Source organism: Chitinophaga qingshengii (assembly GCF_014529935.1).
Lineage (GTDB): Bacteria > Bacteroidota > Bacteroidia > Chitinophagales > Chitinophagaceae > Chitinophaga > Chitinophaga qingshengii.
Genome location: NZ_JACVFC010000005.1, coordinates 288,358 through 519,043 on the forward strand (window position 1 = coordinate 288,358; position 230,686 = coordinate 519,043).

The 230,686-nt window shown below is 48.0% G+C and carries 187 protein-coding genes and 2 tRNA genes (1 of these 189 cut by a window edge); 117 read left to right on the plus strand and 72 right to left on the minus strand.

Annotated elements, in window-relative coordinates:
- The first annotated feature begins 512 nt into the window (after window positions 1-512).
- The 8 genes from ICL07_RS28235 to ICL07_RS28270 all read left to right on the plus strand — a co-directional run bounded on the left by ICL07_RS28235 (window position 513) and on the right by ICL07_RS28270 (window position 12,989).
- Window positions 513-2,912: an ABC transporter permease gene (locus ICL07_RS28235; protein ID WP_246485192.1), complete on the plus strand. Its 2,400-nt coding sequence runs from the start codon at window positions 513-515 to the stop codon at window positions 2,910-2,912.
- Between the two features lie 217 nt (window positions 2,913-3,129).
- Window positions 3,130-3,996 (plus strand): ROK family protein, encoded by an 867-nt coding sequence (locus ICL07_RS28240; protein ID WP_188091417.1) that lies wholly within the window; start codon window positions 3,130-3,132, stop codon window positions 3,994-3,996.
- A gap of 421 nt (window positions 3,997-4,417) precedes the next feature.
- Window positions 4,418-5,689: a Gfo/Idh/MocA family oxidoreductase gene (locus tag ICL07_RS28245; protein WP_188091418.1), complete on the plus strand. Its 1,272-nt coding sequence runs from the start codon at window positions 4,418-4,420 to the stop codon at window positions 5,687-5,689.
- A 63-nt stretch (window positions 5,690-5,752) separates the two neighbouring features.
- Complete coding sequence (locus ICL07_RS28250; RefSeq protein WP_188091419.1) at window positions 5,753-9,118, plus strand: DUF1080 domain-containing protein; 3,366 nt, start codon at window positions 5,753-5,755, stop codon at window positions 9,116-9,118.
- A gap of 159 nt (window positions 9,119-9,277) precedes the next feature.
- Window positions 9,278-9,820: an RNA polymerase sigma-70 factor gene (locus ICL07_RS28255; RefSeq protein ID WP_188091420.1), complete on the plus strand. Its 543-nt coding sequence runs from the start codon at window positions 9,278-9,280 to the stop codon at window positions 9,818-9,820.
- Between the two features lie 20 nt (window positions 9,821-9,840).
- Complete coding sequence (locus tag ICL07_RS28260) at window positions 9,841-10,833, plus strand: FecR family protein (RefSeq protein WP_188091421.1); 993 nt, start codon at window positions 9,841-9,843, stop codon at window positions 10,831-10,833.
- Window positions 10,772-12,256, plus strand: a complete 1,485-nt coding sequence (locus ICL07_RS28265; RefSeq protein WP_188091422.1) for a hypothetical protein — start codon at window positions 10,772-10,774, stop codon at window positions 12,254-12,256. Before ICL07_RS28260 ends, ICL07_RS28265 begins: the two co-directional genes overlap by 62 nt.
- A gap of 37 nt (window positions 12,257-12,293) precedes the next feature.
- Window positions 12,294-12,989 carry a hypothetical protein gene (locus ICL07_RS28270; protein WP_188091423.1) on the plus strand — a complete coding sequence of 232 codons (696 nt, stop codon included), beginning with the start codon at window positions 12,294-12,296 and terminating at the stop codon, window positions 12,987-12,989.
- Here ICL07_RS28270 and ICL07_RS28275 read toward each other — a convergent pair whose 3' ends face one another.
- The gene (locus tag ICL07_RS28275) at window positions 12,990-13,778 is read right to left on the minus strand and encodes a M90 family metallopeptidase (protein ID WP_188091424.1); all 789 of its coding nucleotides are present in this window, start codon (window positions 13,776-13,778) and stop codon (window positions 12,990-12,992) included.
- An 11-nt stretch (window positions 13,779-13,789) separates the two neighbouring features.
- A complete protein-coding gene (locus ICL07_RS28280) occupies window positions 13,790-15,412 on the minus strand; it encodes a M28 family metallopeptidase (protein WP_188091425.1) in 1,623 nt (540 codons plus the stop codon).
- A gap of 204 nt (window positions 15,413-15,616) precedes the next feature.
- Between ICL07_RS28280 and ICL07_RS28285 the strand changes: the two genes are divergently transcribed.
- The 8 genes from ICL07_RS28285 (at window position 15,617) to rpiA (ending at window position 30,408) form a co-directional block, all read left to right on the plus strand.
- Entirely contained in the window at window positions 15,617-16,252 is a 636-nt protein-coding gene (locus tag ICL07_RS28285) for an RNA polymerase sigma factor (RefSeq protein WP_188091426.1), read from the plus strand.
- A gap of 60 nt (window positions 16,253-16,312) precedes the next feature.
- Window positions 16,313-17,323: a FecR family protein gene (locus ICL07_RS28290; protein ID WP_188091427.1), complete on the plus strand. Its 1,011-nt coding sequence runs from the start codon at window positions 16,313-16,315 to the stop codon at window positions 17,321-17,323.
- A 35-nt stretch (window positions 17,324-17,358) separates the two neighbouring features.
- Complete coding sequence (locus ICL07_RS28295; RefSeq protein WP_188091428.1) at window positions 17,359-20,736, plus strand: SusC/RagA family TonB-linked outer membrane protein; 3,378 nt, start codon at window positions 17,359-17,361, stop codon at window positions 20,734-20,736.
- A 10-nt stretch (window positions 20,737-20,746) separates the two neighbouring features.
- A complete protein-coding gene (locus tag ICL07_RS28300; RefSeq protein ID WP_188091429.1) occupies window positions 20,747-22,270 on the plus strand; it encodes a RagB/SusD family nutrient uptake outer membrane protein in 1,524 nt (507 codons plus the stop codon).
- Window positions 22,271-22,346: 76 nt separating this feature from the next.
- Window positions 22,347-25,457: a glycoside hydrolase family 2 TIM barrel-domain containing protein gene (locus ICL07_RS28305; RefSeq protein WP_188091430.1), complete on the plus strand. Its 3,111-nt coding sequence runs from the start codon at window positions 22,347-22,349 to the stop codon at window positions 25,455-25,457.
- Window positions 25,450-27,396: an MGH1-like glycoside hydrolase domain-containing protein gene (locus ICL07_RS28310; RefSeq protein WP_188091431.1), complete on the plus strand. Its 1,947-nt coding sequence runs from the start codon at window positions 25,450-25,452 to the stop codon at window positions 27,394-27,396. The genes ICL07_RS28305 and ICL07_RS28310 overlap by 8 nt, the downstream gene beginning before the upstream one ends.
- A gap of 10 nt (window positions 27,397-27,406) precedes the next feature.
- The gene (locus ICL07_RS28315; RefSeq protein WP_188091432.1) at window positions 27,407-29,710 is read left to right on the plus strand and encodes an aminotransferase class III-fold pyridoxal phosphate-dependent enzyme; all 2,304 of its coding nucleotides are present in this window, start codon (window positions 27,407-27,409) and stop codon (window positions 29,708-29,710) included.
- A 17-nt stretch (window positions 29,711-29,727) separates the two neighbouring features.
- The gene (gene rpiA, locus ICL07_RS28320; protein WP_188091433.1) at window positions 29,728-30,408 is read left to right on the plus strand and encodes a ribose-5-phosphate isomerase RpiA; all 681 of its coding nucleotides are present in this window, start codon (window positions 29,728-29,730) and stop codon (window positions 30,406-30,408) included.
- On the opposite strand, the gene ICL07_RS28325 is transcribed toward rpiA, so the two are convergent.
- The gene (locus tag ICL07_RS28325) at window positions 30,372-31,670 is read right to left on the minus strand and encodes an MFS transporter (protein WP_246485193.1); all 1,299 of its coding nucleotides are present in this window, start codon (window positions 31,668-31,670) and stop codon (window positions 30,372-30,374) included. The two genes, rpiA and ICL07_RS28325, sit on opposite strands and share 37 nt — an antisense overlap.
- 236 nt (window positions 31,671-31,906) lie before the next feature.
- Here ICL07_RS28325 and ICL07_RS28330 point away from each other — a divergent pair, with 236 nt between their 5' ends.
- The 26 genes from ICL07_RS28330 (at window position 31,907) to ICL07_RS28455 (ending at window position 63,313) form a co-directional block, all read left to right on the plus strand.
- Entirely contained in the window at window positions 31,907-32,098 is a 192-nt protein-coding gene (locus ICL07_RS28330; protein WP_078668260.1) for a cold-shock protein, read from the plus strand.
- Window positions 32,099-32,231: 133 nt separating this feature from the next.
- Complete coding sequence (locus ICL07_RS28335) at window positions 32,232-34,466, plus strand: helix-turn-helix domain-containing protein (protein ID WP_188091435.1); 2,235 nt, start codon at window positions 32,232-32,234, stop codon at window positions 34,464-34,466.
- An 11-nt stretch (window positions 34,467-34,477) separates the two neighbouring features.
- On the plus strand, window positions 34,478-35,479 hold the full coding sequence (locus tag ICL07_RS28340; RefSeq protein ID WP_188091436.1) for an LLM class flavin-dependent oxidoreductase: 1,002 nt from the start codon (window positions 34,478-34,480) through the stop codon (window positions 35,477-35,479).
- Window positions 35,480-35,587: 108 nt separating this feature from the next.
- Entirely contained in the window at window positions 35,588-36,169 is a 582-nt protein-coding gene (locus tag ICL07_RS28345) for a hypothetical protein (protein WP_188091437.1), read from the plus strand.
- 143 nt (window positions 36,170-36,312) lie between these two features.
- A complete protein-coding gene (locus ICL07_RS28350; protein WP_223152129.1) occupies window positions 36,313-37,092 on the plus strand; it encodes a (Fe-S)-binding protein in 780 nt (259 codons plus the stop codon).
- Complete coding sequence (locus tag ICL07_RS28355) at window positions 37,073-38,455, plus strand: lactate utilization protein B (RefSeq protein WP_188091438.1); 1,383 nt, start codon at window positions 37,073-37,075, stop codon at window positions 38,453-38,455. The genes ICL07_RS28350 and ICL07_RS28355 overlap by 20 nt, the downstream gene beginning before the upstream one ends.
- A 23-nt stretch (window positions 38,456-38,478) precedes the next feature.
- Window positions 38,479-39,045: a LutC/YkgG family protein gene (locus tag ICL07_RS28360; RefSeq protein WP_188091439.1), complete on the plus strand. Its 567-nt coding sequence runs from the start codon at window positions 38,479-38,481 to the stop codon at window positions 39,043-39,045.
- Between the two features lie 818 nt (window positions 39,046-39,863).
- Complete coding sequence (locus tag ICL07_RS28365) at window positions 39,864-41,690, plus strand: polysaccharide biosynthesis protein (protein ID WP_246485194.1); 1,827 nt, start codon at window positions 39,864-39,866, stop codon at window positions 41,688-41,690.
- Between the two features lie 83 nt (window positions 41,691-41,773).
- Entirely contained in the window at window positions 41,774-42,607 is an 834-nt protein-coding gene (locus ICL07_RS28370; RefSeq protein WP_246485195.1) for a polysaccharide biosynthesis/export family protein, read from the plus strand.
- Window positions 42,608-42,623: 16 nt separating this feature from the next.
- The gene (locus tag ICL07_RS28375) at window positions 42,624-45,011 is read left to right on the plus strand and encodes a GumC family protein (protein ID WP_188091440.1); all 2,388 of its coding nucleotides are present in this window, start codon (window positions 42,624-42,626) and stop codon (window positions 45,009-45,011) included.
- Window positions 45,012-45,051: 40 nt separating this feature from the next.
- On the plus strand, window positions 45,052-46,341 hold the full coding sequence (locus ICL07_RS28380; protein WP_188091441.1) for a nucleotide sugar dehydrogenase: 1,290 nt from the start codon (window positions 45,052-45,054) through the stop codon (window positions 46,339-46,341).
- Window positions 46,342-46,374: 33 nt separating this feature from the next.
- A complete protein-coding gene (locus ICL07_RS28385) occupies window positions 46,375-47,361 on the plus strand; it encodes an SDR family oxidoreductase (RefSeq protein WP_188091442.1) in 987 nt (328 codons plus the stop codon).
- A gap of 14 nt (window positions 47,362-47,375) precedes the next feature.
- A complete protein-coding gene (wecB, locus tag ICL07_RS28390) occupies window positions 47,376-48,581 on the plus strand; it encodes a non-hydrolyzing UDP-N-acetylglucosamine 2-epimerase (RefSeq protein WP_281389747.1) in 1,206 nt (401 codons plus the stop codon).
- 11 nt (window positions 48,582-48,592) lie between these two features.
- The gene (locus tag ICL07_RS32650) at window positions 48,593-49,162 is read left to right on the plus strand and encodes an acyltransferase (protein WP_343071129.1); all 570 of its coding nucleotides are present in this window, start codon (window positions 48,593-48,595) and stop codon (window positions 49,160-49,162) included.
- A gap of 44 nt (window positions 49,163-49,206) precedes the next feature.
- Window positions 49,207-50,451 (plus strand): polysaccharide pyruvyl transferase family protein, encoded by a 1,245-nt coding sequence (locus ICL07_RS28400; RefSeq protein ID WP_188091443.1) that lies wholly within the window; start codon window positions 49,207-49,209, stop codon window positions 50,449-50,451.
- Window positions 50,452-50,457: 6 nt separating this feature from the next.
- On the plus strand, window positions 50,458-51,615 hold the full coding sequence (locus ICL07_RS28405) for a glycosyltransferase family 4 protein (RefSeq protein ID WP_188091444.1): 1,158 nt from the start codon (window positions 50,458-50,460) through the stop codon (window positions 51,613-51,615).
- Window positions 51,616-51,618: 3 nt separating this feature from the next.
- Window positions 51,619-52,911: an oligosaccharide flippase family protein gene (locus ICL07_RS28410; protein ID WP_188091445.1), complete on the plus strand. Its 1,293-nt coding sequence runs from the start codon at window positions 51,619-51,621 to the stop codon at window positions 52,909-52,911.
- A gap of 34 nt (window positions 52,912-52,945) precedes the next feature.
- Window positions 52,946-54,160, plus strand: coding sequence for a glycosyltransferase (locus ICL07_RS28415; protein ID WP_188091446.1), 1,215 nt, complete (start codon window positions 52,946-52,948; stop codon window positions 54,158-54,160).
- An 87-nt stretch (window positions 54,161-54,247) separates the two neighbouring features.
- On the plus strand, window positions 54,248-55,546 hold the full coding sequence (locus tag ICL07_RS28420; protein ID WP_188091447.1) for an O-antigen ligase family protein: 1,299 nt from the start codon (window positions 54,248-54,250) through the stop codon (window positions 55,544-55,546).
- 22 nt (window positions 55,547-55,568) lie between these two features.
- Window positions 55,569-56,720 carry a glycosyltransferase family 4 protein gene (locus tag ICL07_RS28425; protein WP_188091448.1) on the plus strand — a complete coding sequence of 384 codons (1,152 nt, stop codon included), beginning with the start codon at window positions 55,569-55,571 and terminating at the stop codon, window positions 56,718-56,720.
- The gene (locus tag ICL07_RS28430; RefSeq protein ID WP_188091449.1) at window positions 56,710-57,219 is read left to right on the plus strand and encodes an acyltransferase; all 510 of its coding nucleotides are present in this window, start codon (window positions 56,710-56,712) and stop codon (window positions 57,217-57,219) included. The genes ICL07_RS28425 and ICL07_RS28430 overlap by 11 nt, the downstream gene beginning before the upstream one ends.
- Complete coding sequence (locus ICL07_RS28435; protein ID WP_188091450.1) at window positions 57,216-58,442, plus strand: glycosyltransferase family 4 protein; 1,227 nt, start codon at window positions 57,216-57,218, stop codon at window positions 58,440-58,442. Before ICL07_RS28430 ends, ICL07_RS28435 begins: the two co-directional genes overlap by 4 nt.
- On the plus strand, window positions 58,426-59,061 hold the full coding sequence (locus ICL07_RS28440; protein WP_281389748.1) for a sugar transferase: 636 nt from the start codon (window positions 58,426-58,428) through the stop codon (window positions 59,059-59,061). The genes ICL07_RS28435 and ICL07_RS28440 overlap by 17 nt, the downstream gene beginning before the upstream one ends.
- Window positions 59,062-59,099: 38 nt before the next feature.
- Window positions 59,100-60,230 carry an aminotransferase class I/II-fold pyridoxal phosphate-dependent enzyme gene (locus ICL07_RS28445; RefSeq protein WP_188091451.1) on the plus strand — a complete coding sequence of 377 codons (1,131 nt, stop codon included), beginning with the start codon at window positions 59,100-59,102 and terminating at the stop codon, window positions 60,228-60,230.
- Complete coding sequence (locus ICL07_RS28450; protein ID WP_188091452.1) at window positions 60,221-61,429, plus strand: right-handed parallel beta-helix repeat-containing protein; 1,209 nt, start codon at window positions 60,221-60,223, stop codon at window positions 61,427-61,429. Before ICL07_RS28445 ends, ICL07_RS28450 begins: the two co-directional genes overlap by 10 nt.
- Window positions 61,430-61,708: 279 nt before the next feature.
- Entirely contained in the window at window positions 61,709-63,313 is a 1,605-nt protein-coding gene (locus tag ICL07_RS28455; protein WP_188091453.1) for a T9SS type B sorting domain-containing protein, read from the plus strand.
- Window positions 63,314-63,321: 8 nt separating this feature from the next.
- Here the strand turns inward: ICL07_RS28455 and ICL07_RS28460 are convergent, their stop codons facing one another.
- Together ICL07_RS28460 and ICL07_RS28465 are read right to left on the minus strand one after the other, a co-directional pair.
- The gene (locus ICL07_RS28460) at window positions 63,322-64,062 is read right to left on the minus strand and encodes a tyrosine-protein phosphatase (protein ID WP_188091454.1); all 741 of its coding nucleotides are present in this window, start codon (window positions 64,060-64,062) and stop codon (window positions 63,322-63,324) included.
- A gap of 43 nt (window positions 64,063-64,105) precedes the next feature.
- Window positions 64,106-64,579: a GAF domain-containing protein gene (locus tag ICL07_RS28465; protein WP_188091455.1), complete on the minus strand. Its 474-nt coding sequence runs from the start codon at window positions 64,577-64,579 to the stop codon at window positions 64,106-64,108.
- A 353-nt stretch (window positions 64,580-64,932) separates the two neighbouring features.
- Between ICL07_RS28465 and idi the strand changes: the two genes are divergently transcribed.
- Together idi and ICL07_RS28475 are read left to right on the plus strand one after the other, a co-directional pair.
- Window positions 64,933-65,472 carry an isopentenyl-diphosphate Delta-isomerase gene (gene idi, locus ICL07_RS28470; RefSeq protein WP_188091456.1) on the plus strand — a complete coding sequence of 180 codons (540 nt, stop codon included), beginning with the start codon at window positions 64,933-64,935 and terminating at the stop codon, window positions 65,470-65,472.
- 171 nt (window positions 65,473-65,643) lie between these two features.
- A complete protein-coding gene (locus ICL07_RS28475; RefSeq protein WP_188091457.1) occupies window positions 65,644-66,618 on the plus strand; it encodes a terpene synthase family protein in 975 nt (324 codons plus the stop codon).
- 15 nt (window positions 66,619-66,633) lie between these two features.
- Here the strand turns inward: ICL07_RS28475 and ICL07_RS28480 are convergent, their stop codons facing one another.
- Together ICL07_RS28480 and ICL07_RS28485 are read right to left on the minus strand one after the other, a co-directional pair.
- The gene (locus ICL07_RS28480) at window positions 66,634-67,689 is read right to left on the minus strand and encodes a hypothetical protein (protein ID WP_188091458.1); all 1,056 of its coding nucleotides are present in this window, start codon (window positions 67,687-67,689) and stop codon (window positions 66,634-66,636) included.
- A 9-nt stretch (window positions 67,690-67,698) separates the two neighbouring features.
- Window positions 67,699-68,427, minus strand: coding sequence for a TMEM175 family protein (locus ICL07_RS28485; RefSeq protein ID WP_188091459.1), 729 nt, complete (start codon window positions 68,425-68,427; stop codon window positions 67,699-67,701).
- Between the two features lie 305 nt (window positions 68,428-68,732).
- Here ICL07_RS28485 and ICL07_RS28490 point away from each other — a divergent pair, with 305 nt between their 5' ends.
- From ICL07_RS28490 to ICL07_RS28510, 5 genes are all read left to right on the plus strand, one after another.
- Window positions 68,733-70,010 carry a TolC family protein gene (locus ICL07_RS28490; RefSeq protein ID WP_188091460.1) on the plus strand — a complete coding sequence of 426 codons (1,278 nt, stop codon included), beginning with the start codon at window positions 68,733-68,735 and terminating at the stop codon, window positions 70,008-70,010.
- A 57-nt stretch (window positions 70,011-70,067) separates the two neighbouring features.
- Complete coding sequence (locus tag ICL07_RS28495) at window positions 70,068-71,174, plus strand: efflux RND transporter periplasmic adaptor subunit (RefSeq protein WP_188091461.1); 1,107 nt, start codon at window positions 70,068-70,070, stop codon at window positions 71,172-71,174.
- Window positions 71,175-71,195: 21 nt separating this feature from the next.
- Complete coding sequence (locus tag ICL07_RS28500) at window positions 71,196-74,369, plus strand: efflux RND transporter permease subunit (protein ID WP_188091462.1); 3,174 nt, start codon at window positions 71,196-71,198, stop codon at window positions 74,367-74,369.
- A 15-nt stretch (window positions 74,370-74,384) separates the two neighbouring features.
- Window positions 74,385-75,149 carry a class I SAM-dependent methyltransferase gene (locus ICL07_RS28505; RefSeq protein WP_188091463.1) on the plus strand — a complete coding sequence of 255 codons (765 nt, stop codon included), beginning with the start codon at window positions 74,385-74,387 and terminating at the stop codon, window positions 75,147-75,149.
- A 190-nt stretch (window positions 75,150-75,339) separates the two neighbouring features.
- A complete protein-coding gene (locus ICL07_RS28510; RefSeq protein WP_188091464.1) occupies window positions 75,340-75,981 on the plus strand; it encodes an LbetaH domain-containing protein in 642 nt (213 codons plus the stop codon).
- A 77-nt stretch (window positions 75,982-76,058) separates the two neighbouring features.
- On the opposite strand, the gene ICL07_RS28515 is transcribed toward ICL07_RS28510, so the two are convergent.
- Together ICL07_RS28515 and ICL07_RS28520 are read right to left on the minus strand one after the other, a co-directional pair.
- Window positions 76,059-78,983: an FAD-binding and (Fe-S)-binding domain-containing protein gene (locus tag ICL07_RS28515; protein WP_343071130.1), complete on the minus strand. Its 2,925-nt coding sequence runs from the start codon at window positions 78,981-78,983 to the stop codon at window positions 76,059-76,061.
- Window positions 78,984-79,070: 87 nt separating this feature from the next.
- Window positions 79,071-79,970 carry a DUF72 domain-containing protein gene (locus ICL07_RS28520; protein ID WP_188091465.1) on the minus strand — a complete coding sequence of 300 codons (900 nt, stop codon included), beginning with the start codon at window positions 79,968-79,970 and terminating at the stop codon, window positions 79,071-79,073.
- Between the two features lie 183 nt (window positions 79,971-80,153).
- Between ICL07_RS28520 and ICL07_RS28525 the strand changes: the two genes are divergently transcribed.
- The 3 genes from ICL07_RS28525 to ICL07_RS28535 are packed head-to-tail and all read left to right on the plus strand — an operon-like array spanning window position 80,154 to window position 84,379.
- On the plus strand, window positions 80,154-81,572 hold the full coding sequence (locus ICL07_RS28525) for a glycogen synthase (RefSeq protein WP_188091466.1): 1,419 nt from the start codon (window positions 80,154-80,156) through the stop codon (window positions 81,570-81,572).
- A 53-nt stretch (window positions 81,573-81,625) separates the two neighbouring features.
- Window positions 81,626-82,897, plus strand: coding sequence for a glucose-1-phosphate adenylyltransferase (locus ICL07_RS28530; RefSeq protein ID WP_188091467.1), 1,272 nt, complete (start codon window positions 81,626-81,628; stop codon window positions 82,895-82,897).
- Window positions 82,898-82,909: 12 nt separating this feature from the next.
- Window positions 82,910-84,379 carry a glycoside hydrolase family 130 protein gene (locus ICL07_RS28535; protein WP_188091468.1) on the plus strand — a complete coding sequence of 490 codons (1,470 nt, stop codon included), beginning with the start codon at window positions 82,910-82,912 and terminating at the stop codon, window positions 84,377-84,379.
- Between the two features lie 4 nt (window positions 84,380-84,383).
- Here the strand turns inward: ICL07_RS28535 and ICL07_RS28540 are convergent, their stop codons facing one another.
- A complete protein-coding gene (locus ICL07_RS28540) occupies window positions 84,384-85,385 on the minus strand; it encodes a glycosyltransferase family 4 protein (RefSeq protein WP_188091469.1) in 1,002 nt (333 codons plus the stop codon).
- A 188-nt stretch (window positions 85,386-85,573) separates the two neighbouring features.
- Between ICL07_RS28540 and bshC the strand changes: the two genes are divergently transcribed.
- Window positions 85,574-87,154 (plus strand): bacillithiol biosynthesis cysteine-adding enzyme BshC, encoded by a 1,581-nt coding sequence (gene bshC / locus ICL07_RS28545; RefSeq protein ID WP_188091470.1) that lies wholly within the window; start codon window positions 85,574-85,576, stop codon window positions 87,152-87,154.
- A 133-nt stretch (window positions 87,155-87,287) separates the two neighbouring features.
- Here bshC and ICL07_RS28550 read toward each other — a convergent pair whose 3' ends face one another.
- Together ICL07_RS28550 and ICL07_RS28555 are read right to left on the minus strand one after the other, a co-directional pair.
- Window positions 87,288-89,510, minus strand: a complete 2,223-nt coding sequence (locus tag ICL07_RS28550; protein WP_188091471.1) for an FUSC family protein — start codon at window positions 89,508-89,510, stop codon at window positions 87,288-87,290.
- A gap of 64 nt (window positions 89,511-89,574) precedes the next feature.
- A complete protein-coding gene (locus ICL07_RS28555) occupies window positions 89,575-91,971 on the minus strand; it encodes an outer membrane beta-barrel family protein (RefSeq protein WP_188091472.1) in 2,397 nt (798 codons plus the stop codon).
- 364 nt (window positions 91,972-92,335) lie between these two features.
- On the opposite strand from ICL07_RS28555, the gene smc reads away from it, so the two are divergent.
- Both smc and ICL07_RS28565 read left to right on the plus strand, forming a co-directional pair.
- Window positions 92,336-95,866, plus strand: coding sequence for a chromosome segregation protein SMC (gene smc, locus ICL07_RS28560; RefSeq protein ID WP_188091473.1), 3,531 nt, complete (start codon window positions 92,336-92,338; stop codon window positions 95,864-95,866).
- A gap of 85 nt (window positions 95,867-95,951) precedes the next feature.
- Window positions 95,952-96,350 carry a DUF4259 domain-containing protein gene (locus tag ICL07_RS28565; protein ID WP_188091474.1) on the plus strand — a complete coding sequence of 133 codons (399 nt, stop codon included), beginning with the start codon at window positions 95,952-95,954 and terminating at the stop codon, window positions 96,348-96,350.
- Between the two features lie 260 nt (window positions 96,351-96,610).
- Here the strand turns inward: ICL07_RS28565 and ICL07_RS28570 are convergent, their stop codons facing one another.
- Entirely contained in the window at window positions 96,611-97,876 is a 1,266-nt protein-coding gene (locus ICL07_RS28570; RefSeq protein WP_188091475.1) for a NupC/NupG family nucleoside CNT transporter, read from the minus strand.
- 95 nt (window positions 97,877-97,971) lie between these two features.
- Window positions 97,972-99,090 (minus strand): acyltransferase family protein, encoded by a 1,119-nt coding sequence (locus tag ICL07_RS28575; RefSeq protein ID WP_188091476.1) that lies wholly within the window; start codon window positions 99,088-99,090, stop codon window positions 97,972-97,974.
- A 303-nt stretch (window positions 99,091-99,393) separates the two neighbouring features.
- On the opposite strand from ICL07_RS28575, the gene ICL07_RS28580 reads away from it, so the two are divergent.
- The 3 genes from ICL07_RS28580 to ICL07_RS28590 all read left to right on the plus strand — a co-directional run bounded on the left by ICL07_RS28580 (window position 99,394) and on the right by ICL07_RS28590 (window position 103,897).
- Window positions 99,394-101,682: a DUF7133 domain-containing protein gene (locus ICL07_RS28580; RefSeq protein WP_246485196.1), complete on the plus strand. Its 2,289-nt coding sequence runs from the start codon at window positions 99,394-99,396 to the stop codon at window positions 101,680-101,682.
- 268 nt (window positions 101,683-101,950) lie between these two features.
- A complete protein-coding gene (locus ICL07_RS28585) occupies window positions 101,951-103,516 on the plus strand; it encodes an FMN-binding glutamate synthase family protein (protein ID WP_188091477.1) in 1,566 nt (521 codons plus the stop codon).
- Window positions 103,517-103,531: 15 nt separating this feature from the next.
- Complete coding sequence (locus ICL07_RS28590; protein ID WP_188091478.1) at window positions 103,532-103,897, plus strand: GreA/GreB family elongation factor; 366 nt, start codon at window positions 103,532-103,534, stop codon at window positions 103,895-103,897.
- 82 nt (window positions 103,898-103,979) lie between these two features.
- Here the strand turns inward: ICL07_RS28590 and ICL07_RS28595 are convergent, their stop codons facing one another.
- The 5 genes from ICL07_RS28595 to dnaE form a co-directional block, all read right to left on the minus strand.
- Window positions 103,980-104,525, minus strand: coding sequence for a DUF192 domain-containing protein (locus tag ICL07_RS28595; protein ID WP_188091479.1), 546 nt, complete (start codon window positions 104,523-104,525; stop codon window positions 103,980-103,982).
- A 7-nt stretch (window positions 104,526-104,532) separates the two neighbouring features.
- On the minus strand, window positions 104,533-105,714 hold the full coding sequence (mqnE, locus tag ICL07_RS28600; protein ID WP_188091480.1) for an aminofutalosine synthase MqnE: 1,182 nt from the start codon (window positions 105,712-105,714) through the stop codon (window positions 104,533-104,535).
- A complete protein-coding gene (locus ICL07_RS28605) occupies window positions 105,711-107,858 on the minus strand; it encodes a M43 family zinc metalloprotease (protein ID WP_188091481.1) in 2,148 nt (715 codons plus the stop codon). The genes mqnE and ICL07_RS28605 overlap by 4 nt, the downstream gene beginning before the upstream one ends.
- A 165-nt stretch (window positions 107,859-108,023) precedes the next feature.
- Window positions 108,024-108,341 (minus strand): thioredoxin, encoded by a 318-nt coding sequence (trxA, locus tag ICL07_RS28610; protein ID WP_188091482.1) that lies wholly within the window; start codon window positions 108,339-108,341, stop codon window positions 108,024-108,026.
- Between the two features lie 105 nt (window positions 108,342-108,446).
- Entirely contained in the window at window positions 108,447-112,088 is a 3,642-nt protein-coding gene (dnaE, locus tag ICL07_RS28615) for a DNA polymerase III subunit alpha (protein ID WP_188091483.1), read from the minus strand.
- A 124-nt stretch (window positions 112,089-112,212) separates the two neighbouring features.
- Here dnaE and ICL07_RS28620 point away from each other — a divergent pair, with 124 nt between their 5' ends.
- The gene (locus ICL07_RS28620) at window positions 112,213-112,884 is read left to right on the plus strand and encodes a C40 family peptidase (protein ID WP_188091484.1); all 672 of its coding nucleotides are present in this window, start codon (window positions 112,213-112,215) and stop codon (window positions 112,882-112,884) included.
- Here the strand turns inward: ICL07_RS28620 and ICL07_RS28625 are convergent.
- Window positions 112,881-114,371, minus strand: a complete 1,491-nt coding sequence (locus ICL07_RS28625; protein WP_188091485.1) for a lipopolysaccharide biosynthesis protein — start codon at window positions 114,369-114,371, stop codon at window positions 112,881-112,883. The genes ICL07_RS28620 and ICL07_RS28625 overlap by 4 nt on opposite strands.
- Before the next feature lie 199 nt (window positions 114,372-114,570).
- On the opposite strand from ICL07_RS28625, the gene ICL07_RS28630 reads away from it, so the two are divergent.
- The 7 genes from ICL07_RS28630 (at window position 114,571) to ICL07_RS28660 (ending at window position 120,249) form a co-directional block, all read left to right on the plus strand.
- Window positions 114,571-115,332: a class I SAM-dependent methyltransferase gene (locus ICL07_RS28630; RefSeq protein ID WP_188091486.1), complete on the plus strand. Its 762-nt coding sequence runs from the start codon at window positions 114,571-114,573 to the stop codon at window positions 115,330-115,332.
- A 5-nt stretch (window positions 115,333-115,337) separates the two neighbouring features.
- The gene (locus ICL07_RS28635) at window positions 115,338-116,246 is read left to right on the plus strand and encodes a glycosyltransferase family protein (protein WP_188091487.1); all 909 of its coding nucleotides are present in this window, start codon (window positions 115,338-115,340) and stop codon (window positions 116,244-116,246) included.
- 103 nt (window positions 116,247-116,349) lie between these two features.
- Window positions 116,350-116,994: a methionine biosynthesis protein MetW gene (locus ICL07_RS28640; RefSeq protein ID WP_188091488.1), complete on the plus strand. Its 645-nt coding sequence runs from the start codon at window positions 116,350-116,352 to the stop codon at window positions 116,992-116,994.
- A 9-nt stretch (window positions 116,995-117,003) separates the two neighbouring features.
- The gene (locus tag ICL07_RS28645; protein ID WP_188091489.1) at window positions 117,004-118,005 is read left to right on the plus strand and encodes a glycosyl transferase; all 1,002 of its coding nucleotides are present in this window, start codon (window positions 117,004-117,006) and stop codon (window positions 118,003-118,005) included.
- 9 nt (window positions 118,006-118,014) lie between these two features.
- Window positions 118,015-118,386: a sugar 3,4-ketoisomerase gene (locus ICL07_RS28650; protein WP_188091490.1), complete on the plus strand. Its 372-nt coding sequence runs from the start codon at window positions 118,015-118,017 to the stop codon at window positions 118,384-118,386.
- A gap of 7 nt (window positions 118,387-118,393) precedes the next feature.
- A complete protein-coding gene (locus tag ICL07_RS28655; protein WP_188091491.1) occupies window positions 118,394-119,479 on the plus strand; it encodes a DegT/DnrJ/EryC1/StrS family aminotransferase in 1,086 nt (361 codons plus the stop codon).
- A gap of 11 nt (window positions 119,480-119,490) precedes the next feature.
- Complete coding sequence (locus ICL07_RS28660; protein WP_188091492.1) at window positions 119,491-120,249, plus strand: glycosyltransferase; 759 nt, start codon at window positions 119,491-119,493, stop codon at window positions 120,247-120,249.
- Between the two features lie 68 nt (window positions 120,250-120,317).
- Here ICL07_RS28660 and ICL07_RS28665 read toward each other — a convergent pair whose 3' ends face one another.
- A complete protein-coding gene (locus ICL07_RS28665; RefSeq protein ID WP_188091493.1) occupies window positions 120,318-122,825 on the minus strand; it encodes a YfhO family protein in 2,508 nt (835 codons plus the stop codon).
- Between the two features lie 62 nt (window positions 122,826-122,887).
- Between ICL07_RS28665 and ICL07_RS28670 the strand changes: the two genes are divergently transcribed.
- Window positions 122,888-123,169, plus strand: a complete 282-nt coding sequence (locus ICL07_RS28670; protein WP_188091494.1) for a hypothetical protein — start codon at window positions 122,888-122,890, stop codon at window positions 123,167-123,169.
- Between the two features lies 1 nt (window position 123,170).
- Window positions 123,171-123,980 (plus strand): queuosine precursor transporter, encoded by an 810-nt coding sequence (locus ICL07_RS28675; protein ID WP_188091495.1) that lies wholly within the window; start codon window positions 123,171-123,173, stop codon window positions 123,978-123,980.
- On the opposite strand, the gene ICL07_RS28680 is transcribed toward ICL07_RS28675, so the two are convergent.
- The 4 genes from ICL07_RS28680 to ICL07_RS28695 form a co-directional block, all read right to left on the minus strand.
- Window positions 123,977-124,429 carry an NUDIX domain-containing protein gene (locus tag ICL07_RS28680; protein ID WP_188091496.1) on the minus strand — a complete coding sequence of 151 codons (453 nt, stop codon included), beginning with the start codon at window positions 124,427-124,429 and terminating at the stop codon, window positions 123,977-123,979. The two genes, ICL07_RS28675 and ICL07_RS28680, sit on opposite strands and share 4 nt — an antisense overlap.
- A gap of 11 nt (window positions 124,430-124,440) precedes the next feature.
- Window positions 124,441-125,379: a magnesium transporter CorA family protein gene (locus ICL07_RS28685; RefSeq protein WP_188091497.1), complete on the minus strand. Its 939-nt coding sequence runs from the start codon at window positions 125,377-125,379 to the stop codon at window positions 124,441-124,443.
- 22 nt (window positions 125,380-125,401) lie between these two features.
- The gene (dapF, locus tag ICL07_RS28690) at window positions 125,402-126,187 is read right to left on the minus strand and encodes a diaminopimelate epimerase (RefSeq protein ID WP_188091498.1); all 786 of its coding nucleotides are present in this window, start codon (window positions 126,185-126,187) and stop codon (window positions 125,402-125,404) included.
- A gap of 289 nt (window positions 126,188-126,476) precedes the next feature.
- Complete coding sequence (locus ICL07_RS28695) at window positions 126,477-127,358, minus strand: nucleoside phosphorylase (RefSeq protein ID WP_188091499.1); 882 nt, start codon at window positions 127,356-127,358, stop codon at window positions 126,477-126,479.
- A 206-nt stretch (window positions 127,359-127,564) separates the two neighbouring features.
- On the opposite strand from ICL07_RS28695, the gene ICL07_RS28700 reads away from it, so the two are divergent.
- Window positions 127,565-127,638: transfer RNA gene (locus tag ICL07_RS28700), tRNA-Cys, on the plus strand.
- Window positions 127,639-127,688: 50 nt separating this feature from the next.
- Here the strand turns inward: ICL07_RS28700 and ICL07_RS32655 are convergent.
- Window positions 127,689-127,811 carry a hypothetical protein gene (locus tag ICL07_RS32655; RefSeq protein WP_281389751.1) on the minus strand — a complete coding sequence of 41 codons (123 nt, stop codon included), beginning with the start codon at window positions 127,809-127,811 and terminating at the stop codon, window positions 127,689-127,691.
- Between the two features lie 203 nt (window positions 127,812-128,014).
- Between ICL07_RS32655 and ICL07_RS28705 the strand changes: the two genes are divergently transcribed.
- Window positions 128,015-128,497 (plus strand): GNAT family N-acetyltransferase, encoded by a 483-nt coding sequence (locus tag ICL07_RS28705; protein WP_188091500.1) that lies wholly within the window; start codon window positions 128,015-128,017, stop codon window positions 128,495-128,497.
- 78 nt (window positions 128,498-128,575) lie between these two features.
- Here the strand turns inward: ICL07_RS28705 and ICL07_RS28710 are convergent, their stop codons facing one another.
- The 3 genes from ICL07_RS28710 to ICL07_RS28720 form a co-directional block, all read right to left on the minus strand.
- On the minus strand, window positions 128,576-129,880 hold the full coding sequence (locus ICL07_RS28710) for a Gfo/Idh/MocA family protein (RefSeq protein WP_188091501.1): 1,305 nt from the start codon (window positions 129,878-129,880) through the stop codon (window positions 128,576-128,578).
- A gap of 162 nt (window positions 129,881-130,042) precedes the next feature.
- Window positions 130,043-131,554, minus strand: coding sequence for a sigma 54-interacting transcriptional regulator (locus tag ICL07_RS28715; RefSeq protein WP_188091502.1), 1,512 nt, complete (start codon window positions 131,552-131,554; stop codon window positions 130,043-130,045).
- Window positions 131,555-131,583: 29 nt separating this feature from the next.
- Window positions 131,584-132,678: a vWA domain-containing protein gene (locus tag ICL07_RS28720; RefSeq protein WP_188091503.1), complete on the minus strand. Its 1,095-nt coding sequence runs from the start codon at window positions 132,676-132,678 to the stop codon at window positions 131,584-131,586.
- 394 nt (window positions 132,679-133,072) lie between these two features.
- Between ICL07_RS28720 and ICL07_RS28725 the strand changes: the two genes are divergently transcribed.
- Entirely contained in the window at window positions 133,073-133,918 is an 846-nt protein-coding gene (locus ICL07_RS28725; protein ID WP_188091504.1) for a sugar phosphate isomerase/epimerase family protein, read from the plus strand.
- 88 nt (window positions 133,919-134,006) lie between these two features.
- Here ICL07_RS28725 and ICL07_RS28730 read toward each other — a convergent pair whose 3' ends face one another.
- The 4 genes from ICL07_RS28730 to ICL07_RS28745 form a co-directional block, all read right to left on the minus strand.
- Complete coding sequence (locus tag ICL07_RS28730) at window positions 134,007-137,246, minus strand: glycosyltransferase family 117 protein (protein WP_188091505.1); 3,240 nt, start codon at window positions 137,244-137,246, stop codon at window positions 134,007-134,009.
- A 172-nt stretch (window positions 137,247-137,418) separates the two neighbouring features.
- A complete protein-coding gene (locus ICL07_RS28735; RefSeq protein ID WP_188091506.1) occupies window positions 137,419-137,712 on the minus strand; it encodes a putative quinol monooxygenase in 294 nt (97 codons plus the stop codon).
- The gene (locus ICL07_RS28740) at window positions 137,709-138,536 is read right to left on the minus strand and encodes an SAM hydrolase/SAM-dependent halogenase family protein (RefSeq protein ID WP_188091507.1); all 828 of its coding nucleotides are present in this window, start codon (window positions 138,534-138,536) and stop codon (window positions 137,709-137,711) included. The genes ICL07_RS28735 and ICL07_RS28740 overlap by 4 nt, the downstream gene beginning before the upstream one ends.
- Before the next feature lie 197 nt (window positions 138,537-138,733).
- Window positions 138,734-139,549 carry an SDR family oxidoreductase gene (locus ICL07_RS28745; protein WP_188091508.1) on the minus strand — a complete coding sequence of 272 codons (816 nt, stop codon included), beginning with the start codon at window positions 139,547-139,549 and terminating at the stop codon, window positions 138,734-138,736.
- 213 nt (window positions 139,550-139,762) lie between these two features.
- Here ICL07_RS28745 and ICL07_RS28750 point away from each other — a divergent pair.
- Window positions 139,763-139,835, plus strand: a tRNA-Lys gene (locus ICL07_RS28750).
- A gap of 223 nt (window positions 139,836-140,058) precedes the next feature.
- Here ICL07_RS28750 and ICL07_RS28755 read toward each other — a convergent pair.
- From ICL07_RS28755 to ICL07_RS28765, 3 genes are all read right to left on the minus strand, one after another.
- Window positions 140,059-140,991, minus strand: a complete 933-nt coding sequence (locus ICL07_RS28755) for a hypothetical protein (RefSeq protein ID WP_188091509.1) — start codon at window positions 140,989-140,991, stop codon at window positions 140,059-140,061.
- Window positions 140,992-141,073: 82 nt separating this feature from the next.
- Window positions 141,074-141,727, minus strand: coding sequence for a hypothetical protein (locus tag ICL07_RS28760; protein ID WP_188091510.1), 654 nt, complete (start codon window positions 141,725-141,727; stop codon window positions 141,074-141,076).
- 243 nt (window positions 141,728-141,970) lie between these two features.
- Window positions 141,971-142,846, minus strand: coding sequence for a hypothetical protein (locus ICL07_RS28765; protein WP_188091511.1), 876 nt, complete (start codon window positions 142,844-142,846; stop codon window positions 141,971-141,973).
- Window positions 142,847-143,009: 163 nt separating this feature from the next.
- On the opposite strand from ICL07_RS28765, the gene ICL07_RS28770 reads away from it, so the two are divergent.
- From ICL07_RS28770 to ICL07_RS28790, 5 genes are all read left to right on the plus strand, one after another.
- Entirely contained in the window at window positions 143,010-143,729 is a 720-nt protein-coding gene (locus ICL07_RS28770; RefSeq protein ID WP_188091512.1) for a hypothetical protein, read from the plus strand.
- A gap of 107 nt (window positions 143,730-143,836) precedes the next feature.
- Window positions 143,837-144,175 carry a helix-turn-helix domain-containing protein gene (locus tag ICL07_RS28775; protein ID WP_188091513.1) on the plus strand — a complete coding sequence of 113 codons (339 nt, stop codon included), beginning with the start codon at window positions 143,837-143,839 and terminating at the stop codon, window positions 144,173-144,175.
- A gap of 442 nt (window positions 144,176-144,617) precedes the next feature.
- Complete coding sequence (locus tag ICL07_RS28780; RefSeq protein WP_078668357.1) at window positions 144,618-144,980, plus strand: plasmid mobilization protein; 363 nt, start codon at window positions 144,618-144,620, stop codon at window positions 144,978-144,980.
- A complete protein-coding gene (locus ICL07_RS28785) occupies window positions 144,970-145,743 on the plus strand; it encodes a relaxase/mobilization nuclease domain-containing protein (protein WP_188091514.1) in 774 nt (257 codons plus the stop codon). Before ICL07_RS28780 ends, ICL07_RS28785 begins: the two co-directional genes overlap by 11 nt.
- Window positions 145,744-145,780: 37 nt before the next feature.
- Entirely contained in the window at window positions 145,781-146,380 is a 600-nt protein-coding gene (locus tag ICL07_RS28790) for a hypothetical protein (RefSeq protein ID WP_188091515.1), read from the plus strand.
- A gap of 171 nt (window positions 146,381-146,551) precedes the next feature.
- On the opposite strand, the gene ICL07_RS28795 is transcribed toward ICL07_RS28790, so the two are convergent.
- Window positions 146,552-146,986: a helix-turn-helix domain-containing protein gene (locus ICL07_RS28795; protein WP_188091516.1), complete on the minus strand. Its 435-nt coding sequence runs from the start codon at window positions 146,984-146,986 to the stop codon at window positions 146,552-146,554.
- 185 nt (window positions 146,987-147,171) lie between these two features.
- Here ICL07_RS28795 and ICL07_RS28800 point away from each other — a divergent pair, with 185 nt between their 5' ends.
- Together ICL07_RS28800 and ICL07_RS28805 are read left to right on the plus strand one after the other, a co-directional pair.
- Window positions 147,172-147,621, plus strand: coding sequence for a hypothetical protein (locus tag ICL07_RS28800; RefSeq protein WP_188091517.1), 450 nt, complete (start codon window positions 147,172-147,174; stop codon window positions 147,619-147,621).
- A 10-nt stretch (window positions 147,622-147,631) separates the two neighbouring features.
- The gene (locus tag ICL07_RS28805) at window positions 147,632-147,925 is read left to right on the plus strand and encodes a hypothetical protein (RefSeq protein WP_188091518.1); all 294 of its coding nucleotides are present in this window, start codon (window positions 147,632-147,634) and stop codon (window positions 147,923-147,925) included.
- 64 nt (window positions 147,926-147,989) lie between these two features.
- Here the strand turns inward: ICL07_RS28805 and ICL07_RS28810 are convergent, their stop codons facing one another.
- The 3 genes from ICL07_RS28810 to ICL07_RS28820 form a co-directional block, all read right to left on the minus strand.
- A complete protein-coding gene (locus tag ICL07_RS28810) occupies window positions 147,990-149,351 on the minus strand; it encodes a site-specific integrase (RefSeq protein WP_188091519.1) in 1,362 nt (453 codons plus the stop codon).
- Window positions 149,352-149,758: 407 nt separating this feature from the next.
- Window positions 149,759-150,625: an NmrA family NAD(P)-binding protein gene (locus tag ICL07_RS28815; protein ID WP_188091520.1), complete on the minus strand. Its 867-nt coding sequence runs from the start codon at window positions 150,623-150,625 to the stop codon at window positions 149,759-149,761.
- Between the two features lie 72 nt (window positions 150,626-150,697).
- Window positions 150,698-151,498, minus strand: coding sequence for a helix-turn-helix domain-containing protein (locus ICL07_RS28820; RefSeq protein WP_188091521.1), 801 nt, complete (start codon window positions 151,496-151,498; stop codon window positions 150,698-150,700).
- 406 nt (window positions 151,499-151,904) lie between these two features.
- Here ICL07_RS28820 and ICL07_RS28825 point away from each other — a divergent pair, with 406 nt between their 5' ends.
- A complete protein-coding gene (locus tag ICL07_RS28825) occupies window positions 151,905-153,248 on the plus strand; it encodes a serine hydrolase domain-containing protein (RefSeq protein ID WP_188091522.1) in 1,344 nt (447 codons plus the stop codon).
- 81 nt (window positions 153,249-153,329) lie between these two features.
- Here ICL07_RS28825 and ICL07_RS28830 read toward each other — a convergent pair whose 3' ends face one another.
- A complete protein-coding gene (locus ICL07_RS28830) occupies window positions 153,330-154,211 on the minus strand; it encodes a helix-turn-helix domain-containing protein (protein ID WP_188091523.1) in 882 nt (293 codons plus the stop codon).
- Between the two features lie 279 nt (window positions 154,212-154,490).
- Between ICL07_RS28830 and ICL07_RS28835 the strand changes: the two genes are divergently transcribed.
- Window positions 154,491-157,664, plus strand: coding sequence for a beta-L-arabinofuranosidase domain-containing protein (locus tag ICL07_RS28835; RefSeq protein WP_188091524.1), 3,174 nt, complete (start codon window positions 154,491-154,493; stop codon window positions 157,662-157,664).
- Window positions 157,665-157,769: 105 nt separating this feature from the next.
- A complete protein-coding gene (locus tag ICL07_RS28840; protein ID WP_246485197.1) occupies window positions 157,770-159,182 on the plus strand; it encodes a sialate O-acetylesterase in 1,413 nt (470 codons plus the stop codon).
- A gap of 116 nt (window positions 159,183-159,298) precedes the next feature.
- Here ICL07_RS28840 and ICL07_RS28845 read toward each other — a convergent pair whose 3' ends face one another.
- Window positions 159,299-162,094: a T9SS type A sorting domain-containing protein gene (locus ICL07_RS28845; protein ID WP_188091525.1), complete on the minus strand. Its 2,796-nt coding sequence runs from the start codon at window positions 162,092-162,094 to the stop codon at window positions 159,299-159,301.
- Window positions 162,095-162,476: 382 nt separating this feature from the next.
- Window positions 162,477-162,686 carry a RagB/SusD family nutrient uptake outer membrane protein gene (locus ICL07_RS32550; protein WP_188091526.1) on the minus strand — a complete coding sequence of 70 codons (210 nt, stop codon included), beginning with the start codon at window positions 162,684-162,686 and terminating at the stop codon, window positions 162,477-162,479.
- Between the two features lie 139 nt (window positions 162,687-162,825).
- Between ICL07_RS32550 and ICL07_RS28855 the strand changes: the two genes are divergently transcribed.
- On the plus strand, window positions 162,826-163,197 hold the full coding sequence (locus tag ICL07_RS28855; RefSeq protein ID WP_246485198.1) for a nuclear transport factor 2 family protein: 372 nt from the start codon (window positions 162,826-162,828) through the stop codon (window positions 163,195-163,197).
- A gap of 229 nt (window positions 163,198-163,426) precedes the next feature.
- Here ICL07_RS28855 and ICL07_RS28860 read toward each other — a convergent pair whose 3' ends face one another.
- Together ICL07_RS28860 and ICL07_RS28865 are read right to left on the minus strand one after the other, a co-directional pair.
- The gene (locus tag ICL07_RS28860; RefSeq protein WP_188091527.1) at window positions 163,427-164,320 is read right to left on the minus strand and encodes a class I SAM-dependent methyltransferase; all 894 of its coding nucleotides are present in this window, start codon (window positions 164,318-164,320) and stop codon (window positions 163,427-163,429) included.
- 546 nt (window positions 164,321-164,866) lie between these two features.
- Window positions 164,867-165,052 (minus strand): hypothetical protein, encoded by a 186-nt coding sequence (locus tag ICL07_RS28865; RefSeq protein ID WP_188091528.1) that lies wholly within the window; start codon window positions 165,050-165,052, stop codon window positions 164,867-164,869.
- Window positions 165,053-165,260: 208 nt separating this feature from the next.
- On the opposite strand from ICL07_RS28865, the gene ICL07_RS28870 reads away from it, so the two are divergent.
- Window positions 165,261-165,782: a PDDEXK nuclease domain-containing protein gene (locus tag ICL07_RS28870; RefSeq protein ID WP_343071131.1), complete on the plus strand. Its 522-nt coding sequence runs from the start codon at window positions 165,261-165,263 to the stop codon at window positions 165,780-165,782.
- A 310-nt stretch (window positions 165,783-166,092) separates the two neighbouring features.
- Here ICL07_RS28870 and ICL07_RS28875 read toward each other — a convergent pair whose 3' ends face one another.
- The 10 genes from ICL07_RS28875 to ICL07_RS28920 all read right to left on the minus strand — a co-directional run bounded on the left by ICL07_RS28875 (window position 166,093) and on the right by ICL07_RS28920 (window position 177,045).
- Window positions 166,093-167,031, minus strand: a complete 939-nt coding sequence (locus ICL07_RS28875) for a TMF family protein (protein WP_188091530.1) — start codon at window positions 167,029-167,031, stop codon at window positions 166,093-166,095.
- Window positions 167,032-167,216: 185 nt separating this feature from the next.
- A complete protein-coding gene (locus ICL07_RS28880) occupies window positions 167,217-167,402 on the minus strand; it encodes a class I lanthipeptide (protein WP_188091531.1) in 186 nt (61 codons plus the stop codon).
- Between the two features lie 35 nt (window positions 167,403-167,437).
- A complete protein-coding gene (locus tag ICL07_RS28885) occupies window positions 167,438-167,608 on the minus strand; it encodes a class I lanthipeptide (protein WP_188091532.1) in 171 nt (56 codons plus the stop codon).
- A 230-nt stretch (window positions 167,609-167,838) separates the two neighbouring features.
- Window positions 167,839-169,992 (minus strand): chitobiase/beta-hexosaminidase C-terminal domain-containing protein, encoded by a 2,154-nt coding sequence (locus ICL07_RS28890; protein WP_188091533.1) that lies wholly within the window; start codon window positions 169,990-169,992, stop codon window positions 167,839-167,841.
- Window positions 169,992-171,017 (minus strand): NHL repeat-containing protein, encoded by a 1,026-nt coding sequence (locus ICL07_RS28895; RefSeq protein ID WP_188091534.1) that lies wholly within the window; start codon window positions 171,015-171,017, stop codon window positions 169,992-169,994. Before ICL07_RS28895 ends, ICL07_RS28890 begins: the two co-directional genes overlap by 1 nt.
- Before the next feature lie 13 nt (window positions 171,018-171,030).
- Window positions 171,031-172,485: a DUF1501 domain-containing protein gene (locus ICL07_RS28900; protein WP_188091535.1), complete on the minus strand. Its 1,455-nt coding sequence runs from the start codon at window positions 172,483-172,485 to the stop codon at window positions 171,031-171,033.
- Window positions 172,486-172,526: 41 nt separating this feature from the next.
- The gene (locus ICL07_RS28905) at window positions 172,527-174,845 is read right to left on the minus strand and encodes a PSD1 and planctomycete cytochrome C domain-containing protein (RefSeq protein ID WP_188091536.1); all 2,319 of its coding nucleotides are present in this window, start codon (window positions 174,843-174,845) and stop codon (window positions 172,527-172,529) included.
- Window positions 174,846-175,171: 326 nt separating this feature from the next.
- Entirely contained in the window at window positions 175,172-175,417 is a 246-nt protein-coding gene (locus tag ICL07_RS28910; protein WP_188091641.1) for a winged helix-turn-helix transcriptional regulator, read from the minus strand.
- A 144-nt stretch (window positions 175,418-175,561) separates the two neighbouring features.
- The gene (locus ICL07_RS28915; protein ID WP_188091537.1) at window positions 175,562-175,945 is read right to left on the minus strand and encodes a nuclear transport factor 2 family protein; all 384 of its coding nucleotides are present in this window, start codon (window positions 175,943-175,945) and stop codon (window positions 175,562-175,564) included.
- Window positions 175,946-176,058: 113 nt separating this feature from the next.
- A complete protein-coding gene (locus ICL07_RS28920; protein ID WP_188091538.1) occupies window positions 176,059-177,045 on the minus strand; it encodes a hypothetical protein in 987 nt (328 codons plus the stop codon).
- Between the two features lie 136 nt (window positions 177,046-177,181).
- Here ICL07_RS28920 and ICL07_RS28925 point away from each other — a divergent pair, with 136 nt between their 5' ends.
- The 4 genes from ICL07_RS28925 (at window position 177,182) to ICL07_RS28940 (ending at window position 179,756) form a co-directional block, all read left to right on the plus strand.
- Entirely contained in the window at window positions 177,182-178,063 is an 882-nt protein-coding gene (locus ICL07_RS28925; RefSeq protein ID WP_188091539.1) for a sensor histidine kinase, read from the plus strand.
- Window positions 178,060-178,803, plus strand: coding sequence for a LytR/AlgR family response regulator transcription factor (locus ICL07_RS28930; RefSeq protein WP_188091540.1), 744 nt, complete (start codon window positions 178,060-178,062; stop codon window positions 178,801-178,803). The genes ICL07_RS28925 and ICL07_RS28930 overlap by 4 nt, the downstream gene beginning before the upstream one ends.
- 156 nt (window positions 178,804-178,959) lie before the next feature.
- Entirely contained in the window at window positions 178,960-179,385 is a 426-nt protein-coding gene (locus ICL07_RS28935; protein ID WP_188091541.1) for a VOC family protein, read from the plus strand.
- Window positions 179,386-179,387: 2 nt separating this feature from the next.
- A complete protein-coding gene (locus tag ICL07_RS28940; RefSeq protein ID WP_188091542.1) occupies window positions 179,388-179,756 on the plus strand; it encodes a YdeI/OmpD-associated family protein in 369 nt (122 codons plus the stop codon).
- 5 nt (window positions 179,757-179,761) lie between these two features.
- Here ICL07_RS28940 and ICL07_RS28945 read toward each other — a convergent pair whose 3' ends face one another.
- A complete protein-coding gene (locus ICL07_RS28945; protein WP_188091543.1) occupies window positions 179,762-181,468 on the minus strand; it encodes a peptide MFS transporter in 1,707 nt (568 codons plus the stop codon).
- A gap of 147 nt (window positions 181,469-181,615) precedes the next feature.
- Window positions 181,616-182,536 carry a hypothetical protein gene (locus ICL07_RS28950; RefSeq protein WP_188091544.1) on the minus strand — a complete coding sequence of 307 codons (921 nt, stop codon included), beginning with the start codon at window positions 182,534-182,536 and terminating at the stop codon, window positions 181,616-181,618.
- 282 nt (window positions 182,537-182,818) lie between these two features.
- Between ICL07_RS28950 and ICL07_RS28955 the strand changes: the two genes are divergently transcribed.
- The 12 genes from ICL07_RS28955 (at window position 182,819) to ICL07_RS29010 (ending at window position 197,378) form a co-directional block, all read left to right on the plus strand.
- Window positions 182,819-183,877: a sensor histidine kinase gene (locus ICL07_RS28955; RefSeq protein WP_188091545.1), complete on the plus strand. Its 1,059-nt coding sequence runs from the start codon at window positions 182,819-182,821 to the stop codon at window positions 183,875-183,877.
- An 11-nt stretch (window positions 183,878-183,888) separates the two neighbouring features.
- On the plus strand, window positions 183,889-184,608 hold the full coding sequence (locus tag ICL07_RS28960) for a LytR/AlgR family response regulator transcription factor (RefSeq protein WP_188091546.1): 720 nt from the start codon (window positions 183,889-183,891) through the stop codon (window positions 184,606-184,608).
- A gap of 32 nt (window positions 184,609-184,640) precedes the next feature.
- Window positions 184,641-185,222: an AAA family ATPase gene (locus tag ICL07_RS28965; RefSeq protein ID WP_188091547.1), complete on the plus strand. Its 582-nt coding sequence runs from the start codon at window positions 184,641-184,643 to the stop codon at window positions 185,220-185,222.
- Window positions 185,223-185,459: 237 nt separating this feature from the next.
- Window positions 185,460-185,969 carry an RNA polymerase sigma factor gene (locus ICL07_RS28970; RefSeq protein WP_223152132.1) on the plus strand — a complete coding sequence of 170 codons (510 nt, stop codon included), beginning with the start codon at window positions 185,460-185,462 and terminating at the stop codon, window positions 185,967-185,969.
- 118 nt (window positions 185,970-186,087) lie between these two features.
- A complete protein-coding gene (locus ICL07_RS28975) occupies window positions 186,088-186,993 on the plus strand; it encodes a FecR family protein (protein WP_188091549.1) in 906 nt (301 codons plus the stop codon).
- An 83-nt stretch (window positions 186,994-187,076) separates the two neighbouring features.
- Complete coding sequence (locus ICL07_RS28980) at window positions 187,077-190,553, plus strand: TonB-dependent receptor (RefSeq protein WP_188091550.1); 3,477 nt, start codon at window positions 187,077-187,079, stop codon at window positions 190,551-190,553.
- A 17-nt stretch (window positions 190,554-190,570) separates the two neighbouring features.
- The gene (locus tag ICL07_RS28985; protein WP_188091551.1) at window positions 190,571-192,109 is read left to right on the plus strand and encodes a hypothetical protein; all 1,539 of its coding nucleotides are present in this window, start codon (window positions 190,571-190,573) and stop codon (window positions 192,107-192,109) included.
- Window positions 192,110-192,113: 4 nt separating this feature from the next.
- Window positions 192,114-193,019 carry a hypothetical protein gene (locus tag ICL07_RS28990; protein WP_188091552.1) on the plus strand — a complete coding sequence of 302 codons (906 nt, stop codon included), beginning with the start codon at window positions 192,114-192,116 and terminating at the stop codon, window positions 193,017-193,019.
- Between the two features lie 26 nt (window positions 193,020-193,045).
- A complete protein-coding gene (locus ICL07_RS28995; protein WP_188091553.1) occupies window positions 193,046-194,458 on the plus strand; it encodes a DUF5689 domain-containing protein in 1,413 nt (470 codons plus the stop codon).
- A 125-nt stretch (window positions 194,459-194,583) separates the two neighbouring features.
- The gene (locus tag ICL07_RS29000; RefSeq protein ID WP_188091554.1) at window positions 194,584-195,030 is read left to right on the plus strand and encodes an SRPBCC family protein; all 447 of its coding nucleotides are present in this window, start codon (window positions 194,584-194,586) and stop codon (window positions 195,028-195,030) included.
- 231 nt (window positions 195,031-195,261) lie between these two features.
- Complete coding sequence (locus ICL07_RS29005; protein WP_188091555.1) at window positions 195,262-196,026, plus strand: ABC transporter ATP-binding protein; 765 nt, start codon at window positions 195,262-195,264, stop codon at window positions 196,024-196,026.
- A complete protein-coding gene (locus ICL07_RS29010; RefSeq protein ID WP_188091556.1) occupies window positions 196,023-197,378 on the plus strand; it encodes a hypothetical protein in 1,356 nt (451 codons plus the stop codon). The genes ICL07_RS29005 and ICL07_RS29010 overlap by 4 nt, the downstream gene beginning before the upstream one ends.
- A 41-nt stretch (window positions 197,379-197,419) precedes the next feature.
- Here the strand turns inward: ICL07_RS29010 and ICL07_RS29015 are convergent, their stop codons facing one another.
- From ICL07_RS29015 to ICL07_RS29025, 3 genes are all read right to left on the minus strand, one after another.
- A complete protein-coding gene (locus tag ICL07_RS29015; RefSeq protein WP_188091557.1) occupies window positions 197,420-197,848 on the minus strand; it encodes a hypothetical protein in 429 nt (142 codons plus the stop codon).
- Window positions 197,849-198,216: 368 nt separating this feature from the next.
- A complete protein-coding gene (locus ICL07_RS29020) occupies window positions 198,217-199,044 on the minus strand; it encodes an arsenite methyltransferase (RefSeq protein WP_188091558.1) in 828 nt (275 codons plus the stop codon).
- Between the two features lie 53 nt (window positions 199,045-199,097).
- A complete protein-coding gene (locus tag ICL07_RS29025) occupies window positions 199,098-199,427 on the minus strand; it encodes an ArsR/SmtB family transcription factor (protein ID WP_188091559.1) in 330 nt (109 codons plus the stop codon).
- Between the two features lie 169 nt (window positions 199,428-199,596).
- Here ICL07_RS29025 and ICL07_RS29030 point away from each other — a divergent pair, with 169 nt between their 5' ends.
- The 4 genes from ICL07_RS29030 to ICL07_RS29045 all read left to right on the plus strand — a co-directional run bounded on the left by ICL07_RS29030 (window position 199,597) and on the right by ICL07_RS29045 (window position 202,843).
- Window positions 199,597-199,800: a hypothetical protein gene (locus tag ICL07_RS29030; protein ID WP_188091560.1), complete on the plus strand. Its 204-nt coding sequence runs from the start codon at window positions 199,597-199,599 to the stop codon at window positions 199,798-199,800.
- 9 nt (window positions 199,801-199,809) lie between these two features.
- Window positions 199,810-200,739, plus strand: a complete 930-nt coding sequence (locus ICL07_RS29035) for an ankyrin repeat domain-containing protein (RefSeq protein WP_223152133.1) — start codon at window positions 199,810-199,812, stop codon at window positions 200,737-200,739.
- Window positions 200,740-200,864: 125 nt separating this feature from the next.
- Window positions 200,865-202,034, plus strand: coding sequence for a hypothetical protein (locus tag ICL07_RS29040; RefSeq protein WP_188091561.1), 1,170 nt, complete (start codon window positions 200,865-200,867; stop codon window positions 202,032-202,034).
- A 65-nt stretch (window positions 202,035-202,099) separates the two neighbouring features.
- Window positions 202,100-202,843 (plus strand): GntR family transcriptional regulator, encoded by a 744-nt coding sequence (locus tag ICL07_RS29045; protein WP_188091562.1) that lies wholly within the window; start codon window positions 202,100-202,102, stop codon window positions 202,841-202,843.
- A gap of 52 nt (window positions 202,844-202,895) precedes the next feature.
- Here ICL07_RS29045 and ICL07_RS29050 read toward each other — a convergent pair whose 3' ends face one another.
- The 4 genes from ICL07_RS29050 to ICL07_RS29065 all read right to left on the minus strand — a co-directional run bounded on the left by ICL07_RS29050 (window position 202,896) and on the right by ICL07_RS29065 (window position 211,490).
- Window positions 202,896-206,210: a glycoside hydrolase family 38 N-terminal domain-containing protein gene (locus ICL07_RS29050; protein WP_223152134.1), complete on the minus strand. Its 3,315-nt coding sequence runs from the start codon at window positions 206,208-206,210 to the stop codon at window positions 202,896-202,898.
- Window positions 206,211-206,219: 9 nt separating this feature from the next.
- Window positions 206,220-207,641, minus strand: a complete 1,422-nt coding sequence (locus tag ICL07_RS29055; RefSeq protein WP_281389762.1) for a sugar porter family MFS transporter — start codon at window positions 207,639-207,641, stop codon at window positions 206,220-206,222.
- The gene (locus ICL07_RS29060; protein ID WP_188091564.1) at window positions 207,635-210,262 is read right to left on the minus strand and encodes an ROK family protein; all 2,628 of its coding nucleotides are present in this window, start codon (window positions 210,260-210,262) and stop codon (window positions 207,635-207,637) included. The genes ICL07_RS29055 and ICL07_RS29060 overlap by 7 nt, the downstream gene beginning before the upstream one ends.
- A 121-nt stretch (window positions 210,263-210,383) precedes the next feature.
- Window positions 210,384-211,490: an acyltransferase family protein gene (locus tag ICL07_RS29065; protein WP_223152135.1), complete on the minus strand. Its 1,107-nt coding sequence runs from the start codon at window positions 211,488-211,490 to the stop codon at window positions 210,384-210,386.
- 287 nt (window positions 211,491-211,777) lie between these two features.
- Between ICL07_RS29065 and ICL07_RS29070 the strand changes: the two genes are divergently transcribed.
- From ICL07_RS29070 to ICL07_RS29100, 7 genes are all read left to right on the plus strand, one after another.
- The gene (locus tag ICL07_RS29070) at window positions 211,778-212,515 is read left to right on the plus strand and encodes an SDR family NAD(P)-dependent oxidoreductase (protein WP_188091565.1); all 738 of its coding nucleotides are present in this window, start codon (window positions 211,778-211,780) and stop codon (window positions 212,513-212,515) included.
- Window positions 212,516-212,566: 51 nt separating this feature from the next.
- Window positions 212,567-213,586 (plus strand): SDR family NAD(P)-dependent oxidoreductase, encoded by a 1,020-nt coding sequence (locus ICL07_RS29075; RefSeq protein WP_188091566.1) that lies wholly within the window; start codon window positions 212,567-212,569, stop codon window positions 213,584-213,586.
- Between the two features lie 177 nt (window positions 213,587-213,763).
- Window positions 213,764-214,576 carry a helix-turn-helix domain-containing protein gene (locus tag ICL07_RS29080; RefSeq protein WP_188091567.1) on the plus strand — a complete coding sequence of 271 codons (813 nt, stop codon included), beginning with the start codon at window positions 213,764-213,766 and terminating at the stop codon, window positions 214,574-214,576.
- 111 nt (window positions 214,577-214,687) lie between these two features.
- The gene (locus tag ICL07_RS29085; RefSeq protein WP_188091568.1) at window positions 214,688-215,155 is read left to right on the plus strand and encodes a DUF1572 domain-containing protein; all 468 of its coding nucleotides are present in this window, start codon (window positions 214,688-214,690) and stop codon (window positions 215,153-215,155) included.
- 48 nt (window positions 215,156-215,203) lie between these two features.
- Entirely contained in the window at window positions 215,204-215,353 is a 150-nt protein-coding gene (locus ICL07_RS32840) for a VOC family protein (protein WP_425490654.1), read from the plus strand.
- A gap of 93 nt (window positions 215,354-215,446) precedes the next feature.
- Entirely contained in the window at window positions 215,447-216,526 is a 1,080-nt protein-coding gene (locus ICL07_RS29095) for an aldo/keto reductase (RefSeq protein WP_188091570.1), read from the plus strand.
- A gap of 24 nt (window positions 216,527-216,550) precedes the next feature.
- Entirely contained in the window at window positions 216,551-217,477 is a 927-nt protein-coding gene (locus ICL07_RS29100; protein ID WP_188091571.1) for a helix-turn-helix domain-containing protein, read from the plus strand.
- A gap of 171 nt (window positions 217,478-217,648) precedes the next feature.
- Here ICL07_RS29100 and ICL07_RS29105 read toward each other — a convergent pair whose 3' ends face one another.
- Window positions 217,649-218,611, minus strand: coding sequence for a helix-turn-helix transcriptional regulator (locus tag ICL07_RS29105; protein ID WP_188091572.1), 963 nt, complete (start codon window positions 218,609-218,611; stop codon window positions 217,649-217,651).
- Window positions 218,612-218,732: 121 nt separating this feature from the next.
- On the opposite strand from ICL07_RS29105, the gene ICL07_RS29110 reads away from it, so the two are divergent.
- From ICL07_RS29110 to ICL07_RS29120, 3 genes are all read left to right on the plus strand, one after another.
- Window positions 218,733-220,358 carry an FAD-dependent oxidoreductase gene (locus ICL07_RS29110; protein WP_188091573.1) on the plus strand — a complete coding sequence of 542 codons (1,626 nt, stop codon included), beginning with the start codon at window positions 218,733-218,735 and terminating at the stop codon, window positions 220,356-220,358.
- A gap of 132 nt (window positions 220,359-220,490) precedes the next feature.
- A complete protein-coding gene (locus ICL07_RS29115) occupies window positions 220,491-222,914 on the plus strand; it encodes an ABC transporter permease (RefSeq protein ID WP_188091574.1) in 2,424 nt (807 codons plus the stop codon).
- A 25-nt stretch (window positions 222,915-222,939) separates the two neighbouring features.
- A complete protein-coding gene (locus ICL07_RS29120; protein ID WP_188091575.1) occupies window positions 222,940-224,280 on the plus strand; it encodes a serine hydrolase domain-containing protein in 1,341 nt (446 codons plus the stop codon).
- Window positions 224,281-224,355: 75 nt separating this feature from the next.
- Here the strand turns inward: ICL07_RS29120 and ICL07_RS29125 are convergent, their stop codons facing one another.
- From ICL07_RS29125 to ICL07_RS29145, 5 genes are all read right to left on the minus strand, one after another.
- Window positions 224,356-224,994 carry a transposase gene (locus tag ICL07_RS29125; RefSeq protein ID WP_188091576.1) on the minus strand — a complete coding sequence of 213 codons (639 nt, stop codon included), beginning with the start codon at window positions 224,992-224,994 and terminating at the stop codon, window positions 224,356-224,358.
- Between the two features lie 101 nt (window positions 224,995-225,095).
- The gene (locus ICL07_RS29130; RefSeq protein ID WP_188091577.1) at window positions 225,096-225,608 is read right to left on the minus strand and encodes an SRPBCC family protein; all 513 of its coding nucleotides are present in this window, start codon (window positions 225,606-225,608) and stop codon (window positions 225,096-225,098) included.
- 99 nt (window positions 225,609-225,707) lie between these two features.
- Complete coding sequence (locus tag ICL07_RS29135; protein WP_188091578.1) at window positions 225,708-226,148, minus strand: hypothetical protein; 441 nt, start codon at window positions 226,146-226,148, stop codon at window positions 225,708-225,710.
- Window positions 226,149-226,253: 105 nt separating this feature from the next.
- Entirely contained in the window at window positions 226,254-226,574 is a 321-nt protein-coding gene (locus tag ICL07_RS29140) for a hypothetical protein (RefSeq protein WP_188091579.1), read from the minus strand.
- A gap of 49 nt (window positions 226,575-226,623) precedes the next feature.
- Window positions 226,624-227,604, minus strand: coding sequence for a sigma-54 interaction domain-containing protein (locus ICL07_RS29145; protein ID WP_188091580.1), 981 nt, complete (start codon window positions 227,602-227,604; stop codon window positions 226,624-226,626).
- Window positions 227,605-228,077: 473 nt separating this feature from the next.
- Here ICL07_RS29145 and ICL07_RS29150 point away from each other — a divergent pair, with 473 nt between their 5' ends.
- Together ICL07_RS29150 and ICL07_RS29155 are read left to right on the plus strand one after the other, a co-directional pair.
- On the plus strand, window positions 228,078-229,109 hold the full coding sequence (locus tag ICL07_RS29150; RefSeq protein WP_188091581.1) for a GNAT family N-acetyltransferase: 1,032 nt from the start codon (window positions 228,078-228,080) through the stop codon (window positions 229,107-229,109).
- Window positions 229,110-229,145: 36 nt separating this feature from the next.
- Window positions 229,146-229,580 carry a Cof-type HAD-IIB family hydrolase gene (locus ICL07_RS29155; protein ID WP_188091582.1) on the plus strand — a complete coding sequence of 145 codons (435 nt, stop codon included), beginning with the start codon at window positions 229,146-229,148 and terminating at the stop codon, window positions 229,578-229,580.
- A 52-nt stretch (window positions 229,581-229,632) separates the two neighbouring features.
- Here ICL07_RS29155 and ICL07_RS29160 read toward each other — a convergent pair whose 3' ends face one another.
- Window positions 229,633-230,064, minus strand: a complete 432-nt coding sequence (locus ICL07_RS29160) for an acetyltransferase (protein ID WP_188091583.1) — start codon at window positions 230,062-230,064, stop codon at window positions 229,633-229,635.
- 25 nt (window positions 230,065-230,089) lie between these two features.
- A complete protein-coding gene (locus ICL07_RS29165) occupies window positions 230,090-230,521 on the minus strand; it encodes a secondary thiamine-phosphate synthase enzyme YjbQ (protein ID WP_188091584.1) in 432 nt (143 codons plus the stop codon).
- 117 nt (window positions 230,522-230,638) lie between these two features.
- Between ICL07_RS29165 and ICL07_RS29170 the strand changes: the two genes are divergently transcribed.
- Window positions 230,639-230,686 carry the beginning of a Gfo/Idh/MocA family protein gene (locus ICL07_RS29170; RefSeq protein WP_188091585.1) on the plus strand. Its footprint extends 1,035 nt past the window's final position, so the window shows 48 of its 1,083 coding nt (coding positions 1-48); the start codon lies at window positions 230,639-230,641; its stop codon lies off the right edge, out of view.

Below are 230,686 nucleotides of genomic sequence, written 5' to 3' on the forward strand. Positions count from 1 at the left end.
ATTCATGTGCCGGCATATAAAAATGCTGGCAATAGCCGGGTGATAGCCCGAAAAATAATATTAGCGGGTGGGAGGAGAAGTGTTGTAGTTGGTGGCAATATAGTCTGTCAGATTTGCTCTGAACATGGAGTGACGGAGTTCCATCGTGCTGTTTGTTTGACGATGTAAAAATGAAAATAATTTTCCATCCGTCAAAATGCCCTGTTGACAAACGTTTACAAAGATTAGCGAAATGAAGGATGTGGTGGCTTCCTTTTTTTGACGGTTTCAAAAAAGGGTGACTTTACCGATTAAATTTTCAAAAAAAGAGCGATAAATATTTTTTTCTCTTATTTGCGGCGAAGGTATCAGGGTAGGGATGTCGCTGCTATAAATGAACAATAAAGTGTACAAAAACGCACATTTATTGTTTTTTTATATTCAAAATATATTGAGTGTCAATCCTGTGTCTTAGTGGCATTTTTCTTGGCGCTGCTGACCCGTTCTCTTGTTCAACGCTTAATGTTACCGCGATGATGTTTAAAAATTACCTGAAAACCGCCTGGAAAAACTTACGTTGCCATACATCCTATGTTGTTATTAATACGATTGGTTTGGCTGTCGGTATCGCAGCGTGCCTGCTTATTTTCCTGCTAATACAGTATGAAACCAGCTTTGATAATTTTCATCACAACAAGGAACGTATTTACAGGGTAGCAGGAGCCGTTCAAACGCCGCATGGAATGAGCTATTCGATGGGCAGCGGTTATCCGGTGGCGGAAGCCCTGCTGATAGATTATCCGCAGCTGGAGAAGGTGGCCCGTATATATGACCGGACAAACAGACAGGTAACAGTGATGAACAACACCGGTAACCCGCAGGAAAAATTCAAAGAGCATATATTTTATGCGGAGCCTGAATTTTTTGACATCTTCCATTTTCCCTTCCTGGCAGGCGATGCCAGGACCGCCCTGTCGGAACCCAATACCGTAGTGCTTACCCAGGCAACGGCGGAAAAGTATTTCGGTGACTGGCATGCAGCCATCGGGCAGTTTATTAAAAATGGCAACGACCAGGTTTGTAAGATAACAGGCATCCTGAAAAATACGCCGGTCAACACTGATTTCCCGCTACAAGTGGTGATTTCCTTTAAAAATGCCCGGCAGGAGGACATCTCTACCGATTGGACCGGCCAGGACGGATCGCTGAATACCTTTGTGCTGTTGCCTCAGCATATGCCAGTACAACAATTTGCGAACGATCTTACCGCTTTCGTAAAAAGACATATGCCCGCTGAATATGCCAACCAGGGATATGTATTACAGCCATTAAACAATATTCATTATGAGCAGGAGTTTGGCACCTACCGGGGAACTACCTTCAGCAAAAAACTGATTACCGCATTAAGTTCAATCGGTTTATTCCTGCTGATCATTGCCTGTATCAATTTTATTAATCTTTCTACGGCGCAGGCAGTAAACAGGGCAAAAGAAGTGGGTATCAGAAAAGTATTGGGCGGCAGCAAACAACAACTGATCGTTCAGTTTTTAAGTGAAACGTTGCTCATCACACTGATCTCGGTAATCGTCGCTATTGCACTCGCCTGGATGGTATTGCCCTTGCTGAACCATCTCCTGCAGGCGCCGCTGGCAATGCATTTCAGTCTTCCCCTGATCGGTTTTTCAGCTGCTGTAACGGTGGTGGTTACACTTTTATCGGGCTTCTATCCGGCCATCGTTTTATCCGGCTTTAATCCCATCACCGCCCTGAAAAGTAAATTTACTACCAGGACGGCAGGCGGGCTTTCCATGAGAAAAGTACTGGTGGTTTTTCAGTTCACTATTGCGCAAACCCTGATTATCGGGACATTGATAGTGGTAAGTCAGATGAATTTTTTCCAGCATGCCGCGATGGGTTTTGATAAAGATGCCATCATTACGGTACCGCTGCCATTTGACACGGCGCGCCTCACTAAAATGGACAGATTCAAAACGCAGCTGTTGCAGCAGGCAGGAGTGAAAAATGTAACGATGAGCGCATTCAGCCCTATAGACATCGCGCATTGGGACAGTGATTTCCGGTTTGATAACGAGACCGGAAAAGCTGGCTTTAACACAGAACTGATTTGGGCTGATGCCGATTATTTTAAAACATACGACATGCCATTCGTTGCCGGAAAGCCTTATCAACCGGCCGATACCGTAAATGGTTTTGTAGTGAATGAAATGATGGTGAAAAAATTGGGTTTTAAAAATCCGGAAGATATACTGGGAAAGAAGCTCAACTTCTGGGACGGAAATATCGCAGCGCCGGTGGTGGGAGTTGTAAAAAACTTCAACAGCAGCTCACTCGATAAAGAAATGAGTCCGGTTGTATTAGGTTCACATAAAATGCTATGCGGGTTAACCAACATCAAAATAGAACCAAAGCAAGCCAGACAAACATTGGCGGCGATAGAAAAAATCTGGAATGGAATCTATCCTGATTTTATGTATGAGTACCAGTTCCTGGATGATAAGATTGCCGGTTTTTACCAGCAGGAAAATCAGCTTTCGCAGTTGTATAAAATATTTGCGGGTATTGCCATTTTTATTTCCTGTCTGGGTTTATATGGCTTCGTTTCCTTTATGGCGGTACAGCGTACCAAAGAGGTCGGCATCCGGAAAGTTTTAGGGGCCTCTGTGCTCCACATCATTTATTTGTTTTCCAAAGAGTTTACGTTGTTGATTGGGGTCGCCTTTTTGATCGCAGCGCCATTGGCTTATTATGTGATGCATCAGTGGCTGCAAAATTTCGCTTTCCGGATTCATATTGGAATGGAGATATTTTTACTGACTATTGTTGTGGCGGAAATGATTGCCTGGCTGACGGTTGGTTACCAGGCTGTAAAAGCGGCGGTTGCCAATCCGGTGAAGAGTCTGAAAGCCGAATGACAGCATGGGGCAGGGCGCTGAAACAGGAAAAATACAAGTCGTCCTTACCCGACCCTTCCGGTTACATTTTTTCTTTTTGCTTTATCAAAAAAGACGTTATATTGAGCCCTGTATTTTTCTCTTTGCTAAAACGATTTATTTGACATTGTCAACCAAACAATCTTATATTTGTCGAAGCTAAAACGATTTAGCCCATTACTACTATTTAAAACGATTTATGAAAAGTTCCATGGCATTAGGAATTGATATCGGCGGATCCCATATCACAGCTGCATTGGTGAACCTGGAGACGAGGACAATTGATACCCATTCCTGGCACCGGACGCGCGTTAACTCACAAGGCAGCGCGACGGAAATAATTGAGGCCTGGGCCGCCGTGATTAACGATGCCTTCGGGGATATACCCGCCGATACCCGGTATATCGGGATCGGTATGCCCGGTCCCTTTGACTATGAGTTGGGCATCAGCCGGATGAAAGACCAGCATAAATACGACGCACTCTACGATCTGAATGTAAAACAACTGTTGGCAGCTAAACTGGGACTAACACCGGATAAAATCCGTTTTATCAACGACGCGGGCTGTTTCCTGCAAGGAGAGGTGTTTAGCGGCGCTGGCCGTAACTACGGTCATGTTATAGGGCTGACACTGGGCACCGGTCTGGGTTCCGCCATCTATCACGGCGGACTGGCAGCAGATGCCGATCGCTGGTGTACGCCCTACCGCGACGGTATCGCAGAAGATTACCTGTCCACCCGCTGGTTCGTTAAAAGATACCTGGAACTGACCGGTAAAACGGTAAAAGACGTAAAGGAACTCACCACTTATCTCGATAGTGACCCTGTGGTCCAACAAGTGTTCGATGAATTCGCACATAACCTGGCCAACTTCCTGACCGGCTTCATCCGGGATGAATCGCCCGAAGCCATCGTGATCGGTGGTAACATTGCACAGGCTTCGGCATTGTTTTTCCCTGCGGTTAAACGGGAACTGGCCCAACACAATTATCATATGCCACTGCTGGAGGCTTCACTCGGTGAACAAGCCGCTATTCTGGGCGCCGCCAGTATCTGGTACGAATAATAACACACCCGGGTAAACTACCCTTACCCATCATGATAAACAGGAAGATGAAAAGACGCTCCGGGAGGGTGATAAGCGTACGGGATACGCTTGGTGGCAGGGGATCTGCATAAATTTCTCCCGGAAGATTATAAAAAATAATGCAAGTCTTTTCATCTTCCAAAATCTGATAAAAAAAGCAGGCGAAGGTACAGTCCTGTCCGCGCCGGGCTTCATTTTGCTTTGGATGCTTCTCTACAGGCCATCATACATGGCTACTGTCCCCCTTTTGCCGTTTATCACTATTTTACGCCGCTCCGCTTGCATTTGCCCTACCGACTTTTTATCTTTCCGTTACATCAACCACAGGGTTTAATTTATACAGTGAATAATATACAGTGAACTAACGGAGATCGATACACGTATTCAATCAAACATATATATGGCAAAACAAAACAGCGATTCAAGGCGGGCGTTCCTTAAAAATTCCCTGGGAGCGCTTGCTGCATTCACGATTATTCCACGGCATGTCATGGGACGCGGTTATCTCGCCCCCAGTGATCAGCTTACCAAAGCGGTGATAGGCACCGGCGGCATGGGCCGCGGTCATTTCGGCTATGCCGGCACCCGCGTGGTAGCGATCTGCGATGTGGACCGCAGTCACCTCAAACTGGCCATGGACCAGCTCGGCGATAAAGGTGTCAAAACCTTCTCCGACTACCGTGAAGTGATTACCCTTCCTGAAGTGGATATCGTCCACGTTGCCACCCCGCCGCACTGGCACGGTATTATCGCTGCCGACGCCGCCCGTGCAGGCAAAGATATCTGGTGCGAAAAACCCATGACAGCTACCATCGGCGAAGGCAAACGCCTCGTGGAAGCGGTACAGCAACATGGCCGTATTTTCCGCCTCAATACCTGGTTCCGTTTTGAAGACCGTTTCTACGGCATGGGCACCACGGTTAAACCGATCAAAAAACTGGTGGAAAGCGGTTTGCTCGGATGGCCACTGAAAGTGACCGTCAGCAAACATACCGGCTTCGACTGGAAATTTTTCTGGGTAGGTAAAACCAACCTGGACACCATGCCCGTTCCGAAAGAACTGGATTATGATATGTGGCTCGGTCCCGCACCGTTCCGCCCTTACAACGCTCACCGTGTACACCAGACCTTCCGCGGTTACTGGGATTATGATGGCGGCGGTCTCGGCGACATGGGCCAGCACTACCTCGACCCGATTCAATACTTCCTCGGTAAAGACGATACCAGCCCTGTCAGCGTGGAAGTGGATGCACCACAGCAACACCCCGACGCAGTAGGTACCTGGAGAAGAATTACCTACACCTATGCCGACGGATGTCAGATCGTGCTCGATGGAGATGGTAAAGATGAAAAAGCCGCTTATATAGAAGGACCGAAAGGTAAGCTGTATCCAGGCTTTAAATCGGATATCCCGGACCTGGAGAAAAAACTGGCCGCCTTCCCGGACCCGGCGCCACAACAAACCGATTTCGTGGATGCCGTGAAAAACCGCAAAAAATTTGCGCTCAACGAAGAAAACGGTCACCGCTCCTGCACGCTCGTAAACATGGGTAAAATAGCGCTTCGCCTGAACCGATCCCTCAAATTTGACCCGGTGAAACAGGAGTTTATCGACGATGCCGGCGCCAATGCCCTGATATTCCAGCCCATGCGCGGCCCCTGGACCATTTAATCATTTTAATATTTAAATATTAAAATGACCAAATGATTATGTCTCCATCAAGAAAATGAATTCATGAAAAAGATCGCATACATACTTACTGCACTGCTGGTTGGCTGGAATAGCCTGGCCTCCGCACAGGGCCCGTCAGATCAGCGCGCATTCAATACCAAAATCGCCGATGTGCTGGCTCTTATGCCTGCTCCCAATAAAGAGCAGTTCAATACCAATATGGAAGCCATCAGCGCCCTCGGCTCCGAAGGCGTGGTAACCATCGCGGGTATGCTGGTACCCCAGGGCAAAGGCGACAACACCCAGTTGCAATATGCCCTCGCAGGTTACGCCTATTATGTTACCCAGCCCGGTAAAGAAGCCAAACGTAAAGAAGCCGCTGCTGCTTTCTGCCAGGCTATCAACAAAGCTACCGATCCGGAAAACAAAGTATTTCTGCTCACACAGTTGCAAACCACCGGCGATAATGACGCGGTGAACACCCTGCAACCGCTGCTGGCGGCTGACCGCTTCTGCGATCCTGCTGCCCGCGTGCTGGTTAAAATCAATACACCGGCAGCTCAACAGGCACTGCTCGGCGCCCTCGCCGGCGCTAACGCCGCCAACCGCATCACCCTCACAGAAGCGTTGGGGGATGCCCGTTATACTGCCGCCGTACCCGCTATTACTGCACAGCTGAACAACAGCGATAAGAAACTGGTAAAGGTGTCTCAATACGCACTGGCCCAGATTGCGGCGCCGGCTTCTGCTGCGGCACTCGGCAGCGCTGCGGCGAAAGCAGGTTATACCTACGATGTTACAGACGCTGCTTCTTCTTATCTGTATTATGCCGGTCAGCTGGCAGCAAATGGCAACAAAGCTGCTGCTCAGAAAATCGCAGAAGCCCTGGTGAAACAATGCACTGCCGATGCGCAGGTGCATACCCGCACCGGTGGCCTCAAGTTGCTGGTAGACATCCTCGGTGAAAAAAGTCAGCCCTGGATCAACCAGGCGGTGACCGGCAAAAACAATGAATACCGCGATGCTGCCCTGAAATTCGCCGGTCCTTTTGCTGCCGGTTCCTCCGTTACCTGGCAGGCGCTGCTGAAAACAGCACCCGATGATACCAAAGCGGCTATCATCACCATGCTGGGGCAGAACAAGGTAACGGCTGCTTTACCGGCTATCACGGCATTGACCAAAAATAACAGCGAAGTGGTGAGACTGGCGGCGATCGCTGCGGCTGCCCGCATCGGCGGCACTTCCTCACTGCCTGCTTTGCTGGCTATCCTGAAAAATGGCTCTGCTGCCGACATCACTGCGGTGAAAAATGCACTGCGCCTGATCCCCGGCGATGAAGTAGCACAACAGGCCGGCGCTGCGCTGGCGGCTGTTCCCGCTCCGGCGCAAACAGCCCTGCTGGAAGTACTCGCTGCCCGTAAAGCTGACAGCCGCGTAAACGACGTGTTGCCGCTTACTGCCAGCAGCAACGCTGAGGTGAAAGCTGCTGCATTCGCCGCCCTGAAAGATGTGGCCAATAAAAATAACCTGCCTGCCCTGTTCACATTGCTCAACAGTGCCGGTACACCCGCTGAAATCAGCAATATACAGACTGCCCTCATCAACGCCGGCGCTACCAGCAATGATGTAATGCCGCAGATGAAACAGGCGGGTGCAGCCAACCAGTCCCGCTACCTCGGCGTACTGGCAGGCATCGGTCAGCCTTCCGCACTGGAACCGGTAATGACGGCTTTCGCTAACGGCGACGCTGCTACGAAAACGGCAGCGGTAGCTGCGCTGGCTGACTGGAAAGACGCTTCTGCTGCGCCTGTTCTGCTGAAAATAGCCCGCGACAACGCCGACTACCGCGAAAATGCCCTCGCCGGTTATATCGCGCTGGCAAAAAAATCCGGCTATACCGCTGATCAGAAAGTACTGATGCTGAACAACGCCCTGGAACTGAAACCATCTGCTGCCATACAAAAACAGGCGCTGACAGTACTGGAGCAATGCAAAACTTTCCCTGCCTTAACGCTGGCCGGCGAATATCTTGATAACGCTGCGGTACAACAGGAAGCTGCTATGGCGGTGATGAACATTGCCCTGGCCAACAAAACCTATAACGGCAATACCGTACGCCAACTGCTGGAGAAAGCGGCAGCGGCTTTGAAAGGCGGTGATGCCGACTATCAGCGCCAGTCTATCCGCAAATACCTCGCGGAAATGCCTGCCGGCGATGGTTTTGTTTCCCTCTTCAACGGCAAGGACCTCAGCGGCTGGAAAGGCCTGGTGGAAAATCCGATCGCCCGTGGGAAAATGGACGCTAAAACATTAGCCAAAGCACAGGAAAAAGCCAATGAAACCATGCGTAAAGGCTGGTCTGTAAAAGACGGTCTGCTGGTATTCAACGGTCAGGGTGATAATCTCTGTACCGACAAAAAATACGGCGATTTCGAAATGCTGGTGGACTGGAAAATTACACCAAACGGCGACGCCGGTATCTACCTCCGTGGTACGCCACAGGTGCAGATCTGGGACACTTCCCGCAGGGATGTAGGCGCCCAGGTTGGCTCCGGTGGTCTCTACAACAACCAGCAGAACGAAGCTAAACCGCTGAAACTGGCGGATAACGCCATCGGCGAGTGGAACCACTTCCGCATTATCATGAAAGGTGACCGCGTAACCGTTTACCTGAATGGTCAGCTGGTAACTGATAATACCATCCTGGAAAACTACTGGGACCGCAACCTGCCTATCTCTCCGGAAGAGCAGATAGAGCTGCAGGCGCATGGCACCTATGTAGCTTACCGCAACCTGTACATTAAGGAATTGCCCCGTGTAAAACCTTTTGTACTGAATGATGAGGAAAAGAAAGCAGGATATAAAGTATTGTTCGATGGTACCAACATGCACGAATGGACCGGCAATACCAAAGATTATGTGATCGATGAAGGCAACCTGGTGATTTACCCGACCAATGGTGGTCACGGTAACCTCTACACGAAAAAAGAATACAAAAACTTCTCTTTCCGTTTTGAATTCCAGCTTACGCCGGGCGCCAATAACGGCCTGGGTGTACGTGCGCCGCTGGATGGCGACGCTGCTTACCAGGGTATGGAATTACAGATCCTGGACAACGAAGCGGACATTTATAAGGACCTGAATATCTATCAATACCATGGCTCCGTATACGGTGTTATTCCCGCCAAAAGAGGTTTCCTCAAACCGGTAGGCGAATGGAACTATGAAGAAGCGATTGTAAATGGTACGCATATTAAAGTGATCCTGAACGGTACTGTAATCCTGGATGGCGATATCGCCGAAGCCCGTGAAAAAGGTACGCTGGACCATAAACAACATCCCGGCCTGAAAAATGAAACCGGCCATATCGGTTTCCTGGGACATGGTTCTATTGTACGTTTCCGGAATATCAGGGTGAAGGAACTGTAATAAAATAACGACCCGTTTTGAACGCGCCGGCCGGATAGGCCGGCGCTTTTTTTATGCCTTTAATTTCGGCTTACCCGGCTTAAAAAAATTATTTTTGCGGCGCGATAAGGGTTTTTAAACACGAAGGTGTATTAAGGGCAGCTATTGATAAATTAACCGGTGGATATACATTTTAGCAGGGCTAAAGACCAGGAGAGACTGGTGGAAGCAAGTTTTCAGACCTACTTTGAGGGCTTGCACCGCTATGCCTTTACCATATTGAAAGATAATGACGAAGCAAAAGACGCTGTACAGGCCGTTTTTCTGAAGCTGTGGGAGAAAAGGAATGAGCTGGATGCGCAGCAGTCGGTGAAGTCCTACCTGTATACCGCCGTATATCATTATTGCCTCAATGTAAAGCGGCATGAGAAAGTAAAAGACAACTACCTGGCGCAGCGGACACCTGTCTATGAGCACCGGAACGAGCTGGTCAGCAAGGAAACACATCGCCGGATCATGGAACATATCGACAGCTTGTCGCCGCAATGCAGGCTTATTTTCAGCAAAAGCCGGTTTGAAGGCCGGAAATATGCGGAAATTGCAGCCGATCTGGGGCTTTCGGTAAAGACCGTTGAAGTACAGATGGGCAAAGCACTGAAGATACTAAGGGCTAAGTTGTTCGATATTATGATGATGATACTTTTCGCCTGGTTGTTTTTATGAGTTACAATTTTTTATAGATCATGAGCACTGCTGAACACCTGCCATATGAATTATTAGGAAAATATTTTTCCGGGGAAGCTAGCCCGGAAGAAGCCATGGCTGTGGAGGACTGGATACAGGCACACCGCGACCACCGCAAACTGTATGACCAGGTGGCAGCCGTGTGGGATGATGCCTCGCTGCAACAGCGTTACCAGTTGCCGGACAGAGCTACTGCGCTGGAGGAATTAAAGGCCCGGCTGGCGCCTGCGCCGGTTACCCGGAAAAAGACAGTGATACGGTGGATGATGACAGGTATCGAATTGCTGGGAGGAGTAGCCGTGATCCTGTTTTTCCTGTTCCGTCCCCACCATACGCCTAAAACACTGGCACTGGTATCCCGTCAAACGGAAACGGCTATCCGCCGTGATACATTGCCCGATCAATCCATCGTTGTACTGAACAGCCATACCTCGCTTCAATACGCTACCGGTTTTCAGGATACCGCCCGTTGGGTTAAATTATCGGGGGAGGCCTGGTTTGATGTAACTTCGCAGCCGGATAAACCGTTTATTGTAGCAGTGGGGGATATTCGCGTACAGGTATTGGGTACTTCCTTCAATATCCGGGAGTCAGATACGGCCATTGCGGTGATGGTGAAAACCGGCGCCGTGAGTATGTCGCGGGGCGATAGCAGTATCCAGGTGAAAGCCGGACAGGAAGGGATATACGATATCTCCCGGAAACAGCTGGGCCTCAACGGCAGCACGTTCAACAGCAATCAACTGGGCTATGCCACCCGGATGTTCAGCTTCGAGAATATAACCCTGAAAGACATTACCACACAGCTGGAAAAAGCTTATGGTATTCGGGTAATATTTGAAAACAAGGCGCTGGAAAACTGTATGATGAGTAGCTCATTTGAAAATAAACCGATAACATACATATTTGAAGTTATATCTGTTACGTTGAATGTTACATGCAGGATTGATAAAGACCAGGTTTATATCAGCGGAACCGGCTGCGGTGGGTAAATGGTTGTGGATCGCCTGCCTGCTCATCGGAGTGATGACGAAAAGTTTTAGTCAGTCCACCGCCGTAAATCTTCGCAAAAATATTACCATCAATACCGGGGCGATGCCGCTGGATAAGTTGCTGAAAATGGTGGGACAACAAACTGGCGCCCGGTTCTCCCTAAACACCCGTAAGTTTCCACCTTCCCGCCTGATCCGTATACATCAAAAAACACAACCGCTGGCAACGTTGCTGGAGGATATCCGCTCACAGACTGGTATCAGTTACCGGGTGCTGGGCGGACATGTTATTTTTGTAGATACACCTCCGGCAGCAAAGCCAACAGCGGTAGCCACCCCGGAGAAAAAGACAGTTAAAAAACCGCCGGTCATCATCCTGAAAAAGCCGGTACCAACCCCGCCTGTTGCCACCGGTATCGATCCCGATACGCTGCTGATCATTCCTGAAAAACCGGTAGACACAGTCAGGCATATACGGGATACCCTGACAGCTATGGTCATTTCCCAAAAGAAGGACAGTCTGCTTCATCGCCGGGATACCGGTTTGCTGTCATGGCCTCGTTTGTCATCGCCCGAAGGGCAAAAAGAGAAAAAGGGGTGGGGGATCGGTGGGATAAGCCTGGGTATAGGCAGACAAGAGCAACCAGATACCACCGTTAAAAAACAAGAGCCGGAGCCGCCACTAACGGCGGAGGCTAAACGTACGAACCCGGCTGCTACCAATCCGCAACAGAAGGCGTCAAAACTACCGGAGAAAACGAATGTACCGCTAACCCCCACGAATAAACGGAGTCCGTCTGCTACACGCGAGCGCTTCCCCTTCCTTTCCAACTGGTTCCGGCGGCGTGACCGTGCCTTTGTAGGTACGAAAGATGGCAACAGCGCTCAGCGGGAAGGCCTCATACCTTTTGCCGGCATAGGCGTATCTGTGGAAGAATCCTATTTTGTAAACGCGCAGGCACAGGCGGGGATGCCTTTTTTGTATGCGATGGCTTCCTGGGGTACCGGCTCCAACGCCTCCGGGCTGCGCTATGGCTTAGGTAGTTCAGTACGGTTATCTGACGACTGGCGCCTGCACCTGCAGGCGACCACCGGTAAAATGCAGGCGAACTATGATTCTGCGATAGCTATCGTAAAAGAGATTCGTATGAAATGGCATAAACTGGCTCTCACCGGCGAAAGGCGGTTAAATGATCATTTTTACCTGCAAGGAGGTATCTCCTTTAATATGCTGCAATCCTCCTATTATACTATGGGAAAACCGGCGCCGCTCACCGGCCCGGAAGAAAGCCTGCCGGTACGTATCTTTAAACCAATATATACACTCAGCAATACTGTCAGCGATGATGGTACGGAAAATACTAAAATGTGGCTGGGGGCGCAGATTGGGATACAATACCGTTTGCACTTTGGGAGAAAATAGGTTATCTTAGAAACTCACATTTAACCCGTATACTACTATGAAATACTCCCTTATCTTGATGGGGTTGTTGTTCCCCATGTTCATGTCTGCTCAGATCACTGATCAAAATGGAAACATTGGTATCGGTATTACTGATCCCATTCAAAAGTTGGATGTAAATGGTAATATACTATCCCGGCAAGGGCTTATCAGCTCTGTTACCAACATTGATATCGGGGGATATGTCTCCCTTCAGAACCCGGCTAAAGACCAGCCTGGTCAGGCAAAAGTTTGGAATATCTATAACATGGGAGGCCAGGGCTATGGAAATAGTCTGCAGTTCTGGGCTTATGATAATGCCGGATGTACCGCAGGCGGAATGTGTACTGTGCGTTTGACTATCACTGACGATGGGCGTGTTGGAATCGGTACTTCCAGGCCGCAGTCCGCACTGGCGGTAGTAGGCACCATTACCTCACAGCGCATGAAAGTCACCCAAACCGGCTGGGCCGACTACGTTTTCGATCCCGGCTACAAACTCCCGTCCCTGGCCGCTGTACAACAACACATCAATACTTACCGCCATCTGCCGGATGTACCTTCTGCTGCCACCATTGAACAGGAAGGTTTAGATCTGGGCGATATGCAACGCAAACAAATGCAGAAAATAGAAGAGCTGACGCTTTATATTCTCCAGCAACAAAAAGAAATCGAGGAATTAAAAGCAGCGGTGAAGAAGTTGACAAAACCCTGATCAGACTGTGGTTTTAGCCGGGTCCTGCTGAAAAATATGCGACAGCATTTTATATAACTCAGGATGTTTCTCCGACAGTAAATCCGGCCGTTCAAAAAAGTATTCAGAAATCACTGCAAAAAATTCGGCTTCGTTGGTAGCGCCGTACGGGTTAATATCTGTACGGCCTTCCGACATTTCCTGGATGGTTTGATGCACCAGCTTCAGCCAGGGAATGCTGTAACTGTGTTCCAGCAGTTTGGTGGGAAGTCCGTCCACATAGCCATCGGCCTTGTCCAGCAGGTGTACGAACTCATGGATGGCAGTATTGCTTTTATCGGTGGTGTTGGAAAAACCTTCCCGCAGCGCGGAGCGGGAAAGGATCATTTGCCCGTTGAGTGCGCCGCTGCCTACCATGCCCAGGATGTTACGGCGATTACCTTCGTATTGATAAGACTCGTCGAATGTATCGGGGTAGAGTATGACGTTGGTGAGGTTAAAATACTCCCAGTTTTTAAACCCGAAGATGGGAATGATGGCGCTGGCCGCCACCAGTACCCGGTCCAGCGGTTCTACTTCCGTACCTACGCCTTCTATATGCGTTCTTTTCAGGAAACGTTGTACCTGCTGTTCAAAGCGGGTTTTATCTGCTGTTGTTAGTTGCTGATAATAACGTACATGTGTTTGCAGCAGTTCCCGGTAAGTATCGGGAACTGCTGTTTTTTTACGTTGATAGCGGGATACCTGGTTCACAAAAAAGAGAAACAGGATCAGCGCTATCAGTATTAATCCAAATAATACCATGATCATCTTCGCCAGATTTATTTTCGGTACGCCTTAAACTCCGAGCCTTGTTTCCATTGCGGGAAGGTGCTTTCGTTGCTGAGGGTATAACCAACGTCGAACATGAGGCGTACATCTTCTACCATGCCGTCCATTACCCAGGTATCAGGGTTAAACTCGTCAGCAGGGGAGTGGTAACGCAAACGGTTATACGTTGCTGTTTGTTCTTTGCCGGAGCCGGGAGCTTTGCCAATTATATCGTTGCCTGGGCCCAGGTATAAACCGGGGACACCCTTTTTAGCAAAGTTAAAGTGATCGGAGCGAAAAAACCAGCCGCCTTCAGGATTTGCTTCCGGCACGGTAATACGGCCTTGTTTAGCCGCCGCGCGGCGGGCATATTCGTCCAGTTCCGATTGTCCCATACCGATAACGGTAATGTCTTTTGTCCGGCCAAAACTATTGAGTACATCCAGGTTGATGTCGGCCACCGTTTTGGCGGGCGCAAATACCGGGTGTGCCGCGTAGTACTCGGAGCCCAGCAGCCCTTGTTCTTCTCCGGTAACAGACAGGAACAGCACGGAACGCGCGGGTTTTTGTTTCAGCTTTGTAAAGGCGGTCGCCAGTTCCAGCAGACCGGCAGTACCGGTGGCATTGTCTACGGCGCCGTTGTAAATGGAATCGCCCTTCACCGGCTCACCGATACCGAAATGGTCCCAGTGCGCGGAGAATACCACACATTCATCGGGTCTTTTAGCGCCGGGGAGAGTGGCCATTACGTTATGGGAAGTAGATTTTTTGATGGTATTGTTGATAACCAGGGATGTTTGCAGATGAAGATCTACCGGTTTAAAGTCCTTTTGTTTGGCCTTTTCCATGATATCCGGGGAAATACCTGCCAGCTGGAAGATTTTTCCGGCGGCCTCCCGGGTGATCCAGCCTTCCAGTGCGGTCCTGGACATATTGTTATCAGCTGTTTGCAGGTGCAGCTTGGAATTGGACCATCCACTGCGTACCACCTTCCAGGGATAGCTGGCGGCGGCTGTTTCGTGAATAATAATGACCCCGGTAGCTCCCTGGCGGGAGGCTTCCTCGAATTTATAGGTCCACCGGCCATAGTAGGTCATAGTACGGCCTTTAAACAGCTTATTGTCGGCAAAGCCCGGATCATTGATCATCACGATCACCGTTTTACCTTTTACATCCAGACCGGCATAATCATTATGCCCGTATTCCGGCGCCACGATACCATAACCGGCAAATACCAGTTCGGAGTTGTGAATACTGACCTGCTCCTGTACACGGCGGGTGGCAGCTACATAATCATCGAGGTATTGTAAGGACACCTCGCCCTGAGCCCCTTTGATAACCAGGTTACCGGCGGGTTTGGAGCCGATGGATACCATCGGCACTTCCTGGAAATAGCTGTTGCCGTTGCCGGGTTTCAGTCCCAGTGCCTTAAACTGGGCAGCCAGATATTGTATGGTACTGTCTTCCCCGCGCGTGAATGGTTTGCGTCCTTCAAAAGCGTCGGATGCTAATACCTGTATATGTTTGGCGAAGCTGGTGGCATTGATGGCCTTTATGGCGGACGAATCCTGCGCCTGAACCCCCTGCCACAGCAGGGATGCGGAGATGCTAAAAATAATGGGTGCTTTCAACATAAGTACATTTGATCATAAACAAAAACCGTGTCGGATAAAAATAACGAAATTAAAAATAAGAATGATGGGAGCGGTTTCGGCTAACAACCGGTCAACAAATGTTAAGAAAAGAGAAGGTTGTTTCATGCTAATCCCTTAATTTGGCGGCCAGATATTTTCAGAATAACATTTGTTCCGCCCGGACCAACCAAAATGCTCAGCTGTATGCTCAACGCTCAACGCTCAACCGAATCCGGCGCAGGCAGGTACGGAGAAAAGGAATATGCCGGCTTCTGGTACGAAATGCAGCAGGACAATGAACAGGGACTGTACAAAATTTACCATGACCTCTACGACAATTTTTACCATTATGGTATCTCTGTAGTATTGGACAAAGGTATGGTAAAAGAAGCCATCAACGATATTTTCGTGGATATCTGGCGCAAGCGCCATCAGCTCGGCATGCCTGAAAGTATCCAGGCATATTTATTTATCTCCTTTAAAAGAAAGCTGTACAAGCTGCTCACCAAAAGCCAGAAAGGAACTGTACTGGCTGACAATCAGCTGTTTCCCGAACCGGAAGAACAACCGTATGAAACGATGCTGATCCGCCAGGAAACGGATAGCCTGGTGAAGGAAAAGCTGGAAAAAATGTTGGAATTGCTGACCACCCGTCAGAAAGAATTCATCAGGATGCGTTTTTACGAAGACCTGAGCATAGAAGAAATCGCTATCAAGACTGCGGCTACCCCCCGCACTATTTATAATACCATCCACAATGCCCTCGTACGCATCCGGGAAGTTTATACCGATGCCTCCTTTATCGCACTGCTACTGCTTTTGATCGATTTAGAAAATTAATTTCTGAAATCTTTGGTAAAAAACCAAAGGCAGCTCCCTCTTTATAGTTAAATGCCTGGTATGGACTTACAGCAGTATAAGGCTGAAGATTTTATTTTGAACGATTCTTTCGTGCGTTACTGTCTGCGTAGTAACGATGCGGATGTGCAGTTTTGGGAAGACTGGCTGGAGCGATACCCGCATAAACAGGAAGAAGCAATCAAAGCCCGGGAATGGTTATTCCGCTTGGGATTGAGGATTACACCGGAAGAAAAGGAAGCCGAATTCGGTAAACTGAAAGCGGCTATTTCAGTGGCGGATACGCCGGTGAAAAAGTTCTCCTGGAGAAAAATTGTGCGCATTGCCGCGGCTGCTTTATTGCCGTTGGCAGCAGCCACCTGGTGGTTCACAGCCCGCCAGCCGGCAGCGCCGGCAGTGGCAACGGAATCCTATACCTTGTTTAAAGCGGGGGACAGCCTGCGCCGGCAGGTGATGCTGGCAGATGGTAGCCTGGTGATCCTGAATGCACACAGTACACTGAAAGTCCCCGCCAGCTACAACCAGCAGAAACGTAACCTGGTATTGGAAGGGGAGGCGCTCTTTGAAGTGGCCAAAGCAGATAATAAACCCTTTGTGGTGAGCAGCGGTAACCTGCAAGTACAGGCGCTGGGAACGGCCTTTAAACTACGGGCTTATTATTACGATAAACAGGCTGCCGTAACACTGGTAGAAGGAAGGGTACGGGTAGCGCAGGAGACAGCGGTAGCAGAATTGCAACCGGGCGAACAGCTCATCACCGGTAAAGCGCATGCCCGCTTCGTGAAAAACAAATTTGACGAAGAAAGGGAAAATGCCTGGCGCAGCGGTCGCCTCGTTTTCCACAACGCTTCACCCGATGAGATCGCGGCCACTTTAACCTACTGGTATGGTGTGAATGTCAAAGTAATTACAAGAAAAAATAAACCTATCCGCTTTAACGGCGTATTCAACAACAAATCGCTCCATGAAGTGCTGGCAGCAGTTTGTTTTGTCAATGGACTGGAATCCGTGACAAAAAACGACACTTTATGGGTGCAACCAATCAGTAAATAGTCCACACAGGTACATTTAAACAACCAAAATGCGTTATGAAGAAGACATCCCTTCTTAGGGCATGCTGTGCCATGCTCCTATCATCCCTTTTGCTAAGTTGGGCACAAATAGCAGAAGGACTGAAAGACAAGATTGACGTGGGTTTCAGACAAACGAAAGTGCTGAATGTAATACAGTATCTCGAAAAAAATACCCGTCTGAAATTTTCGTATAATCTTGATGATCTGGAAAAATTGAAACCTGTAACCATCGATAAAAAAGAAAGGACAGTAGAAGGTTTACTCCAGGAAATCAGCCATGTAACGTCGCTGCAATTCAGGATGACAGAAGACATCATCCTGGTGAAAGCAGCACCGGCTACTTCCCTGGTAACCGCGCTGCCGGCACAGGAAAAAGTAGTGGAAGGCATTGTAAAGGCTGCCAATGGTGAAACCCTCCCCGGCGTAAGCGTACGGGTAAAAGGTACTTCCCGTGGTATGCTCACCGATGTAAAAGGCAGCTTTCGGTTCACCGACCTGCCACCAGGTGCGGTACTGGAAGTATCTTTCATTGGCTACGAAACACAAGAGGTAACTGTCAACGGTAATGGACCGCTGGCTGTTACCCTTGCTGCTTCTACCAAAGTACTGGACCAGGTGGTGGTAGTGGGCTATGGTACCCAAAGTAAAAGAAATGTGAGCAGTGCTATCACTTCCGTGAAAGGTAATGAGATTGCCAATGTGGCCAGCAACAATCCGGTGAATGCCCTGCAGGGTAAAGTGGCCGGTCTTACCGTTACCAATGCCGGCGGTGCTCCCGGTGCTATGGCAGATATCCGCCTGCGCGGTATCAGCACCTATGGCTCACACCAGCCACTGTTTATCGTTGACGGCAGCCCGGCAGACCCCTATTATCTCAACAACAACGATATTGCTTCTATAGAAGTACTGAAAGACGGCGCTGCTGCTTCTATCTACGGTTCCGTGGCTGCTAATGGTGTGATCCTGATTACCACAAAAAAAGGTAAAAAAGGCGCACCAAAAATTGAGTTCAATACCTGGTACAGCGTAGTTAATCCTACCGGTAAACAACACCTGTTGGATGCGGATGGTTACCTGAAAGTACATACAGCGATGTATGATGCGGCTCCCGCCAGTACTAAAAGACCAGCATACCTGAAAAGTGGTGTCACCGCCAATACCAACTGGCAGGATGAAATATTACGTCAGGGTAATAGCGAAAATTATAGCCTTAACCTCACCGGCGGTAGCGAGTTCTTTACCTATGGCCTCAGCGGTAATATTACCAATGAAAAAGGCACCTTGCTCGGAACTAATTTTAAAAAGAAATCAGTCCGCTCCCGCAACGAATACAGAAAAGGTCGCCTCACGGTGGAAGCCAACCTGGTATATGCGGAAACAGAACGTCGTGACGCGCCTTACAGTGTGAAAGATGCTTACTTCCAGTCACCACTGTTACCCGTATACGACGATAAGGAAAAATATGGTTATGCGATGCAGATCAACCAGCTGCCGAAATTTGAAAACGCAGTAGGGGTGAACTTCTACAACGATAACAACTATAAGACACAGTATTTTAATGGTAACGCGCGCCTGACGCTCGAATTGCTGAGAGGCATGAAGTTCACCAGCAATCTGAGCCTGGCCAACAGCAATTACTTTAACTATGCTTTCCATCCGCCATACCGTGCCAGTGCCAATGATCCGCTGATTCCTTTTGCACAGCTGCAGGACGGCCGTAGCAACCAACGGCAACGCCTGATGGAACACCTGTTATACTACGACCGGTCTTTCGGTAAACACAGCCTGAATCTGTTGGGTGGCTATACTGCAATGGAAAATACCTCCAACGGTGTAACGACCATTGCTGATGGTAAAACCACGGTGTATGCGGTAAAAGATGGTCAGCTCTCTTCCAGTATCGTACCGGGCGGTTTTCTGGACCCTGCATTTAATACGATGGACGGCGCCAAAGGCGGTACTTACAGTGCTTCGGGTACCCGCTGGCAAACAAATCGCCATTCCTGGCTGGGCCGTATTAACTACGCATACGACGGTAAATACCTGCTGCAACTGGCTATTCGTCGGGACGGGTCTTCCAAATTCGGCGTAAACCGCCGCTATGGTAATTTCCCATCTGCATCTGTGGGATGGAATATTCAGAGCGAGCCATTTATGCAAAAGTTCACCTGGCTCAATATGTTGAAATTGCGCGCCAGCTATGGTCAATTGGGTAATGAAGATGTACTGACGGCATATTCCCACCAGCAACTGATTCTGATCAATAACGTATGGGGTGGTGGTTATGTACAGGGATCAGGTGCTACTGCATGGCCTGGCGGTGCTGCCTGGGAACTAAAAAATAAGGACCTGCGTTGGGAAACCAGTACCAGCCGTAACGTTGGCTTTGACTTCGCTGTTTTAAATAAATTAACCGGTGCTTTCAACTACTTTAACAACCTGACCACCGATGTATTGATGAGAAGAGAGCTGGCGCCAGGTACAGGGTTGAATAACCCTATTCTGAACGTAGGCCGCTTTAATAACCGTGGATGGGAACTGGAAATGACCTGGGCGGATAAAAAAGGAGACTGGAATTACAGTGTGACCGGTACCGTTAGTCAGGTGAAAAATACGGTGCTGGCACTGGCCAATGACAACCAAAAAATCTACGGCACGGGTCTGAAATATGGCACCGGCCCCGTTCCCAATACTACCCAGGTCGGACGGGAGGTAGGCGCTTTCTTCCTCTATGAAGCGGACGGTATCTTCCAGTCTGACGCGGAAGTAGCTGCCCATAAAAATGGTAAAGGAGAACTGTTACAACCCGATGCCAAAGCTGGTGATATGCGTTTTAAAGATACCAATGGCGACGGCGTCATTGACGATGCGGATAAAACCTACAAAGGAAGTGCTTTCCCCAAAGTAGAATTTGGACTGAACATGACGGCTGCCTGGAAAGGATTCGACCTCCAGCTGTTCTGGCAAGGCGTTGCTGGTAATAAAATCTACAACGGTAACAAATACGAATTGCAGGGTATGGATGCTGGTCGTAACTTCGACGTAAGCACACTCAACGCCTGGACACCGCAAAATACCAATACCGATGTGCCTCGTGCTGTATTAGGTGATCCTAACAACAACAACCGGGAATCTACCCGCTTCCTGGAAAGTGGCAGTTACCTGCGCCTGAAAAATATAACACTGGGTTATGCTTTCTCTCCACAGCTGCTGCAACAGGTAAAAGTTACACGGTTACGCCTGTACGTAAGTGCACAGAACATACTCACTTTCACCAAATACTCCGGACCTGATCCCGAAATTGGTCGCTCAGATATCCTCAACGGTGGCCTGGACCGCCTGATGTATCCGCAAAACAAAGTATTGATGGCTGGGGCACAGCTGGAATTCTAAAAAAATGGTTATGAAAAAATCTTTGTTATATATATCCTTATTATCCGCAGCCATGGTATTTAATACCGGTTGTAAAAAAGAGTTGCTGGAACAGACTTCGCCTGACCTGCTCACATCGGATAACTTCTGGACTTCCCGCGATCGCGCACTCACAGGGCTGGCTGCTGCCTACTCCAGGATTGAGAGCTTCTCCGGTTGGGATAACTTCGTGGAGGCCCGTTCCTGCCGCGATTTCTATCGGGAAGATTATGTAGACCCTGGGGCGGATGCCTACAATTACAGCTGGTGGATGGAGATCTATAACTTCAGTTATAACTCCGGTAACTATGCGATCGATCTGCTGTGGAGAGATAACTACAGAGGTATCAACTTCACCAACCAGGTGTTGGAAAATGTAGGTAAGATGACTGACAAACAGATTGATGATGCCAGCAAAAAGATGATCCTGGCGGAGGCCCACTTCCTCCGTGCATATTACTATTTTAAGGTGATCACCAACTTCCAACAGGTGATTATTTGGGATAAAGTGCCCACTAGTGAAGCAGAGCTGCCGAAAGCACCTTCTACACGTTCCGAGGTGTGGAACATGATTCTCTCCGACCTGAAAGCAGCGGAGCCGGATCTGCCGCTGCGTAGCGATAGACCCGCTACAGAGCTGGGGCGCGCTACAAAAGGAGCTGCGCAGGCTTACCTCGGCAAGGCGCTGATTTACCGCGCCGGAGAGGAAAAAGCCAACGCTAACGCCTATATCACGGAAGCGGCTACCTGGTTGAAAAAAGTGATCGACTCTAAACAATACAGCCTGGTAACGAACTATCTCTCCCTGTTCAACGGTACAAGTTCCAATACTACTGAATCAGTATTTGAACTGCAACAAACCATGGATGAGTCAAACGGAGCCTATTACAAATCCTATCTCAGCGACTGGATGGCTGCTTCTGAACTGGGTGGTTATGGTGAAATATATGGGTCTGAAAGACTACTGACAGAAATGACAAAAGAAGGGAAAGTGGCTACAGACGGCTTGTACGATCATCGTGTGTACAACACCTTATTCTTCAATGATGCCTACTTCAACGACGCTGCGACGCCGCGCGTGTATGGTTATAAGTATGACCAGGTATTCGAAAATAATACCATCGCTTTCCGGAAGTGGATACCCAACGATATCGACAAACTGGGAGGTCCCAACGCTATCAATGTTCCTATTATCCGCTACGCAGATGTGAAGCTGCTGTACGCCGAAGCACAGAACGCGCTGGGAGCACCGGAGCTGGCTATGGAGCAGATCAACGATGTGCGTGCCCGCGCTGCTATGCCGCCGTTGAACCTGACTAATACAACCGATGTGTTTAAACAGCTGGTGCATGAACGCGTGATGGAATTCACCCTGGAAGGTAGCCGTTTCTACGATCTTCGTCGCTGGGGTATGCTCACGGAAAAGATGAAGGAAGCCGGAAGGACGGTGACAGCCGATAAAGGTTATTATCCGCTGCCTCTGAAAGAAGTGCTGAACAACCCATTAGCCCATTAATAATTTTAGATACATAACGGTTAAATAACCCCACTGGCGGCTTCGCAGCCGCCGGTGGTTTTTATACCACGGTGCCATGATGAAAAAAGTATTACTCGCCTTACTGTGCTTACCAGCTACGCTGCTGGCCCAGTCCAACGATTGGGAAAACCCTCAGAAACCTTCGGAACATACCTTATTCCCGCATGCTCACTTTATTCCCTTCCCGGATGCGGCTTCCGCATTGAAGGGAGACAGTTCTCCCTTTACCCTGTCGCTGGATGGTACCTGGAAGTTCCACCTCGCGGCTAATCCCTCCGCCCGCCCGCAGGGCTTTGAACAACCCGCTTATGATGTAACGAATTGGAAAACGATCCGCGTGCCGGCCAACTGGCAAACGGAAGGTTATGCCCCTTATATTTTTACAGATGTGGAATACCCCTTCACACCAAATCCGCCATTTGTGCCGAAGGAAGAGAACCCTGTCGGTTCCTACCGCCGCAACTTCCAGCTGCCCGCTACCTGGAAAGGCAAACAAACCTGGCTGCACATCGGTGCTGCCAACGCTTTTGTTTATGTGTGGGTGAATGGTAAATATGCCGGCTTCAGCAAAGACAGTAAAACACCGGCGGAATTTGATATCACCGCGCTGGTACGGCCAGGCAACAACGCCGTAGCATTACAGGTATTCCGCTTCAGCGATGGTTCCTACCTCGAAGGGCAGGATATGTGGAAACTCAGCGGCATTGAACGCAGCGTATACCTGGTAGCCCGCGCACCTTTATGCATATACGATTATTTCGTTAAACCGCAGCTGGTCAATAACTATAAAGATGGTCTCTTTCAGCTGGACCTGGCACTTAACAAAACACCGGCTGCAACGGACAAGGATAAACGTATCCGTGTAACGTTGCAGGACAAGGGCGCCTCCTTGTTCTCAACAGTACTGCCGGTTGGCCGTGATAGCCTGCTGCGCCTGCAACAGGTTCTTCCAGTCGTTAAATCATGGAATGCGGAAAACCCGCAATTATATCAACTGGTGATTACACTGGAAGATAAACAGGGCCGCCCGGTGGAAAGCTTTACCCAGGCGATTGGCTTCCGTACAGTGGAGATCAGACAGGGACTGTTAATGGTAAATGGTAAACCTGTCACCATTAAAGGGGTGAACCGGCACGAACATGACATGCACACCGCTAAGGTGGTGAACCGCGAAGGAATGCTGAAAGACATCTTCGCCATGAAGCAGTACAACATCAATGCAGTACGGGCCAGCCACTATCCCAACCGGGAAGAGTGGTATGCACTCTGTGATCAGTACGGTCTCTATGTAGTGGATGAGGCCAACATCGAATGCGATGGTATGAGCATGCACCCGCTGAAAACCCTTTCCGATAAACCGGAATGGCAGGCGGCCTACCTGGACCGTACCCGCCGCATGGTGGAGCGCGACAAAAACCATTGCAGCATCATCACCTGGTCGCTGGGTAATGAAAGTGAATTCGGCGACAATTTTATCTATACCTACAAGTGGACCAAACAACGGGACAACACCCGGCCGGTACAATATGAACCCGCCCGTAACACCCCCTGGACAGACATCGTAGCACCGATGTACAAATCCGTGGCCTGGATGCAGGAATACGTGAAGGAATACCGCGATCGGCCCCTGATCCAGTGCGAGTACGCGCATATGATGGGGAACAGCGGCGGTAACCTGCGCGACGACTGGGACCTGATCAATAAATATGATCAGCTGCAGGGCGGTTTCATCTGGGACTTTTCTGACCAGACTTTCCTGCAACATGATTCCCTGGGAAGACCTATCTGGGCTTATGGCGCCGATATGGGCACGGTAGGCGCTACCAGCGACACCAGTTTCTGCGCAGACGGTATGCTGGCCGCCGACCGCACGCCGCATCCACAGGCTTTTGAAGTGAAGAAGGTATACCAACCCGTACAATTTGCTACCATCGGTTTATCTGCCGATTTGATACGGATCATCAATCGTTATGATTTTAACCAGCTGGAAAATATCCATCTTACCTGGGAATTAAAGGGAGATGGAAAAACGATCGCTTCGGCTGATTTGCCACACCGGTTGCTACCTCCTCATCAACAGGATACCCTGCGTATAGGCCTGCCGGTTATAACGCCTCAACCGGGCGTGCATTATTACCTGCACCTGAAAGCGGCGTTAAAGAACGCCGATGGGTTGCTGCCAGCGGGCCACACCCTGGCTACCGACCAGTTTGAATTGCCCTGGTATACACCTGCGAAAACACAGGCGGCGAGAGGACAGTCACTACAGGTAAAACAAGTTGATGGTGGCTGGGAAGTCGGCAACCCGGCATTTACCGCTACCATTAAAGGCGGCTGGCTGGAGCAATTCTCTACTAACGGCGCTGCCTATATGCAACAGGCGCTGAAACCCAGCTTCTGGCGCGCTGCTACGGATAACGACATTGGAAACAGTCAACAGGTGCGCTGCGCTGTATGGCAACATGCGGGCGACAGTACCCGGTTGTTATCGGCATCCATCACCCGGCAGAACCAGCAGCAGGTACAAATACATGCCAAACACGCCTTACCGCTGGTAGCTGCCACTTACGATATAGACTATACCATTTTTGCCAATGGGGATATTAAGGTAAACGTGAACTTCCAACCCGGAGACACCGTGCTGCCTGAACTGCCCCGTATGGGCATGCGCATGGTCCTGAATCCCAAGCTGGATAGGGTGACCTGGCTGGGCCGCGGTCCTTTCGATAACTACCAGGACCGTAAATACGCTGCTGACGTAGACGTATACACGCTGCCCGCCGACTCACTGTTCCATCCTTATCCCCGTGCCCAGGAAAGCGGCTACCGCTCCGATATACACTGGATGGCGCTACGTTCCGCCACCGGCAACGGCTGGATGGCCCGCACCGACTCCCTGCTGAATATGGGCGTACTGCATTTTGATATGAACCGGCTCAACTTCAACCGTACCCATAACATACACGGCGGCTCCATGAACAACGACCCGCTGATCTGGTGGAATATCGACTACCAGCAGGCTGGTCTCGGTGGCGATAACAGCTGGGGAGCCAAACCACATGCGCCCTACACCCTGATATACAAACCCTATCAGTACCAGTTTACCTTAAGACCACTGCAAGCTGCAGACATACCAACGGAAAAGGCGAAAGAGAGATATGAATAAAATCAAATGGATACTGGCCCTGTTGTTAACGCAACAGGCTGCCAGGGCACAACGGAACCACTTCGCGGATGTATTGGACATTCACTATACGGTGAAAGACACCAATCGTATTGCTGCTTCTTTTTTCTCGGATAACGGCGCCTGGCATGCCTATGCATTACCGGCCCATGCTACGGGAACCGGTTTTACCGGTCCGCTGCTGATGGACATGAAAGGGGAGTGGTTGTCTAAAGGCATCGCGCAGCTACACCTGTATGCCGATGGAAAAGAACTCCCCCTGCAGCAGGACACGGCTGTCACACATTATTATCCCGGCCTGTTGCAGCTGGGATACCAGGCCGGCCCGGTGAAAGTGAGCATGCAGCTGATTTTTACCAGTAACCGCGAAGCGACTATCCAAACGATGGTGCGCAATACCGGTCGCCAGCCCTTGCAGCTGCGTTTGCAATGGCAGGGCAATACTTTGCTGAAACGGGCGCAATATGTTAAAGACGGCGATGCGCTGCGTATCGCCATCGCTGGCACCCGGCATGTTTTCGGTCTTCGCTGGTGGTCGGAGGGCCCCTGGGATATCCGAACTACCGCAGACGGATATACGGCGGAGCGACATATCTCCCTGCCGGCAGGCGCTGAGGTGGAGGACTTGCAAACACAGGGTTTCTGGCCGGAAGGAAACATAGCTGCCGCATCCAAGCCTGTATTTGTGAATGAACTGCAGCAAAACGAACAACGCTGGAATGCTTACCTGAAGCGCTTATTCAGTCATATGCCTTTTTCTGAAAAGGACCGCTTCCGTAGCCGGTTGGCGGTAAAAAGTATGATCACCCTGTTGACCAACTGGCGCAGCGCTTCAGGACATATATTACACGATGGGGTATTTCCTTCCGCTTCTTACCAGGGCTTCTATGGCATCTGGTCATGGGATAGCTGGAAACAGGCAGTCGGACTGGCTTACTTCGCACCTGAACTGGCAGAACAAAACATCCTCACCATGTTTGACTACCAGACAACCTCCGGTATGGTGCCTGATTGTATTTATGCCGATAGTACGGAAAATAATTTCCGTGATACCAAGCCGCCACTGGCTGCCTGGGCGGTATGGGAAGTGTTCGCCGCCACCCATGACACGGCCTTCCTGCGCAAAATGTATCCGGCGCTGGAACGTTATCATGCCTGGTGGTACGCCGAAAGGGATCATGACCGCAACGGTCTCTGTGAATTTGGTTCCACCGACGGTACCCGCATCGCGGCAGCCTGGGAGAGCGGTATGGACAATGCCGTTCGTTTCGATAAAGCGAAGATGTTACAAAACGCTCCGGGCGCCTGGTCGCTCGATCAGGAATCGGTAGACCTCAACGTATACCTGTCTAAAGAAAAAACAATACTCGCGCAAATGGCGTCCGTGTTGGGGAACCCTGCGGCTGCAGCTGCCTGGCGTCAGCAGGGCACTGCCCTGAATCAGCTGATCAATACTGCTTTTTATGACAGTGCCAGCGGCTACTATTATGATCGACATCTCAACGGAGAACTGATCCGCGTGAAAGGTCCCGAAGCCTGGGTGGCGCTCTGGGCGGGCATTGCCCCGGCATCCCGCATAAAAAAAATGACGCAATACATGCTGGATACCACTGTTTTTAATACTTTAGTACCCTTGCCCGTACTGGATGCCAGCGAAAAAGCATTTGATCCGCAACGGGGATACTGGCGCGGACCGGTATGGATAGACCAGTTTTATTTCGGCGTAAAGGGGCTGCAACTTTACAAACAACAACAGGCGGCGAAGACGCTGGTCAACAAATTATGGCAACATGCAGCAGGTATGAAAGATGACCAGCCGTTGCATGAAAACTATCACCCGCATACCGGCAAAGGCCTGAATGCGGAAAACTTCAGCTGGACAGCAGCGCACATACTGATGTTGCTGGCCGGCAAATTTTAATACAGACGCTATGTTTTATACATTTTCTGCCACCGGGGTGGTAAACCTGTTGAAAGAGCATTATGGCCTGACCGTTACCGCAAAAGAGCTGGAAGGTTATGAAGAAGCTAATTTTTATGTGAAAGATGAACAGGGCAACGCCTGGATCTGTAAGATCGCCGGCGAATCCCAATCACCCGCCTTCCTCGATGCACAGGTCCGCATACTGGAACATCTGGCCCAAAGCGATACCAAAGGCCTTTTCCAGCAGGTAGTGCGTAACCTTCAGAACGAACCGGTCACCCGTATCGCTACGCCGGAGGAATTGTATTATATCCGTTTGTATACCTGGCTGGATGGACAGCCGGTTGTAACGGTAAAGGGTACACGCGAGCTGTACGCCTCCTGGGGCAGCTACCTCGGCAAAATGGACAAAGCGCTGGAGAACTTCGCTCATCCCGCGATGCACCGCGATATCCGCTGGGACCTGGCCCGTACCCTGGATGCCCGCGACCAGCTGCCCTTCATCAAAGATCCCGAAAGAAAAAGACTGGCGGCTTATTTCCTGTTGCAGTTTGAAACAGAAGTGCTGCCCGTATGGCATCGCCTGCGCAAAGCCTATATACATAACGACGCCAACGATTACAATATCCTTGTACAGCATGGCGCGGTGAGCGGCCTGATAGACTTCGGCGATATGGTATACACACAGTTGGTCAACAATGTGGCCATCGCCTGTACCTATGCCATGCTGGAAGCGGCAGACCCAATGGAGGCCGCCGTGGCCGTGGTGAAAGGTTATCACGAAGCCTACCCGCTCACGCCGGAGGAAACGGACCTGTTGTATTACCTGGTCGCTGCACGTTTATGCATCAGCGTGACTACCTCCGCCGAAAAGGCCGCAGCAGGCAGCGACAACGAGTTCCATTTTATTACCGAGAATGGCGCCTGGAAGTTGTTGACACACCTGATCACGATCAACCCGCTGGCGATGCAACAGGCATTCCGCACGGCCTGCGGCTTTACACCGGTGATCAACGAATCAGCCGACTATACAGCGTTATTGGCAGAACGCAAAGCACATATCGGACGTAACCTGAGCATCAGTTACAAAGAGCCGCTGAAGATCGTCCGTGGTGCCCTGCAATATCTCTATGATGACAAAGGCCGCACGTTTATTGACTGTGTAAACAATCCCTGTCACGTAGGTCACTGTCACCCGGTGGTGGTGAAAGCCCTGCAGCAACAGGCTGCGCGACTCAATACCAATACCCGCTATCTGCACGATAACCTGGTGGATTACGCCAACCAGCTTATTGCTACTTTGCCGCCTTCGCTGGAAGTGTGTTTTTTCACCAATTCCGGCAGTGAAGCCAATGACCTGGCTATTCGTATGAGCCGCCACTACGCGAAGCAGAAAGATGTGATTGTACTGGACCATGCCTACCATGGCACTTCTACCGTGGCCATGGAATTGAGCCCCTATAAATTTGACAGCAAAGGAGGGTCCGGTAAGCCGGAACATACCCATAAAGCGCTTAATCCGGATATGTATCGTGGTCCTTACCGCGCCGATGATCCGGAGGCAGGAGAAAAATATGCAGCGGACGTAGACCGTATTATTGCCGGTTTGAAAGAGCAGGGCAGGGGAGTGGCTGCTTTCATCTGCGAAACTTTGCTGGGCGTAGGCGGACAAATACCCCTGCCGCCGGGTTACCTGAAAGCGGTGTACGCAGCGGTAAAAGCAGCTGGCGGCGTATGTATCGCCGATGAGGTACAGGTAGGTTTTGGCCGTGTGGGCGACGCTTTCTGGGGCTTCGAGTTGCAGGACGTAACGCCGGACATTGTGGTACTGGGGAAACCTATTGGTAACGGTCACCCGTTGGCCGCCGTAGTAACTACCCGCGCAGTGGCAGACGCCTTCAATAATGGCCTGGAGTACTTCAATACCTTCGGCGGCAATCCTGTGTCTATGGCTACGGGATTGGCTGTGCTGCAGGTGATCAAAGAAGAAGGTTTACAGGAACATGCACGGGTAACAGGCAACTATTTTATGGAAGGCCTGCGCCGGTTAAAAGAAAAACACGCCATCATCGGCGATGTGCGGGGGCATGGTTTCTTTATCGGAGCAGAGTTGGTGCGCGATCGTACCTCGCTGGAACCGGCAGTGCCGGAGATAGATGTGGTGGTGGAAGCGATGAAACAACGCGGTTTCCTGCTGAGCACCGACGGGCCGTTGCACAATGTGCTGAAGATTAAGCCGCCGATGGTGTTTAACAAGGCGAATACCGATGCTTTGCTGACCCATCTGGACGAGGTGTTGTCTTCCCTCTGATTCCTTATATTTGTTGCATGCAACAACAGGACCTGGCAAAAAAGGCCGCCGGCGAGAAGGCCACCGAATTCATCAAACCGAATATGACTATCGGTCTGGGTACAGGCAGTACCGCCTATTACGCCATTATGCGTATAGGCGAGATGGTGAGTAGCGGGATACCACTGCGGGCGGTGGCTACCTCCGAACAGTCGGAGCAACTGGCCCGCAAACAGGGAATACCTATTATCCCATTTAGTGACGTAGAAAAAATAGACCTGGATATCGACGGGGCCGACGAGGTAGATGAACACCTGCGGCTGATAAAAGGTGGTGGTGGCGCGCTGTTGCGGGAGAAGATTGTAGCCGCTGCTTCCGCAGAGATGATTGTGGTAACAGACGAATCCAAGCTGGTAAAGCACCTGGGCCGTTTTCCCCTGCCGGTGGAAATTATTCCCTTTGCCTGGGAGTTGACCTTCAGAAGACTGATAGCCCTGGATGCCATGCCGGTATTACGTACCAATAACGGCCGCACCGTAGTGACCGATAATGGTAACTATATTCTGGATTGCCACTATGAACGTATTAAAGATCCGGTAGCGCTGCATCAGCAATTAAATGATATTCCCGGCGTAGTGGAGAACGGCTTGTTCCTTCACTACGCCAGCCGCGTTATCATCGGTTATGCCGATGGTTCCGTAAAGTCTTTATCGAGATAAGACGTGTGTTTGGTATCGCGTACCGCGATGTATACCAGCAGGGAAATAAAGATACAAACGGTCACGTACCAGTAAAACCATGGTTCGTGGCCGATTTTTTTGAAATACAGCGCAATTGATTCGGCGGTACCGCCGAAGATCGCCACCGTGATAGCATAAGGGAATCCTACGCCCAATGCCCGTATTTCCGCCGGAAACATCTCCGCTTTTACCACTGCATTAATAGATGTATAGCCGCTTACAATCACCAGCGCCGCCAGGATCAGCCAGAAGGCCGTCCATTCGGAGGAGGCGTGACTGATAGCCGTGAGAATCGGCACCGTGAGGACAGTACCCAGCACGCCAAATCCAATCAATAAAGGTTTTCTGCCGTACAAATCTGACAACCAGCCAAATAAAGGCTGTAAAAAAGCATATATCATCATTACGAAAAAAGTAATGGTGGTCGCTCTTTCAATGGTCAGGTGTACGGTATTGACCAGGAATTTCTGCATATAGGTGGTGTAGGTATAAAAAGCCAGGGTGCCACCCATAGTGAGGCCTACCACGGTAAGCGCCGCTCTGGGGTATTGTTTGAACAGGATTTTTACCGACCCCTTGTTTTTGGAAGATTTGTGTTGCTCAAAAGAGCCTGTCTCCTGCATGTGGGTACGCAGGTAAAGGGCCACGAATGCCAGCAATGCCCCGATGATAAATGGAATACGCCATCCCCAGTCATGCAGCTGATCGGACGTGAGGAATACCCGCTGCAGCAGCATTTGTACGCCCAGGGCGGTCAGCTGGCCCCCGATCAGCGTCACATACTGGAAGCTGGAGAAAAAGCCACGGCGGCTGGCGGTAGCTACCTCGCTGAGGTAGGTCGCGGAGGTACCATATTCGCCGCCTACGCTAAGGCCCTGTAGCAGCCTGGCTATCAGCAGGAGTGCGGGGGCGGCCACCCCGATACTGTTATAGGAGGGCGTGAATGCAATCAGTAACGACCCCAGGGACATCAGCAGCACAGACAGTGTCATGGCGGTTTTACGCCCTTTCTGGTCCGCTATCCGGCCAAACATCCAGCCTCCGATAGGCCGCATCAGGAAGCCTACCGCAAAAATGGCCGCTGTATTCAGCAATTGAGCCGTGTAGCTGCCTTTTGGAAAAAATACCGGGGCAAAATAAAGAGAGAAAGTGGTGTAAATATACCAATCGTACCACTCTACAAGATTGCCGGCTGAGCCAGTTAAAATGGCCTTAATACGCCATGTATCCGTGTTTTTCATATGGGTATCAAAAATATATAAATAATACTGCATTCAGGCTTCAGGCAAAAAAGTTTGGTTAGTATGTTGTAAACCATTATCTTCGTTCCGCTTCTTAAGAATATTGTATTTCAATTCTGTTGGTAATCTCCGGGTACATTCAGCTTTTTTCTTACATTTCTTCTTCTAGTTGCTCCAGGTAGCCGCCTGCGGAGAAAATGGCGAGATCACGTTCACAATTAAATATTATAATAAAAATGCAAACAGGTGTAGTAAAATTTTTTAATGAAGCTAAAGGTTTTGGATTCATTAAAATCGAAGGAACAGGACAAGAAATTTTTGTTCACGTTTCTGGTATCAAAGAAAGCATCGGCGAAAATGACCGCGTAGTATTCGACGTGGAAGAAGGCAGAAAAGGCCCGAATGCTGTTAACGTAAGATTGGCATAACTTATTGAATAATAGTTTTGTTAAGGACCGCCCCGGCGTTTAGCCGGGGCGGTTTTTTTATGCCCCGCTTTCCCCCGGGAAACCACCGGACACCGGAAAATAAATTATATTTGCGGTTTCAATTTTATATATCATGCCCCAACCTGATAGTTCAAATATTATCTTCCACCTGGCGGCTGATTTCATTAACCAGACAAACCGCCACGTGTTCCTGACCGGTAAAGCCGGTACAGGTAAGACTACGTTCCTGAAATATATCAAAGAACATACGAAGAAAAATACCGTAGTGGTAGCGCCTACCGGGGTAGCGGCCATCAACGCGGGCGGCGTTACCATGCACTCGTTTTTTCAACTGCCTTTCGGACCTTTTATCCCTGGCAGCAAACGTGGTTTTGGCATGGATGGAATCAGCAGTACAGATAAACATAGCCTGTTCCGTAACATCCGTTTTACCAACGATAAAAAAGTACTGTTACAGGAGCTGGAACTCCTCATTATCGATGAGGTGAGTATGGTGCGCTGCGATATGCTCGATGCCATCGATACCATCCTCCGGCATTTCCGGAACAAGCCGCTACAGCCCTTTGGAGGCGTACAGGTATTGTTCATCGGCGATCTGTATCAGCTGCCGCCCGTCGTGCCGGATTCGGAATGGCAGCTGCTCTCTGAATATTATAACAGCTCCTTTTTCTTCGATGCCCGCGTAATAGATCAGGCGCCGCCTTTGTATATCGAACTAAAAAAGATATACCGGCAGAATGAACAGCTGTTCATCGATGTGCTCAATCGTATCCGCAACAGCGAAGTGGAAGAAGATGACCTGATGTTGCTCAACGACCGCTACGACCCTTATTTTAAAGGAGAAGACGGGGAATACATTGTATTATCTACCCATAACAGAAAGGCAGATGACATCAATGCACGGCGACTGGCAGAGATGCCGGGAAAACTCTTCCGCTTCGAAGGCAAGATAGAAGGAGATTTCAGCGACAAGGCCCTGCCTACGGAACTGGTGCTGCAACTGAAAATCGGCGCACAGGTGATGTTCCTGAAAAATGACCTGGCACAGCCCCGCCGCTATTATAACGGTAAACTGGCGACGGTCACCGATATCAGCGACGAAGAAATCACCCTGCTGCTGGCAGGCTCTCACGAAGAGCTGAAGCTGGGCAAAGAAACCTGGCGTAATATCCGTTACTCCTATAACCAGGAAGAAAATAATATTGAAGAAGAAGAGATCGGCAGCTTCACACAGTTTCCTATCCGGCTGGCCTGGGCGATCACTATTCACAAAAGTCAGGGGCTTACCTTTGAGCGGGCTATTATCGATGCGGGGTATGCTTTTGCACCCGGACAGGTATATGTGGCACTGAGCCGTTGCACCTCGCTGGAAGGGCTGGTACTGCATTCGCGCATTACCTACGGAAGTATCAAAACAGACCAGCAGGTGATTGAGTTTGCGGAGAAAGAAGTGGAAGCCAACGAACTGGTAGTACTACTGGAAATGGAACGCAAAAAATTCCAGGCTACCTCTCTGCTCCAACTATTCGACTGGTACCGGATGCAGGCCAATATCCGCAGTCATGCGGTATGGATACAGGACAAAAAAGTACCGGATATTGATGCAGCGCTGCAACTCAGCCGTCAACTCACCGCAAAAACTGAACAGCAGCAGGAAGTGGCCAACCGCTTTGTGGTACAGCTGCACCAGTTGCTGGATACCACCGTGCAAACCGGTGATACAGATCAGCTGGAAGAGCGCGTCACCAAGGCCGTGGGATACTTTACCAAAAGCATATACGAAGATTTGATTCAGCCGTTGCAGGAACATGTGGCGGTGGTAAAAAAACAAAAGTCAAAAAAATACCTGTTGCAGCTGATGTCGCTGGAAGCAGACTGTTGGCATAAATTACAGCAGGTATGGGAAGTGTCTTATGCTGACCTGAATTTTACTAAAAACCTCAAAGACTATACGAAATTAAGAGATACGGAAGCGGAAAGCACCGGAACTAAGAAGGCCGGTAAGCCGGAAGCCAAAGGCAAGGTGGAAAAGGGAAGTAGCCGCAGAGGGACGCTGGAATTGTACCTGGGCGGTAAAAACATCCCTGACATCGCTGTCGCCCGGCAGCTGGCGGTGAGTACGGTAGAAAGCCACCTGGCCCAATGTGTGGAAGCCGGAGAGCTGGATCTGTACCGCTTTGTGCCGGAATCAACGGTGAAGCTGATTGTATCGCATATCCGGGAGCTGGGCGCCACCGCTGCCGGTCCTATTAAAGAACGGGTAGGCCCTGCCGTGAGCTTCGCTGAAATACGGGCCGTTCAATGGTTTCTAAAAAAACAACAGGAAGAGCAGATTATGAAAGATTAAACCGATAGACGATGAAACTAAGCGTATTGGACCAATCACCGATCAGAAACGGCAGCAATGCCATGGAAGCCTTGCAGGAAAGCGTACAGCTGGCCCGGCTGGCAGATAAACTGGGTTATACCCGATACTGGTTATCAGAACATCATAATACGAACAGCCTGGCAGGTGCCTCTCCGGAGATACTGATTGCCAGGCTGGCTGCTGAAACAGAGCGTATCCGCATCGGTTCCGGCGGCGTTATGCTGCCCAACCACAGTACCCTCAAAGTGGCAGAGAATTTCCGTTTGCTGGAAGCCTTGTACCCCGGCCGTATCGACCTCGGTATCGGCCGTGCTCCGGGCGGTGACCGTATGACGGCGCATATCCTCAATCCCTCCAATACCTTCGATCCTAAGGAGTTTGTGCAACAGGTGGTAGACCTGCAGGCATGGCTGACCGATAAAGTCACCCCAGGCAGCGTGCAGGAAAAAGTAAAGGCCATTCCGGTCATACCTTCCTCGCCCGACCTGTGGATGCTTACCTCCAGCGGCGAAAGCGGCCTGCTGGCAGCGCATTTCGGGATAGCGCTCTCTTTTGCCCATTTTATCTACCCGGTAGGCGGCCCCCAGGCGGTGGCCAAATACCGCGAACAGTTCCGTCCTTCGCCTCATCTGGCAGCGCCGCAGGCCAGTGTGGGCATCTTTGTTTACTGCGCTGATACGGCAGAAAAGGCCGCAGAACTCGAAGCGGTGATGGATTATCGCCTGCTGAGCTTTGAAAAAGGGAAGTACGATGTATTTCCTACCTATGATGAAATAAAGGATATAGAATATACCGCTGAAGAACTGGCCCGCATACGCGCCAACAGCGGCCGCCGTATTGCCGGTACCCCAACGCAGGTGAAAGCCCGCCTGGAACAGCTGGCGGCGGAATACCAGGTAGATGAACTGGTGATCGCCACTATCACGCAGGACCATGCGGACAGGCTGCGGTCTTATGAACTGCTGGCAGAAGCCTTTCAGCTTTCCCGGTAAATTATCCGTATTTTATCATTAAAATATTTTTATATTTGTAACGGCTATGCATATAGCCGTTTTTTTATTTTGTGAGAACCTGAAAAGCCTGCTAAAACCATTATTCCTATGAAAAAACTCATCCTGGGCACGGTCATCCTGACCGCTATGCTGACTGCCTGTTCTAAAAAGGACAAGAATAACAATGATGATAACGTGCCCCAACCGGAAAAACCGGTGGTGGTATCCGATGACACCCTGGCGGTGTTTAAAGACCTCGAGTTTGATGTGACGGGCAGTAGTCAAACGTTGGGTATTGCCTTTTCCTCAAAAGACGGTAAACTTTACAGCCGCAGTAACCTGCCCAAGGACGGCCAAAACATCGACGTGATATTTGCCGGCGTAGACCCCGGTCAGCTGTTTTTCAGCAGTCCTACGGCTACCGCTTCCAACGGCCTTACTTTCGACAATGCCAGGATTACAGAGGTGATGAATACGCCGTCTGCAGCGGTATATGATCCCGCAAAATTTGATACGTTATCACATAAATCGGCGTTGAAGGACCTGCCGGTAAAAGAAGACAACAGCTTTTTTACCACGACCTACAAAGGCGTCGTATTGTTTAAAAATGCTGCCGGCAAAGTAGGCGTGATCAAAGTAACTTCCATAGATGCGCAGCGTCTGAAAGCCACGATTAAAGTACAACCGTAAAGCAGATAACGCATATACATGACAGGCCGGGTTGCAAATGCAGTCCGGCCTTTTTATTTTGGTACAGTGAAAAATAAGCCAGTAACCGGTAAAAAAGAGGTAGGATTACTACGATAGCTGCCGCTAAATTTGCAAGGTTAGGAATGACCATTAAAATCGCTTCCACTGTGAAAGTAGGATTATTTATACCGTGCTATATTGACCAGTTTTACCCGCAGGTGGGTATTGCCACGCTGCAGCTATTGCAGAAACTGGGCTGTGAGGTGGAATACCCGCAGGGACAAACCTGTTGTGGCCAGCCGATGGCCAATTCCGGCTATGAGCATCTGACACACCAGTGCAATAGCCTCTTTGTCCGCAATTTCGCGGCCTACGATTATATTGTGGCGCCTTCCGGCAGTTGTGTGCTGCATATTAAAGAACATCTCCATGATCCTGCGAATGAACCGGCCGCTGCCGGCATACGCCAACGGATATATGAACTCACCGAATTTCTGACGGATATATTAAAAGTAACGGCTTTGCCTGCACGTTTTCCCTGTAAGGTGGGATTACACCAGAGCTGTCACGGTCAACGCGGTCTGGGCCTTGCGCAGATGAGTGAGCTGGTGGCATCGCCTTTCTCCAAACCGGAACAACTGTTGCGCATGGTCGCCGGTGTGGAACTGGTAGAACTGGACCGCAAAGACGAATGCTGCGGCTTTGGCGGCACTTTCTGTGTGGCTGAAGAAGCCGTTTCCGTGAAAATGGGCAAAGACCGTATAGCCGACCACGTTAAACACGGCGCAGAAGTCATCACCGGCACAGATGTTAGTTGCCTGATGCACCTGGAAGGTGTTCTCCGCCGTCAGCATCAACCGGTGAAAGTGATGCATATTGCTGAAATCCTTAATCAACAGATCCATGAACAGGCCAACCACTGATCACGCTACACTGGCGGATAAGTTCAACGAAAATGAGCCCCGGGTAAACTGGCACGATGAAACCCTGTGGTGGGTAAGAGCCAAACGTGACCGCCAGGCATGGAGCATCCCCGAATGGGAACTGTTGCGGGAAACCGCTTCACAGATAAAACTGAACGTGTTGGGAAATCTGCACGATTACCTGATACAGTTTGAGCAGCAAGCGCTACAGAACGGGGCTGTTGTCCATTGGGCCGCTGACGCTGCGGAACATAACCGCATTGTAACAACGATTCTGCAAAGGCATGGGGTGAAACGGATGGTGAAGAGTAAGTCCATGCTCACGGAAGAATGTCACCTGAATCCGCACTTACAGGCCAACGGCATTGAAGTCATTGATACCGACCTGGGTGAACGTATTGTACAGCTGGCAAAAGAACCGCCCAGCCATATTGTACTGCCTTGTATCCATAAGAAGAAGGAAGAGATAGGGGAGTTATTCCATGAACACCTGGGTACCCCGGCTGGTAATGCAGACCCGCAGTTCCTGACGGCTGCTGCCCGCCAGCATCTGCGCCAGGAATTTCTGCAATCCAAAGCAGCTATTACCGGCGTTAATTTCGCGGTAGCGGAAACCGGTGAGATGGTGGTATGCACGAATGAAGGCAATGCGGATATGGGAGCGCATCTGGCGGATGTGCATATCGCCTGTATGGGCATGGAAAAGATTGTTCCGGAAAGAAAGCACCTGGGCGTGTTCCTGCGGTTGCTGGCACGTAGTGCTACCGGACAGCCTATTACCACCTATTCCAGTCATTTCAGAAAACCGGCGCCGGGGAAGGAGTTGCATATCGTTATCGTGGATAACGGCCGTTCCCGCCAATTGGGCCGGGAAGATTTCCGGAACTCCTTAAAGTGTATCCGTTGTGGTGCATGTATGAATACCTGCCCTGTGTACCGTCGTAGTGGCGGTCATAGTTATCATACGGCCGTTGCCGGTCCTATCGGTGCTATCCTGGCTCCCAACCTGGATATGAAGGATTATGCCGACCTGCCTTTCGCTTCTACCTTGTGCGGCTCCTGTTCCAATGTATGCCCGGTGAAAATTGATATTCATCAGCAGTTATACAAATGGCGGCAGGTACTGGTACAGGAAGGGCATACCAGCGGTATGAAAACGGCCGGTATGAAAGTGATGAGCGCTGTATTGTCCAAACCAGGTAACTATAAAAAGGCGGGTAAAATGGGCCGCTGGGTATTGAAGGCTTTCCCGGGTATGGTCAATAATCGTTTTAATCCCTGGTACAAACAAAGGGAGATGCCGGCGCCGCCCAAACAATCTTTCTCCGAATGGTATGCCGAACAACAATCAACAAAAAAATAAACAGCCCCATATAATATATTGATATGAGTAGCAGAGAACAGATATTGGCCGCCGTGAAAAAGAATCAACCGGAAGCAACCATGTTACCCTCCTTGCAAGGGCTGTCCGGAAATATGCCTGCCACGCTGGAAGCCTACCGTAAGGTGCTGGAAAGCCTGGGAGGAAGCCTGTTTGAGATCAACGACACGGCGCAGATAACTGATTTGCTGTCCGAACATTACCCGCATCTGCAAAGGGTTGTGTTTGCTGATGATAAACGCAAATGGGTAAACGATGATCCGCATCAGCTGGAAGATGTAGATATGGCTGTCGTAACCGGAACCTGGGGCGTAGCGGAGAACGGCGCTATCTGGCTTACGGAAAATGATATAGCCGTACGCGTATTGCCTTTTATTTGCCAGCATCTTGCTATCATATTACCACGGGAACGCATATTGGCAACTATGCATGATGCCTATGAAAAAATGGGTGCACCCCAAACGGGCTTCGGAGTTTTTATTGCAGGCCCATCCAAAACCGCTGACATAGAGCAATCCCTTGTATTAGGCGCCCACGGGGCAAAGAGCCTGGTCGTGTTTGTTTTAGGTTAAATTCATTTTAACTGTAGATTTGTTCAAAAAATCAATTACTTTTATGAATGAAATGATGGTTTTACTACCACAAAATCGTCATTTGCATAGAAGTTGGTATGGTGTTTGTTCCAACTGGCCAGCAAAAAAACAACTTTAGCATCGTATTTATAGAACCATATAGCGAACGTACTTTAACCATATTTGCGAACTATAGTTAACCGGAAAAATTTGAAAGACCATGTATCAATTAATTTGTTTGCCAGCGCATAAGAAGTTAAGTGTCGAGAATGACTGTCTACCATACACTCAGTCGTGTGCGAAAGTATTCAGCTTGTCCTGTCCCGGTTATAGCAGCTGTTGTTGCTAAGTAGCCTTAAGTATAGCCTGTAATGTTAGTCGTCCAAATATGCCTGTATGCGAACACAGGGGACGAATAGTATTACTGTCGGTGAGTTTTTTATACTTGCCTTTATAAACTCTTGTCAGTATTGGATTAGTTGGAGCTATAGCTATGTATTTTAAAACTTTTTTTGATACTTTACTTTTTGATAATAGTAGATATCAAAATTTAGTATTTAATTTGCATAACTTGAAGAACCAAAAAATGCGAACCAAACCTTAGCTATCTGACCAGAGAGTAAAGCGCTTCTATGAAAACCACCCTCGCGCTACTTAACCTGATTGGACGAGCAAATATTTTTTAACCGTATCTATTATTGAAACCTATGGTGAACAGATCATCATGGATTACCCCGTCATGGCTTATTCTACTGCTTGACCTTGGGTGTTCCGTTATCGCCATCAATCTCGCCTTTCTACTCAGGCTGAATTTTGATATGGAGGCCCTCACTCCATACCCGCTCCAAGAGATCTCCTTTATTGTATTAGGTGTGAGTCTGGTATTGTCTTTACTATTGCGAACCTATCGTGGTATTGTCCGGCATACCAGCCTGGCAGATATTGCCAACATCGCAGGGATGAATATCATCGCCAGTGGTGTATTTATTACCATCGGTTATAGTCATGTGCTGGATGGTGAAGTGAATTTTTTCCCATTGTCAGTAGTCCTCATCGGATTTTTTATCTCCTCCTTCCTCTTGTTATCCTATCGCCTTATGGTGAAATGGGTATTTAAATACTACAAGAATTTCCGTGCGGTCAGCAGAACAAGGGCTGCTATCTATCATACTGGTCACACCAGTATCATGCTACGTAAGGCTATCAATGACAATCCGGAAGCGGATGTGCGGATAGTGGCTTTCCTTGCCGATACCAACGCCCATGCGGGCAAATCTATAGAAGGATTACCGGTATACGCTTCCCGTAAAGGAGAGTTAATTAAGATGCTGAAACAGGGAAAAGTATCCCTGCTGCTGATACCGGATGATCATCTGGATGCGCAGCATCTCAATGAACTGGTGGAAGAATGTATAGCATTGAATATAAAAGTACAAAAGGTTATCTCTGTGAATCAATGGATAGATGGTACACAAAATAAAGGTATACAGTTGAAAGATATCAATATTGAAGATCTGCTGGAAAGATCTGTCATCGATATTAAAAATGAAAAACTGGAAGAAGAGATCCGTGACAAAAGTATCCTGGTAACCGGCGCTGCTGGCTCCATCGGCAGCGAAATTGTCCGCCAGGTAATTCGTTATCAACCGGCTGTTATTGTCCTCTGTGATAAGGCTGAATCCCCATTGCATGAGCTGGAACTGGAAATGGCCGAAATGGGTATCAATATTCCGATCATTCCTTTTATCGGGAATGTATGTGACAGGTCCCGTATGCAGCAACTGTTTGAAGTATACGCACCTGCTATCGTATATCATGCAGCAGCATATAAACATGTGCCGATGATGGAAAAAAATCCTTCTGTGGCGGTCATGAATAATGTGTTGGGAACCAAGGTTATGGCGGAACTGGCGGTGGAATTCGGCGTGGAGAAATTCGTTATGGTGTCCACTGATAAAGCAGTGAACCCTACCAATGTAATGGGCGCTTCCAAACGTATTGCTGAAATTTTCACACAATCATTTAATAACAGCATTAATGAGCGGTTTAAGAAAACCGGTCCGGTATTTGGTTTACCGCCCACCCGTTTTATTACTACCCGCTTCGGGAATGTACTCGGGTCTAACGGTTCTGTGATACCGCGCTTTAAAAAACAATTGGAAAACGGTGGACCGCTTACGGTTACCCATCCGGAAATTACCCGGTACTTTATGACCATCCCGGAAGCCTGCCAGCTGGTGCTGGAAGCAGGGGCTATGGGACAAGGCGGTGAGATATTTGTATTTGATATGGGCAAGCCCATGAAGGTAGCTGACCTGGCCAGAAAAATGATACGTATGGCGGGAAAGGAACCGGGAAGGGATATTCAGATCGTTTATTCAGGTCTGAGACCAGGAGAAAAACTGTACGAAGAGTTACTCAATAATGCAGAGAATACACTGCCTACCTATCACGAAAAAATAATGATCGCCAAAGTGCGTAGCTACGCGTTTGAGGATATAGATGTAAAAGTCACACAGCTGATTCAATCAGCACAACAGCATTATCTGACGCCTACCGTAGCATTGATGAAAAAACTGGTGCCCGAATTTATCAGTAAAAATTCGGCCTACGAAGAATTGGATAAGGACAAAATAAAAATGTAATCATTCCGCAATAAAGGTTACACTACCAGGGCATATCATTGCCCGGTACGGCTCTTTATTGCCTTAAAAATTGAGCAAAAAAAATGAAGGTTTTCACCCGGGAACAAAGAGCACGGCTCTGTATGATGAAAAAACGCGGATGGCCCTGGCTGATGATCGGTATCGTCAGTATGTGCCTGTTCGCCTGTTCAGCCCCTAAAAACATCACTTATTTCAAGGATATCCCGGATTCCCTGGGATCCAAAGAAATAGAACAGGCGTTGTATAAGACACCACTGATACAGGTGGATGATATTCTGCAAGTGAATATTCAAACCCTGGACCCGGGAGCAACGGCGTTGTTAAATCAACAGAATGCACCATCATGGCCTTCCGCAGGCGTTACCGGAGGCCCGGCCAATATCAGCGGATACCTGGTTGATAAGGATGGTAATATCGTATTACCACTGATTGGTAAAATGCAGGTGAAAGGTAAATCAACAGAAGAGGTAAGATTAGCGGTGACTGAAAAGGCCACCCAGTTTTACAAAGACCCTGTAGTTAATGTAAGATTCGTTAACTTTAAAATCACCGTACTGGGTGAGGTAGCAAGACCGTCAACCTATGTGATGCCCAATGAAAAAGTGACGTTATTGGATGCTATCGGCATGGCGGGTGATCTTACTATTTATGGAAAACGCGAAAATATATTACTGATCAGGGATAAAGATGGAAAAAAAGAATTTGTGCGGTTTAATCTGAATAATACAAACCTGTTTACATCTCCCTATTATTATTTGCAACAGGGTGATGTGGTATATGTTGAGCCGAATAAGTCGAAGATTGTTTCCACCGACGCATCGAGATTGAAGAATATTACTATTATCACATCTGCCATCACGTTGCTGGTAGTAATATTAACGAGGGTTAAGTTTTAATTTTTAAAGCACTTACATGTACGAGAATAATAATTCAAATAATCCATTTTCTTTAAACGGTAACACGCCTGTTGCTCCGCAGCCGGATAATGTACTTGATCTAAGAAAAATACTGGATATATTGGGATCATACTGGTATATTTTTCTGTTGAGCATTCTCTTGACAGGCACTGCTGCCTGGCTGTACCTGCGATACTCCACGCCAAGCTATAAGATCAGTGCCAAAATACTGGTACAGGATGATAAGAAAGGCGGAAACCTGCCGGGGGAAGAAATTCTCAGCCAGCTGGAACTGTTCAATACAAAAAGCAGTGTGGACAATGAAGTGGAAATACTGAGCTCCCGTTCTATTATGGAAAGCGTGGTAAAGGAGCTCCAGTTGAATGTAATGTATGTAGCGGATGGCCGGGTGAAGAAAACAGAGCAATACCGGAACATACCTTTTTCATTTAAGTGGCTCAGCATGAGCGATAGTCTCGCTGCCATGAATTATACTATTCGCCCGCTCAACGAAAAGAAATTTTCTCTTAGCCGTGCCAATCTCACCAGGGAAGGCTCCTGGAACGATACGCTGCATTTGCCCGAAGGTGTTGTGTTCATTCAGCGCAATCCGCTGTATGCATTCGTGCATCCGGAATATTATGTAAAAGTGGTTTCTGTAGACCAGGCGGTGGGAAAATACAGATCGCTGGTAACTATGGCCGTGCCCAACAAACAGGTGAGCACAGTAGATCTTACTATCACAGACGGTATACCGGAAAGAGGAGAGGCGGTGCTGAACAAACTGATAGAAGAATATATGAGGGCCAGTGTGGAGGATAAAAACAGGATTGCAGACAGCACCATCGCCTTTATTGATAACCGCCTCGTGATCGTGACCAAAGAACTTTCCGGCGTTGAAAAAGATATACAGCAGTTTAAACAGTCCAACCAGGTGGCTGACCTGGAAGAACAGGCAAAGTTATTGGTTTCAAGCACAGGTGATTTTTCCAAGCAGTTGCTGGACCAACAGGTAAGGCTGAACATTGTGGAGTCTATGCAGAAGTATATGCAGGATGAGGCCAACAACAAACGGGTGGTACCTTCTTCCCTGGTGGTGCAGGACCCTTCCTTCCTGGGGCTGGTAGAACGATATAATACCCTGCAACTGGAAAGAGAAAGGCAATTGTTGTCTACTACAGAAGGTAACCCGCTGATAAAAAATATTGATCAGCAGCTGCAGGGACTGCGTGGCGACCTGATCACGAGCCTCAGCTCACTGAAAAGCAGTATCCAGATCAGCATCGACGAACTGCAGCGCAGCTCCGGCAGTCTGAATAAGAAGATAGCCCAGGTGCCTGCCAAAGAACGTCTCTTCCTGGATTTTTCAAGGCAACAGGCTATTAAACAGGAACTCTATCTGTTCCTGCTGAAAAAAAGAGAGGAATCTGCTTTGTCAAAATCGTCTAATCTGGCCGTAGCCAGGATCATCGATCCGGCGAAAAGCGATGCCCTTCCTTTTAAACCCAAACGCCTTTTAATATACCTGCTGGCTATGATTGCGGGGGTAGCATTACCTTCGCTGGGGCTGTATGTAAAAGAACTGCTGAATATCAGGGTGACCAATAAAAAAGACATCACCGGCGCTACCAAAGTGCCTATCATTGGTGAAATCGGGCATACGCCGAGCAAAGAACTGATCGTGGCGAAGCGGGATAATGTAACACCGGTGGCGGAACAGTTCAGGGCACTGCGTACTAACCTGCAGTTTATCTTGTCGGGCCCGCAGCAAAAAGTAATTTTGCTCACTTCCAGTATGAGCGGGGAAGGGAAATCCTTCGTAGCCGCAAATCTGGCGGCGGTATTGGCGCTTTCCGGTAAAAAAGTGGTACTGCTGGAAATGGACCTTCGTAAGCCGAAACTATCGGATAAACTGGCTGTAGATAACATGATCGGGTTTAGTACCTACGCTATCGGCAAAAGTATGCTGGAGGAAGTTATCAGGCCTTCAGGCATACACGAGAACTGCAGTATTATTTCCTCGGGGCCTATACCGCCAAACCCTGCGGAACTGTTACTGCTGGAACAAACGGAAACAATGTTCACCAAACTTAAAGCGAAGTTTGATTACATAGTGGTAGATACCGCCCCGGTAGGATTGGTGACAGATGCGCAACTGTTGGCGCGTTTCGCCGATGCCACACTTTACCTCGTCCGCCAGGGCACCACTTTTAAGCAACAGCTGCAAATTCCGGGCGATTTGGCCGCGCAGCGGAAAATGCCCAGGATCAACCTGATCGTAAACGACGTGAAGGCGGGCCGCAGCTACGGCTACGGTTACGGCTATGGCTACGGTTACGGGTATGCTGAAACACAGCGAAAAGGCATCGCCGGACGCTTTAGGAAATTGATAGGGAAATCATAATATTTTATCTGAAAAAAAATCTGGAAAAATAATAGTTAACATGAATCAGGAAACTAGGATTGCAATAATTGGATTAGGTTATGTGGGATTGCCTTTAGCAGTGGAATTCGCAAAAAAATATAAAACTTTTGGCTTTGATATCAATAAAGCCAGGATCGCAGAATTAATGAGTGGAGCAGACCATACACTGGAAGTGGCGGAAGAGGATCTGAAAAAAGTAATCACCGCTGATCCGGAAGCCGCTACAGGACTGTTTTGTACCAATGAACTGGACGCTATTAAATCAGCGAACTACTACATCGTTACAGTACCTACACCGGTAGATAAACATAATCGCCCGGACCTTACGCCCCTGTACAAAGCCAGCGAAACGGTGGGTAAAGTGCTGAAAAAAGGAGATACCGTCATCTATGAATCCACTGTGTATCCTGGTGTAACGGAAGACGAATGTGTACCCGTGCTGGAGAAAATATCCGGACTACGATTTAATACAGATTTTTTTGCAGGCTATTCTCCGGAACGTATTAACCCGGGTGATAAAGAACACACGGTTACCAAAATATTAAAGGTGACTTCCGGTTCTACTCCCGAAATAGCGGAAAAGGTTGATCAGCTGTATAACTCCATCATTGTTGCCGGTACATTTAAGGCCGCCTCTATTAAAGTGGCGGAAGCGGCGAAAGTAATTGAGAATGCACAACGTGATATCAATATTGCCTTCGTAAATGAACTGGCGAAAATATTTAACCTCCTGGATATTGATACGGCAGATGTATTAGCTGCCGCCGGTACAAAATGGAATTTCCTGAAATTCAGGCCAGGCCTGGTGGGAGGGCACTGTATAGGTGTTGATCCTTATTACCTGGCCCAAAAAGCACAGGAAGCAGGTTATCACCCCGAAATCATCCTGGCCGGCCGCCGCGTAAATGACGGTATAGGCGCTTATGTGGCACATGAACTGGTGAGACTGATGATTAAAAAAGAAGTCCAGGTAAAGGGAGCCAATATCCTCGTATTGGGTGTGACATTTAAAGAAAACTGCCCGGACGTACGCAATACCAAAGTGGTAGATATCCTCAACACCCTGAAAGGTTACGATGTGAATATTTCCATTTATGACCCATGGGCGGAGCCTGCGCATGTGAAACATGAATACAACTGGGATTGTGTGAAGTCTATCAGCGCAGACAAACAATTTGATGCTGTACTGCTGGCAGTGGCGCATAATGAGTTTAGTGACCTGAACATTAAATCTATGTGTAAAGATAATGCGGTGATCTACGATGTGAAAGGCATGCTGCCTAAAGAACTGGTAGACGCAAGACTGTAAGCCCCCATACCTAAATACTATATCGAACTAATTATGTACGAAAAACCTTTCCATACGCAAGACCTTTCTGCGTCCTCTTTTCTGGTAACAGGGGGCGCGGGGTTTATTGGCTCCAACATTGTTGAATACCTGCTTAAATATGGAGCCGCAAAAGTGCGTGTGCTGGATAATTTCTCCACCGGGTCCAGAGAAAATATAGCACCCTTTCTTGATAATAAGGCCTTTGAACTGTTGGAGGGAGATATCCGTAATGCCGACATATGCCGTCAGGCACTGGAAGGCATGGATTATGTGACACATCAGGCTGCGCTGGGCTCCGTACCACGTTCTATCAATGATCCTGTTACCACTAACGAGGTAAATATTTCGGGATTCCTGAACATACTGGTGGCTGCCCGCGATGCCAAAGTGAAACGTATGGTATATGCCGCCAGCTCCAGCACCTATGGTGACCATCCGGGCCTGCCCAAAGTGGAAGACCTCATTGGTAATCCGCTTTCTCCCTACGCGGTGACTAAATATGTCAATGAACTGTATGCATCCGTATTTTCCAGGGTGTACGATTTTCATCCGGTAGGACTGAGATACTTTAATGTGTTTGGCCCCCGCCAGAACCCTAAGGGAGCGTATGCCGCCGTTATTCCATTGTTTATAGACGCCGCTTTGCAAAAAAAGGCGCCTGTCATCAATGGTGATGGTGAAACCAGCAGGGACTTCACTTTTGTGGAAAATGCCGTACAGGCTAACATTAAGGCATTACTGGCGCAAAACATCAACACGGCGGAGATCATCAATATCGCCTTTGGTGAAAGGACTACGCTGAACCAGTTATGGCAGATGGTGAGCGGGTGCGCAAAAATCAATATCGCGCCTGAATACGGAACGGAAAGAAAAGGAGATGTAAAACACAGCCTGGCCGATATTTCCAAAGCACGGCAACTCATTGGCTATGATCCGGAAGTAAGCGTAGCTGCAGGATTACAGCTCACCTACAACTGGCTCGGACGTATCGGTATCTGATTAAAGCTATTCTCATGACAACAGAAATGAATAAAGTATTATTAGTATTTGGTACACGCCCGGAGGCTATCAAAATGTGCCCGCTGATTAAGGAACTGGAAAAGTATCCGGAGATCTTTGACGTGAAAGTGTGTGTAACAGGACAACATCGGGAGATGCTCGACCAGGTGCTGAATATATTTGACATACAACCTGATTATGATCTGAAGATCATGAAACAGGGACAGGACCTTTTTGATGTAACGGTGGGCGTGCTCTCCGGTATGCGGGAGGTACTGGACAACGTGAAACCTGATATCGTACTGGTACACGGAGATACCACTACTTCTACTGCTGCCGCCATGGCCGCATTCTATAAACAGATCCCGGTGGCTCATGTGGAAGCCGGACTGAGAACGCATAATATGTATAGCCCATGGCCGGAAGAAATGAACCGTAGTATCACCGGACGCATTGCTACCTATCATTTCGCACCAACAAAAATTTCCCGGCAAAACCTGCTGGATGAAAACATTAGCAGCGAACAGGTATTCGTTACCGGCAACACCGTACTGGATGCTTTACACCTGGTGCTGGAAAAAATCAACAACGACACGGAAGTGCAAGCCGGCATAGAAGCATTGCTGGTACAGCATGGCCTTGCCTTGCCTTTGCTGTCTGCCTGGAATGGTAACAACACCGACGGACGACGGCTGGTGCTCATCACCGGGCATCGCCGCGAAAACTTCGGCGATGGCTTTAGAAGCATCTGCCTGGCCATCAAAAAACTGGCGGAAAAATATACGGGAGTCGATTTTGTTTACCCTGTACATCTTAATCCAAATGTGCGCAAACCGGTGAATGAAATTCTCGGGGAAGCGGCATTGCCTAACATACATATCATAGCACCGCTGGATTATCTGCCCTTTGTTTACCTGATGAACAAAAGCAGCCTGATATTGACAGACAGCGGCGGGGTTCAGGAAGAAGCGCCCGGTCTCGGAAAGCCTGTACTGGTGATGCGGAATACGACAGAAAGACCGGAAGCGGTAACTGCCGGTACGGTCAAACTGGTAGGCGTGGATGAAAACAAAATATACGATGAGGTGAGTACGCTGCTGGATAACAAGGATGCTTATAACCAGATGGCACAGGCCATCAATCCTTACGGAGATGGTAAGGCTTGTCAGCGTATAGCCAGGATGCTTAATAAAGAGGCGGCCATTGAACAATTCATATAATTATCATAACAGTGAGTATCCTAAGCAGAAAACTGAAAACCCTTATAAAGAAAATCAATAGTTGGGCTAATGATACCCCGCTTTCTTCCTTTAAGCTGGGGAAAAATGTGGTGATCGCACCCGGGATAAAAGCTACTTTCCCCGATAGGGTGCATTTCGGGGACCATATCTATATAGGTCCCAATGCATTGTTATCCAGCCAGGGAGGCCTGTATATCAGCTCCGGTGTAATCATTGGCCCGGATATCAGTATTTATACCGCAAATCACCGCTATGAAGGCGCAACGGCCATTCCCTATGATGGTGCCACGATTCTTAAACCCGTCCATATTAAAGAAAATGTATGGATAGGAGGCAGTGTGATGATTGTGCCGGGCGTAACCATAGGAGAAGGCGCTATCGTGGGAGGTGGTGCAGTTGTTACAAAGGATGTTCCACCCATGGCAGTTGTTGGTGGAAACCCTGCTAAAGTGATTAAGATGAGAGATGAGGAAACGTATCAGCAATTGAAACAACAGCAGCAAATCTACATGCACCTGAAACAGAGCGGGCGGGTAAAATATTTTGAAATAGAGGGGTAATCCTGTTGAATCTTCTACAGGACCTGAAATGAACAGACATAACAATGATGAAGAAACAAAGCATGGATAACATACTGCTGACTGGCTTTTTTGGCGCTGGGAATGTAGGGGATGAAGCTGTTTCCCTGGCAGTGTATGAAGGTGTAAAAGAACAATTACCGGATGCAAAATTCAGCATAGTAACCCGTGACCCAGCCTATACCAGGAACTTTACAGGTATTACAGCCGCAAAGGCGGTGAAAGGTTTTTACCCCTCGCAGGACTTTTGGCTGCGGATATCCAAACATATCGGCAGCGTTAAAAAAAGTGACCTGATCGTTATCGGAGGAGGAGGGATATTGCAGGATGTACACAGCTGGACAACCATTCCCGCGTTTCTTATTCCCGCTTGCCTTGGAATATTATACAACCGCAATGTCATCACCGTAGGCATTGGTGTAGGGCCTGTTAAAAACGGATGGCTGAAAGAACTGATCAGCTTTACCTGTAACAGGATGGCAAAGGTTCAGGTAAGAGACGAGAAAAGTAAAAGAGTATTGATCGAATGCGGCGTGCAGGCTGATAAAATAACGGTAACGGCTGATGTAGTACCCTCACTGAATGTGAAACAGCATGTGTCTGCTCAACAGGTGACAAAACAGGCTCCCGTGGTGGCGCTGGCGTTCCGGAAATGGCCCGACCTGGATGAAGAAGGACTGGTGGCTATTTGCAGTAAACTCATTGAAAAGGGCGTACACATAAAGATGCTGGGATATGAATCGGGACCGGATAAAAAATTTTATGAACAACTGATCATGAAATTCGAACCCAGGCATCAGGGAAAAATCAGTATACACATCCCTGCTGATCTGAAAGATGCTATGCAGGAAGTGCGGAATGCAGATTTTTTGTTCTCTATGCGACTGCATGGGTGTGTTTTCGCCGCAGCAATAGGTACCAGCTTTTATGCGGTGCCTTATGATCATAAAGTGACCGAGTTTATGCGCCGGCTGTCGCTGGAAGATAGAATGATCCCTATGGACTCACTTTCTATAGGGTTTGCTGACAAGATATTGGAAGAGCTGAAGGTAAAAGATGCCGATAAGGCCTGGTCTGCTGCATTTGATATACAACAACAGCTTTCCCGTAACAATTTTACGATGGTACAGGAAGCGCTGGAGAACCAAACAAACTATTCCCGGAAAGACAAATTAACGGCACTGGGATGGATTGGGAAACTGTTGATGAAAGGCCTCGGTACACAATTACAAAGACCTTTCAGATTCGTTTTAAGAAAAATAACAAAATAGGAAATCATGAAAGTGTTAATAACAACACAACAACGGATACCTCATTCCGGCGGACTAAGCACCCATGTCGAAATCCTCATACAGGAGCTGAGATCAAATGGCCATGAAGTCAGGATGATTCAGGGCGGCATGATACAGGCGCCCAAATGGAAAAAGGGCCTCCGTATGCTGCTGACGCTCGGGAACCAGAATAAATTTGTCAGCCAGAATTTCCGGGAGGCACTTTTACGTATCCGCCGGCTGGCAGAACAAGAGATTGCGCAGTTTAAGCCGGATGTTATTCATACGCATGACGTATATGCGTCCTATGCAGTGTTGCAATGCAAAAACCTGAACGGCATACCCGTCATCCAGACTGTTCATGGCCCTGCATTGTACGAGGCGCAAATGGGAGGCGTAGACAAATTGCCGGCGTATAAACAATTGATCATGGACTGTGAAGCGCTCGCGTTTAAAAAAGCGCAGCACTTTATTGCGGTAGATAGTGGCCAGGCCGATATTCTGAAAAATGATTACGGTGTATCGCCCGCCAAAATTGATGTGATGTTCAACTGCGTGCATGTAGGAGAAGTGAGAAGACTAGCAAAAGAACAGATAGACCTGCCGGTAAAGCAGCCTTACTTCCTGGTGCCCCGCCGCCTGGTGGAAAAAACAGGGGTACGGTATGCCATTGAAGCACTGGCACAGGTGAAAGATCCGCGTTGCCAGCTGGCCATAGCCGGACAAGGTCCATTAAGACAGGAACTGGAAGAGCTGGTAGGCAGTCTTAATATCGGTTCCCGCGTGGTTTTCCTGGGACCGGTACCCAGAAACAGATTATTACCGCTGTTTGCCAAAGCGCAAGGTGTAATAGTTCCCTCTGTACCCGCCAGTGGGGTCATTGAAGCTACTTCGCTGGCCGTAACGGAAGCGATGGCTGCGGGCACCGTGCCGGTAGCATCCGGTATCGGCGGACTGGCAGAACTGATTGCCCATAATGATACCGGCTTGCTGGTGAAACCGGCTAATGCGCAGGATCTCGCCAACGCCATGGACCTGTTGCTCCAGGACGATGCACTGCGCAATCAGCTGATAAAAAATGCTACGGAGAAAGTGGAAGGAGATTATTCTTCTGAAACCTGGGCTAAAAAAATCGTTCGGATTTATAAGAAATACGCAAAATAGTTTATGAGTTTTTTACGGAAAAGTATATTCGTTACCGGTGGCCAGATGGCGGGTATCCTGCTGAACATGCTGGGCGGGGTAATATACTCCAGGGCGCTGGGTCCTGGCGGTATGGGGCAGTATGAACTATTTCGCTCTTCTCAAATGGTCGTGGTGACCTTCCTCTCACTGGGAATGGGGAATGCCAGTATTTATTTTCTGAACAACCTGAAATACGCACCCAGTCATATTGTATCCAATACAACAAAGGTATCCTTGTTATTTGGCCTGTTGCTGATAGTGGGGTTTACGGCGGTGATCTTTTTTAATCCCGGCTATTTCGGGAAGGTCTCTTTTATAGTGGCGTTGCTTTTTGCCATGGGCTCTGCCGCACTGGTAAATATTACTACACTCAGGCCGGTATTGGTAGCGCAACTGGCCTCCAAAAGAATGGTGCTGGTGGATATGCTGCCACGTATCATCATCCTGCTGAGCGGATTGCTCATGCTTTGTATCCATCAGAAAAGCCCCGGGTTTGCGATCACGGCCCTGGGCGTAGGGAATGCGGCCGCCTGTTGTACCCTTTTTTATTTTCTCAGGGAACACATCAATTTACGGGCGCCTTTCGACTGGAAAACGCTGGGAGCGCTGCTGAAATACAGTATTAAGTTGTCGGCCTCCAGTTTCCTGTACGTACTCACCGCCAATGTAACGGTGATGCTGCTACGTTATTCCCAGCTGGAAAATTTTAACCAGGTGGGGTTATATACCCGGGCAGTAGCTATCAGCGGTATGATCACCATCATACCTTCTACTGTTGGCCCGCTGCTGTATGCAAAATGGGCGGGACTAAAAGGCGAATTACTGGCTAATCAGGCTCAGTTTGCTATGCGCGTAAGTTCTTCTATCAGTTTTGCTATCTCCGCTGTGGTATTCCTTTTCAGCCGGCAGATCATTCATTTGTTATATGGTCCTGCATTTTATGGCGCTAATGTTGCATTGCGTATCCTGGCGCCCTCCCTGGTATTTATTACGATTACCAGTATTTGCAATAACCTGCTGGCGGGAGATGGTAAAGCCATCATCACCATGTATATCCTGGCCATCACTTTTACGATAGTGGCAGGTGTAACCTGGCTGACAGTGGGAAGGCTGGGTATAGAAGGAGCGGCGCTGGCAGTACTGTGTGGAAATATTTTTTCTGCGGTCGCCAACCTGGTTGTCTGCAACAGGCATTATGGGCTCAACTTCGCCAAATGCGTGGTGGTGAGGCCCTCCGATATAAAAACCATGATGAAATCCTTAAAACTTAAATGATGTTTTTCCGCTGGAGAAACAAATAGTAATAGCTATGAGTAACACTAATAGTCAGAACAAGATCAGAGTGGGTTTCTTTTTCGATGGAGGAGAAGGCGGCGGCGTAGTGGAGTATGTGCGCTTGTTGTTGAATAATATCGACAGGAACAGGTTTATGGCTATCGGAATTTATCTGGGAAATGGCCCCAGCCATGAAGCATTGAAGCATATTTTTGACGAAACTACCATATTAACAAACAAACGCCTGGTCAATGTAGGGAGTGGTAAAACCAGGATGCAGCGGCTGAAAATGAATACCTCCAAATTACTCACCGCTGTTAAAGGAACCCGGCTGCTGGCACGCGCCATGAAAAAGCATCGTATCGATATTATGGACGTCAACTATTTTCCATTGCATATACTGGCGGGAATAGCCAGCCGGATGACAGGCACGCCCTGCCTGTGGCACTGGCATGGTGCAGGCAGACCAACAGGGATGCGGGCTAACATGACGGCTTTTGGCGCCAGGTTCTTCTGTGATAAGATCGCCTCCATTACCCATTTTGTGCATAACAGTCTGCCTGCAGTAGCCAGAAAAAAATCCGAGCTGGTGTATAACGGGGTCGATACGACGAAAATATCCGGTTCCGTGGTGAATGGCCACCTGATGCAGCTGGCCGGTGTGGATGAAAATACCACCCTGGTGGGTATACTCGGTACAGTATCTCCTTTTAAAGGACACGCTTATTTTATTAAAGCGGCAGATATCGTACTGCGGCAATACCCCGATGTCCGCTTTGTGATCATCGGCCGGGAGTCTGCTACGCAAAAAATAAAAGTAGGGTTTGAAGCGCAACTGAGAAAAGAAGTAAGCGCGATGAACAGGGAAAAGGAAATCCTGTTCCTCGGCTATGTGGCTGATCCTTATAAATACCTCCGGGATTGTAAAATTATCTGCACGCCAACTATTCCGTATATGAATTTTCTGGGAGAAGGTTTTGGCCTGGCCGCTGCAGAATGCATGGCGGCCGGGGTGGCAGTGGTGGCTACCAAACTCGGATCTTTCCCGGAAATCATTGAACATGGGAAAAATGGTCTGTTAACGGAGCCTAAAGATGCTGCGGCACTGGCAGCTTCCATCATGGAATTACTGGCAGATGAACCCAAAAGGAAAAGTATAGCCATGGCGGCCCGGCAGCATATTGCTGAAAATTTCGACATAAAAGGGACCAGCAGAAAAATGGAACAGCTATATGAGCGCCTGGTTTAACTATTTACATCAATTTATATTATTGGGATGGCTATAGTAGTGATATTGTTTTTTTTATTTATGATGTATAAAACTGCATTGAATCCAATGACAGGGTTCATTTTTATGTGGTTTGCAATATGGCTGTATCCCAATTCATTGTTATATGGAACATTGCCGTTGAATATACGGTTCGATGACATATTCGTGTTCTTTACGTTTGTTGTATGTATCTATAAAAAGCCTGCCGGTGTCAGGGTATGGGGATTAAGTACTTTCCGGCTCGCATTGGTGTGGTGGCTCCTGCATCTGCTCGGAAACATCAATGGGATGCTGTATGGGGGATGGGGCGCTGCCCAGGAAGTTGTAAAATTCCTGCTGAAAGCTGCCTATGTACCGATGACGGTTGCTATCGCAGCTTCTTTATTAAACAGCTATGCCGATGTAAAGAAGTTTATCAAATGGTTGCTGATAGCCGGTGCTGCGGCAGCATTGCTGGGAGCCGGTACGGTAGTGGCGCCACGTTTGTTTGGTGTGTTCCTGATTCCCAACCAGGACCTCTCTGCGGGCGAAATGCTGGATAATATGGAGGGGGCGATGGAGCTTGCCAGAAGGGCCAGAGGCTCAGTAGGTACCATGGCTACATCCGCTATCTGTTTGTTTTTGTCGGTATTGTCACTGCACCTGCTGGCGATGAAATATTATGTTTTCCAAAGCAAAAAATTCCTGATCCCGGTTTTCATTATCATACTGCTGGGTTTGGCATATACCCAAAGCCGTGGCCCGATGCTGGCCTTTGCGCTGACAGCTTCCGTTATCCTTTTCCGGTCCGAAAACAAAGGCATACTGGTAGGCGCATTGGTTATTGGACTACTGCTGATGGTAACGGACAATCCTATCCGGGAACTTGTAACAGCGAGGTTTACCGGTGCTACCGGCGCTACGGCAGACAGTGGGCTGGATAAACGCTCGGAAGTATGGAGCATGTTCATGGAAAAGTTTGATCCGGTGCTGCTCTTCAATGGTATTGGTGCAGTCATGTCCAAATATATTTATCACGCTACCGCACATAACACTTACCTGGGCGCTGTGATCTATAATGGTGTATGGGGCGTGTGTTTATTTTTTGTGATCGTGATCAGGTCCATCAAATACAGCAGTAAACTGATCCGGCATAAGCGTGAAATATTGTCTGATATTTTTGGACATTATTTCCCGCTGGCATTGATATTTATGTTATTTGTCGGGATGAGTATTGAAGACTTTCAAAATACTATATGCATGCAGCTATACTTGTTATTTATGCTGATCTGCGAAAAACTAATAAGAGCAAATGAGGCCACCGCTGAATCTGCTAAAGATACCGGTAAAGCAGCCCTGATGCCACTTGAAGCACAATTGAATTAATTAACTATTCTATCAATTCTTTATGGCGAACATTTTACTACAAGCTTGGGTGGTATCAAAAAAAGGAAATGAGTATTTCCTGCCGTATACACATTGGGTATACCTGAAGGAAATCGTGCAGTATTATGATAAGGTAGGGCTGCTTTCACCGGTAAAACAATACGCGGACGGAAGCGATTCAGGGCTCGTCTCTATCGCTGATTTTGGCAATGTAATCATCCATGAACTGCCTTACTCCGACAGCTATAAGTCAGCCGTAAAACATTATGGCGCCTATAAAAAGGCTTACCGGGAACTGACGGCTTACGATGTAGTGTATCTGCGTTATCCCACCCCGTTGGGATGGCTGAGCAAACGGTACCTGAAGGACAAAAAGCGGATCATTCATTTCGTTGGAGACCCGATTGATGCTGCCTGGGTAAACCCTAACTTTAAAATACTGAAGAAACTTACGCTGATATCTTTCTTCCTGCCGGAGCATATGGCTTATATGTGGGCCTGTAAAGGCGCAAAGGTGTTTACGAACGGGCATCATCTGCAACAGAAATTGAGCAAATGGAGGATTAACGCAAAAGCCGTTATTTCAACAACGCTGAATACGAAAGATTTTTATGTGGATGAAACCAGACGCATACCGGCTAAAGGCTTGAAATTGTTATATGTCGGGTACCTGCGTAAGGCAAAAGGGGTAGAGGTGGTTATCCGTGCGTTTGAACGGGTACTGCAACGTTACCCCGATGCTACGCTTACCATTGCGGGGTCCGGTGAATTTGAAAAAGAGTTGAAGGCAATGGCCGCCGCAGCAGGGATGAACGGTAAAATAACTTTTCTCGGACATGTGGACAACCGCGATATGCTGAACACGCTTTTCCGTACCCATCATATTTTCTGTTTTGCCAGTTTGTCGGAAGGCTCCCCGAGAGTAGTGCTGGAAGCGATGGCCAATGGAATTAATGTGCTGAGTACGCCGGTGGGTTCGTTGCCATCGGTGTTTAAAGAAGGGGTGGATATTACCTATGCCGGGTTTAACGATGACGAGGGCTTTTTTAAGAAGATCTGTTATCTGGTGGAAAATCCCGAAGAGGCATATGCTGTTGCAAACAGGGCGCAGGAAAAAGTAAGGGAGTTTACTATCCAGCATTTTATCAAAAACATTTTTTCCTATGAAAGTTAAGCTGTCTATATTATATGCATGGCTGGTGCGTACGGCAACGTTACTCTTGCCGAACATACCGGTGTTCATGCGCTTCAGAGGTTTTTTATATTCTCTCATGATGAAACGTTGTGGCCGCAATTTCCAGGTAACTTCTACGGCTATACTGAATTCTTTGTCAGGCCTTACGGTGGGGAATGATGTGTACATAGCGCACAATTGCGTGCTGATTGGACTGGATATTGAAATAGGGGATAAGGTATTGGTGGGGCCCAACTGTATTATTTCATCGGCTAACCATACTTTCCTGCAGGATGCTTACCGGTTTGGTAAATCGGATCCCAGGCCGGCAAAAATAGGGAGCGGCTCCTGGATCGCCGGCAACTGTTCAGTGATTGGCGGCAGCGTACTGCCTCCTATGTCGGTATTAGGTGCGGGTTCTGTACTCAATAAACCATTTACGGAGGCACGGGGCCTGTATGCAGGTGCGCCGGCGGTGCTCATAAAGAAATTACAATGAGGATTCTATATATACACCAGTATTTTACCTTACCCGCCGCTGCCGGCGGTACCCGGTCGTATGACCTGTCAAAGCGTTTTACGCAGGCGGGCCATCAGGTGGTGGTCATTACCAGCAGCTCTTTTCTGAAGGGTATGCGTGATTTTCCGAAAGGCTGGACCGTCATGGAACATGAAGGGATAGAGCTGCATGTGCTGCATGTGGAGTACAGTAATAAAATGAGTTTTTCAAAACGTATATCCGCCTTTTTGAAATTCCTGGTGTTTGCTTCCCTGCGCACGTTCAAAGTCAAAGCAGATGTGGTTTTGGCTACGTCAACGCCTATTACGGTGGCGGTTCCTGCCATTACGGCGCGCATTTTTAAACGGATGCCTTTCATTTTCGAGGTAAGGGATGTATGGCCGGAAGTCCCGGTGGCAATGGGTATCATCAAAAATAAAATGGTCATACGGCTGTTGGAAGGGTTTGAAAAATATATCTACCGGAAATCAGCACATATCGTCGCGCTATCCGATGATATGAAAACATCGGTACAGCAGCGCGTAAATATCGCGGACAAAAAGTTATCCGTCATTACCAATATTTCAGAAACAGAACGTTTTTCCAGGTATACCCGAACAGGTGGTATGCTGGCAGGACTGCTCGGCTATACGCCGCGTAAAGTAGTGCTGTATGCCGGTACATTGGGAATGGTAAACGGACTGAAATACATGACAGACCTGGCTATCCATAGTTATAAAATAGATCCCTCCATTAAATTCATCATTTTCGGTGATGGTATGGAGAAAGAGAAATTAATGCAATATGCGCGGGAAAATGGCGTGTTGAATGAAAATATTTATTTCTTCGACCCGGTGCCTAAGTCGCAGCTATCGCAATTATACTACGAATGCACGGTGGCTTCCTCTTTTGTGATACCGGTTCCGCAGTTGTGGGCTAACTCGGCCAATAAGTTTTTTGACTGCCTGGCTGCCGGTCGCCCGGTGGTGATTAATCATCGCGGTTGGCAGGCTGCTGTAATAGAACAGGAAAATGTAGGCTTTGTACTGAACTATGATATAAAGGATATCGCCGGTGAAGCGCTGCGTTTCTGTATTTATTTAAACAACGATCCCTTGCTGGAGCTGCAACGGGAAAATGCGGTGCGGCTGGCGAGAAAGTCCTACTCGCTGGATATTGCCGCCGCTCATTACCTGAAAATATTACATGATGTTGTATCGTAAACTGCTAAAGCCGCTGATCGATTTTTTGCTGGCCTTGTCAGCTTTTATCCTGTTGTTGCCCGTTTTTTTAACGGTGACGCTTATACTCTGGTTTTCAAACGGAGGAACACCCTTTTTTACCCAGCTCCGTCCGGGGCTGAATGGGCGCATCTTCCGGCTCATCAAATTTAAGACGATGAATGATAAAAAAGCGGCTGACGGAAGCCTGTTGCCGGATGAGCAACGGATGACTAAAATAGGAGGACTGATCAGGAAAACATCGCTGGATGAGATCCCGCAACTACTGAATGTGATAAAGGGAGATATGAGCCTGGTAGGCCCGAGACCATTGCTGGTGGACTACCTGAGCCTGTATAGCCAGGAGCAGTTAAGAAGGCATGAGGTTAAACCTGGTATTACCGGATGGGCACAGGTGAACGGCCGGAATGCGATCAGCTGGGAAAAAAAATTTGAATATGATGTATGGTATGCGGATCGTCTCTCACTGCTACTGGATATAAAAATAATGTGGATGACTGTTGTGAAAGTATTTAAATCGGAAGGTATCAGTCAGAACGGGCATGTTACCGCGGAGCGGTTTAGGGGAACCGGCAATCAGCAACTTCATGCAGCCGAATAATTAAAAATAAACCATTGAATATTGAAAAACCTAATGATATGAACGAAAAGATATGGTTATCATCCCCGCATATGGGAGGACAGGAATTGGAATATGTGAAAGATGCCTTTCAAAGTAACTGGATCGCTCCTTTAGGCCCAAATGTTGATGGATTTGAACAGGATTTGGCAAAATATACGGGCTCCCCGCATGTAGCAGCATTGTCAGCGGGTACAGCCGCTCTTCATCTGGCGTTGATTTTGCTGGATGTCAAAAACGGAGATGAAATATTATGCCAGAGCATGACATTTTCTGCCTCTGCCAACCCGATTGCTTATCAGGGAGCTACACCGGTTTTTATAGACAGTGAAAAAGATACCTGGAATATGGACCCTGTATTATTGGAGGAAGGTATTAAGGACCGTAAGAGAAAAGGCAGGAAGCCGAAGGCCATTATTCCGGTACATCTGTATGGTATGCCGGCAAAGATGAAGGAAATACTGGCTGTTGCTGAAAAGTATGATATTCCCGTAGTGGAAGATGCAGCAGAAGCCCTGGGATCCCTTTATCAGGGAAAAGCCTGTGGTACACTCGGTGAAATGGGTATCCTTAGTTTTAACGGCAATAAGATCATTACCACCAGCGGTGGCGGCGCATTGATCGGAGCAAACGGAGACCAGATAAAAAAGGCTAGGTTCCTGGCCACACAGGCAAGGGACAATGCACCACATTACGAACATACGCATATTGGGCATAATTACAGGATGAGTAACATCTGTGCTGGTATTGGACGGGGACAGATGTTGGTGGTTGATGATCATGTGGAAAAACGCCGTCGGAATTTTGACTACTATGTGAGCGAGCTGGCAAGTTTACCCGGTATTAGTTTCCTGCAGGAACCGGAAGGCAGTTTCAGTAACCGGTGGCTCTCTACAATCCTGGTCGACAAAAAAGAGAGTGGAGGTGTAGACCGTGAAACAATCAGACTGGCGCTGGAAAAAGAGAACATTGAAACAAGACCGCTGTGGAAGCCCATGCATCTGCAACCTGTTTTCTCCGATGCACCCGCGTATGTAAATGGAGTGGCGGAGAAGCTTTTTGATGATGGCCTTTGTCTTCCCAGTGGCTCTAATCTGACAATGCAGCAATTGGAAAGTATTGTTCTAAATATCAAAAAATTATGGGACTAAAAATCAATACTGCCCTTCACTTCGCCAAGGGGAAAAAGATGGCGCTGGCAGCGCTGCTATTGTTGTCAGGGGTAGGATACCTTTCATCCAATGCGCAATTCCCGCCCTTCAAATACAACGACGGCATCGCGGGCAGGTATGTAAATAAACAGGATGCCGCCACTTTCAGAAGTAAGGCCGCTACCTTGTCTGCCGGTGCATTTGATCTCACCGGTGTGTTGCCGGCGGGTTATGTAAAGGATGGGACAGTAGATTATACCAGTTATCTGCAAAAAGGGATGGATGAACATAAAACGGTCATCTTCCCCGATTTTCCTGTGTTGATCAGCGATAAGGGGTTGACCGTCGGAAACGGCGCCAATATTATCTTTAAGCCCGGTTCGAAGGTTTTGTTGCAACCTACTGCAAAGGATACCTACGAAATGCTAAGGGTGCATAATGTACAAAATGTGAATATATACTGCCCGGTACTGGAAGGTGATCGTAAGGGCCACATGGGCAATACCGGACAGTGGGGAATGGGTATCGCTATCCGGGCTTCCAAAAATGTAAATGTCTATGCTCCGCAGGTCTCCAATTGCTGGGGTGATGGCATTTACGTAGGAGGCCTTAAAGATGTTACCAGCTCCAATATCAATATTTACAACGCCTGGCTCAATTTTAACAGACGTAACGGGATGTCCATTTCTTCAGTGGATGGTTTGAAACTGATAAGACCGGTCATCTCCAACACTTACGGCCAGGCGCCCATGTGCGGGATCGATATTGAACCCAATAACAATAATGATGTAGTAAACAATGTGACGATGGATAACCCGGTAACACTGAATAATGCAAAACATGGGATCAACATCTCATTATTCAGACTGATCGGCCCCAGTCCTAAAGACGTGAATGTAACGATCCGCAATCACCAGGACGATGGTTCTGCTGTTGCTTTTGCAATGGGCGGACTAAAACCACATTACGACGTGCCTCCTATGAAGGGCACTATTGAGATCATCGATCCGGTTTGGAAGAATAACGTGGAGAGGGCTTTCCGAAGCTATAAACCGAATGGATACGCGCCCTCAGTGAAGTTTACCAAGGTATCCGTTTTGAAAACCGACCGCGACGGCAGAGATAAACCTGATCCGCAAAGTTTTATGCTGATGAAAAAAACGATCTCCAGCGAAAGTAAAATGAGTATACAGGATTAATTGTAATACATACTTCCTCTGCCTTCCAGGGAATGGCAGAGGAAGTTTTCCCTCAAACGCCTTAGTCCCTATCCGGCCTCCGGATCACTTTTTCTTCCTATTGTACGGATCCCTGCCATTCGCCTGGATGGTATATTAAATTTAAGAGAACAACTTTTTTCTTTAATTGATATCCAAATGTTTTATATATTTGTGTTAAATATATATGTGTACGGCTTATAACCAATAAAACATCTTTCAAAAGCCGGACGTTTTAGGTAAAGTGGTTACTATTATCTTATGAAAAAATTGCTATGTTATTGTCATAGCCGGAATGTTTACAGGGAATCTATTTGCAGCAGTTTATCAATTCGTCCGTATCTTTTCTGGAACACCTTATTAGTTGTTGTATGTTTCTTATGGGGGAAGCCGGGAAAAGCGCAGGATATCAGCCTGAGAAATCCTTCGCTGGAAGGGGTAGCGGGGCAGGGAAAAGTTCCGCCATCCTGGATTACTGCCATGAATACACCTGATACGCAACCAGGAATTTTTGACATTGCTGTACCTGCATCTGACGGAAACACCTACATCGGTTTACACAGCGGCCCCTTGTGGCCGGAGGGTATTGCCCAGGAATTATCCCTTAAAGGGGGCCGTAGCTATACGGTCTCCATGGACCTTGCATTCGCCTCTTTTTATGCGTACAGGGCCTGTTATGGCAATATGGCCATTTATGCAGGCAATGCTCCGGGAGATACTGCCGAGCTGCTCTGGCGCTCAGGTCCGTTTTATCATACCGACTGGAAACGATACAACGCTGTCTTTAACCCGTCAAAGGACTATAAATACATTTCATTCTGGGCCGACGCTGGTATTCCCTGTGATAGAAGTGATTATGGATCTGTTATACTGATGGATAATTTGTCTGCCTTCATCAGGGAGATTCCGCAGATCATCATTTCCACTGTCCGTACCTGTAAAGGCGCTGCCAACGGTGAAGCGACGGTAAAGGTAGTGAGCGGTGCCACAAGCTGTACTTACCGGTGGGAGCCGGGCGGACAAACCAGCACCCATGTTGAAGGTCTTGCTGCCGGTCGCTACGAGGTCACCGTTACAGCTCCTAACGGAACCGGCACCAGGGCGCAGGTTACTATTGAAGAAACTGACCTGAAAAATGAACTGGTTATCCGGCCGTCTCTCTGTCACGGAGACAACCAGATAGAGTTGACGTTAAATACCACCGGTGGCATCCCTCCTTATCGTTATTATTTTAATGGCTCCCTGCATCCCAGCTACTCCGGAGTTTTTAAGGAGTTGCATCCGGGAAACTATAATGTGATCGTAAAAGATGACCATGGCTGTGAGGATAAGCTCTCACAAATACCCTTAAAAGAACCTGACCCATTGCAGATCATAACTGTCAATGTAAAGGCGCTGAGCTGTAGCGACACCAAAGACGGCCGTATCAGCCTGGACATTGCCGGTGGCGTTGTTCCCTATTCATTCAGCCTGCAGCCTGGTAGCTGGCAAAACAGTAATGAATGGCGCCAGCTGGACGCAGGCCGCTATTATTTTGAAGTAAAAGATAAGAATGGATGCCATGTTAATGGCAATACGGAGGTGCTGAGAAACGACCGCACCTGCGCGGTATATGTGCCCACCGCTTTTAGTCCGAATGGCGATGGGGTGAATGACCTGTTCCGTGCAAAGATTAATGATGACGTGTCTGCATTCAGGATGACTGTTTATAACCGCTGGGGCGCTGTTGTATTTGATAGTACAAACCCCGAGGCCGGCTGGAACGGAGCAAGGGAGCCAAACGGATCTTATGTGTGGGTGGTTATCTATACCGACAGTAAAAACCAGGCGCGGAAACAAACAGGAACACTGGTATTGATAAGATAACCGTACACCTATAGTGTACGGTTCTTAAACGGATATTTTTCCAGCAAAGCCCGGAGCTTTTTGTTTTTGCCGATCTGTGTTATGGCATGAAGATGTTTATCATGATGCAGGTCGGTACCGATATAATCAATCATATCATGTTCTATCAGCTTTTCAGCGGCCTGCTGGATATGTTTTCCATAATACCCTGTAAGGGAAAGCAGGTTGACCTGAAAGAGACAGCCCCATTGTTTAAACTGGCGGTAGCTGTCGAAATCGTGATGACAATAATTATAACGTTCCGGATGCGCCAGCAGGGGCAGGTATCCCTGTGCTGCCAGCTCGAAGATCCATCGGTGCAATTGCGGGGGAGCAGACATGAAGGACATTTCCACCAGCACCAGTTTACCTGTCAGTGTAAGTAAAGGCCGCTGCATCAGTTCTTCGAACTGTTCATCCATAAAATACTCTGCTGCATAATGGAACGGAATATTGAGCCCTTTCGCTTCCAACGCGGCAGATACTTCCCGGTAGGGGCCTGCCATGGTTTGTGCGGAATTGGGATACCGGTCCATCATCACATGAGGGGTGGTAATTATTTTCCTGATCCCCATATGATGCAGTTGTTCTATAAAATGCACAGCAGTATCCGTATCGGGTACGCCATCATCGATACCTGGTAACAGATGTGAGTGAATATCCGTTTCCATGAACGACAGCAGCTCCGTAAGCTGCCCGCTTTCTTTGGGTTTGTTGCGGAATAAAAACATAATAGGTTTCCTCTAAAGAATATGGCAAAAAAAAATCACTGAGCTATATCATAATCAGTGCCACAATTTCTTCCAGAAATTGCCGGTCTGTTTCATCAAAACCGGAAAGCTCATCACTGTCTACATCCAGTACGCCTGCTACTTCACCGGCTTTCATCAAAGGAACCACGATTTCAGACCTGGAAAGGCTGCTGCAGGCTATATGGCCGGGGAAGGCGGCTACATCCGGTACAATCAGTGTAGCTGCTTGTGCCCAGCTGGTGCCACATACCCCTCTTCCCTTGCGGATCCGGGTGCAGGCTACCGGTCCCTGAAAAGGCCCCAGTACCAATTCGTCCCCTTTCACCAGGTAAAACCCTACCCAAAACCAGCCAAACTGCTCTTTCAATGCCGCGGCTACATTCGCCAGATTAGCTACCAGGTCCGGTTCCCCTGTCAGCAATCCCTTTATCTGAGGGATGAGCGACTGGTATTGTGTGGCTTTGTCTCCCTGAATGATCTGTAAGTCTTCTGCCATTTTTTTGTAGTAAAGATACACGCAAAGGCGCAAAGCAGCAAAGTGCGCAAAGATTTTGCTTCAGTCCTTTTTGAGTATTTTGTGCATACTTTCTGCCCTTTTTCTAAACCCATTTTTGCCCCTGGGATTCTGTATATAGGTATATCTTCTGTTCCAATGAGCGTTATAAAGTCCGGTAAGTAGTCGCGCTCTTTGCGCGCTTTGCTGCTTTGCGCCTTTGCGAGATTTTTTTCACTTTTCCCGTTATTATCGTATATTTATCTGAGTAACCATTAAAGAGAACAGGGCTCGTTTTTTATTAATCGCGATCATTTCTGACAGCTAACAGCTTTATTAAATATCTTTGCTACACTATGAATCAACCTGAAGTTATATTAGTGACTGAATCCGATGAAGCTATTGGTACCATGGAAAAAATGGAAGCGCACCGTAAAGGTCTGTTGCATCGCGCTTTCTCTGTATTTATTCTGAATGATGCCGGAGATATTTTGTTACAACAACGGGCACTGGGTAAATATCATTCTCCCGGCCTGTGGACGAACGCATGCTGCAGTCATCCCTTCCCTGGTGAAACTACCCTGGACGCCGCTCACCGCCGCCTGATGGAGGAAATGGGCTTCGACTGCCCCCTGGAAGAAATTTTTGCCTTTACCTATAGAACAGCTTTTGACAACGGTCTTATTGAGCACGAATATGATCATGTGCTGATAGGAATTTACAACGGTACAATCCAGCCCGACAGCTTGGAAGTAAATGACTACCGGTATATGCCGGCCCATCAGGTCCTGGAATCAATGGAACAGGAGCCCGACCGCTTCACCATCTGGTTTCAGCTGGCATTCCCCAAGGTACTGGAACACCTGAACAGGCCCGTCGCTACTACCGGTATGTAATTCACCCTGTACTTTATTGTTACCTCTCATTTGCTGTTAACCGAAGCAAGCCGACTTTACTATGCCAACAGGTTTGGTAGGCCCCTCGCATGCCTGCCCGCCTGCATTTACCCTACTGTCACCTATGCCATTTCATAACCCTTAATAGTTAACTGTTAAATCCTCAGACACATGACAACGATCCAGTTCCCCCGGATCCAGTATCCGTTTCCTTCCCGTTTGAATTCCCAGGTGGCGGCTGCCCAGCAACATGTTGAAGACTGGGTGCATCATCATGGTTTATTGTCTACTGACAAAGCGCGGACCCGCTTTGCCAAAGCCCGGTTTGCCTGGCTGGCTGCCCGCGCTTTCCCGGATGCTGCCCTGCATGAACTCTGCATTATCGCGGATTTTAACACCTGGCTGTTTATCCTCGATGACCAGTGCGATGAGGCGGAAGCAGGCAAACAATCCGGCTTCCTGCGCAGCGTAATGGCTGGTTTTATGGAGATACTGCGCAGCCCCGATCCCCATACGCCGGTTAATGACGCGCCACTGCCATCAGCGCTCATCAGCATCTGGGAACGTATGAAAGCTATCAGCTCGCCTGCCTGGCAGCAACGCTTCATTACCAGCATGGAAGACTATTTTAATTCCTGCCTCTGGGAAGCGGAAAACCGCGAAAAGCGTATAGTCCCCACCGTGAGCGATTATGTCCGTATGCGTCCCTATACCGGCGCCCTCCTGGCGGATGTGGAGGCGATAGACATTATTGAGAAAATTTACCTGCCGCAGCAGCTGTTGCAAAATGCCCTGCTCAAACGGATGGTACAGGCCTGTAATAATATTGTATGCTGGTCCAACGATCTCATCTCTTTCCCTAAAGAACATAAAGCAGGCGACGTACATAACCTGGTACTGGTACTGCAGCATGAACATCAATATTCGCTGCAGGAAGCGGTAGACGAGGCTGCCCGTATGCACAATGAAGAGGTAGCCATTTTTATGGTGCTGGAAAAACTGCTGCCGCTCAGCGGTAACGAAAAGGATTACGAATTGTTGCGGTATGTGTCGGTATTGCGTTCCTGGATCAGCGGAAACTTCGACTGGAGCATGAAAGATACCGGGCGTTACAACGCTATGATGAAGGAATATATCAACGCCTGAAACGCTGGTAATAGATTAGCCCCGGGCTTTGGTCCGGGGTTCTTTGCGTTTGTTCACGTATTTTTCTAACCACTTGCCCAGCCACCAGAAGGAGATAGCCAGCACGGAGAAAAACAGCCCTTTGTTGGTTCTGTCCCACAGGTACTCAAAATAACGGGTGTAAAGATCCAGCAACAGGAAAATAACGCCAAGGTCGCGTAACAGATCGTCTTTGGTGCGGATGCCCAGCAGGAGGGTAAGGACACACTGTGCGCTGAAGACAACCACCCACGATAACAGGTGTACCTGCCGCAACGCCTGCCATTCCTCCCAGGTACCGCAGTTACCGAAAATGGAAATCAACCAGCCGGACAACATAAACAACAACCAGCCGCCACCCCAGGTAATTTCTTTGGCGGGCAGGAAGATAGCGGTACGTTTCATCAGCCAGCCGGCGCCGATCATGATCGCTCCCAGCAAGGCCATACGGCAGGGGAGGTTCATGCCCAGGAAATAAGGCGCGTCACCGGTGATATAATAAGTCAGTTTTACGTAAGCCGGTATCAGGCAGAGCAGCGTGGCAATCCACAATAACCGGGAATGCAGGGTGAGGGCTATGGTAGCGTATACAAGCGTGGCCAGCAGCCAGAAAATACCATAGTTGCCACCCAGGTAAGCCATGCTTTTGCCCAGGTATACTACGGTCACGCCTGTACTGAGTATAGGCAACAACCAGAAAAGTTCACGGTTAAACGAAAAAGCAGGCTGATGCCGGTTACGGCGCCAGCCCTGATAACAGAGAAATACAGTCAGCCCGGCAAACAGGAACGCAATTACCCCGTCTGTCAGTGAGAATTTCTTCCGCAACACCTCAATCCATTTCTCATCCAGCACCAGCGACCCGAAAGCCATCAGGGCACAGGAAATGGCGGCAATGAAAATATAAAGGGTGATCGTTTGCCAGTCGTTGGTCCGGATGGAATAGCTTTTTTGCAGTTCCCCGGCCTGCTCGTCAGTTATCAGCCGGTCCTGCTGCCACTGGCGGATCATGCGATGTAACAACTGTCCATCTCTTTTATCTACTTCCATCATAACAGGTTATCAGCTGGGTTTATCCTTGTCTTTGTCCTTATCTCCTACATGCACCAAACGAAGGGTATTACGTTTTTTGATCTTCAGCCGGAAATGATTGTAAAAAATCAACACCGGTATCATCATCAGGCTCAGACGCTGTGCCATGGGATTATCAGGGTAAATGAAATAGACCATGGCGATGGCGGTAAAACCAAAGGTCATCGTCAGAAAACTAAATTTTAACCGCTGGTACAGCAATTCCTTTTCTGTATGCAGCCCAGGCACCACCAGTCCGGGTTTGCGCTGGAAAATATAGTAGCTGATCCAGAACAGCCCCGCCAGGCAACCTGCCAGGTTAGCCAGGTAGATGTACAACGGCAGCAAAAAATGAGCGGTCCTGTGCATCAGTGCGCCGGTAGAAAAAGGAAAAGAGACAATAAAAAACAGGAAAAAGAGGTTGCGGTGAATCAATCCATCATCATAATGCTGTAAAAACCGGCACAGGTGAAGATGCCATTTCCAGAACGTACCGATGAACATAAAACTCATCGCAAAAGTGAAAAACTCCATCAGAAACGGCGTTAACACCTCTCTATAGCCGCCTGCAGGCAACTGCGCCGGAATCTCCGGCAATTTGATTTCGATGATTAACAGGGTAATGGCAATCGCAAATACCGCATCGCTGAACAACACTGCCCTGTCGAGCTCAAATTCACGGTGTGCAGGCTTGGATTCCTTGATAACTGACATAGACATAAGAAAAACGTATAGCTTTTCGGCAATATACGAAAAGCTGCAGAAAGCTCTCCGCTGCTGTTTTTTTAAATCCGGTAGTTTCGTATATTCGGGTAGCAGCATTTTCCTGTGCGACCGCCTCCGGTCAGATTTCCTTCATGCGTTGCGGCCTTGTCAACCGTTGGAGCTGCTTTTACAACCTTTTCTTTTTTCAGTTGTTAGGTATCTATCAATCATCATATACTTTCAATGTTATAAGTATGCGTTGTACCCTTTTATTGATTTCTACACTTTTTTTGTCAGGATTAAATACCACTTACGGGCAGATGGATACAACCAGGGGGAATTACAGCTTTAACCTGGCCGACTGCATACAATACGGGATCGCGCATCATCACGACATGGTAAATGCCAGCCTGGATGTGGACTTTTCTAAGGAACAGGTAAAGGAAGCCACAGCTAAACTGTTTCCGCATGCGGATATCAATGCCAATTTCACCGACAACCTGAAACTGGCCACCTCCCTGATTCCTGATATTGCCAATGGTAACTACGATAAAAAAATTCCCGTGCAGTTTGGTACCCGGTTCTCTTCCAGCGCCAGCGGACAGGTGAACCAGACCCTCTTCCAAAGTGACTATTTTGTGGGACTGAAAGCTGCCCGCGTTTACCGCGGACTGGCCACTAAAACACGCACCCGCACGGAAATAGATACCAAAGTGGCCATCATCAAGGCCTACTATTCGGTACTCACCAACCAGGAAAACATCCGCCTGTCCAAAGCCAATCTCGATCAACTGCGAAAAACCCTTTCCGATACCAAAGCCCGCTACGATGCCGGCGTGGCCGAAAGGGTAGACGTAGACCGGATACAGGTGTCCTACAATAACGGCGTTACCCAGATCGAAAACCAGATACGGGAACTCGTATATACGATGCAGTTACTCAAGTTCCAAATGGGTATGCCCCAGGAAAGTAATCTCGAACTCCGTGAAACAGTCAAGGACCTCAATGTGGAGTCCTTTGCTGCCGATACGATCAACTATAGAGTGGAAGACCGCGTGGAATACGGTATCCAGACCACCCAGATCGCCCTGGATGAACTGAACCTGAAAAACAAAAAAATGGCCTATCTGCCTAAACTGAGCTTTTTCCTCAATTATGGGGTCAACTGGTTCTCTACGCAGTTCGGCGACCTCTATAAAACCGGTTTCGGCGCGTCTGCTCTGGGGTTCAACCTCTCCTGGTCCATTTTTACCGGTACCGAAAGGCTCCACCAGATCAGGGAACTGGGTATCACCCTGAAAAAATCAGAAAACGACCTCGACTTCCTGACGCAGCAGATAAAACTGGAAGTGCAAAGCGCCAATACATCTTACCAAAGCAATAAAGCCACCTTCGTTACACAGAAAACAAATATGACACTAACGCAGGGCATATACGACCGCATCGTACTCAAATTTGAACAGGGCGTAGCAACCAGCCTGGATGTGATTTCGGCAGAAAGCCAGCTTACCCAGGCCCGGACAGACTACGTCAACGCCATGCTGAACACCCTGATCAGTAAAACAGATCTGGACAAAGCAACCGGCAGAATCCAATAATCAAACAATTATTAATTTTTTCTCCATATGTACCTGAAATCAAATTGGATCATTATCATGGTTGCACTGCTGGGCACTGCCTGCGGTGGTGGAAAAAAACAACAGCAACAGGGCGCCATGATGGGCATGATGAAGGCGACCGTGGTGGCACAGGAGGTGGTACCGGCTTCCTACACCGTGCACACACAGTTCCCCGCTACCCTGATGGCGCACGATGAAGTAGCCATCCGCTCCGACGTGACCGGATACTTATCCGGTATCAAGGTGAAGGACGGCAGTATGGTGAAAAAAGGGCAGGCGCTGTATGAAATCGATAAAAGCCGTTATGTGGCCGCTTACGGCCAGGTAGCCGCTTCCCAGCAGCAGGCCGAAGCTGACCTGGCCCAGAAGGAAAAAGACTACGAACGATACAAAACCCTGCTGGACCACGACGCTATCTCCAAACAAACGGTGGATCAGGCCTATACCGCCATGCTCACATCGAAAGCCAACCTGGCGGCTGCCAAAGCAGCGGTGGCCAGGGCCGGCACGGATGTGAACCATGCGGTGATACGTGCTCCCGTCAGCGGTAGCATCGGTATCGTACAAATCAAGGTCGGCGATATCGTAAATGCCGGTCAAACCCTGATTAATACCCTCGTGAATGAACATCCCATCTTCGCGGATTTCGATGTGCCGCAGGCCAGTCTCCCGCAATTCCTGCGCATCCAGAAAGGACAAGGCGATGAGCGGTTCTTCATCAAATTCACCAGCGGGGAAACCTATGGCGAACAGGGAAAAATACAGGCTATCAACAATATTGTAGATCCGCAAACAGGTACCATCCGCGTGCGACTGGTATTTGATAATAAGGATAGCCAGCTGAAATCAGGGATGAGCTGTGTGGTGGTGATGCAGTATAGCACACCCGCCACCCAGGTGGCTATCCCCGCAAAAGCTATTGTACAGAACCTCTCCGAAACTTCCGTGATGACCCTCACGAAAGATAATGTGGTGCAGCCGGTACATATTACACCGGGTCCTATGGCAGATACCATGCTGATTGTGCAGGATGGCCTCAAAGCAGGCGACCGCATCGTGGTGGAAGGCGTACAGAAAGTAAGACCCGGAGATACCGTGAACGTAGCCGGTGCCACTCCTCCTCCTGCAGCAGGTAAACATTAATTCCTAAATCGCCGTCACAGTATGATTTCAAAAACTTTTATAGAGCGCAAGAATACTACGATAGTTATAGCCATCATCCTGGTGATTGTAGGGTTGATCTGTATGTTTAACCTGCCTATTGCCCAGCTGCCGGATATTGCGCCCCCCGTTACGGACGTAAGGGCCAACTATGTGGGTGCTAACTCCACCACTGTAGAAGAAACAGTGACCACGCCCATCGAAAACCAGGTCAACGGTACGCCCGGCGCCATGTACATACAGTCTGTAAGCGCCAACGATGGCTCCATGAGTATTACCGTTACCTTCAACCTGGGCACCGACCCGGATATCGCTACGCTCGACGTGCAGAACAGGGTGAGCCTCGCGCTGCCCAGTACTCCGGATGAGGTACGGCGTGTAGGGGTGACCGTTAAAAAACGTTCCAATGATATGTTGATGGTAATCGGGTTGAACTCGCCCAAAGGCAAACATACCCGTGAGTTCCTGGATAACTATAACAATATCTACCTCAAACCGGAACTGGCCCGTATTGCGGGTGTAGGCGACGTGAACGTTTTCTCCCAGGACTACAGTATGCGTGTATGGCTCAACCCGGATAAGATGGCGGCACTCAAACTCACCGCCGGCGATATTGCTCAGGCTATCTCCGAACAGAACCAGCAGGTACCTGCTGGTAGTATAGGAGCGCCGCCCATGTCGCATACCCAGGCCTTTGAATATACCGTGAGTGTGAAAGGCCGCCTGGCTACGTCTGAAGAGTTTGGTAACGTAGTAGTCGCCAAGAACCCCAATGGAGGCCTGGTGCGGCTCCGCGATGTGGCCCGTATCAACCTCGGCTCGTTTACCTACGCCATCGAGGCTACTGCCGATGGTAAAACCGGTAGCGGGTTGGCCATTTACCTGGCGCCCGGCGCTAATGCGCTCGATGTAAACGACAGGGTGGTAGCTAAAATGGAGGAACTGGCGAAATCTTTCCCGGACGATGTAAACTGGCTCATACCTTTTGAAACCACTTCTTTTGTAAAAATATCCATCGACGAAGTATTCCATACTTTCCTGGAAGCGCTGGCGCTGGTGGTGATCGTGGTGTTCGTGTTCCTTCAGAACTGGCGCGCCACTATCATCCCGATATTGGTCATCCCTATTTCACTGATCGGTACTTTTATCTTCTTCCAGCTGCTGGGCTTCTCTATCAATACCCTCACCCTGTTCGGTTTCGTACTGGCCATAGGTATTGTGGTGGATGATGCCATTGTAGTGGTGGAAGCGGTGCAGCATCATATTGATGCGGACCTGATGTCGCCGCGGGAAGCTACGTTTAAAGCCATGTCGGAAGTACAGGCGCCGGTAATTGCTATCGCCCTCATTCTGGCGGCGGTGTTTGTTCCGGTAGCGTTTATCCCCGGTGTAAGCGGCCGTTTGTATCAGCAGTTTGCACTCACCATCGCGTTCTCGGTGCTGCTATCGGCCTTCCTGGCCTTAACACTCACGCCGGCATTGACAGCCATCCTGTTACGACCCGCTCATCTCACCCAAAAATCCCATGGGATCAACAAGCTCTTCTATAAGTTCAACGAATGGTTTACCCGTGTAACGAACCGCTATGGTAACATGGTGATGCGTTCCATCCGTTTTACGCCGGTAGTGCTGATCATACTGGCGGTGTTGTTTGCCGGCGCTTTTTATCTTTTTAAGAAGACGCCCACCACCTTTGTTCCCCAGGAAGACATGGGCGCCCTCTTTATCGCGCTGGAGCTGCCGGAAGCGGCATCTACCCAACGCACCAAGGAAGTGGTGGCCGATATCAGCCACATCCTCAGCGGCGATAGCGCCGTGAATCACTTCTTCGGTATCACGGGAATGAACTTCGTGGCTAACGCGGCTAAACCCAACTCAGGTACCTTCTTCGTGAGCCTCAAACCCTGGGATGAACGTTATAAACACGGCGATGATATCAATACCGTGCTAGGCCGTATCCAGGGAGCTACAGCCCGTATTGTGGGCGCTACGATCATCGCCATCCCGGCGCCTACCCTGCGTGGTATGGGGACGTCGGGTGGTTTCTCCTTTATCCTCGAACAAAAAAGTAATCCGGATATCGGCCAGTTCATGCAGGTAATGGGACAGTTCCTGATGGCGGCCAACCAGCGCCCTGAAATTGCCCGCGCTTACGCGTTCTTCAGCGCCAATACACCGCAGTTTAATGTGGATGTGGACAGGGATAAGTGTAAACAATTAGGCGTTGCCGTGAGTGATGTGTTCGGCGCTTTACAAACTTTTCTCGGTGGGTTGTACGTCAATGACTTTACCCGCTTCAGCCGCAGCTTCCGCGTGGTGATGCAGGCGGACTCGCTGTATCGTACCAGTATCGATAACCTGGCGACTTATTATGTACGCAACAACGTAGGACAGATGGTACCACTCAGCGCACTCATCACCACCAAAAAAGGAGCGGGGGCGCCGGTAATCAACCACTTTAACCTGTATCGCTCTGTGGAAATAGATGGTGACAGCAAGGTGGGCTATAGTAGCGGCGACGCCATCAAGGCACTGCAGGAAGTAGCTGCTAAAGTGCTGCCGGAAAACTTCGGTTACGAATGGGCCAACGTATCCCTGCAGGAAATCAAGGCGGGTAACAGTAGTGTGCTCATCTTTATGTTGTCGATCCTGTTTGTGTTTCTGCTGCTCACGGCGTTGTATGAAAGCTGGTCGGTGCCCTTCTCGGTACTCCTGGCGGTTCCGGTGGCGTTGTTCGGTTCCATTGTGGCACTGTCGCTCACCAAACAGGCTAACAGCGTCTATTCCCAGATTGGTTTGATTACGCTCATCGGGTTGGCGGCTAAGAACGCTATCCTGATCGTAGAGTTTTGTAAAGAACGTGTGGACAGGGGCATGCCCTTGCTGGATGCCACGCTGGAAGCGGTGAAACTGCGTTTCCGGCCTATCCTGATGACATCTTTTGCGTTCATCCTCGGCGTGGTACCGCTGTGCCTGGCGAAGGGCGCCGGTGCTGCTTCCCGTGTTAACATAGGCTTCACCGTTATCGGCGGTATGCTGGCCGCCACGATCCTGGGAGTATTTACCGTACCTGTGTTGTACGTGCTCATCACCAAACTGGCCTACGGCAAGAAAAAACTGGCCGAACTGGAAGCGCACGGCAACGAGCAGAAGAAGCCCAAAGGACTGGGAGAATAATAGTAGTTTTGTTTTATGAAAAGTACAGAACGCTTCAGCAACAGGGTCGACAACTATGTAAAATACCGGCCACATTACCCCGTGGCAATCATACCATACCTGTGCGCTGAAGCGGGACTTACCCATCAGTCCGTGGTCGCGGATATTGGTTCCGGTACCGGTATTTCTGCAGCTCCCTTCCTGGATAATGGTAATACCGTTTACGCTGTAGAGCCCAATAAGGAAATGCGCGAGGCTGCTGAAAAATCACTGCTGAGGTATCCTAACTTCCATAGTATAACGGGAACGGCAGAACGAACCACGCTGCCGCACCACTCCGTAGACATGATCGTCGCAGGGCAGGCTTTTCACTGGTTCGACCAGGAGGCCACCGGCAAAGAGTTCCGGCGTATAGCGAAAGAAAATGCCTATGGGGTACTGATGTGGAATATACGGCAGATGGACACTCCCTTTGAAAAAGCCTACGAAAGCCTGCTGCATCAGCATGGGGTGGACTATAAAGACATGAAACACCGGAATATAAGTCCGGCACAGCTGGGCATCTTTTTTGCAGAAGGCTCCTTCCGGGAGAAAACTTTTCAAAATGCACAGCGTTTTGACTTCCCCGCGCTGAAAGGATTATTGTCCTCTTCATCGTATATGCCGGATCCGGAAAATCCCGGCTACACGGCTATGGTAAAGGATTTGGAAGATATTTTTGAGCAATACCAGGAAAACGGGATGGTCCTGTTCCGGTATGAAACAAAATTATATACAGGCTTAATAGCAGACACACGCTGAATGTGAAATTGTTTTCTATCTTTGCTGCCATCGGATAGTATAGTAAAAAAATTGAATAACCTTTTATAAACCTGTTAAACACAGGTCTTTTTAATGCCATATCGTAATTTGAAGCAGTACTTCATTGTTTATGCTGCTTTCCCGGCAATGAAAACACCTGAACGCATACACTATTATTAATCGAAACATTATGGGCTTTTGGGATAAAATCAGGATGGACCTGTCATGGTACAACGTTAAAAACGGCGTACCTACTGTACCTCGTGGCGGAAAAGGGAAGTTATTACTGCTGACTATTAAAAGGGCTTTAAAAAGTGAAGCCTTCCATGCAGTACTCTTATTCAGATTGTGCACCTACTTCCATAGTAAGCGGATAAAAATAATGACCTTTTATTATTCCAACCGTCTCAGGCGCCGCTATGGCTCTACGCTGGCCCATACGGCCGATGTCGCCGGCGGGCTCCGTTTACCGCATCCTTACGGCGTAATCATCGGCGGCCATGTTAAAATAGGCGCTATGACCACCATCGGGCAGCATGTAACCCTCGGTGGAAATTTCGGAAAAGCGAAAGGTAACAGAACCACGCCTGTCATTGGTAGCTGGTGTTTTATTTGTGCCGGCTCGGTGATCGCAGGCCCGGTTACCGTGGGAGACGATGTGGTGGTAGGCGCTAACTCTACGGTAAGTAAAGATGTGCCGGATCATGTGATCGGCGGGGGCAACCCGTTTGTGATCGGTAAAATGAAAGAACCAGGAGCAACAGTGGAACAGAATAAAATTCTGTATGCAAAATTTTATGGCTACCCCGATGAGGTAGTGAACCGATTTTGATTTGTAGATTTTTTGATTTACGGATTTCTTGATTTCGCGAAATCCAAAAATCCGTAAATCAAAAAATCCGTAAATGCTTAGGTCAGCGCGTCAAACAATATCTCTACCGGATGCAGCGCTTTTACGCCGGTACCGTCTTTTACCTGGTGGCGGCAACTGGTGCCTGGCGCGGCTATCAAGGTGCCTTCAGCGGCATTGCGCACGGCCGGGAACAATACCATTCCCCCGATTTCCATACTGAGATCATAGTGCTCTTTCTCATAACCGAAAGAACCTGCCATACCACAGCAGCCGGAAGGAATTACCTCCACGGTATAATGTTGCGGAATAGAGAGCATCTTTTTACTATGCAGGGCGGACGACAGTGCTTTCTGCTGGCAGTGCCCGTGCAGCTTGATCTGCTGCGGTTGTGTGGTAAACTGTGCTGCGGTAATATTTCCTTTGTCTGCTTCACTGGCAATAAATTCATCGATCAGGAAACAGTTTTTCGACAGCGTTTTCGCTTGTTCCCGCAGGTTTTCGCGCACCAGATCGGGGTATTCATCCCGGAAACTGAGGATAGCGGAGGGCTCTACACCCAGCAGCGGTGTATTGTCGTTAATAACGTTGCTGAATATACGCACATTTTCTTCGGCCAGCTCCCGTGCCTTGCGCAGCAAGCCCTTGGACATGTAGGCGCGGGCGCTTTCCGGGTGGTCGATCATTTTTACTTCATAACCCAGGCGATGCAGCAGTTGCACCGCTTTGATGCCAATCGGTGTATCATTATAGTTGGTGAACTCGTCGCAGAAAAGATATACGGTGCGGTTGCCGCTGCCTTGTTTTTCTTTCGGCCAGGTTTGTTTAAACCATTTCCGAAGGGTAGTATGGTGCAGACCCGGCAAAGAACGTTTAGGAGCGAAACCACTGAATTTCCGGATGATGCCGCCGGTAAAGCTATTGTTGATCAGGCCATTATAGATGCCTGGTGCGATGGCAGCCAAGCCGGAAAGCTTGGAGTAATTGCCGATCATTTTGGCACGCAGCGGTACGCCGTTGGCATCGTAGTAATGCTGGAGGAATTCCATTTTCAGCTTGGCCATATCTACGTTGGACGGGCATTCTGATTTACAGCCTTTACAAGCCAGGCAGAGGTCCAGTACTTCGTAGATTTCTTTATGGTCGAAGCGGTTTTCTTTGGTGGAATGTGTGAGAAACTCCCGCAGGATGTTGGCCCTGGCACGGGTGGTATCTTTTTCGTTGCGGGTGGCCATGTAGCTGGGGCACATGGTACCGCCGCTCAGTGGCGTTTTACGGCAGTCGCCGGAACCGTTGCACTGTTCGGCGTGTTGCAGCACCGTCTGTTCCGGGAAATGGAAGATAGTGTGGAAATCCGGGGTTTGCTGACCGGGCTCATACCGCAGCATGCTATTCATAGACGGCGTGTCTACAATTTTGTGGGGATTGAAGATGTTCTCCGGGTCCCAGGTGTATTTGATCTGCCGCAGCAGTTCATAGTTTTTTTCGCCCACCATCTGCCGGATAAATTCACCGCGTAAACGGCCATCGCCATGTTCGCCGCTGAGGGAGCCATGGTACTTTTTAACGAGGGTGGCAATTTCTTCCGCAATAGTTCTGAAGAGTTGATTGCCTGCTGCCGTTTTTAGGTTGATGATAGGGCGGAGATGGATTTCACCGCTGCCTGCGTGGGCGTAGTGCACGGCGTGCAGGTCATACTTTTGTAAGATAATATTGAAGTCCCGGATGAAGTCGGGGAGGTCTTCCACGGCAACGGCGGTGTCTTCAATTACCGGAACGGCTTTTTCGTCACCGGGGAGGTTACTGAGCAGCCCCAGTCCCGCTTTGCGCAGGGTCCAGATTTTTTTGGTATCGTCGCCAAACAGCAGGGGGAAATGATATCCCAGTCCGGCGGCGCGTAGCTGGGCTTCCAGCCTGCCGGCTATTTCCACCACTTCTTCCCGGGTATTACGGCAGAATTCCACCACCAGGATGGCGCCGGGATCGCCTTGTACGAAGAAGCGGTTTTTACGTTGTTCGATGTTGTCTTTGGTGCATTCCAGGATAAAATGGTCTATCAGTTCACTGGCGCTGGGTTTGTAGTCCATCACCTGGATATTGGCCCGCAGGGACTCGTCGATGGTATTAAAGTGAATGCATAGCAGCCCTACTTCTTTAGGAGGCAGGGGATCGATATGCAGCTTTATTTCTGTGATAAAAGCGAGGGTACCTTCAGAACCTGCGATCAGTTTGCAGAAGTTAAAATCTTCTGTACCGGCGGTGAAGGGGGCTGTTTCCAGCAGCATATCTACGGCATACCCCGTATTACGGCGGGGGATGCTTTTTTTAGGGAACTCGCGGCGTATTTCCTCCTGGTTGCGGTAATCGCTCAGCGTGCTGCGTATCTGTTGATAGATACGGGTTTCGAGGGTGTCCGGGCCTTCGCATTTGGCGTGGAAGGCTTCCGGATCGAGGGTGCCGAAAGTAACCTCTTCCCCGTTGCTGAGCAGGGCTTTTACTTCCAGCAGGTGTTCGCGGGTGCTGCCGTATACCACGCTGTTGGATCCGCAGGAATTGTTGCCCACCATACCGCCTATCATGGCGCGGTTGGCGGTGGAGGTTTCGGGGCCGAAGTAGAAGCCATAGGGCTTCAGGTACATGTTCAGCTCATCGCGGATAACGCCTGGCTGTACCCGTACCCAGTTTTCGGCGGTATTGAGTTCCAGTATTTTCGTAAAACGGCGGGACACATCGGTGATGATACCATTGCCTACTACCTGACCAGCCAGCGAGGTACCTGCAGTACGGGGTATCAGCGATGTTTTGTTGGTACGCGCAAAAGAGATAAGTTTTTGCAGGTCATCTGTTGATTCAGGGATGGCCACAGCCAGGGGCATCTCACGGTATGCCGACGCATCGGTGGCATAGAGTGTTCGCATGGTATCGTCTGTATAAAGCGTTCCTTCCAGTTCCTGGGCCAATTGTTCCAGCTTTTCGCGCATCATGGTATGTACCGGGTTTATGAGAGGGCGAAATTAATATTTCAGTCCGGCATTTTTTTATCTCTTGTAATGTATTCGTCAAAAAAAACACTATTCCTTTACAAATTGCGGTTTTTTTACCTGCAAACCACAAACGGCCTCTATCCGGTCGGCCAGGTAAGCGGCCAGGTCGGGCGACAGGGCTTCGTCATGCATATGCATAAAAAAGTAGATCTCCTGCAGACCTTTGTCCAGCCAATATTTGATCCGGTTGGCCCAATCGTCGATACGGGTATAGTCTGTCGGGTGCAGGCTGTTGCCCACAAAACGGATAAATATTTTAGGGACGGTAAGGTGCATATGGGCGCAGTCCCTTCTGCCGGCGGTATCGGTGATGATAGCGCCTATCTTTAACTCCTGTAGTTTTTCGAACAAATCCTGCCGCATGGCTTCATCTTCATACCATTCCTTGTGCCGTACTTCCAGGAAAAATTGAAGATCAGTAGGGAGGGAGGCGAGATAATCGTATAGGGCTTGCCGTTTGGCGGGCCCGTATTTGTCGCTCAGCTGCAGGAAGATAGGTCCCAGGTGTTTACCGAAGGCCAGCACGCCTTCCAGGAAAGAAGTGGTTTTAGGCCCTGCTGTAGCCTGGCTGAGGTTACTGAAATGACTGATGGCCTGCGGTACTTTGGGGCAGAACTTAAAATCCAGTCCTTTGGCGGCAGCATCCCATTTGGAAATGGTATCAGGACCGTAAATCTGGTAATGCGTGGCATTGAGCTCTATGCTGTTGAAATGATGCACGTATTCCGGGAGGAACAGCGCTTCTTTGGTGCCTTTGGGATAGATTTTGCCAATCCATTCCTTCCGGCCCCATTTGGCACAACCCAGGTAACACAGCGGTTTCTTAACGGGCTTGCCTTTCAGCACTTTTTTGTTGAACAGCGGTTCAGCAGGCAGTTTGAAATCCAGCTCTTCCAGCTCAGCTGGCGTAACACGACCAAAATCCATAAGCCGAAGTTTAAAGGAGTATACATGACAATCACCGGTAAAAAAGGGATAAGAGGAAGTACTGCAAATATACTAAAAGCCGGGGGCTATAATGGAAAAGAACACTGCGAAAATAAAATGGCCGAAACCCTTTGTTTTCTTGTTTTAAGCATTTAACTTAAGTTAGATTATCAATTATTTAGCATGGAGATTTTACACGTTAGCGCGGAATGTTACCCGGTAGCCAAAGTAGGTGGGCTCGGTGACGTGGTAGGGGCATTGCCCAAATACCAATACGAGCTGGGAGCCATCGCCAAAGTGGTGGTGCCGGCCTACAGGAACAAATACTATGATACACATGAATTTGATGTGGTACACCAGGCCGGTATGTGGCTGGGCCATGACTGGTACCATTTCAATGTTTTAAAGGAACGCAGTAATGAACTGGGATTTGATTTGTACCTGGTAGATATTCCCGGTTTGCTGGATACCCCCGGCGTTTACGGTTATCCTAATGATACGGAGCGGTTTCTGGCATTTCAGATAGCGGTGCTGGACTGGATCAATGAGTGGAACCATCTGCCGGATGTGGTGCATTGTCATGATCATCATACCGGCCTGATACCTTTCCTGATGAGTTACGGTTATAAGTATGAGCGCATGAAGGAAGTGCCTTCTGTGCTCACCATCCACAATGCCCAGTACCAGGGACAGTTTGGATGGGATAAACTGTATCTCATCCCGTCTTTCGATCTGTGGAAGTCCGGTCTGCTGGATTGGGGCGGCGCCATCAACCCGCTGGCCGCCGCTATCAAATGTGCCTGGCGCGTGACTACGGTATCGCCGGGTTATCTGGAAGAACTGTATAGTAACGCCAACGGCCTGGAATGGCTGATCAACCACGAGAGAGCGAAAACCGCAGGCATCATCAACGGTATTGATACCACCGTGTGGGACCCCGCCACAGATACCATGGTGCCGGCCCATTTCGACCTGGATACCGTGACTGAGGGAAAAAAAGAGAATAAACAAACCCTTTGTGAACGCTTCGGCCTCGATGCATCATTGCCGTTGGTATCGTTTATCGGCCGGCTGGTAGGCGACAAGGGAGCCGACCTGTTGCCCGATATCATCAACCGTTCCCTCCACGAGCTGCCCGGTGAGGTAAACTTCCTCGTACTGGGTAGCGGAGATCCACATGTGGAATGGTTACTACAACAAACCCGTAATGAAGTGAGTTATGGTTTTAATCTGCATATCGGCTATAATGAAGCACTGTCACACCTCATCTATGCCGGCAGTGATTTTCTGCTGATGCCTTCCAGGGTGGAGCCCTGTGGCCTCAACCAGTTGTATGCCCTGCGTTACGGCACGGTGCCGATGGTACGCAGTACCGGCGGATTAAAAGATACCGTCGCCGATTTTGGAGACCCCGGCGGTTTTGGCATACGTTTTAATCAGGCTGGGGTATGGGATGCCTGTTACTCCGTAAAACGTGCCGTGGAACTGTTCAACGACACCGCCCACCTGTCGGAAATACGTCAGCGCGGGATGCGGCTCAATCATTCCTGGGGACGCTCCGCCCAGCAGTACCTCGATGTTTATAACAGTATGAAAGGATAATTATCACGAGCAGATAGCACTGCGATTTCCTAATCTAAACCAACGTCCACACTATGACTAAAGATGTAATATCCATTATTCTCGGAGGCGGTGCAGGTACCCGTCTATATCCCCTTACCCGTCGCCGGTCCAAACCGGCAGTGCCCCTTGCTGGTAAATACAGACTGGTGGATATTCCCATCTCCAACTGCCTGAACGCGGAACTGAACCGTATTTTCGTTTTAACCCAGTTCAACTCCGCCTCGCTGAACAAACACATCAAAAACTCCTACCATTTCAGCCATTTCGACAAAGGTTTTGTAGACATCCTGGCGGCGGAGCAAACGCCGGACAACCCCACCTGGTACCAGGGTACCGCCGATGCCGTAAGGCAGTGTCTGCACCATGTGGAAAATCTGGAGTTCAAATATGTGCTGATCCTTTCGGGTGATCAGTTATACCAGATGGATTTCCGGGAGATGATCCAAAATCATATTGAAACCGGGGCGGAAATTTCCATTGCTACCATTCCGGTAGCCGCCAAAGATGCATCTGACTTCGGTATCCTGAAAACAGATGCATCGGGCGCTATCGTTTCTTTTACAGAGAAACCCTCACAGGAGGTACTGCCTCCCTGGGCTTCCGAAGTAAGCGCAGAGATGAAGCAGGCCGGACGGCTATACCTGGCCAGTATGGGTATCTATATCTTCAGCAGGGACGTACTCTTCGATATACTGGGCAAACACCCGGAGGCGGCAGATTTCGGCAAACAGGTGATTCCTGATGCCATCGAAGCCAAAGCCCGCGTATTCAGCTACCAATACGAAGGTTACTGGACCGACATCGGTAATATCTCCTCTTTCTGGGAAGCCAACATCGGGCTGACAGACGATATACCCCAGTTTAACCTCTTTAACGAATCGCAAACCATCTACTCCCGTGCAAGGATGTTGCCCCCCGCCAAAATATCCGGCACTATGGAGAAAACAATCATAGCCGATGGTTGTATTATTATGGCAAGCCGGTTGGAACGTTGTGTAGTGGGTATCCGTACCCGCATCGGCAACGGATCGGTCATCTCCAATACCTATATCATGGGGAGCGACTACTACCAGACCCTCGACGAACTGGACAGGGCCAATGCAGAAGGACGCCCACCCATGGGAATAGGGGAGAATTGTGTGATTGACAGGGCTATCATTGATAAGAACTGCAGTATCGGAAACAACGTACACATCAAAGGTGGAGACCATCTCCCGGATGGCGACTTTGAGAAATATACGGTGAAAGACGGCATTGTTGTTGTTAAAAAAGGAGTAGTCCTGCCGGACGGATTCAACATCTAACAAAACAATACCATGCGACTGTCAATTGAGCGGAAATCTACCAAGATCTATCCTGATCTGAAAAGGGTGGTAGCCAGGTTTTTTTTCAATGGAGAAGCCAGGGCAAAGTCCATCATTCAGCATGTCGCCGCCATGAGCGATGAGCAGGTGGAAATAACGATAACGCCTATACTGAGAGAGTTTTCCAGGCGTCATCGCAACATCACCCGCATCTTTGAAAAACATGCCGACCGGATCCGGCATCTTTTTGCAGCCGTACATGTCAAATATGATAACTTGTCTTTGAAAAGAAAACTGTTGACAGGGTCGTATCTCACCAATGAATATTCCATTGAATCAGCAGCTTTTTTTAATCCCTCGGTGATCGAAGATGTGGACCAAAGCGGATTGGAAGAAGGACAGAAAAGGATCATCCTTAGTTTTCGTGCGGTAGGGGAAGGACATATCTCGTCTATCGCTTTCCGTAGCGGCGTCATTGACCGTAATAATGAGATTGCCCTGCAGCCGTCGGGCAACTATGTGGATGAGGCGGAAGTGATCCGTAACGCCACCTATAAAAAAGAGACTTTTTTTCAGAACGCCGTTTCCATTAAACTGCCGGACCCGCTGATGCAGGAGGTCATGAGCACGCTGCCCGACGAGTTTGAATACATTTCCCTGAAAAAAGTGATCCGGGAAATGCAGCAACGCCACCAGGCGGATCATCTCGTGAAAAAGGCGCTGGAAAGGTTGCTCTGGCTGGCAGATTCCTATTACGAGCTGAACTTCTCGCTGGATACCGATATTTCCGACCGGGTTATCTTCCCCTACTCCGATGCGGAAAGCCGCGGCATAGAAGATGCCCGCTTCGTAAAATACCAGGAAGAAGATGGCAGTATTATCTATTATGCTACCTATACGGCTTTTGATGGGGTCACCATACAGCCTAAACTCCTTTCTACGGAAGACTTTTATAATTTTAAAATCATGCCCTTGTATGGAGAGGGGGCCCAGAATAAAAACCTGGCCCTCTTTCCCCGCAAGATCAAAGGGAAATATGTGATGATATCCCGTATCGATGGTATCAACGGGTATATTATGTATTCGGATAAAATCAATATCTGGGAGAACCCACAGATCCTGTATACCCCCAAATACCCCTGGGAATTTGTGCAGGTGGGCAACTGCGGCTCTCCGATAGAAACCCCTGACGGATGGCTGGTGATCACCCATGGCGTAGGCCCCATGCGTACCTACTGTGTAGGCGCCAGCCTGCTGGACCTGGACGATCCCGGCACGGAGATCGGCCGCCTGAAAGAACCACTGCTCATGCCCAACAAGGACGAAAGGGAAGGATATGTGCCCAACGTGCTCTACTCCTGCGGCTCTATTGTTCATAACGATGAACTGATCATCCCATACGGCCTTTCCGACTATGCTTCCGGCTTCGCTACGGTGAACCTCGAAAAACTGCTGACCCAGATCAAGGCAGACGGCATCTGATCTTCTAAAGAGAACGGTATATTTTAAGGTATTCCTCCGTCATCCGGTCGGTGGTAAAATGTTCGTATGCGTGCAGGTGACAGGCGTAGCGATCTATCTGGTCCAGCGCTTCCACGGCGGCGGCAGCCTCCTCAACGGTATTTACCAGAAAACCGGTACGCTCATGGAGGATCAGCTCCGGCATAGATCCCCTGTTAAAAGCGATGACCGGTGTGCCACATAACATCGCCTCTGCTACACTAAGACCAAAAGGTTCATTGAAATGAATAGGATGCAGCAAAGCGCTGGCGTTGCCCAATAACTCGCTGCGCGCGGGACCGCCTACCGCGCCCAGGTAATATATTTGTTCATCATCAATATAAGGTTGCACCATCTCTTCAAAATATTCCCGCTGCTGGATAATACCCGCTATCAATAATGGGCGGTTGGTTTGCAGGGCTATTTGTATGGCATCATGGGTGCCCTTGTCGGGATGAATGCGGCCATAATACAGCAGATAGCCGTCGGAGATGGGATTGAAGGCAAAATCCTCTGTCCGGACGCCATTATACACGGTGGCTTTATAATGCAGGGCAGGGTGGCGGTCAGCGTGACTAATGGACACATAATGCCCTATATGATTATAACGCTGATATACCGGGACAATCTTTTCAGAAGAAAAACCATGGATGGTGGTGATCATGGGAGTACCTATCAGGCGGGAATAGGTGAGCGGCAGAAAATCAAAGTGATTATGAATAAGATCAAAATGATGCGCCCGTTCCATCAGGTAGCTGATGTGCATACATTCATTGACTTTGGCATCTGCCGTAGGGTCTTCCTCATAACCCTGCCGGCATATCCAGGCTAGTTTGCCTTGTGTGAGCGAGTCGCCGGTGGCGAAGAGGGTTACGTCTGCGCCACGCGCTATCAGTCCTTCTGCCAGATTAGAGGCCATCTGCTCCCAGGGGCCATAGTGCCGGGGTGGGGTTCGCCATGCTACCGGCGAAAGGATTGCTATCTTCATCGTGTTTCCGGTTTCCTGGGTAAAAGATGGCAAATTCCAATCCATAATTGCTAACACCCGCCTATCAAATTTCAGGAGTAAAAATCCTGAAATCACAATTTCTTCTCTAACTTCGTACATTCAAAAGTTTCGATGTATTTAAATTATATCTGTTACTTTTATTGATCATTTGTAATTCGACACGTAATATGCTCGAGTATATTCCTTATGGGAAGACAGGCTATTTTAATCAGCTGGTAACAGATTTTTTAGCAGAAGCGCCACAGATAAGACCTTTCTACACTTATTCCCCGGTAAAGCCGGACTTTACGGCCGCTATAGCCGCCCGGCAGCAGTTTAACACCCCGAGATCCGCCCTGGTAGCTGCCCTTCAGCAGCAATACCAACACCTGGAGCCGGTGAAAGCGGTGCAGGACAACATCACCCGCCTCGCCGACCCTCAAACGTTTACCGTCACCACCGCTCACCAACCCAATATATTTACCGGTTACCTGTATTTTGTTTATAAGATACTGCAGGCGGTAAAACTTTGCCAGGAACTGCAACAGCAATATCCTCAGCATCATTTTGTACCGGTATATTATATGGGCAGTGAAGATGCGGACCTCGACGAACTGGGCAGCATTTACCTGGAAGGTAAAACGCTGACCTGGGCTGCCGGTCAGCAAGGCGCCGTAGGCCGCATGCATCCGGAAGGGCTGGAACAACTGATTGCACAGATAAAAGATGCCCTGGGGTATGCTCCGCATGCAGGGGAGTTACTGGACCTGCTACGTAAGGCTTACCTGGAACACCGCAATATCCAGGATGCTACCTTATACCTGGTACACGCGCTCTTTGGCCGCTTTGGCCTGGTAACCCTGGTACCCGACAGCCAGGCGTTGAAACGCCTGTATATCCCTGTCATGAAGGATGAACTGTTCCAACAGGCGTCTCATACGATTGTCAACAATACCCTGGAACAACTGGGGACACATTATAAAGTACAAGCCAATCCCCGGGAAATTAACCTGTTTTACCTGAAGGACGATATGCGGGAACGCATCGTGCAGGAGGGGGAGCAGTGGAAAGTATTACACACCTCGTTGAAATTTGACGCTATTGCCCTGGAAAATGAGCTGGAAACACATCCGGAACGTTTCAGTCCCAATGTGATCCTGCGGGGTATGTTCCAGGAAACCATCCTGCCCAATATCGCCTTTATTGGCGGCGGCGGCGAAATCGCCTACTGGCTGGAACTGAAAGGACTGTTTGCGCATTATAAGGTGCCTTATCCGATATTATTGTTACGTAACTCCCTGTTACTGACCGACGAGCTGTCGGCTCAACGGCTGGATAAACTAGGCATCACCACCGCTGAGTTGTTCGCTCCTACGGATGATATCGTGAACGCCTATGTGAAAAAACATACGAATGCCTCGCTGGTGCTGAAAGATGAATACGCCGCTATCGAAAAATTATTTGATGCGCTGGAAGAAAAGGCCCATAGTATCGATATTACGCTGGTCGCCAGTACCGGTGCGGAAAGAAGCCGTGCATTAAAATCTATCGGTAAACTGGAACACAAATTCCTCCGGGCCGAAAAGAAAAAATTCGCCTGGCAGACAGACCAGATCAAGCAGGTGAAAAATAGACTGTTTCCCGGCGGCTCCCTGCAGGAACGAAAAGAAAATTTTATGCCCTGGTATGCTACTGAAGGCCCGGCCTTCCTGGACCGTGTGCTGGCCGCATTGACACCAGTAACGGACCAGTTTACGATTGTTAAATAATTTACGAATTTACGGATTTGCGAATTTCGGGATTTAAAAGAGCGAAGATCCAAGCGAGCTTATAACAACCGCTTGGATCTTCGCTCTTTTAAATCCCGAAATTCGCAAATCCGTAAATCAAAAAATCCGTAAATCAACTCAATGCTTTCCCCATGTCTTTCACCAGTGCCAGTATTGCTTGCAGCTGATCATGTACCTGTTTGGTTTCCAGCATTTCGTCGCGGATAGGCGTAGCGCCTTTGCCATCGTTGATTTCCAGCTGACGCAGGTGTACCAGGTTGTGCAGATGTTCATCCAGTGTATCAAAGGCATGGATGGGTGGTTCCAGTTTGGCCTGGTCGCGGGTGGCGGGATCTATCATCAGGTATAACTGATCAATGTATTGCAGCAGGTAAGTCGTGATCTCTTTGTATTCGGGCCTGGGGAACTGCACGCCATGATGCATGCTGTAAGCCGCCAGGGCTGCGATGTGGGAGGTCAGGGTATGATTCAATACCACAAAGTGATACACTTTGGATGCATTTTTTTGTTTGCTTTTGGGCTCGGAGAGCATACGCTGGAAAGCGGCCATCATATTGGCGGTATCCACATAGGTATCTTTGCGGGCCAGTTTAAAATCGGTGACGCTGTTGCTTTCGCCGGCATACACCCTCAATACCATGTCAAAGTATTTACGGTTGGAGAGCAACATTTTCTGCATAAATCCGGGCAGTGTATTGTGTTCCCAGCTGGGCCACAGGAGCATGTTGGCGAAGAAGGCGATGCCGCCGCCGATGAAGGTGTCCAGCACCCTTTGGGTAGCGTTGTACAGGTCGGACGGATGCAGGAAATGCAGCAGGAAGATGATAAAAGGCGTCACGAAAAACACGCTGAGCGTATATTGGAAGCTCATGAAACTGTAGGCGCCCAGGATACAGAGCAACATGCTGACGAAGATCACCGTGTCGTTATGGGTGAGATACAGTAGCCCGGCTGCAAAGAGCGCACCCAATACAGTACCGATGAACCGTTGTATGCTGCGGGAACGTGTCAGTCCGAAGCCTGGTTTCAGGATCACCACAATCGTCAGCAGTATCCAGTACACCCGGTCGAGGTGAAGCGCCAGGCCCAGCAGGTAACCGGTTACCGTGGCCAGGCTCACGCGGACGGCGTGGCGAAAAATATGCGATTTAAAAGTGAGGTTGTCGCGGAAAGTCTCCAGGTCATATTTCTGGCGGGTGGTGAATTTGGACAACTCCAGTTTGGGATCGATGGTTTCGTCTTTCAGCCGTTCCAGGCGGGTAAGCCGGTGCAGGTTATAGATCCTTTGGGCCATGTCCTGCAGGTTTTGCAGGATATTGGTGAGGGGGATGGTCCGGGTTCTTTCGGCCAGGGTTGGCAATTTCAGTGTAATATCGGCAATCGCTTTTTTTACCTTTTCCATCTCGTATTTGAGATTGGTTTTAGGCAGGGAACGTTGTCCGGCGGCTACCGCCAGACCGATATTCTCCAGTTCTTCCACAAATTCGGTGATGAGTGCATGGAATTTCTGTAGTATATCTTCCTGTTGAAAATCGCGTTGCAGGGCGTTATAGTCGGTTTGGGAGGCCATGATCTGTTCCTGGAGGTCCACCATATCCAGGAAAATCAATACCATGCTTTTGTTGATACTGGTAGTGCCCTGTTGGGCGGAACGTCTTTTCAGCAGCAGTTCCCTTACATTTTCCTGTTTTTCGTTGACGACCACCTGTTGTGCCAGCACGGCTTTATAGTTAGCCACCACGTCTACGCCGGGAGTGTAGAAGTTGGACCGTAGTTCGAGGTATCGTGCGGTTTGTTGTATACAGTCGCCCAGGGCCTGTTGTACGTTGAGATAGGGGCGTATCTGCCACAGGATCAATGCCAGCAGCGCGTACCAGATACTGCCCAGCAGCACCATTACCGCATAGGTGAGCGCCATGCCTGGCGTAAGCTGTGATTCGCCGAGGATAGACACCATCACCAGCAGGCAGCCGGTACCGATATTACCGCCGCGGTTGCCGTATACAAGCATCATAGCGAAGACAAAACAGCAGGCCACTATCCAAAAGGCCATCAGGGTGGGGAAAGGCAATAGCAGTCCGGTACCCAGCGCCGTCAGGAAAATGAGGCCGGTGCTGATGATCAGGCCGTTGCGCTTATGAACAATGGTGCCGGGCACATCGCTCAGGGCGGTACACAAGGCGCCCATAGACATGGCAATACCCAGCCCCAGCTGGCCGATGGCGGCAAAAATCAGGGAGGGGACCACTACGCTGATAGTGGTACGCAAACCGTTGCTGAAATGATAACTGTAAAGGAAACTCTTGATATCGTTGATCCGCTGTTCTATACGCAAACGTTAATAGGTTTTTGGAATACAAAGATACAGAGCAAATTATGAATTACGAATTACGAATTGATTACATACCCGTATCCACTACGCTTTTATTTCGTGTAGCGCTGGTCGTTAGTTTGCCAAAGCGCCAGCTGACGGAGATCGTATAGGAGTTGGCAGGGAAGTAGTAGGTAGAAACACGATGAAACGATGGGTCCGTAACATCGGAAACCATGGGCCGTTGTTTACGGAAGGGTTGATCTGCGCTCAAACTGGCGGATAATTTTTTGTTGAGGAAATCTTTGCGCAGGGTAAAGCCATAACCAATATTGGAACCGCTGCTGCCCTGTACGCTGGGACTGCCGGAATAGTAGTAACAATAAGCGTCTGTCCGGAAATCGTGGCCGAAGTTGTAGTCGGTATTGAAGTAGGCGCTACCGGATAAACCACTGCTGTGCAGGTTGCTGCCGTTACTGAAATCGCTGTAATTACCGCGCCCGTTGATACTGACATTCCATTTTTTGGTCAGGGCGAAACGCATGCTGGCGCTGAGTCCCACAGCACTGGATTTGCCAATGTTGTCGTAGGTGGTAGAAGTAATGCCCTTTGTGCTGTCTACTGTAAGAATGTTCTGAATGGCATCATTGGTAAAGGTATAGTCCGCCCCGGCATTAAAGGTTACTTTCTCCATTATCTTATTAAAATAAAGACCGAAGCTATTGGCGTAAGATGGCTTTAGGTGCGGGTTACCGTAAAATATATTATAGGGGTCATTGTCGTTTACGTAGGGATTTAACGAGAAAATATTAGGTCTTTGTAAGCGGCGGCTGTAGGAGAGCGACAGGCTGGTCATCTGCTGTAGTTGCCAGGTAATATTCACCGTAGGGATAGGGCTTGTGTAGTCGCTTTTAATACGGGTATGGGTGGAAATAAAATCGCCTGTCTGCTGCGTTTGCTCCAATCGGAAACCGGGCTTAATACTCAGTTTGCTGCCTATCTTAAACCGGTAGGTGATATAGAATGCGAGAATATTTTGTTGGGTGTTGAAAATATTGTCGCGGGAAGGATTGGGAACCATATTCCCTTCTTTGCGCACTTCCTGGGTGGCGCTGCTTTCGTTGTGCAGGAAAGTGCCTTTAAAGCCTGTTTCCAGCCGCTGTTCATGTGGCAGCGGAAGCGTGTAATCCGCCTGGACGTTGATGTTCCGACTGGTAAAAAGATTGTTGTTCCGGTAAAAGCTGTCGGTACCGGGTACATAATGCTGGCTATTGTCCGTATAGCCGTCTCCGTAGCCATTTACATAATTGAAAGCTACGGACAGTTCATGTCCTGGCTGTTTGAATTTATGCTGGAAATCCAGGCCGGCTCCGAAGCCATGTCCTTTGTTATAGGAGTCGCTGCTATTCGTGGCGCTTTGTATCGGTTTGTTGGTGCTATCATACCAGAAGCTGGTTTGTGGCATACGCTGTGTCATGTTGTTAAGGCTGCCGTTGCCGAATATCGTCAGCGCATTGGAGCTGTCCATATCATAGGTTAGCTCCAGGCTGCCATAAAACATTTTGTTATTACGCCGGGTGTCGGTGTTTTGCTCTAATAAGCCCCTGTTGCCGGGTATGAAGCTTTCCCGGCTGATGGTGCTGCTGTTTTTGGTTTGATCGCCGTTGCCGCCGGCGTAGGCGCTCACACCGACTTTTTTTTGCCGGGCGCTGATAGTACCGCCGCCGCTGAATCTGCCGATGGTATTGTAGTTAGCATACAGGCTGCCGTTGTAGCCGATTACCTGTCGTTGGGTGATGATATTGATGATTCCTCCGATGCCTTCCGCATCGTATTTAGCGGAGGGTTCCGTAATGATTTCTATTTTTTTGATGATGCTTGCCGGATAGGCTTTCAGGGCCTCCTTGGGATCCCTGGTGATGATGGACGTAGCGCGCCCATTGAGCAGGACTTTGTAGTTGGTTTGTCCTTTTAGTTTGATGGTACCATCTGCGTCTACTGTGACCATCGGAATTTTCCGCATGATATCGGAGGCGGAGCTGTTGTCTTTGTCGATATCATTTTCTACGTTGTAGATCAGTTTTTCATCCTGTAGTTCTATCAGGGGCTTTTTACCGGCAACGGTGACGCCGCTTAGCTGCTGCGTGGTGGGGGAAAGGTACCGGGGACTTAAACGGTGATAGAGGTGGGCGGCATCTACCTGCAGACTGTCAACGATACGGGGAGCGTAGCCCAGCATGGTGATCCCGATCTGGTAGTGCCCAAAGGCGATGCCGGTAAACTGAAAATCGCCCTTGCCATCCGTGAGGGCATGGGCCACGGTTTTCCGGTCACCTGCCTGCATCAACACTACGGTGGCAAACTCCAGGGGTTTCCGGGAGATACTGTCGCCAACCTGGCCGGTAATGGAACCTCCTTGCTGGCGTGCCTGCAGGGTAACGGCAATACATAACAGGAACAACAGCCATATGCCTTTTTGCGTCATGGGACAGGATAGATTATTTTGAGGTATGGTCCGGGGCTCCGCCTATGTGGTAAATGGCATAAGTTACAGTGGCATAGCTACATAGGTGACCTCCCGGTTACTTACACAAGCTATAAAATAGTACTGCTAACCCAGAGCGGTTGGGACAAACGGGCGATAATTTCTCACAGGGAATTAAATAATAAGTGTGCTTTTTACTATATTTATAATCAGCCGTTTAAGAGAAAGGGGAGTGAGCCTTGGCTGCTATTTTCGCCCGGAGTGTGCATAAATAATTCCGGGAGATACCGGCTTCTCACTTAAATTACTTTTTCATTCGGGTAAAATTATATCTTTGACGCCTTAAAAAACCTCGGAGTAAGTCGTGCGCTTAAAAACACTAGAAATTAAAGGCTTTAAAAGTTTTGCCGATAAAACCGTTCTGAACTTTGATGAAGGGATAACAGGTGTCATTGGACCCAACGGTTGCGGCAAAAGTAATATTATCGACTCTATCCGCTGGGTGATCGGGGAACACAAAATCAGTAACCTGCGTTCTGAAAATCAGTCCGGACTGGTGTTCAACGGTTCCAAAACACGTTCTGCCAGCGGGATGGCGGAGGTGAGCCTTACCTTTGAGAATACCAAAAACGTACTGCCTACCGAATTTACCACGGTAACCATTACCCGCAAATTTTACAAAAACGGAGATAGTGAATACCGCCTCAATGATGTGGCCTGCCGCTTAAAGGATATCCATAACCTCTTTATGGATACCGGCGTCAGCACAGATTCCTACGCCATCATCGAATTGGGCATGGTGGATGACATCATCCGGGATAAGGAAAACAGCCGTCGCCGTATGCTGGAACAAGCGGCAGGCATCTCCATATACAAAACCCGTAAAAAAGAAGCCAAATCCAAACTGGAGGCCACCGAAGGTGACCTGAACCGTATTGAAGACCTCCTGTTTGAAATCAATAATAACCTGAAAACGCTGGAAACCCAGGCCCGTAAAGCGGAACGCTTCTACGAGGTAAAAAAGGAATACCGCGAAATCAGTATAGAACTGGCGAAAGCCGCCCTGGAAGGATTTAATGTCACTTTCAAGGAACTGTCTGATAAACAACAGGAAGAAAGCGACCGTAAACTGCAGCTGGAAACAGAAATTACTACTGCAGAGGCTGCTGTGGAAGAAGATAAACTGCACTTTGTCGCCAAAGAAAGAGAACTGCAAACCCTGCAGAAATCGTTCAACGAACTGGTGGCTACCATCCGTACCAAAGAAAATGACAAGAACCTCGCCGCCCAACAGCTTACCTATCTGAGGGAACGCGAGAAAAATATCACCGACTTCCTCAACAACGCGGAAGGCCAGCTGCAAGGATTAACCAACTCCATCGAATTCACCGAAAAACAGGTGGTGGAAGAAGGCGAAGTGTTTGAATCCATGGCAGACGAACTGGAAACACTCCGCGAAATGGTGGACGAGAAAAAAGAACGTTTCCAGCAAAAGAAACAGGCCCTCGAAACCCTCCGCAACGATCAGCAACGCTGGCAACGCCAACAGTTTGAGGCGGAGAAAAAAGTGGCGGTGGCCGATACTTCCGTACAGAACCTGCAACGCAGTATCCAGCAGTTACAGGAAGAAAAGAACAACCGCCTGCAGCAGATCGCTCAACTGGAAACAGAAAAGGAAACACTGCAACATACTATCACCACCAGCAAAACAGAACTGGATGAGATGGTCCGCTTCCAGGAAGAAACCAAAGGAAAAATCCTGGCTACCCAATCCGATATAGAAGGGCTGCGCGACCAACTGGTGGATGAAAACCGTAAGCTGGACTCCAAAAAGAATGAGTTCGACCTGCTTAAATCATTGGTAGACAGTCTCGAAGGTTACCCGGAAAGTATCAAATTCCTGAAAAAGAACCCGGAATGGAACAATGAAGCGCCTATTCTGAGCGATGTCTTTTTCTGTAAGGAAGAATACCGCACCTGTGTGGAAAATCTCCTGGAACCATACCTCAACTATTACGTAGTCAACAATGTGGCGGAAGCCGTACAGGCTATCCAGTTACTGGACACCCATAAAAAAGGCAAAGCCAATTTCTTTATCCTCGATCAGTTCCGCGTACCGGCCAACGGCCTGCTGGCCCCTGCCGGCACCATTCCCGCCCTCGACGTGGTGGAGATCGATGAAAAATACAAAGGCCTGGGCTATCACCTGCTCGGCAAGGTGTTCATCGGAGAAGACATTACCCGCCTGGAATTCAGCCAGGTATCCGACGATGAAATCTGCCTGGTAGAAAAATCCGGCCGTATGCACCGCGGAAAATACAATATCACCGGCGGTTCTGTAGGACTCTTTGAAGGCAAAAAGCTGGGAAGGGCTAAAAACCTGGAAAAGCTGGAAGTGGAAATCAAAGAGCTGGAAGCTACCGTAGGCAGCCTGCGTGCACAAATACAGGATAAACACAACCAGGTGCTGGGCTATAACAGCCAGCTGAATGAAAATAATATCAACGCAGCGAAAGAAAAGCTCAACCAGCTGAATAATCAGCTGTTCGGCCTGCAAAACAGGATTGAAAACTTCCATCACCTGATTGAAGCCGGCGACAAACGCCTGGAAGAAATGCAGCAGTCGCTGACTACCAACCAGGAAAGTATTTCCGGTGTGCGGGAAGAACTGGAAAACCTGAACGACCGGGTAGGAGAGCTGCAGGACAGCATCAGTGAGGCAGACCGGATGGCGCAGGAAGTAGAACAGCAGTTCAATATGGCGAACGTACAGTTCAACAACCAGAACCTGCAACATACCCGTCAACAGAGTAAAGTGCAGGCCCTGAAACAGGAACTGGAATTCAAACGCAAACAGCTGGAAGACCTGCATACCCAGATCACCAGTAATAAAACACAGCTGGAAGACGCTGCCGGCAATATTGCCGCCGCAGAAGAAAAACGCAGCGCCGCAGAAGACGGACTGGTGGAACTGTTCCGCCAACGGGAGGAAGAAGAAAAAGCACTCAACGAAAAAGACCAGGAATACTATAATTTCCGTAACCACCTGCAAGAGCTGGAAACCACGCTGCGCGCCAAACAAAGGGCCCGTGAGCAACTGGACCAGCAGCTGAATGTGATCAAGGATAAAGTGAATGAACTCAAACTGCAACTGGCTTCCATGAAAGAACGGTTGAGCGTGGAGTTTAAAGTGAACCTGGATGAAATCATCGACGAGCAACGCTCTTCCGAACTACCGGTAGAAGAATTGCAGGGTAGTGCGGAACGCCTGAAAAAACGCCTGGAGAACATGGGGGAAATCAACCCTACTGCTATTGAGGCCTACCAGGAAATGAAAAAACGATACGAGTTTATCCTGGAACAGAAAACAGACCTGGTGAACGCTAAAGACTCCCTGCTGGCCACTATCCAGGAGGTAGAAACAACCGCCAACCAGAAGTTCCTCGATACGTTCAATACGGTGAAAGAGAATTTTATCCGGGTATTTAAAGCCCTCTTTACGGAAGAAGACCAGTGCGATATGATCCTGAGCGATCCGGAGAACCTGGCCGATACCGGTATAGAAATCATCGCAAAACCCAAAGGCAAACGTCCGGCAGCTATCACACAGCTTTCCGGTGGAGAAAAAACACTTACCGCCACCGCCCTGCTGTTTGCCATCTACCTGATCAAGCCAGCGCCATTCTGTATCCTGGATGAGGTGGACGCGCCGCTCGATGATGCCAATGTGGGCAAATTCACCAACATGATCAGAAAATTTTCAGATAATTCACAGTTTATTATTGTAACCCATAATAAACAAACGATGGCCGCTGTAGACGTGATTTACGGGGTTACCATGCAGGAACCGGGCGTGAGTAAACTTGTTCCGGTGGACTTCAGAAGTTTAAACTGATGAAACGTTTTTGTTGTTGTAAGGAGAGACTGTTATTTTTATTCTCAATTTCTTTATTCTAAAAAAATAATAAACATTACACACTATGGGCGCATGGGGCACCAGGAATTTTGAAAATGACGGATCACAAGACTGGATTTTTGACGTGATCGAAAGCAAAGATGGCGGTTTGGTGACGGATACACTGGCTCGTATCATCAACAATACCGAAAAACTGGAAACCGGAGATTGCGAAGAAGGATTGGCTGCGGCAGAAACCGTGGCAGCATTGTTGGGAAAACCCAGTGAAGACTTCCCGGAAGACCCGCTGGATAAACTCGATATCCTGAACCTGATTGCAACGAAAGCGTTGAGAAACCAGGCCATTACTGCTGTAAACAAAATATTAGGCGCGTCAGAAATGAGAAACCACTGGGAAGAAGCCGGTGAACTCGCTGCCTGGGAAAGCGTACAGGCTTCCCTGGTAAAGAGACTGGAAATCTAACCGGTAATGTATGCCCGGGATTCCCTGGCAGCAACAGATTTGATCGCGGAAAACAATGCTTAAGGACAATTGATTTTTTAAGCAGGGGTTGTGCTGCGTCTTATTGAAGCTATTGAGAAATTTACGGATTTAGAAATTTACGGATTTACGAATTTCGGGAATTATAAAAGCGAAGACCTGAGCGATGTATGTTTGCTCAGGTCTTCGCTTTTATAATTCCCAAAATTCGTAAATTCCAAAATTCGTAAATTTCCAAATAATCACAGCAGGATGCCTGCTATGGTGGCTGACAGATAGCTGGCCAGCGTACCACACAACAGCGCTTTAAGTCCCAGCTTGGCCAGGTCTGTACGGCGACCGGGGGCCAGTTCTCCAATACCGCCGATCTGCATTCCTACACTGCTGAAATTGGCAAACCCGGCAATAGCGATGGTTACAATGGTAATCGCTTTGGCAGATTCTATTTTAACAGCATGGCTGGTCATACTTTTGAAGGCCACAAATTCATTGATGGTGAGCTTCTGTCCCAGCAGGGTGGCTACATTGTTCACATCCTGACCAGGCACGCCCATAGCCCAGGCCATAGGAGTAAAGAGTTTACCAAAAATCCAGTCCAGGCTCAGGTTAAAGCTCAGTCCAAACAGGTGACCGATATGGATCAGGCACCAATCTACCAGCGCTATCAGGGCAATGAAGCCAATCAGCATGGCGATAACGTTCATGGCTATTTTGAAACCATCGCCTGCGCCATGGGAAATAGCGTCAATAACGTTGGTATAATTGCTTTTTACTTCCATTTTCACACGGCCCATGGTTACACTCTCTTCTGTTTCCGGGAAGACGATCTTGGAGATCACCAGCGCGCCGGGAGCGGCCATCAGGCTGGCCGTGATCAGGAACGGCGCAATGTCCATACCCGCCTGGAAACCCATATTGGCATATACTACCAGGATACCACCGGCTATACAGGCAAGACTGCCGCTCATCGAAGCCAGGATTTCACTTTTAGTCATGGAGTTAAGGTAAGGACGGATCATCACCTGTGCTTCCACCTGGCCTACGAAGGCGCTGGCTACGTTACTCAGGGCTTCTGCACCGCTCACCCGCATCACCACGTTCATCGCCCTGGCAATAACCGCTACAATGCGCTGCATAATACCGAAGTGATATAATACCGCTACCAGTACACATACAAGAATGATAGTAGCCGTTACATTGAAGGCAAATACAAATCCGCCGCTGGCATAATCGGCAATTGTACCGGTGGGAGGCTGGGCTACACCAATGCCGCCATATACGAAAGAGGCGCCCTGACGTGCAAACGCCTCCAGTTTACCCATAGCGTGGCCAACTTGCTGAAAAAACCAGGTGATAGGAGGAACCTTGAATACCAGCAGTGCAATCACTACCTGTAACGTAATACCACTCACCACCAGCCGATAGTTGATCTTACTCCTGTTGTTGGAAAACAAAAAGGCAATACCCAGAATAAGGACGATGCCTATTAAGCCCTGAAAGCGTTCCATAAATGCAAATAAATCGTAAAATGTATGCAATAAGGCGACGAAGATAAGTTATTTTGCGATTTCCGGTCACTTCACGACATAATTCCGTCAGGCTTTTAAAGCTGCCTCGCAGGCACTGCTGCCTCTTCGCAGGCAACCCGTGTTTTCACCTTCCCGTTCAGCCAGCGGCGTACCGGTTCATCATACCAGCGCATAGCCAGGTAACCAAGGCCCATCAACACCCCGGTACCTACCGCTACTATCAGCGTCAGTAATCCCGGACCAGGATGGTATTTCGCGTAGTAGTTGCCAAAAGGCCAGATCAGAAAAATGTGGGTCATATATAGCGGATAGGAGAGACGCCCGATAAAACGGCATACAGGCCGCCACCAGCCGGTAGCTGCAGCACCGGCGCCCAGGGCTATCACCACCGGGTAAACAATCGCCACAATCAGCCACTCCACCGCCCAGTTCTGCCCAAAGTAAGGACACATAAAAGTAGCCAGTAATAACAGCGACAACGCCACAAACCCCAGCTTCGTCCGCAACACCCACTGAAAACGATAGACGCTCAGTCCCGCCAGGAAAGAAAACGATACCCGGGCAAAACCATCCATGATATTGGCATCGGCCCAGCCGCCAATCAATGTACCGGCATGATAGGCCGCCACCGCCAGCCATACTGCGGCCACCAGCGTTAACAGCAACGTCACTCCCTTATGTAACCGGCTTAACACAAAGGCATATACGATATTGATGCAGTACTCCATAAAAAGCGACCAGGTAGGCGAGTTAAACGGAAACAAGGCGCCACCTCTGCCCGGCAGCCACGGAAACGGTAACAGCAAAAGGGAACAAATAAATCCCGCCACAATGGGCCATACACCCCGCGCATAAGGATCGCCGCCAAACGGATCAAACAAAAATGATAACAGGCCCAGCACAGATCCTAACAGCACCAGCGGATGCAGTCGCAATAACCGGCCACGGAAAAATCCCCGGTACCCAATGTTCGTCAACCGCCCATCATAGGCATAACCTATCACAAAACCTGACAGACAAAAGAAAAAATCGACGGCCAGAAAACCATGCCCCAGCGGGTTCTGACTGTAATCACTCCATACCAGCTCCAGGAAATGGAAAACAACAATGGTAATGGCTGCAGTGCCGCGCAACCCGTCGAGTACTTCGTAATGTGGTTTCGCCGATGACGTGGAAAGAGAAGATACGTGCATAACAGTACATTGAACGGTTTAAAATAATAAACCGCGCCGGTTTTTCTAAACAATGTGAAAATAGGAGCAGGCGCGGGGAAATTTGTATTGGTGGGGTTGGTGTGCCTCGTACATCCAGGGCTTCAGCCCTGGGTGTACGGGTATCCGGGAGATTGCATGCCCCTAACCGGGTACCCCAACCGGTGCTGCCATCACCTCATGCCATCATTATCAAATCCCGCTCATTTTACCCCTGATCAAAAAATAGTTGCAAAAATCCGCAAGAGATGTATTTTTATTGTTTGCAATCGAATTAAATAACAGATGGGCCGTCTTCAATACCTGATCATTTCCACGTTTTCCCTGGCATGGCTTGCCTGCGGACCTACACAACAACAAGACCGGATGAGCAAACACGAAAAAGATTCGCTGGCCATGCGAAAGCAATACGCTACGTCTCCCGTGTTGGATGGTAAAGCCGCTATTGGCGCCATGACGGTGGACAAGGGCCTGGAAGTGCAGTTGGTGGCGGCAGAGCCGATGGTAGTTGCGCCGGTAAGTACCGTGTTTGATGACCGCGGCCGGATGTGGGTAGTGGAAATGATGGGTTTTATGCCGGATACCAGCGGTACGGGAGAAGACAAACCGGATGGTAAAATTGTTATCCTGGAAGATACGACCGGCGACGGCGTGATGGATAAAAGAACGGTATTCCTGGATTCACTGGTACTGCCACGGGCGGTATGCCTGGTGGAGAACGGTGTACTGGTAGCTACGCCGCCGGAATTATGGTTTATTGAAAACAACGGCGACAAACCCGGTAAACGGGTGCTGGTAGACAGCCAGTATGCGGCGGGTGGCAACGTGGAACACCAGCCCAACGGCTTGCTGCGGGGACTGGACAACTGGATTTATAATGCCAAATCGGACCGGCGTTACCGCAAAGTGGGTGACAAATGGCTGAAAGAACCCACCACCTTCCGCGGACAGTGGGGAATCGCTCAGGATGACCAGGGCCGGCTGTACTACAACAACAATTCTGAAAACCTGCTGGGGGACTATTTCCCGGCCGGATTAGGCGGTAAAAACCCGCATCAGCAGAATGCGGCCGGATACGATCAGAAGATTGTACGCGACAACCATGTATACCCGGCGCATCCAACACCCGGCGTAAACCGGGGTTATATGAAAGGCGTGCTGGATGACAGCCTGCGCCTGGTGGAGTTTACCGCTGCCTGCGGACCGGTGATTTACCGGGGGAATCTGTTACCGGCTGAATATGCCGGTAATGCCTTTGTAGCAGAGCCTTCAGCCAATCTGATCAAACGAAATATATTAAAGGACAGTGGATACATTGTTACCGGTAAACAGGCATATAAGGGCAAAGAGTTCCTCGCCAGCACCGATGAACGTTTCCGGCCTACAGGTTTGTACAATGCACCTGATGGGGCTTTGTATATCACAGATATGTACCGTGGTATCCTTCAGCACAAAACCTATATCACGAGTTATCTGAAGAATGAAATCAAGATGCGGGAGCTGACGCAACCACTTAGCTGTGGCCGTATTTACCGTATTGTGCCTGCCGGACAGCATCCGAAGAAAACGCTGGTGCAGGCCGACCAGGTGTTATCCCTGTTGAACCATCCGGATGGTACGCTGAGAGACAAAGCGCAGCAATATATTATTGATCATCGGATGACCGCACTGGCGCCGGAGCTACGGGCTGCGCTGGCCAACAACCAGACGCCGCTGATGCAGGTGCATGCTTTGTGGACACTGGAAGGGCTGCATCAGTTGACCTACGCCGACCTGGCAACCATACTGGAGCACGGCCGGGATGATTACAAAGTACAGGCGCTGGCGGCGCTGCCATCCGTATTGGACGGTAAAGTGGCCAAAGCGGTGACCGCGAAGCTGGACACTTTGGCTGGTAATCCCTTCTTTGCACCGTATGTAGGGTACCTGTTGCCCGCACTGGGTAAGGCTGATAAGGCCGCTGCGACGCGACTGGAAGATAAATTAATGAAAGCGTATGCGCGTGACCGTTATGTGTCGGCTGCATTGATTAATAATGCCGTTAACCGGGAAGCTGCACTGCTCAAACAATTGGAGGCTTTTAATCCGGATACTGCGTTTGCGTTGAATAAACAATTACACAACGTATTAAAGAACATGGATAATGCCGCCAACGCCAAAAAGATGGAAGCGCTGGCCGTTAAATATCCGAGGGGCTATAAAATTTTCAATACCGTTTGTCAGACCTGCCATGGCAAAAACGGCAATGGTATTGCCTCGATGGCGCCGCCGCTGAATGAAAGCAACTGGGTAACCGGCGACAAAGCGAAGTTTGCTGCGATTGTGTTGTATGGCCTTACCGGGCCGGTAGAGGTACATGGTAAATTGTACAAAGCGCCGGAAATCAATGGTGATATGCCGGGTATTGGTGGCAGTGATGAGTTTAGTGATAGTGATATCGCAGAATTGCTCACCTTTTTGCGTGGTGCGTGGAATAATAAAGCCGGAAAAGTAACCACAGACGATATTAAAAATGTCCGCAAGCAATACAATGGACGGCAAAAACCATTTACGGCGCCGGAATTAAGCAAATAGTGCGCGGATATCAGGAAAAGGCCTATCTTTGTTACTCATTTTATTACAAGTGAGTAAGGCAACTAACATATTAACCTGCTGTAGCCAACACCGTATCTGTACGGGCGGGTTCCTGTTGCCGTTTTTATCCTGTCCAAAAGACTTCAACAATTAAGCCCGGGCAACTTATAGCATCGTAACAGTTGTACCGGGGGGAGAATACCTGCACGCTTGTATCTGTAGTAAAAATCCATAGCAATTACCAAAACAATCTTATAAAAACAGTTTTATGAATCATCGGATAGCACGATGGGCAGTTTATCTTTTATGCCTGTTGGTGGATGTGAGCGTGGCTGCAAGCCTTTATCGCGGTTATTTAACAGGATGGATTTTATTACCGGTGGCCGTTGGCCTCACGTTGTTGACGTTGTTCGACCGCTTCCAGGGCAAACATGCCTTGTTACGCAACTATCCCTTACTGGGACGGCTGCGTTACCTGCTGGAGCATATCAGACCGGAGATGCGTCAATACTTTTTCGAGTCTGACACCGATGGCCGGCCGTTTAGCCGCCGTCAACGGGCAGTGGTGTATCAGCGTGCCAAAGACGTAAAACAAACCGTTGCTTTTGGTGCACTGGCAGACATGTATGAGCCGGGTTATGAGTGGGCTGCACATACGGCGTTTCCTACGAAAGTAAAGGCGGAAGCGCTGCGTGTAACCATCGGTAACGGGCAATGCAGCCAGCCATACAACGCGAGTTTATTAAATATCAGCGCAATGAGTTACGGTGCGCTGAGTAAAACAGCTATCCTTTCCCTCAACGGGGGCGCGCTGGTAGGCGGATTCGCCCACAATACCGGGGAAGGTGGCGTTAGTCCGTATCACCTGCAACATGGCGGTGACCTGATCTGGCAGATCGGTACCGGTTATTTCGGCTGCCGCGATGAGAAAGGTAATTTCTCACCGGAAGTATATGCTGAAACAGTTGCAGCCCCTTCTGTAAAGATGGTAGAATTGAAATTGAGCCAGGGCGCCAAACCAGGTAAGGGTGGGGTGTTGCCGGCGGCTAAGAATACGCCGGAAATCGCTGCTATCCGTAAGGTGAAACCAGGTGTCAGCGTATTATCGCCTGCGGCGCATACTGCTTTTGGCAACGAATATGAGATGCTGGCTTTTGTACAGCAGCTGCGTACACTCTCCGGTGGTAAGCCGGTGGGCTTCAAGTTATGTGTGGGCCGTAAAGATGAGTTTGAACGTATTTGTGCGGCGATGACCAATACTGGTATCTACCCCGACTTTATTACGGTAGATGGTGCAGAAGGTGGTACCGGCGCCGCTCCGCTGGAATTCACGGACAGCATTGGTATGCCTTTGTATGATGCGCTGGCTTTTGTGGTGAACATGCTGAAAAAGTATGACCTGAAACAGCACATTAAAATCATGGCCAGTGGCAAAATCATCACCGGTTTCGACATCATGAAAGTGCTGGCATTAGGTGCAGACGCCTGCTACAGCGCCAGAGGTATGATGCTGGCACTGGGTTGCATCCAGGCTTTGCAATGCGATAGCGGCAGCTGCCCTGTAGGTGTGGCTACCCAGGACCCAACTCTGTACCAGGGTGTGAATGTGACCGATAAAAAGGAGCGTGTGGCTAATTTCCATCGCAATACCATATATGCGCTGGCTGAACTGATGGGCGCCTGCGGCTTTGCTGCGCCTGACCAGGTAAACCCGGCAGCACTTTACAGAAGAGTAACGAGAACGGATATACGATCATATGAAGAAATTTATGCACCGGACAACGGCCGTTCTGCCGGAGCGGCGCTTTATCCGGGGCCATCAGTTAATAATTGATTAAATCCTGTTTTCATGAAAAAGAAACAGATTATCGTGTCCCAACATGATTACGACATCCTGAAAACGCTTTGTTACCATGCAGCCGGTTCAGCCAAGCTGAAAGAGGAGCTGGAAAGAGCGGTCATCCGGAAAACAAAAGTACCCGACGATGTGGTACAGGTTAATTCTACGCTGCAATTCAGAGATGAACGCAGCGGCGCTGTACGCGAAGTGCAGCTGGTATTACCTGCTGCCAGCAACATTCAGCTGGGGAAACTCTCTATCCTTTCGCCGATCGGTACTGCCCTGCTGGGGTACAGTACCGGCGATATCATTGACTGGGAAGTGCCTGCGGGTAAAACCCAACTGCATATTCTGCGGGTAGTCAATGAAGGATAGTCTTTAAAGGCTATAATGTTAGCGATCAAATATGTATCAAGCAAAAAAAGCCCCGGCGTCTGCCGGGGCTTCTTATTTAGTATCATTGTTTATGATAAACAACACGGTCGCCGTAGGCAATGTGGTATTTATCGGAGAAACCGCCGTTCACTTCCAGCACATACTGTGCTTTTTTGAAGGAGGGCAGGCTTTGTTCTGACAGTGGTGTTGCATATTTCTGGATAGACACGATCTCCAGTTTATCATCCAGGTAGATGATATCCAGGGAGATATAGGTATTTTTCATCCAGAAAGACCGTTCTTCCATATCCGGGAAGATGAATAACATCCCCTGGTTATCGGTCATTGACTTGCGGTACATCAGTCCATCTTCCCGTTGCTGATCGGTTTGCGCGAGTTGAATATCAATTTTGCGGATCGTATCAGCATTGTTTTTGGACAGAAATGCCAGTTCGGCCTCTTTTTTAAACTCGCTGCCGTTGGAGGTAGCCTGGTTCGGAGTTTCCGTGCCGGTAGTGGTGCCGGTACCGGTTTCCGTGGTAGTGGCGCTGTTGTTGTTGCCGGAATTGTTGTTACAGCCGGACGCATACAGTGCGGCTATCAACAGGTATTTGAACGGTAGCTGCATAAGGATATTATTTGGCCAGTAGTTCCTCGTCAGAGAAAACTACATCTGTATAATCTTTGATTTCGTGGTACACGGTATCGCGTTCCACCGGTTTTCTGCCGGCCTGTTTAATCAGGTGGGCCAGCTGAGCGGTGTTCATGGAAGGGTTTTGTTCTTCCGCACCGGCCATGCTGTATATTTTGGTGGTATCGTCGATGGTACCGTCCAGGTCATTCACCCCGAAGGAGAGCGTGAGCTGTGCGGTATTTCTTCCCAGCATAGGCCAGTAGGCTTTCAGGTGCGGGAAGTTGTCCATATACAAACGGGCCACTGCATACAGTTTCAGGTCTTCTACGATGGAAGATTCCGGGATATCGGACATATCATTGCCTTTATTCCTGAATTTCAGCGGGATGAAGGTATTAAAACCATGTGTTTCGTCCTGCAGCTGCCGCAAACGTTCCATATGGTCGATGCGGTGCTCGTAGGATTCTATATGACCGTACAGCATGGTGGCGTTGGTCACCATACCACGATTGTGGGCGGCGCGGTGAATAGCCAGCCATCCGTCTGCATCTACCTTGTCGTGGCATATTTTGGCGCGCACGTCGGGATGGAAGATCTCCGCACCACCGCCCGGCATGGATTGCAGGCCTGCTTCGTTAAGGATACGCATACCTTCGTCTACGCTCACTTTGGCTTTGCGGAACATATAATCCAGTTCCACCGCTGTAAATCCTTTCACATGCAGATCGGGGCGGTGGGCTTTGATTTGTTTGATCAGTTCCACGAAGAAATCGAGCTGCATCTTGGGATGTACGCCGCCGACGATGTGCACTTCCGTTACCGGCTGCCCGTCGTAGCTTTTTACGATGTCCATCATCTGATCGATGCTCAGTTCCCAGCCATCTTCCCGGTTTTTATACAGCCGGGAGTAGGAGCAAAAGTGACAGGTGAACACGCATACGTTGGTAGGCTCTATATGAAAATTACGGTTGAAATAAGTCTTATCGCCATGCATGCGTTCCCGCACGTGGTTGGCCAGTGCGCCTAAAAAGCCGATATCGCCTTTTTCAAATAAGGTCAGCCCATCTGCGGGCGTAATTCTTTCCTGGCGGAGGATTTTTTCTGCAATGTTCTTCAGGTCAGTGTCCAGTGCGGCTTGCTGAAGAAGTGTCTGAACTGCCGGATAATCTTGTCTCATCGTCATCTTACTTTCATTAATTTAATGGTGTTGGCCCTGTTCCTGTAAATTAATTTTACAAAATAAACACCATTTGGCTCATTTACCAAATTAAAGGTCATCCGGTTGTTGGCGCCAATGGCATTACCTGCTTTGGAGGCTACCAACTGCCCGCCGGCATTGTACAGGTTCACCTGCAGGAGGTCGTCCGGCCGCTCATAAAAGCTGATCCATACGATGCCGTCGGTAGGATTGGGGTGTATCAGCACCCCGGCTTTGCGCAGGTCCGGAAGGATGTCTTTGGTGACAATGCGGATATTGTCAATATAGATGTTGTTCTCCGCGTTGGAGATATTCCTGAATACTACCTGGAATTTGTCTTTTCCCACCAGGGCGGTGAGGTCTACGGAATCACGGCGCCATTCGTTTTGAGTAGGAACGAACTCGTCTTTTGTGGCCGTGGGGCGGGTAATAAGGTTTTTGCCCCATTTACTATAGGCCAGGGCAGTGGTTTGGTGACAGTCTTTGGTTACCAGCACTTGCAGGGTGTCCCACACATTGGCCAGCATATCGGGATCGGAGTACACGGCGGCGGCCACGTCAAAGAAGAGGAACACGGAGTCGTGGCCCTGGGCGTCCAGTACCGGGGTAATGAGGTCGTCTGTCTGATCGTTTACATTGTATCCCTTATTGCGTACCAGGGCGGAGGCATTGCTGTTGTGGCCTGTGTTCCGGTCGCGTTCCCAGGTGAAGCTGAAGTCGGGGTTGTAGATGTCCCATCCCGGAGGAGGGAAGCTGTCCTGCTCAAAACCTTCTTCAAAAGGCAGCTGTACTTCCGTGTCGTAATGGAAGCGGCTGCTGCTGGTATCATTGGCTGCATTGGCATCTGGCAGGCCATTTGGCTGCTGCGTATAGGCTTGCAGGTTATAGGCGCCCACGGTTACCCGGGTGGCCGGCAGCGTTACCTTCACGCTTTGCAGGCTGGCCAGGTTGCCTTGCCAGTCGTAGCTGACAGGCGTGCCGTTATTGAGCCGGTATTGAATACGTACCGAGGTGAGCGGGCGGGTACCTTTGTTGCGCAGGGTAACCTCCGGCAGGATACGGTTATCACATCGTTTGCCACTGGCGCCGTTAACGGCCACCAGGGCGGCGTCGTTGTCCGGTAATACAACCGGCGTGCAGCCGTTGGAGGACATCAGGCTGGCAACGGTGTTTTCCAGCACATCGCGCATACGGCCTGCCTGTCCGGCAGTGAAGAGGTGCATACAGGCATCGTCGGTATAGTCCATATAGTTCATGAACATAATACCGGGGAAGCCGGGGCTGCAGTTGTCCATTTTGGGGAAAGCGGGGCATCCGTAGGTATTGTCGCCCTGCAGCGGGGTATCGGTGATACCGTCGTCTATGGCGCAGGAACCGCCGTCGTCGCCCCAGATATGTTTGAGTCCGAAATAATGGCCTATTTCATGGGTGGTGGTGCGTCCGAGGTTATAGACACGGCCTACGCTGCCGGAAGTGCCAAAGGCGGAGTAGAGGATAACGACCCCTTCCTGCTGGCTGGGGTAACCAACGCCCGGAGGGGCGGCAACGCCCAGGAAATTGCCCGAAAGGCGGGTTACCCAGATGTTGAGGTACTTTTGGGTATCCCAGGCATCGGAGCCGCCGTATTGGTCGTATTTTACGTCCGGTGCGCCGCCGCTGATATCATAACTGCGGCCGGCGGTTGTTTTTACGCGTACAATGCCCGTGGTAGGCTCATCACCGGGCGTACGCTGTGCGAGGCAGAAACTGATACGGGTATTGCCGATAACAGGCTGCCATACCGGCGGAACCATGCTTACATCCGGATTGGAGGCGTTATAGTCCTGGTTGAGCACGGCTATTTGCGACATCACCTGTACATCGGTAACGAGGTCCGGGTCATCGAGCACGATATGCACGACTACCGGGATAGTAACAGCCTGATTGGTGGTGGCGGCTCTGGCTTGTGGCCGCATACTGCGGAGCTGCTGCCAGCGCAGCATGTTTTTTTCATTGTTGTCAATTACTTGTTGCAGGTAGGGATGTTCGATAACCCGCTGTTGCAGTGCAACGGCGGTGCCGCATTGGCGCTGGCCCACAGCGGCCAGGCTGTAAAGTAAGGTAAACAGGATAATAAATGTGTGGCGCAATGATGGTTGTTATTAGAAATTAATCAGATGGTTTTTCGGGTTTTGATGATGCTGTAATATACGGAGCAGATCCGGTATTTCCGTCACAGTAAGAAGGGGTGGCGCATAAAAAAGCCCTTCCGTTCTGCGGAAGGGCTTTTCATCACTCAGTTTCGTTTATCTCTTTTACAGGTTAGCCTGTATTTTTTTCTCGAGTACAGCTTTCGGAACAGCGCCTACTTGTTTGTCAACCACCTGACCACCTTTGATGAACAGGATAGCAGGGATGCTGGTGATACCGTAGTCAATGGAAATCTGAGGGTTCAGGTCCACGTTAACTTTACCGATATTTACTTTGCCGTCATAATCTTTAGACAGTTCTTCGATAACCGGACCGATAGCGCGGCAAGGACCACACCATTCTGCCCAAAAATCTACCACAGTCAATTTATCGGAGTCCAGGACTTCCGTTTGAAAGTTCGCGTCAGTGAATTCTAAAGCCATAAGATATTATAATTTAAAGGTGTTTATTAATAGTTGTTTTTGATTGTTTACGGGTGTATTAGATCAAAACTTGAACCGAGTGCAAATTACTGCTTTTTTGACATCCTACTTATTGATAATCTCGATATACACATCGATATCCGGCTCTTTTCGCAGGAAATGCGCCAACTCGTCATTCATCTCGATGTTTTTATTGAAAGTGTGCAGTTTTACCTGGAGATTATTGTCAATATCAACGAGCTGCATATGCAGCGGACTGTTGCCCGGGTAGCGGTTGATATTTTCTACCAGGAAATCCACGGTTTCGCGTTTCAGGTGTTTGGGGGAAGTAGCGAGATATACTTGTTTGGTATGTGTTTTCTTCACTTCCTGCAACAGCTGAATGCTGTTTACCTTGAATTCATATTCATTGTCATTAAAGCGCTTGGATTTAAACCCGCCGTTGATGAACAGGCACAGACCGGGTTTGAGGTAAGGCGCAAACCGGATGAAGTCCTCACTCCACAGGGCAAATTCAAATTTGCCGGAGTAGTCTTCAATGGTCATGATACCAAATTGCCGGTTATTGCGGGAGATCCTTTCCTGGGCGTTGGTGACATACACCGCCAGGCGGAAGTTGCGTTCACGGGAACGGCCGCCAGTACTGCCGGGGGTGGCTATTTCAGCCTGATATTCCACCAGTTCCTGTACGGAGTTCATGTTATAGTGCTTCAGCTCGAAACGGTAGTCGTCCAGCGGGTGACCGGAGATGTAGATACCTGTAATGTCACGTTCGTTGTTGAGTTTCATGATCAGCGGCCATGGATCGCAGTTCGGGATTTTCGGCGGCTCTACATCCGGCATCTCGTCCGCTCCGAAGAGGCTGGCGATAGGGGATGCGCCTGCTGAAACCTGTTGGCCGAATTTCACGATTTTATCGAGACCGCTCATCGGCTCGTTTTCCGGCTTATGGAAATACTGCGCCCGGTGGAATTCCGGGAAACAGTCGAAAGCGCCGGACATAATCAGGGCCTCCAGTGATTTTTTATTGACAGCGCGTTGGTTCACGCGTTTGATAAAGTCGAATACGGTTTTGAAAGTGCCTTCTTTTTTTCGTTCTTCCAGCAAATTTTCCACGGCTGCTTCACCCACGCCTTTCAAGCCACCGAGGCCGAAACGGATCTGTCCTTTTTTGTTTACCGCAAAACCTTTCAGGGATTCGTTCACATCCGGCGGCAATACGTCGATGCCCATCCGTTTACATTCTTCCATGAAGAAGGTGATCTTCTCAATGTTGCTGGCGCAGTTCAGTACAGACGCCATGTATTCGGAGGGATAGTGGGCTTTGAGGTAAGCGGTCTGGTAGGCCACAAATGCATAGCAGGTAGCGTGCGATTTATTGAACGCATAGGACGCGAAGGCTTCCCAGTCGGTCCAAACCTTTTCGCAGACTTTCAGGTCGTAGCCATGGGAGGCGCAACCTTCCATGAACTGGGCCTTCATTTTGTTCAGTACCGCGATTTGTTTTTTACCCATCGCTTTACGGAGGATATCCGCATCACCGCGGGAGAAGTTGGCCAGTTTCTGACTGAGCAACATTACCTGTTCCTGGTATACGCAGATACCATATGTTTCCGCCAGGTGTTCCTCCATGTCCGGCAGGTCGAAGGTTACCGGCTCCATACCGTGTTTACGGCGGATGAAAGACGGGATATACTCGAGCGGACCCGGACGGTACAAGGCGTTCATGGCGATGAGGTCATCGAACCGGTCCGGTTTCAGTTCGCGGAGGTATTTCTGCATGCCGGGCGACTCGAACTGGAACGTGGCGTTGGTTTCGCCTTTCTGGTACAGTTCATATGTTTTGGCGTCGTCCAGCGGAATGTTGTCGATTTCAATTTCCACGCCGTGGTTCATACGGATCAGCTCCAGCGCGCCTTTGATGATGGTAAGGGTTTTCAAACCCAGGAAGTCCATCTTGATAACGCCGGCCGATTCGATGATGCTGCCCTCAAACTGGGTAACCAGCAGGTCAGAGTCTTTAGCAGTGGATACGGGAATAAGATCGTAGAGGTCCTGCGGGGCGATGATGATACCGGCTGCATGGATACCGGTGTTACGTACGGAGCCTTCCAGTACGCAGGCTTCCCGGAGTACTTCACCTTGCAGGTCATCACCTTTGATGAGTTCCCGCAGGCGTTTTACGTTTTCAATATCTTCACCGGCGAGGCCTTCTTTTTCGGACAGGCTTTTTTCGCCTTCCAGTGGTGCGTTGAAGATACGGTCCAGCTGGATACCGGGTTTATCGGGTACCAGTTTGGCCAGGCCATTGGAGTCTATAAGGGGCAGGTCCATTACACGGGCTACGTCCTTGATACTCATTTTGGCGGCCATAGTACCGTAGGTAATGATCTGTGCTACCTGGTTGCGGCCATATTTCTGTACCACATAATCGATTACTTTCTGACGGCCTTCATCATCGAAGTCCGTATCGATATCGGGCATGCTCTTACGGTCCGGGTTAAGGAAACGTTCGAACAGGAGGTTGTATTTGATGGGATCGATATTGGTAATACCGATACAGTAAGCCACCGCTGAACCGGCGGCGGAGCCACGGCCGGGGCCGATGAATACGCCGAGGTCGCGACCGGCCTTGATGAAGTCGGATACGATGAGGAAGTAACCGGCAAAACCCATGTTTTCGATTACCTGCAATTCAAAGTTGATACGTTCTTCAATATCGGCGGTCATTTCCACGTAGCGGGTGCGGGCGCCTTCGTAGGTGAGATGCCGCAGGTATTGGTCCTGCGTCAGAAATTCTTTCGGAATGGGGAAGTTGGGCAGCAGGATATCACGCTTCAGGTCCAGTAGCTGCACTTTATCCACAATTTCGTTGGTATTGTCTATGGCTTGTGGAAGATCATGGAACAATGCGCTCATTTCTTCCGTCGTTTTAAAATAGAACTGGTCGTTATAAAACGCGAAGCGGGTATTTTTGGACGATACCTCATCGTCAGAGAATTCTTTGTTGGTAGGCGTGCTTTTTTTCTCGCCGGTATTGATACAGAGCAGGATGTCGTGCGCGTTGGCATCGGCCTGGTCTACATAGTGCGAGTCATTGGAGGCAATGATTTTTACATTGTATTTGGCCGCATATTTCAGCAGCACCTGGTTTACCTGGTCTTGTTCGGGGATGCCATGGCGTTGCATTTCCACGTAGAAATCATCTCCGAAAATATCCAGCCACCATCTAAATTCCTTTTCGCCTTCTTCTTCTCCTTTGCGCAGAATGGTTTTCGGCACAGAAGCGCCCAGGCAGCAGGTGGTAGCGATCAGTCCTTTATGGTATTGTAAAATCAGTTCTTTATCGATACGCGGATATTTACCGTAAAGCCCTTCCATATAGCCCAGGGAGCAGAGTTTGATCAGGTTGCGGTATCCTTCGTCATCTTTCGCCAGGAGTACCTGGTGATAACGGATATCTTTTTCTTCACGGGTAAAAGCACGTTTGTGGCGGTTTTCCACGAGGTAGAACTCACAACCGACAATCGGTTTTACTTTCAGTCTTTTATCCTTTGGATCACCGGGATTGAGTTTATTGTTATATGCTTCTGCCACAAACTGGAAAGCACCAAACATATTTCCATGGTCCGTAATAGCCAGTGCCGGCTGATTGGAGGCCATGGCTTTTTTGTACAGTGATTTGATATCGGCTGCACCATCCAGTAGTGAAAATTGCGTGTGTACGTGTAAGTGGGAAAAGATCATCTGCTAAGCTGTTTCGTCAGGCGTCAAAAGTACGATAGAATTTTGGTTCAATAAAAATCGATTATTTGCGTTCATAATTTGTAATTAATCAATATTTTAGCGCAAATTTTTTTAACCAGACACTATGATGAGAATAAAGGGGCAATTATGGATGAAGTTATCGGTTTGTGCAATGGCATTAGGTTCCTGTTCTACCATCAAAAAAAGTACCGTTAAGCGGAATACCACGCCTACGGTGTCTGAATCGCGTCGTATCACCTTCCTCGATCATATCAATACGCCTTCCCGTACCCACGGCGGATCTGCCACCAGCAGCAATAGAAACGTGAGCATCGGTAAAAACATTACCTATGCCAGCGCTAACCTGGAAAATGCCCAGAGCTGGCAGTTTAAATACGCACAATTGCTGGACGTACCGGTAGAAAATGTACTAAATTCCGGTTTGTATAAATTTATTGAAGACTGGTGGGGCACACCTTATCGCCTGGGCGGTAAAACCCGTGATGGTATTGACTGTTCCGGTTTTGTGAACACATTGGTGAGCACTGTATTTCAGTTTGCGCTGACCGGTAATTCCGTAGAATTATACAGCAAGGTAAGGCAACACTTAAAAGAACGCGACCTCCGGGAAGGGGACCTGGTTTTCTTTAAAATCCATCACAGACGTATCTCTCACGTCGGCGTTTATCTCGATAACGACAAATTTGTACACGCTTCCACCAGCAATGGTGTGATGATCAGTGATCTCAACGAACCTTACTGGAAACGTTATTTCGCAGGCGGCGGCAGGCTCTAGTACCGTAAGCCTATCTTGCCTTTGATCACTTCCCAGCCATTATTCACATCTTCCGACAGGCGGGCGTTGATGACTGCTGCGCCAAACAGTCCCATAAAGAGAATGGAGCGGACGATCGTATCAACATACATATTGAGCATAAATGGCAACTGTTGTACCAGCAACACGCCTCCAATGCCCAGCAGCACCGCCCATAACGTTTTCCAGTTGAGCGGCTGCATACCGAAACGTATCCAGATAAAGCCGAAACGAATCAGGTTAAAAAGACCTACAGTAATCAGATCGGCATAAGCGGCGCCAATGGTGCCGATCCGTTTTTGCAGGATATAGTTCAGGGCAATGGAAATAAATACCACCACAATGGAGCTGACAAAGTCAAACCGCCAGTAGTTGGAGGTTTGAATGATCTGGTTGTTGATACCGGTGATGAGATCAATCATTTTAGCCAGGCCGAGGATAAATATAATCTGCACAATCAACTCCCAGCCTGGTCCCAGGTACAACACCAGGTTGTGCACCGATAACCAGATGGCCCCGAAAATGCCGACACCGGCGATAGACAGGGTGATGGAGCTTTTGGTATACAGTTCCTGTATTTTGGCCAGGTCCTTGTTTTTCCAGGCAGTAGCCAGGATAGGGGTGGTGATGGCGTACATGCTGCGTTGCGGCACTTCCATGAAACTGATCACGAAGATGGCATAGCTGAACAGGCCTGCCTGTTCCAGTCCATGCAGACTGGAGATAATCAGTACGTCGTTGGTTTTCCGCAGCAGGGTGAACACGTTGGAAGAAAATACATAACTGCTGAAGATAAACATCCGTTTACCCAGCCGCCGGGTGACGTTACTGAGGCCGCCGGGGTTAAACTTCAATTGACCTGTACGCCAGATGATAATTAATAAGATGATCGCAGCAATGGCGTAAGGCAAACTAAACCAGTCGATATACTGTCCTACGCTGATCTGGGCAAAGGCCAGCAGTAGCAGCATAATGGTAGAAGCCATGCGGATGCCGCCTTCTTTCAGGAAGTTGGAGGCCACGGTTTTATGCAGTCCCCAGGCAAAGCCTTCCAGCATGTTAAACATCAGAATAAAAAACGTCAGGGGATAGATACCATTAAAATAGGTAATAAAGAGCGGGGAATTACCGCTGAACTTACGGATGATCAATCCTTTGAAAAGAAGTGTAAAGAGGATGAACAGTCCGTAGCCGATGAGTGACACGATGAGCGTGAGTTTGGGCAGATCGTTTTTCTCCGGTTTCAGGTATTCGTGATAGAAGGGAAAGAACTTATTGATCACCGGTACCGCACCCAGAGAGGCACAGGTAGCGAGGAGGGTGCTGACATCGATGAGTACGCGGGTAAGACCGATTTCCTCTTTAGTGAGGAATTTGGGCATCAGCATAATCAGGTTGACTGCTCCGAAGGCAAATCCTATGTAAATGAAAATTGATGAATAAATGCTTTGTTTTCGGATGATGCCCATGTTCTGTTTTATGAAGCGCAAATATAGAAAGAATCTTTAAGGGGGCGAGATTACTGTCAGGAATTGTGTATTAGAGCACAACAAACAATAAATTTTTTTTATAATTTGCAATCTGCAATTTATGACCTTATTTTGCTGCCATCAATGTCAGGCTGGAAGGGCTGTGGATATTGTATAGTTTCATAAACCTGATTTACGCATGTTAATAAAAATGCTCATTCGGAATTACCTGTATTTTGCGAATCGCAGGATGCCGGTAAAGCCTTATCCGCTGTCTTTTTGGGAGAAGAAAAAGGCCTTTTGGCGACGGTTTTCCAAAGAGGAGAATACGCTGAGCCCATCCTACCATTGGTTAAAAACACCAGGCGCATCCATACCGGTACCCGAATTAAAGGGGCTGTATGACGGTGTGATCCTGGGGCATTGGACCATGGACGCTGCATCTATGGCGCAGTTGTGGAACCGCCTGGTACAGGAGCGCCCGAAAGTGATTGTAGAATGTGGTTGCGGGGTGAGCACCGTTATGTTTGCCAAATATTTTTCGCTGCATCGTCCGGATGGGATATTATTGTCCCTGGAACAGGATAGTAAGGAGAAAGCCCGTTTGGAAGGACGTTTGAAAGAACTGGGGCTGGAAAAGGGTATTCATATTTATCATTTGCCGGTAAGCGGTCCTGGTGAGGGATATGACTTCCGGCAGTTTGGCGGTTTGGCGGCGTTGCCATTTATGGAGCCGTTTGACTGGCTAATTGTAGACGGGCCTGCGGGCGGAGATGAGAGCCGTTATAATACGGTACCGTCTTTACAGTCGATGGCTAGGCCGGGGGCAACCTTTTTCCTGGACGATTCCCTGCGGGATGCAGAGATGAGCATACTGGAGCGCTGGAACAATTTGCCCGGCATTAAGGTAGAAGGGATTTATCCGATTGGCAAAGGATTGGCTGTCGGGTTCTATAAATAAGTATTATGGCAACATTAGCACCGATTATTTTTTTCGCCTATAAGCGACCGGATATTGCGAGAAAGGCCCTGGAGAGCCTGGCGCTCAATCCGGAAGCGGCAGAGAGTGAGTTGTATGTTTTTGCGGATGGGCCAAAAGAAGGTGCTACTGCGGAAACGTTGCAGCAGATAGCGGCTACCCGGGAAGTAATCCGCAGCCGCCAATGGTGTGGTACGGTACATATCGCCGAGCGGGTCCAGAACTATGGGCTGGCTAAATCGGTGATTACCGGGGTTACGGAAGTCATTGAAAAACATGGGAAAGCGATTATAGTGGAAGATGACCTGGTGTTGTCTCCCTATTTTTTACGGTATATGAATGAGGGGTTGGACCTGTATGAAGACGAGCCGCAGGTAGCGTCTTTACATGGATATGTTTATCCGGTACAGGAAAAGCTGCCGGAGACATTTTTTATCCGCGGGGCGGATTGCTGGGGCTGGGCCACCTGGGCTCGTGCCTGGAAACAGTTTGAGGCCGATGGGCAGAAACTGTATGATGCGATCCGGTTGAAAGGAGAGAGCAGGGCTTTCGATTTTAACAACACCTACGACTATATGAAAATGCTGCGTAAGCAGATCAGCGGCCAGAATGATTCCTGGGCTATCCGCTGGTATGCTTCTGCATTTTTGAAGAATATGCTGACATTATATCCTTCCCGCTCACTGGTACAGAATATAGGGGGGGATGAATCGGCCACCCATATGGATGAAGCCGATGCGGAGAAATTTGAAGTAGTATTGTCGCCCACGCCGGTGCAGTTACAGAAAATACCCATAGAAGCCAGTGTACAGGGTACTACCGCCTTCGAAGATTATTTCAGGTCCAACAGATTAGGTTTCGTTCAACGGATTAAGCGATTTATCAAAAACAGGTAGGGTACACGGTGTCCGTGTTTCCCGGGGGCTAACAGGCAGGAGGCTATTTGACGGTAGAAATTGGTAACCAGGTGTCCAACTTTCAACTCACAAAACCATATGCATGAATAATGATAATCGGAATTACGATTATTCGAACATTCTACCCAATGAAAGACCGGAATACCGCAAAATAACCAGTTTACTGGAGGCCGGCAGCAAAGTGCTGGACCTGGGTTGCGGTAATGGCCTGTTAATAGAGGCCATGCAACGGGAAAAACAATGCCGCTGCCAGGGTATGGAGCTTTCAGAGACAGGTGTGAACATCTGTCAGCAGAAAGGCCTGCAGGTAACCAGGGGGCGTATCGATGAAACGTTACCCTATGGAGATGATGAATTTGACACTGCGGTATGTAATGTTACCATCCAGATGGTGATGTACCCGGAGAAATTATTGGCGGAAATGAAGCGGGTATCCCGCCGTCAGATCGTCTCATTTCCTAACTTTGCCTACTTTACCAACCGGCTGGATATGCTGGTGAATGGCAGAATGCCCACCCGGATGCTGTTTGGTTACACCTGGTACAACACAGGGCACATTCACCAATTGTCGCTGCGCGACTTTGATGACCTGCTCCGGCAGGTGGGTGGGGTGCAAATAAAACGAAAACTATATGTGTCGGCAGGCTTTAAAGTGCTCGATGCGTTAGGGGGCCTGTTTCCGGGGTGGTTTCGTAAGACCGTCATCCTGGAAATGGCGAAGGAATAAAACCAGATTATGAACGAAAGAGATTCAACATTATATTATTGTACACTGTTTGACAGTAATTATTTGTCCCGTGGGTTGGCCATGTATACCTCGCTGGCCGCTGTCTGTTCCGATTTCCACCTGTATGTTTTCGCATTTGACGACAAATGTCTGTCGGTTTTACGGAAAATGGCACTGCCGCACCTCACGGTGATCCCGCTGTCAGAATTTGAAGATCCCGCACTGCTGAAGGTAAAACCTACACGTAACAGGGCAGAATATTGCTGGACCTGCAGTTCTTCCACTATTCTTTATTGCATACAACAATTTCAGTTGCCGCATTGTACCTATATCGATGCGGACCTGTATTTCTATAATAATCCCCGTGTACTGATGGAGGAGATGGGCAACCACTCCGTGATGATCACCGAACACCGGTATACGCCGAAGTACGATAAGAGTAAGCTGAGTGGTAAATACTGTGTACAGTATATTACTTTCCGCAACAACCGTTGGGGGCTGGAAGCCCTGGAATGGTGGCGTAATGCCTGCCTGGACTGGTGTTACGACCGGCATGAAGATGGTAAGTTCGGCGATCAGAAATACCTGGACGACTGGCCTACCCGCTTCCTGAATGTATGGGTAATGGAAAACCCGGGTGGAGGCCTGGCTCTCTGGAACATCCAGCAATACGATGTGTTTAAGGCCGGCGACCGTTTGCGTTGCCGTGAAATCAGCACCGGCAAAGAGTTTGATCCGATTTTTTACCATTTCCATTACCTGAAATATTTTAATGACAATACCATAGAACTGGGCAGACGCACCATTACACCAGCAGTGAAAAAACTGTTCTATGAACCATATATCCTGGAACTGGAGAAAACAAAGCGGCTGGTAGCGGGCATAGATCCGTCTTTCGATCCGCACGGCGCAAGGCCCCGTCCATCCGGACTGAAAGCCATGCTGGTGACCCTGCTGCGCAAACTGACAAATGTTTATCATATATATCCCCTGAAGGAATCCGGGATTTAAATACGACGTATGGCACATATCATCAATCTGACGACACATAGTGATAAACGGGGAAACCTTACCGTTATAGAAAAACAGATCCCTTTCGATATCAAAAGGATCTTTTACATCTACGGTGTGGATGATTCCGTGAGAGGGGGCCACCGTCATCACAAAACTGTACAGGCCGCCATCTGTGTACATGGCAGCTGTATCGTGTCCAACAACAATGGCAAAGGAGAGCAGACCGACTTCGTGCTGGACCATCCGAATAAATGCCTGATACTGGAGCCGGAAGACTGGCATACCATGCATCATTTTACACCTGATGCCGTATTGCTGGTGATGGCCTCTACGCCTTTTGACGCAGCGGATTATATTTATGAACCTTATGACAACTGAGAAGGTTATGATTGATTATGAAAACCTCGGCTTACTGAATAAGCCCTTTTTCAACGAATTCAAAGCAGCTTTCAACGATACGCTGGAAAGCGGCTGGTATATACTGGGTAATAAAGTAAAGGAATTTGAAACCGACTATGCGCAGTACCATGGCGTGAAACACTGCCTGGGACTGGCCAACGGCCTCGATGCCCTCATCCTGAGTTTGCGTGCGTTCAATTTTGCGCCCGGCGATGAAGTCATCGTACCCTCCAATACCTATATTGCCACCATCCTCTCTATTGCGCAATGCGGTCTGAAACCCGTACTGGTAGAGCCGGATATCCATACGTACAATATTGACCCGGAGAAAATTCCCGCTGCCATTACCCCCCGTACCCGGGCTATTATGGTAGTGCATCTCTATGGTAAAAGCTGCGAGATGGACAAGATCGTGGCCATCAAGGAAAAACACAACCTGGTGCTGATAGAAGACTGTGCGCAGTCACATGCCGCTTCCTTCAAAGGGCAGCTGACAGGCACTTTCGGGGAATTTGGCGCTTTCAGTTTTTATCCTACCAAAAACCTGGGCGCCCTGGGCGATGCCGGTGCGGTATTGTGCAATGATGATGAGCTGGCCACAGCTATCCGCAGATTACGCAACTATGGCTCTGATGTAAAGTATTACAATGAAGTAGTCGGTTATAATTCCCGTTTGGATGAAGTGCAGGCGGCTTTCCTCAGTGTGAAGTTCAAATACCTGGCGCAGATCACTGAGCATAAACGAAAACTGGCGGATATCTATCATCAGGGACTGAAGAGCGATTTTATTAAACCTGTGGTACACCCGGATTATTTTGATGTGTACCATATCTACAATATCCGCCACGAACGCCGCGATGAGCTGAAACAATTCCTGCTGGACAACGGCGTGAAAACGGATATCCACTATCCGCTACCACCGCATCAGCAGAAAGCGATGAAAGGGATAATCGAAGGCACTTCTTATCCTATTTCAGAAGAGATACACCGTACTACGCTGAGCCTGCCTTGCTCTTATTGCCATACGACAGCAGATATTGAGAAAGTGGTGGAAGTGATCAATAAATTCTAAAGCGAATAACTGTGACGGATAAACGATCATCACCGGTTGTCAGTATTATTACGGTATGCTACAATGCCGGCAGGTTTATTGAAAGTACCATCCGTAGCGTGCTGTCGCAAACCTATCCGCATATTGAGTATATCATTGTAGATGGCGCTTCCAAAGACAATACGCTGGAGGTCATAGCTCCATTTCGTTCACGGATCGCTAAGGTGATATCGGAAAAAGACAAAGGGTTGTATGATGCCATGAATAAAGGCATGCAGCTGGCTACCGGCGAATACCTGTTGTTTCTCAATGCAGATGATGTGCTGGCAGATGATACCGTGATTGAAAAGATGATGCATGCTTGTCCGGATGCCGATGTGTATTACGGAGAAGCGATGTTCATCGATGAAAACGGGAAAGAGCTGGGGTTACGTTCGGAACAGACGCCGCATAAAGTACCGGCGCAACTGGACTGGAAAAGCCTGAAACACGGCATGGTCGTATCTCATCAGGCATATATCATACGCAGACGATTGAGTCCGTTGTACGATCTGCAATACAAAGTATGCGCCGATATCGATTGGATGATCCGCACACTGAAAGCATCCCGTCATATTTGCAATACACATCTTACCGTATCAAAATTCAGGGTGGGCGGCACTTCCAAGCAACGGCAGCAGCTGGCCTGGAAGGAGCGGTACAAGATCCTGAGCCGTTATTACGGGCATATACCCAATTTTACGCATCATTTGTTTATTGGGTTGCGGTATATCTTCTCGAAAAAATATTAATCGACATCATGACATAAAAAAGCGCCTTGATACATTATCAAGGCGCTTTTTTATGTTGGTAGCAGACGTTACGCTGCTGTCTTTTCTTCTTTCTTACCGGCAGCCACCCCTTCCCATATAAACGAACCGATCGCTGCTATCAGCAGCAGGATAGACGTAATGGAAGATATTTTTTGGGCTTTATAGAAAGTAGCCGGCTCAAATTTAAGATCAATTTTATGCTGACCGGCCGGTATTTTCAGGCCGCGCAATGCATAGTCTACTCTTACGATGTCTGTTTTTTTACCATCGATGTAAGCGTTCCAGCCGGCAGGGTAGTAAATCTCGGAGAATACGCCGAGGCCTTCCTGTGTATTGCTGGAAGCGTATTCCAGGCTATTGAGACCGTATTTGGTGAGTTTAATGGTAGCGTTGCTGTCTGTAGCTGCAGGCTGGTAGTTAGCACCCAGTTCTTTTGCAAAACGGTTGTCTACAACGGCAGAGTCTTTGGTATGCAGGTAATCCAGCGTTTTCATTTCTGTATTGGCGTTGGGGGCCCATACGATACCTTTTACAAACCAGGCGTTGCCGTTAGCATCCGGGTTGCGTTGTGCTACGGGTTGGCCGGTTTTCTGATCCGGTACAATGAAATATTTGGCGTTGAGCATGTTGAGCACGCCCATATTGTTTTTAGAGATCTGATGGGTGATCAGGTCCTGGTATATCCACAGTTTAGCCGGGCTGTAACCACCGATATTTTTGTGGAAGTAGGACGGGATAGCGTCATCAAAGGGAGAAGTGGTCAGATTAAACACGCGATAGTACGGGTCCGGGTCCTGTTTAATTTGCAGGTCTGCCGCAGAAGGCTGGAATTGAGCCATCATGGCCGTCTCGTCTATATAGCTGTCTTTACCGAGGTAGTTACGGTCAACCTGCCAGAGGTCCACTGCTACTGCTGCTACCAGGATGAGCGCCGCTGGTTGCCATTGCAGTTTGTCTTTCAGGTAAGCCCAGATGGCGCCTGCGGCAATGAGGATAAATACGAGTGAGCGGAAGCTGTCTTTCAGCAGCAGCGAGCTACGGTCTTTTTCCAGTGCGCGGATCATGAGTTTGGCGTTTTCTTCACCGCCCAGCATTTGTCCGAAGTACTGCAGCATGGTAGCATCGCTATGGCCGCTGAAGTTCCAGAACATGCTGCCGAGGATACCGATAACTACAATGATACCGCCAGTGATGAAGGTACCTTGTTTCAGTTTGTTCAGCAGCGCTTCTTTGGTATGTTTACCATTGGCCACTTCCTGCAGGGCCCAGCAGGCCAGTACTACAAAAGTGAAGGAAGGCAGTACCAGGGCTTGTGATGGCGCTCTGAATTTATTGTACAGGGGCAGGTGATAAAAAAGGAAATCGTTGATGAAGGCGAAGTTTTTACCCCAGGCGAGGATGAAGCCGATGATGGTAACGGCTACCAGCCACCATTTGTGCCAGCTGTCTACCACCAGCAGTGCGAGGATAAAGAGGAAACAGATGATGGCGCCTACATACACCGGGCCGGAAGTACCTCTTTCCTGGGCGCCGTAGTACAGCGGGAATTTCATCTGTTCCATGTATTGTTCTACCTGACCGGCGGGTGCGCCGAGGCTGATCATTTGTTCGTATACGTGGGAGCCGGTACCCAGTTTCTGACCGGAAGAGTTGCCTACGAAGCCGGGGATCATGAATGTGAAGGATTCAGGAACGCCATAGCTCCATTCGAAAGCGTAGTCTTTATCCAGTCCGGTGGATTTATTTTCTTTTGCATCTTCCTTACCCAGGGTGAGTTCGGATTTGCTGCCGCGCATGGTATAGTCGGTATATTCTTTTACCGGCAGCAGGTTATCGGCCGCAGGCAAAATACCCAATACACCGGCGACAGCCAGTATGACAGAGGCTTTGATAAATTGTGGTATAGTCCGCGTTTTATAGGCATGGATCGCTGCGCCAACCACCATCACCAGTATCATGATCAGGGTATAATAGATCATTTGCAGGTGATTGTTATAGATCAGCAGACCGGTAGCGATGGCTGTAAGGCCGAACCCGCCGATGAGGCGGCCCCGGTAGGTGAGGATGATACCGGCCATCACCGCGGGCATCAATGCGATGTCGTACATTTTGGTGATGTGTCCTACATCAATGAGGATCACATTATAGGAGCAAAAAGCAAAAGCGATGGCGCCCATTATCCTGATCCAGTATTTGAAATCCAGTATACAAGCCAGGAGGTACATGCTGATCATTGCGAGGAACAGCATGTTAACAGGGGAGGGCAGGTAGAGGGTGACTAACTGGTTGACGGTAGTGAGCGCGTTTTTGCCGGGGCCTGTGTAAATCACATAGGAAGGCATTCCCGAAAACATGCTGTTGGTCCACAGGGGGGCTTCTCCCGTCGCTGCATAATAGTCCTTCGCCTCTTTGGCCATTCCGGTTACGTTCATCATGTCGCTCTGGTTTACTATCTTGCCTTCCAATACAGGAGAGCAGTAAACCGTTGCCAGCAATATGAAAATACCAATTGCTGCCAGATGCGGAAGAATGGCTTTTAGCCAGTTTTGCTTCATCGGATATCTTGTATTTAGTTTTAAAGGAACAAAAATAACTGTAATTTATCCGAAATTTCAATATGCGTTGGATTCGATTTGTGTTAAAGTTTACATTTATCTGTAACCTGTGCTTTATATTAGGGCAGTTGCTGCGGATCACCACCTATGACCATCGGTTGGACGTGATGGTGGAGCATATACTGGTATTAGGCGTGGGCGTGGCTTTGCCGCTGAACCTGGTCGTTTGCCTGTTGACAGTGGTGTTGTTAGGGTTAAAAAAAATTCAATGGAAACCGTTACCGCCGTGGTTATTCCTGTGTAATGCAGGTATTTTAATATTTCAATTGATATTCACTTATTAATATGGTCAAACAATTATTAAACGATAAGCCTACGCGGCTTTTTGTCATATTTGCCAGCTTTTTTGTAGCGAACGCGCTGATAGCGGAATGTATCGGCGGTAAATTGTTTTCGCTGGAACGCTTACTGGGCTTGCCGGTACACACCTTTAGCCTGTTTGGGGAGAGCGGGTTGTCTTATACGCTCACAGCAGGCGTGTTGTTATGGCCGCTGGAGTTTGTGATGACGGATATCGTGAATGAGTTTTATGGTCCTAAAGCCGTGCGTCGTATATCCTATACCGCAGTCGCGCTTATTTCCTATGCTTTCCTGATGTTTTTTGTGGCCATGAACGTACCGGCGGATAGCTGGTGGATCGGCAGCAGTAGGGGGGAAGGGGTACCGGACATGCAGAAAGCCTTTGTAGGTATTTTCGGTCAGGGTATGTGGATCATCCTGGGTAGCCTTTCCGCGTTCCTGGTGAGCCAGATCGTGGATGTGACCGTGTTTCACCGGATTAAAAAACGTACCGGTGAAAAGCATGTATGGTTACGGGCAACAGGATCTACCATTGTATCGCAGCTGGTAGACAGTTTTATCGTATTGTTTATAGCCTTTAAAGTGGGTAAGGACTGGAGCTGGCAGCGGGTATTGGCCATTTGTATGGTCAACTACAGTTATAAATTCGTAGTGGCGGTAGCGTTAACACCGCTGATATACCTACTGGAGCACCGGATTGTCCGTTACCTGGGCCATGACACGGCCGCGCGTATGAAAGCGGCCGCCATGGGCAAGGAGGAAATGCCCGTGATGGATGTGGTACCGCACGACTAGTAGCGGGCTTTCACCATGTCGGCTACCACTTTGTCGATAGGGAGGGTAACGGCTTCGGCCGAAAAATCCTCCCAGTTGATCCAGCGTGCATACTCCATTTCAGATACGCCTTCCGGTACTTTAAAATCAAATGGTTTATCCAGTGTTTGTGCGGTGAAGGGAGAGGTGGGCTCCACCAGGTAATAGATGGAGATAATCTGGGTTTCATTATCAAAGGCAGATATCTGGAAAAAATCGGTGGTATAGATATGTTCCACTACGCGGATATCCTGTGCCAGTTCTTCCTGCCATTCGCGTACCATACATTCCAGCGTGCCTTCCCCGAATTCGAGTCCGCCACCGGGAAATTTGGTATAGTATCCGCCCCGGATATATTCGTCTGATACCAGTACCTGTTTTTTGTCGTTGATCATGATGCCGTACACCCGTACGTTGAATCCTGTTTGCATAGTAGGTGGAATTAAAACCATTTCTTTTTCATGAAATACATGCTGATGATCACCGAGATAGCAATTGAGAGCATGATCGGGATATAAAAAGCGTGTATGCTATGCTGATAGGGGAGTTCTACGTTCATGCCGTAGATACTGGCCACCAGCATGGGAAAGGTGAGGATGATGGTGATAGACGTGAGCCGTTTCATGACCACGTTCAGGTTATTGGAGATGATGCTGGCGAAGGCATCCATAGTGCTGCTGAGGATGTTGGTGTAGATATTGGCCATTTCAAGTGCCTGGGAAGTGTCTACCACCAGGTCATGCAGGAATTCCTTTTCATCTTCGTTGAGGCCCATGAAATTGGTTCTTTCCAGTTTCATGAGCAGCAGTTCGTTACTACGGAGTGCGGTGACGAAATACACGAGGCTTTTCTGTATCCGCATGATGGCGAGCAATTCCTCGTTCCTGTTGGAGTCGTAGAGTTTTGTTTCCAGCATGTTTCTGCGCTGGTTGATTTCCTTGAGGTAGTCGAGGAAATTCACCACTACTTTTTCAAAAATTTTGAGCACCATCATGTTCCTTTTTTCAGGGGAACGGTTATGGAAGGTATTGAGGAATCTTTTGATAGCGGCGTTGTCGAAGGAGTTGACCGTTACGATCTGGTTGTGGGTGAGGATGATCACGATAGGAATGGTAATGTAGTAGGCATCGCTTTCGTTGATGGAGTTGTTCTCCGTGGGTGTTTTGATGACGATGAGTTTTACATTGTCTTCCAGCTCATAACGTGACTTTTCGTCGATATCCAGGGAGTCGGTCAAAAAGTCCAGCGGAATGTCCAGTTCTTCGGCGAGCTGTTCAAATTCAGCCTGTTTCAGGGGAGGAGTGATGTTTACCCAGGCGTCGTTTTCCGGCGCCTGGATAGCCACTGTCTTGGAATCGATGTTTTTGAAGTATTGGATCATTCTGCAGGGGTAAAAAGCGTTATCAGCCGATGGTTATCTGTCCTTCGAACACCAGGGTGGCGGGGCCACAGAGCCAGATGTTGGAGAAGGTACGTTCGCCGGTGCGGGTATAGCGCACTTCCAGTTGTCCGCCGAGTGTTTGTACGGGGACTACATATTCTTTTTCTTCTTTACCGGCAAAGGTAATGGCAGCAGCAGTTACGCCGGTGCCACAGGAGTAGGTTTCATCTTCCACGCCTCTTTCATAGGTGCGTACGAAGATGCCGTTTTCAAAAGGCTGTACGAAGTTGACATTGGTGCCTTCTGCGGCAAAACGTTCATTATAGCGTATCTGACGGCCTTCGTTGAATACATCGATAGCCTGTACATCTTCCACATATTTTACAAAGTGGGGAGAGCCGGTATTGAGATAATAGTGCAGGGGGCCGTGTTCCACGAAATCCACGTCCTGCATTTTCAGGTTTACCCAGCTGTCGCCATCCATGGTGGCTTCATGTTCTCCATCTACCGCGATAAAATACAGGTTACCATCGCCCACGCCCATTTTATGGGCAAAGGCAGCGAGGCATCGGCCACCGTTGCCACACATAGAACTTTCGCGGCCATCGGAGTTGTAATATTTCATGGCGAAGTCATAATCTTCGCTTTTATTCAGGAGCATCAGGCCGTCGGCGCCAATGCCGAAGCGGCGGTCGCACAGCTCATTCACCTGTTCGTTGGTGAGCCAGTCATACTGCCCTTGCCGGTTGTCCATGATAACAAAATCATTGCCGGTACCTTGGTATTTGTAGAAATGGATCTGTTGCATGAGGCAAAGATATAACTTTGATTGCCATGATTTGTGCTGATTTCGCCGATTAGCGGAGATGGATACGAAGATAGGAGCGGATAGGCGCGGGGATTGGCGTGAAGATCTTTGTAGATAAGGATTTTGCCGGTTAATAATTAACAGGAAATTAAAGATGTTGGGTAGAAATCCGGGCTACAGGCGTTTCCTACAGCCCAGCCCGGATTTTGCAATATGATTTCAATTTCGAGAGGAGAAGAACATCTTAACCCAGCGCTTCAGCCCTGGGATTCGCGTGATTCGCTGTTTTTTACAATCCCGCGATAATCCCCAATCCTTTTTGGATCAGTGCTTCCACTGCTGCGCCGCCATCTTTTGAAAATTCCCGGCGGATACGGTTGGCTACGATAGCGCTGATAGAGAGGCATTGGTGACCGAGTACGCGTCCCATACCGTAGATGGCAGATGTTTCCATCTCGAAGTTGGTGATGCGGAGTCCTTCGTAGGAGAAGCCGGTGAGATTATCGATCAGGTGCGGATTAGAGAGCGTTCCTCTCAGCATGCGGCCCTGTGGTGCGTAGAAGCCCGGGCAGGTAACGGTGATGCCTGTATGAAATCCGTCCGTGAAATGTTTTTGCAGCTCCTGGCCGGCTGTAAACAGGCATGGGTTGGCGCCTCCGGGTTGCAGCATTACCTGTCCGCGGAAGGCTTCCAGCAGTTGTTTTTCTTCGGTAGTATTCTCAAAGGCGTAGTAGGCCATGAGGTTATCGAGGCCGAGACCATGAGAAGAAACCACAAAGCTGTCTACCGGGATACCGTCTTGCAGGGCGCCGGAGGTACCGAGGCGGATCACCTGCAGGGAGGTCAGTTGTTCTTTTACCAGGCGTGTCTGGAAGTCAATATTAACAAGGGCATCCAGTTCATTGAGTACGATGTCGATATTGTCTGTACCAATACCGGTAGAAACAACAGACAGTCTTTTTTGACCGATATATCCTGTATGGGTAACGAATTCGCGGTGTTGCGACTGGTGTTCTATTTTGTCGAAGTGTTTGCTGACGGCCGGAACACGGTCGGGGTCCCCTACGGTGATAATGGTGTGAGCCAGTTCTTCCGGTCTTACATCCAGGTGATATACCGCTCCACGGCTGTTGATAATGAGCTCAGACTCCGCAATACGTTTGTTCTCCATTGTATTAATTTTAAATTTTCATGATTCAACAATCCTTAATGGCTCCTCAATATTCCCACGTTCTCTATAATTATCAAAATATTTTTTCAGATATTTTTTAAATAATATTTGGTGATTATCAGAAATTTACTACTTTTGCAATCCCACAAAACGACGGGAACGCCCGCTGAAGGCAAGCAACAGCAAGTGTTTTAGTCGGATTGTATGGTTCCGTGGCCGAGTGGCTAGGCAGAGGTCTGCAAAACCTCGTACAGCGGTTCGAATCCGCTCGGAACCTCCAGATGGGAAACGTAAGAAGCCGCTCTTGTAGCGGCTTTTTTGTTTGTGCCTTTATTCATGGCCGTTTTCCGGTCTGGAACGTTTGTTACCTGCCACAAAAGGAGCTTCCAGCACATATTTTGTTAGTTGTTTATCAGCCCTGGCAGGGCAAAGCGCTGGTTTAGACACCTGCATAAAAGTGACTGTTCGCAGCCCTTTCTTTTCCCCTGTTTTTTCTCTATAAATTAATCTCCTCAGATCATCTTCGTATAAACTAAATGTCGTAAATTGCTTATCCCGCAAAAGTTTGGGGGTGTTCCCGGAAACCTGTCAGAAAGATAGGAACACCCTATTCCGGAAGACTTTTGCACTTTACCGATAATTCTAAAAGTGTGGCGATGACAGAGATCATTAAAGTAACCGCAGCAGACACCGGAAGCCTGGAACAGGTAAAGCTGCTTTTCAGAGAATATGCCAACTGGTTAAGTGTTGACCTTAGCTTTCAACAATTTGAAGAAGAGATGGCCCATTTACCAGGCCCTTATTCCGCCCCGGGTGGTGCCCTTCTATTGGCTAAAGTAGACGGCCAGGTAGCCGGCTGCGTGGCGATTCGTCCTTTTGACAACACGACGGCTGAAATGAAACGCCTTTATGTAAAAGACGCTTTTAAAGGTCATGGTGTTGGCAAAGCGCTGGCAGCTGAAGCTATTGAAGAAAGCCGTAACCTGGGCTATAAACGTATTCTGCTGGATACGCTGGCACATATGCGGCCCGCGATTGAATTGTATACGTCGCTGGGATTCCAGCCTATAGCAGCGTATTACGATAATCCTATCAGCAGCGCAGTGTACCTGTCGCTGAGTTTGGAGAAAGCCTCCTGACAAGCGATTACAGGGCGCACTACAGCAAATCGTTGAACTGTTTTGCTGCAATGCGCTTTTGTGTAAACTGACAACTGTTTAGCCGAAGGATGGCAGTTTGTACCCATTATGATATCCGGCAGCCAGCAATTGATTGGCGTCACTGTCGGTAAACTGATTTGCGTGTTTGTCCCAATTCAATTTTTTCCCGGTTCTGAAGGCAATGTTCCCCATTTGTGCCGTGGTGGCGATATGCGCGCCTGCCTGCACGGGAGTGTGTAATTCTCCGAACTTGCGGGAACGCACCACGTCGATAAAGTTTTGGGTATGTAAGGTCAAACCATTGTCTACGGCTTTCTGCCGGGGCACGGCCTCCATTTTGTCTTTTTCAGGGATCACCTCCCATCCGCCACGGTCCAGCACCAGCGTGCCATTGTTGCCGATGAAGGCAATGCCGTGGTCGCGACCGTAGGGACCGCCATTGATGCCCTGTGCCTGTTCCCACTGGATATTAAAACCGTCAAATTCGTAGACGGTAGTGAGGGTATCCGGTGTTTCAGCGGCATCATCGGGGTAGGCGAACTTACCACCGGCGGCCATCACGGATTTGGGCGTTTCCGCTTTCATACCTAACAGCGCGTAGTCGAGCAGATGCACGCCCCAGTCGGTCATCAGGCCACCGGCATAATCCCAGTACCAGCGAAAATTGAAATGGAACCGGTTAGGGTTAAAAGGCCTTTCTTTGGCAGGGCCCAGCCATGCCTTATAGTCAACACCCGCTGGTGGCGTACCATCCGGCTGAACCGGAATGGATTTCATCCAGCCCATATAAGCCCATGCCTTTACCAGTCGCACCTGTCCCAGTTTACCGGAATGCACGAAGTCAACGGCGTCTTTAAAATGCTGCTGACTGCGTTGCCACTGGCCTACCTGTACGGCGCGGTTATAGCGCTGCTGTGCGGCTACCATTGCCCGGCATTCTACAATGGAATTGCCAACAGGCTTCTCTACGTAAACATCTTTACCGGCGGCGCAGGCGTCTGTCATCTGCAGGCAGTGCCAGTGGTCCGGTGTACCAATGATCACCGCATCGATGGATTTATCCTCCAGCAGCTTACGGTAATCATTATACGTTTTTGCTTTGATGCCTTGTTGCGACAGCTCACCCGCGCGTTTGTCAAGTACGTTGCGGTCTGCATCGCAAAGGGCTACACATTGGGCAGCCGGGTGTTTTAACATGGCAGTGAGATCGGACCAGCCCATACCATTGATACCGATAGCGGCGATGCGGACGCGGTCGCTGGGGGCTACTGCCCGCAAATGTGCCGGCAGCAGGGTTACCAGGCCGGCGCCGGCCGCCAATGTGGAAGCGGAACGGAGAAAGTCCCTTCGGGAGTGTGTCATAAGTGGAATTTTATCTCAACAAAATAATAAAAAAAACGAAAGGCTGGTCCCGGGACCAGCCTTTACATTATTTACGGATTTATGAATTTACGGATTTTGGGAATTTGAGAAAATGCCCCCGGATATCCTGATAGCCACTATCGTCAGACATTGTAATAAGGATTAAAAATCTTCCTCTTCAGCGGTGTCATCATCATTGCTCAGGTTAAAATTCATCATGGTACCGAGCAGATCGCTGAAACGGGTATCTTTTTCCCCTACTTTTTTACTGATCAGGGAATAGGAGGCCAGTCCATGCAGCACAAACTCCATCAGCAACAGGATTTCGCGGTTATTGGCCTGCGGAAAACGGACTTTCACCATATCCTTTAATCCGGCTACCTTGCTCAGCTGGGCTTCGTATTGTTTGTCGCTGATATCCTGGAGCAACTGCAGGGAATTACCTTGGTCGAACCATTGGATAACGCTACGGTAGGGGTTTTCCACGGGCGCCACCTGTTTTCTTTTTTTGAAAGAATCGGGGTTGGGAAAATAAGCGGCGAAGAGGGTGCGGATGGATTTGTCGAGCAGGTTATGCGCTACCTGCAGCGGACCTTCCTGCTCACCTTCGTACACCAATTCTATTTTGCCGGTGATGGCCGGAATAATGGACATCAGGTCGGCTATACGTACCTGTGTTTCTTTTTCCTTGTTGATGATGGCGCGTCTTTCGCCGGAGCTGACGGCATTTTCAAATGCGGCGATCGTGAGACGGGCGGAGACGCCACTTTTTTTGTCAACATATTCACTGTTACGCGCTTCAAAGGCTACCTGTTCGATGAGGCGCTTTACCATGTCGGAAATGGTTACCCGGGCCTCCTGTTCGGCATGGATATCGGCTTCCTGTTCGGTGATGAGCAGGGAATTTTCCACGCTTTTCGGATAGTGGGTGATGATCTGGCTTTCGATCCTGTCTTTCAGCGGTGTTACGATAGAACCGCGGTTCGTATAGTCTTCCGGGTTAGCCGTGAAGACAAACAGGATATCCAGTGGCATCCGTACTTTGAATCCACGGATCTGGATATCGCCTTCCTGGAGGATATTAAACAGGGCTACCTGTATACGGGCCTGCAGGTCGGGCAGTTCATTGATGACAAAAATGCCGCGGTTGGAGCGGGGGATGATACCGAAGTGAATGGCGCGTTCATCGGCGTAGCTCAGTTTCTGGTTCGCCGCTTTGATAGGATCGATATCGCCGATGAGGTCTGCCACGGACACATCGGGGGTAGCGAGTTTTTCCCCGTAGCGGTCGGCGCGTGAGAGCCAGGTGATAGGTGTTTTATCGCCTTTTTCCGCGATGAGGTCGCGTGCATAGCGGGACAGCGGATGGAACGGGTCATCGTTGACTTCGGAACCTTCGATGACGGGAATGTATTCGTCGAGAAGGTCTATCATTTGCCGTGCCATGCGGGTTTTGGCCTGTCCGCGGAGACCGAGGAACAGGATATTATGCCGGGAGAGCAGGGCTCTTTCGGTGTCTGGTATAACGGTATCTTCGTAGCCTATGATACCGGGGAAGGAAGTTTCTTTTTTCTGTAGTTTTTTGATCAGGTTGCGTCTGATTTCTTCTTTGACTGAAACGGGCTTGTATCCACTCTTTTTCAGTTCGCCTAACGTCTTAATGCTGGTATCCATGTTTAAAAGTTACGCAATTCCTTGCCGGTTTAGAATAATTTTCGTTTCCCGTTTTCAAAGTCGTAGAACAGGAACTGTCCCAGTTTGTCGGTGCCGGAGAAAAATGCTTTACCGCTGTTGGTTTCGGTAAACTCCTGCACAAATTTCTGGAGCCAGGGATCTGTGGCCACCATGAAGGTGGTAATGGGTATTTTCAGTTTTTTGCATTGAGCGGCCAGGTTGAGTGTCCGGTTAAGGATTTTACGGTCGAGGCCGAAGCTGTTTTTGTAATATTCCTTCCCGATTTTCAGGCAGGTAGGTTTCCCGTCGGTGATCATGAAGATCTGTTTATTGGGATTACGGCGGCGGCGCAGGAGGTCCATAGCCAGTTCCAGGCCGGCGACCGTATTGGTGTGAAAGGGACCCACCTGGAGGTAGGGCAGGTCTTTGATTTCCACCTGCCAGGCATCGTTGCCAAAAACGATGATGTCCAGCGTGTCTTTCGGATAGCGGGTGGTGATGAGCTCACTGAGGGCCATGGCCACCTTTTTAGCCGGTGTGATCCTATCTTCCCCATATAATATCATGGAGTGGGAGATATCGATCATCAGGGCGGTAGAGGTTTGGGTTTTGTAATCCGTTTCTCTTACCTCCAGGTCATCCTGGTGAATGGAAAAGCTGTCGATGCCGTGATTGATCTGGGCATTGCGGATAGAGGCGGTCACATCGAGTTTGTCGATGCTGTCACCGAACTCAAAGGGCCGTGTTTCCGCGTTGAGTTCGTCGCCCATGCCGGATTTCCGGATATTGTGATTACCGACGGCTGATTTTTTCAGTTTACCAAAGATCTCTTCCAGCGCGTTCTGGCGGATGGTTTGTTCCGTTTTGGACGTGAGTTCTATCTTACCGGTTTCGTCATTTTCCTTGAGGTATCCTTTATTTTTCAGGTCCTGCAAGAAATCGCCTACGCCGTAGTCGTCGTTGGTCAGTCCAAACTCTTTATCCAGTTCTGTTAACCATTGGAGGGCTTCTGTTATGTCTCCGCTGGTGTAGGTGAGTAGTTGGGTGAAGAGGTCCAGCAGCTTCTGGAAGGGAGATCTGTCGTTTTCGTCCGGATTGAACCGGGAAAAAGTTATTCCTCTCATAGCACAAAAGTCAAAACATAGTTCGTTATTAAAATTAGCGAAAAATTTTCTCGCAAAGGCGCTAAGATTTTTGTTTGAATTAAGAACGCAAAGAGAGCGGGGATGAGAGCAGAGATTGTGTTTTGTTGTTGTTTCACGCAAAGGCGCAAAGCAGCTAAGCCCTTGCACCATTATTTTGTTTAAAAATTTGAAAATCAATTATCAACAAAAAAAACGACAAATACCTTAGCTGCTTTGCTGCTTTGCGCCTTTGCGTGATACAGCAAAACATAATCTCCGCCTGCTTTGCGTTCTTAATTCAAACAAAAATCTTTGCGCTCTCTGCGAGAAGTGACGCAAAGTCTTGTATTTTCCGTTGAAACCTATTACTTTCAATCATCAAAAAAATAACAATATGAAAAAACTGAGAAATGCATGGCTGCTGGCAGGAGGTTTAGCGGTGGCATTGTTTACACAATCAGCCAAGGGCCAGGCCAGGGCGGATGCATTGGGCTGGAAACTGGGTGCCCAGGCATGGACATTCAACCATTTTACGCTGGCAGAGGCGCTGGATAAAATGGACAGCTGCGGTATCCAGTATGTGGAAGCATTCCCGGGCCAGACGATTGGCGGTGGGATTGAAGGCAAAATGGACTATCATATGTCCCCCGACAAACAGGAAAAGGTAAAAGAACTGTTTAAGAAGAAACACAAGGTGCTGATGGCTTTTGGCGTGGTAGTACCGAATTCTGAGGCAGAATGGCGCATGCTGTTCGATTTCGCCAACAGAATGGGCATTCAGAGCATTACCAGCGAACCTCAGCCGGAATATCTGGACCTTATTTCTTCCCTGTGCGATCGTTATAACATTAAACTGGCGATCCACGATCACCCGAAACCAAGTCCATACTGGAGTCCTGAAGCCGTGCTGAAAGCCATCGAAGGCAGAAGCAAACTGATGGGCGCCTGCGCAGATATCGGTCACTGGGTACGTTCCGGTCTCGATCCGGTTGAGTGCCTGAAAAAACTGAATGGCCATATTGTAAGCCTGCACTTCAAAGACCTGAATGAAAAATCAGAAAAAGGACATGATGTTATCTGGGGCAACGGTGTTTGTCAGATTCCGAAGGTACTGGAAACGTTAAAAGCACAGAAGTTTAAAGGGCTTTTCTCTGCAGAATATGAGTACAACTGGGATACCAACGTACCGGAAGTAAAAGAAAGCGCTGCTTTCTGGAAACAAATGGTGAGCAATCTGTAATCATTTAGCTATTAAAATAAATTGGGGGCCTTTGGTCCGGATTCTATTTCCGGTGACCAAAGGCCCCCAAATTTATTTTGGTATTTAGTTATTTTTTGGCAGTATCCGGTGCTGCTTTAGGGGCAGCGTTGGAATCTCCCGTGGTGTTCATGTTTTGCAGGCCTTCGCGGGCGTGCTGGCCACCAGGACCGAAATCTACCTTCATGCGTTCCAGCCAGTCGATGAACTGTTGAGCAGCCTGACCATCGCGTTGCAGGTCGGCCGTCATTCTGCTGGCAGGCAGGGATTGGTAGTAGCGGAGCTGTTGCTGACAGTCTTTGATGATCTGGTTAGCCACTTCTTCCCCACGTTTGGTATCGCCGGCAATATAGTGTGCGTATACCGTTTGCAGCGACGTGTAGTTGTGCATGTTACCCGGAGTAGTCATCGCGTAAGGGAAGTTTACTTCCTTCACGTTTTTGTCCATGTAAGTGAGCACGGAGATAGCGCTGTCTTTGGAAGCACCGCCCTGTGTCATGGCTACGCTCAGACGGGTAAAGGATTGGCGCAGGTACAGCAGCATTTTGCGGTTCGGTTCATCGAAGTAGGTGCCAGGTGTTTGGGCGCCGCCGAAGGAGAACTTGTGCATCAGGTTATCGTACATTACGCCTACGTTGGCATTGATATCCATGCCTAACGGATCTGCAGCAGTTGGTTTAGGCATGGGAACCAGGTGGTAAGCCAGGCCGTCTGTTTGCAGGTAATCGTTCAGACCGAGGTCAGTCGGGCTGGTGAAGTAGATCGGACGTTTCCAGTTGTTGGTAGCGATGATATCGTAAACAGCCAGATCGTTTTTGAGCAGGTAGCTTTTCGCGATTTTGATAGGCACCTGTGGCAGGATTTTATCTGCATCTTTCGCGCCTACAACGCCGTATTTCAGCACTTCTTCCTTGTTAACCGGGATAAACAGCTGGCGGGTAGGCAGGAAGTTTTCGGAGCCACCGTCCTGGGTGTTTATTTTGTTATGGTCATCATCGCTTCCCATGAAGTCCATGATGTCTTTCAGGTTGAAGTATTTATCAGCCGGAATATTTCCCGGATCGTAGAAGCGGATGTAGTTGCGGGTTTCGCCCTGGTATTTATCAGGTGTCCAGCTCATGGGCACAGCCTGGCTTTGGTTCACCATTCTGCGTTGCTGATCGATGTACCAATCCACCCCGAGGAGGCTGAGGTTGATCACGCGGATATCCGGGCGGATGCCTTCCACTTCCTGGGCGTACCAGAGCGGGTAGGTATCGTTATCACCTACTGTAAAGAGTATAGCGTTAGGCTGGCAGGATTCCAGGTAATCTTTTGCGATATCGCGGGCAATGTATTTGGTAGAGCGGTCGTGATCGTCCCATTCCTGGGCGGCCATCAGCACCGGTACGGCCAGGAGGCACAATCCGGTAGCGAGGGCAGGTGTCATCGCGCTCTTCATTTTTTTGTTCAGGAAGTTGTATACAGAGAGTACGCCGAGGCCTATCCAGATAGCGAAAGCGTAGAAGGAGCCTACATAGGCGTAGTCACGTTCACGTGGCTGGTTACCGGCCTGGTTAAGGTATAATACGATCGCAATGCCTGTAAAGAAGAACAGGAGGGATACAACGAGGGTATCTTTACGATGGTGGTTGTACTGGAAGAAGAAGCCGATGATACCGAGTATGAAAGGCAGGAAGAACAGGGTGTTGTGGCCTTTGTTTTCCTTGAGGCTGTCCGGCATCATGCTTTGGTCGCCGTAGATCAGGTTATCGATGAAGGGGATACCGGAGATCCAGTTACCATCGCGTACGTTGCCGTAGCCTTGGGTATCGTTTTGTTTACCGACGAAGTTCCACATAAAGTAGCGGAAGTACATGAAGTTCATTTGGTATTGTACGAAGAACTTGATGTTATCGCCGAAAGAAGGTTTTTCGTTTGCTTCCAGTCCGAGCCAGGAGCGGTAGAAGTCTGCGTGGCCCTGGTCGTTGCTGGCGTCCCATACGCGGGGGAACAGCATCATATCATCGGAGGCGTATTTCGGCTCCATTTTTTTGCCGGCCACCATGTATTTTTTATTACCGCGGGCGTAGATGTTGCCGCCTTCATCGTAACGTTCGGGGCGTGCAGTGAACACCTGGCCGTAGATCAGCGGGAAGTCGCCGTATTGTTCACGGCCGAGGTAACCCACGAGGGAGATCGGGTTGTCTACGTTGTACATATCCACAGATGGGTTGGCCGTAGAGCGGACCATGGTGGTGATGTAGGTAGAGTAACCGAGGAGCGTAAAGAGAATGAACAGGATGGTCAGGCGGCTGAAATGCTGCAGTTTACCTGCATCCAGTTTGATGCTGAACGTCTTCAGCAGGGTAGGGATGAGCAGGAAGAAAGCCGCCAGCAGTACTTTAAAGAATACTACGCCGCCGCTGGTATCGTTGTAAGCGGGAACCAGGATCACAGATGCGATGACGATCAGGGGAGCGTACAGCGCGAATTTAGGTTTCCGGTAGCCGATGAGCAGTACTGCGGTAAGGGCAATAAAGTAGAAGGCGAAGCCGGAGAAGAAGCCCATACCGAGGTTATTGACGAAGATAACGTCCATATAACCGGAGGCTTTTACGGTATCCTGGATCAGGTATTTTTGGATCATACCGGTAACGGCGCAGCCGATGAGGAAGGCCCAGAAGGTGCCCCATCCGGTAGGTTTGAAGCGTCTGAAGTAGTAGACCATCACGATAGCCGGGATGGTGAGGAGGTTGAGCAGGTGTACCCCGATGGAGAGGCCCAGGAGGTAAGCGATCAACACGATCCATCTGTCGGCATAGGGTTCATCGGCTTCATGTTCCCATTTGAGGATGGCCCAGAAAACGATGGCGGTGAAGAAGGAGGACATACCATATACTTCCCCTTCCACAGCGGAGAACCAGAATGAATCAGAAAAGGTATAGGCGAGGGAGCCAACGATACCGGCGCCCATGATTGCGATCATTTTCTCACGGGAGATTTCTTCCCCTGCTTTTACCATCAGACGACGGGCAAAGTGCGTGATTGTCCAGAAGAGGAACAGGATGGTGAAACCGCTGGCCAGGGCAGTCATGGTATTTACGCCGAGGGCTGCCTGTGAGGGTTTCAGGAACATGCTGAAGAGTCTTCCGAGCAATACGAACAGCGGTGCTCCGGGAGGGTGGGGGATCTGTACTTTGTAAGCACTGGAAATAAACTCGCCGCAGTCCCACAAGCTGCCCGTGGCCTCCATAGTCATAATGTAAACAGAGCAGGCAATGATGCAAATCACCCAGCCAACTATGTTGTTGGTCCTTTTAAAATTCATAAGGTTGTTTTAAGGTCCGACAAAAATATAAAAAGTAGCAAATTATGCTAATCTGCCGAACAGTTTTAACTTTTTGTAAATATCTTTTTGATTGTTATCTATCAGCTTGAATAGTAGCTGTTTTCCGGGGGATTAAAACTGCGTTAGAATCCCCGGTGTGCCTGGCGGGCGTTCAGGCTTTAAAAGCCTCTGTAACGGTCCATGCTGCCGGTTTTGCGTTAAACAGCACTTTGGTAGCGGCCCAGGTTTCCCGGAACAGGTCAGACTGCCGGTAGTTTTCGAGGGCGGTTTCGGACTCCCATTTGCTGAAGGTAAAGAAGGTGTTGCCGGAGGCGGGATGTTCCCATAATTCCAGGTGGAGGCATCCGGGGAATTGCCGGATGAGTAGTTGTTGACGGGAAAACAGTTCCCGGAAGGAGTTTACCTTATCGGGGGCAAACTCCATTTTAACGAGTCTGTTGATCATTGAAAGATTATTCTGACAGTTTGGTAGAATGAAAGTTGCTGGAAGCCGGTGGGCTGGGTGAGTTGGTCTCTGCGGAAGCCCTGGAGACCGAACAGGCCGGCGGCATTTCCTTTATTGATGGCTATTTCGAGGTAACCGGCTGCGTTGAAGATGGCCAGTTTCTGGCCTTCAGGCACATCAGCGTAGGTTTCACTGATTTGGTTGATGACTTCATTGCGGCGGAAGAATATCTGAAAGCGGCGGTTTTTGCACTGGGCATTGAACTGGTCGCGGGTGATATTGACCACTACGTTTTCGAAGCTATCGATATGAATGATCTGGCCTTCGATGAAATCGTCGCCGACGAGAGGTTGCAGGTTGTGTTTCACCTGTATTTGCTGCGTCATGGGGGCGATTTCGCCGAGGGCTTTGCCTCTGCTTAGTTCACGGGCGGCCATGGCCAGCGCCTGAATCATGGAGAAGGTTGTTCTGGGGGCATTGGCCGGCAGGGGTATTTTCACCACCTTTTCGGGCATGCCTCCGGCGATCATGGTGATCAGGCCATTATCTGCGCAGCCGATATACTGGCCATTATGTTCCGCTACCAGGACGTGGTCCGGGCGGCGGTCGAACAAGTTGATCAGTACAAAGTGAAAAGTGCCCAGGGGAAACCAGGCGAAAGCGCTTTTACAGATATAGGTGGCTTGCGGGAGATTGAACGGGCTGATATGATGGGTAATGTCCGTAACATGACATTCCGGGCAGTAATGCCAGAGCTGCCCTTTGATGGCACCTACCAGGTAATCCTGCATCCCTATGTCTGATGTTAATGTTATAATGGACATGCCAGAAATTCTAATTCCGCTCTAAATTCACATTTCAACGCCCTTCCTTGCTAACAGTTACCGGTATCACATCTGAATGGCATATTTAAATGTCCGCTTTCCTTCCAAAAAAGATGCCATGGGGTTTTAAATGCAATCTCATTGCAAATAAAGGTAAAAATACCGATGGCTCCGTATTTTAAGCAGAAAATTTGATTTTACTGTAAAGGGGAATTGGGTTCTTTCTTAAAGTGGTTATAGACGAGTTTGTCCAATACGCCGGGTATCAGCTTGCTGAGCAGAACCGTTAGTTTGCCCTGTCCGGTCAGTACCAGCGTACGTTTGCGTTTGGCGATGGCCTTTGCCACGGCTGTTGCCACAGCTTCAGCGCTCATCAGTTTGGACTCGTCCAGCGGTGTTTCACTTTGTGCCTGTCCCTGTGGGTTAAGTGCTGTATTCCGTATATTCGATGACGTGAACCCGGGGCATACCCACATCACGTTGACGCCTGTATGCAGATTTTCAGTACGCAGTGCTTCGAGGAAACCCTGCATAGCGAACTTGGATGCGGAATAGCCGGTGCGTCCGGGCAGTCCGCGGTAGCCTGCAATAGAAGATACCCCTACAATAGTGCCCTTCGATGCCAGGATAGCCGGAAGCGCGTACTTGGTGCAATAAACAGTTCCCCAGAAATTAATATCCATCAGCGACTTCAACACCCCCAGGTCCAGATCACGGAACAGCGCCCGCATGGAAATACCTGCGTTGTTGATCAGTACATCGATACGGCCAAACTTTGCATTCACCGCGTCGATGAATGCTTTGCAGTCGTCTTCTTTACTCACATCCGCTGTATAGATGAACAGTCCCATAGGATTATTCAGCTCATTGCGCAGTGCTTCCAGCGCCGGCAGCTTACGGCCGCATACGGCTACGTTAGCGCCGTGTTGCAACATCTCTGCTACCATGGCCTTACCAATGCCCGACGATCCGCCGGTAATAACGACTGTCTTGTTCTGAAAGAAAGTTTTCATGGGTATATTTTAGCATTGCAAAAATAGGCGAGAAGTTCATAGTAACAGCATTTTATTATAGGAGCGGTACAGATTTGTGCCGGCGACATGATAGGTTTATTCCGCTGTAAGGTGCTTTGCTGGCGGGTTTATAGAAGAACGGCGGAAATTTTTTTGTAAAAACTTGTTTAAAAATAAATTATTCCTATTTTTGCACCCGCTTCAACAGCGAATGATTCCGTAGCTCAGTTGGTAGAGCAATACACTTTTAATGTATGGGCCCTGGGTTCGAGTCCCAGCGGGATCACAAGCAAACTTTAAAACCTGCGCTGGTCGCAGGTTTTGCTTTTTTAGTTGAGCGTTTAGTCGAGTTCCTTTTGTATAACCCCGATTTCTTTCCCGTACTTTATACAGGTTAATCAGCTTTTACTATGGTGCAAATATAGGTATTGAGATTTATACATTTCATTACTGCCAACATATAATTAAGGTATCGAAAACCATTTCTGAAGGAAAAGATGGTACTACGATTAGTGAATTTGAGCACTGTTATCGATGTTATCTTTTTTGCTGGACAAATGAGGATACAAATCATGAATCCTTTTCTTTTTTTCTTCCGTATCCGCTTTATCCAACATCCTTTGAAAGAAGTTTGATTCTAGATAATGTGTGTTGACACCTTCGTAAAAATAGTCATCGATAAAATCAATGGATAATTCAAGTATATGTTTCATTTCAATTAAACCTGATAAGTCGAACACAATTACAGTGTCGTCTTGGGGATTATCATCATATTTGATATATTGTTCTTTGAAATCGCCGGGAATTTTGCCTAAGTGTTCCACAAATTTATAAAGCGGGTCAAGTACTAATACTTGGAAAAGCGAATTATTGTGGTTGTTACTAGTCATAACTTCAATAGTTTTCTGATATATCGCTGATAACTTATGAGTATGTTGAGGCTGAGTTCCAGTTAAATCAAGATATGCCTTGCAAAAGACTTCGATATAAAAAATCAGGTTGTGATATATAGCAGATGATAAACTGATAAGGCGGCCAAAGCTATGAGAGTCGATGTCATACACCCTTTCATCTTGAACGACTTCAATCGCTTTCTCAAATAATAATGAAATCACTGTATATTGGTTTCGGCATGCGTTTACGGTGCGACTTTGAGCTCTTTTCTTATTTGCAACTAAGCCGATAGAGCTGACCCACACATATCCGAACTCACTTTCTGATATGTGCAATTTTCGTATTGAATCATAATAAAAGTATTTGCTTGTAAAGTCTTCATTGTTAATGCCTACTGATTCAAGCAGAGCAATGAAAAGCTCTCGGTCGGAAAATTTAAATTGGTCAGCAAATGGTTCCTGTTTGGTAATTCGATTAACTATTTCTTCCACATGGGTTTGTTTGGATACTAAAATGTATTCTGTCCCATTTTCAGTTATGAATTCCATCTTTATTTGTATTGAAAATTATTTGTTGTGTGTATATTATTTCGATGTACTTGATTTTCTTCAGTAAAGCATATGGTAATTATTAACGATCTTTTACGAAACCATATCTTGAAGATAGTTCTTCAGTTCCCCCTTGTAGAATAATCTCCAATTGATTTTGGGATGCCATTGTTTTTAAAGATTCAAATATATTTTCTACTAGGTCACCAAGCGCGAGTAGATTTACAGTGGTACAATTCTCTGGGTTTCTCGTTGAAATCTTTCCATCCCATTGGTCTTTCGGCAGTTCGATTAATGGAGTGGTTGAATTGGCCCGCAAGAGAAAATGATGGGTTAATGCGGGTTCTCTTCCATTAATATTATACAAGCCATAATCATGAGCCAAGGCACATCTTAAGGCATATATGCAATATCTTTCACTATCTTGCAAGTCAGAAAAATATTGGAGTGTTCTTACAATACTAGCTGTTTTAGATTGAAAATTAATAGAGATCGTCGAAGGCTTAAAACACTTTCCAATCTGATCAAGCAAGATTAGGTACCCAATTGCTCCAAGCCAACATCCATTAACATTATTGTCATAAATCTCAATCTGCCCTGTTTCTATATTTCTTCCTGTAAATTTTCGCGCATCGCGAATCCCGGCAATTAAAGCTGAGAAATATTCTTGATTGCCTATTGGTCGTACGCCAAATAAATGTAAGTTGATGATTTGTTCAGGTGTTAACTTGTTCATTTTAAGCTACTTAATTGTCAATGACTTTATTCGGTTGCCTGATTGGTCTCGTGTGCAAAGATAAAGTTGTATCTGCGCAGTCTTTTTGCGCAGTTGCTTCAAGGTAGAGAAAAATAAAGAAATCAATTAAAATTGACATTATTATGCCCTATAAACGGAGGGAATCATTGTAGCCTTCCCCCCAAATCCAAATCAACCTGGATTTGAGGAAATATACTAGTTTCAGATCTTTTATTGATGCAGCTAGTTATTATCTTGAAAATTGATTAATTTGTCAAACTGATACACCACTATCTCCTTTTTTCCACTGGCATCACCGGTTTCAATAAATAGATATTTGTCATTAAAATACTTTATCGAAATATTATCTGTCTTCTGATCTTGTCTTAATTTATTTTGAATCTGCCTAATATTTCTTAAACCCTCTGGTAGCATATACGATTTGTGAAATACAATAGGTAATATCAACATAATTACAATTAGAATTATAACTAAAAATGGCCCCAAGGGGTCAATTATTTTCGCAATCTCTATTTTGAAATTGCATAGCTTGGCAATCTCGACAACTACGATTCGTAAATTGGCAAAAAGCATAATTGCATAAGCGGGTGCAAAGCTGAAGTACGCTAGTGATAATGGTGCATTACTCATTAATGAGGGACGAATGCACAAAGCGCCACATATTAAGAATGCAAATATTGCTGCATGAGAAACAATTACGCCAATCGCTGGCCAAATACTGCCATCATGGCTTAATTCGTTCTCAATATTAGTATTGCTGATTGCTTCATTAACAGATAAAGATTGTTGCTCATTTGGGCTCTCATCTTGAGAAATGCTTTCTGAGGAATTAGATGCACTATTTGTTCTTATTCCACTGTCTGGAAAATATAATCTTAAGACAATGAAGCTCGTAAGCAACATGGCAATAATGATAAATAATATTAGAATACCATCGGGTACAAGTTGTGAAACAGAGAAAAAACGAATGTACCCAGTTCCAATATTGGCTAATTCAATTACTTGCCACAAACCGCCAAGTAGAGTTGGCACAAGGACAATTAAGGCTAGATTATCATTAATGTTCTTGAGAGTAACTTTCTTATTAAATATTTTCATAGATCACAGCATTATTAAATCCATAAATCGAGCTTGGATGACTATTGGGTAGTTATATATTTTATATATTAAAAATGTTTACTGAATGAAGCCAATTATTTGGAATTGCACCCCCCAATATCGTATATTTATTAAATATTGTTTTACCTAAAAATCATAAGGTATGAGAAGTTTGAACATGAAGCAGTTGAAATCCTTTTTCACCTTTGACCTTCCCGTTAATTACAGCTACATTTATTCTCGCTTTCGTAAAATTCATGAATGGCAGCGCGATATTTACGCCAGTTGGCCGGCAGAGGCAACGCGCCATCGGTTGATTGATGAGTATTGGAATAATGCGCTTTGGCATTATTTGCTATTGGTTGTAGTGGCTATCATCGCTGTTTGGTTTCACAATGGTCAATTGAATGGTATGTATATGCTTGTCAGCGTGACGCTGGGAATAACCGCATATCTGCCGTTGTATTTCATTCTTTATCGGCCCATATTTATCTGTGATTTTCTGCCGAAGCTAGAAACAGTAATAGCAGCCTATGAAGGCCGTGAGCGCGCATGGCTGGAAAAGTGTAAACAAGACCAGCTAACTAACAGGGCGCTTGTGCTGTTTTTCTACGCATTTGACAAAGCCAGCAATGCCAACTACCTGACAGCTTCCGATAAATGCGCCAATCTGTTACACAAAATTTTCGGCTCAAGCCCTGATGGTATCAAAAAAGCCCTGGAGTTTGCCTTTAAGAGTGAGAAACGAGATAAATTAGAATATCGTCATCGTGTAGAGGTGGGCAAAAGTTTTGAAGAAGCCTATGCCATCTTGGAAGAAATGCGGTTTGACGAAGGCATCCGAGAGCTAAAGTACCTAGAGCAAAAATTTCAAAGGCCCTAATATCATTCAAAACATACGACAAACCCTTCCTATTTTCGCCAAACAAGTATACTTAGCCTGTTTTCTTTTTCCTTAGCAACCATATTTGCCGTATAAATCGGTATAATATGGAAAAGAGAGAAAGAAGTGTGCAGACGGCAGCGCCAATACTGTTCCCGATTGAGCCGGAACAGTTTTGGCAAATACTGCGTGTATTGGTGCGGGAAGAAGTCAGCCAACTGGACAGGCAGCCGGTGCGTATCCCGGCATATGATACCCCCGGCCTCACCTATAAGCCCCTCTATAAAATCGGTGAGGTCTGTCAGCTATTTCAGGTTACTAAGCCTACTATTTACGACTGGATAAAGCACGGCAAACTGAAGCCGTACAAAATCCGGTCGAGGGTCTATTTTCTTTGGAACGATATACAGCAATTGTTACAGCCGGGAGAACAGTCGAAAGAATGACAGGCAGCGATGCTACCTGTCGCGGAGATCCGGCGGGGCTGCTCTACGCAGGCCCCGCCCGCGAAGATCGAACGGGCCGCCTTTGGCACCCCGTTCCCGGAGAAGGTACAGGCGGCGTTGCCACCTGTACGCGGAGATCGGGTGGGGCTGCTTTACGCAGGCCCCACCCGCGAAGATTGAACGGGCCGCCTTCGGCATCCCGTTCGCGGATTCGGAACGGGCTTCGCTCCGTTAGCGAGCGGTGTTTTTGCTGCGCAAAAACCGCTCGCCCCCTCGCTCCCGTTGGTCGCAAGGGGGATAATGCAGCGGAGATTGTAGCGGAGGATGACGGGCAGCTTCGCTACCCGTCTGCGGAGAAAGTACCGGCGGCAATGCCGCCGGTACGGGAAGATCGGACAGGGCAGCAAAGCTGCCAGCCCTCAAAGATTAAAACGTAGTAGTTATGGAACAGACGCAGGAAAAGAAGAAAGGTAAAGGCGGCAGGCCGCCTAAAGCCGTAAAGAAAGAAATTCGTACGGGTATACGGTTTACCAGAGCCGAGTATTTTATCGTCAAAGAAAAGGCCATTAAAGCAGGTTTGCGCTACACTGGCTATATCCGTCAGATGGCATTGTTTGGAGGTGTTATAGCCCGTTTAAACGACGAGGAACGGGCATATATCAAACAATTAATAGGGATGGCAAATAATATCAATCAGGTATCGAAACAAGCCCACAAAGAGGGCATGTTAAATGCCATGCTACTTTTTGAAAGTTACCGTAGCCAGATTGATAACCTATTAAACTGGTTAAGACGTGATAAGTAAAGTAATTACCGGTAAATCTTTTTATGGCTGCTGTCGTTATGTTTGCGCAGATGAACAGAGGGCGGAAATACTGGAGGCAGAAGGGGTGAGAGATTACAGCTACCGGCATATGGGCAATGATTTTGAAATGAGCCGGCAACAGTTACCAGACAAGCGAAAGGCTGTTTTTCATGGCATCCTTAGCTTTTATCCTGGTGAACAGTTGACGAATGAAGCAATGGCGCAGATTGGGCGGGAATACCTCGAAAAGCTAGGTATCACTAATACCCAGTATGTGATAACAAAGCATACCGATACCGATCATTTGCACCTGCATATTATCGCTAATTTGGTCAACAACCGTGGAAAGGCAATCCGTGATAACTGGATAGGATTACGCGGTAAGAAGGCCGCGCAACAGCTTACGCAAAAGTATCAGCTTATTCCTGCCATCGAAAAGAAAATAGCCCTCACCAACCTGCAAGCCCTTAATCATGAAGAAACAGCCCGTTATGAGATTTTTCAGGCTATTGAAACTGTATTGCCCGGCTGTAAAACCTTGCCAGCATTGGAAAAAGAGCTGGTAAAAAAAGGGATAGACGTACAATATAAGCACAAAGGGAATACACAGCAATTACAGGGCATTAGTTTTAAAAAAGGATTGTATGCCTTTAAAGGCAGCAGCATTGACCGGAAATATTCCGTATCAGGCTTACAAAAGATAATGCAGCAGCAGATTACACAAGAACAGCAGCAAGTAAAAAAACGTGGTTTGCGCCTGTAATAGTAAATCTATTTAAGAATGAATTAAACTATGAGTTATGAATGAGTTGTTATTGCAGACAATTGTAGACAAGTTAAATAAAGTTGATGAAGGTATCCGGCAAATAAATAGTGCGGCGCCGCAAATGCCGGACTATACAGAACAGTTAAAGAATGTCAGTGCTTCTTTAGAGCAGATAAGAGCAGATGTAGCAGGAATGCCGGAGCGCCTGAAATTTCCTACAGCGGCGGTTTATACGCTATCGCAAAATCTTGAAATAAATAATGATCTGCTGAAACGTCCGCCCATACAAGAAATAAAGCATCATCATCACGTAAGGGCGGGGGTGATTGTCTCCGCTTGCCTGTTCCTGTTGCTTGTCTTAGGGGCTGTATGGTTATTCAACACACGCTCCATTTTACAGGCTTATAGGGCAGGAGATATAAAATATCGTTACATGCAGCTACAGGGCGGCAAACAGCTGCACCCATTTCTGTCTACGATAGATAGCTTGTATCAAGCGCAGCCGCAAGCCTTCCGGGATAGCGTTCTGAACTGGGAAGAAGAAAGACAGCGTATAGCAGTTATGCTACATGAAGCACGGGAAAAAGAGGAAGAAGCAGGCCAGTTAAGGAATAGAGCGAAGAGAAATCGGTAAATCTGTTTTTTCGGGGGAGGGGCTAACGCCACCCCTCCCCCCATGCCCCCTCCCGGCGGGGGTTTCAAACAATAGTGTGATCGTGTAATTGCCGATATTTCACCGTCTGATAGAAAACAGAAAAGCCACTGTGTAAAAACAGTGGCTTTTGTATGTGTGGTTTTAACTATCTTATTTCCCGCCCTTCTTATCATTCAGCAATTTCTCCAGCATTTCTATTTTTTCCCGCTCACTTTTCAATAGCTCTTTATAAAGCTGCTCGTTCTTCTCCATAGCATCAACCCATTTTTCAAAAGGGTTGATGGTGCATTTATAGTATTGTGCGTATGCGACAGATTCATCCGAAAACGTATTTGAGATAATGTTTACTGCTGCTTCTTCACTAAAATTCTTAATCGCTTCGGGGGATACTTTTAAAACCTTCGCCACCTGATCTAAAATATCAGATTCTACTTTCTCTTTCCCCTCAAGCAAGGAAATCTTCTTTTGCGTCCAATCATCGCCTAGATCAGCCGCCATTGCCTCTTGGGTTATATTCAACATTTCCCGGAATCGTTTGATATTCCGGCCTTCATGGATGCTTTTATTCATAGTAGTAATGCTCATGAAACAAATATAAGATTTTTTTACTGCTAAAATATGCCTTTATCCAGGATAATTTACCCCCTAAAATACTTGATTATTCCCATAAAATATGCTTATAACGAATTGATTATGATTTTATTGTATTTGATCTTGCATTAGTGTTTGAGAAAGACGTTTTTGTCATGATTTGTATTAAATCTATCACAATGGCTGATCTGTTATCTGATTTAGAGAAAATTACCCTTTACACCACAAAACAAAGCCTGACTGAGTACTGCTGGGAGCTATTTAGCATTGTTTTGTCCAGTTCAGAGGCTGACAGTTGGGATATGCGCCAGAGGAATCAGGCCATACTATTTTGTAGGTTCTTCGTGAACACAATTAACGCGGCCTTCTCTATAAAAGAAGCCCTAATGCGGGATAACATGACGCGCCTCACCGGTTTGCTGTGTCGTGAATTGGAGGAACATTTGGTTAATATGGAAGAATACCAATCGGAGGTTGATGTTGATGACCTAGAGCAATTCTTCGATGGATACGCAGAAATCCTCTTTAAACAGGAGGAATGTCTGTTTGACGGCCTATCGCGTAAAATCAGTTTAAGCTATTTCAAAGATTTTTTTATTCGTCTGAGGTTAATTGATTTAACTTTCTAAATAACACATTATGAAATATGTTTATGTGAATGAATCCGAATTAGAGCCTAATCCTCTCAGAATTTTGTACAGTGCGTTTTTTAATGCGAGTGCAATGTTCAGGGCGCATATGTGTCGTGAATGTAATTTTAGTGAACCGACATTTTATCGTAAGATGCGGGAAGTGCATCAAAGAAATGGACGTATCCGCATTTTGCCTTTAAGTGGCGCGGAAAAGGATAAAGCTTGCCAAATCGCTGCATTAGTCAGCAAAAACTTGGTACAGGAAGTGGAAAGTCTTGTTATCTCGTTGAAGATTGAGTGAGGTTGTTGAGTCTATAAAAGGTGTTGTTTCAATAAATTTGAAACAACACCTTTTTTGTTAGCAGCTATCCTACATTTACCAAAGTTGTAGCAGTGATACCCATATCGCCCCGTTTTTCCCATATTTCCCTGATCTTTCGGCCTGCTTCCTCTGGCGTAATCCTGATGTACCGGTAAAAATCGCGTAGGCTTTTATGGCCGCTGATCTTCATTATTAGCTCTACGGGTGTTCCTGCCAAAAACTCATTGGTACAGAAGGAGCGGCGGCAGGTGTGTGAGGTTATCCACTCATGTTTGGGTTTTACCTGTACTATATCTTTATTTCCCTTTTTATGGGAGAATTTTATTAACTCGCAAATGCCCGCCAGTTGTGCCACTTCTTTTATATGGCGGTTAAATTCGGGGTTACTGACTACGGGAATCTGACGGTCAAAGCGTTTAAGCAATATTTCCTCCGCCGCGTCCCTCAACGGCACAACAACCCAATGGTCAGATTTTTCCTGCTTCTTATATAATGACCCTTTCCGCACGTCTTCCGGCTGAATAGACGAAAAATCGGAAAACCTTAGCCCCGTCAGGCAGCCAAGCACAAACAAGTCCCGGTACTTTGTCAGATGGGGCCTTTCGGATAGGTCTGCCTGATAAATCCGGGTAATTTCGGGCCAAGACAGGTATACCGCATCGGCGTCCTCGTCCAGTATTTTAAAGTCGGATAAATCAATAGGGGCGATGATTTTACGGCGCATCCTATCTCGCAGGAATATACGAAGCTGTTTAATGGTTTTGCCTACGGTGGAAGTTTTTAGCCCTATTATCTGTTCCTTTTTACCGTCTATTACCTCCGACCTGCGGCGCTGTACGTAATCGTAGGTCAGGTAGCCGACAAGGCTTTCATAGAGGTTGAAATCAAAGGAATCAAATGTTATAGCGGCTCCCCGGTGTTCCTGAAAGGCTGCCATATGGTCTTTCATGTTCTTATACACGTTCAGCATACCTGCCGAAACCTTATCCCGCTTGCATTTGATATAATCCTCTATCTGGAAAATCAGGTCAAGGTTAGTTTTGGGGTCGAGGGCTGCCGCCTGTTGGGCCTTTTCTTCCAGTGTGGCCGTGTCGAAGGCAGGGTGGAAGGTCTTTTTTACAAAGGTGGGTATATCCGGTACTTTCTTTTTCACTGCATGGGTAATAATGTCGTTTGCTTTCCGTAGCAGTGCCGCCAGCTGGCCGTTTAGGGCGTCAGCGGTTCCGTATGTGGCGGGAAGGTCGGAGGTAATACGGTGGAACTTCCGGTTCCAGTATTTAGGAGGAATGGCGATTTCCGTGTTCAGGAGGACGGTTTTAGCCCCGCAGTATTGGATAAATACAATACAGGTACTATCTTTGCGCACTTTGCCCTTTGGGCAGATAAGTTTGATTGGTAACAGCATACTCAAAAAATTTTAGTCGAGTTTTTAGTCGAGTTCAATGCTGTTAACCGTTATAAAGGTAGGTCTTTAAAAAATCGGATGGTGTTATAAAATGTTGAAAATCAGCGAATAAACGTAAGGATAAATAAAGTTGTGTAAGGGTTTTCCTTACTTCTGTAATCCCAGCGGGATCACAGACAACTTACAAACCTCGCGCTAGTCGCGGGGTTTTGTTTTTTAGTTGAGTTCCTTTTGTATAACCCCGATTTCTTTCCGTACTTTATACAGACTAATCAACATTTACTAAAGATAAGCGGTATCACCACTTAGGACAAGCTTTCGAAACTGAAAGCCTGCCCTTTTTAGTTCCGTTGGAAGTCGCTGCAGCGAAGGTGTAAAATATTTGTGCAGATTTGAGGATAAATCTGTTATTTGAAGTATGTTGCATGATCTGCTATAAAAACTTCTAAGGTTCGTGGTGGACAACCCAGTATTGTCCTTACACAGTCTGTAACAATTTCAGTTTCTCCATTACGCTGTTCAGAGTCGTAAGCCAGAAAAGTTTCGATTAATGCGGCCGGCATGTTCTTTTCTTCCATATCCTGCTTTGCCTGTTCAAAAGAAATAGGACAGTAGATCACTTTTTCATGAATAACATTGCTGATGGCCGTTGCAACATCATAATAGTTGACTGCCTTATCGCTGGTAAGGAGATATATTTTATCAAAGTGAGTTTCGGGTACTGTCAGACATTTAAAAGCCACATCTGAAATATCCCTCCTATCCACATGTGCTCTCTTTCCATCACCGGTCGCTTCATAGAATTTCCGTTCCTTACGCACAGCATCGGCTATTTCACCTAACCAATTCTGCATAATTCCATTGGGACGTAGGATCGTATAATGGATTCCAGATGCGATTAAGTAATTTTCGATCTGTCCGTGGCTACGTGGTATATAAAGCCTGGAGTTGAGGTCGGCGGCACCTGAAGAAAGCTTCACAATATGCTTAATCCCCATTTCCTTTGCCACATCAATCACATTTTTTTGATCTTCTGCAACTGTGGGGCTATTTCCAGATAATAAAAAAACAGCCTTACTGTTTTCCATTGTCGCATACAAACTTTCCTTATGGGACATATCTGCCAGTACCCATTGTACAAAGGGAAAATCAGTAGTATTATGGCAGTTCCGGGTTACTGCTATTGTTTCAATTTGGGTTTTAGATAACAGGTGGATCAGCAATGAACCGATATTGCCAGATGCACCAAAAACGGTAATTTTATTATTTTCCATTTTGAAAGATTTTGAATGATGGCTCAAAACTATCTTAACGGAAAAAAAGAAAATTGAACAAACCCGACATTTTTAAGACAACCATTCCGGAAAATTTAATACTTGTTCATTTGCCTGCTGCGAAAACAATTTCGGTGTAGTGCCGGTAAACGATTTAAAATCACGGATAAAATGTGCCTGATCCGCATAAGAATGCTGATGGGCTATTTTAGTATAAGATGTAAATTTCCGGCTACGAATATGGTCCAGCGCTGCCTGAAAGCGGCAAATACGAAAGTATAACTTTGGAGGTATGCCTATATTCGTTTTAAACATCCTTTGCAGCGAACGTTCTGTAATGTTAAGTTCTGTCTGAATTCTATATAAGCCATCGTCATTGTTTATATTCAAATTTGCTGCTGCATAGGAAGCGTATACATTTTCACGATGCTTATTTTTTGTAATCAACTGTGAGATGAAATCGGAGATAATAGTTATTCTTTTATTTAAACGTCTCTCTTCCAGCAACTGTGCTGTTAAGTTATTTTTTACAACATCATTTAAATGAAAATAACTATCAGTTAACTCACTAGCATCAATTCCGAAAATTGATTTAATGGCATTGGTCTGAAAACATACGATAAGGTTACAATAGCCATCGCTGACTGTTTTTTGCGAATTGGAACTTGTCAGACCATGCAGATAAAGTGGGGGTAACTTTTCATTATTAATACTTGTAAAACAGGTGGTTTCCTGAAATACAAGGCCAGGGTTAGCGTCTGCAATTATCTTAAATGTCTTTATTTGATCACAACGGCCGCTACTTTCCAGTAAACCGAAATATCGTATGTATGGTCGCAACTTCGTAGCTGGTTGTATTTGTGTATATTTCATCCTCTTGTATTTGGCGTAATAAACTGAAATGCCGGCAAATAATTTCGGATATAATTAATTGCAAATTTTAGCTTACTCCGCCGTTAGGTATGTATTGTATATGATTGTGTTAACTTAGAAAGGGCCACTGCTTATCTTTGCGGTAATCCCTCTTTAGGATTATCAACTTTTACTAAGATACGAAAACATCTATGGTGACTCCCAAGTAAGGATACGAAATCCTTGATGTTTTTTTGCCCCAAATTCTGTTACCAATTGTATGATTTAAAGGTCTCTGCATGATATTTCCGGGCGAATATCACATTAATCCGGTATTTCGTCACATTATCGCTGTGTTGTTGGGTTAGCGGATACTTTTGTTAAAGTAAAGAAATTACTCATTCTGACATCTTCAAATTTAATGAGCATGAAAACATTATTCGCATTTCTGTTTTGTTTTATGTTGTTGCCATATGGGAAGGCGCAGAATGTGCCGTTGAAGATAGACTCGTTGATATCCGCTTATGTTAATCTGAATAAGTTCAATGGTGTTGCGCTGGTTGCCTACCGGGGTAAAATAATTTTTGAAAAAGGCTATGGCTGGAAAGACTTTGCAGATAAAAGCTTAAATAATGCCAACACCATTTTCCAGATTGGTTCCATCACAAAGGAATTCACGGCGGCAGTCATCTTAAAATTAATTGCACAAAAAAAACTGGGATTGGAAGATAAACTCAGTAAATTTTACCCGGATTTTCCCAAGGGAGATAGCATTAGTATTAAAAATCTGCTGACACATACCTCCGGCATTCCAGATTATACTCACCGTCCTGATTTTGAAAAGATATCCGTTATCCCAACGAATGAAGAGAATATGCTGGCGCAGCTGAAGCAGCAGCCGCTGGAGTTTTCTCCGGGAGAAAGATTTAAGTACAGCAATTCCGGATACGTATTACTAGGTTATATTATTGAGAAGGTGACTCATCAGCATTATGAGAGGGTAGTCCGGGAAATGTTACTGAGTCCCTTAAAAATGGAAAATACCGGATTTGATTATAAGGGATTAAAAAGTGCCAATAAGTCGCAAGGCTATACGGTTTTTTCTGTGTTGGAAAAAAAGGTATGTCCCGTTATAGATTCTTCAGAGTTCTTTGCTGCGGGGGCGATGTATTCCACGGTAGGAGATTTGTATAAATGGCATCAGGGATGGCAACAAGGGCTGGTGGTGACGGAGGAATTGGTAAAGGCCGCCTATACGCCATTTAAAGGAACGTATGGTTACGGATGGGATATGGATTCTGTATACAACAAGCAGGTGGTTGGACATAGTGGCGCCATGTTTGGCTTCAGGGCTAAAATGGTCCGCATACCTTCAGACGACCTTTTTATTATTTTGTTGAACAACCGTTCTGATGATCCGTACCTGGCAGCTATTTCAAAAGGCATTTCTGCTATTGTTTATCAACAGCCATATGTTTTGCCAGTTCCGGCAGCCAGGCTTAGCAGGAAGGAGCTGAAAATTTATACGGGGAGATATGAATTTAGTAGTACCGATTTTGCAGATATCTTACTGGTAGATGGCCATCTGATGGGGCGTTCTCCCAGAAGGACACTGGAGTTGATAGCTCGTGAAAAGGACCATTTTTGGGTAATGGAAAGGGAAGGAGAAGAGGGAGAGATTACCTTTGGAAGAAACGGGAAAGGTGAGGTAATCGAGATATATTTAAATAAAGGGAAAGGTGAGATACGGGTGGGGAAGAAGACACGGTAACTCCTACCCGCACACGAGCATGCCGGCCTGTCGGATCTGTAGCATGGCAGGGGCGGTCGATAAGGTTGTTCCTGTCTGTATTTAAAATCCAATAGTATTCATCTGTTTTTTGTATGCTCCCGGCGATACTCCTGTTATTTTTTTGAAGATTTTGGAGAAATAGAATACATTATCAAAACCTGTTTGTGCCGCAATTTCAGTAAAGGTCATCCGGCTTGTCAGCATCAGGTATTGAGCCCGCTCTATTCTTTTTTCATGTACATATTTGACAGGTCTTTCGCCGGTGTGTCGCTGAAAAAGGCGCGAAAAATAATCCGTATGCAGGTTTGCTTTTTCTGCCAGAAGGGTTACTGATAAGTCACGGTTCAGGTTTAACTGAATGTAGCTGATGATATTTAAAATTTTAACCGGCACATGGCCTGTATCCCTGTGCTTAAACGTCTGCTGTGTCAGAAACCGCGAAACCAACTGAAGGAGAATGCCATGTGTTTCCGTGAAGGTTGACAGGCTTTGACGGTTATTCAGCTCCTGGTACTCTTTGTAGAAAATATTTTTTTCGTATACTTTGGGGTTGTCAGAACGATTAATGCCCCGCCCCGGATTTATCTCCAATAGCCGCCTGAAGTTCAGTATATCCATTTCAGTCGCTTTTACCTTCATAATAACCCTGTTATTTTCAAATAACGAAATGCCATCCGATGATTCCTCAAAGAACTGAACGAAGTATTGGCTGAGATAATCAGGGCATATCAGGTTACATAAGGTGAAACTGGGTATGATATACAGAAAGCCTGACTCAAGCCTGACTTTGGCCGAGGCATCCCATATTTCTCCCGCGCCTGCATCGATATAATATATCCTGAAATATGGACTGATCACATTGCTGTAATTCCACCCGGAGTCAAGCTTTACATGGTCAACGTTCAATAGTGTGAATGTTTGCTTTAGTGCTCTTTTAATCATGTGGAATATTTAATAGACGTTCTTCCAATGTTAGGATTTTACTATAAAAATAAACAGTAAATAGTCGGTTTTGTATAAAAGAAAGTCCTATTAAGCCAAATGTTTGGTAAATATTTCGGAGTAAGTTTGGTTGTCAACTATTATTTGTCGTCATCGGTGCGGGGCTGACTGAAAAAAGGATGCCTGAAAGCCCCTTCAATTCCACGTATGGCGAGGGTCTGTGTGCCGACAACATTTTCGTAAAAACAATACTGTAAAACCACGTTATAAGAAAATAGCATGAACAACAGGTGCTTGTATATTTTGATCGTATTTATGACGCTCCGTCATATGTGCATGGCACAGGCAGATAAAGCTGCATTTAAAGCGGACACTGTACCCACTTTTCCTGATCCTCCCGTGGGGTTTAATGTACAGCGTAATGATATACCGCACGGGAAAATGACAGTTGTGCAATATCTGTCAAAAACGCTTGGCAAACGCAGGGAACTAAGTGTATATACGCCGCCGGGTTATGCTGCTGACAGAAAATATCCTGTGCTGTATTTGTTGCACGGTATTGGGGCCGACTATCGGCAATGGACGGAGTGGTGCCAGGCGGATAATGTGGTAGATAATCTTATTGCAGATGGTAAATTGCAGCCGGTGATAATGGTTTTCCCCAACTGCGATACCCGGTTGACGGTAACGGATACGGCGTCGTCCAGCCGATCGGGGAGGGCGGATGGATTTGAAGGTTATGGAAAATCATTTGAAGAGGATTTAGTGAAAGATATCATTCCTTATATCGATTCGCATTATTCCACTATCATCGACCGTGAGCATCGTGCGTTGGCAGGGTTGTCAATGGGAGGCGGACAGTCGTTAAATATAGGCTTGTATCACCTGGAAACATTTGCCTATGTAGGCGGCTTTTCTTCGGCGCCCAACACCAATAAGTTTGGCGGTATGTATACAGATGTTGAATTTATTCCGGATAGGAAAGCTGCCCGGGAAAAGTTGAAACTGCTCTGGATAGGATGCGGTAATAAAGATGGCCTTTTCAGGATAAGTGAAAAAGCCCATCAATACCTCGACGAAATCGGCATGCCCCACGTCTGGAATGTAGATACTAACGGACACGATAATACTGAATGGGACCGTAACCTGTATTTGTTCGCCCAACGGATTTTTATACAGCACCGGCCAGGGGCATTACAGGCGTTTGCACCGGGCCGGGTCCGGCTGTTGCCGGGACCTTTCCTGGATGCCCGGCGTACAGATGAAAAATATATGCTGTCCCTGGACCCGGACCGTTTGTTGGCTCCTTTTCAAAAGGACGCTGGCATCCCTGTAAAAAAGGAAAATTATGGTAGCTGGGAAAGCGGGGGACTGGATGGACATATCGGCGGACATTACCTGTCGGCGCTTTCGCAGATGTTTGCCGCAACCGGAAACAAGGTTTTTCTCCGCCGCCTACATTATATGCTCGACCAATTGGAACAGTGTCAGCTGAAGAACGGTAATGGATACCTCGGCGGTATTCCGGATGGGAAAAAAGTCTGGAAAGAGCTGGCGGAAGGCAAAGGCGATGCGGTCACGAAAAGATGGGTGCCCTGGTATAACGTGCACAAAACAATGAACGGCCTGTTGGACGCCTGGACGCTTACTGCCAGCACGCAGGCCCGTGATATGTTATTGCGGCTTTGCTGCTGGAGCAGGGAAGTTACAGCCAACCTCGGCGATGAACAGATGCAGCTGATGCTGCAAACGGAATTTGGAGGAATGAACGAAATTTTTGCTGCGGTAGCGGAGCAAACCGGCGATACCAGCTGGCTTTATATGGCCAGGCGTTTTACCTACCGCAAACTGCTTGAACCGCTCGGCAGGCATATCGATGCTCTTACGGGATTGCATGCCAATACTCAGATCCCCAAAGTGGTGGGCTTTATGCGGACAGGGATGGCAGGTCATGATACCGTACTGGAAGATGCCTCGGCATTCTTCTGGAACACGGTGGTATCGCACAGAAGCATTTCTATAGGAGGAAACAGCGTACGTGAACATTTTCATGCTGCCGATAATTTCCGGGCTATGTTGGAAAGCCCCGAGGGTCCGGAAACCTGTAACAGCTACAATATGCTAAAACTGACCGGGCTGCTTTTTCTGCATAGTCCTGACCGTAAGTTTATGGACTATTATGAGCGCACGATTTATAATCATATCCTCTCCTCCCAGCATCCCAACGGAGGCTTCGTATATTTCACTCCCATACGTCCCCTGCATTACCGGGTATATTCCACCCCTCAACATGCCATGTGGTGCTGCGTGGGAACCGGTTTGGAAAATCATGCAAAATATACGGCGCTGATTTATGCTCATTCGGATGACTCGCTCTATGTAAATCTGTTTATCCCCTCGGTATTACAATGGGAAGGCAAATCGATGACACTGGTTCAGGAAACCCGGTTCCCGGAGGAAGACGTCTCTTTGCTGAGGATGACTTTAAAAAGGCCGCAGCTCATGACGATGGCAGTGCGGGTGCCGGGATGGGTAAAAGACAGTATGACCGTTACTGTTAACGGACAACGTGTCATCCCGGCCATGAGTGCATCGGGTTATATGTTTATCCGCCGCACATGGAAAAACGGGGACGAACTGAAAGTCCATCTTCCTATGGAAGCACGTACCGAAGGCCTGCCGGACGGTAGTCACTGGGTATCCTTTTTGTATGGACCTGTGGTACTCGCCGCTGCGACAGATACGCTCGATATGCCAGGGCTGCATGCGGATACCAGCCGCTGGGGCCATATTGCCCGCGGCACCCTGCGGCCGCTGCAGGATGCACCTGTACTTGAACTGGAAGGCCCCGGCCCTGTCAGGTTGCAGCGCACAGGCCGGGCGCTGGAGTTTACTGCAAATAACCTTATCTCCGGGCCAGCCTTCCGGCAGCTTAAACTGGTGCCGTTTTACCGGGTACATGACAGCCGGTATATGCTCTACTGGCCTTATGCAGGCCAGGGAGATCACCGTAAAGCGCCTGCGCCGCAGGGTGATGAAAGTCCGCGTCCGGACAGCCTGATAGCTGACCGGGTGTATGCCGGTGAACAACAGCCTGAAGTTGACCATCAATTGGAGGATAGAGGCAGCAGTGCAGGTGTTTCGGGGGACCAGCACTTCAGAGTGGCGCAACAATCGTTTGCTTATACGCTGCAGACCGCTGCTGCAGGGAAACATCAATTGTATGTCCGTTACCGTTATACAAATGTGAACGATTGTGGCAGTGTTGTCGTCGGAAACAAAAAACTGCTGGAACTCTGCAGTCAGGCCGGCCGTGAAAAGAACGATCAAATCGTGGTAGTGGATATCCCCGGTCAGATGATTTCCGGGGAAACTGTAAAAGTAACTTTCGTCGCCGCTTCGGGCAGGACCACACCAGGTATCATGGAGGTCCGGCTTCTCAGGGCCTTGTAGGTTATTGACAATGCGACCGGCTTTTCACTTTTTCTGAGCTCGGCATGAAAAATATCTATTTCCCTTCTTGTTTGCCGTTTATAGTTTTTATATTTAACCAATAAGATGCTAACCGCGATGTTGAAAAAACACTTCCTCTACGGACTCTTTCTTTTTCTGCTGCCTACCGTACTCCACGCCGCTATCAGGTTGCCGTCACTCATTGGTAATAACATGGTGTTACAGCAAAACGACAGTGTAACTATCTGGGGATGGGCCAACCCTTCCGAAAAAATTACCGTTTATACAGGCTGGGATAACAAAACGGCTACTGTCACTACCAGCAGAGATGCAAAGTGGGCTTTGAAAGTGCATACGCCGGTCGCAGGAGGACCTTATGAAATAAGGTTGAAAGGCGCTAATGAGATTGTACTGAAAAATATCCTTATAGGTGAAGTATGGCTGTGCTCCGGACAGTCAAACATGGAATACAGCTACTATAATGGTATCCGGCAAATAGCAGCAGAACTGCCTGTTTGCAGCAACAATAATATCAGATTTTTTAATATCCCTAAAACTACGGCTGTATGTCCGCAGGACAATTGTCCCGGAACCTGGGAAGTGTGCGACAGCAACAGCCTGAAGCCGTTCAGCGCGGTGGGGTATTTTTTTGGGGTGAAACTACAGCAGTCGCTGGGAGTGCCGGTGGGACTTATCAACGCCAGCTGGGGCGGAACACCGGCAGAAGTGTGGGCGCCGGAACATCTTGTAAAGGATCAGCCACAACTTTCTGAAGCTGCCGCTAAGTTGGTCCCGGCCGCCTGGTGGCCACATCAACCGGGTTATGCCTATAATGCGATGATAGCACCGCTGCTCAGTTTTAACATAAAGGGAGTGATCTGGTATCAGGGCGAAGCAAATGTAAAAACCGCGGCCACCTATGCTCCGCTGTTCACCGGCATGATACAGTCATGGCGTGATGCGTGGCATAAGCAGCTACCCTTTTATTATGTTCAGATCGCGCCGTTTACCTACGAAAAGGAAAATGAGTCGGCACTGCTTCGTGAGGCGCAGACCCGCAGCAGCACCCTTTCCGGCACCGGAATGGTGGTAGTGTACGACGTGACAGACAACGTAAAGGACATTCATCCGCAGGATAAAAGAACAGTAGGCAACAGGCTTGCCAATTGGGCGCTCGGAGAGAACTACGGTAAAACCGGATTTACCTGGAAAAGCCCCTCATTTAAAGAAATAAGCATCCGCAAAAATAAAGTGACGCTCCGCTTCAGTAACGTTCCCACTTCTCTCCGGATTAATGGCAAAGTACCGATGGCGCTATACGTAGCCGGTGCCGACAAAGTTTTCTATGAAGCATCCGCGAAGGTGGAAAAAAATGCACTGATCGTATGGAGCAATAAAGTGGAGAAGCCGGTATCGGTAAGATATGGCTTCTCCAACACAGCGATCGGTAATATTTTTTCTTCAGAAGGTTTACCTGTCGGCCCTTTCCGTACGGATAACTGGCCCGTTGCACAGTAAATAGAAAGAGGACTATTGGCTGTAATTGTATCTCTGCATATCCCTCGGAACTGGACATCAGCCATATGGCTGATGTCGATTTTTATGGAGGCTACCTTGTTGGGCATACGCATCCGTCAACGAATGATGAGCTTTTTCGTGAGACTAAATGCTCTTGAACTGATCCTAACAAGGTAAACCCCTGTTTTTAGCCCCGATTCGATTTCGATCTTTTTACTGCCGTAGGTTTTCTTTTCGTATAGTATGCTGCCCCGGTTATCGCAAATGGTTACGATTACAATCTCCGGGATATCCGGAAGCGTAACTGTAAACCTGCCTGTATTGGCCGGATTGGGATACAGGCCGATAGCATCTTCGGTAACAATGGCTGCCGCTGATACTTTGGCTGCACCGGTCAGCGTGATACTGAAGGTTTGTGTGCTTTGGCATCCTCCGCTATTGGTATAGGTGGCTATATAGCTGCCTGCCTGATTGGAATGGATGTTTGAAATGGCTATTTCTCTCGTTGCAGCACTAAAATTATTGGGGCCGCTCCAGTTCCACGATCCTCCCTGTACAGGCTGAGGGCCAAATCGCACGCTGCCGCCTGCCGCCAAAGAAGCATTGGCTGTTTGTTGCCAGGTGCCGCCGTTGAGCTGGGTGTAAGGTGTGATGGCAGAAGGTGTACAGGCGTCGCTGCCGCTCTCTCCATAAACAATGCCTCTGCCTGCGGTGCTCATATATACTCTTCCGAAAACATTCATATCTCCCTGTACGAATTGTCCGTTACCCGGACCGCCATATTCATGCGTGTCGTCATTCACACGGACCCACGAAGCACCCTGGTCTGTTGAGCGGTAAACGCCACGGATATTGTTGATGGTCCCCCAAATGTAAATCGCGGGGTAGTTTGTTCCGGGAGCAGCCACCCCAAAACCGACGGCTCCGCAATTGCTGACACTGCTGATGGTCGAAAAGGATTGTGCTGAGTTGGTGGAACGTGCCAGCCCTCCATTGTTCAAAGCTATCCACACATGACCTTCCATGCCGGGAGCCAGCCGGATGATTTGGGAGCCACCGCTTGCAACTGAGCCGGCCTGAGAAAAGGAAGAGCCGCCGTTAGTGCTCACCATCACAGCGCCATTGCCGGGATTGTAAGCGTAAAATTTATTGGAATTGACAGGGTCGCCTGCCGGTCGTGCTTCATTAAAGCTTAAACCACTTACCGCAGACCAGGACGATCCGTTATTGGTTGACCGGTAGGTGACGGAAGACTCCTTCGGGGAATGTAAAACAGTATTACCGTTAGCTGATAATGCCACCTGCCCCTGCGTACCATTCATGTTATTTTGGGTCCAGGATATTCCCATGTCATTGGAATAGTACATGGAATTTCCAACACGAACGATTTTGTTGGTATTTTGAGCAGCTACTGCCAATCCGGTGGTGGTCCCCATTTGCGGTTGATGGATGGGTGCGTATTGATTAACATTGGTTGTATGTCTGAATCCGTCGTAGTCACCGATAACGGATACTACAGGACCATTGGGGATACTTTCCAGGCCGAGTGGAACGGTTTCCTCCAGTCCTTTTACAGCAAATCGCCATGTGCCGCTGGTGCTGATGTTATCATTTACAAAAATACCATTGCCTGAAGTGACCCAGACCCTTTCTGTATTGAAGGGATCGAATGCTATAGAGCCGGCCCAATGGATGGCATGCCCGCTTACCCAGGTGATGCCGTCGGGGTCCAGGGTAAATCCACGGTCTACCACGTCTACCCAGCTTGAGCCGCCGTTCGTACTCAGAAACATCCTGTCGCCCCAGGCGCCATTTTGGTTCATATACGTGTTGATAGTAGAAGCCACGATCCGGTTAGGATTGTTAGGGTCGACGCTGATGCCTCCGAATGCTCTGTTGAAACCGGAAGGAGTAATGTTCGTCCATGCGCCTGTGGAGATATTGTACTTCCATATCTGTCCGTTATCCATGGGCTCCGGCTGCGACCAATGGGCATGCGGCCCCGCACCATTGCCGTAAGTGAGATAGAGGGTGCCGTTACCAGCCAAGGCTGCCCGGTGTGGCATAAAGGTGGTGGTAGCGCCGGAAACAGCTGTAAAAGACTGTCCGCCGTTATCACTTCGGTACAGGTTGGTACTTCCGCTGCGTGACACACCCACAAAGATCCTCTGGGTAACGCCGCCGGAAACGCTGCTCCCGTCTAAAAGCACAAAACTTATCCCGTTTTCGTTGGGCGTGGTGGTTACATTCAATGAGCTTAACCTGCTCCATGTTGCACCAGCGTCAGTACTTCTGAATAATCCGTTCCATCGGGTACCACAGTACAGAATGTTACTGTTGTGTGGATCTACTACCAGCTTTTCTCCGGTTTGCCGCCCCATTCCATTTCCATGCGCCTTGAATTGTGTGCTGACATCTGTAATGGTAAAGGTATTGCCATAATCGTCAGATCGAAGAATGGCCGTTTTCCCGTTGTTGAAATAAGAGATCCCTACCAGCATATAGACCCTGTTGGGCAACTGAGGATCGATGGCCAAAGACTCGACGCCAAGGAAGCCGACTTCATTGTCCGAGACCCAATCTAACAAGGGGACCCAGCTGGAAGTGGAGGCATTCCAGCGGTAGGCTCCTCCCACATCTGTCCTGGCATACACCAGGTTTTGCGTGGTGGGGGACGGGATGATCGCGGAAACGAATCCACCGCCACCAATAGCTACATTCTTCCAAACATAGCCGGCTGCATTTTGGGCTTTTGCTTCGTAACCCTGAAGCAGCATACATACGATAGGTAAACAGAGAAGGACATGCGCCTTTTTCATGAGCTGTGGAAGTATCCCGGAGGGCATACAATGTCTGAAAACAAAAAGGCGTGTGATCTTTTGTTTAAACGGTGTCAGTAATTTGGTTTTCATAAACGTGAAGTGGTTTAGGTAAAATCGGCGTCAGTCGTTTATCGATCCAAAGCCGGATAATTACGCCTGTACAAGGCGCCGCCTCATTGGTTGCAACAGTATTAGTATATTTTGGCAATAATGCCGGCTACAGAGGCGGGAGCCGCCAGACGTTTTTTCATAACGGGAAATTGTTGTCTCGATTGAATGCGCTAAAGCTATGGAAATCTTCTTTAAGGCAGGGGGCTCAAATGTTGCAGATTACGATGAGAAATGTTGCAGGCGCCGTTTCATCTGCGGCCTGTGTATTGAAAATCAAATGAAAGAATATTTTTCTCTTATTGACCACGAAAAGAAGTTGCAGGAATACCCTGCAATTTCTTTCCGTGGCTGCGATCTTCGCTCAGTACCCCGGGTTTTGCACGATCGCCGGATTGCGGTCTATTACATCCTGTGGTACCGGGTTCAGGTACATTTTCCGGGTGAACACATGCAGGTGGAATACTTCCGCGTAGCGGTAATAAATGAAATTAGCGCCGCTTACCGCACCACCGCCTCCTGATATCTGCCATCGGCAAACAGTCGGGAAGTGACGTAGTAATGCCGGCTTCACGATAATCTTATTAGCGTGGAAAGGGTAAAGTGGCGCTTGTAATGCAAATGGATGAAAATCAATAATTATTCTTATTTTAACAGACCTTCCCCTCTTTGCATAAGAGAGCGGTGGGAGCGCTGCCGTATTACGGAAAAGAATGAACGAAAAACAATCACTGATGCATTTGACCAATAAATCCATCCTGGAAAAAGCCAATGCGGCGATCACAAAAGGCGATAATGAAGGTTTTCTGGCTTACTGCACCGATGATACGGAATGGGTGTTCGTGGGCGACAAGACCCTGAGGGGCAAGGAAACCGTCAGGCAGTATATGGCTGAAGCCTACGCGGAGCCGCCGGTGTTTCATGTCGATTACTTCATTGCCGAAGGCGAATTTGTGACGGCAGTAGGTAACATCAGCCTGAAAAACGGTGCAGCAGAAACGGTACACTACGCCTACTGCGACGTGTGGCGGTTTCGGGATGGCAAGATGGCTGAATTAAAGGCGTTCGTTGTTGAATTAACATAATAACAGGGTCGGACTCATTGAAAATTACTTTTGATATACCCTCTTTTTATGTGCGCAAATGATATGGTAGCCCTGTATGACAAAAATGGGGATCACTACCAGAATATCAAAGAAAAATTAAAGCCGCATAAATCACGGGATTTATGCGGCTTTTCTGCTTTTTGAAAGTAAATCGGACGTTATCAATTCTTTCCCATTTCCGGTGCGATAACAGTAACAAAATGTTTCTCTAACGGGATGCCTTTTGAAAATAAGTAATCTCAAAATCCCTGTTTTTTTCACCAGGGTATTGGTACTTACCTGCCTGTTTAAAAAATTCGGATTGTATGATTCCCGGGAATACGGTTCCCAGGAATATCAGTACCACCTGGTATGGAGTTGCTGCTACGTGTTTTTCGAGGCCCTGGATAAACTTGCTCTGAACGGCAACGGTAAAAGGTTCCCAAAAATACATGACGGTATTACCGGCAGGGAATTTAAAGTCCAGTACATCCACGTTGAATATTTCGGCTTCACATTTTGTCTTTTCGATCGCGTTATATTTTTCAATATTCGACAAGGCCTGCTCGCATAAATAGGACGATATTTCTACTCCTATAATGCGCTTAAAGCCTTGCTGGGAGGCTAATAGGAGATTACGGCCAAGACCAGAACCAATATCTATAAATGTCCATTCCGGATAATGCACCTGGTATTTTACCAGGTCCTGCAGTGCTTGTTGTACTATTTTTACAGGACTGGGATGAAACCTGGCAGCATACTTTATCCTGTCTTCAGAAACCTGTTCCGGCAGTTCTATCTGTTCGATGATAACTCCGGTGCGACTACCATATTTACTGTCAAAATCATCCGTGGTTTCCCTGTGGAGCGTTTCCAGATCAAATGAGCTCTGTACTTCTTCAGCCATACCGGCTATCAGAGCATCAATGTCAAAGGAGAAAATTGATAGCTGGTATTCCATTACCTCTTTATAATTGGAGGCAAGGATACCTTCGTATTTATCACATACATCCAATGCTGCCGCCATGATTTGTTCTTTCTTCATCTCTGCGTTTGTGATACCAGCTACCTCTTCCCTGATCTGAACGAATTTTTCCAGTAGACTTTTTTGTAATAGTTTCATAATAGTGTTATTAAAAATTGTAAGGGGTCGATTACTTCGTTTTATTCATTTAAAGAGAATAGATTGGCCCTTACATTAATGCGGCGCATTAATGCCTGACCTCAAACTGAGTGAAAATGCGAAAACAGTCTGCCTGGTCCGCCAGGTAAAGTGACGGCTTAAAGTGACTGTGCAATTGATGGCATCAGTTTGTATGATGGCTATCAGCTATAACCAATAAGAGAAAGAGAAGTAAATAGAGGTAGCCGTGAATAAAACAACGCTTCGCTACAGTAAACCACATAGCGGTTACCGTGAAGAAAAAAATACAGGAAGTATGGAGAAAATGTATGCAACAGTAAACCGGTCTCACTACAGTACCTATTGTCTTTTTGTTGCTACCAGTATCAGTAAGATAGTAAAATATTTTTGGATGATTCAATATTATTTTTAATAACCTATCATGTTAGCGAGATGACAATTCTTTCTTTGCATTCCGGAAAATAATAACAGGTGAAAAAATGTATCGTTGATCAGCAAAACGAAAAAGAGGCACTGTGAAATATTTTACTTTTTCTTTATCGATTTATTCAACAGTGCATCAACAGCTGGCAGGAAATTATCTTCTCCATTAAGCTTGTTCTCTAAAAAACCAACTGTCAATTGTAAAGCTGAATAGTAACGTTGATTAGCCGGACAGTTGCCAGCCTTTTTTACAATACTGGAAAAACAATCAAAGTCTTCATGCTGCATGGAGTCGATCGATGTCTTTTACCGGACGACCCTGGAGATAGTCATTCAGTGTAAACTGGATCAAATGTTTTTCCTCTGCTCCGCCGGCTGTTACCGGAATAGGGATACTTACACTTCCTATTTAGAATTTGTTAATCGTATATTTTTAACCACAACATGTAATAGCATTTTTGAACGGACGGTAATCGGTAATTCAAAACTCTCAGCAGTGCTGAGAGAAATTCATCCTAATATAAATAACACGTTTAAAGATAGTTATATATTTGATTTTTTGAACCTTCAAGAATCCTTTAATGAAAACGATCTGCAAAAAGCTTTAACAAGGCAAATGAAGGAATTTATTCTTGAATTAGGTAAAGACTTTTTATTTGTTGGTGAGGAATATAAGGTCCAGGTCGGGAACTATGATTTTTACATTGATCTGTTATTTTATCATAGAGCTTTGCAGTGTTTGGTTGCAATAGAACTAAAGGCAGATAGATTTAAGCCGGAACATATAGGGCAAATCAGTTTGTACCTGGAAGCATTGGATAGAGATGTTAAAAATGATAATGAAAACCCAAGTATTGGCATCCTGCTTTGTAAAGATAAAGACAAGGAAGTAGTTGAATATACATTGAGCCGGTGCATGTCACCAACCCTTATTGCTGAGTATCAGACCAAGCTTCCCGATAAAAAGATACTCCAGAGAAAGCTTCATCAGATTTTTGGAAACGATGGGGGAAAGTAATGGACTAACAATTTCCCGTCGCCTGAAAAGTGACCAGGTAAAACTTATCCCAATCACCAGAAGTATTATGAATACCTGCTTTAACACAGAGCCAGACCCAAGCTGGAAGCCCATAGAAAAATGTATTTACAAGCGATTAAACAGGACTATCCAGGTTGAGTTCTATACAATTGCCTTCCAAGGGCGAACAGCAAGATGAAAAAGTGGTATAAATACACAAATGTGAAGATTGTAGCGGAAGAAGCAAAAGATGATACCCAACGTAAGCTAAAAACGAAACGGGCGCTGAATTTTAGCGCCCGTTCGATAACTATTTTTTCGCTGCCTCCAGCTGTTCTATTCTCCTGGATTGATTCTCCAGTTTTTTATTCAATTCGAGAATATAAAGCGTAAGCTCTTCTATTTTCTGCATTTGCAGCCGTTGTATTTCTCCGAGGTCCTGACCTTCCTTTTTTATTTCTTCCGCAGAAGGGATGCCGGGAAGATGCTGAGATTCCCGGATGATTTGTGCTAACTTCTCCAGGGACGGTAGCTCATAATCTGCTTTGAAGACATAATCCGGCCAGTTGCCAAAGGATTTCACTTTGGCTCTGGTGAAGATCGCATCTCCGTTAACAGCCAGGCGATAACCTTTTGCATCATTGGTATTGATAGCGATGGCGCTGTTGAAAAAATGAGTGTTTGCACTCATGTTATAGAAATTCCTGGCAGTAATATTGGCGTATGTCTGAGCAAAGTCCTCGACAGCAGTCTTATAGGTGATGGGAGCATGATTTTCGGGTTGGTAGGGGAGCAGGTTGGGAGCGTCATATTTGGTAACGGTTATAGTTGAAGCCGAATGAAACTGGTAGGTAGTGCCCCCTCCGCGTAGCCATAATACAATGCAATTGCTGTTATTGGTAAAGGTGATATCTTCCCACGCAGCAATAAATTTGTTGTCATTTATGCCGTTATAGCCCTGGTTCATATCCACATCTATAAAGTGGGCGCCGGCTCCCCAGCCATTGGTGTGATACCGGAATTTTGCAATAAGGCTTCCCCGCCATTGGCTGTCGTCATGTATCTGACGGCCAATTTCAAATTCTGTCGCGCGGTCAGGTCCCCAGAAATTCGGGTCGGAAAAAGTGACGGGGTAAAACTTATCCAGATCGCCTCCAACAGTAAAGCCGAAGTTGGATTGTGCCTGGGAATAACGGGGGAGGATAAGCTGTATCAGGATAATAAAAACAATAGTACAGTACTTTTTCATGAGTATAGGATTTACGGGTCAGGGGCAAGGTAAAAAAAATCAATGAAAGATAGCGTACTAAAGAGTTTTATGGGCAGGTCTTATTGTTACAGTATTTATAAGCGCAACGGTAGGTATATACAGGGCAACCTGCCACATTCCGCAGCAGGGGGCCCAGGTAAAATTAACTGCGTTACGACAACGCACTACAGGCAGAGAATAAACTGATTTGTTTCAGTGTAACAGCCTGCATTGGGTAGCCAGGTGTGGCATCCATAAGTCTTTGCGGGAGCGCCTCCGACTACCTGATGCTGGCCTTGCTGGTTGAGCGTGGCTACTATTCCTCTTTGCAGAAATAGTTTTTTACTTAAGGACAGTGTTTTCTTTTTCATTTTGTGGGTTTGATGGTGGTGTTGTATTTCCTTGATCAGGGGCATTGATAGCATACGGGGCTACCGGTAATGGGTCTGGTTTCGCAGGCCAACCGGGTTGCGAGCAGGCCGCCAACTAAAAGCCCTTGCTCACCTGGAGTGAGTGTGGTAAGGGTTTCTTTTTTCAGCATGAGTTTTTTCTTCAGATCGATCTTTTTCTTTTTCATAACATTTTTTTTGGTACAGCCTCCCCTGTCTTTTATATGGAATAGCGCCATGGGGTGGATTTTCAGCGCAAGAAGCAGATAAGGAGTTTGGGTTATAGTATGGGTTATTTATCTGAAGTGTTTAAGATAGGTAATCTTTCCCTGGGGAGATAGAAAATAATAGCAACAAAAAACGTTGAATGCCTGCGCCAGGAGCGCAGGCATATTTTATATTATGACTGCGGATATTGTCAGTTGAACAGCAACTCATCTGCAAACACCCAGGCATGTTTTCCTTTGCCGGGATGCCAGGAAGGAAGGATGGCCGGTGTCATGGTTATCTTCATGTACGATACCTGTGTAAGCGGAAAGGCGCAATTGATATCCATCGCGGCAACCGGATCGTCTTTTTTACCTGTAGGGGGATTGAGCTTTTTCAGCAGCTTGAGATGCCGCGGATCGGAGCCGCCCCATATTTCAATCTGATGTGGCAGAAAAATATATGCGCCAACGTTACACAGCGTGCCTATCGTTACTGACTGAAGCGGGACCGGCTGGGGAAAACGGACAACGGCTTCCAGGATATTTTTCGTGTAGCCGAGCCATTTACCGTTGTTATGGTCCGTTCCACCTTTTTGACCGTCTGTAAGGGTACTGCCACCGCTGGCAATATAGGAGCCTTCCGGCTGGTTGACCAGTGTGATACTGTCGGGTGTATACGTAGTTTTGAGCAGCTGGAACTGTATTGGATCGCTGGTATACCATCCTTGTTTGCAGGCGATAGCGCGTACCGTTGTATTGCCGGTAATCAGAAGGCTGTCTTTAAATACCGGTGATTGCAGGCTGTCGGGAGCGCTACCGTCGATTGTGTAACGGATGGCTACTCCTTTCACCGGATGTTGCAGCTTCAGCTGGGTACTATTTCTGAAAACGGCTGTGGTATTGAGTATGGTAGGTTGATTCAGCTTTAGTTGTTCCCCCTTTTCGTTGGTGAAACCTTGTACGATGGTAACCTGCCGGAGCGTTTTTTGTACCTGCTGAACATCTGCCGGGGAGAGGCCGGTATTCCAGACATACAGTTCTTGTAAGGCTGGCGCTGATTTCAGGCTGGTAAGCTGTTGCAGCGTGACCGGTGTGCCGGATAAAGAAAGGCTTTGCAGGTGTGGTAATTTAGTGAGTGTCGCCAATGTTTGTCCGGTGATATTGGTAAAGCTCAGGTTGAGCACGCGCAATTGTTTGAACTGGGCCAGTATCTCCATGTCTGCATCCTGGACCGGCATCTTCTGTAAATGCATTTCTATCAGTTGCCCCTTTAGCGGCAACAGTTCACTAACAGATGTAATGTTGAATTTGTCTTTGTTGTACCAGTTCGCCACCAGCGGAGCGGCGTGTAACGCTACCGGGTATACGACGCGGTAGTTGTTGTTCAGCTGTCTGACCAGTTTATCATCTGCGGGAGAAAAATCATAACGGGGCTCTTTGGAAACCGCGGGTTGCAGACGGGAAGCGGCAATAAGCCGAAGGCTGTCGCCCGCAGGTAAGTTTACTACAGGTGTTTTAAAATCTGCGCCTCCTTTGATCCAGTAATAAAGCAGGGACACTTCTTCTTCAGTCAGCTGAGGTTTGCCTGTGGGAGGCATATGTTTCTTATCTTCCGCAGGAAGGTGTAATCTTTCCATCACTAAACTCATAGCCGGATTACCGGGAATGAATAACTTACCGCCTTTACCACCGGCAAGCAATTGCTGAGGCAATTCCATTGACAGGCCGCCTTTTGCTTTCGATGCATTGTGGCAGCTCATACATTTCTCTTCCAGCACAGGTTTCACCAGATGTTCATACACGAGGGCTTTCTCCAGGGGAACGGCTGTAGGGTGCGGGGTAACCGGCGCCAGCACGAAGTTGTTGCCATGTGTAATGCCGGCTCCCCAATGACCGGTCACCAGCAGCAAAGTTACCGCTATGATCGATCCTGTTTTGGGTAGCCATGGTTTAGGGAAGGCACGCAGCCAGTACAAGGCGGATGCGGCCCATAATACGGCCATTCCGCCCCATTTATGCCATTGTATGTTACCATCGGCATAACCTTCTTCCCGGGCCAGCACCAGCCCCATGATAACGGTGATGGCTGTACTGAGCGCTGCTACGAGCAGGAGTACGGAGGTGAATTGTGTTTTCCAGCGGTTAGCTTCCGGCTCGCGCAGTTGTACAAACAGCAGCAAGCCGCCCAGGATAAGCAATACAATAGGGAAATGCAGCACCAGCGGATGCATACGACCCAGCACCTGCAACCAGGCCGGTGCTACGATCCTGCTGCCGGCCACGAATAAAACCAATGCAAAAATATTAACAGCAAATAACAGCTGGTTGCCGGCATCCTGCCAGCCAACACGGTTCCACTTCATTATACCCTCCTGAGTTTATATGGGTACACTTTACCGGCAGCCCATTGTGCTACATACAGATTTTCGTCATTATCTACACATACATCATGCGGATGAACGAAGATTTTCTCCGCCTGTTGCATGGGCTGCAACTGTTGACCGTTATACACCGGAGCGGTACCGCCAATATTGGATACTACCTTGTTGTTTTTATCCAGGATGGTAACGAAGCCGCTACCACTAAGATTCATATCAGGGGAGCGTAATACGGCTGCATAGAGATGATCACCTTTGATGACCGGGCGGCATACGCAGGCGCCGGGCAAAGATATTACTTCCAGCAACTGACCATCCATGGTGAAACGCTTGAAACAATTACGGGTACGGTCGGTCACCAACAAAGAAGGGGCGCCCTGGCGGCGATCAATACAGATGCCGTGTGCATTGTCCAGGTGCGCATCGCCTTCACCGCGACCGCCAAAAGTGCGCAGCAGCTTGCCCTGATGATCGTACTGCAGGATATACTGCGCGCCATAACCATCTGCAATATAAATATCGCCGTTATCCGCGATAGTGGTTTCGGTAGGTACAAATGCTTCTTTCTTTTTGTAGAAACCGGTTTCCGCAGGATAATCGATCGTCATCAGGATTTTACCATCCATCGTGGTTTTATAGACCTGGTGTTTTTCTGTATCGGTGATGAACAGGTATTCGGTACCATTTTCATTGGCCAGTGTGAGACCATGCGCACCTGGAAACTCATGTCCCCAGTATTCCAGTAGTTTACCGGATTTATTATAGATGAGGACATTATTCTTCGTTTCATTGGTAAGCAGGATAATGCGGCCTTTTTTGTCCTGTATCATTTCGTGGCAGTCTTTCACGGGATGCCTGCTGCTGTCGAGGGTACCCCAACGGGTGTCGAGGGTATATCGCATACCCTGGTGACCGTATACAGGGCCTTTAGGGCGGGCAAAGAGATCGCGTGAAATGTAAAAAGACGCGGTAACTAACGCGGATGCTTGTATGAATTTTCTTCTCTCCATGAATATTTTTTTATCAGGCCATGAGCCCGGGTATTACTTTTCCGGCAACGTCGGTGAGCCGGTAGCGGCGGCCCTGGTGTTTGAAGGTGAGTTTTTCGTGGTCCAGCCCCATAAGGTGTAATACGGTGGCGTGGAAATCATGTACATGCACAGGATCTTTTACGATGTTGTACCCGAACTCGTCGGTTTCGCCGTAAACGATGCCTGGTTTTACGCCACCGCCGGCCATCCAGATAGAAAAACAGCGGGGGTGATGATCGCGGCCATAATTGTCTGCCGTCATTTTACCCTGGCAATAATTCGTTCTGCCAAATTCACCGCCCCATATCACCAGTGTTTCGTCGAGCAGGCCGCGTTGTTTGAGGTCGGTGATCAGCGCTGCAGAAGCGCGGTCTACATCCTTTGCCTGTCCGGCCATTTCATTGGGCAGGTTGCCATGCTGGTCCCATCCCTGGTGATAGAGTTGCACGAAGCGTACACCACTTTCGGAGAGTTTCCGGGCCAGGAGGCAGTTGGCGGCAAAGGTGCCGGGGACAAGGCATTCCGGCCCATACAATTTGATGATGTCGTCTGATTCTTTGGAAAGATCGGTTAGTTCCGGTACGGCTGTTTGCATACGGTACGCCATCTCGTATTGCTGGATTTTGGTACTGATTTCCGGATCGCCAAAGTCTTTGTAAGACTGATCATTCAAGGCGGCCAGCTGGTCCAGCATCTGGCGCCGGTTAGCCATATCAATACCTTCAGGATTATTGAGGTACAGTACCGGGTTATCGCCGCTGCTGAACTGTACTCCCTGATGGATACTATCCAGGAAGCCGTTGGACCACAATTTGGAGTACACGCCCTGGCCGTTGCCTTTACCGCGTGACAGTAATACACAGAAGGCGGGCAGGTTTTTATTTTCGCTGCCCAGGCCATAACTCATCCAGGAGCCAAAGCTGGCGCGGTTTCCCTGTTGCGCTCCTGTCTGGAAAAAAGTGAGTGCCGGGTCGTGGTTGATCGCTTCGGTAAACATCGACCGTACGATGCAAATATCATCCACTATCTGTGCGGTATGCGGAAAGAGATCACTCACCCATGCCCGGGCCGCTCCATATTGTTTGAAATCAAAATGGGAACCTACCAGCGGAAACGAAGACTGGCCTGCGGTCATGCCGGTGAGTCTCTGTCCCATGCGTATGGAGGGTGGTAGCTCCTGGCCCATCATGTCGCGCAGCTTAGGTTTATAGTCGAAGCTCTCCAGTTGTGAAGGGGCGCCGTTCTGAAACAGGTAGATGATCCTTTTGGCCTTGGGAGCGAAGTGTGGCATGCCGGGAATGAAGGGTGCTTCATGGGTTCCGCTTTTCCCGAAAAGATCGGGTATCAGCAAAGAGCCGAGGGCTACGCTACCGATGCCTAAACTGAGCCGTGACAGGAACTTCCGACGGTTCATATTCAGGTGATGCTCCAGGAATTCATTTTTCATCTTGTTAATTTTTTTGGAAAGAATGATGGTGAATCGCCGGTTTACGTTTTGGACAATGTTTCTTCCAGGTTATAAATGGTGGTGATCACTTGCATCATGGCCGCCCAGGAAGCCTGGTCCAGGTTGGTTGCCATCGGGTATTCTCCATGGTGCAGCAGTTTAGCGGCATTGGCCGGTTGCTTTTTATAATACGCTTGTTGTTGTTCATAATATTGGAGCAGGGTAGTCGTTTCTTTTACCTGCGGCGTGCGGCATACGATCAGGCGAAATGCCTGTTGTATATGCTGTTGTACGCCGCCTCCCTGTTGCAGCAGGTGGGAAGCCAATACCCTGGACGCTTCCAGTACGGTAGGGTCATTGAGCATCATGAGCGCCTGCAGGGGAGTGTTGGTGGCAGCGCGTTTTACTTCACATTGATCGCGGTTGCTGGCATCGAAGATCATCATGGAAGGTGGTGGCACCGTTCTTTTGATGAAGGTGTAAAGTCCACGGCGATAGAGACTGGGGCCATGGTCCTGCCGGTAGGTGGAAAGTTGTCCCCGGCCGGATGTAGCCATTTCCCACAGGCCTTTGGGCTGATAGGGTTTTACACTGGGGCCTCCGATTTCAGGCACCAGCAGTCCGCTGCTTTGCAGCACCAGGTCGCGTACCGTTTCTGCGGGCAGGCGAAAACGTGGTCCTCTTGAAAGGTATATGTTCTCCGGATCGGTCTTCATTTTCTCCGGTGTGATCACAGCAGATTGGCGGTAAGTGGCGGACATGACCAGTTGTTTTACCAGTCTTTTAATATTCCATCCGTGTTGTGAAAAATCTGTTGCCAGCCAGTCGAGCAGCGCCGGGTTGCTGGGAAGATCACCCTGCATGCCGAAATCGCCCGTGCTTTTTACGATGCCTCTGCCAAAAAATTCCTGCCATACCTGGTTCACAAAAACACGTGCGGTGAGTGGATTTTTGGGATTGAACAACCAGTTGGCGAGGCCCAGCCTGTTACCCGGATAGCTGGTGGTATTGAAAGGTAGTATAGCCGTTGGCGTAGCCGGTGTTACTTCAATGGTAGGGTTGTCGTAGTTGCCACGGCCCAGTACATATGTTTTCCTGGCCGTATCGTTATCTCCCATCACAGATACAATCAGTCTGGCAGTGTCCTGTTTGTTGAGGAAGTGCAGTACGCCCTGAAGATCTTCTTTGGAGATCTCCATATAAGGTTTTTTGGCGTAGGTTTCAGGTCCGCCTACCGTTGATTCCAGGCCTACCTCTTTTACATTGTTGAAGAAAGCAAAGAGTTGGTAATATTCCTTCTGTGAAAAGGGATCGTATTTATGGTCATGACAGTGCGCGCATTCTATGGTGATGCCCAACAGGCTTTTACCGAAGGTATTGGTGCGGTCGGTTACATATTCAATACGGTATTCTTCATCAATTACCCCTCCTTCTTCCGTGATTTTATGGTTTCGGTTAAAGCCTGATGCCAGTAGTTGTTCACGGGTGGCATTGGGGATCATGTCACCGGCGAGTTGCCAGGTCACAAAATCCTTATAGGAGAGGTTACTGTTAAATGCATGTATCACCCAGTCGCGCCAGGGCCACATACTGCGGTAGTTATCGTCCTGATAGCCGTGTGAGTCCGCATAGCGGGCTACGTCCATCCAGTGAACGGCCATTTTCTCTCCGTATGCCTTGTCCTGCAGCAGTTCATCCACCATTTGTTCGTAGCCTTTGTCGCTGGTGTCTTTCGCAAAACGTTCCATTCGCTCCAGGGTGGGAGGAAGGCCGGTGAGGTCCAGGCTGAGCCGTTTTAGCAGCCGTTCATGATCTGCCATTGGGTTGGGGGACAGCCCTTTTTCGGCCATCTGTGCCTGTGTGAAAAAGTCGATTTCATTACGTGTCCATTGTTGGTCGGTTACCCGTGGTAACGCAGGAGATACCGGTGGAACGAAAGCCCAGTGTGGTTTGTATTTGGCGCCCTGTTTAATCCATTTCTCAATCAGTTTTACTTCAAAACTGCTGAGCGCCATGTTACTGGATGGCGGCGGCATGCGCATGGATGTATCGGAGGTGCTGATGCGTTGGTATACTGCCGAAGCCATGGGATTGCCGGGTACCAGCGCATGCGCGCCGGGAGCGTCTTTCAGCGCTTTATAGGCGCTGTCGGCGATGTCGAGGCGTAGACCTGCTTCGCGTTTGTTGGCATCCGGGCCGTGACAGGCAAAACATTTGTCGGACAGGATCGGGCGGACATGAAAATTATAGTCCACCATATCAGGCATCTTTTCAGATGACTGGTCCTGCGCATCCTGGTTATTGCAGGCCATAAAAAGGGTGAGGATACAGGCAGCAGCCTTTACATAACGTTGGAACATAATCTGGTTAGGTATATATGATTGTTCACTTCCTGATCTGAATGACGTATATCTTCCTATGTGATAAGAGCGCAGTATGCCCTGTACCGGACATAGCTACGCTACACTGATTTTGATTGCAGCTATTTCTTTTTTCCTTGCTATCCAACAATCGTTCATATGTATGAACATAAACAAATATAGTGTTTCTACTTACAAATAGGCAAGGATGAAAATATTTTTTTTAGGAACGGAAGCGGAAGGATTTTGGGAGATACGCCATGGCGGCAGATAACCATTGTTGCTATGCAAAAATAGTATGTAATTAAGTCAATATTGTTCTAGTATTATACCTTGTCTCCCGTATGTTGCAACCCTTTCGTCAGCAGGTTATCTCCCCATTTTTCCATCAGGTCAACAATCGGCAGCAGTGATTCACCCAGCCCGGTCAGAAAATATTCTACTTTGGGCGGTAGTTCCGGGTAAATTATTTTTTTGACAACACCGTGCTCTTCCAATTCTTTTAACTGCAGACTGAGTACACGCCTGCTCGCAGTGGGATTATGCCGGGCCAGTTCGCAAATCCTTTGGATTTTTCTTTTCTTACATGAACGGAAAAACGAGAATGGAAGATTTTAGGAGGATGTGTAAAAAGCCTTTCGATGCGCTGTCTAAAGCCCCTTTACACATCCTGACGGGTATTGCCGCAGATTGATAACTTTCTAATTCATGGATGTTCATTTTAACTCTTCCCGATAAGAGACCTTATCTACGATCTGCCATTTCCCTTCCAGCCTTATCAGGTTAAACCGGTCAATGAACCGAAAGGTATCAAAGGTCAACTGTACCTGGGCTGCCCCGGTATCTCCATCCCAGTTATAGGAGAGGAGTTGGGGCTGGCATTTCTGTAGTGTGGCCTGAGCTACGAGGTCCAGGTATTGCGGCAGTGTCCACTGCATCAGCTTTCCTTCCATGATGGTCCTGATGTGCGCATCGGGGTGAAATGCCGCCCGGAGCCTTTCCATGTTTTTTACCGGACGCCCTTCGAGATAGTCATTCAGTGTAAGCAGGATTAATTGTTTTTCGTCTTCTACGCCGACTTTGATTGCTGGAGTTTGCATATGATATACCGTATTTGGTTTGGATGCCACAAAGCTATGACCTCACGTTGTTTTATCAGTTGCTGTGATCAAATGAATAATTGTGAAATTCAAAGAATGGGACATCTGATACATCACAGTTTCGATGAAAGGGACTCTCCATTAAATGTCAATTCCCGCAGGTATTTATATTCCCCATTTTCCTGTTTGAAAACGCATTGTTCCCAAAAGTGATCATCGTCCAAGGTGCAGGAGGAATGAAGATAGTCAGCGGCATCCCAATAGGTAACAGTCTTAAGCTGGTTTATGACAGAATCCGCATAATGAAAGTCAGCACCGGGAGGGAAATAGTCCCATTCATAGATGTTTCCGGCGTCCGGTATATAGAGTAGATATTTGATGGTATAGCCTTTTTCTGACAGACCTTTGGCTCCGGTTACAAGCAATACGAAACGTTTGTGCAACGGGAATATACTGGAGAAATGTTCGGATCCAAACATGCCGGTCATGCTATCATATTTGTCGGGGTAATTTATCCTTAGTTTCTCCGCCAGTCGCTGGAGCACAGCAATTTCCAGGTACTGTCTGAAAGCCTGGTTTATTTTTTCTTTTCTACGTTGTTTAACAATGGAGACAAGGAATGGTGCCGTTATAAATTCCAACATGTCAGTACTGTTATAACGGGAATGAAGTTCCTCGTAAGGCAAATAAACAGATTGATTAAAAACATCACGGGGGAAAACTGTATTTGTTGCCATCTCTTCGTCCGCGGTTTCAAAGAATGTCAATGATCGTATAATAAACCATTCGCCTTCATAAAAGGCTCCATAAAAGCTAACACTGTAAGCTTTACATGCAGAGGGTTGTAAACCCGTCCCTGGTGGTAATAGCTCCCATCTCGCCTGTTCTGCAGGTCTCGTTGGTCTGCTGACGATGGAGTAGCTATCAAACTGAGATATTAAAAAGCTCAGATCATCAGTATCAGGAAACTCACTAACAAAGGTGGTCGCAAAGAATTTATCCTTTGACGGATTGAATAAACCGTTGCGATAATTCCTGGATAGGTTAGCGGGAACCCTTGGATATAACAATTTCCATACTTCATTCTGTTGGATGTTCATGGAATCAGACATTTTTTACGTGACAACCAAATATATGCTATTTAAAATAATGCCTGATTCTGTCTCATTTCACCCAATTACAAAGTGTATCTTCGTTACGTGGCATAGCGGGTATACTTTCGGGAAAAATGAAACTATGAGAAAACAAGTTCTGACCTTTATTTTGATGCTGTTCGCCGGATATGTACAGGCGCAGGTCTCCGCGGACACTACCACGGTGAAAAACACGGATGCCGCCATTAAAACAATTAAGAGCCACATTGTACAGTTACTGCACGACCCGGGATTTGTGAAGAGCACCGTGCTGCCGGTGGCAATAATGATATTGAGTGGTTTGGTTTCGTTGGTGTTGTTAACGTTATTCGTGGTAGTCAGGAGAAAACAAAAAAGAAAACTCAAATACCAGGAGCAGCAAACCAGGGAGGCAAAGCTCCGGTTGCAATCTATCCGGTCGCAGCTTAATCCGCATTTTGTGTACAATGCGCTGGCAGGGATCCAGAACCTGATGAATAAAAACGATAACGCGGCTGCAAATACTTATCTGAACAGGTTTTCGAGGCTATCCAGAAGAGTGCTGGAGGATGCGGATAGAGATTTGATAACCGTGGAGGAAGAAATAACGCTGCTGGATGATTACCTGAAAATGGAGCAGCTGCGTTTCGGATTCGTATATACGATCACGGTAGATAACCGAATTGACGCCGTCAATACAGAGATCCCTTCAATGTTGGTGCAGCCGTTTGTTGAAAATGCAGTGAAACACGGTATGGTGACCCTGAAAGAGGGGCATGTTTCTGTCAGGTTTGAAAATACGGCGAAGGGCATTAAGGTAGTCATAGAAGATAATGGTACCGGCTTTGATCTGGCTGCTGCAACAGAAGGGGTGGGACTGGAGTTGTCAAAAAACAGGATATCTTTATTAAATGAGGTGTATAAACATACGCCGGTGTCACTACAGGTCGGCTCCGGCGAAACCGGGACAACCATAACGATCACCTTAAATGACTGGTTGGCATGAACGCAATAATTGTTGACGATGAAGCGCATAATATAGAGAATCTGCAGGGTATCCTTACCCGGCATTACCCTGAAATAGTGATAGCAGGTACTGCTACTACCGTTAGTGAAGCTTTTGCGTTGCTGAAAATGAAACAGACGGATCTCCTTTTTCTGGATATCCGGATGGGTAAAGAAACGGGGTTTGATTTACTGGAAAAGTTGAGTCGCCGGGATTTTGAAGTCATTTTTGTCTCAGCATATGATAAATACGGCATCCGGGCTATCAAATTTGCTGCCCTGGATTATATATTAAAGCCGATAGATGAGACAGAACTGGAGATCGCTATTGCCCGCGCCCGGGAGAAGATAACGCAAAAAGCCCATCGCAGCCGGCTCGATTTTTTAATGGAGCACCTGCGGAAATCGGAGCATACACCGGCAAAAATCGCTTTGCCACTCTTCCAGGAAACACGGTATGTGAAAGTAAATGATATTATCCGTTGTGAAGCACAAAATACCTATGTTCATTTTTACCTGGAAAACGGAGAAAAAATCCTGGTATCCCGCCCATTGAAAGAATATGATGACTTACTGGCCCCGCATGGGTTTATCCGGTGTCATCAAACCCATCTCGTAAATCCTCTTTATATCAGGAGCCTGCTGAAGGAAGACGGCGGTGTTTTATTGTTGACTGATGGCGCCAGGGTGCCCGTTTCTAAATCAAAGAAAGAGCATGTGAAGCGACTATTAAATAAATGATATAAATATATTATGTTTATCTGCTTCTTTCTTATATAGAAAAATAGTCCACCCCTCATACCAAAACTTTTTACATTTTTAATCCATCCCTCCTGACATAGGGTTGTCAAAACCCGCTGCTACATTTGTTAAACAATCACCAAAAAAACTATCCAAATGGCACAATCATCAGTATTACGCGGCATGGCAACCATCACTTATTATGCAGCAGACCACGCCGCAGCAAAAAAATGGTACTCCGAATTTTTAGGCATCGCTCCCTATTTTGACATGCCGGGTTATTTTGAGTTCCGCCTGGGCGACTATCAGCATGAGTTGGGTGTGATTGACGCCGGATATGCGCCACCGGCAAGATCTGGGGAGACCGGCGGGGCTGTTACCTACTGGCATGTGGAGGATATCAAAGCTACTTTTGACAGGCTGATAACACTCGGCGCCACCGAATTTGAACCCATCACCGCTCGCGGCCAGGAAGGAAGCGGTTTTGTCACCGCAGCGGTAACAGACCCCTTCGGCAATATCATCGGCATCATGACCAACCCTCATTACCTGGAAATCTTAAAACAAAAAACCGCTTTATAGCAATGGAAACACTGGACGGAAGACAAGCTGTATACGCCACCACCAGGGCTGAATGGCGGAAATGGCTGGAAGAAAACTGCCAAAACGAAACGGGCGTATGGCTCATACAGTATCATAAAAAAAGCAAAGCGCCCTGCATTTCACTGATCGACGCAACGGAAGAAGCGCTGTGTTTCGGGTGGATAGACAGTAAAGCCAAAAAGCGCAATGAGGAAAGTTTCTACCTGACATTTACGCCCCGTAAGGCGAAAAGCAAATGGAGCAAACCCAATATAGAAAGGGCGGAACGAATGATCGCCACGGGCCTCATGACATCGCACGGCCAGGAAAAAATTGACCTGGCCAAGCGTACCGGAATGTGGCAGGAGTAGTCACATTACTGCCGGGCTACCATCATAGAAGCCAGCCATTTAGACATCAGCAGTAACATTACTACGGCAGCACCTGCCATCACCACAAACAACAGGAAAAAATCATAGGCATTGCGGATCATATATCCTCCGAAAACAATGGTCCTGCCATGTTCCGGATAGAGGGTACTTAATACGCCGGCAAACTTATTAGCGGCTGCCGTGGCCAGGAACCAGACGGCCATCAGCAATGAGGAAAATTTAAGGGGTGACAACTTATTGACCAGCGATAATCCTATCGGCGACAAACATAATTCTCCGAAAGAGTGTAAGGCGTACATACCGGTAATCCAGATGATGCTTACTTTAACACCGGGTGTGGCTGATTTCACGCCGAACGCAATCCACAGATACCCGAATGCCAGCAACAGTAGTCCCAGCGCCATTTTTACCGGGGCCGACGGTTCATGCCGCCCCAGCCTTGGCCATAGCCACGCAAAGAAAGGTGCAAATAAAACAATGTAAATGGAGCCCAGTGAAAGAAACAGGCTGGGAGGTATTTCATGAAGCTGCAACTCGGTTTTATGCTGTGTCAGCAAGTAGGCATTCCCTGCCACGATGCCTAAAAACAAACCAGACAATAAAACGTATAGGGTTCGCCGTAGTAGCTGGTCGGCGGCCGCTGCCAGCTGTTTGCCTGTTTTCCTGCACAAACGGTATAATATATAACACAAGGCCACCGATAACGCCTGCAGGCTCCAGACAGGTATGCTCCAACCCAGGTGCCTGTCTGTTTGTTCATCTGCAAAAAAAGTCAGCGAAGCGCCTGCCTGCTCAAAGGCTGCCCAGAAAAAAATGACAAAAAACGAAATAATGAAAATGACTTTTATCCGCTGCTTTTCCATCCTGGTAAGCGATGGGTCCCGGAAAATGATTATTGCAATCAGTATAACCGCCGCCAGTAGCAGATAGGATAGGTAACTCACCACTTCTGCATCCAGGTAGAGCAACCCGATCATTAACGCGGTAATCAGTAACAATCCGCCAACTATTACCACCGGATGCAGCATCTTGGCTGGTACCCGTTCCGGTGTTAGTCCCAGTACCTGGCCGTCAGGACCGGTCACATAACGGCGGTGAAACACCACCTGCACCAGTACACTGATCACCATACTGATCCCCCCGGCGAGAAAAGCCCATTTGAAATCAGCCGGATCGCCGGTATCACCAGCCAGGCCACAGATAATCGGTCCCAGGGCTCCGCCGGTATTGATGCCCATATAAAAAATCGTATAGGCGGTATCTTTACGCCGATCACCATCTGGATATAACTGCCCTACAAGGGAAGATATATTGGGTTTGAAAAAGCCATTGCCGGCAATCATGGCGCCCAGGCCACAAAAGAAAAGCAGTAAGGACAACTGCGGATAAACATGAAACAGGGATGCGCTGATGAATAAAATGATCTCGCCCACTGCCATCACAATACCGCCTGTAATAATGGATCGCCGGTTGCCCCAGTAACGATCGGCGATGTAACCGCCCAGCAGCGGCGTCAGGTAAATCAGCCCGGTATAGCTGCCATACAGGTTGGCCGCAAACACTTTACTGAACAATAATGCTTTGGTCATGAACAGGATAAGAATAGCTCTCATCCCGTAATAATTAAAACGCTCCCACATCTCGGTAACAAACAGCAAATAAAGACCTTTAGGATGGGAAGCTTTTGGCATAACGTTGTTTTTTGACAGGTACGGTATCAAATATGCTGTTCTTCAGCAGATATTTGTTCGCAGGAATTAACCTTATCTACGTTCATCTTAACCAAAAAATGGGCATCCGGAAAACCGGACGCCCCGCTTTATTTAAACGTCAACCTATTATTTACTATACTCGTAGGCAATATTACCTTTACTGTTAACCGGTTGTTGATTGTTGGTGCCGTAGATGCTGCTGGTGAAAGCCACTTTTACCGGGCGGTTGGCAGTGTTATACTCATAAGTGTTCTTTTGTACGGTTACAATAGAATCCTGTTTATTGTTGAGGTTAACATACTGCACCTTCCTGGTCTCCAGTGAATTCTGTTCACTGAATAATTCATGCACATCGCTCTCCACCAAATAACGCAGTAACGGGTGGGTGATGTAATTGGCATGTTGATCGAATCCGGCCACTGACAGTTGAGAGATTACTTTTGAACCGTCGGTGGTGGTTTCCTGATAGATGTTTTTCTGCTCGTAGGCGTAGGTAGCGATGACTTTGATATTGGTACCGCCGCCGGCTGTAGTAGTGACAGTAACCAGGTTACCATTGGCATCGTAGGTGTATTGTTCATCTTCCTCCGGTTTACCTGTCGACTGATCGTAGCTTGTTTTCCGGGAGATATTTCCTTTAGTGTCCCACTCAAATTTAGTATTGCCGGTGAGCAGGAATTTGCCGGGAGACATGATGTTGGCGGAATAATTCAGTACTTTTTCCAGTTTACCGTTGGAACCGTATACCACGGAGTCTTTTCCCATTAACATATTACCGGCATAGTGGGTAATAACAACAGGTTGCAATTGCTGGTTGTAGCTAATGAGCTGAATGAGGCCGTCGTTGCCGCCACCTATATTGATGCGGGTCAGCAGACCGGGTTTGGGAGCAGGAGTAGTAGCCGGCGGATTTTTACTGTCGACCTCGGTGCCGCCATCGGGGAAGTGCATCTTGTTGCAGGCCGATGCTGCTAACAGGGTTACACCCAATAAGGCTACTGACAATCTGGATGGATTCATTTTTTGCTCCATGTTGCGATGTTTCATAAATTGTTGTTTAGGTTTTTACTGAAGACAAATGGTTTATTATTGACAAGGCATAGTACGAAACAGGAAGCACGTTATCTTCCTTCATCTGCTACTGGTTTCCGGTTTACAGATGCAAAGAAAATGAGAATAGTTACCCGGCTATATGAATTTTGATCATCTTACCGGAATTGCTGACTAAAGTGCAGAAATGCTATATGATCTGCGGTAAAAGGGTGTTATATATTGCCGGAATCGCGTTTGGTTTGGAATTTTTTTACTTTTTTGCATTAAAATTGACTGATGTCTAAGCCATCTTTTTTGACAAAAACCTGGCCTGTCATCCTCATTGTTTGGGCGATGGATATGGTACTTACCTCTCTCCAGATCCATATGCAGGGGCTTCCCGCCAGGGAAGCGCTTCAATTGGGGCTGATGGAATCGTTTCCGAGTGCGTTGTGTGCCTTTTTACTCTGTTACTGGATGCTGCCGTTCTTTATGAAGCGCCGGAGGATGTTCCTGTTTGCCATGTTGGCAATAATGCTCTGCTTTACCACCAGCCTGCTGACCGTGCATTTAAGTTTACCGATATTATGCAACAGCGCCGGAAAAGTCCTGGCAGAACCGCAGCTATGTGGTTTACAAATGATGCTCCCCGGGCACTTTATCGGGTTGCTTTTTACCAGCGGTACCATCTGCGGCATCCGTTTTTACCAGGAATACGCTAAAACCATGATTGATCATGAACATCTTCGCAGTACCCACCTGGAGGCGGAACTGACGTTATTGCGCGGGCAGCTGGACCCACACAGTATGTTTAATATGATGAACAGCATCCATGTGCTGATAGAAAGAGATGCCCGTCAGGCGGCCGACATGGTGCTGGAGTTCTCCGGGATGTTGCGGTACCAGCTTTATGATGCCTCCAAACCCGCTATACCATTGCATCAGGAAATTGCCTACCTGCAGAACTATGTGAACATAGAAAATAAACGCCGTTGCAATGAGCTGGAAGTAACCTGCAACTGGGAACCACGGCTGCCGCTCTGTTATATTTCTCCCCTGATCCTGACACCATTTGTAGAGAATGCTTACAAACATGTGTCCCAGTTTACGGATCAACCTAACTTTATCCATATAGATCTTTTCCTGGAAGGGGATACCCTGTTTTTTGCAGTCAAAAACAGCAAAGAGCCCAGTATGGCTGTCCCCGGAGAGATTCCCCGTCATAGCGGGATTGGGTTGATCAATGTGAAAAAGAGATTGGCGCTGCTATACCCGGACCAGCATTTCCTGTCCATAGATGAAACAGCAGACCTGTTTGTTATTTACCTGGAAATAAAAATCAACGTTCTCCAATAAAAAATTGCCGTATGGAAATTAAATGTATCATCGTTGATGACGAAGCATTAGCCCGGGAAGGGTTAAAAAAATATATCAGGACGTTTGACTTCCTATCCCTGATTGCTACCTGCAACAATGTGGCATCGGCGCGGGAAACGCTGGAGAATACTGCTGTGGATCTGATGTTTCTCGATATTAATATGCCCAAGGTAAGTGGGCTGCATCTGTTGGAAACCTTATCCGATCCACCGATGACGATCCTGGTGACGGCCTATCCGGACTATGCCCTGGAAGGTTTCCGGCTCAATGTACTGGACTATCTGTTGAAACCGCTTTCCCTGCAACGGTTTAACCAGGCGGTGCTGAAAGCAAAGGACTATTTTGGCCTGCAGCAGCAACCTGCGGCTGCCCTTAATCCACCAGCGCTGGATTACATCTTCGTAAAACATAAACAGCTATACGAAAAAGTGATGCTGTCCGACATACTTTTCGTGGAAAGCATGCAGAACTATGTGCTTATACAAACTATCCATACTAAAATCATCGCCTACCTGACGTTTAAAAATGTGGAACAACAGTTGCCGGCAGATAGTTTTCTAAGGATACATAAGTCCTATATTGTCAATCTTCAGCAGGTGAATAAACTCGATAGCAATATGGTACAGGTTGGCGGACATACGCTGCCGGTGAGCCGTAGCCAGCGCGAGTTGCTGATGCAGGTGGTCAATAAGCGGTTGTTGAGTAAATAATAGATTCCGGACACTTATTCAGATATAAAATCATGATAATTTGGATTAACGGCGCATTTGGGGTGGGCAAAACGCATACAAGCTATGAGCTTTGCCGCAGAATTGACAACAGTTTTTTATTTGATCCTGAACAGGTAGGCTTTTTTCTGCGAAAGAATTTGCCCCAGACCGCTCAATATGATGACTTTCAGCAAATGCCACTCTGGCGCAGGCAGGTATTGGAAAATCTCCTGTATTGCGAAGATACTAATGCGGTCACCATTGTGCCCATGACATTGGTGGATGATGAAATATTTGATTTTATCATCGGAGGGCTTAAACAGCAGGGAGCGGATGTCAGGCATTTTTCGCTCATGGCCGGCAAACAAACAATAGAAAAACGGCTGGCAAGGAGAGGTGACAAAAATGCCTGGAATTATAAGCAGGTAGACAGATGTTTAACTTCCCTGGTGAAACCAAAATATCAACTGCATATTGATACGGAACAATACACGCTTGACGAAGTGGTGGAAGCTATTGCGGACAATATTCACCTGCCACTTTCAAAAGGAAGACTGAATGGCCTTTTGAAAAGAATAAACTGGTTGAAGACTACCCTTAAAAACATCCGGTAATCCCGATGCCGCCGGCAAATCTGGCGCCCTTCCCAACGTCCGATGCTGTACACAATCTGATAAATCGGGCAGTACAGATGGAAGCGCGCCTTCTTAACGAAAGCATAATATTGGTGAGGCAAATCAATGCTATCATCTCCCATAGAAAAATATTTACTTTGCAGTAATTTTATGAGCGCCGGACGTACAACTGAATTGAGTGATACTGAACTGATGATTCGTATACAACACTCCGATATGGAGGCATTCAGTTTGTTATACCATCAATACTGGCATCCGTTATTCAGCTTCGCCCATAAATTACTCCGGTCTTATGATGATGCGCAGGATATTGTGCAGACAGTATTTATTTCCATATGGGAACGGCGTGAAACTATTGCCATCCAACAATCCGTTGAAAGTTACCTTCACCAGGCCGTGCGGTTTCAATCGCTGAAAAAGCTGGAATCTTTATTAAGTTCACCCGAAAATATAGACCGGATCCAGGAAGAACTGTTACCCACCTTTAATGATATCCTGCACCGCATGCAGGAACAGGATTTGCTGAAACAGCTGGAAAAGGAAATTTCCGGTCTCCCTCCCCGTACGCAGGAAATATTCCTGTTAAGCCGGCAATACAGGCTGAGTATTGCAGAAATAGCCCTGAAACTGGGCATTTCAGAACAAACCGTTAAAAATCAATTACATATTGCGTTAAAAGCGCTGCGGCATAGTATTGCCATCATCCTGATCTGCTCCGTCAACTGATTTGGTAACAATTCCTTAACCTGGTTTGACCGGTACTACCTATCTTCTTTCAGCACATACTATTAGAGAATCATCTGTTATGCATCTGCAGCGGTTAAAAAAAATTGTTGGTAATTATTTGGCGGGGCGGTCTTCAACAACAGAAAAAGCCATTATTGAACAATGGTTTAAAGAAGCGAAGGCCGCAGCTGATGAGGAGGCTGATATTGGACAGTACAATGAAAGAAAAGCACTTGTGCTCAATAATATCAAAGCTGTTATGCAGCATGGTGTTGCCAGGAAATCACGTGCCCCTGAACTACACTATCTGCGTTGGGTGGCGGCAGCTTGTATCTTAGGCTTTGTAGTCGTCGCGTATATGTTCAGGGATAGGATCACTCCACCGGTGATGTATACCGTCGTAACCGACCAGTACCAGGTTAAAGAGGTGGTATTACCCGATAGCTCGACCGTTGTGCTGAATGTTAACAGCCGGCTTTGTTATCCCGTGAAGTTCAATGGTAAGAGGAGCGTAACGCTTAGCGGAGAAGCTTTTTTCGACATCCGGAAAAATCCGGATGCACGGTTTGTGGTAAATGCATCGCACCTGCAGGTAAATGTGTTGGGGACATCGTTTGTCGTATCGGATGCAGGTATCGCAGAAATGGCGCTGGTAGGGGTTAAGACGGGTCGTGTACAGGTAAATGCTTCCGGCAAACAACCATCATCTTCAGTGTTGTCGCCCGGACAACAATTTGTCTTTGCCGTCCGGCGCGGGGAAAGCAAAATAGAAAACAATATTGCGATCAATACAGATTGGACCGCACAATTGCTGGTATTCAGAGATACGCCTTTATCTGTCGTATTTCCGGCTATCGCAAAAAGTCTGCATGTAAGGATCGTTTCCAATAACAGTGAAATTAACAAACGGACTTTTACAGGCTCTTTCCTGAAGGAGGATAATATCAACGAAATTCTGAAAATTCTTTCCCTCTCGTACGGATTGAAAATAAAGCAAACCGGCGACCTGATTGAGGTAAACTAATTCCTATACATACAAGCACGAATATTTTAAAAGTCATGATCCATGATGGAGGGAATCTTATGTCCATAACTAAACAAAAAATAATGAAAAACGGGTTGATTTATCACGTTCACCGGATACTATCGAAAGGACGGTGTTTTTTTCTCTTGACGCTGTTCCTGCTATGCGCTATGGTGGGTCTTTCGCAGGATGGTATCAAAAATATAAAATACAATATTTCATTTTCAGATAATGCCCTGGTAGAATGTATTGATGCGCTGCAAAAACAAACCGGTGTACGGATTTTTTACGAAGCATCTGAAGTGAATAAAGTTAAAAAACGATATACAAAAAGTTTCAATCAGGCCAGCTTACAAGTAATTATCGATTATTTACTGGATCATACCTTATTGGAGTACGACATCATAGACGATAAAAAAATAGTCATCCGGAAACAGGCGCAAAACACGGCAGTTGCTTCCGGTGAACCGCTTACCCTTAAAGGGCGGGTTGTAGATTTTGAAACATCGGCGCCATTACCGGGAGCTTCCGTTAAGCTGGCTGGTACCTCCAGGGCCGTCGCCAGTGATAATAAAGGTTATTATTCCATCAATGGCGTAAAATCGGGTGACTATACGCTGGAGGTCACCTACATTGGTTATGCGGCTTTTATGGAGCCGGTGGCGTTGCGTAATAATCTCACGTTGGATGTTCGCCTGCAGGCGGGTGGCGGTTCGCTGGGTGAAATCGTGGTAAGTGCTGCAGGCAGGAAAGTACACCATGTAACCCATACCACAGACCGGACGGTATTGGAAAGTATCAAAAGTGCGCAGTCGGTGGTTTCGGGCATCTCTTCCCAGCAGATCGCCATGAGTGCCGACCGTAACGTAGCGGAAGTGGTGAAGAAGATTGCCGGTGTGACTATCAAAGACGACAAATTTGTCATTATCCGGGGCATGAATGAGCGCTATAATCTCACCTATCTCAATGGTAACGTAGCGCCTGGCACAGAACTGTATTCCAGGGCCTTTTCACTGGACCTGCTTCCCAGCAGGATCATTGACAGAATCCTGGTCTACAAATCACCGGCGCCCGACCTGATGGGGGATATGACAGGGGGCGCTGTAAAGATATTCACCAAAGATGCAAAAGCCGTCAAACATTTTGATGTGGAGCTGCAGATGGGATATCGTTCGGGCAGCACTTTCAATAGTAAATTCATGACCTACCAGGGGAGTAGTACTGATTTCCTGGGCTTCGACAATGGCGTGCGGAAATTGCCTGCCGTGGTACCGGGTTATGGCGATTTTTCAAGGGCCGGGATTTCACAGAAAGATTACGCACAGCATTTCAGCCCCTATCTGCAATATGGTTATAAAACGGCCTTGCCTATGCTGCAGCTGACGGCTAACTATTACAACACTTTCAACATAGGCGGTAAGCGTGTAGGTATGTTGAGCTCCCTGAGTTATAAAACAGAATCCCAGCAATTGAACATCGACCGTGCCGGCAGCTTCTGGGGGAGCGATGGCAATGGCAGGCGGACCCATGAAGTCACCCGGGAGTCACAAAGTATGGAAACGGTACAACTGAATCTGCTACAAAACTTTACCTACAAACTCAGGGACAGCAGCCGGTTGTTTTTTAAGAACTATGTGTTGCAGCAGGGGCAGCAGACCACCGTGGTGCGTACTTCGCGGAACAACCAATATGTTGCAGGAGATTCTACTACAGATCTCTCCCATCTTACGGGCATCAACTGGAAGGAGCTTGTTTATGGCTATAACATTTATGAGCGTAATATCATTTTGGGTTATACGCAGCGGTTTTTATATGCCGGTAACCTGGGAGGAGAGCATTACTTTTCCAAAGGGAAACAGCAACTGGAATGGAACCTGGGTTATACTTTCAGCCGTCAACAGATACCAGACCAACGTGTGATCCGCTTTAATCAAAACCGGCAGGACGGAGGCGGTGTCAGGGGATTGGGAGAAACGGCCGACCTTGGATGGGTAGCATCTTATCGATACATAAAAGGTCCTGATGATATAGAAAACAGGAATAATAACCTGGAAAGGGGTATGATATCCCGTACCTGGTCGCGTAATAACGAACATGTTTATAACGGCGCTGTTGACTATACCAATAAACTGGCTCCCTGGATTACATTTAAAGCCGGTACTTACCAGCAATGGAAGGCCCGGGTGTTGTTCCGGCGTGCTTATACCGTTAATGAAGGAGACCTGAACTCCGCCGGGTACCCGGAAAGTGATCATGCCAATATCGGAAGCAATGGCCGGTATATGGATTTCAACAAGGTTTTCTTTACAGAGCAGGACCTGGGTAAAGTCTGGAGCAATGACTATCTGAAAGATGACGGTAGTGCGCTCACGGTATTTGATCGTACCAGCGGTAGTGATGCCTATACCGCTACCGAACAACTCAATGCGGGGTATGCCGCTCTCAGCTTGTTGCCGTTTAATGGTAAACTGGATATTTATGGTGGTCTTCGGGTGGAATATGACCGTCAGAAAGTAGCCGGCGCTATACCCGGATCTAATCCGGGCAGTATCAACCATCCTGTGCTGGTAGATAATAAAACCACCGATTATCTTCCGTCCGTGAATATCAGTTACCGTCCTTCTCCCCAGTTGGTAGCACGCGCAGCCTATGGCAAAACGGTGAACCGGCCTGAGTTCCGTGAATTGTCGCCCTATAGGGAATTAGACCAGTTAAACAACCAGACAGTAGGAGGGAATCATCTGCTGAAAGCTGCCACTGCCACCAATTATGATATGCGGATAGAATGGTACCCGAAAAACAACGATAAGGCCGAGACCTTTAGTGTGGGTGCCTTTTATAAGGCATTGACCAATCCCATTGAAAGAATGGTTACCCGGGACCTTTTGTTTGGAGGCCCTGCCAGCATCAGTTTTGGGAATGCAGATAAAGCCACTATAAAGGGACTGGAAATTGACTTACGCAAAAATCTTGGATTTATACCACTATCGTTTTTCAGGAACCTTTCTTTTATCGGTAATCTTAGCATCATCAAAAGCGAAGTGAATAAACAACTGGATACCCTGGTGCTGAAGAATCCTGACCCTGCTGTTAACCCGCATTACACCCGTCAGTTACAGGGACAGGCGCCCTATGCAGTGAACCTGGGCTTGTATTATGACAACGCCGGAACAGGAACAAAGCTGGCACTTTCATGGAATAAAGTGGGACCGCGCATTTATGCTGCCGCCAATGGCGCACCATTCAGCGTAAAGTATCAAGGTGCGGTACCCGTGGTGGTACCAGGTAACCAGGGAAGCCTTATTGAGCTGGAACGCCAGATGCTGGACCTGGCATTGACCCAGCGTATTATCAAAAGTCTGCTGGTAAAGTTGAGTGCGCAGAATATCCTTAATCAGCCGATCAGAATGGCGGAAGATGAAAACTTTACCTACAAATATGAAAAGGCTTTTATTAAACGGACAGGTGATACGTATCAAAGCGACACCAACGGCGACATGATCAGCAGCGAATATAAGTTGGGTACCCATTTTATTTTATCGATGACCTATTCCTTTTAATCTTCAATTCCATCTACATGAAGTATAGCATCATATATCGGTTGACAGTGCTGTTACTGGTCAGTTGCCAGTTAAGCTCCTGCTACAAGGCGGATAATTTTAAAAATATGCTGGATGCCCTGCCACAGGTAAGCTATCAGACAGGGTATAGCTATCGTACCAGCTATACAGTGGGTGATACCATGACCGTCACCGGCAGGCTACAGCCTAATAATGGTCTTAAGATACGGATCGGCCATGAAGATGCTGTTATTGTGGCGGCAGATAGTCTCCACTTCAGGCCTTTTACCGGAGACTCGGCTACGATCCCTATGGACTGGGTAAAGGTGATGATAACCGATAACATGGGTTCCGGTGCCGATATACCGGTCACTATTACTTCCGGAGGGCACACTATCAAGGCTGCCAACATTAATATCTTCGGCCGGTATGGAGAGGGCAGTTTCAGGGAAAGCCTGGCACTGACAGTACATGCAGACATCACCAGCCCTTATAATGTATTTCTACACTGTATCAATGGAAAGGGCGATCTGTATTTTTATGAATATACTACCGGTAACCTGCAGCATATTAAGAAAGATGGCGTCGTGGAAACGTTGCTGACAAAAGCGCAGCTAACCGGCGGATTGTATAATATTAAAACATTTACAGCGGGTGGTGTTAACCCGCAGGGGACCAAAGCCTGGATATCTGTACAAACAGATACGACCTATGCCTTTGTGGAACTTGACCTGGTTGCCAAAACCACTAAGGTATTAAACCATACAAAAGCCTATACAGCACCCTATATAGGAGAAATCGGACAGGTGAACGTGAAAGTGAAAGCCATTTATCCTGACAGTAAAGGAAACGTTTTCCTGGTTACACCTGGTGTTTCCTGGGGGCAGGAAAAAGATTATGGCGCTGTGGCAAAATACAGCGATGCAGACAGAACAATCAGTTATCAATTCCGGACAAACATCACTCCGGAGGGTTTACCCGGAGTAGATATCACCGATCCTGATAACCCTTTTGTGATGATGTTACCACTGATGCTGCCCGATGAGTCGGTGATGTACCTGCCAGGCAGTAATAAGTTAACGGTATACGATCTGCAGAGCAGGGTGGTGATTAAAACCCTGAAAATACAGCCAGAGGCATGGGGTGTTTTACCCAATAGTTACACGGGTGCCTTCAATGGTATCAAAATTAACTTCAGCGGTTACATTGGGAATAACAGTTCCCCGGAAACAGGCTTCGGATTTTTACCCAGGCCGGGTCAGAAAATGATCTTCCTGCTATATCAGTATCTCGAAGGAAGAACATTAGGAATGGCAAGCGGCAATATGGCGCCGTTGGTGGGAGGGCCTAAATGGATGGCCTTTGATTTTGCGGAAGGCCGCACCTATCAATATGCCCCGCAGGCGGATTTATCGGGCTTTGCCTTTGAACCTTTTAATGCTCCTGGTAAACCGGCGAGCATATTCCCGGATCAGTTGCTGAATTATGATGCAGAGGGTCATTTGTACGCCACGGCCAACGGACGAAAAAAAATAGTGAGAACCATTTTAAAATAGAGTCATGAGAATACGCTTATATGCGCTTGTTTTATGTTGTGCCATGATCGGAATCTCCGCCTGTAATAAAGATGTGCAGCCGGCAGTTCCGGAAAATGGGAATATCAGCAAGGTCAATTTTTATTCCTCTTCCGATGTGCTGGCCTTGTACAATATGGGAGGCATCGGAGTGTTTATTGATTCCCCTGTTACCAAAAGAAGCGGCTTTACACCATTTTTTAACCTGAGTACCAAGCCGCAGAGAATGGAATATCCCACGGTATATAGTTCCACACCTGCTATCATGTATACCAGTTTCCGGGCTGGTGCACATCAGTTCCGGTTCAATTATATGGTGCCGGATACGACGATCACGATGGAAGGTATACTACCACACAGCATGCTGACAGATACTTCTTTTTCGCTGGAACGCGACGAGGAAACATTGCTTTGGCTGGCGGATAAACCACTCACTGCAGAAGGACTGGAGCCGGCTTTTCAGCTGCTTGCTTTAACACTTAAGGGGCGTGCGAAGATCGATACTGGTACCGTCGCTTTTTATATCCTGCACCAGGGCGCAGATGCAGGGCCGCTCCGTTGCGCCAGGGTGTTACCTGATGGTAAACTGAGTGAAGCGCAGGTGCCCCAAAAACTAACTTACGGACAAACCACCGATATGATACTGTTCAATATCAAAGACGCCTCCAATGGTCTTTTGGGGCTGCGCTTCTATGACGCCACTACAGGGGCGGAATTGGTAAACACAGCTATCCCTGCTACTGGTGGCCATGGATATGTACTGTCTGTACAGGGTTTTAGAAACGACCATCAGTTTAAGATACCTGTAAGCCTAAACGAAGACAAGACCGTTAACTATAGCACTAAAACCGTGACGGCTAACCTGCGCAGCGGCTTAAGGCAATTATGGTAATAACGTAACTGATAAAAATAAAATACATGAACAGTATAAAATACAATACACCACTACCGGCGTTGGTCCTCATCCTGCTGCTGCTTGTTACGGCCTGTAAGAAAATGGATGCTCCCGATCTTAGTCCGGCTGCTTTTGGCTCCAAAACTATTAGTATCAGCCAGCTAAAAGCCCTGAGCACCACCGCTGAGGTACACATACCGGACGGGGCAGAAGGCAAACAAATAACAGGTGTGGTGATCTCAGACCCGGCAGGGAAAAATATGGATCCGAAAACGATTATTCTGCAAAGTGAGGGTGCGGATACCGCCGGAATTGTGGTGCAACTGGATTCGATATCTCCTTTTAATCCGGGTGACTGGCTGGCGATCAATGCTTCCGGCCAGAAGCTACAACAACAGGACGGAGAAATTGTATTGAAAGACATTCCTCTTTCCAATATCCGGTATATGGGGAAGGGTGTTGTGAAAGTAATATCGGTTTCAGTGGCAGAAGCCCTTGCCAATGCCGGCAGATGGAACGGCACCCTGGTGCGGTTTTATGATGGGGCCCTCAGTGGCGGCAGTGGTAAATACAGCGGTGTCCTTCGTTTTAAGGAACAGGACAGCAGCGCCGCTATACAGATGCAGGTATTACCTGGAGCGGTGTTTGAAAACACCGCGTATCCGGCAGGCGTCAGTACTTTTACCGGCATTTTGAGGGTACATGGAGCCGATCCCTATGTGCAGGTAAGGAATGCGGAGGATGTAAACAGCACCGCGGTGACCCGCGTATTAACGGATGAGATGCACATCTATGGGATGACGAATCCAAGTCCCTATTGGGAGAACCCCAATATCGTCTCCGGTAGCGCCACCCTGGAAACCGGACTATCGAGGTATGCTGCCGGCGATATAGTGGGTAACATACCGGCGTTTGCAGCAGATGCCGGGTTGCTGCCTCCTCAAAGTACCTACTGTTATCTGTTGCTGAAGAAACCAACTTACGTTTGGGACCTTAAAAGCACATTGGGCTTAACCGCGCGTCCCGGTATCAAGGAAATTCGTGTAACCTTTATGGGTAGTCAGGTAACCGGTTTGATTACCAAAAGTAGCTATGGCGATGTTATGAAAGCAGTTCCCTTTAACCCGGCAACGGATAGTTTTAAACTGGCGTTACAATATAATGTTGGTAGTTACACCGCAGACACGGTCTCTGCCGCTTATTCCGAGGCCGGAAAACTGTACACCGCAGTATTCCGGGTGCCTTCCAGGCGGGAACTGTTTGAGACAGTATCAGCTTTGGACCCTTATTTTTATAAAGCAAGCGTGGACGGGTTTTTGGAAGATCCGAAGTTTACCATTGTGAATTATTCAGATCGTGTTGATCCTGATCAGGACCCATGGGGATTACCAGCCTCGGCTCCGGTTGTGATTACTAAAATTGAATATGGTTACTAGTAGCTGGTGGAAAGGACGGCCTGTGCCGTAATTCTTTCGTTTGTCCAAATCGCCGCTGAACATTGTCCAAATCACACCTGATGAGAAGCTGCATAAAGCGGTACTTTTGAAAAAACGATTATTTTATGGATAAAATTTTGCATCGGATAGGAATCAAAAACGCCTCTTTGGAAGATGTTTATAAAGTATTGACTACACAAAAGGGACTTGCCGGATGGTGGACCTCCGACACAGAAGGAGAAGGGGACCAGGTTGGAAATATTATAAAATTCCGGTTTGGTCCAAATGGGATCAATATGAAAGTGAAGACCCTCCAGCCCTCCAATCTGGTAGAATGGGAAGCTGTGGCCGGCCCTGAAGAGTGGATCGGTACGACCATCAGTTTTGAACTGAAAAAAGATGGCGACTATGTGATCCTGCTGTTTAAACACCTGGGTTGGGTAGAACCGGTAGAGTTCATGCATCACTGCAGCACAAAATGGGGTTCTTTTATGTTGAGCCTGAAGTCACTGGTAGAAACCGGAAAAGGACAGCCTAGTCCTGATGATGTGAAGATTGACAACTGGAATTAAGGAAGATATTCTTTCCTGAATGATTTTAAAGGAGGAACCTGCGCTGGTCGCAGGTTCTTTTTTTGTGTTAAAGAGAAGTGGTGAATAAGATAACTGTGATACAGCCGTTTTCGTTATATACTTTTCATGATGCCGAAATAAACACGCACCGGTATTATCTTATTAGAAAAAATACTATTATTGGATGTTCAATCAACCCAAAGTCAGCTCTACCCCTTTAAATGTAACAATATGCTTATGGATGTTCCGGATATCCTTAGTCTGATAGATATTTCAAAGTCATACGATAAAAAAACAGTGCTGGATAAAGTAAACGTTTCCGTTCAGCTAAACAACAGTACCGGTATCATCGGGAGAAATGGGGCGGGGAAAACCACCCTGATCAAAATTATACTGGGGCTGCTGCAGGCCAGTTCCGGTGAGGTGCGGTACTTCGGGGGGCAAAAACTGGATAACGCGGTAAAGAAAAAGATTGGTTTTTTTATTGGCCTGGAATACCTGCCGGAAGAACTTACCGGGTTGCAGTATTTGCAATTCGTCAATTTCCTGTACAATGGAAATGGCAGACAGTCCGACGAGAATTTACTGAACCTTTTTGAATTTTTTTTTGAAGAGCGCGACAGCGCTAAAAAGTCCATCAGCTCTTATTCCTTTGGTATGAAACAAAAAATCGGTATCTGCGGAGCATTGGTAAATCAACCGCAATTGCTGATTTTAGATGAGCCTTTCTCCGGCCTCGATGCATTTAGTTGCAAGCGCCTGATTGCATTTATCAATAAGTACCGGCAAAACGCTACCGTATTAATATCTTCCCATGATCTAACTTTTATAGAGAAAATCTGTGATCACCTGATGATCCTGGAAAAAAATCAGATCATTTACAACGATACGCTTGCCAATTTTACCACCAGTGGCAAACAAACACTGGAAGACTCGCTGTTCAGGCTGCTAAGTCCACAGGATACCAATGATGAAAAGATAAACTGGCTGGTATGAAACTCCTTCTATTTGTTTGTAAACTGAAAGCTGTTTCGCTGACGAAAGGGCGCGATAATGTTGATGGTTGGATCCGGTCTTTTCTAAGCGTGCTTTTTTTGTTGGCGGCTTTACTATATGGGCTAGGGATGGGGTACCTGTTCCGCTATCTCCATACCCGGGAGCACCTAACCATCGACTGGTTAATGCCCCGGTTAGGCCTGGTACTGGGCGTACTGACGATCGTGAAGGGTTATTTCCCGGATAATGTGTCTTTCAAACCGGTGTTTATCAGTCCCTATCCGGTGGATGTTTGGAAAAAAGCGTTGATTCAGTTATGTTATGATTTGATATCACCTTTTTTTCTATTCCTGCTATTGTTTTTGGGTGCTTTTTATCTCAGCTCGGGAACAGCGGGAACTGCGTACTTCCTGTACCTGGTGCTCTGTGTGGTTGTTTTTCATTTGTTGGAGAGAATATTGAAAATACAGCAATCAAAGAAATTTTTTGTTGTTCCTGCTTTGATAGCAGCGCTGGTATTGGCAGCTATCGTGGTGGGTACGTTCTGGTTTAAAACTGGTTTGTTGTTTTTGGCAGGAATACAGGGAGTCAGTATAGTCGTGCTGGTTACTTTATTTATCAACCTGTATCAGCGGCAGGAGGCGATGGATGGGAAGCTGGCGGGGTATGTGACCGATAGTGGCACAAAAACTTTCGGACAACTTATTTTTACGGCACTTATTAAAAAGAGGCCGTTGTGGATCAATCTTATTCTGAGTGCGGTGTTTAAGTTGTTTTTTGGGGTATTGGGTGTGGTGATGTTTATGAAAAACAAAGGACATGTATTGACGGAGAACATTGTGCTGCTGGCGGCTATCAGTTCACCGATGCTGCTCTTCAGTTATATCTTTAATAATCTTTTCGGGTATGTGCCGGAGACTTATTTTATGATTGCGTATATCCGTTCTCCTGCCGGCTTATTTCGGGCATACTGCCAGGGGATTTTCAAAATACTGCTGGTCGATTTTGTACTGTCGCTGGTATGTTGTTATTTTTTCTTTTCTCTTTCTACATTGATTTTTGTGCTGTTGATATACCTGGATTGTATGGTGCTGGGTTTTATATGTTCCGTATTTTTTCCTAAAAAGGTAACGAAAGCGATAGATTTTGGTGCTTTCCGTTCCAACACGTCGATAGCCGGTAATGTGTTACTGGGCTTGCTGGTAGTAGGAATGAGCCTGCTGATGAACCAGTTGAAATATATATTGCTGATACAGCTTGTTTTTACAGTGGTGATGCTGTTGATATATATTTACTGGTATAAAAGGGAGATGGATAAGATCATAAAATCCCTGGCGGCAGAAATTATATAGAGAAGACCAGCGCCGCTGGTCTTCTCTTTTTTATGAAATGATTATTTACACGGGCCGTTCGCGTCCGTCGTTCTTTTGGAATGCAGGCTTTCATTCAGTGCATTGCGTACCATGAGTTGTACATATTGTTGTCTGTCGGAAGTAGAGGCGGTAGCCAGGTTCCCTTGTACCGTAGTCGCCGCAATGGTGGCATTGCCATTCAGTCCATTGATCCGGATCTCCCAGTTGCGGCCGCCGCCGGCAGTGACTCCCATAACACCCAGGTGCACGGTCCCATAATCTATTTTAAATGGCGGTAGTCTCCATATGTCCATAAATGTCAGCTGAGCGATGGCAAGCTGGGCATCCGCGATATTGTTGTTGGATACACCGGATGCATAATAAGGAATGTTATCCCCTGGAATAATGGTAATGTTACAGTTGGGATCTGACATTACAGCTGTCTGGAGTGGGTTTGTTTGTTCTGCCATAGTGATAGATTTATATGTTAGAAAATATGGACGCAGGAAGCAGCCTTCGGGCCACAGTGGCCGATGCTCAGCTATAAATGGGTAAGCGAATAACGAAAAGTGATTACCAGCCGTTATTTTGAGGATATTGGAGTTTTAAGTACCTATTTGACAATCATAATCTATCCTAAGGTAGAGAAAAAATCCGGATAATTGGGGACTAACCTGAAATATCGCTGCGATCTTCCTTCCTGGTGGCAAGAGCGCGGGGATCAACGCTGTGCGTTTCTATCCCCGCGCTATATACATCCGCTTTTCCGGCTGCATCAGGTAACCTTCTGTAGGCTGGCTATGGAACAGCGTACCAAAATTTTTTCTTTTCGGGCGTATTAACAGCAGCCTGGAGGGCAACAGGCGGTAGTGGGTTTTTCTGCATAGACGGTGATGCTGTAGATGCCCACAGGATTGTTTTTAATCTCCTCTGCTGAAAGATAGCCTGCTAATATATCATCCGGTATAATGATCGGTTTTTCTTTCTGAATGGTGATGTTGGTGAAACCGTTGGTTTGTATCAGCCGCAGGTATTCGTTTTTCTGAATAGCGCCGGACACGCAGCCAGCATACATTTCCGCCGCTTGTTGAATAGCGGGGGGCAGTGTTCCATCCAATACGATGTCTGAAATGCTGAAATGCCCTCCAGGCTTCAGTACCCGGAAAATTTCCTTGAAAACGCCGTCTTTATTGGGAACGAGGTTTAATACACAATTGCTGACTACCACATCTGCGGCATTCGCCGTTACCGGCATTTTTTCAATATCGCCCTGCCGGAATTCTACATTGTTGTACTGTAGTTTTTCCGCATTGGCGCGGGCTTTTTCAATCATGGCCGGGGTAAAGTCAATCCCAATTACTTTCCCGGTTTCTCCTGTTTCATGACGGGCTACGAAACAATCGTTACCCGCGCCGCTTCCCAGGTCGATGACGGTGTCTCCCTTTTTTATCTGTGCAAATTGTGTAGGAAGGCCACAGCCCAGGCCCAGGTCTGCGTCAGCGTTGTATCCTTCCATGCTGGTATAATCATCGGTCATGATATTATATACTTCCGTGGAGCAGCCACCGGCTCCACAGCAGGAGGACAGGTTATCGGCTTTGTCCTGTAAGGCAATTTCGCTGTACTTCCGCCTTACCATATCCTTTATTTGTTGGTCTGTAGACATAAATCAGATTTATTGTATTATTGCAATATTGCGATTAATTAGAGCAAAAAATTTTAACAGCAGTCGCCCTGTGGGGAAACATCTTTAAAGAAGCTGTTGAACAGCTCTTTATATTGTTTCCATACTTTGGGATTGATGCAGTAGCAGACACTCACCCCTTCGATGGTACCCTGTATAACGCCCGCATTTTTCAGTTCTTTCAGATGTTGGGAGGTAGTGGCTTGTGCCAGCCCCAGTTCATCTACCAGGTCCCCACAAACACAGGCATTCTTTTTTACCAGGTATTGTAGGATGGCAATACGGGCGGGATGGGCAATAGCCTTGGCCATATTGGCGATGTCATTCTGCTGTTTGGTAAATAAATCGGTTTTTGTAGCGCCCATGGGATTGTTTGTATCGCAATATTACGATTTAATTTGCTTTGCTGCCAAAATAATTTTGGTGCATAGTGGGCCCGAATATTAACCCGGACCCGGCAAATATCGATTTAAAACACCGGTATCAGGCTACCACACTATATTTGGTTAAGTTTCTGATAAAATTAAACATAGAATGAAGGAAAACCGGGGCACCTTACAGGCATTTCGTCACGCCGGGAAAGCCATCGAAGCACTGTTTGCCGAAGCTGGCGTACCTTTAAAGAGGTATCCTTATGATACCTGGCTGAAATATGGCCATTTGTCACTCGCTTTCGCAGGATTGGCTATCTGCGGGGTAGCCTACTGGCTTTTTCAACATATTAAATATGGCCTTTAATTACAGTACATGAAACTCACTATCTTCATTTCATTGGTTGGCATCGCCCTGTTATGGGTGTCCTGTTCTGAATTTAACGTCAGATCACGTAAAAACGCGAATAGGAGCCAGTATCCGCCGGAGAAAATGTTTGAAGGCGATCAGCTGCCGGCGGTGCAGAAAATGTATGCCGGTGACCTGAAAGGCATGGTACAGGAGATCAAAGACCGGAAGCTCAACCTGGACCAGCTGAATCCTAAGTCAGGTTATACGCTGCTGATGTATGCCGCTATTATCGAGGACCGGAAAGCGATGCAACAATTATTGGAAATGGGCGCCGACCCGAATATCATTGTCCCCAATACCGGGTACGATACGCCATTGGGTCATGCCGTGGCGCTGACCGACTACGAAACGCTCCGCCTCCTTTTCCGCTATAAGGTCAATCCCAATCCGGACGTAGGATCTTCCCCGCTGTGTACGGCCATGATGCTGGGTGGTTTTGAAGGTAAGACCGAAAGAAAAATGATCGACTTCCTGTTGGAACATGGGGCAGACATCAACCATCAGTCCTTTTACGGAGAAAATATCATGGAAGCGGCTGCCAGGGATGATCTCGATCATGCGAACTACTTTCTCGACAAAGGCGGTAATCCTTTTGTTCCCGGAACGGACTGGAGTCCTATGGCAGGGGAGATCGCTTTCACTGAATCCAAACTACGAGAATTTAATAAAACCAATACCCCCTACTTTAAACAACTGATGGACATCAAAAAACGCCTGATCGAAAAATATGGCGTAACGTTTCCGCCAAAGGAAGCCGATTCCGTAGTGAAGGCCAGTATCAGGATAAAAGCATATGAAAAATTAAGCGAGAAGGATAAACTATCGGTGAATTTTGAAGATAATTTTGGAGAGAAGCGATATCAGGAAGACCTGAAAATTGCACAGGGAAAATAAAGGCGATGACCATATTTGCAGGTGTAGCCAACGAAGACGTTATCTCCCGGAAAGGATTTTTATCACCATTTTAATCGGATATACTTAGGTATATTTATGATAAGTTATTATAAATATACCCTACTATGACACCTGCACATAACAACGAGGAAGAATCGCTGCAAGCATTGACAGCCTACCTGGCATCGGTTGACTGGAGCGCAGAGGAAGATCATTTTGATTCGGGTGAATATATTGGCGTTACCTTGTCTGCCCTGGCCACAGGTGTTTCCCGGGAAGAGGAAAAATCGTTGCTCGGAGAACTGCTGGCCCGGACCTATCACCAAAGCCACGCTATCCCCGTAATATTGAAGCTGGTATATCCGCTTCTCCTCTTGTGTAAAACCGGTAAACTGCAGTTCCGGGCGGAAGTACTGGAATTTTTGACAGACATCGCTGAAAAACATCTCTATCTCCGTTATCGCCTGCTGGGATTGAAACCGGTGAAAGTGGACTTTATCGGCGACGTATATACGACAACGGAACAAGCCGAGGCCAGCATCAACAAAAGAAGAATTTATTACGAAGAAATCTGCCGGCATACAACGCTCATCCAGGATATTATAACGGACAAGATGCCCGCTGTCAGCACTTTGGCTGTGAAGTTATACCTATTGTGCCTATACGAAAACACCCCGGAAGATATTCTTCAAAAGATCATCACTGTCAGAGAACTGATTGCCGCTAAAGGCGAGGCAGCAGAAGAAAACCTGTTGACGGGGTCTGCTATCATACTGCAACAAAGTGCAGCCCAGCTGCCGGAGAGCCTGGTTGCCAGCGTAACACCCGGGCACTATCTCAGCATAGCGAGGGTGTTTAACGCCGCTACTACGGAAGATGTGGTAGACGCGGAGATATTGTTACAATCTTCCGTGCAGGAATATACCACTCACCCCTGGGCAGATGGTTACCTCGCTGTATTGGCTTGCGCGGCGCTGCTGAAACATAACCGGGAGCAGAGAGATGGCATCGATGCTATCCTCCGGGCTATCCGGTTCCAGCGGAATCACGCTAAAAAATATACTGCCGGGGGCCCTCATTGGCTCCCACATCAACTCATGGCCGAATACCTGGTGGCGCGTTTTTTCGGCGATTACTGGGCCAGCCTCACAAAGGTACCCTGGGAAGCGCTGAGCAGCCTGCAACAATATATTTTGCAAAAGCTGTCCGGGGAGATGGGAATCTATACCTACCTGCAAAGTTACCTGGGATTACCGGCTGAAAAAGAGTCCTGGCGTGCCTGGATGCCGCAATAACCCATGATCTCCCGGCATAAAAATTTTTTCTCTTCCCTAAAAAAGGATATGTTCGTACATATATTATGACGAAGATACCTTTATTGGACCACGATAGTAAGGTTCCCCTGCACCAGCAGGCGGAGGAGCTGCTACGGAAACTGATCCGCGAAGATTATTTCCGGGAGGGAGACCTTTTTCCCAAGGAGACGGACCTGGCCAAACGATGGAGCATTTCCCGCAATACCTTGCGCATGGCTATTGCCAACCTGGTGAAGGATGGACTCCTGGAAAGAAAAAAACGCTCCGGTACCGTGGTGAAAAAGAAAAAGATCACGACCAACCTGGACAACTGGTACAGCTTTACCCATGAAATGGAAGACAAGGGTATTCCGTTCAAAACGCTGAAAAGTAAAGTGTCGGTGGTGAAAGCAGGGGAGGAAGTAGCCAGAATGCTGCAAACGGAACCGGCGCAGCCGGTGGTTTGCCTGGAACGTATTCGCAGTACGGAAAAAAATCCGATGGTATATTTCGAGTCTTTCTTTCATCCACGCATCGGTCTGACCGGCAAAGAAAATTTCGACCGGCCGTTGTATGAGATGCTGGACGCGGATTTTCATGTGGTGCCGGTATACTCCCAGGAGGAAATCAGGGCGATAGGGGCAGATGAAAAAATTGCCGGTTTGCTGAAGATTAAAAAAGGCTCACCGGTACTGGAACGCCGAAGAATAGTGCTGGACGCCAGCCGGCGGCCATTGGAGTTTAACATCTGCTGGTATAGAAGCGATTGTTTTACGTATAGTATAGAACTGAAAAGACCTCAACTGTAAATAAAAAATGCCGGATGATATTTCATCCGGCATTTTCATGTATGCGATCCCGTTAGGGGATGAGCAGGTATTCTTCCACACCTATCGCAGGTAGGCTGACAGTAGCTTTCGCATCTTTGCTGTCCCCGTTTTTAACAACGGTTATCCGTGCCGGTTTGAGTGTACCCCAATCAAACGCAGTGCTTTGAGGTGTTTGACCTGGATTAAAGAGCCGCACCAGGAACTGGCCATTTTCTTGCGGAATGATGGCGGTAGCCACCACAGCAGCATTGGTAAGACGGAATAGTCCGGTTGGTAAGCTCACACCTTTCTTCGCCGGGAATGCGAGCAAAGGCTGTGAGAAATCAGCGGCGGCTGTTTCCAGTGCTGTACCATCGGCTTGTCCGTGCGGCTGCAGCGCATAATGATAACTGCTGCTGCCTTCCTGGTCTGCTTTGTAATTGGTATGCCAATAGTTATTCATCACATAGGAAAACCAATGGCTGGTGGGGGCGCCTGTTTTTCTCCATTCTTTATGACTATGTGCTACTTGCAGGCGTTCATCGATCATACTGCCAGGTTCCACCATAGGCGTTTCCAGCAGCATCCATTGTACGCCGTTGGCGGGATTGGAAATGTCCAGCCATCTGCGGCCGAAGAGGAAGTCCATATTAGAACCGGGTAACTGATCTTCAAGGTAACGTAAAGTACCGTAACCCGCATCCAGCGTTACTTTGCCCGAGGGTACCTCAAAGGGGAAGCCGAAATGCAATGCTTCTTTTTCCCGCACGGCTTTTTTGTCGACGGTGTTTTCAATAAGTACAATAGCGCTGTTGGCGTACAGGGTGAGGCGTTTTTCCAGGGAATGTGCGCCCGGTGCGGCTGCGCGGAGGGCGATGGTGGTCACAACCGGACCGCTTTCTACCACCTGTACCTGTACCGCCTGGTTGGTAACGGCATCCGCCGGATTTTGTCCCGGTACGTACCAGTAGCTGTTCAGCCCCTGGCCCTGGAAAGAGCCGGCATAGTTGTGACCATCTTTGGCTTTCAGTTGCGTGATACTACCGTTATTATCCCAGCCAATAGTGATATTGCCATTGGAAAGGGTGCTGCCGTTTTGGGTGAAGGGTGAGGTGGTAGCAGCAGCTTCGTCACTGATGGTATAAACGGCCGTACCAAAAGCGGGTACATTGCTGGCGAGGAATACATAGGTCCCGTCGGAAAGGCGTTGCAGCGGGTATTTACGGCCGTTGGCGTCTTTCACGGATTTGCCGGCCACCTTGATTTTTACCGGGCCGCTGCGGGACCAGGATAAGGTGTTCACCACGGCTATGCTGCGGGACTTCTCGTCGGTCAATGGTTGGAATAACTGACCTGCCAGCATGTTCACGAGACTGTCCCCATCCAGCATAAACTGTTTTTTAATACGCCATTGTTCGGTTACAAACGGCACATCCGGCTGGGAAATGCTGTTGTGCGCACCCCAGGTATGTTCATGGAACATGAGGATGTTGGTCCAGGCGTTAAAGAACTGCTGCGGGTTGTACTGTCCCGGCGCCAGCATCGCGTAGGCATTGGCCAGCTGCGACAAACGCAGGCTGTTCACCCGGTTCTGTCCTTCTTCTTTGGCGGTAGAACCGGAGCCATCTTCCCAGTAAGGGGTGATATCACCTTTTACGACTGGTAATTGTTTACCGTATTTCTGTTCAAAAGTTTCGAAGAGTTTGTCGGTGGTATTGAGCACAATTTTAGGCGAGGCATATTTCTCATTCCACTGTTTCACAAAACGGGAGATAGCGGTGTCGATAGGACCGTTATCCGCCACTACATTGTATCGCCATTGTACGATATCGTAAGGATATTTTTTCTCATCCAGCTCATCCAGGTAGGCGGCGATCTTTTGCGGACCTCTTTCAAAGACGGCGCCGGGGGCGGTGCCATGCCAGGAAGAATAGCCTTTGCCGCCGGTCCAGAACAGTATTTTCTCTTCCCCGGAAGGAGATTCCCACCATACCGGTTTATCGCCCCAGGCACGAACAAAATGCCCCACACGATCGCCGAGGTAAGGATGATTTTCACCCAGGTAATTAGGGCCGCTGGAGAAGTATTTTACGCCGCCTTTAGCGAGGGCTGTTACGGTGGTCCAGGTGTATCCGGGCACATCGGAGATCATGGCGCTGGGGATACGAAGATCATATTCCTTGCGCAGCTGTTTCGCAAAATCAGTGTAGTGGAATGTTTCTTCCGGTAAGCTCAAACCGGTAAGTATATTGGCGTACAAGGCCGACAGGCAAATGTTGCCATCTTTCACCGCCTGTATAAACGCTGCTTTTTTCTCCGGTGTAGCCTGTTGCAGGAAATGGTCTACCGCCCACAGCGATTCGATGTTCCATTTGAACTTCGCTTCTTCCGGATAGTTGCTGGTGGCGGCTATCATGTCCAGTGCATCGTTGATATTGCGGAGATGTATCTTTAATACTTCCGGTTGCAGGTGCGAATAGCCGATATCTGTATGGGAATGATGAATGAAATGCAGTTCCCGGTAGGTAACCGGTTTAATGGTAACAAATTTGTCCGCCAGTATTTTACTACCATCGGCCACGACTACACGAATGCTGTCGGGTTGTTTTACCGGGTTGACCGGAATATCAAAATGGCTGACGCCATCGGTTACCGGGAACGAATACACTTTTTTACCGTTGACCGTTACCTTAAACGTACGGGGTGTTCCAAAGTGAAGCGCGGTAAGGGTTACCGGCTGTTGTCCGTTTTTAAGTATAAAAGGTTGCGGGTGGATATCCACTTTTTCTTCAAAAGAGAATTTAAACGTCATCAGCCAGTCGTTGCTTTGCTGTGCCTGGCCGATGATTTTCAGTTTCACCGGTTTGCCGGGTGTGACGCGGCTGAGTGGCAGTCGCAGGAACATGAGTCCATGCGCATCGTTGGCGCCGTCTTTCCGGATCTGTTCAAAAACGATACGGCTGCTATCCGGCGCTGCGTAAGACCATACCGGCGCCTGGTTACCGGGTTTGGTGGTGAATGTCAGCAGTTTTTGTCCGTCCACGTACAGGTCAAAATGACGATCGCCGCTGCTGGTGGCGGTGGAGTGACCGGCCACCCAGCTGAAATACACATAAGGCCCTTTTACCCGCGCAGGAACGGCGGCTGTTTGCCATTCCATTACCTTATGACCGTCGGTAGCGCGGGTGAGTAAAGCGGTGGTAGCATAGTCGGGGAAAGCGGAGTAATAACGGATACTCTCGCCTTCGATGTCATGGTCGTAACCATTGATCCAGTCTATCTTGCCGAGGTAGGGAACTGTTTTCTGGGCAGTTCCGGTGAGCGCGCAGGCAAGTAACACCGTGATACAATAGAATATTCTCATCATAATAAATGATTATGGGTGTGTGATCGTTTTTTCTTGAATGGTGATGTTTTCCAGCGATTGGCCCTTGGTTTCAAACAGGTATCTCTTCGCATAGAAAAAAGAAAAGAGGCAACAGCCGGCAAACAGGAAGAACGTTGCCGCTATGCCCATGCCTTCCCGCATCACGGGGAACAGGAGATTGAGCAGCCAGTCGGATACCCACATCACGAGGATGCAGATAGACAGGGCCAGTCCCCTTACCGGTGTAGGAAATATTTCCGTAGCGATCACAAATTTCAACGGTCCCAGTGAGAAGGCAAAGAACAGGAGAAAAAGGGTGATCGGTATTAACAGCGGCCAGCCACTGATTTTCAGCATAAAACATATGCCCGTGATAGTGAGTGCCACCGCTGCGCAGAGGGAGCCTGCCAGGTAGAGCGGGCGACGGCCCAGGCTGTCTACTTTCCAGATGGCGACAAACGTAAAGAGCATATTAGCGGCGCCCAGCATCACCTGGTACAACAGGGTATCGTTGGCTACCACGCCGGAAGAGCGCAGAATAGTGGGACCGTAATAGATCACCGCATTGATACCGCTGAACTGGGAAAAGGCCGTCAATACGCTGGCCATGATCAGCAGGTGTCGCAGCGGTGGTTGTAGCAATGCACGCAGGCCGTTGCCGGACTGATCTGCGGATACGCTGAGAATAGCTTTTAATTCAGCTGCGGCTTCCGCTTTGTTTGGATTGATTTTTTCGAGGATATGCAGCGCTTCCGTTTGTTTGCCGAAGCGTGCCAGCCAGCGTGGACTTTCCGGTACAATCGCCAGCAGTGCAAAAAAGGCGGCTGCGGGGAGTACGCCTACGAGGAACATACCGCGCCAGTATTCTGTTACAAACAGCCAGTGCAGCCATCCTCCCGGGGTATCGCCGGCAGCTGCCGCCTGTCGCTGTATAGCCAGGTTAGAACAGTAAGCCACGAGGATACCGATAGTAATCGCCAGCTGGTAAAACGTGACCAGCCTGCCCCGCCGTGAAGCGGGCGCCAGTTCGGAGATATAAAGTGGTGATATGTTGGAGGCCACGCCTACGCCCATACCAGCCAGCACCCTGAAAAATATCAGCCCGGCATAGGAAGTGGACAAGGCAAAACCTGCTGCGCTCACGAGGAACAGGAAAGCGGCGAGGGCCAGTACTTTTTTGCGGCCGATACGGTCGCTGAGGGTACCGGAAAATGCTACACCGGCAATGCAGCCCAGCAGGGCGCAGGATACAAACCATCCTTCCTGCGAAGCGGTGAGCTGGTATTGTGTTTTTACCGGGAGAATAATACCGCTGACAACCGCTACATCAAAGCCAAAGAGCAGGCCTCCCAATGCGGCTATCAGGGTGACGGTGGTGATGAACAGGCGTGTGTTACTGTTTCCCATGACGTGAAATATTTGAATCAGCAATAGTTGTCTTTTACATAAGCTACTACCAGCATTGCTTCCCCGGGTCCGTCATAACGGCAGGTATAGCTGTTGGCGCCTGCCGGGATGACGAACGTCTCCGCATAATGGAAACGCTGTGTGCCGCCACCGGCGGATACTTCCAGCTGTTGTCCTTCTACCAGCATACCGATGTGGCATTGGTTATGGGTAGGGATGGTCACTTCTCCGGAGAACGCATATCTGTCTACCGTATAAAAATGTTCCGGATGGGTGGGTAGCTGCCATTTTTTACCCTGTGTCCATTCCGCTTGCAGCTGTGGTTTGGAAATCAGTGTATCCGTTACCGTTTGTCCTTTCCGGTCGAAGTAAAGATTGTCAAACGCACGGTCCAGGTGAATGGGGCGTGGACGGCCATTCAGATCTGTGCGCAGCCAGTCGTACATTTTAAAGGTAAAGATGTAGGGCGTACTGCTGATTTCCAGTACCATGTTGTTTTTACCAGAAGCGTGTATGGTGCCGTTGGGAATAAGGAACAGGTCATGTTTTTGAGCGGTGAACTGTTGTACATATTTTTCCACCGGCAGCGGTGTCGCATCATGGAGCGCCGCTTCCAGCGCCTTTCTGAATACATCCGGTTGTATGTTTTCCTGGAAGCCGAGATACACTTGCGCGCCCGGTTCACAGTCAAGGATGTAGTATGTTTCGTCCTGGGTGAAATCCTCGCCGAAATGGGTACGGGTGTATTCAGGTCGCGGATGGCATTGAATAGAAAGATTGCCGCCATCGTAGGTATCGAGGAAATCGAAGCGGATAGGGAAGGCGGTACCGAAGCGGGACGCGGCTTTCCCGAGTAGTTGCCGGTTGTTGTGAAACGCCAGCGTATCAAAGGTGATCTCCAGTAGTCTACCGGCGCCTTCCAATACTACACCGTTTTCCGGTGTGATCAGTTCAAAGGACCAGGCATAATTTACTTCATCGGGGTGGAGGCCGGGCAGGTGTTTTTTCATCCAGTTGCCACCCCATACGCCGGCTTCAAACCAGGGCCGGGCACGGAACGGCTGCGCCAGCAGGGAGCTCAGGGCAGCACGCAGATGATCGCCCTGCATCCAGGTAATGGTATCCGGTCTTTGCCCGTCGATGATGACATCGATATGTGGCAGCAACGATTGTTTGTGTTTATTGAGTACCGGCCAGTCGGTAAAGTAACAGCGTTTATACGAATACGTTGGTGTGCCGATGTTGGTAATGCTACCAGCCCGTAACCTGTACTGGATCTCATTTTTCGGTATATCAACGTAAAGGCGGCGGCCTTTGATACCGGTGAGGGCAGCTCCGGTACCATAGACGATATGCAGGCCGGGTGTATCGTCCGGGCGAACAGCAAACAGTTTTTCCGCATCAAGGAAATCAGCCAGGTTGCCTTCAAAACGTTTACCAAATACCGGATCATCTGTGCCGGCATAATCCTGTAACATGGTGGTGATCATCTCCGGTGATTGCAGGCATACGCCGGTATGGTACCAGTAAACAGGCCGTTGCTGTTGTTGCAGCGCCTGGTGCAGGCCGGAGCGGAATTGTTCCCATAACACCCCGTCATAACCATCTATAATAACGGTGGTATCCTCTTTCAGCAAGGCCGCCAGGGAGCTATAACCTTCTTCTACCGGGTGACCGGTATGGAAAGAAGGGAAGATGGTATAGGTATCTTTATCTGTTTGTGTGGAAACGGGCAACAGGGGCTGTTTGGTGCGACGCAGCTCCTGTGGGGCCGGTGCCGCCGGTATCGCCATGGCGGCGCCGGCAAGGATACTGTGTTCCGTTTCCTGTGTGTAGGTAATCTTAACAGGCAAGCCTTTCAGCTGTTCTTCCAGCGGACCGGCAAACAACGTATAGGCACGGGCGATATTACCACCGATGACAAGTTCCCTGCAGCCAAAACGAGAGACCCAGGGCTGCAGAAAAGCGCCCAGATTTCTGCCGAAGGCGCTAAATACCGGCTGGGCAATAGTTTTATATTGTTCAGCCATTACTTTGACAGAAGCCGCGGCTACCCCGGTTTGTCGCCGGAATGTGTTTAATAGCCAGCGGGTAGAAAAGTAGTCGTCTGCCACACTATCTTCAAAGGGGCAATCATAGAATGCGCCGGAGGAGGGAAGGTCCGGACCACTGGTGGCCAGTTCTCCGTTGACCAGGAACGCCGAACCAAAACCGGTGCCCAGCGTGAGCAATATGGTTTTTTCGGCTTTCAGTCCCAGTACGTGCCGGGCGCCGATGGCAAAACAATGCGCGTCGTTACAGAAGTGAACGGGCAGCTCGCCGGTACCGGCAGCATCCTGTAAGGCCTGGCGTACGTGAAGACCAAAGAGCCGGCCAAATTTGCCGCCTACTTTGGTAATAGCGCTAATGCCCTGCTGATAGTCAAAAGGACCAGGCATCGCAATGCCAATGCCGCTCACCGGTGTATCCTTTAATGCAGTGATACAGCCGGCGATCACGGAAATAATCTCTGCCGCACTGCCATCTGCCCGCAGGCTTTTGGTGATAATACTGCCTGGGGCCTCGCCGGGATGAGCCGTGTTTACTATACAGGCAGATACATGACTGCCGCCAATGTCAATCGCAATTTTTTTCTCCGCTACCATTATTTAATGTTCATATGTTCAAACATAATAAAAGTTTTTGGAGTAGCAAATTAATTTGCATTGCAGGGGGAATAAAAACAAAACGCCCCGGTCGTACTGACCGGGGCGGCGCTATCATCAGTTATTTTTTGTTTCTCCGGTGTCGGCTCAGGTAATTTCTGACCGGCTGGTCGTAAGCCACCATGGCTAACCAGCCGATGCCTATCAGCACAAGGGTGGAAACGGGGATTACTACCGCCAGGGTAGACATATCCGGTTTGTATTGCTCCAGGTAATGGGCAAAAATCCAGATAAATCCATAATGCGTCATATATAAAGGATAGGAGAGCTTACCGGAAAAGCTGCAAGGCTTCTCCAGCGTAGGTACCAGTCGCGCGCCGGCGCCCAGGGCCACCAGCAGCGGGAAATAGAATACCACTACCAGCACTTCTGCCAGCCAGTTCAGGGGGAAGTAAGGCATGAGCAAGCCTGCCAGCAGCAGGAGCGTAACACCCGGAAACCCAAGGCGGTTGGGAATAATCAGCCGGAAACGGTACACCAGCATACCTGCGGTGAAAGAATAGAACAGCCTGGCGCCGCCGTCCCAGAAACTGTCTTTACTCCAGCCCCCCATGAGGTTGCCGGCACGGTAAGCGGTAAAACCTAAGATGACAGCGGCTGCCAGCGCTACGATCAGCAATACGTTGCGGCGAAGCCGCCATAATATCAAGGCATAAAATATATTGGCGATGTATTCCCAAAACAGGGACCATGCGGGTGCATTCAGGCAAAAAAGATTAAAATACCGTTCCGCTATAATGGGGAAGGGGATCATCAGCAGCGTGGTGGCAAACAGCAGGGCCGTCTTCCCAAAGCCATAACCGGCCGGCGGTCCCATCAGGGGGTCTAACAGGAAGGTGAGCAAGCCCAGTACCGCTCCCAGCACCACCAGGGGATGCAGACGGATAAGCCGGGCCCGGAAAAAATCCCGCAGACCTAAAGTAGCCATGCGGTCATCATATGCATAGGCGATCACAAAACCGGACAGGCAAAAGAAGAAATCAACCGCCAGAAACCCATGTCCGGCGAAGTTTTTACTGTAGTCAGTAAATACCACTTCCATAAAGTGAAAGATCACCACTACAATCGCTGCTATTCCCCGCAGTCCGTCCAGTATGGCAAAATGTTGTTTGCCGGAGGCAACCGCTAACGGCTGCGCTCTCCCTGCTGTCATTGTTCCTGTTTCCATATCAATCCGTGCAAGATAACAAGGAAACAGGGAAACTGCAAGCAGGCGGCTATTGGCCGGGAATATCTACTGTCAGCCATGGTTAGCAACAACTTAAGAAAACTGGCCTGTCCGGAAGAGGCTATCTAAACACGATTTCATTATGGCCCTATGAACAAAGCAAATCAGGACTTTTAAACAAAGTCAACTACTGAGGCTAAAACTATTTTTGCTTTAGAAAAGAAAGAAGAACGAACAGCAACCACAATCAGAACTTCTAATTATTTAAAAGAATAAAAATTTACAAAATGAAAAAGTTAAACGACAAAATTGCGGTAATCACAGGTGGCAATAGTGGCCTCGGATTTTCCACAGCGAAAGAATTAATAGCCAACGGCGCCACCGTGATCATTACTGGCCGGAGGAAAGAGGCAGTTGAAAAAGCAGCGTTGGAGCTGGGCGCCACCGGTATAGTCTGCGACCATGCTAAAATAAGCGACATAGAAAACCTTACAAAACTTGTAGCGCAGGCGTTCGGGCGAGCAGACATTTTAATTGTGAATGCGGGTATAACTAATCTGAGTTCGATAGAGGATGCAACGGAAGAAATGTTTGATCAGCTCATGAACGTGAATTTAAAGGGCGCCTACTTTACCTTGAGCCGGTTTATCCCATTGCTCACTGATGGAGCCTCTGTGGTTGTAACATCTTCTTCATCTGCCTCCACGACTAAACCACATACTTCCATTTACACCGCAAGCAAAACAGCTATCAACGCCATAGTAAAAATTGCCGCCATTGAATTGGCATCCCGTCGTATTAGGGTGAATGCAGTTAGTCCCGGCCCCTTCGCTACAGAAATAATGGCCAAAAGTGGTATAGGCGATCCTAAAACGCAGGATTTTATCATCTCCGGTGTCCCACTCGGCAGATTAGGCATCCCTTCAGAAGCAGGCAAGCTAATTAGTTTTCTTTCAAGTGATGATGCAGCCTACATTACCGGTGCCGAATACTTAATCGATGGAGGCCAGTCTTTGAACAAATAAGGGCTTGTTTTACTATTTAAAATCTTAACGATAACGAATAAAAAAAATAAAATGGTACAAAATAACAATAGCGGCGCGCTTCAGCACCCAATTAAGACCGGGTTCAATGCCCAATCAACCACCACTGACGTCATCAAAGGAATTGACCTCGGCGGAAAGATCGCCATAGTTACTGGCGGCAATACCGGCATCGGATTAGAGACTGCTAAAACACTTGCTTCAGCGGGTGCAACAGTAATTATTCCAGCCAGGAACGTAGAAAAAGCAAAGAAGAATCTGGAAGGTATGGCAAACATTGAGATCGAAGAAATGGATATTATGAAACCGGAATCCATTGATGCGTTTGCCCGGAAATTCCTTGCATCAGGAAGGTCATTGCACATTTTAATCAATAATGCAGGTATTATGTGGGTTCCGCTTCAACGTGACAGCCGGGGTATCGAATCACAGCTGGCGACAAACTACATAGGCCAGTTTCATCTCACTTCAAAACTGTGGCCAGCATTGAAACAGGCTAACGGCGCGCGGGTAGTGAATGTTTCTTCACTGGGACACCATAACGCCTCATTTAATTTTGATGATCCCAATTTTGAGAATCGGGATTACGAAACACTGCAGGCGTATGGGCACTCCAAAACAGCCAGCAACCTCTTTACGCTGGAATTGGACAATCGTGCCAAAGGTTTCAATGTAAGAGCATTCTCCGTTCACCCGGGCTCCATTGCAGGAACGGAACTAGGAAGGAACGCCGATATGGAACAGTGGAAAAAGCTGGGTTTCCTGGACGACAACGGCAATATGCGCCCGGAAGTGCTTGCAGCATTAAAGACCATCCCACAAGGGGCTGCTACAACTGTTTTTGCCGCAACCAGTCCATTGCTGAGCAATATAGGAGGGGTCTACTGTGAAGATGGGGACATCGCCGAACTTTTATCTGATGATCCATCTGTACAAACTACTGCTAAACTACATCAGAGCGGCGTGCAACAATATTCTTTAGACGAAAGTTCTGCAAAACGCCTATGGAAACTTACCGAAGATATGACAGGAATTCATTTCAACTTAGCATAGATGCCGGCGGTAACATATTGATTTTCAAGGTGATTATTTGATATTATATTTATTATATTTATAAAACGATCGCAACACGTAAGCACCGGTCCAATAAACAAAGCCTGCAGCCAATTTACTGGCTAACTTTGTTCAGGCTTCTTTGACTAAGGGCTTGCAATTTTAAATGTTATGCACATGGAATACCAGGCCAAATATATTACTGAAGATATCAAGCTTTCCTGCTATGAAGACAAATTCTTCAAATCGGACATTATGTTCGAGCACCACATGCTGGTTTGGTTTCTTTCCGGAGAAACTAAAATAGTACAGGCAGATGGGACTTATATATTTCAAAAAGGAGATACATTTTTAATCCCCAGAAATCAACTTGCGACGATCATTAATTATCCAAAAGATGGATTGCCGCATCAAACTGTTGTCATGCATTTAACGACGGAATGGCTGCGTAATTTTTACGAAAAGATAAAATTTAAGCCCCAAACCGGGAACGAGCAAAAAATAAGACATTACAATAATCACCCTTTGCTGCAAAGCTGTTTATCCTCTCTTATTCCATATTTTGATATGAAAGAACTGCCGGAAGATATTGCTAACCTAAAAATAACAGAAGCCGTGAGCATACTTCGTGCTATTGATCCAACAATCGACGGTATACTGACAAATTTTGAAGAACCTGGCAAAATTGATCTGGCAACTTATATGGAGAAAAACTTCATGTTCAATATGCCGATTGAAAAATTTGGTTATTTAACCGGAAGAAGTTTGACAACTTTCAAGCGGGATTTTAAAAGAGCATTCGACACAACTCCACAAAAATGGTTAACCAGGAAACGTTTGGAACTTGCCCATTATCAATTTGTTGAAAAGAAAATGAAACCAATTGATGTGTGTTATGAAGTGGGATTTGAAAATCTGTCGCATTTTTCTTTCGCATTTAAGAAATATTTCGGTTACGCGCCAACCAAGTTGCTGACGGCGGGAAATTAGCGGGCATACGCCAAAGCGTTTTTTCGCTGATATGGAGGTTCTGACAGCGCCGACAACGATTTCCTGTTTTGTAAATTACTCATTACATTACAAGCTATAAAAAGAAAGAAAATGACCATTGTACAACAACTGGCCAAACATTTCCGGGATGTGCACTTCGGTGGGAACTGGACATCGGTTAACCTGAAGGATACCCTTGCCGATATTAACTGGCAACAGGCTACAACAAAAGTACAGGACCTGAATACGATAGCCGTATTGGTATTTCATGTCAACTATTATGTGAGCGCTGTTTTAAAAGTCTTGCAGGGTGGCCCTTTAGTGGCTAGCGATAAATTCAGTTTTGACCTTCCGCCAGTGACTTCGGAAGAAGACTGGCAGCGACTGGTATCCAAAACCCTTACAGAAGCCGAAGTTTTTGCGGGGCTGATCGAAAAGCTGGAGGAGCAACAGTTATCGGAAGATTTTATAGAGGGGAAATATGGTACCTGGTACCGCAATATCGCAGGGATTATTGAGCATACCCATTATCACCTGGGACAGATTTCCCTGGTTAAAAAAATGACTGCCGGAAAGTGAGACGTAGTATCACTGTTAAGCCTGTTGTTGTCTGGAACGATTCCGTCGTTGGCCCAGGCCATTATAGCCGCTATTGATCATATACCCGTTGCTGTTAGTAACCTGGATAGTACAGCCGCCCGTTTTAAAACATTGGGATTTGCCCTTAAGCCCGGTAGGGCCCATTCCAATGATATCAGGAATCTGCATGTAAAATGACAACTATTAATCCCGTTTCCGGTTATATTATTCCCTGAATCGGTTACATCTCTCTTTCCCGGATAAAGGAATTTTGCTGTCAAAGCAAAACAAATGGAACTGACACATTTTCGTACATTAGGCCGCTCCGGGTTAAGAGTAAGTCCGGTTACCCTCGGCACTATGACGTTTGGATTGGACTGGCAATACGGCGCTACCCCGGAAGTCTCTAAAGAGATACTGGCCGGCTACCTGGACCGGGGCGGTAATATGATTGACACTGCGAATATCTATACCCGCGGGCATTCGGAAAAAATCATCGGCGATTATCTGAAAACCAGTCATGTTAACAGGGACTGGCTCGTGCTCGCCACCAAGTTTTTTGGCAGTATGCGCCCCGGAGATCCCAACAGTGGCGGCACCGGCAGAAAAGCGATGATAGCGTCGCTGGAAGCATCGCTCCGCCGTTTGCAGACAGACTATATAGATCTCTACTGGATGCACGCTTTTGATGCCCATACGCCGATAGAAGAAACGTTGTATACCCTGGATAAATTGGTGCAGTCCGGCAAAGTCAGGTATATCGGTATTTCAGATACACCGGCCTGGAAGATTGCCCAGGCGCAAACGCTGGCGCATTTCAGGGGATGGCCCGCTTTCATTGGGTTGCAGCTGGAATATTCGTTGCTGGAAAGATCAGTGGAAGCGGAGCTGATACCCATGGCCGGAGAGTTGCAGCTGGGCGTTATGCCGTGGTCTCCATTGAAGCAGGGAGTTCTCTCCGGAAAATATACCCGGCAAAACAAAGGTCAAACATTGAGTCAACGGGCCACCGGCGAAGCGCTGTCTGAAAAGGCTTATGACCTCATTGATGCGCTTCAGCGTTTTGCGGCCGATTTGAAGGTCCCTGTTGCCGCGATTGCGCTGGCCTGGGTGATGGGCCGCGAAGGGGTGACATCCATCATTATCGGCGCCCGTACAACCCAACAACTGCAACAGAACCTGCAGGCCATGGCAGTTACCTTACCACCACAGGCGATCGCTGAACTGAATGCCCTGTCAACCCCCGAATCCTTTTTCCCTTATACGTTGCTGGCGAATGCCCGTCATATTGCCCAGGGAGGTGCTACGATTAACGGCAACCCTTCTGTATTACCCGCTATTCTCCCGCAGCACGAAGGCGATCACTATTGAGTAAAGATGTGTTACTTTTATGGCATGAAGCATACAGTGCCATCTCCCGTAGTATATCCTGACATCGCTTCCTTTCATGAAGAACTGGGGCTTCCGGCGCCGCAACACCCTTTGATCAGTTATGTAAGCTACGAAGGGATGCAGTTCCAACGGCATGCGATTTCTTCCCGTATCATGCTTAATTTTTACAAGATCTCCTTTATTCATAAAACCAATGGCATGGTCCGTTACGGGCAACATTATTATGATTTTAAGGAAGGCGGACTGTGTTTTATGGCGCCGGGACAGCTGATCTCCGGCGCTTCTCCCGAACGCAGTCTCTCCGGGGTGATCATCTTTTTTCATCCTGATCTTATCCGGCATCATCCCCTGGGCCAAAAGATACGGCAATATGGTTTCTTCTCGTACGCCGTGTCGGAAGCATTACATCTGACAGAAAAAGAAAAGGATATTATCCTGAAACAATTTGAACAGATAGGGCAGGAACTGGATACGCCCGCAGACCGATTCAGCCAGGACCTGCTGGTATCGGGGCTGGAGTTACTGTTGGATTACAGCAATCGTTTTTATCACCGGCAGTTCACTACCTATCAGGAAGATCATAGTCTGCTTAGCCGGCTGGATACCATACTACTCCGGTATTTCGATAGCGACGCCCCCGCGCAGGCAGGTCTGCCCGGTGTACAATACGTTTCCGAACAAATGCATTGTTCCCCGGATTATCTCAGCGATCTGTTGAGAGTGAATACCGGGTTAAATACACAACAGCATATTCACCGGAAGTTGCTGGAAATAGCGAAAGATCTTTTAGGCGCAGGAGAATGGAGTGTAGCGGATATTGCGTATAAATTAGGGTTTGAACAGCCGCAGTCGTTTAACCGGTTGTTTAAGAATAAGACAGGGATGTCGCCTTTAGCGTATAGGAGGGGTTTGAGAGAAAGGGGCAATTAGTAAGCGGAAAGGGGCAATTAGTACAACTTCCCTAAAGGGGCCGGGAAAAGGGCCAAAATGGCTTTAAAGGGGCCATAAAGGGGCCAAATTGCCACTAATGGGGCCATAAAGGGGCCAACACCCTCACCTCGGGAGATAAATATATTCCGCCATAGCCTGATCCATTTATTATCATTTAAGCAATCCCATCGGTGTAATACCAAACTTCTTTTTAAACGCCCGGTGAAAATGTTGCGGATGCGTGTAGCCGAGACCGTAGGCTATCTCGGAAATATTATGTTCGCCTTGCAGTATCTGTTGGCGGGCGAGTTCCAGGCGTTCGTTACCCACGAATCCGAAAACACTTTGTCCGAATAGTAACCGGAATCCTTTTTTGAGTTTGAATTCATTGAGGCCACAAATCCGGGAAAGCTCTCCCAGACTGGGAGGCTCCGTGAGGTGTGTCAACAGGTATTGCCGGGCGTAATGTAAACGCTCCTGGTCGGCGGCCCTGAGCGGGTCTGTAATGGATGGTTTGCCGGCAGGCAGCAGCGAGGCACATTGCAGGCCGAACAGTTGTAGTATCTGCGTTTCAAAATGCAGTCGTTTTAATCCTGTGGAGGCGGGGCTATCCCACAAATGATCCAGCGAATATTGCAATTGCGGCGTAAAATATGCAGCAGGGGAATGCATCACGAAGGGGGTGCCTTTTGCTATTTTGTCGGCGAAGGGCTGTAGTTCAGGCGTGTAGCTGTTCAGCAGCGCTATCACCTTCTCCGGTTTGATATAAATACCAAGGTTACGAAACCCTTTATTATCGGCCAGTTCATTCCTTTCCCAGGAGCAGGGATTGAACAGCAGATTGGAATAACCTTGTCGGAACAGTTGTCGGTTTAACAGTCCTTCCTGGGTTTGGTATAGCTGTCCGGACATGACAAAATTAAGTTCCACAAAAGCCTGTTCATTGTAATGCTCCCAGGACAGCGCCGGTCTGCCTGCCACCATATGGCCATCGGAGATCGCCATATCCTGACAGACCACAAACCGCCCGGTACCTTCTGCCTCGGGCAGGGGCATACGAAATTCCCGTACTTCTCCTTCGGGTATCAGAAAAGCATCTCTGAAAGCGGTAGTATGGGTATTGGAGTCGGACATCGTTTACAAATGTAGGAACTGTTGTGTAGAAAATAAATATTTCAAAAATGGTACTTATTGCTCCGTTTTGTGCACTCCTGCCACCCGCCGATCGGGCAATTTGCAGGAAACATTTTTATCTATGACAACACAGCATGTACCGGTACTGATTGCCGGTGGTGGTATTACAGGGCTTTCGGCCGCATTGTTTCTTTTACAGCAGGGTATCCGGCCGTTATTGGTGGAGCGTCATCGCGGTACGTCTATTCACCCGAGGTCAAGGGGCTTCGATATCCGCACGATGGAGCTGTTCCGGGAACTGGGTGTGAGTGAAGCGCTGCGGGAAGCCGGGAAGGCGCTGGGGCCTGCCTGGGGCGTATTACGGGCGGATACGCTGGCGGCGGCGCTGAAAGATGTGCAACCGCGAAAAGATGGCGCTATCACTTATCCCAGTCAGCTGAAAGGACTGGAAAGCCTGGCGGTGCTGACGCCGGAAACAGGCGCACGTTGTACACAGGACCTGGCAGAACCGGTGCTGCGGGCGGCGGCGGAAGAACAGAGAGCGGACCTGCGGTTTTATACCGAAATGATTTCTTTTTCCCAGGACGATCAGGGCGTGACAGCGGTGCTGCAGGACCGGGAAACCGGCAACCGGACGACCGTAACGGCCGACTACCTGATCGCCGCTGATGGCGCCGGCAGCCGGGTAAGGCAACAACTGCAGCTGCCGGTTACGGGACCGGGAGTACTGGCCCATTTCCTCAATGTTAACTTTGAAGCCGATATGGCAGAACTGGTGCGCAACCGGGAGTTTAGTCTTTGTATTATCGATACGCCGGGTTTGACTGGTTTTGTGTCCGCTATCAATAACAGCGACCGCTGGGTATACCAGCTGCGTTATTACCCTGATCGGGGAGAGCAGGCGGAGGACTATCCGGACGAAAGACTGATAACCATGCTGCATGCGGCTTTAGGCATGCCGGCGCTACCCATTCGTATCCTTAGTGTGTTGCCCTGGGAGATGACGGTTCGGGTGACCGATACCATGCAATCCGGCCGTATTTTCCTGGCAGGCGACGCCGCGCATGTGATGACTCCTTACGGCGGAAAGGGCGCCAATACCGGTATCCAGGACGCGCAGAACCTGGCCTGGAAGATAGCTGCGGTGATTAAAAAACAGGCGGCGCCCTCCCTGCTTCATTCCTATACGGCAGAAAGGCAGCCGATCGGATTGTTCAATGCGATGCGTTCCGCTACCCTGGCTGATGAAGACGGCATATTGAAAGATAAGGAGATCATGCTGCGGCAACCAGGCGGATTACTGAAAACGCTGAAAGAAGATGAACCAGATAAAGAAGCGGCCCAAAATATCCGTACACTGATCGGTATCCCTGATTATCAATACCCGGTGACCGTGCCTGCTGAATGCCCGCCATTGCCGGCTGATAAAGTGTTTTACGGTCTCCCCGGCACCCGGGTACCACATCTCTGGCTGGATGAGGCCCGTACCGTTTCCACGCTGGATATCCCGAAAGGACGTTTCACCCTGTTTGTACATGGCGATGCAGGTCCCTGGCAGGCGGCGTTGGACAAGTACGATATTTTCGTACAGGTATTCCCGTTATTAAGCCATACGATGCCCGCCTGGGAGGAAGCTACCGGCGCCGCCCCCGGCGATGCTTTGCTGGTAAGGCCTGATGGCTTCGTTGCCTGGAGAGGGAAGGTGGCCGCTGCTGCAGAGTTGCCACTCACTGCCCTGCTGTCATAAGCGAACAGTGATTGTTCGGATTTGAACATTATATTATATTTATTCATTTGTATTATATTGATATTTAATTATTAATATGATGGTTTCTTTTTTGGTAGGCCTGTATCGATTTTAGATATAAATTTCCCTGCCATGTTTAAAAACTATTTCAGCATAGCGATACGTAACCTGTGGAAGAACAAGGCTTTTTCGGCGATCAATATACTGGGGCTGGCCATCGGTTTAGCCACCAGCCTGTTGATTATGCTGTATGTCTTTGATGAACTGAGTTACGATCGCTTTCATGCTGCGGCTGAACGAACGTATCGCGTGGATGCAGATATCCAGTTTGGAGGTAAACATTATGTGATTGCTACCTCTCCGGCGCCATTGGGACCTGCCATGAGGGCCGACCTGCCTGAGATTGAGCAGGAGACCCGTTTTCGACGATATGACGACTGGCTGGTGCGTAAGGGCAGCCAGAACATTAAAGAAGACAGGGTGATTTTTGCTGATTCCTCCCTGTTCAACGTTTTTTCGCTCCCCTTGCTGGCGGGCGATGCGGCTACCGCATTGAAAGATCCCCATACGGTAGTGATCACGGAAAAAATGGCACTCAAGTACTTTAGCACTACCGACGCTGTAGGACGGGAACTGATCATCAACGATAAAGTGCCGTATAAGGTTACGGGGGTGCTGAAACCTCTGTCGGGGCAGACACAGGTGGATTTCGATTTTTTTGCGTCTCTCTCCGGCGCTACTGAAAGCAGAAACGATAACTGGCTGAGCAACAACTTCAATACCTTTATCGTGTTGCGTAAAGGCGCTGATCCGAAAAAGCTGGAAGCTAAACTGGAACAGGCAACGGTGAAATACATCGCTCCCCAGCTGGCGTCCATGATGAATACTTCCAGGGAAGAACTGGCGCGTAACGGTGACTATCTCCGGTACTCCCTGATGCCATTAACTGCCATACATCTGCATAGCAATAAAGCCAATGAACTAAGTCCCAACAGCTCTATTCAGTACGTTTATATCTTCTCGGCTATCGCACTGTTTATACTCCTGATCGCTTGTGTGAATTTTATGAACCTGTCCACCGCCCGCTCTGCCAACAGGGCCAGGGAAGTAGGTATCCGTAAGGTGATGGGTTCGCAGCGTTCGCAGCTGATAGTGCAGTTTCTCACAGAATCGCTGCTGGTAAGCGCCGTGGCGATGTTCCTCGCGATTGGTATTGCCTGGTTGTTATTGCCATTTTTTAACAACCTCGCCGGCAAACATATTACGTTGAGCTTTTTGGACAGGCCCTGGCTGGGATTTGTATTGATTGGATTGACACTGATTGCAGGGTTCCTGGCGGGTAGTTACCCTGCTTTTTTCCTGTCGGCCTTCCGGCCGGTACTGGTGCTGAAAGGCACGATCGCTGCCGGTTTCAGGAACAGCCTGTTGCGTAATGGCCTGGTGGTATTTCAATTCAGCATCTCTATCTTCCTGATGGTAGGCACCCTGGTGATCTATAACCAACTTCGTTTTATCCGTAATAAACAATTGGGCTTCGACCGTGAGCAGGTACTGGTGTTGCAGAATACGGCTGCATTAGGTACCCAGGCGAAATCCTTCCGGCAGGAAATCATGGGACTAAAAGGCGTACAGGCCGGGACCATGACGTCTTTTTTACCTACCGGCAACAGCCGCAACGACGGCCCCTTGTTCCTGACACCGGTGCCGGACCCCAAACAAGCCATTACCATGCAGATGTGGTCGGTGGATGATCAGTATGTTCCTACCATGGGCATGCACATGAAAAGCGGCAGGAATTTTTCCGGCGCATTTGCGACAGACTCACAGGCGGTCGTGATTAATGAAGCGGCCGCCCGATTGATAGGATTGAAAGATCCTCTTAACCAAAAAATATATGAATGGCGCGATGCGGGAGAGGAAACACAGCGGGCTTACACCATCATCGGTGTGGTAAAGGATTTTAATTTTAATTCCCTGCGGGAAGAAGTGACGCCGTTGGCATTGATGCTGAGAGAAAACACGGGAAGTATGGCTTTTCGTGTACACAGCAACGATATACCGGCGCTGGTAGCAAAGGTGGAGCAGCAATGGCAGGCTATAGTGCCTAACCAGCCTTTCAGCTATTCTTTTATGGATGATGATTTTAACAACCTGTACAAATCTGAAAACAGGATGGGGCAGATATCCCTGTCGTTTGCGATACTGGCTATTTTTATCGCCAGCCTGGGATTGTTTGGACTGGCTGCCTACGCGGCAGAACAACGTACCCGCGAGATAGGTATCCGCAAAGTGCTGGGCGCTACGATGCCTAACATCGTTCACCTGCTGTCGAAGGATTTTCTGAAGCTGGTCATGATCGCAGTGTTGTTCGCTTTTCCGTTGGGATGGTGGGCGATGCACCGCTGGTTGGAGGACTTCGCCTACCGGATCAGTATCAGCTGGGATGTGTTTGCGGTAGCAGGTTTCCTGGCGGTGGCCATCGCACTGCTAACAATCAGTTTCCAGGCTATCCGCGCTGCGCTGGCCAATCCGGTAAAGAGTCTTCGTGCACAATAATGAATGTTATCGATTAACTGGCAATATGACAAGTTTTAAAGTAATATGCTTACTGGGACTTCATTTGCTCTCACTTAAAATTTTTGCACAAACCGAAACGGCTGGTGTGAAAAAGAGTTTGACAGCTGAAAAATTATCCAGGTATATGCAGGCCCAGGCGGATGTCAATGGATTTAGTGGTACTGTTCTGGTTGCCAAAAAAGATTCCTTACTCCTGCGCGGGGCTTATGGATATGCCAACTACGAATGGGGCATAAAAACAACTATCCATACCAAATACAGCCTGGCTTCCGTGAGCAAACAATTTACAGCTGTCGCCATACTCCAATTGGCAGATCGTAAGTTGTTGTCAGTGGAGGATAAACTAAGCCGGTATTTCCCTGCATTCCCCAAAGGAGATCAAATCACGCTCCATATGATGCTGGCCCATATGTCAGGGCTTCCCATGGACTTTGATGAACTTTACCTGAACCAGGTTTCCCTCACCCAGGACACTGTATTAAACTATATTACCCGAAAAGGGCTATTATTTACACCAGGAAAACAAACAGCGTATAGTAATGTCGGTTATTATCTGCTGGCGCGTATCATCGAGAAAGTAAGCGGCAAAAGCTATGCAACGTATTTGAAAGAAAATATTTTTGATAAGTTACAAATGCAGGAAACAGGCGTTATGACTAATGACGATGTGATCCCTTATATGGCAGATAGGTACGTCAGGGAAGGGCAGGGGTACAAAAAAAATCCGTACATCAACTGGTCATTCAATATTGGGCATGATGGCATTTATTCAACAGTGGATGATCTTTTAAAATGGGATAAATCACTGTATGGTACTGCCATTTTAAGTGATGAAATGAAGCAGGCAATGTTTACTTCCTATAATGAAGAACATTTTGGCTATGGTTTTCTAATCGACCCTTTCTATAATCATGGCCACAGGTTGATTGGTCACGATGGTGGTTTTTTTGGCGCCATGACCTCTCTCAACCGCTTTACTGATGACGGACTGGATGTTATTGTCCTGTCTAATAACCAGTCCCCTTCTTATTTGCTTGCATACGGATTGGCTGCAATATGCTTTGGTAAAGCCGTTGAGCTTCCCTATCATCATCAGCTTGTTAAAAACGATGGAGCGCTTTACCCGTATTTTAAGGGTGATTATGGAGATATTAAAATTCTTGAAAAGGATGGGAAACTGTTTTATAACAACTTCGATATTGAATTGCTGCCCGAATCGGATTATAAATTCTTCAGATCAGATGACAACAACAGAACGATGGAATTTATTAAAGATGCCCACGGAAAATATACCATTATTAAACTGACCAAGGCCGGGGTACAGGAGGAGCGAAGGAGAATGTAGGCTTGATCATAACGATATACAAAGGGAGTCCCGGGAGTGAATACCCGAGACTCCCTTTTTCGGTATAAAACCAAACTATCCTTTCATGATCTGTGCTTCATAGGCAGATCCCCGCATCCACAGCAGCCAGTTCATACAGGATACAGCGCAGATGTTGATCACACCGGCATATAATACCCAGAAACTAAACCCGTAGAAATAAATAATGGGAATCCAGTAGCTGAAAACGCTCCAGTACGATGCCATACAGATAGGGCATTGGATGACCGGTTTACGCAGGTACTTGTTTACTTTAAATACTTCATCGATCTTAAAAAATCGTATATCGGTATCCGTTACTTCTACCTGTATTTTCCCGTCAATTTTAGGTAGCACATTGTTTAATTCCTTCAGTACCGGAATCCTGCTGGTATCGCTTAACGGAAGTACGATGCCGGCATTTTCTGCGGGCAGCTTTGCCTCCGGCATCAGTACCCGGATTTGCCGGATCAGCTGATCGAATTGTTCGCCGCTGTAGTAGATTTTATGGCGATCTACCCGCGTGAGATATTTGAAGACAGGAAAGAGAATCATTTCACTATCCTTGTCTTTTCCGTTGGGCAGTTTCTCAACGGCGCCTTTGGCGGCCACCCGCACGCCTAATATAAATAATGATTGCAGGAGAACATATCCGAGGGCTCCCATGATACCAAAAAAGAGTACGCTTGTGTCCATTTTTCTTCAGTTATGAAGCACAAAACTACTTTACACCCAATTAGGACGAATGACACTAATCGTTGGATATTTGGTACAAATCACAGGAAATTGAATCCTCTTCAATTTTGTCCGGGTTTACCGGTGGGAAAACGATCGCCTACCAGGTTCAGTTCCAGCTGATGTTCGAGATAAGCCTTCAGTCCGGCTAATACCCAGCAGAAACCGCCGGTAGAGTCGAGGGCCTGTTGTTGTACGGATGCCGCATCACCGGAGAAACCATCGTTGACTATTTCCACAAAGGTCTGGTCGTTACCATAGGGCGTAAACGTCCAAACTACACGGGTAGCAGCGTCGCGGGCGCCTTTGTCGCCGGTGTTTGTTTCGAAGTGTTCGAACCAGCGGATCTCAATTTTTTTGTTGGGAATGATGTCTACCGTTTGCACTGCTGAGGCGACGTTATACATCTCCCAGGTCCAGATCACTTCTTTGCCTTTTTCCAGCTTGCCGGTACTTTTGGTAAACCAGAAGTGGGTGGTAACAGCCGGATCAATAAACGCGTTGAAGACTTCCGCTACCGGTCTCCTGATCAGCATACCGGACTGCGCGACGGATGATTGTGTTGTAGTTGCCATGAGCGTGTTTTTTAAATCAATAAAAAAAATGCATAACCGATCGGTTACAAATATAATTATAAAACCGATCGGTTACGCATTATTTTTTCAGGGAGCCGATTAAAAATAGATATCTACATAATCCACCACATTGTTGCCTTCGCAATTATCCATCTCCTGGAGCCGCCAGTATTTGCGGGCGCCTTTGGCCAGGAAATGGTAGGTGCCGGTTTTTTCGCATACCTTGCCCTGGTTCACATTGCTATACTGCGTACGGATGGTACCGTTAAAGGTCAGTTCTTTGGGTGACACTACGGTAAGTGCGCCGTCGATGGTAACGAAGTCGCCGGTTTTTTCATCGCGTTGTTCGCCTTTTACGCTATAGGTGCCATCTTTTTGTTTGCTGATCATCACTTTACCAGGGCGCTCCCAGCTCACCCACTGTAACGTGAGGTTATGTTTACCTTCCCGGAGGGTGTTGGCGGCGGGTTGCTGCGCATAGGTGGTGTAACCTGTCAGCATGGCAACGGTGAACAGGCATGCGCGGAAAATTTTCTTCATAGTACGTTATATTGGTTAAAACAACAGTGCCTCAAATATAAGCGCATTACAGTTTTCCGCCAAACTAACGGCCAATTGATTCCAGCAATTGGCGTGTACCGGCAGTTAAAGCGGCCGGCGATAGCGAAGGTCAAAATCTGTCCATAAAAATTTCAATACCTCAACAGTTGCTAACCATTCATCAGGGCCACTGATGCGGTAAAAAACAATATCGGTATCGTCATCATCTTTGCATAATTGCAAAGCAAACGTTTGTTGCCCGTGGAGGGAATAATCGAACCAATGATTGTTATCGAGGGAAGTGTGGATCAATCCGTAGTGTACCGCATCAAGGTCGGACTGATCAAAAGTGTAGTGACAGATATGGGATAAAGTGATCAGCAGGGCGGGCAGGTTGTCTTTCCATACCCAATCAGCGATAATCATACGACTACAACGGGTTTAGTTACTTTTCAAAGATACTATTCCGGTGAAATTAATAATGCTGACGGCTGATGCCTAATTTTTTCATTCTTGCTTCCAGCGTTGTAGGTTTAATTTGTAGAATGGCGGCGGCGCCGTTTTCTCCGCGGATGCGGCCATGGCAATGTTTCAGTACACGGATAATCAGTTGGCGTTCTCCCTCCGCCAGGCTGGTGATAGGCGGACTGGAATCGGTGTCCCGGGTTTTTTCGGGTGGGGGTAGTTCCACATAAATTACGGGCGCCTGACCAATGATCACGGCTCTTTCCACCAGGTGTTGCAATTCGCGGATATTACCCGGCCAATGGTATTGCATCATGGCTTCCAGGGAGCGCTCACTGATACTTACTGCCGGTCTGCTGAAATGTTGGGCCGCTTTCTCCAGAAAATAATTCGCCAGCATGGGGATGTCCGCTTTCCGTTCCCGCAGGGGTGGCAGGTGTATCGGAAATACATTGAGGCGGTAATAAAGGTCGTAACGAAAACGCCCTTCCTGGCATTCGTCTTCCAGTATGCGGTTGGTGGCGGCAATAACCCGCACATCTGTTTTAATGGTGGCTCCGCCAATTCGCTCTATCTCTTTTTCCTGTATGACCCGTAGTAATTTCGGCTGCTGATCCAAAGGAAGTTCACCTATTTCATCGAGGAAGATGCTGCTTTGATGCGCCTGTTCAAACTTGCCCGTACGGCGTTGCAGGGCGCCGGTAAAGGCGCCTTTTTCATGACCAAACAACTCCGATTCTATCAGCTGGGGAGGTAAGGCAGCACAGTTGACTTTCACCATGGGGTGCTGGCGGCGGAGCGACAGCTCATGAATGGCCTGGGCAAAAACTTCTTTGCCCGTACCGGTTTCGCCGGTCAGCAGTACGGTGGCATCGGTATCGGCTACCTGTTGCACCTGCTGTATCACGGCTTGTAAAGCGGCGCCGCCTATCAGCGGACCGTATGAGGTTAATAAATAGACGGCATCCTTTCCTGTGTTTTCTTCTTTCATTGCTCTCTTAAGGTCAGGGAACCATCCGGGGAGACAGTTCCGGTTAACAATCTCCAATATTTCGTATAACCGTTTGGGTTACTCCAATATATTGGAGGGCATCATGGCGTAAAGAATGGTGTAAGTCACTGGTTAACAACTATTTATTTACATGGCATAGTCATTGAAATCCGGATATAAATCTTTTTAACCCGAAAAAATTACAGATGACCTGTAAATACAAACTGAACCCGATCATTCACATAAGTAACAAACAATAGCAGATTTCAACGATAGTAACAGGTAAAGGTTATTGAATCAATAGCAGGCTCCTTTATGCAAAAAAGATACCAGTTGGTGTCCGATGGACGTTTGTTGCCATACACTTTCAAACTGGTATGGATTCCTGCCTGGTATTACCATCTTTCCTGTGCCCGGCAACTATCTTGCAACACATGACCGTCAAATCTATATGTTTAAAAACCTCATTTGTTATGCCTTATTTTACAGTTGACATTGCCGATCAGGAACATTGGAACCAGGTTGTTCAGGCAGCGCATGCCTACGATTTCTACCATACCTGGTATTATCATCAGTTAGCCGCCGCTCACCATCATCCTTTTCTATTCGTATTTGAAAAGGACGGTGATTTCATCGCAGTGCCACTACTGAAGCGGAATATAGAAGATACCGTTTATTTTGATTGTACCTCTGTTTACGGATATGCGGGCCCGTTATCCAACCTCGATTTCCGCCAGCTGCCGGATATATTCTTACAGCAGTTTTTGCAGACCTTTTTACGTTTTCTGAAAAAAGAAAAAATCGTGAGCGTGTTTATGCGGCTGCATCCATTGATCCATCAACATTTTCAGCCAGGCCAAACCGGCGGCTTGTATGACAATGGAAAAACAGTGGTAATAGATCTCACTTTGCCGATGGCAGAACAAAGACAGTCCTACCGCAAAGCTTTCCGTTCAAAGATCAACCAGCTGCGGAATAAAGGATACCGGGTAAGAAAGGCTACCAGTGAAGCGGATATTGCATCATTTGCAGCTATCTATTTGCAGAATATGCATCGGTTGGGCGCCCATGCGGACTATCATTTCAATCAACAGTATTTTAAACAGTTATTGGGTGCTACATCTTTTCAAAGCAATATACTACTCGCATCCTATGAGGGCCGTGACACTGCCGGGGTTTTCACTACCTGCTGCAACAATATGATGCAGCTGCACCTGGCGGCAACGCACAACGATTTTGTACAGGACTCACCTATGCGGCTACTCGTAGAAGAAGCCAGTCTGTTCGGGCAATCCATGCGGATGCAATACCTGCACCTGGGTGGGGGTGTGGGCGGACAGCAGGATTCGCTGTTCAATTTTAAGGCTGGTTTCTCTGATCATTTCCTGGATTTCAAGACCTGGCGGCTTATTGCTGATACTGCCACCTATAAGGCCCTGACCTTAAAAAAGGCGCCCACTCCCGTTATAACGGACCTGCCTTTTCCTGTTTACCGTTTTCTTTGACTATATAATATCTTTTTAAAAACCCATTCACAACGTATGCATTCAAATATTACCATAGCACTTGATTTTGATGGTACCTGCGCCTATCACCGTTTTCCGATGATAGGGGAAGAAATTCCACATTGTATCCATGTGTTACAGCGACTACAGCAACAAGGCGTAAAAATTATTCTCCATACAATGCGTTCCGGTAAATACCTGAAGGAAGCAGTGAAGTGGCTCAATGCTAAGGGGATCCGGCTGTACGGCCAGAACAGGAATCCGCAGCAGAGCTGGTGGACCGGCAGCCCGAAAGTACAGGCCGATTTTTATATCGATGATGCAGCCCTGGGCTGTCCGGTAGAAGAAGATATTTTTGGCAGGGTTTCGGTCAACTGGTACCAGATGGAAACGCTGCTGGAAGCACGGGAGATATTACCTGCCCGTCATCAGTCTAAAGAAAAAGCCTGGCCGCTGGAGCCAGCGAAGTAAGCATAGGTGTTCTCAAGTAGAAAGCCTGCGATCGCGCAGGCTTTTTTATTATTTACAGTTCCATGTGCAGGATCGGGTAGGGTTTGCCCATTCCGTCTTTTTCGGACCTGCTGATAACGCTGAACCCCATCTTCTCATAAAAGCCCACTGCCTGGCTGTTTTGTTCATTTACATCTACCTTGCGGATTTTCAGGCTGGCAATGGCATAATTCACCAGGTTTCTGCCCACGCCCTTTCCTCTGGCATCGTTATCTACAAACAGCATTTCCAGCATGTCTGCCTGTACACCCAGGAAAGCAAGCGGTTTTCCGGCTTCATTCAACAAAAGGTAGGTATCTACCTGCGGGAAAAAAGCATCCGCCAGCAAACCTTTAATATGATCAAAATCTTCCTGTGTTAAAAAATCATGGGTGGCTGTTACGGCCGATTCCCAAATACGGACCATTTCCGGGTAATCTGTGATGGTGGCTCTTCTGATCTCCATATGCCTATTCGTTTTTAAGTGTCTTTTATTTCAGGGGTTTGCCCCAGGCGGTCAGTACCAGGTTCCGGGGACCGCCATAATCCCGGTGTTCGCAGAGATAAATGCCCTGCCAGGTACCCAGCGCCAGCCGGCCGTTATGAATGGGTATCATCACGGAGCTGCCCAGCAGTGAGGCTTTCAGGTGGGCGGGCATATCATCCGGCCCTTCGTCGTTATGTTCGTAGTCGGGGTCGTTTTCCGGAACCGCCTTATTGAAGTAGGTCTCAAAATCCACCCGTACGGTGGGATCTGCATTTTCGTTGATCGTCAGCCCGGCAGAGGTATGCTGGATAAAAACCTGCAACATGCCCGACTGTAAGGAGCCTATCTGGGGAAAGGCCTGTACTATCTCTGGCGTAATCAGGTGAAACCCTCTGGGACGGGCTCTTAAACGCAATGCCTGCTGATAAATTTCCATGCTGCTATCTTTTCTGCAAAAGTAAGATTTCTGCCCTGCATAAAATTCTGCTTGTAAATCACTGTATTGCACTGTATCTTACCAGCATTGATGAAAAACTAAACAGGAAATTTACTCATGGCAGAAAACGTACAACCTTTACGGGTACTGGTAGTGGGCTGTGGC

What these genes read in the sequence shown, in the direction of transcription:
- ICL07_RS29150 (WP_188091581.1), top strand. Translation starts at nt 228,078, where the DNA reads ATGCCTTATTTTACAGTTGACATTGCCGATCAGGAACATTGGAACCAG.
- ICL07_RS28365 (WP_246485194.1), top strand. Translation starts at nt 39,864, where the DNA reads ATGGAGGCCCTCACTCCATACCCGCTCCAAGAGATCTCCTTTATTGTA.
- ICL07_RS28415 (WP_188091446.1), top strand. Translation starts at nt 52,946, where the DNA reads ATGAGTAACACTAATAGTCAGAACAAGATCAGAGTGGGTTTCTTTTTC.
- ICL07_RS28245 (WP_188091418.1), top strand. Translation starts at nt 4,418, where the DNA reads ATGGCAAAACAAAACAGCGATTCAAGGCGGGCGTTCCTTAAAAATTCC.
- ICL07_RS29045 (WP_188091562.1), top strand. Translation starts at nt 202,100, where the DNA reads ATGACGAAGATACCTTTATTGGACCACGATAGTAAGGTTCCCCTGCAC.
- ICL07_RS28520 (WP_188091465.1), bottom strand. Translation starts at nt 79,970, where the DNA reads ATGGATTTTGGTCGTGTTACGCCAGCTGAGCTGGAAGAGCTGGATTTC.
- ICL07_RS28940 (WP_188091542.1), top strand. Translation starts at nt 179,388, where the DNA reads ATGGAAACACTGGACGGAAGACAAGCTGTATACGCCACCACCAGGGCT.
- ICL07_RS29095 (WP_188091570.1), top strand. Translation starts at nt 215,447, where the DNA reads ATGGAACTGACACATTTTCGTACATTAGGCCGCTCCGGGTTAAGAGTA.
- dnaE (WP_188091483.1), bottom strand. Translation starts at nt 112,088, where the DNA reads ATGATCTTTTCCCACTTACACGTACACACGCAATTTTCACTACTGGAT.
- ICL07_RS28285 (WP_188091426.1), top strand. Translation starts at nt 15,617, where the DNA reads ATGCTCAACGCTCAACGCTCAACCGAATCCGGCGCAGGCAGGTACGGA.
- ICL07_RS28385 (WP_188091442.1), top strand. Translation starts at nt 46,375, where the DNA reads ATGTACGAAAAACCTTTCCATACGCAAGACCTTTCTGCGTCCTCTTTT.
- ICL07_RS28265 (WP_188091422.1), top strand. Translation starts at nt 10,772, where the DNA reads ATGTTACATGCAGGATTGATAAAGACCAGGTTTATATCAGCGGAACCG.
- ICL07_RS28535 (WP_188091468.1), top strand. Translation starts at nt 82,910, where the DNA reads ATGCGACTGTCAATTGAGCGGAAATCTACCAAGATCTATCCTGATCTG.
- ICL07_RS28450 (WP_188091452.1), top strand. Translation starts at nt 60,221, where the DNA reads ATGGGACTAAAAATCAATACTGCCCTTCACTTCGCCAAGGGGAAAAAG.
- ICL07_RS28430 (WP_188091449.1), top strand. Translation starts at nt 56,710, where the DNA reads ATGAAAGTTAAGCTGTCTATATTATATGCATGGCTGGTGCGTACGGCA.
- ICL07_RS28585 (WP_188091477.1), top strand. Translation starts at nt 101,951, where the DNA reads ATGAATCATCGGATAGCACGATGGGCAGTTTATCTTTTATGCCTGTTG.
- ICL07_RS28345 (WP_188091437.1), top strand. Translation starts at nt 35,588, where the DNA reads ATGAAAAAACTCATCCTGGGCACGGTCATCCTGACCGCTATGCTGACT.
- ICL07_RS28500 (WP_188091462.1), top strand. Translation starts at nt 71,196, where the DNA reads ATGATTTCAAAAACTTTTATAGAGCGCAAGAATACTACGATAGTTATA.
- ICL07_RS28240 (WP_188091417.1), top strand. Translation starts at nt 3,130, where the DNA reads ATGAAAAGTTCCATGGCATTAGGAATTGATATCGGCGGATCCCATATC.
- ICL07_RS28460 (WP_188091454.1), bottom strand. Translation starts at nt 64,062, where the DNA reads ATGTTTTTATTCCGCAACAAACCCAAAGAAAGCGGGCAGCTTACGGAG.
- ICL07_RS29130 (WP_188091577.1), bottom strand. Translation starts at nt 225,608, where the DNA reads ATGGCAACTACAACACAATCATCCGTCGCGCAGTCCGGTATGCTGATC.
- ICL07_RS28900 (WP_188091535.1), bottom strand. Translation starts at nt 172,485, where the DNA reads ATGAAAAATGAATTCCTGGAGCATCACCTGAATATGAACCGTCGGAAG.
- ICL07_RS28920 (WP_188091538.1), bottom strand. Translation starts at nt 177,045, where the DNA reads ATGAACATCCAACAGAATGAAGTATGGAAATTGTTATATCCAAGGGTT.
- ICL07_RS29155 (WP_188091582.1), top strand. Translation starts at nt 229,146, where the DNA reads ATGCATTCAAATATTACCATAGCACTTGATTTTGATGGTACCTGCGCC.
- ICL07_RS28435 (WP_188091450.1), top strand. Translation starts at nt 57,216, where the DNA reads ATGAGGATTCTATATATACACCAGTATTTTACCTTACCCGCCGCTGCC.
- ICL07_RS28465 (WP_188091455.1), bottom strand. Translation starts at nt 64,579, where the DNA reads ATGGCAGAAGACTTACAGATCATTCAGGGAGACAAAGCCACACAATAC.
- ICL07_RS28760 (WP_188091510.1), bottom strand. Translation starts at nt 141,727, where the DNA reads ATGAACAAGTTAACACCTGAACAAATCATCAACTTACATTTATTTGGC.
- ICL07_RS28715 (WP_188091502.1), bottom strand. Translation starts at nt 131,554, where the DNA reads ATGGATACCAGCATTAAGACGTTAGGCGAACTGAAAAAGAGTGGATAC.
- ICL07_RS28825 (WP_188091522.1), top strand. Translation starts at nt 151,905, where the DNA reads ATGAAAACATTATTCGCATTTCTGTTTTGTTTTATGTTGTTGCCATAT.
- ICL07_RS28745 (WP_188091508.1), bottom strand. Translation starts at nt 139,549, where the DNA reads ATGAAAACTTTCTTTCAGAACAAGACAGTCGTTATTACCGGCGGATCG.
- ICL07_RS28555 (WP_188091472.1), bottom strand. Translation starts at nt 91,971, where the DNA reads ATGACGCAAAAAGGCATATGGCTGTTGTTCCTGTTATGTATTGCCGTT.
- ICL07_RS28725 (WP_188091504.1), top strand. Translation starts at nt 133,073, where the DNA reads ATGAAAAAACTGAGAAATGCATGGCTGCTGGCAGGAGGTTTAGCGGTG.
- ICL07_RS29025 (WP_188091559.1), bottom strand. Translation starts at nt 199,427, where the DNA reads ATGGGCGCTACAAAAACCGATTTATTTACCAAACAGCAGAATGACATC.
- ICL07_RS28835 (WP_188091524.1), top strand. Translation starts at nt 154,491, where the DNA reads ATGAACAACAGGTGCTTGTATATTTTGATCGTATTTATGACGCTCCGT.
- ICL07_RS28665 (WP_188091493.1), bottom strand. Translation starts at nt 122,825, where the DNA reads ATGAAGCAAAACTGGCTAAAAGCCATTCTTCCGCATCTGGCAGCAATT.
- ICL07_RS28965 (WP_188091547.1), top strand. Translation starts at nt 184,641, where the DNA reads ATGATAATTTGGATTAACGGCGCATTTGGGGTGGGCAAAACGCATACA.
- ICL07_RS28670 (WP_188091494.1), top strand. Translation starts at nt 122,888, where the DNA reads ATGCGTTGGATTCGATTTGTGTTAAAGTTTACATTTATCTGTAACCTG.
- ICL07_RS28925 (WP_188091539.1), top strand. Translation starts at nt 177,182, where the DNA reads ATGAGAAAACAAGTTCTGACCTTTATTTTGATGCTGTTCGCCGGATAT.
- ICL07_RS28765 (WP_188091511.1), bottom strand. Translation starts at nt 142,846, where the DNA reads ATGAAAATATTTAATAAGAAAGTTACTCTCAAGAACATTAATGATAAT.
- ICL07_RS28820 (WP_188091521.1), bottom strand. Translation starts at nt 151,498, where the DNA reads ATGAAATATACACAAATACAACCAGCTACGAAGTTGCGACCATACATA.
- ICL07_RS28945 (WP_188091543.1), bottom strand. Translation starts at nt 181,468, where the DNA reads ATGCCAAAAGCTTCCCATCCTAAAGGTCTTTATTTGCTGTTTGTTACC.
- ICL07_RS28770 (WP_188091512.1), top strand. Translation starts at nt 143,010, where the DNA reads ATGAGAAGTTTGAACATGAAGCAGTTGAAATCCTTTTTCACCTTTGAC.
- ICL07_RS28885 (WP_188091532.1), bottom strand. Translation starts at nt 167,608, where the DNA reads ATGAAAAAGAAAAAGATCGATCTGAAGAAAAAACTCATGCTGAAAAAA.
- ICL07_RS28675 (WP_188091495.1), top strand. Translation starts at nt 123,171, where the DNA reads ATGGTCAAACAATTATTAAACGATAAGCCTACGCGGCTTTTTGTCATA.
- ICL07_RS28705 (WP_188091500.1), top strand. Translation starts at nt 128,015, where the DNA reads ATGACAGAGATCATTAAAGTAACCGCAGCAGACACCGGAAGCCTGGAA.
- ICL07_RS29080 (WP_188091567.1), top strand. Translation starts at nt 213,764, where the DNA reads ATGGAATACCAGGCCAAATATATTACTGAAGATATCAAGCTTTCCTGC.
- ICL07_RS28795 (WP_188091516.1), bottom strand. Translation starts at nt 146,986, where the DNA reads ATGAGCATTACTACTATGAATAAAAGCATCCATGAAGGCCGGAATATC.
- ICL07_RS28890 (WP_188091533.1), bottom strand. Translation starts at nt 169,992, where the DNA reads ATGAAGTGGAACCGTGTTGGCTGGCAGGATGCCGGCAACCAGCTGTTA.
- ICL07_RS28410 (WP_188091445.1), top strand. Translation starts at nt 51,619, where the DNA reads ATGAGTTTTTTACGGAAAAGTATATTCGTTACCGGTGGCCAGATGGCG.
- ICL07_RS28300 (WP_188091429.1), top strand. Translation starts at nt 20,747, where the DNA reads ATGAAAAAATCTTTGTTATATATATCCTTATTATCCGCAGCCATGGTA.
- ICL07_RS29035 (WP_223152133.1), top strand. Translation starts at nt 199,810, where the DNA reads ATGAAACTCACTATCTTCATTTCATTGGTTGGCATCGCCCTGTTATGG.
- ICL07_RS29120 (WP_188091575.1), top strand. Translation starts at nt 222,940, where the DNA reads ATGACAAGTTTTAAAGTAATATGCTTACTGGGACTTCATTTGCTCTCA.
- ICL07_RS29065 (WP_223152135.1), bottom strand. Translation starts at nt 211,490, where the DNA reads ATGGAAACAGGAACAATGACAGCAGGGAGAGCGCAGCCGTTAGCGGTT.
- ICL07_RS28655 (WP_188091491.1), top strand. Translation starts at nt 118,394, where the DNA reads ATGATTGATTATGAAAACCTCGGCTTACTGAATAAGCCCTTTTTCAAC.
- ICL07_RS28515 (WP_343071130.1), bottom strand. Translation starts at nt 78,983, where the DNA reads ATGATGCGCGAAAAGCTGGAACAATTGGCCCAGGAACTGGAAGGAACG.
- ICL07_RS29015 (WP_188091557.1), bottom strand. Translation starts at nt 197,848, where the DNA reads ATGGCAGAACAAACAAACCCACTCCAGACAGCTGTAATGTCAGATCCC.
- ICL07_RS29085 (WP_188091568.1), top strand. Translation starts at nt 214,688, where the DNA reads ATGACCATTGTACAACAACTGGCCAAACATTTCCGGGATGTGCACTTC.
- ICL07_RS28530 (WP_188091467.1), top strand. Translation starts at nt 81,626, where the DNA reads ATGACTAAAGATGTAATATCCATTATTCTCGGAGGCGGTGCAGGTACC.
- dapF (WP_188091498.1), bottom strand. Translation starts at nt 126,187, where the DNA reads ATGCAACAGATCCATTTCTACAAATACCAAGGTACCGGCAATGATTTT.
- ICL07_RS28355 (WP_188091438.1), top strand. Translation starts at nt 37,073, where the DNA reads ATGAACAGGCCAACCACTGATCACGCTACACTGGCGGATAAGTTCAAC.
- ICL07_RS29010 (WP_188091556.1), top strand. Translation starts at nt 196,023, where the DNA reads ATGAAACTCCTTCTATTTGTTTGTAAACTGAAAGCTGTTTCGCTGACG.
- ICL07_RS28680 (WP_188091496.1), bottom strand. Translation starts at nt 124,429, where the DNA reads ATGCAAACAGGATTCAACGTACGGGTGTACGGCATCATGATCAACGAC.
- ICL07_RS28860 (WP_188091527.1), bottom strand. Translation starts at nt 164,320, where the DNA reads ATGAAACTATTACAAAAAAGTCTACTGGAAAAATTCGTTCAGATCAGG.
- ICL07_RS28710 (WP_188091501.1), bottom strand. Translation starts at nt 129,880, where the DNA reads ATGACACACTCCCGAAGGGACTTTCTCCGTTCCGCTTCCACATTGGCG.
- ICL07_RS28495 (WP_188091461.1), top strand. Translation starts at nt 70,068, where the DNA reads ATGGTTGCACTGCTGGGCACTGCCTGCGGTGGTGGAAAAAAACAACAG.
- ICL07_RS28800 (WP_188091517.1), top strand. Translation starts at nt 147,172, where the DNA reads ATGGCTGATCTGTTATCTGATTTAGAGAAAATTACCCTTTACACCACA.
- ICL07_RS28635 (WP_188091487.1), top strand. Translation starts at nt 115,338, where the DNA reads ATGGCAACATTAGCACCGATTATTTTTTTCGCCTATAAGCGACCGGAT.
- ICL07_RS29165 (WP_188091584.1), bottom strand. Translation starts at nt 230,521, where the DNA reads ATGGAAATTTATCAGCAGGCATTGCGTTTAAGAGCCCGTCCCAGAGGG.
- ICL07_RS28815 (WP_188091520.1), bottom strand. Translation starts at nt 150,625, where the DNA reads ATGGAAAATAATAAAATTACCGTTTTTGGTGCATCTGGCAATATCGGT.
- ICL07_RS29070 (WP_188091565.1), top strand. Translation starts at nt 211,778, where the DNA reads ATGAAAAAGTTAAACGACAAAATTGCGGTAATCACAGGTGGCAATAGT.
- ICL07_RS28645 (WP_188091489.1), top strand. Translation starts at nt 117,004, where the DNA reads ATGAACGAAAGAGATTCAACATTATATTATTGTACACTGTTTGACAGT.
- ICL07_RS28930 (WP_188091540.1), top strand. Translation starts at nt 178,060, where the DNA reads ATGAACGCAATAATTGTTGACGATGAAGCGCATAATATAGAGAATCTG.
- ICL07_RS28510 (WP_188091464.1), top strand. Translation starts at nt 75,340, where the DNA reads ATGGGCTTTTGGGATAAAATCAGGATGGACCTGTCATGGTACAACGTT.
- ICL07_RS28490 (WP_188091460.1), top strand. Translation starts at nt 68,733, where the DNA reads ATGGATACAACCAGGGGGAATTACAGCTTTAACCTGGCCGACTGCATA.
- ICL07_RS28845 (WP_188091525.1), bottom strand. Translation starts at nt 162,094, where the DNA reads ATGAAAACCAAATTACTGACACCGTTTAAACAAAAGATCACACGCCTT.
- ICL07_RS28960 (WP_188091546.1), top strand. Translation starts at nt 183,889, where the DNA reads ATGGAAATTAAATGTATCATCGTTGATGACGAAGCATTAGCCCGGGAA.
- ICL07_RS29100 (WP_188091571.1), top strand. Translation starts at nt 216,551, where the DNA reads ATGAAGCATACAGTGCCATCTCCCGTAGTATATCCTGACATCGCTTCC.
- ICL07_RS29105 (WP_188091572.1), bottom strand. Translation starts at nt 218,611, where the DNA reads ATGTCCGACTCCAATACCCATACTACCGCTTTCAGAGATGCTTTTCTG.
- ICL07_RS28445 (WP_188091451.1), top strand. Translation starts at nt 59,100, where the DNA reads ATGAACGAAAAGATATGGTTATCATCCCCGCATATGGGAGGACAGGAA.
- ICL07_RS28290 (WP_188091427.1), top strand. Translation starts at nt 16,313, where the DNA reads ATGGACTTACAGCAGTATAAGGCTGAAGATTTTATTTTGAACGATTCT.
- ICL07_RS28425 (WP_188091448.1), top strand. Translation starts at nt 55,569, where the DNA reads ATGGCGAACATTTTACTACAAGCTTGGGTGGTATCAAAAAAAGGAAAT.
- ICL07_RS29020 (WP_188091558.1), bottom strand. Translation starts at nt 199,044, where the DNA reads ATGTCTACAGACCAACAAATAAAGGATATGGTAAGGCGGAAGTACAGC.
- ICL07_RS29060 (WP_188091564.1), bottom strand. Translation starts at nt 210,262, where the DNA reads ATGGTAGCGGAGAAAAAAATTGCGATTGACATTGGCGGCAGTCATGTA.
- ICL07_RS28270 (WP_188091423.1), top strand. Translation starts at nt 12,294, where the DNA reads ATGAAATACTCCCTTATCTTGATGGGGTTGTTGTTCCCCATGTTCATG.
- ICL07_RS29135 (WP_188091578.1), bottom strand. Translation starts at nt 226,148, where the DNA reads ATGAAGAAAATTTTCCGCGCATGCCTGTTCACCGTTGCCATGCTGACA.
- ICL07_RS28955 (WP_188091545.1), top strand. Translation starts at nt 182,819, where the DNA reads ATGTCTAAGCCATCTTTTTTGACAAAAACCTGGCCTGTCATCCTCATT.
- bshC (WP_188091470.1), top strand. Translation starts at nt 85,574, where the DNA reads ATGCTCGAGTATATTCCTTATGGGAAGACAGGCTATTTTAATCAGCTG.
- ICL07_RS28595 (WP_188091479.1), bottom strand. Translation starts at nt 104,525, where the DNA reads ATGCAGCTACCGTTCAAATACCTGTTGATAGCCGCACTGTATGCGTCC.
- ICL07_RS28235 (WP_246485192.1), top strand. Translation starts at nt 513, where the DNA reads ATGATGTTTAAAAATTACCTGAAAACCGCCTGGAAAAACTTACGTTGC.
- ICL07_RS28375 (WP_188091440.1), top strand. Translation starts at nt 42,624, where the DNA reads ATGTACGAGAATAATAATTCAAATAATCCATTTTCTTTAAACGGTAAC.
- ICL07_RS28620 (WP_188091484.1), top strand. Translation starts at nt 112,213, where the DNA reads ATGATGAGAATAAAGGGGCAATTATGGATGAAGTTATCGGTTTGTGCA.
- ICL07_RS28540 (WP_188091469.1), bottom strand. Translation starts at nt 85,385, where the DNA reads ATGAAGATAGCAATCCTTTCGCCGGTAGCATGGCGAACCCCACCCCGG.
- ICL07_RS29005 (WP_188091555.1), top strand. Translation starts at nt 195,262, where the DNA reads ATGCTTATGGATGTTCCGGATATCCTTAGTCTGATAGATATTTCAAAG.
- ICL07_RS28485 (WP_188091459.1), bottom strand. Translation starts at nt 68,427, where the DNA reads ATGTCTATGTCAGTTATCAAGGAATCCAAGCCTGCACACCGTGAATTT.
- ICL07_RS28855 (WP_246485198.1), top strand. Translation starts at nt 162,826, where the DNA reads ATGAACGAAAAACAATCACTGATGCATTTGACCAATAAATCCATCCTG.
- rpiA (WP_188091433.1), top strand. Translation starts at nt 29,728, where the DNA reads ATGCAACAACAGGACCTGGCAAAAAAGGCCGCCGGCGAGAAGGCCACC.
- ICL07_RS28980 (WP_188091550.1), top strand. Translation starts at nt 187,077, where the DNA reads ATGAAAAACGGGTTGATTTATCACGTTCACCGGATACTATCGAAAGGA.
- ICL07_RS28575 (WP_188091476.1), bottom strand. Translation starts at nt 99,090, where the DNA reads ATGCACGTATCTTCTCTTTCCACGTCATCGGCGAAACCACATTACGAA.
- ICL07_RS28370 (WP_246485195.1), top strand. Translation starts at nt 41,774, where the DNA reads ATGAAGGTTTTCACCCGGGAACAAAGAGCACGGCTCTGTATGATGAAA.
- ICL07_RS28455 (WP_188091453.1), top strand. Translation starts at nt 61,709, where the DNA reads ATGAAAAAATTGCTATGTTATTGTCATAGCCGGAATGTTTACAGGGAA.
- ICL07_RS28720 (WP_188091503.1), bottom strand. Translation starts at nt 132,678, where the DNA reads ATGAGAGGAATAACTTTTTCCCGGTTCAATCCGGACGAAAACGACAGA.
- ICL07_RS28315 (WP_188091432.1), top strand. Translation starts at nt 27,407, where the DNA reads ATGTTTTATACATTTTCTGCCACCGGGGTGGTAAACCTGTTGAAAGAG.
- ICL07_RS28480 (WP_188091458.1), bottom strand. Translation starts at nt 67,689, where the DNA reads ATGATGGAAGTAGATAAAAGAGATGGACAGTTGTTACATCGCATGATC.
- ICL07_RS28735 (WP_188091506.1), bottom strand. Translation starts at nt 137,712, where the DNA reads ATGATCAACAGACTCGTTAAAATGGAGTTTGCCCCCGATAAGGTAAAC.
- ICL07_RS28625 (WP_188091485.1), bottom strand. Translation starts at nt 114,371, where the DNA reads ATGGGCATCATCCGAAAACAAAGCATTTATTCATCAATTTTCATTTAC.
- ICL07_RS28790 (WP_188091515.1), top strand. Translation starts at nt 145,781, where the DNA reads ATGAATGAGTTGTTATTGCAGACAATTGTAGACAAGTTAAATAAAGTT.
- ICL07_RS28260 (WP_188091421.1), top strand. Translation starts at nt 9,841, where the DNA reads ATGAGCACTGCTGAACACCTGCCATATGAATTATTAGGAAAATATTTT.
- ICL07_RS28895 (WP_188091534.1), bottom strand. Translation starts at nt 171,017, where the DNA reads ATGGAGAGAAGAAAATTCATACAAGCATCCGCGTTAGTTACCGCGTCT.
- ICL07_RS28985 (WP_188091551.1), top strand. Translation starts at nt 190,571, where the DNA reads ATGAAGTATAGCATCATATATCGGTTGACAGTGCTGTTACTGGTCAGT.
- ICL07_RS28275 (WP_188091424.1), bottom strand. Translation starts at nt 13,778, where the DNA reads ATGATCATGGTATTATTTGGATTAATACTGATAGCGCTGATCCTGTTT.
- ICL07_RS28505 (WP_188091463.1), top strand. Translation starts at nt 74,385, where the DNA reads ATGAAAAGTACAGAACGCTTCAGCAACAGGGTCGACAACTATGTAAAA.
- mqnE (WP_188091480.1), bottom strand. Translation starts at nt 105,714, where the DNA reads ATGACGATGAGACAAGATTATCCGGCAGTTCAGACACTTCTTCAGCAA.
- ICL07_RS28590 (WP_188091478.1), top strand. Translation starts at nt 103,532, where the DNA reads ATGAAAAAGAAACAGATTATCGTGTCCCAACATGATTACGACATCCTG.
- ICL07_RS28405 (WP_188091444.1), top strand. Translation starts at nt 50,458, where the DNA reads ATGAAAGTGTTAATAACAACACAACAACGGATACCTCATTCCGGCGGA.
- ICL07_RS28360 (WP_188091439.1), top strand. Translation starts at nt 38,479, where the DNA reads ATGAGTAGCAGAGAACAGATATTGGCCGCCGTGAAAAAGAATCAACCG.
- ICL07_RS28740 (WP_188091507.1), bottom strand. Translation starts at nt 138,536, where the DNA reads ATGTCCATTATAACATTAACATCAGACATAGGGATGCAGGATTACCTG.
- wecB (WP_281389747.1), top strand. Translation starts at nt 47,376, where the DNA reads ATGACAACAGAAATGAATAAAGTATTATTAGTATTTGGTACACGCCCG.
- idi (WP_188091456.1), top strand. Translation starts at nt 64,933, where the DNA reads ATGAATCAACCTGAAGTTATATTAGTGACTGAATCCGATGAAGCTATT.
- ICL07_RS28695 (WP_188091499.1), bottom strand. Translation starts at nt 127,358, where the DNA reads ATGGAGAACAAACGTATTGCGGAGTCTGAGCTCATTATCAACAGCCGT.
- ICL07_RS28250 (WP_188091419.1), top strand. Translation starts at nt 5,753, where the DNA reads ATGAAAAAGATCGCATACATACTTACTGCACTGCTGGTTGGCTGGAAT.
- ICL07_RS28330 (WP_078668260.1), top strand. Translation starts at nt 31,907, where the DNA reads ATGCAAACAGGTGTAGTAAAATTTTTTAATGAAGCTAAAGGTTTTGGA.
- ICL07_RS32655 (WP_281389751.1), bottom strand. Translation starts at nt 127,811, where the DNA reads ATGCAGGTGTCTAAACCAGCGCTTTGCCCTGCCAGGGCTGATAAACAA.
- ICL07_RS28640 (WP_188091488.1), top strand. Translation starts at nt 116,350, where the DNA reads ATGAATAATGATAATCGGAATTACGATTATTCGAACATTCTACCCAAT.
- ICL07_RS28730 (WP_188091505.1), bottom strand. Translation starts at nt 137,246, where the DNA reads ATGAATTTTAAAAGGACCAACAACATAGTTGGCTGGGTGATTTGCATC.
- ICL07_RS28880 (WP_188091531.1), bottom strand. Translation starts at nt 167,402, where the DNA reads ATGAAAAAGAAAACACTGTCCTTAAGTAAAAAACTATTTCTGCAAAGA.
- ICL07_RS28335 (WP_188091435.1), top strand. Translation starts at nt 32,232, where the DNA reads ATGCCCCAACCTGATAGTTCAAATATTATCTTCCACCTGGCGGCTGAT.
- ICL07_RS28970 (WP_223152132.1), top strand. Translation starts at nt 185,460, where the DNA reads ATGGAGGCATTCAGTTTGTTATACCATCAATACTGGCATCCGTTATTC.
- ICL07_RS28810 (WP_188091519.1), bottom strand. Translation starts at nt 149,351, where the DNA reads ATGCTGTTACCAATCAAACTTATCTGCCCAAAGGGCAAAGTGCGCAAA.
- ICL07_RS28350 (WP_223152129.1), top strand. Translation starts at nt 36,313, where the DNA reads ATGACCATTAAAATCGCTTCCACTGTGAAAGTAGGATTATTTATACCG.
- ICL07_RS28840 (WP_246485197.1), top strand. Translation starts at nt 157,770, where the DNA reads ATGCTAACCGCGATGTTGAAAAAACACTTCCTCTACGGACTCTTTCTT.
- ICL07_RS28380 (WP_188091441.1), top strand. Translation starts at nt 45,052, where the DNA reads ATGAATCAGGAAACTAGGATTGCAATAATTGGATTAGGTTATGTGGGA.
- ICL07_RS29030 (WP_188091560.1), top strand. Translation starts at nt 199,597, where the DNA reads ATGAAGGAAAACCGGGGCACCTTACAGGCATTTCGTCACGCCGGGAAA.
- ICL07_RS29115 (WP_188091574.1), top strand. Translation starts at nt 220,491, where the DNA reads ATGTTTAAAAACTATTTCAGCATAGCGATACGTAACCTGTGGAAGAAC.
- ICL07_RS28305 (WP_188091430.1), top strand. Translation starts at nt 22,347, where the DNA reads ATGATGAAAAAAGTATTACTCGCCTTACTGTGCTTACCAGCTACGCTG.
- ICL07_RS28565 (WP_188091474.1), top strand. Translation starts at nt 95,952, where the DNA reads ATGGGCGCATGGGGCACCAGGAATTTTGAAAATGACGGATCACAAGAC.
- ICL07_RS28780 (WP_078668357.1), top strand. Translation starts at nt 144,618, where the DNA reads ATGGAACAGACGCAGGAAAAGAAGAAAGGTAAAGGCGGCAGGCCGCCT.
- ICL07_RS28805 (WP_188091518.1), top strand. Translation starts at nt 147,632, where the DNA reads ATGAAATATGTTTATGTGAATGAATCCGAATTAGAGCCTAATCCTCTC.
- ICL07_RS28755 (WP_188091509.1), bottom strand. Translation starts at nt 140,991, where the DNA reads ATGGAATTCATAACTGAAAATGGGACAGAATACATTTTAGTATCCAAA.
- ICL07_RS28685 (WP_188091497.1), bottom strand. Translation starts at nt 125,379, where the DNA reads ATGATCCAATACTTCAAAAACATCGATTCCAAGACAGTGGCTATCCAG.
- ICL07_RS29000 (WP_188091554.1), top strand. Translation starts at nt 194,584, where the DNA reads ATGGATAAAATTTTGCATCGGATAGGAATCAAAAACGCCTCTTTGGAA.
- ICL07_RS28650 (WP_188091490.1), top strand. Translation starts at nt 118,015, where the DNA reads ATGGCACATATCATCAATCTGACGACACATAGTGATAAACGGGGAAAC.
- ICL07_RS28400 (WP_188091443.1), top strand. Translation starts at nt 49,207, where the DNA reads ATGATGAAGAAACAAAGCATGGATAACATACTGCTGACTGGCTTTTTT.
- ICL07_RS28295 (WP_188091428.1), top strand. Translation starts at nt 17,359, where the DNA reads ATGAAGAAGACATCCCTTCTTAGGGCATGCTGTGCCATGCTCCTATCA.
- ICL07_RS29160 (WP_188091583.1), bottom strand. Translation starts at nt 230,064, where the DNA reads ATGGAGATCAGAAGAGCCACCATCACAGATTACCCGGAAATGGTCCGT.
- ICL07_RS28580 (WP_246485196.1), top strand. Translation starts at nt 99,394, where the DNA reads ATGGGCCGTCTTCAATACCTGATCATTTCCACGTTTTCCCTGGCATGG.
- ICL07_RS28420 (WP_188091447.1), top strand. Translation starts at nt 54,248, where the DNA reads ATGACAGGGTTCATTTTTATGTGGTTTGCAATATGGCTGTATCCCAAT.
- ICL07_RS28865 (WP_188091528.1), bottom strand. Translation starts at nt 165,052, where the DNA reads ATGCAGCATGAAGACTTTGATTGTTTTTCCAGTATTGTAAAAAAGGCT.
- trxA (WP_188091482.1), bottom strand. Translation starts at nt 108,341, where the DNA reads ATGGCTTTAGAATTCACTGACGCGAACTTTCAAACGGAAGTCCTGGAC.
- ICL07_RS28440 (WP_281389748.1), top strand. Translation starts at nt 58,426, where the DNA reads ATGATGTTGTATCGTAAACTGCTAAAGCCGCTGATCGATTTTTTGCTG.
- ICL07_RS29145 (WP_188091580.1), bottom strand. Translation starts at nt 227,604, where the DNA reads ATGAAAGAAGAAAACACAGGAAAGGATGCCGTCTATTTATTAACCTCA.
- ICL07_RS28775 (WP_188091513.1), top strand. Translation starts at nt 143,837, where the DNA reads ATGGAAAAGAGAGAAAGAAGTGTGCAGACGGCAGCGCCAATACTGTTC.
- ICL07_RS28915 (WP_188091537.1), bottom strand. Translation starts at nt 175,945, where the DNA reads ATGCAAACTCCAGCAATCAAAGTCGGCGTAGAAGACGAAAAACAATTA.
- ICL07_RS29110 (WP_188091573.1), top strand. Translation starts at nt 218,733, where the DNA reads ATGACAACACAGCATGTACCGGTACTGATTGCCGGTGGTGGTATTACA.
- ICL07_RS28340 (WP_188091436.1), top strand. Translation starts at nt 34,478, where the DNA reads ATGAAACTAAGCGTATTGGACCAATCACCGATCAGAAACGGCAGCAAT.
- ICL07_RS28935 (WP_188091541.1), top strand. Translation starts at nt 178,960, where the DNA reads ATGGCACAATCATCAGTATTACGCGGCATGGCAACCATCACTTATTAT.
- ICL07_RS28990 (WP_188091552.1), top strand. Translation starts at nt 192,114, where the DNA reads ATGAGAATACGCTTATATGCGCTTGTTTTATGTTGTGCCATGATCGGA.
- ICL07_RS29140 (WP_188091579.1), bottom strand. Translation starts at nt 226,574, where the DNA reads ATGATTATCGCTGATTGGGTATGGAAAGACAACCTGCCCGCCCTGCTG.
- ICL07_RS28280 (WP_188091425.1), bottom strand. Translation starts at nt 15,412, where the DNA reads ATGTTGAAAGCACCCATTATTTTTAGCATCTCCGCATCCCTGCTGTGG.
- ICL07_RS28875 (WP_188091530.1), bottom strand. Translation starts at nt 167,031, where the DNA reads ATGAAAAAGTACTGTACTATTGTTTTTATTATCCTGATACAGCTTATC.
- ICL07_RS28525 (WP_188091466.1), top strand. Translation starts at nt 80,154, where the DNA reads ATGGAGATTTTACACGTTAGCGCGGAATGTTACCCGGTAGCCAAAGTA.
- ICL07_RS29125 (WP_188091576.1), bottom strand. Translation starts at nt 224,994, where the DNA reads ATGGACACAAGCGTACTCTTTTTTGGTATCATGGGAGCCCTCGGATAT.
- ICL07_RS28830 (WP_188091523.1), bottom strand. Translation starts at nt 154,211, where the DNA reads ATGATTAAAAGAGCACTAAAGCAAACATTCACACTATTGAACGTTGAC.
- ICL07_RS28630 (WP_188091486.1), top strand. Translation starts at nt 114,571, where the DNA reads ATGTTAATAAAAATGCTCATTCGGAATTACCTGTATTTTGCGAATCGC.
- ICL07_RS28310 (WP_188091431.1), top strand. Translation starts at nt 25,450, where the DNA reads ATGAATAAAATCAAATGGATACTGGCCCTGTTGTTAACGCAACAGGCT.
- ICL07_RS29040 (WP_188091561.1), top strand. Translation starts at nt 200,865, where the DNA reads ATGACACCTGCACATAACAACGAGGAAGAATCGCTGCAAGCATTGACA.
- ICL07_RS28475 (WP_188091457.1), top strand. Translation starts at nt 65,644, where the DNA reads ATGACAACGATCCAGTTCCCCCGGATCCAGTATCCGTTTCCTTCCCGT.
- ICL07_RS28325 (WP_246485193.1), bottom strand. Translation starts at nt 31,670, where the DNA reads ATGAAAAACACGGATACATGGCGTATTAAGGCCATTTTAACTGGCTCA.
- ICL07_RS29050 (WP_223152134.1), bottom strand. Translation starts at nt 206,210, where the DNA reads ATGATGAGAATATTCTATTGTATCACGGTGTTACTTGCCTGCGCGCTC.
- ICL07_RS28905 (WP_188091536.1), bottom strand. Translation starts at nt 174,845, where the DNA reads ATGTTCCAACGTTATGTAAAGGCTGCTGCCTGTATCCTCACCCTTTTT.
- ICL07_RS28950 (WP_188091544.1), bottom strand. Translation starts at nt 182,536, where the DNA reads ATGAAACATCGCAACATGGAGCAAAAAATGAATCCATCCAGATTGTCA.
- ICL07_RS29075 (WP_188091566.1), top strand. Translation starts at nt 212,567, where the DNA reads ATGGTACAAAATAACAATAGCGGCGCGCTTCAGCACCCAATTAAGACC.
- ICL07_RS28570 (WP_188091475.1), bottom strand. Translation starts at nt 97,876, where the DNA reads ATGGAACGCTTTCAGGGCTTAATAGGCATCGTCCTTATTCTGGGTATT.
- ICL07_RS28995 (WP_188091553.1), top strand. Translation starts at nt 193,046, where the DNA reads ATGAACAGTATAAAATACAATACACCACTACCGGCGTTGGTCCTCATC.